The sequence below is a fragment of the Parafilimonas terrae genome, from assembly GCF_900115755.1.
In the GTDB taxonomy this organism is placed as follows: Bacteria; Bacteroidota; Bacteroidia; order Chitinophagales; family Chitinophagaceae; genus Parafilimonas; species Parafilimonas terrae.
The window spans coordinates 115,344-346,029 of the sequence record NZ_FOXQ01000003.1 but is presented as its reverse complement, the minus strand read 5'-3'; the positions used below and the strand labels follow the sequence as shown (position 1 = coordinate 346,029).

General features: G+C 38.8%; 180 protein-coding genes, 3 tRNA genes and 3 rRNA genes (2 of these 186 only partly in view). 104 read left to right on the top strand and 82 right to left on the bottom strand.

Features of this window, described 5'->3' with window-relative positions; translation table 11 throughout:
- The 3 genes from BM015_RS07790 to BM015_RS07780 form a co-directional block, all read left to right on the top strand.
- On the top strand, nt 1-954 hold the 3' portion of the coding sequence (locus BM015_RS07790; protein WP_090657012.1) for an FAD-binding oxidoreductase. It extends 381 nt beyond the left edge of the window; 954 of the gene's 1,335 nt are visible here — the last part of the coding sequence; its start codon lies off the left edge, out of view; it ends in the stop codon at nt 952-954.
- 110 nt (nt 955-1,064) lie between these two features.
- On the top strand, nt 1,065-1,796 hold the full coding sequence (locus BM015_RS07785; protein ID WP_090657010.1) for an SDR family oxidoreductase: 732 nt from the start codon (nt 1,065-1,067) through the stop codon (nt 1,794-1,796).
- Entirely contained in the window at nt 1,793-2,422 is a 630-nt protein-coding gene (locus BM015_RS07780; RefSeq protein WP_090657008.1) for an HAD-IB family hydrolase, read from the top strand. Before BM015_RS07785 ends, BM015_RS07780 begins: the two co-directional genes overlap by 4 nt.
- Nucleotides 2,423-2,443: 21 nt before the next feature.
- Here the strand turns inward: BM015_RS07780 and BM015_RS07775 are convergent, their stop codons facing one another.
- Both BM015_RS07775 and BM015_RS07770 read right to left on the bottom strand, forming a co-directional pair.
- Nucleotides 2,444-3,691, bottom strand: a complete 1,248-nt coding sequence (locus BM015_RS07775) for a right-handed parallel beta-helix repeat-containing protein (protein WP_090657006.1) — start codon at nt 3,689-3,691, stop codon at nt 2,444-2,446.
- Nucleotides 3,688-4,560 (bottom strand): hypothetical protein, encoded by an 873-nt coding sequence (locus tag BM015_RS07770; protein ID WP_090657003.1) that lies wholly within the window; start codon nt 4,558-4,560, stop codon nt 3,688-3,690. Before BM015_RS07770 ends, BM015_RS07775 begins: the two co-directional genes overlap by 4 nt.
- A gap of 274 nt (nt 4,561-4,834) precedes the next feature.
- On the opposite strand from BM015_RS07770, the gene BM015_RS07765 reads away from it, so the two are divergent.
- From BM015_RS07765 to BM015_RS07755, 3 genes are all read left to right on the top strand, one after another.
- On the top strand, nt 4,835-6,193 hold the full coding sequence (locus BM015_RS07765) for a flippase (RefSeq protein ID WP_090657001.1): 1,359 nt from the start codon (nt 4,835-4,837) through the stop codon (nt 6,191-6,193).
- Nucleotides 6,194-6,315: 122 nt separating this feature from the next.
- Complete coding sequence (locus tag BM015_RS07760) at nt 6,316-7,173, top strand: beta-1,6-N-acetylglucosaminyltransferase (RefSeq protein ID WP_090656999.1); 858 nt, start codon at nt 6,316-6,318, stop codon at nt 7,171-7,173.
- 10 nt (nt 7,174-7,183) lie between these two features.
- Nucleotides 7,184-8,881, top strand: a complete 1,698-nt coding sequence (locus BM015_RS07755) for a hypothetical protein (RefSeq protein WP_090656997.1) — start codon at nt 7,184-7,186, stop codon at nt 8,879-8,881.
- Between the two features lie 5 nt (nt 8,882-8,886).
- On the opposite strand, the gene BM015_RS07750 is transcribed toward BM015_RS07755, so the two are convergent.
- From BM015_RS07750 to BM015_RS07715, 8 genes are read right to left on the bottom strand one after another with little or no spacing between them, the layout of a single operon-like run.
- Nucleotides 8,887-10,062, bottom strand: a complete 1,176-nt coding sequence (locus BM015_RS07750) for a glycosyltransferase family 4 protein (RefSeq protein WP_090656995.1) — start codon at nt 10,060-10,062, stop codon at nt 8,887-8,889.
- Nucleotides 10,034-10,858 carry a class I SAM-dependent methyltransferase gene (locus tag BM015_RS07745; RefSeq protein ID WP_090656993.1) on the bottom strand — a complete coding sequence of 275 codons (825 nt, stop codon included), beginning with the start codon at nt 10,856-10,858 and terminating at the stop codon, nt 10,034-10,036. Before BM015_RS07745 ends, BM015_RS07750 begins: the two co-directional genes overlap by 29 nt.
- A 5-nt stretch (nt 10,859-10,863) precedes the next feature.
- Nucleotides 10,864-11,994, bottom strand: coding sequence for a glycosyltransferase family 4 protein (locus BM015_RS07740; RefSeq protein WP_090656991.1), 1,131 nt, complete (start codon nt 11,992-11,994; stop codon nt 10,864-10,866).
- A gap of 16 nt (nt 11,995-12,010) precedes the next feature.
- Entirely contained in the window at nt 12,011-13,915 is a 1,905-nt protein-coding gene (gene asnB, locus BM015_RS07735) for an asparagine synthase (glutamine-hydrolyzing) (protein WP_090656989.1), read from the bottom strand.
- The gene (locus BM015_RS07730) at nt 13,903-14,817 is read right to left on the bottom strand and encodes a glycosyltransferase family 2 protein (RefSeq protein ID WP_090656987.1); all 915 of its coding nucleotides are present in this window, start codon (nt 14,815-14,817) and stop codon (nt 13,903-13,905) included. Before BM015_RS07730 ends, asnB begins: the two co-directional genes overlap by 13 nt.
- Nucleotides 14,814-16,019, bottom strand: a complete 1,206-nt coding sequence (locus BM015_RS07725) for a glycosyltransferase family 2 protein (RefSeq protein WP_090656985.1) — start codon at nt 16,017-16,019, stop codon at nt 14,814-14,816. The genes BM015_RS07730 and BM015_RS07725 overlap by 4 nt, the downstream gene beginning before the upstream one ends.
- On the bottom strand, nt 16,012-17,127 hold the full coding sequence (locus BM015_RS07720) for a sugar transferase (protein WP_090656983.1): 1,116 nt from the start codon (nt 17,125-17,127) through the stop codon (nt 16,012-16,014). The genes BM015_RS07725 and BM015_RS07720 overlap by 8 nt, the downstream gene beginning before the upstream one ends.
- A 6-nt stretch (nt 17,128-17,133) precedes the next feature.
- Entirely contained in the window at nt 17,134-17,538 is a 405-nt protein-coding gene (locus tag BM015_RS07715; protein ID WP_090656981.1) for a response regulator, read from the bottom strand.
- A 156-nt stretch (nt 17,539-17,694) separates the two neighbouring features.
- On the opposite strand from BM015_RS07715, the gene BM015_RS07710 reads away from it, so the two are divergent.
- The 9 genes from BM015_RS07710 to BM015_RS07670 all read left to right on the top strand — a co-directional run bounded on the left by BM015_RS07710 (nt 17,695) and on the right by BM015_RS07670 (nt 35,814).
- Nucleotides 17,695-18,879, top strand: coding sequence for a glycosyltransferase family 2 protein (locus tag BM015_RS07710; RefSeq protein ID WP_090656979.1), 1,185 nt, complete (start codon nt 17,695-17,697; stop codon nt 18,877-18,879).
- Between the two features lie 178 nt (nt 18,880-19,057).
- A complete protein-coding gene (locus BM015_RS07705; RefSeq protein WP_177191850.1) occupies nt 19,058-25,786 on the top strand; it encodes a fibronectin type III domain-containing protein in 6,729 nt (2,242 codons plus the stop codon).
- 18 nt (nt 25,787-25,804) lie between these two features.
- Complete coding sequence (locus tag BM015_RS07700) at nt 25,805-27,994, top strand: GumC family protein (RefSeq protein WP_090656976.1); 2,190 nt, start codon at nt 25,805-25,807, stop codon at nt 27,992-27,994.
- A 128-nt stretch (nt 27,995-28,122) separates the two neighbouring features.
- Nucleotides 28,123-29,667: an O-antigen ligase family protein gene (locus BM015_RS07695; RefSeq protein WP_090656974.1), complete on the top strand. Its 1,545-nt coding sequence runs from the start codon at nt 28,123-28,125 to the stop codon at nt 29,665-29,667.
- A 51-nt stretch (nt 29,668-29,718) separates the two neighbouring features.
- Complete coding sequence (locus tag BM015_RS07690; protein ID WP_090656972.1) at nt 29,719-30,519, top strand: TolC family protein; 801 nt, start codon at nt 29,719-29,721, stop codon at nt 30,517-30,519.
- A 7-nt stretch (nt 30,520-30,526) separates the two neighbouring features.
- The gene (locus BM015_RS07685; RefSeq protein ID WP_090656970.1) at nt 30,527-32,140 is read left to right on the top strand and encodes a hypothetical protein; all 1,614 of its coding nucleotides are present in this window, start codon (nt 30,527-30,529) and stop codon (nt 32,138-32,140) included.
- Nucleotides 32,133-33,341 carry an acyltransferase family protein gene (locus tag BM015_RS07680; protein WP_090656968.1) on the top strand — a complete coding sequence of 403 codons (1,209 nt, stop codon included), beginning with the start codon at nt 32,133-32,135 and terminating at the stop codon, nt 33,339-33,341. The genes BM015_RS07685 and BM015_RS07680 overlap by 8 nt, the downstream gene beginning before the upstream one ends.
- Complete coding sequence (locus BM015_RS07675) at nt 33,334-34,479, top strand: acyltransferase family protein (RefSeq protein ID WP_090656965.1); 1,146 nt, start codon at nt 33,334-33,336, stop codon at nt 34,477-34,479. The genes BM015_RS07680 and BM015_RS07675 overlap by 8 nt, the downstream gene beginning before the upstream one ends.
- Nucleotides 34,480-34,614: 135 nt before the next feature.
- Nucleotides 34,615-35,814 (top strand): right-handed parallel beta-helix repeat-containing protein, encoded by a 1,200-nt coding sequence (locus BM015_RS07670; RefSeq protein WP_177191849.1) that lies wholly within the window; start codon nt 34,615-34,617, stop codon nt 35,812-35,814.
- A gap of 74 nt (nt 35,815-35,888) precedes the next feature.
- Here the strand turns inward: BM015_RS07670 and tkt are convergent, their stop codons facing one another.
- Nucleotides 35,889-37,883: a transketolase gene (gene tkt / locus BM015_RS07665; RefSeq protein ID WP_090656961.1), complete on the bottom strand. Its 1,995-nt coding sequence runs from the start codon at nt 37,881-37,883 to the stop codon at nt 35,889-35,891.
- 124 nt (nt 37,884-38,007) lie between these two features.
- Between tkt and BM015_RS07660 the strand changes: the two genes are divergently transcribed.
- A complete protein-coding gene (locus BM015_RS07660; protein WP_090656959.1) occupies nt 38,008-38,505 on the top strand; it encodes a VOC family protein in 498 nt (165 codons plus the stop codon).
- Entirely contained in the window at nt 38,495-39,217 is a 723-nt protein-coding gene (locus BM015_RS07655) for a tRNA1(Val) (adenine(37)-N6)-methyltransferase (protein ID WP_090656957.1), read from the top strand. The genes BM015_RS07660 and BM015_RS07655 overlap by 11 nt, the downstream gene beginning before the upstream one ends.
- 163 nt (nt 39,218-39,380) lie before the next feature.
- Here the strand turns inward: BM015_RS07655 and BM015_RS07650 are convergent, their stop codons facing one another.
- The 5 genes from BM015_RS07650 to BM015_RS07630 form a co-directional block, all read right to left on the bottom strand.
- On the bottom strand, nt 39,381-40,049 hold the full coding sequence (locus BM015_RS07650) for a bifunctional 4-hydroxy-2-oxoglutarate aldolase/2-dehydro-3-deoxy-phosphogluconate aldolase (RefSeq protein WP_090656955.1): 669 nt from the start codon (nt 40,047-40,049) through the stop codon (nt 39,381-39,383).
- Nucleotides 40,042-41,061, bottom strand: coding sequence for a sugar kinase (locus tag BM015_RS07645; protein WP_090656953.1), 1,020 nt, complete (start codon nt 41,059-41,061; stop codon nt 40,042-40,044). Before BM015_RS07645 ends, BM015_RS07650 begins: the two co-directional genes overlap by 8 nt.
- 139 nt (nt 41,062-41,200) lie before the next feature.
- Nucleotides 41,201-44,692, bottom strand: coding sequence for a VCBS repeat-containing protein (locus BM015_RS07640; protein ID WP_177191848.1), 3,492 nt, complete (start codon nt 44,690-44,692; stop codon nt 41,201-41,203).
- Nucleotides 44,693-44,867: 175 nt separating this feature from the next.
- Nucleotides 44,868-46,274: a D-alanyl-D-alanine carboxypeptidase/D-alanyl-D-alanine endopeptidase gene (gene dacB / locus BM015_RS07635; RefSeq protein ID WP_090656948.1), complete on the bottom strand. Its 1,407-nt coding sequence runs from the start codon at nt 46,272-46,274 to the stop codon at nt 44,868-44,870.
- A gap of 5 nt (nt 46,275-46,279) precedes the next feature.
- Complete coding sequence (locus BM015_RS07630; RefSeq protein WP_143075787.1) at nt 46,280-47,014, bottom strand: outer membrane beta-barrel protein; 735 nt, start codon at nt 47,012-47,014, stop codon at nt 46,280-46,282.
- Nucleotides 47,015-47,151: 137 nt separating this feature from the next.
- On the opposite strand from BM015_RS07630, the gene BM015_RS07625 reads away from it, so the two are divergent.
- From BM015_RS07625 to BM015_RS07615, 3 genes are all read left to right on the top strand, one after another.
- Nucleotides 47,152-48,411 (top strand): CinA family nicotinamide mononucleotide deamidase-related protein, encoded by a 1,260-nt coding sequence (locus BM015_RS07625; RefSeq protein ID WP_090656944.1) that lies wholly within the window; start codon nt 47,152-47,154, stop codon nt 48,409-48,411.
- A 469-nt stretch (nt 48,412-48,880) separates the two neighbouring features.
- Nucleotides 48,881-50,248, top strand: a complete 1,368-nt coding sequence (locus tag BM015_RS07620) for a dihydrolipoamide acetyltransferase family protein (RefSeq protein ID WP_090656942.1) — start codon at nt 48,881-48,883, stop codon at nt 50,246-50,248.
- 99 nt (nt 50,249-50,347) lie between these two features.
- The gene (locus tag BM015_RS07615) at nt 50,348-55,012 is read left to right on the top strand and encodes a T9SS type B sorting domain-containing protein (RefSeq protein ID WP_090656940.1); all 4,665 of its coding nucleotides are present in this window, start codon (nt 50,348-50,350) and stop codon (nt 55,010-55,012) included.
- Here BM015_RS07615 and BM015_RS07610 read toward each other — a convergent pair whose 3' ends face one another.
- Both BM015_RS07610 and BM015_RS07605 read right to left on the bottom strand, forming a co-directional pair.
- A complete protein-coding gene (locus tag BM015_RS07610) occupies nt 55,013-55,873 on the bottom strand; it encodes a glycosyltransferase family 2 protein (RefSeq protein ID WP_090656938.1) in 861 nt (286 codons plus the stop codon). It abuts the gene before it with no gap.
- Nucleotides 55,849-56,589, bottom strand: coding sequence for a class I SAM-dependent methyltransferase (locus BM015_RS07605; RefSeq protein ID WP_090656936.1), 741 nt, complete (start codon nt 56,587-56,589; stop codon nt 55,849-55,851). Before BM015_RS07605 ends, BM015_RS07610 begins: the two co-directional genes overlap by 25 nt.
- Nucleotides 56,590-56,698: 109 nt before the next feature.
- On the opposite strand from BM015_RS07605, the gene rfbF reads away from it, so the two are divergent.
- The 6 genes from rfbF to BM015_RS07575 are packed head-to-tail and all read left to right on the top strand — an operon-like array spanning nt 56,699 to nt 62,167.
- The gene (gene rfbF / locus BM015_RS07600) at nt 56,699-57,478 is read left to right on the top strand and encodes a glucose-1-phosphate cytidylyltransferase (protein ID WP_090656934.1); all 780 of its coding nucleotides are present in this window, start codon (nt 56,699-56,701) and stop codon (nt 57,476-57,478) included.
- On the top strand, nt 57,463-58,545 hold the full coding sequence (gene rfbG, locus BM015_RS07595) for a CDP-glucose 4,6-dehydratase (protein ID WP_090656932.1): 1,083 nt from the start codon (nt 57,463-57,465) through the stop codon (nt 58,543-58,545). Before rfbF ends, rfbG begins: the two co-directional genes overlap by 16 nt.
- The gene (rfbC, locus tag BM015_RS07590) at nt 58,542-59,087 is read left to right on the top strand and encodes a dTDP-4-dehydrorhamnose 3,5-epimerase (protein ID WP_090656930.1); all 546 of its coding nucleotides are present in this window, start codon (nt 58,542-58,544) and stop codon (nt 59,085-59,087) included. Before rfbG ends, rfbC begins: the two co-directional genes overlap by 4 nt.
- Before the next feature lie 2 nt (nt 59,088-59,089).
- Nucleotides 59,090-60,316 carry a class I SAM-dependent methyltransferase gene (locus BM015_RS07585; protein ID WP_090656929.1) on the top strand — a complete coding sequence of 409 codons (1,227 nt, stop codon included), beginning with the start codon at nt 59,090-59,092 and terminating at the stop codon, nt 60,314-60,316.
- Entirely contained in the window at nt 60,316-61,164 is an 849-nt protein-coding gene (locus BM015_RS07580; RefSeq protein WP_090656928.1) for an NAD-dependent epimerase/dehydratase family protein, read from the top strand. The genes BM015_RS07585 and BM015_RS07580 overlap by 1 nt, the downstream gene beginning before the upstream one ends.
- Nucleotides 61,165-61,183: 19 nt before the next feature.
- Nucleotides 61,184-62,167, top strand: a complete 984-nt coding sequence (locus BM015_RS07575) for a glycosyltransferase family 2 protein (RefSeq protein ID WP_090656926.1) — start codon at nt 61,184-61,186, stop codon at nt 62,165-62,167.
- A gap of 3 nt (nt 62,168-62,170) precedes the next feature.
- On the opposite strand, the gene BM015_RS07570 is transcribed toward BM015_RS07575, so the two are convergent.
- Both BM015_RS07570 and BM015_RS07565 read right to left on the bottom strand, forming a co-directional pair.
- Nucleotides 62,171-63,352, bottom strand: coding sequence for a glycosyltransferase family 4 protein (locus BM015_RS07570; protein WP_177191847.1), 1,182 nt, complete (start codon nt 63,350-63,352; stop codon nt 62,171-62,173).
- Nucleotides 63,349-64,041 carry an NAD-dependent epimerase/dehydratase family protein gene (locus tag BM015_RS07565; protein ID WP_090656922.1) on the bottom strand — a complete coding sequence of 231 codons (693 nt, stop codon included), beginning with the start codon at nt 64,039-64,041 and terminating at the stop codon, nt 63,349-63,351. The genes BM015_RS07570 and BM015_RS07565 overlap by 4 nt, the downstream gene beginning before the upstream one ends.
- Nucleotides 64,042-64,110: 69 nt before the next feature.
- On the opposite strand from BM015_RS07565, the gene BM015_RS07560 reads away from it, so the two are divergent.
- The 7 genes from BM015_RS07560 (at nt 64,111) to rrf (ending at nt 74,011) form a co-directional block, all read left to right on the top strand.
- The gene (locus tag BM015_RS07560; protein ID WP_177191846.1) at nt 64,111-67,023 is read left to right on the top strand and encodes a sensor histidine kinase; all 2,913 of its coding nucleotides are present in this window, start codon (nt 64,111-64,113) and stop codon (nt 67,021-67,023) included.
- Nucleotides 67,004-67,765 carry a LytR/AlgR family response regulator transcription factor gene (locus tag BM015_RS07555; RefSeq protein ID WP_090656918.1) on the top strand — a complete coding sequence of 254 codons (762 nt, stop codon included), beginning with the start codon at nt 67,004-67,006 and terminating at the stop codon, nt 67,763-67,765. The genes BM015_RS07560 and BM015_RS07555 overlap by 20 nt, the downstream gene beginning before the upstream one ends.
- 1,123 nt (nt 67,766-68,888) lie before the next feature.
- Nucleotides 68,889-70,415, top strand: a 16S ribosomal RNA gene (locus BM015_RS07550).
- Between the two features lie 87 nt (nt 70,416-70,502).
- Nucleotides 70,503-70,576, top strand: a tRNA-Ile gene (locus BM015_RS07545).
- An 83-nt stretch (nt 70,577-70,659) separates the two neighbouring features.
- Nucleotides 70,660-70,733: transfer RNA gene (locus BM015_RS07540), tRNA-Ala, on the top strand.
- A 202-nt stretch (nt 70,734-70,935) separates the two neighbouring features.
- Nucleotides 70,936-73,749, top strand: a 23S ribosomal RNA gene (locus tag BM015_RS07535).
- A gap of 150 nt (nt 73,750-73,899) precedes the next feature.
- A 5S ribosomal RNA gene (gene rrf / locus BM015_RS07530) occupies nt 73,900-74,011 on the top strand.
- The 16S, 23S and 5S rRNA genes sit together here with 2 tRNA genes alongside, the layout of an rRNA operon.
- A 395-nt stretch (nt 74,012-74,406) precedes the next feature.
- Here the strand turns inward: rrf and BM015_RS07520 are convergent.
- The 7 genes from BM015_RS07520 to BM015_RS07490 form a co-directional block, all read right to left on the bottom strand.
- Entirely contained in the window at nt 74,407-74,916 is a 510-nt protein-coding gene (locus BM015_RS07520) for a hypothetical protein (RefSeq protein WP_090656914.1), read from the bottom strand.
- A gap of 140 nt (nt 74,917-75,056) precedes the next feature.
- Complete coding sequence (locus tag BM015_RS07515) at nt 75,057-75,998, bottom strand: NOC3 family protein (protein WP_090656909.1); 942 nt, start codon at nt 75,996-75,998, stop codon at nt 75,057-75,059.
- A 40-nt stretch (nt 75,999-76,038) separates the two neighbouring features.
- Nucleotides 76,039-76,599 carry a transposase gene (locus BM015_RS07510; RefSeq protein WP_090656907.1) on the bottom strand — a complete coding sequence of 187 codons (561 nt, stop codon included), beginning with the start codon at nt 76,597-76,599 and terminating at the stop codon, nt 76,039-76,041.
- A 55-nt stretch (nt 76,600-76,654) separates the two neighbouring features.
- The gene (locus BM015_RS07505; RefSeq protein ID WP_218148454.1) at nt 76,655-78,115 is read right to left on the bottom strand and encodes a restriction endonuclease subunit S; all 1,461 of its coding nucleotides are present in this window, start codon (nt 78,113-78,115) and stop codon (nt 76,655-76,657) included.
- 44 nt (nt 78,116-78,159) lie between these two features.
- On the bottom strand, nt 78,160-80,289 hold the full coding sequence (locus BM015_RS07500) for a type I restriction-modification system subunit M (RefSeq protein WP_090656905.1): 2,130 nt from the start codon (nt 80,287-80,289) through the stop codon (nt 78,160-78,162).
- Between the two features lie 211 nt (nt 80,290-80,500).
- Nucleotides 80,501-81,133 carry a response regulator gene (locus BM015_RS07495; protein ID WP_090656899.1) on the bottom strand — a complete coding sequence of 211 codons (633 nt, stop codon included), beginning with the start codon at nt 81,131-81,133 and terminating at the stop codon, nt 80,501-80,503.
- On the bottom strand, nt 81,123-83,141 hold the full coding sequence (locus BM015_RS07490) for an ATP-binding protein (protein ID WP_090656897.1): 2,019 nt from the start codon (nt 83,139-83,141) through the stop codon (nt 81,123-81,125). Before BM015_RS07490 ends, BM015_RS07495 begins: the two co-directional genes overlap by 11 nt.
- Nucleotides 83,142-83,296: 155 nt before the next feature.
- On the opposite strand from BM015_RS07490, the gene BM015_RS07485 reads away from it, so the two are divergent.
- Nucleotides 83,297-84,256 (top strand): TolB-like translocation protein, encoded by a 960-nt coding sequence (locus BM015_RS07485; protein WP_143075785.1) that lies wholly within the window; start codon nt 83,297-83,299, stop codon nt 84,254-84,256.
- A gap of 81 nt (nt 84,257-84,337) precedes the next feature.
- Here the strand turns inward: BM015_RS07485 and BM015_RS07480 are convergent, their stop codons facing one another.
- Nucleotides 84,338-85,615 (bottom strand): M16 family metallopeptidase, encoded by a 1,278-nt coding sequence (locus BM015_RS07480; protein ID WP_090656890.1) that lies wholly within the window; start codon nt 85,613-85,615, stop codon nt 84,338-84,340.
- A gap of 80 nt (nt 85,616-85,695) precedes the next feature.
- Between BM015_RS07480 and BM015_RS07475 the strand changes: the two genes are divergently transcribed.
- Nucleotides 85,696-85,935 carry a hypothetical protein gene (locus BM015_RS07475; RefSeq protein WP_090656889.1) on the top strand — a complete coding sequence of 80 codons (240 nt, stop codon included), beginning with the start codon at nt 85,696-85,698 and terminating at the stop codon, nt 85,933-85,935.
- Between the two features lie 15 nt (nt 85,936-85,950).
- Here the strand turns inward: BM015_RS07475 and BM015_RS07470 are convergent, their stop codons facing one another.
- Both BM015_RS07470 and BM015_RS07465 read right to left on the bottom strand, forming a co-directional pair.
- On the bottom strand, nt 85,951-87,288 hold the full coding sequence (locus BM015_RS07470; protein ID WP_090656888.1) for an MATE family efflux transporter: 1,338 nt from the start codon (nt 87,286-87,288) through the stop codon (nt 85,951-85,953).
- A 90-nt stretch (nt 87,289-87,378) separates the two neighbouring features.
- Nucleotides 87,379-87,969 carry a Uma2 family endonuclease gene (locus tag BM015_RS07465; RefSeq protein WP_143075784.1) on the bottom strand — a complete coding sequence of 197 codons (591 nt, stop codon included), beginning with the start codon at nt 87,967-87,969 and terminating at the stop codon, nt 87,379-87,381.
- Nucleotides 87,970-88,088: 119 nt separating this feature from the next.
- On the opposite strand from BM015_RS07465, the gene BM015_RS07460 reads away from it, so the two are divergent.
- The 9 genes from BM015_RS07460 (at nt 88,089) to BM015_RS07425 (ending at nt 95,811) form a co-directional block, all read left to right on the top strand.
- Entirely contained in the window at nt 88,089-88,448 is a 360-nt protein-coding gene (locus BM015_RS07460) for a DUF5655 domain-containing protein (protein WP_090656878.1), read from the top strand.
- Nucleotides 88,449-88,549: 101 nt separating this feature from the next.
- Nucleotides 88,550-89,089, top strand: a complete 540-nt coding sequence (locus BM015_RS07455) for an RNA polymerase sigma factor (protein WP_143075783.1) — start codon at nt 88,550-88,552, stop codon at nt 89,087-89,089.
- Nucleotides 89,090-89,100: 11 nt separating this feature from the next.
- Entirely contained in the window at nt 89,101-89,910 is an 810-nt protein-coding gene (locus tag BM015_RS07450; RefSeq protein WP_090656873.1) for a zf-HC2 domain-containing protein, read from the top strand.
- 169 nt (nt 89,911-90,079) lie between these two features.
- Nucleotides 90,080-90,853, top strand: a complete 774-nt coding sequence (locus BM015_RS07445; RefSeq protein ID WP_143075782.1) for a DUF4097 family beta strand repeat-containing protein — start codon at nt 90,080-90,082, stop codon at nt 90,851-90,853.
- Nucleotides 90,854-90,937: 84 nt separating this feature from the next.
- The gene (locus BM015_RS07440) at nt 90,938-91,573 is read left to right on the top strand and encodes a DUF4097 family beta strand repeat-containing protein (RefSeq protein WP_143075781.1); all 636 of its coding nucleotides are present in this window, start codon (nt 90,938-90,940) and stop codon (nt 91,571-91,573) included.
- Nucleotides 91,574-91,703: 130 nt separating this feature from the next.
- A complete protein-coding gene (locus tag BM015_RS07435) occupies nt 91,704-93,023 on the top strand; it encodes an asparagine synthase-related protein (RefSeq protein ID WP_090656868.1) in 1,320 nt (439 codons plus the stop codon).
- Between the two features lie 105 nt (nt 93,024-93,128).
- Nucleotides 93,129-93,305, top strand: coding sequence for a hypothetical protein (locus BM015_RS21535; RefSeq protein ID WP_177191845.1), 177 nt, complete (start codon nt 93,129-93,131; stop codon nt 93,303-93,305).
- 51 nt (nt 93,306-93,356) lie between these two features.
- Nucleotides 93,357-94,298: an archaeosine biosynthesis radical SAM protein RaSEA gene (locus tag BM015_RS07430; protein ID WP_090656866.1), complete on the top strand. Its 942-nt coding sequence runs from the start codon at nt 93,357-93,359 to the stop codon at nt 94,296-94,298.
- Nucleotide 94,299: 1 nt separating this feature from the next.
- Nucleotides 94,300-95,811, top strand: coding sequence for an NAD(P)/FAD-dependent oxidoreductase (locus tag BM015_RS07425; RefSeq protein WP_177191844.1), 1,512 nt, complete (start codon nt 94,300-94,302; stop codon nt 95,809-95,811).
- Nucleotides 95,812-95,906: 95 nt separating this feature from the next.
- Here the strand turns inward: BM015_RS07425 and BM015_RS07420 are convergent, their stop codons facing one another.
- Complete coding sequence (locus tag BM015_RS07420; RefSeq protein WP_177191843.1) at nt 95,907-96,668, bottom strand: DUF3108 domain-containing protein; 762 nt, start codon at nt 96,666-96,668, stop codon at nt 95,907-95,909.
- Nucleotides 96,669-96,824: 156 nt separating this feature from the next.
- The gene (locus tag BM015_RS07415; protein ID WP_090656846.1) at nt 96,825-97,547 is read right to left on the bottom strand and encodes a hypothetical protein; all 723 of its coding nucleotides are present in this window, start codon (nt 97,545-97,547) and stop codon (nt 96,825-96,827) included.
- Nucleotides 97,548-97,718: 171 nt separating this feature from the next.
- Here BM015_RS07415 and BM015_RS07410 point away from each other — a divergent pair, with 171 nt between their 5' ends.
- A complete protein-coding gene (locus tag BM015_RS07410) occupies nt 97,719-100,538 on the top strand; it encodes an FAD-binding and (Fe-S)-binding domain-containing protein (protein ID WP_090656841.1) in 2,820 nt (939 codons plus the stop codon).
- 99 nt (nt 100,539-100,637) lie between these two features.
- Here the strand turns inward: BM015_RS07410 and BM015_RS07405 are convergent, their stop codons facing one another.
- The 3 genes from BM015_RS07405 to BM015_RS07395 form a co-directional block, all read right to left on the bottom strand.
- Nucleotides 100,638-101,078 (bottom strand): hypothetical protein, encoded by a 441-nt coding sequence (locus tag BM015_RS07405; protein WP_143075780.1) that lies wholly within the window; start codon nt 101,076-101,078, stop codon nt 100,638-100,640.
- 337 nt (nt 101,079-101,415) lie between these two features.
- Nucleotides 101,416-103,134 (bottom strand): nSTAND1 domain-containing NTPase, encoded by a 1,719-nt coding sequence (locus BM015_RS07400; RefSeq protein ID WP_090656837.1) that lies wholly within the window; start codon nt 103,132-103,134, stop codon nt 101,416-101,418.
- Between the two features lie 28 nt (nt 103,135-103,162).
- Complete coding sequence (locus BM015_RS07395) at nt 103,163-104,575, bottom strand: toll/interleukin-1 receptor domain-containing protein (RefSeq protein ID WP_090656835.1); 1,413 nt, start codon at nt 104,573-104,575, stop codon at nt 103,163-103,165.
- A gap of 176 nt (nt 104,576-104,751) precedes the next feature.
- Here BM015_RS07395 and BM015_RS07390 point away from each other — a divergent pair, with 176 nt between their 5' ends.
- The 4 genes from BM015_RS07390 (at nt 104,752) to BM015_RS07375 (ending at nt 109,767) form a co-directional block, all read left to right on the top strand.
- A complete protein-coding gene (locus BM015_RS07390; RefSeq protein ID WP_090656834.1) occupies nt 104,752-105,357 on the top strand; it encodes an acyltransferase in 606 nt (201 codons plus the stop codon).
- 248 nt (nt 105,358-105,605) lie between these two features.
- On the top strand, nt 105,606-106,205 hold the full coding sequence (locus BM015_RS07385) for a hypothetical protein (RefSeq protein WP_090656833.1): 600 nt from the start codon (nt 105,606-105,608) through the stop codon (nt 106,203-106,205).
- 110 nt (nt 106,206-106,315) lie between these two features.
- Complete coding sequence (locus BM015_RS07380) at nt 106,316-108,775, top strand: bifunctional UDP-N-acetylmuramoyl-tripeptide:D-alanyl-D-alanine ligase/alanine racemase (protein WP_090656828.1); 2,460 nt, start codon at nt 106,316-106,318, stop codon at nt 108,773-108,775.
- Between the two features lie 41 nt (nt 108,776-108,816).
- Nucleotides 108,817-109,767, top strand: a complete 951-nt coding sequence (locus BM015_RS07375) for a glycoside hydrolase family 5 protein (protein ID WP_090656827.1) — start codon at nt 108,817-108,819, stop codon at nt 109,765-109,767.
- A 25-nt stretch (nt 109,768-109,792) separates the two neighbouring features.
- Here the strand turns inward: BM015_RS07375 and BM015_RS21530 are convergent, their stop codons facing one another.
- On the bottom strand, nt 109,793-109,942 hold the full coding sequence (locus BM015_RS21530) for a hypothetical protein (RefSeq protein WP_177191842.1): 150 nt from the start codon (nt 109,940-109,942) through the stop codon (nt 109,793-109,795).
- 210 nt (nt 109,943-110,152) lie between these two features.
- Here BM015_RS21530 and BM015_RS07370 point away from each other — a divergent pair, with 210 nt between their 5' ends.
- Nucleotides 110,153-110,557: a response regulator gene (locus tag BM015_RS07370; RefSeq protein ID WP_090656826.1), complete on the top strand. Its 405-nt coding sequence runs from the start codon at nt 110,153-110,155 to the stop codon at nt 110,555-110,557.
- A 41-nt stretch (nt 110,558-110,598) separates the two neighbouring features.
- The gene (locus BM015_RS07365; RefSeq protein WP_090656824.1) at nt 110,599-110,958 is read left to right on the top strand and encodes a VOC family protein; all 360 of its coding nucleotides are present in this window, start codon (nt 110,599-110,601) and stop codon (nt 110,956-110,958) included.
- Between the two features lie 19 nt (nt 110,959-110,977).
- On the opposite strand, the gene BM015_RS07360 is transcribed toward BM015_RS07365, so the two are convergent.
- Together BM015_RS07360 and BM015_RS07355 are read right to left on the bottom strand one after the other, a co-directional pair.
- Nucleotides 110,978-112,567: an ABC-F family ATP-binding cassette domain-containing protein gene (locus BM015_RS07360; RefSeq protein ID WP_090656823.1), complete on the bottom strand. Its 1,590-nt coding sequence runs from the start codon at nt 112,565-112,567 to the stop codon at nt 110,978-110,980.
- A 155-nt stretch (nt 112,568-112,722) separates the two neighbouring features.
- Nucleotides 112,723-113,103: a DoxX family protein gene (locus BM015_RS07355; RefSeq protein WP_090656822.1), complete on the bottom strand. Its 381-nt coding sequence runs from the start codon at nt 113,101-113,103 to the stop codon at nt 112,723-112,725.
- Between the two features lie 90 nt (nt 113,104-113,193).
- Between BM015_RS07355 and BM015_RS07350 the strand changes: the two genes are divergently transcribed.
- The 12 genes from BM015_RS07350 (at nt 113,194) to BM015_RS07290 (ending at nt 131,518) form a co-directional block, all read left to right on the top strand.
- Nucleotides 113,194-113,850: an NAD-dependent epimerase/dehydratase family protein gene (locus tag BM015_RS07350; protein WP_177191841.1), complete on the top strand. Its 657-nt coding sequence runs from the start codon at nt 113,194-113,196 to the stop codon at nt 113,848-113,850.
- Nucleotides 113,851-113,923: 73 nt separating this feature from the next.
- Nucleotides 113,924-116,128, top strand: a complete 2,205-nt coding sequence (locus tag BM015_RS07345; protein ID WP_090656821.1) for a M28 family metallopeptidase — start codon at nt 113,924-113,926, stop codon at nt 116,126-116,128.
- Nucleotides 116,129-116,326: 198 nt separating this feature from the next.
- Nucleotides 116,327-116,911 (top strand): RNA polymerase sigma-70 factor, encoded by a 585-nt coding sequence (locus BM015_RS07335; protein ID WP_090656819.1) that lies wholly within the window; start codon nt 116,327-116,329, stop codon nt 116,909-116,911.
- 82 nt (nt 116,912-116,993) lie between these two features.
- Complete coding sequence (locus BM015_RS07330) at nt 116,994-118,025, top strand: FecR family protein (RefSeq protein ID WP_090656817.1); 1,032 nt, start codon at nt 116,994-116,996, stop codon at nt 118,023-118,025.
- Between the two features lie 226 nt (nt 118,026-118,251).
- The gene (locus tag BM015_RS07325; protein WP_177191840.1) at nt 118,252-121,602 is read left to right on the top strand and encodes a SusC/RagA family TonB-linked outer membrane protein; all 3,351 of its coding nucleotides are present in this window, start codon (nt 118,252-118,254) and stop codon (nt 121,600-121,602) included.
- 18 nt (nt 121,603-121,620) lie between these two features.
- Complete coding sequence (locus BM015_RS07320) at nt 121,621-123,183, top strand: SusD/RagB family nutrient-binding outer membrane lipoprotein (RefSeq protein WP_090656815.1); 1,563 nt, start codon at nt 121,621-121,623, stop codon at nt 123,181-123,183.
- A gap of 87 nt (nt 123,184-123,270) precedes the next feature.
- Nucleotides 123,271-125,550, top strand: coding sequence for a beta-N-acetylhexosaminidase (locus BM015_RS07315; protein WP_090656813.1), 2,280 nt, complete (start codon nt 123,271-123,273; stop codon nt 125,548-125,550).
- A 2-nt stretch (nt 125,551-125,552) separates the two neighbouring features.
- Entirely contained in the window at nt 125,553-126,683 is a 1,131-nt protein-coding gene (locus tag BM015_RS07310; RefSeq protein WP_090656811.1) for an acyltransferase family protein, read from the top strand.
- 16 nt (nt 126,684-126,699) lie between these two features.
- Nucleotides 126,700-130,023 (top strand): VCBS repeat-containing protein, encoded by a 3,324-nt coding sequence (locus tag BM015_RS07305; protein ID WP_090657101.1) that lies wholly within the window; start codon nt 126,700-126,702, stop codon nt 130,021-130,023.
- Between the two features lie 112 nt (nt 130,024-130,135).
- Nucleotides 130,136-130,207 (top strand) — tRNA-Arg (locus BM015_RS07300).
- 127 nt (nt 130,208-130,334) lie between these two features.
- Entirely contained in the window at nt 130,335-131,219 is an 885-nt protein-coding gene (locus tag BM015_RS07295; protein WP_090656809.1) for a DUF4062 domain-containing protein, read from the top strand.
- A 98-nt stretch (nt 131,220-131,317) separates the two neighbouring features.
- Nucleotides 131,318-131,518: a hypothetical protein gene (locus tag BM015_RS07290; RefSeq protein ID WP_090656807.1), complete on the top strand. Its 201-nt coding sequence runs from the start codon at nt 131,318-131,320 to the stop codon at nt 131,516-131,518.
- Nucleotides 131,519-131,571: 53 nt separating this feature from the next.
- Here the strand turns inward: BM015_RS07290 and BM015_RS07285 are convergent, their stop codons facing one another.
- Nucleotides 131,572-131,769: a hypothetical protein gene (locus BM015_RS07285; protein ID WP_090656805.1), complete on the bottom strand. Its 198-nt coding sequence runs from the start codon at nt 131,767-131,769 to the stop codon at nt 131,572-131,574.
- A 248-nt stretch (nt 131,770-132,017) separates the two neighbouring features.
- Here BM015_RS07285 and BM015_RS07280 point away from each other — a divergent pair, with 248 nt between their 5' ends.
- The 4 genes from BM015_RS07280 (at nt 132,018) to BM015_RS07265 (ending at nt 134,295) form a co-directional block, all read left to right on the top strand.
- Nucleotides 132,018-132,776 carry a hypothetical protein gene (locus BM015_RS07280; protein ID WP_143075779.1) on the top strand — a complete coding sequence of 253 codons (759 nt, stop codon included), beginning with the start codon at nt 132,018-132,020 and terminating at the stop codon, nt 132,774-132,776.
- A gap of 48 nt (nt 132,777-132,824) precedes the next feature.
- On the top strand, nt 132,825-133,250 hold the full coding sequence (locus tag BM015_RS07275) for a hypothetical protein (RefSeq protein WP_090656803.1): 426 nt from the start codon (nt 132,825-132,827) through the stop codon (nt 133,248-133,250).
- 95 nt (nt 133,251-133,345) lie between these two features.
- On the top strand, nt 133,346-133,771 hold the full coding sequence (locus tag BM015_RS07270) for a hypothetical protein (RefSeq protein ID WP_143075778.1): 426 nt from the start codon (nt 133,346-133,348) through the stop codon (nt 133,769-133,771).
- A complete protein-coding gene (locus BM015_RS07265) occupies nt 133,768-134,295 on the top strand; it encodes a hypothetical protein (protein ID WP_090656794.1) in 528 nt (175 codons plus the stop codon). Before BM015_RS07270 ends, BM015_RS07265 begins: the two co-directional genes overlap by 4 nt.
- Nucleotides 134,296-134,528: 233 nt before the next feature.
- On the opposite strand, the gene BM015_RS07260 is transcribed toward BM015_RS07265, so the two are convergent.
- The 11 genes from BM015_RS07260 to BM015_RS07205 all read right to left on the bottom strand — a co-directional run bounded on the left by BM015_RS07260 (nt 134,529) and on the right by BM015_RS07205 (nt 148,252).
- The gene (locus BM015_RS07260; protein WP_090656785.1) at nt 134,529-134,969 is read right to left on the bottom strand and encodes a pepsin/retropepsin-like aspartic protease family protein; all 441 of its coding nucleotides are present in this window, start codon (nt 134,967-134,969) and stop codon (nt 134,529-134,531) included.
- A complete protein-coding gene (locus BM015_RS07255) occupies nt 134,969-135,166 on the bottom strand; it encodes a hypothetical protein (RefSeq protein ID WP_090656776.1) in 198 nt (65 codons plus the stop codon). Before BM015_RS07255 ends, BM015_RS07260 begins: the two co-directional genes overlap by 1 nt.
- Before the next feature lie 149 nt (nt 135,167-135,315).
- Nucleotides 135,316-142,689 (bottom strand): hypothetical protein, encoded by a 7,374-nt coding sequence (locus BM015_RS07250; RefSeq protein WP_090656775.1) that lies wholly within the window; start codon nt 142,687-142,689, stop codon nt 135,316-135,318.
- A gap of 15 nt (nt 142,690-142,704) precedes the next feature.
- The gene (locus BM015_RS07245) at nt 142,705-144,228 is read right to left on the bottom strand and encodes a hypothetical protein (protein WP_090656774.1); all 1,524 of its coding nucleotides are present in this window, start codon (nt 144,226-144,228) and stop codon (nt 142,705-142,707) included.
- A 7-nt stretch (nt 144,229-144,235) separates the two neighbouring features.
- The gene (locus BM015_RS07240) at nt 144,236-144,946 is read right to left on the bottom strand and encodes a hypothetical protein (protein ID WP_143075777.1); all 711 of its coding nucleotides are present in this window, start codon (nt 144,944-144,946) and stop codon (nt 144,236-144,238) included.
- Nucleotides 144,947-145,386: 440 nt separating this feature from the next.
- Entirely contained in the window at nt 145,387-145,800 is a 414-nt protein-coding gene (locus tag BM015_RS07230) for a hypothetical protein (RefSeq protein WP_090656757.1), read from the bottom strand.
- Nucleotides 145,801-145,810: 10 nt separating this feature from the next.
- The gene (locus BM015_RS07225) at nt 145,811-146,248 is read right to left on the bottom strand and encodes a hypothetical protein (protein ID WP_090656754.1); all 438 of its coding nucleotides are present in this window, start codon (nt 146,246-146,248) and stop codon (nt 145,811-145,813) included.
- Nucleotides 146,245-146,877, bottom strand: coding sequence for a P-loop NTPase family protein (locus tag BM015_RS07220; protein ID WP_177191839.1), 633 nt, complete (start codon nt 146,875-146,877; stop codon nt 146,245-146,247). The genes BM015_RS07225 and BM015_RS07220 overlap by 4 nt, the downstream gene beginning before the upstream one ends.
- Complete coding sequence (locus tag BM015_RS07215; RefSeq protein WP_090656741.1) at nt 146,867-147,574, bottom strand: hypothetical protein; 708 nt, start codon at nt 147,572-147,574, stop codon at nt 146,867-146,869. The genes BM015_RS07220 and BM015_RS07215 overlap by 11 nt, the downstream gene beginning before the upstream one ends.
- Before the next feature lie 41 nt (nt 147,575-147,615).
- Nucleotides 147,616-147,801, bottom strand: coding sequence for a helix-turn-helix transcriptional regulator (locus tag BM015_RS07210; RefSeq protein ID WP_090656738.1), 186 nt, complete (start codon nt 147,799-147,801; stop codon nt 147,616-147,618).
- Nucleotides 147,802-147,946: 145 nt separating this feature from the next.
- The gene (locus BM015_RS07205) at nt 147,947-148,252 is read right to left on the bottom strand and encodes a MerR family transcriptional regulator (protein ID WP_090656736.1); all 306 of its coding nucleotides are present in this window, start codon (nt 148,250-148,252) and stop codon (nt 147,947-147,949) included.
- A gap of 376 nt (nt 148,253-148,628) precedes the next feature.
- On the opposite strand from BM015_RS07205, the gene BM015_RS07195 reads away from it, so the two are divergent.
- On the top strand, nt 148,629-148,865 hold the full coding sequence (locus tag BM015_RS07195; protein ID WP_090656723.1) for a hypothetical protein: 237 nt from the start codon (nt 148,629-148,631) through the stop codon (nt 148,863-148,865).
- Between the two features lie 20 nt (nt 148,866-148,885).
- On the opposite strand, the gene BM015_RS07190 is transcribed toward BM015_RS07195, so the two are convergent.
- The 3 genes from BM015_RS07190 to BM015_RS07180 form a co-directional block, all read right to left on the bottom strand.
- Nucleotides 148,886-149,746, bottom strand: coding sequence for a hypothetical protein (locus tag BM015_RS07190; RefSeq protein WP_090656720.1), 861 nt, complete (start codon nt 149,744-149,746; stop codon nt 148,886-148,888).
- Between the two features lie 348 nt (nt 149,747-150,094).
- Nucleotides 150,095-151,117 carry a virulence RhuM family protein gene (locus tag BM015_RS07185; protein ID WP_090656717.1) on the bottom strand — a complete coding sequence of 341 codons (1,023 nt, stop codon included), beginning with the start codon at nt 151,115-151,117 and terminating at the stop codon, nt 150,095-150,097.
- Nucleotides 151,118-151,169: 52 nt separating this feature from the next.
- Nucleotides 151,170-152,513 carry a site-specific integrase gene (locus BM015_RS07180; protein ID WP_177191838.1) on the bottom strand — a complete coding sequence of 448 codons (1,344 nt, stop codon included), beginning with the start codon at nt 152,511-152,513 and terminating at the stop codon, nt 151,170-151,172.
- A gap of 327 nt (nt 152,514-152,840) precedes the next feature.
- Between BM015_RS07180 and BM015_RS07175 the strand changes: the two genes are divergently transcribed.
- The 6 genes from BM015_RS07175 to BM015_RS07150 are packed head-to-tail and all read left to right on the top strand — an operon-like array spanning nt 152,841 to nt 157,392.
- Complete coding sequence (locus tag BM015_RS07175; RefSeq protein ID WP_245751278.1) at nt 152,841-153,125, top strand: phosphopantetheine-binding protein; 285 nt, start codon at nt 152,841-152,843, stop codon at nt 153,123-153,125.
- Nucleotides 153,109-154,314, top strand: coding sequence for a beta-ketoacyl-[acyl-carrier-protein] synthase family protein (locus tag BM015_RS07170; RefSeq protein WP_090656706.1), 1,206 nt, complete (start codon nt 153,109-153,111; stop codon nt 154,312-154,314). Before BM015_RS07175 ends, BM015_RS07170 begins: the two co-directional genes overlap by 17 nt.
- A 14-nt stretch (nt 154,315-154,328) precedes the next feature.
- Nucleotides 154,329-155,390 (top strand): beta-ketoacyl synthase chain length factor, encoded by a 1,062-nt coding sequence (locus BM015_RS07165; RefSeq protein ID WP_090656703.1) that lies wholly within the window; start codon nt 154,329-154,331, stop codon nt 155,388-155,390.
- The gene (locus tag BM015_RS07160) at nt 155,384-156,157 is read left to right on the top strand and encodes a polysaccharide deacetylase family protein (RefSeq protein WP_090656700.1); all 774 of its coding nucleotides are present in this window, start codon (nt 155,384-155,386) and stop codon (nt 156,155-156,157) included. Before BM015_RS07165 ends, BM015_RS07160 begins: the two co-directional genes overlap by 7 nt.
- Entirely contained in the window at nt 156,150-156,782 is a 633-nt protein-coding gene (locus tag BM015_RS07155; protein ID WP_090656697.1) for a flexirubin biosynthesis/transport protein LolA2, read from the top strand. Before BM015_RS07160 ends, BM015_RS07155 begins: the two co-directional genes overlap by 8 nt.
- A complete protein-coding gene (locus BM015_RS07150; RefSeq protein ID WP_090656693.1) occupies nt 156,763-157,392 on the top strand; it encodes a flexirubin biosynthesis protein LolB2 in 630 nt (209 codons plus the stop codon). The genes BM015_RS07155 and BM015_RS07150 overlap by 20 nt, the downstream gene beginning before the upstream one ends.
- Nucleotides 157,393-157,437: 45 nt before the next feature.
- On the opposite strand, the gene BM015_RS07145 is transcribed toward BM015_RS07150, so the two are convergent.
- The 8 genes from BM015_RS07145 to BM015_RS07110 form a co-directional block, all read right to left on the bottom strand.
- Nucleotides 157,438-159,366, bottom strand: coding sequence for a sialate O-acetylesterase (locus BM015_RS07145; RefSeq protein ID WP_090656690.1), 1,929 nt, complete (start codon nt 159,364-159,366; stop codon nt 157,438-157,440).
- Nucleotides 159,367-159,628: 262 nt separating this feature from the next.
- A complete protein-coding gene (locus BM015_RS07140; RefSeq protein WP_090656687.1) occupies nt 159,629-160,837 on the bottom strand; it encodes a glycoside hydrolase family 130 protein in 1,209 nt (402 codons plus the stop codon).
- Between the two features lie 29 nt (nt 160,838-160,866).
- Nucleotides 160,867-162,702, bottom strand: a complete 1,836-nt coding sequence (locus BM015_RS07135; protein WP_090656684.1) for a sodium:solute symporter family protein — start codon at nt 162,700-162,702, stop codon at nt 160,867-160,869.
- 317 nt (nt 162,703-163,019) lie between these two features.
- Nucleotides 163,020-164,156 (bottom strand): glycoside hydrolase family 26 protein, encoded by a 1,137-nt coding sequence (locus BM015_RS07130; RefSeq protein WP_245751276.1) that lies wholly within the window; start codon nt 164,154-164,156, stop codon nt 163,020-163,022.
- A 3-nt stretch (nt 164,157-164,159) separates the two neighbouring features.
- Nucleotides 164,160-165,707 carry an IPT/TIG domain-containing protein gene (locus BM015_RS07125; RefSeq protein ID WP_090656682.1) on the bottom strand — a complete coding sequence of 516 codons (1,548 nt, stop codon included), beginning with the start codon at nt 165,705-165,707 and terminating at the stop codon, nt 164,160-164,162.
- Nucleotides 165,708-165,735: 28 nt separating this feature from the next.
- Complete coding sequence (locus BM015_RS07120; RefSeq protein ID WP_090656679.1) at nt 165,736-166,881, bottom strand: glycan-binding surface protein; 1,146 nt, start codon at nt 166,879-166,881, stop codon at nt 165,736-165,738.
- 41 nt (nt 166,882-166,922) lie between these two features.
- Nucleotides 166,923-168,608: a RagB/SusD family nutrient uptake outer membrane protein gene (locus BM015_RS07115; RefSeq protein WP_090656676.1), complete on the bottom strand. Its 1,686-nt coding sequence runs from the start codon at nt 168,606-168,608 to the stop codon at nt 166,923-166,925.
- A gap of 12 nt (nt 168,609-168,620) precedes the next feature.
- Nucleotides 168,621-171,809 (bottom strand): SusC/RagA family TonB-linked outer membrane protein, encoded by a 3,189-nt coding sequence (locus tag BM015_RS07110; protein ID WP_218148453.1) that lies wholly within the window; start codon nt 171,807-171,809, stop codon nt 168,621-168,623.
- 191 nt (nt 171,810-172,000) lie between these two features.
- Between BM015_RS07110 and BM015_RS07105 the strand changes: the two genes are divergently transcribed.
- Nucleotides 172,001-172,885, top strand: coding sequence for a helix-turn-helix transcriptional regulator (locus tag BM015_RS07105; protein WP_090656673.1), 885 nt, complete (start codon nt 172,001-172,003; stop codon nt 172,883-172,885).
- Here the strand turns inward: BM015_RS07105 and BM015_RS07100 are convergent.
- The 11 genes from BM015_RS07100 to BM015_RS07050 all read right to left on the bottom strand — a co-directional run bounded on the left by BM015_RS07100 (nt 172,882) and on the right by BM015_RS07050 (nt 191,008).
- The gene (locus BM015_RS07100; RefSeq protein ID WP_218148452.1) at nt 172,882-175,137 is read right to left on the bottom strand and encodes an alpha-galactosidase; all 2,256 of its coding nucleotides are present in this window, start codon (nt 175,135-175,137) and stop codon (nt 172,882-172,884) included. The genes BM015_RS07105 and BM015_RS07100 overlap by 4 nt on opposite strands.
- A gap of 3 nt (nt 175,138-175,140) precedes the next feature.
- Nucleotides 175,141-176,523: an FGGY-family carbohydrate kinase gene (locus BM015_RS07095; RefSeq protein ID WP_090656670.1), complete on the bottom strand. Its 1,383-nt coding sequence runs from the start codon at nt 176,521-176,523 to the stop codon at nt 175,141-175,143.
- A gap of 48 nt (nt 176,524-176,571) precedes the next feature.
- Nucleotides 176,572-177,846: a sugar isomerase gene (locus BM015_RS07090; protein WP_090656667.1), complete on the bottom strand. Its 1,275-nt coding sequence runs from the start codon at nt 177,844-177,846 to the stop codon at nt 176,572-176,574.
- Nucleotides 177,847-177,878: 32 nt separating this feature from the next.
- On the bottom strand, nt 177,879-178,253 hold the full coding sequence (locus tag BM015_RS07085; protein WP_090656664.1) for a four helix bundle protein: 375 nt from the start codon (nt 178,251-178,253) through the stop codon (nt 177,879-177,881).
- Between the two features lie 64 nt (nt 178,254-178,317).
- Nucleotides 178,318-180,486, bottom strand: a complete 2,169-nt coding sequence (locus BM015_RS07080) for a bifunctional aldolase/short-chain dehydrogenase (RefSeq protein ID WP_090656660.1) — start codon at nt 180,484-180,486, stop codon at nt 178,318-178,320.
- Between the two features lie 120 nt (nt 180,487-180,606).
- Nucleotides 180,607-181,686, bottom strand: coding sequence for an L-rhamnose/proton symporter RhaT (rhaT, locus tag BM015_RS07075; protein WP_090656657.1), 1,080 nt, complete (start codon nt 181,684-181,686; stop codon nt 180,607-180,609).
- A gap of 110 nt (nt 181,687-181,796) precedes the next feature.
- Nucleotides 181,797-182,951 (bottom strand): alpha-hydroxy acid oxidase, encoded by a 1,155-nt coding sequence (locus BM015_RS07070; protein WP_090656654.1) that lies wholly within the window; start codon nt 182,949-182,951, stop codon nt 181,797-181,799.
- 73 nt (nt 182,952-183,024) lie between these two features.
- Nucleotides 183,025-186,369, bottom strand: a complete 3,345-nt coding sequence (locus BM015_RS07065; RefSeq protein ID WP_090657095.1) for a glycosyl hydrolase — start codon at nt 186,367-186,369, stop codon at nt 183,025-183,027.
- Nucleotides 186,370-186,844: 475 nt separating this feature from the next.
- A complete protein-coding gene (locus BM015_RS07060) occupies nt 186,845-187,876 on the bottom strand; it encodes a GntR family transcriptional regulator (protein WP_090656651.1) in 1,032 nt (343 codons plus the stop codon).
- Nucleotides 187,877-187,964: 88 nt separating this feature from the next.
- Nucleotides 187,965-190,205: a GH92 family glycosyl hydrolase gene (locus BM015_RS07055; protein WP_090656647.1), complete on the bottom strand. Its 2,241-nt coding sequence runs from the start codon at nt 190,203-190,205 to the stop codon at nt 187,965-187,967.
- Nucleotides 190,206-190,315: 110 nt separating this feature from the next.
- The gene (locus BM015_RS07050; RefSeq protein ID WP_090656642.1) at nt 190,316-191,008 is read right to left on the bottom strand and encodes an SDR family NAD(P)-dependent oxidoreductase; all 693 of its coding nucleotides are present in this window, start codon (nt 191,006-191,008) and stop codon (nt 190,316-190,318) included.
- 346 nt (nt 191,009-191,354) lie between these two features.
- Between BM015_RS07050 and recR the strand changes: the two genes are divergently transcribed.
- Nucleotides 191,355-191,972: a recombination mediator RecR gene (gene recR / locus BM015_RS07040; RefSeq protein WP_090656636.1), complete on the top strand. Its 618-nt coding sequence runs from the start codon at nt 191,355-191,357 to the stop codon at nt 191,970-191,972.
- A gap of 6 nt (nt 191,973-191,978) precedes the next feature.
- Here recR and BM015_RS07035 read toward each other — a convergent pair whose 3' ends face one another.
- Together BM015_RS07035 and BM015_RS07030 are read right to left on the bottom strand one after the other, a co-directional pair.
- Nucleotides 191,979-192,704, bottom strand: coding sequence for a hypothetical protein (locus tag BM015_RS07035; protein WP_143075775.1), 726 nt, complete (start codon nt 192,702-192,704; stop codon nt 191,979-191,981).
- A gap of 361 nt (nt 192,705-193,065) precedes the next feature.
- Nucleotides 193,066-194,319, bottom strand: a complete 1,254-nt coding sequence (locus tag BM015_RS07030) for an alkaline phosphatase family protein (protein WP_090656630.1) — start codon at nt 194,317-194,319, stop codon at nt 193,066-193,068.
- Nucleotides 194,320-194,525: 206 nt separating this feature from the next.
- Here BM015_RS07030 and BM015_RS07025 point away from each other — a divergent pair, with 206 nt between their 5' ends.
- Both BM015_RS07025 and BM015_RS07020 read left to right on the top strand, forming a co-directional pair.
- Nucleotides 194,526-196,433, top strand: coding sequence for an OmpA family protein (locus tag BM015_RS07025; RefSeq protein ID WP_090656627.1), 1,908 nt, complete (start codon nt 194,526-194,528; stop codon nt 196,431-196,433).
- Nucleotides 196,434-196,534: 101 nt separating this feature from the next.
- A complete protein-coding gene (locus BM015_RS07020) occupies nt 196,535-196,774 on the top strand; it encodes a hypothetical protein (protein WP_143075774.1) in 240 nt (79 codons plus the stop codon).
- Here the strand turns inward: BM015_RS07020 and BM015_RS07015 are convergent.
- Nucleotides 196,767-198,332, bottom strand: a complete 1,566-nt coding sequence (locus BM015_RS07015; protein ID WP_090656621.1) for a hypothetical protein — start codon at nt 198,330-198,332, stop codon at nt 196,767-196,769. The genes BM015_RS07020 and BM015_RS07015 overlap by 8 nt on opposite strands.
- Nucleotides 198,333-198,511: 179 nt before the next feature.
- Between BM015_RS07015 and BM015_RS07010 the strand changes: the two genes are divergently transcribed.
- The 19 genes from BM015_RS07010 to BM015_RS06920 all read left to right on the top strand — a co-directional run bounded on the left by BM015_RS07010 (nt 198,512) and on the right by BM015_RS06920 (nt 219,517).
- Nucleotides 198,512-199,678: a 2-isopropylmalate synthase gene (locus BM015_RS07010; RefSeq protein ID WP_090656618.1), complete on the top strand. Its 1,167-nt coding sequence runs from the start codon at nt 198,512-198,514 to the stop codon at nt 199,676-199,678.
- 159 nt (nt 199,679-199,837) lie between these two features.
- Nucleotides 199,838-201,241 carry a 3-isopropylmalate dehydratase large subunit gene (gene leuC, locus BM015_RS07005; RefSeq protein WP_090656615.1) on the top strand — a complete coding sequence of 468 codons (1,404 nt, stop codon included), beginning with the start codon at nt 199,838-199,840 and terminating at the stop codon, nt 201,239-201,241.
- Between the two features lies 1 nt (nt 201,242).
- Nucleotides 201,243-201,995 (top strand): class I SAM-dependent methyltransferase, encoded by a 753-nt coding sequence (locus BM015_RS07000; RefSeq protein ID WP_218148450.1) that lies wholly within the window; start codon nt 201,243-201,245, stop codon nt 201,993-201,995.
- A 46-nt stretch (nt 201,996-202,041) separates the two neighbouring features.
- The gene (gene leuD, locus BM015_RS06995; RefSeq protein ID WP_090656609.1) at nt 202,042-202,695 is read left to right on the top strand and encodes a 3-isopropylmalate dehydratase small subunit; all 654 of its coding nucleotides are present in this window, start codon (nt 202,042-202,044) and stop codon (nt 202,693-202,695) included.
- Between the two features lie 3 nt (nt 202,696-202,698).
- Nucleotides 202,699-204,153 (top strand): ATP-binding cassette domain-containing protein, encoded by a 1,455-nt coding sequence (locus tag BM015_RS06990; RefSeq protein WP_090656607.1) that lies wholly within the window; start codon nt 202,699-202,701, stop codon nt 204,151-204,153.
- 31 nt (nt 204,154-204,184) lie between these two features.
- Entirely contained in the window at nt 204,185-205,306 is a 1,122-nt protein-coding gene (leuB, locus tag BM015_RS06985; protein WP_090656605.1) for a 3-isopropylmalate dehydrogenase, read from the top strand.
- A 253-nt stretch (nt 205,307-205,559) separates the two neighbouring features.
- Entirely contained in the window at nt 205,560-207,248 is a 1,689-nt protein-coding gene (gene ilvD, locus BM015_RS06980; protein ID WP_090656601.1) for a dihydroxy-acid dehydratase, read from the top strand.
- A gap of 115 nt (nt 207,249-207,363) precedes the next feature.
- Complete coding sequence (locus BM015_RS06975) at nt 207,364-207,849, top strand: DinB family protein (protein ID WP_090656598.1); 486 nt, start codon at nt 207,364-207,366, stop codon at nt 207,847-207,849.
- 72 nt (nt 207,850-207,921) lie between these two features.
- Entirely contained in the window at nt 207,922-209,658 is a 1,737-nt protein-coding gene (ilvB, locus tag BM015_RS06970; protein WP_090656595.1) for a biosynthetic-type acetolactate synthase large subunit, read from the top strand.
- Between the two features lie 80 nt (nt 209,659-209,738).
- Nucleotides 209,739-210,326: an acetolactate synthase small subunit gene (gene ilvN / locus BM015_RS06965; protein ID WP_090657094.1), complete on the top strand. Its 588-nt coding sequence runs from the start codon at nt 209,739-209,741 to the stop codon at nt 210,324-210,326.
- Nucleotides 210,327-210,401: 75 nt separating this feature from the next.
- On the top strand, nt 210,402-210,866 hold the full coding sequence (locus BM015_RS06960) for a DinB family protein (protein ID WP_090656591.1): 465 nt from the start codon (nt 210,402-210,404) through the stop codon (nt 210,864-210,866).
- A 53-nt stretch (nt 210,867-210,919) separates the two neighbouring features.
- Entirely contained in the window at nt 210,920-211,354 is a 435-nt protein-coding gene (locus tag BM015_RS06955) for a glyoxalase superfamily protein (protein WP_143075773.1), read from the top strand.
- Complete coding sequence (locus BM015_RS06950) at nt 211,347-213,518, top strand: alpha-galactosidase (protein ID WP_090656588.1); 2,172 nt, start codon at nt 211,347-211,349, stop codon at nt 213,516-213,518. Before BM015_RS06955 ends, BM015_RS06950 begins: the two co-directional genes overlap by 8 nt.
- Before the next feature lie 188 nt (nt 213,519-213,706).
- Entirely contained in the window at nt 213,707-214,759 is a 1,053-nt protein-coding gene (gene ilvC, locus BM015_RS06945; RefSeq protein WP_090656584.1) for a ketol-acid reductoisomerase, read from the top strand.
- 39 nt (nt 214,760-214,798) lie between these two features.
- Complete coding sequence (locus tag BM015_RS06940; RefSeq protein WP_218148449.1) at nt 214,799-215,065, top strand: DUF6364 family protein; 267 nt, start codon at nt 214,799-214,801, stop codon at nt 215,063-215,065.
- Nucleotides 215,013-215,480, top strand: a complete 468-nt coding sequence (locus tag BM015_RS06935) for a type II toxin-antitoxin system VapC family toxin (protein WP_177191837.1) — start codon at nt 215,013-215,015, stop codon at nt 215,478-215,480. The genes BM015_RS06940 and BM015_RS06935 overlap by 53 nt, the downstream gene beginning before the upstream one ends.
- Nucleotides 215,481-216,758 carry a threonine ammonia-lyase IlvA gene (gene ilvA, locus BM015_RS06930; RefSeq protein ID WP_090656578.1) on the top strand — a complete coding sequence of 426 codons (1,278 nt, stop codon included), beginning with the start codon at nt 215,481-215,483 and terminating at the stop codon, nt 216,756-216,758.
- A 69-nt stretch (nt 216,759-216,827) separates the two neighbouring features.
- Nucleotides 216,828-218,195 (top strand): APC family permease, encoded by a 1,368-nt coding sequence (locus BM015_RS06925; protein ID WP_090656572.1) that lies wholly within the window; start codon nt 216,828-216,830, stop codon nt 218,193-218,195.
- Nucleotides 218,196-218,485: 290 nt separating this feature from the next.
- Nucleotides 218,486-219,517 (top strand): radical SAM/SPASM domain-containing protein, encoded by a 1,032-nt coding sequence (locus BM015_RS06920; protein WP_090656569.1) that lies wholly within the window; start codon nt 218,486-218,488, stop codon nt 219,515-219,517.
- 14 nt (nt 219,518-219,531) lie between these two features.
- Here BM015_RS06920 and BM015_RS06915 read toward each other — a convergent pair whose 3' ends face one another.
- The 6 genes from BM015_RS06915 to xth form a co-directional block, all read right to left on the bottom strand.
- A complete protein-coding gene (locus tag BM015_RS06915) occupies nt 219,532-220,377 on the bottom strand; it encodes an HAD-IIA family hydrolase (protein ID WP_090656565.1) in 846 nt (281 codons plus the stop codon).
- Nucleotides 220,378-220,379: 2 nt separating this feature from the next.
- On the bottom strand, nt 220,380-221,453 hold the full coding sequence (locus BM015_RS06910) for an aminoglycoside phosphotransferase/kinase family protein (protein WP_218148448.1): 1,074 nt from the start codon (nt 221,451-221,453) through the stop codon (nt 220,380-220,382).
- 141 nt (nt 221,454-221,594) lie between these two features.
- On the bottom strand, nt 221,595-222,944 hold the full coding sequence (locus BM015_RS06905) for a glutamine synthetase family protein (protein WP_090656562.1): 1,350 nt from the start codon (nt 222,942-222,944) through the stop codon (nt 221,595-221,597).
- Nucleotides 222,945-223,153: 209 nt separating this feature from the next.
- Entirely contained in the window at nt 223,154-223,276 is a 123-nt protein-coding gene (locus BM015_RS21965; RefSeq protein ID WP_262497240.1) for a hypothetical protein, read from the bottom strand.
- 36 nt (nt 223,277-223,312) lie between these two features.
- The gene (locus tag BM015_RS06900) at nt 223,313-223,555 is read right to left on the bottom strand and encodes a hypothetical protein (RefSeq protein WP_090656559.1); all 243 of its coding nucleotides are present in this window, start codon (nt 223,553-223,555) and stop codon (nt 223,313-223,315) included.
- Nucleotides 223,556-223,634: 79 nt separating this feature from the next.
- Nucleotides 223,635-224,411, bottom strand: coding sequence for an exodeoxyribonuclease III (gene xth / locus BM015_RS06895; RefSeq protein ID WP_090657084.1), 777 nt, complete (start codon nt 224,409-224,411; stop codon nt 223,635-223,637).
- Between the two features lie 213 nt (nt 224,412-224,624).
- On the opposite strand from xth, the gene BM015_RS06890 reads away from it, so the two are divergent.
- On the top strand, nt 224,625-225,086 hold the full coding sequence (locus BM015_RS06890; protein ID WP_090656556.1) for a DUF4251 domain-containing protein: 462 nt from the start codon (nt 224,625-224,627) through the stop codon (nt 225,084-225,086).
- Between the two features lie 178 nt (nt 225,087-225,264).
- Here the strand turns inward: BM015_RS06890 and xerD are convergent, their stop codons facing one another.
- The gene (xerD, locus tag BM015_RS06885; protein ID WP_090656552.1) at nt 225,265-226,167 is read right to left on the bottom strand and encodes a site-specific tyrosine recombinase XerD; all 903 of its coding nucleotides are present in this window, start codon (nt 226,165-226,167) and stop codon (nt 225,265-225,267) included.
- Nucleotides 226,168-226,269: 102 nt separating this feature from the next.
- Here xerD and BM015_RS06880 point away from each other — a divergent pair, with 102 nt between their 5' ends.
- The 6 genes from BM015_RS06880 to BM015_RS06855 all read left to right on the top strand — a co-directional run.
- Complete coding sequence (locus BM015_RS06880) at nt 226,270-226,788, top strand: YkgJ family cysteine cluster protein (protein ID WP_218148447.1); 519 nt, start codon at nt 226,270-226,272, stop codon at nt 226,786-226,788.
- 66 nt (nt 226,789-226,854) lie between these two features.
- Nucleotides 226,855-228,321, top strand: coding sequence for a sodium:solute symporter (locus tag BM015_RS06875; RefSeq protein WP_090656549.1), 1,467 nt, complete (start codon nt 226,855-226,857; stop codon nt 228,319-228,321).
- The gene (locus BM015_RS06870) at nt 228,308-228,949 is read left to right on the top strand and encodes an O-methyltransferase (protein ID WP_090656544.1); all 642 of its coding nucleotides are present in this window, start codon (nt 228,308-228,310) and stop codon (nt 228,947-228,949) included. Before BM015_RS06875 ends, BM015_RS06870 begins: the two co-directional genes overlap by 14 nt.
- Nucleotides 228,949-229,950, top strand: a complete 1,002-nt coding sequence (locus BM015_RS06865) for a glucosaminidase domain-containing protein (RefSeq protein WP_090656541.1) — start codon at nt 228,949-228,951, stop codon at nt 229,948-229,950. The genes BM015_RS06870 and BM015_RS06865 overlap by 1 nt, the downstream gene beginning before the upstream one ends.
- Before the next feature lie 35 nt (nt 229,951-229,985).
- The gene (gene hpt, locus BM015_RS06860) at nt 229,986-230,522 is read left to right on the top strand and encodes a hypoxanthine phosphoribosyltransferase (protein WP_090656538.1); all 537 of its coding nucleotides are present in this window, start codon (nt 229,986-229,988) and stop codon (nt 230,520-230,522) included.
- Between the two features lie 130 nt (nt 230,523-230,652).
- Nucleotides 230,653-230,686, top strand: partial view of a hypothetical protein gene (locus BM015_RS06855; protein WP_090656535.1) — the 5' portion only. It continues 578 nt past the right edge of the window; only the first 34 of its 612 coding nucleotides appear in the window; its start codon is at nt 230,653-230,655; its stop codon lies off the right edge, out of view.

Sequence of the window (230,686 nt, the reverse complement as noted above, 5' to 3'; positions counted from 1 at the left end):
TCCAATCATATTATTGAGATGCAATTAATACTGGCCGATAGTTCGACTATTGTTTGCTCTCCCGAAAAAAATGCAGATCTTTTTGAAGCAACCTGTGGCGGCATGGGTTTAACTGGTCTAATTACAAAAGTTAAATTCAGGCTGAAAAAAATTGAAACATCTTATATAAAACAAAAACAAATAAAGGCTGAAAGCCTCGATGATATTATTCGTTTGTTTGAAGAATATAAACATTCTACATATTCCGTGGCCTGGATTGATTGTTTAAAAAAGGGGCAACATTTTGGCAGGAGCATTCTTATTTTAGGCGAGCATGCAAAACTGGAAGACTTGCCTGAAAAATTAAAATCAGATCCATTAAAACTTCCTGCTAAAAAAAGTATCCCGTTTCCCATCAATCTTCCTTCGTGGGTGCTGAATAGCCTTACCGTAAAGCTTTTCAATTTTTTATACTACGGTAAAAATTTTAAGAAAGAAATTAATAATGTAGTTAGCTATGAACCCTTCTTTTACCCGCTTGACGCAATATTGAACTGGAACCGTGGTTATGGTAAAAAAGGTTTTGTGCAATACCAGTTTGTTTTACCGCTTGAAGCAAAGCAGGGCCTTGTAGAAATATTGCAGCGCATCAGTAATAAGGGTCTTGGTTCTTTTCTTGCTGTGTTAAAAGTGTTTGGCCGGCAGGATAGTATCATTTCTTTTCCAAAAGAAGGTTATACGCTGGCGCTTGATTTTCCTGTGCGAAAAGGTTTGTTTGAATTTTTAGATGAGCTTGACCAGGTTGTATTGCAATATGGCGGCCGTTTATATATGAGCAAAGATGCACGCATGAAGCCCGAAGTGTTGAGGGCAGGCTACCCGAAATTAAGTGAGTTCAGAAAGATCGTAAATAAATACAACCCTACAAATAAAATACGTTCTGTTCAATCAGACAGGTTGGAATTAACTACATAATTTAAAGCAGCCTTATTCGCTGCTTTACTATACAGGGCATCAACTTAGATTGTAATGCCATATATTCATTAGCCGATAAATAAAAAAGAAACCGGACAGCGTAAATTATTATGTCAACAGTTTTAATATTAGGAGCCACATCAGACATGGCCGTAGCCATTGCCCGAAAAATGGCTGCAAAAGGAAATAATATTCAGCTTGCGGCGCGTAATGCAGGGCGTTTGCAGGCTTTACAATCTGATATCTCTATACGATATGGTGTAAACTGTGCCATATATGAATTTGATGCAACAGATTTTGCAACACATTCATCATTTTATTTGTCTTTATCACCAAAGCCTGATATTGTTATTTGTGTGTTTGGTTATATGAGCGATACGCTGGCTGCCAGCAAAAACTGGGAAGAGAGTTTGAAGATAATTAATAGCAATTATACCGGCGCCGTTTCTGTTTTAAATATTGTGGCAGAAGATTTTGCTGAACGGAATAGCGGCACTATTGTGGGTATAAGTTCTGTGGCTGGAGAGAGGGGAAGGCAAAGCAATTATATTTATGGCAGCGCAAAGGCTGGTTTTACGGCTTACTTATCAGGACTGAGGAACCGCCTGTATAAACATAAAGTTCATGTGGTAAGTGTTTTGCCGGGTTTTGTAAATACAAAAATGACGGCTGAATTAAAATTACCGCCATTGCTTACAGCTGATACAGAACAGGTAGCTGCCGCCGTGGAAAAAGCCATAGGGAAAAAACAAAATGTTGTTTATGTAAAATGGTTTTGGAAATGGATAATGATGATTATAAAATCAATTCCTGAAAATATATTTAAGAAAAAGAATTTATGATTTCTGACGATTTAAAAATACAAACTACGGATATAGCCTTCTTTGATTTTGACGGAACTATCACTTCGAAAGATTCCCTTGCCGAAGTATTGAAATTTATTAAAGGAAAATTCAGCTATTATACAGGTATTCTTATTTTATCTCCCATAATCATTGCTTATAAAATGGGGTTGATTTCAAATCACAGCGCCAAAGAAATTTTGCTTGCTTATTTCTTAAAAAATTTCGACGAAAAAAAGTTCAATGTGCTTTGTGCAGAATTTACTGAGAAGAAATTACCTGGAATACTGAATAAAAGTGCGCTGCTTGAAATAAGAAAACATCTTCAGCATAATACGCCTGTTGTTGTAATTTCTGCTTCGGCAGAAAACTGGATTGCACCCTGGTGCTCAAAATATAATATCTCCTGCATTGCCACCAGGCTGCAGGTAAAAGATGGAAAACTTACCGGTAAAATTGAAGGCCGCAATTGTTCTGGCAAAGAGAAAGCAGAACACATAAAAAAGAATTTCCAGCTTTCTACATATAAGAGAATTTATGCTTACGGCGATTCACCCGATGACCTTCCAATGATTGCATTGGCCACAGAAAAAAATTATAAACCATTCAGAAGGTATTCTTATTAAAAAACTGATTGTTGTAACTGATTATTTTTTTGAAGCACAGTTGCTGATCCAGCTAACTGCTTTATCCACTTTTACATTGCCTGTGTTATTGCAGATAATATTTCCTTTGGCATAACTATCAACTGTGCGGTAAACCCGTATAGCGTAATCTGTATTTTTTCCTATCTTATTATTCAGTATAAAAAACTGTGTGCTTTCTGCTGGTGTTGTAGGCCTCGTATCAACCATAATACCGGCCATTCCGCCTGCCTTCTGATTGCTTAGTTCACCGCTGTTATTTATAATATTATCTCTTATTAAAATTTTACCGCTGCCCAGGCAAAGTATGCCAAGCGCATAAGTATGGTCTATATTGTTTTTATACACCTTGGCTTGCGTATAGCCGCCAAGGCTAATGCCGTTGCCCTGCGATGTATTAAATTCAAAACCGCAATTTGTAACGGTGTTATTAAAAATTTCATTGAGCATGCCCGAGCCGCAGGATAATTGTATGCCCGAACGGTTGGTGCTGTCAATAATATTATTATACACTTTTATGTTGCCAAGCCGTAATGGTTTTGGATTGATGGTTTTCCCATTGCAGGCAATTTGCCTTAAACCGTTTGGGTCTGTTGAACCAAGGTACATGCCTTCCTGGTTCATCTTTATAATTTTATTATGGTGAATATAAATATTGCTGATCGTCCAGTTTGGATATTGAAGGGAATCAATGCAGCTTCCTTCTTCTTTTACCCAAAGGCCATAAGTTTTTTTGTAAATAAAAAAATGCTGCACTTCTATAAATGACGATCTTCCATGAATATCTATTCCCACACCGTTTGATGCAGGGTCTTCAATCCTGAATCCATATTGCTCTTTAGAATAACCTGCGCCTGTAATATTAATATAATTGCAATTTTCCAAAGCCATTCCATTGCTCAGGGTTACCTGCCCGCCTTCGTTAATAATAGTAAGCGGGCAATTCTCCGTGCCACGAAAATTACCTATTGAAAAATAAGAATAAGGATTGTTGGAAGCTTTTAGCACCAGCGTATCACCAGGTCTATAGAAGAGTGAATTGCCATCCAGGTAAACGCCATTGTCGTTTCCTTTTTGTATATAAATTTTTTTGCCCCTGCACGCAGGTTTTTTCAATGTTATTTTTTGCCAGTTTGAATCAGTAACAGCCCAATCTGCTACAGGTAAATTTTGATTTAGATCTTGCTTTGGATATTGTTCAAAATAATTAGCATATAAAATGCATAACAGTAAAATAAAAGGGTTGCTCATAAATTCTTTTTGTTTTGGCCGATGTTCAGTGAATTATTCAATTTATTAAACCAGCTTTTTACCCTTGACGGTAAATCATAATCATTAACATGCCGCTGAAGTGTTCTGAAAAATTCTTTGCCTTTTATGCCTAAAAAATTAAACAGGTAATGGTCTTTATTAATAATGGCAAGCCTGCCATATTCTTTATAGTTTTGCTTTTTTGCACCGAATGCTTTTGTGATATTTTCCCAGTCTTCTTTAGGGTCAACTCCTATTTTCTGATACAATTCACCACCTCCAACGGGTTGTGTATGTTCCATGGTAATACAATCAAAAACAATAAGCTTATCTTCCGGGTAATCCAGGATTTTTGACCAAACGGAATCAACGCCCCAGCTTGATTTATTGCCTGTAAAACTGGGTAAACATTTTATCAGCGCATCGGCTTTAAATAAAGGCGCCATCACTTCAATTTGCCCAACAAAGCGGCAAAAGCTGTCATCCTGTGTTTTAAACATTGGCCAACTGCAATAAGAGTTTTTTGAAAGACTGGCCTGGCTTATCCAGCTATCAAACACGGCGCTTAAGGCAAACATTTTATTTATATGCTGCGTATCAATTTTAATGTCATCATCTAAAAAATAGAAATAATCATATTGCTGTAACCATGCAGGCTGCACTTCGGTAAATAGTTTATGCAGCATGTGGTATTTAAAATCTTTTAAATGAAAAAAGTAGTCGGCATCTTTGTATAAGCCTGGATCATTAATTTCTTCATGATAAAAAAGCAGGCACAGGTCAAAATTTTTTATTTCCTTTTGATCAAGCCAGTGCTTGTAAAACATATCCGATTTATTTCCACAAGGCGCTATAACAATGTTTTTCATACGTGCGAATTTGTTTTTTCAATCGTTTCATGCCTGTCCCGAATTTGCTTCGGAAGGCCTCCCTGCTGTATATTTTTCCGGTGCATAAAATACATTTTATATGGGCGTTTCATTACCTGGAAATTGCTTTTACGCCGGTTAATTTACGTTAAACAAAAAATATAACTATTTCGCCGTCAATTTAGGTTTAATTCTTATGCAATATGTGTTTTTGAACTAAGTTTGAACAGTTTTTTATCCGTACCATTACTTAAAAGAATTTAATATCCGACACTTGAAACGTTATTTTTCCTCCTACTGGATCCGCTCTGGTTTTTATAGCATCCTGCAACGATTTTCACTCACTTTTTTCGGGCTGATAAACTTCATAATATTAGCGCGTGCATTAAGCACTGCAGAGATGGGCACCTGGGCCTTATTTTTAACAGTTACTTCTGTTTTTGAGGCAACCAAAAGCGGGCTGTTGAAAAATGCTCATATAAAATACGTAAGTGGCAGTGAAGATTTAAATGAAAAAATATCTATTGCATCATCATCCTTCCTCATTAATGTATTAATAACATTGCTGTTCATAATTTTTCTTATCTTTTTTTCTGACTGGATGAGTACCGAACTTAATGCCGGGGCTGGCCTTACTGCCACTTTATATTGGTTTATACCCGGCTTAATCTGCATGGTATTTTTTTCTCATTTTGAAGCAATACAGCAATCGCATCTTGATTTTAAAGGAGTGCTTGTTGGTTACCTGGTGAGGCAGGTACTTTTTTTCCTGTGTTTGACTATTCATTTTTTAACCGGCAAGCCTTTTTTGTTGCCACATCTTGCCGCTTATTTATCAATAAGTATTTTGGCCGGGTCAATAGTTCTTTATATATACAGCAGAAAATACCTGAATCATAATTTCAGGCCGGAAAAAAAATCTATTAAGAAGATTTTTGGGTATGGCGGCTATATTTTTGGATCGGGTGTTATGTCAAATATTTTTTCAAACGTTGACCAGGTGATGACGGCTGCTTTCATATCAAACAGCGCTGTTGCTTTTTATAATACAGCTTCAAAAATTAATGGCCTGGTTGATATTCCTTCTTATGCTGCGGCCGATATAATTTTTCCAAAAATATCCAAGGCCTCTTCTGACGCTGATGGCGGCAATAAGATAAAATATCTTTATGAGCGAATGGTGGGCGTACTGCTTTCTTTTACCACGCCTGCGGCTATATTTATTATTATTTTTCCCAAGTTTGTTATTACTATAATTGCCGGTGCCAAATATGTTGAGGCTGCACCCATCCTGCAATTGTATATGATTACAGGTTTAATGCGGCCCATGCAGAACCAGGCAGCTAACCTGCTTAATTCTGTTGGCAAGCCGTCACTATGTTTTGTAATTAACACGGTTTCGCTGGCAATTAACCTGGTTATTTCTTACATCTGTTTAAAATCTTTCGGGTTTTATGGCGCAGCTATTGCTACCTTAATTGCCGGTGGAATTGGGTTTACAATATGGTATTTTGTTATGAAAAGAGAGATACAGTTACAATTCTCTAATGTGGTGAAATATGTTTTCTCTACTTACAGGGATATGTATATAAATGCCATCAATATTTATCGCGGAAGAAGTTTGTCATCGTAACAGCAGCAATGAAACCGGGCATGATAATTTTTTCTCACATAGGGGAAGTGCGTAGCGGGATTCCCTGTCCGGCTGAATCGTTCAGGCGGGCATGACGTCATTGAAAAAACAAACTTGCACGAATGAAAATAGCATTTCTTATATTGGCACATAAAAATCCGAGGCAACTGCAATTGCTCTTAAATGCATTGCAGCATCCTGCTTTTCATTTTTATATCCATATTGATAAAAAAGTAAACGCTGAACCTTTTCAATATTTATCATCTCAGTTCAGCAATGTTTCTTTCATTAAGAAAAGGGCAAAAATTTATTGGGCTGCATTCGGTACAATACAGGCTACATTAAATGGATTTAATGAAATACCGCTGGATAATTATGATTATGTAAACGTAATTTCTGCGCAGGATTTTCCGCTCAGGCCTGCTGATGAAATTTACGAATATATTTTAAAAAGAAAAGGCACTGAATTTATAACCTGCGAATCCATAGAGGACGAATGGCCTGTTGCGCCAAGGGTGAAAAAATATCATCTCATTAACTGGCGTATCCCCGGTAAATACAGGCTTGGTAATTTTCTCACCCATATTTTACCACAAAGGAAATTTCCTGTTGATCATACGATCGTTGGCCGCGCCAACTGGTTTACGCTTACAACAAAAGCTATTAAATACAGCCTTTCTTTTTTAAAGGAAAATCCTGCTGTTATAAGGTACTATAAATATTGCTGGGGCGCAGATGAATTTATATTTTCAACTATTTTATACAATTCTTCATTCAAAACCAATATTGCAGAAAACCTTGTGTATGTGAAATGGAGCGCAGACACAACGATTGCACATCCGCAAATTCTTACCATTGATGATTTTAATGAACTGATTAATTCTTCAAAATTATTTGCAAGGAAGTTTGATATGGAATCAGATTCCTTAATTTTAAAAAAGCTTGAAGAATATATTGGTATAGCGGAAGCAACTGTTTAACAGAAATTATATGCAGTTTTTAAAACAATTTCTTTTTTTTCTTGTTGTTATTTCTATTATAAGTTTTATTGATTCCTATTATTTAGGTGCAGGCATTACCGGCATAGATGACGGGAATATTTTTCTGAATTATGCCCATCACCTGGCACACGGCGATGGATTTGTTTTTAATACAAATGGTGAACATGTTGAAGGCTTCACTTCTTTTCTCTGGGTTATAATATGTGCCGGTGCATATTTGATTACTGCAAACCCTGAGTTGCTGCTCATTTGTTTTTCGCTGTTACTTACCACCCTTGTATTCACAAATATTTACCGCGCCATTTATAAAGATGTTGCAGTATTATATCCTTCTTTTTCAAAATATTTTTTCTGGATATATACAGCGTTCATCATTACAATCGGCCCTTCGTTTGTAGCGTGGAGCGTATTGAGCTTAATGGAAAACGCTTTGTGGAATTTTACCTTTAGCTTGCTGCTTATACTTGTTTTGTCAACGGTGGAACAGGGCAGTGTTTCTTTTAAAAAGAAATCAGCATTAATATTATCAGGCTGCCTGCTTTCGCTTATAAGGCCTGAAGCATTGGCCTGGAACCTTGTTTTCACAGTTATACTGGCTTATACGTTTATTCAAAACAAGCGAAAATTATTTTTCCCTTTATTATATTTTGTAAGCTTTGTTGTAGTCGAAATTTGCCTCACCCTGTTCAGGCTGCATTATTTCGGCTATAGGTTCCCCAATACTTATTATGCTAAGATTTCCCCCGACAGGATTTATAACTTAACGGAAGGCGCTAAATATGCATTGAGCTTTATTACAGGTTACCAGCCGGTTATTAGTTTTCTTTTTGTGCTGATGACAATTATGTTATTGTATGCAGTATTCAAATTAAAAATATTATTTAAACAGAAAGATGATACGCTTGCCAATAGTTCAATCGTAAAGAAGTTTGCCATTGTTACCGGTATAATATGGATTGGATTTTTGTTGCCTTGTACAACGGGCGGAGATCATTTTGGCGGGTTTAGGTTTTACCAGCATTTGCTGCCTTTGTTTGCCTGGGGCATTATTGTTATTTTATGGCTTTATAAATTTTACAGGAATAGTAATAAAGATATAAGCGCTATAGGTTTAGCAACGCTAATTATTTTTTTACTGATTATTGCGCTTAATAACCTTGCTGAATTAAAAACGCCTGCAAAAACACAAATGAATTTTGAGTTTTTATTAGCCAGGCAAGACAGGCAACTTGCCACGAGCCTCAATAAAACATTTACAATTAAGCCTTCTGTTGGAAAAATCGCCATAGGAGGCTTTGGCCTTATATACGAAGGTGAAACAGTTGACCTGATGGGTTTAAATAATATTGCAATGGGGCACAGCCCCGGCGACAGGAAAGGCATAAAAAATCATGCTGCTTTTAATAAGGATATTTTTTATACACTGAAGCCGGATGTTTTATTGCCCCAGGCTGTAACGGATTTAAATGAAGCACACATTGTTTATTTTGGATTGATTGATGCAAACAATTTTGATAACCAGGCAATGAAAAATATTTTTAATGATGCTGCTTTTCAAAAGCTATATCTTCCTGTTTATTTATATGATATAAAAAATAATACCGGCTATTTTTTATTTGCCGGTATTGATTTTATTGATCGTTTAAAAAATAATGCTGATTATAAAATCAGCATTATTAATTCCTGAAATATTTAATTCAGGCTGATGGCTGGCTCTTTTTTGGCCACGCTATTTTCATAAATCTCTGTAAAGCTTTCAGTCCATTTCTGCCAGTTCAAATGTTCTTCAAAACGCTGCCTGCTTGAAGCAACAAGCTGCTGGTATTTTTCTTCATTAATAAATAATTCATTAATTAAAGCGGCATAAGTGCTGCCCGGTGCTGAGTAAGGCAGGCAATACCCGTTAACGCCATCCTTCACAATTTCAGGCACGCCGCCGGTTTCAGTTGTTATGGCAGGAACGCCATAAGCATTGGCTTCGCACCCTACCAGCAGCGAACAGTCTGCGCGGGTTGGCACCAATAGAAAATGAGCGGAAGACATGATGCTTACAAACCTGTCATAATCTTCTTTCTTATTTTTATCAAGAAACGGAATCACTTCCATATTGGGGTGCGCTATATGTGAAGGCGGCACACAACCGCAAACAATAAGTTTAGCCTGCACGCCATGCGTATAAATAAGATATTTTAAAACATCAAATGCAATGCTGCCACCTTTCCTGTCCCAGTCAACGGCAAGAAATAATAACGTGAGCTGTTTGTTCTCCAATTTTTTATAGATGATCTGCCTGTCAGGAATCATATCAATATTGGCACCGAATGGCGCGATAAAAACTTTATTGTTTGCGATATGATAATCTTTAATTGCAGATTCTGCAGCCCATATTGATGGATATATTACAGCAGAGCTTTTTTTCAGTGCATTCTTTTCCAAAAGATTGCCTTCAAGTTTTGAAAACCAAAACATTTTATTAAACTCGCTGTAATCGTAATTGCTTACCAATTCAAAAGTGGCATCGGTAATATAAATTACAGGCAGGTTTGTTTTAAGGAAACCCAGTTCAACTGATGCTGCCGGCGCACAAATACAATCGTATTTTTTACCCTTAAGTTTTTTAGTAAACTGTTTGGCTGAATACCAGCTAAGCAGCAGGCTGTATTTTGTAATATACTCCTTTCTGAAAATTATTCTTGTTGCTTTGGCTATTGCACGCAAGGTTTTGTCAAGCCATTTTGGTGGTTTGATGGGCCCGAGGTAATCTACTTCATTGCCGTTTTTCTGTAATGCCTTTGCAATGTAGTAGGTTGTGCCCGACCAGGATTTCTTGTCTAAAGGGTCATTTAATGCTAAGTAAGCTATTCTCATTATATTTTATTGCCTCTGTTTTATAATGGTCGTTTTTTTCGCAAACGAAAAAAAATCCACCTGTGAAATAATAAGGTAACCAATCGGCTATTTTGCAATCGAGCACCTGTAAGAATTTAATTCGTTTTGCAAAAAAAGAAAACGGAAATACATCTTCTATAAAGTTTGCTTTTCCAAAACGTATAATCTTTAAATTATGTTTTGATGAAAGCTGCTGAATATCTTTTTTAGAGAAAAACTGGATATGGTCTAAGTTGTCTGCATCAGACTGCACGGTAGTGCCGCTATATCCTAATAATTTTTTTGATTTTACAATCAAATTCCATACCCGGTTGTTCTTATTTCTAAGTTTTAAAACAGGTTTGGTAATTATGCTTTCCCTCGGCCCTTTGCCATTGGGAACGGTAATAATTAATTTGCCTTTTGAAGTAAGGCTTCTTTCCAAAACTTCGAGCAAGGCATCCGGGTTATTAAGATGTTCCAGCACTTCACTGCATATTATTGCATCGTACCTTGAACCTTCTGCAACAAGCTGTTCGGCGCTTTTTGTCATGAATTTTACATTGCTGAACTGGTTCAAAGCATTCGCTTTTTCAATCGCCTTTTCACTTACGTCAATGCCGGTTACGTTAAAGCCAAAGCGGCCAAGGTGCCGGCTTATAACACCGTTGCCACAGCCCACATCAAGAATGCTTGCATTGGCGGGAAGAGCGCTTTTCAAAAAGTCTGCAATAAAATCTATGCGCTTTCTGTCAGCGATTCTTTCAAACTCATAAAAACTTGTTTTGTTTTCCATTGTTTTTAGTTATCAGATAAGATATTGGTATAAATATTTTCGATTTGCCTGGTCATTTTACAAACATCAAAATTGCTGGTAATAGTTTGCCGTGCAGCTTTTGCTAACTCGTTTCTTAAAGTTTCATTATTCATTAATTCAAGCATAGCACCGGAAAGCATTTCATCCCGCTGCGGTTCTATCAGTAAACCATTTTTTTTATGATGGATGATTTCAGAAGATCCATCCACTTTTGTTGCAATTACCGGTTTAGCCATAGCCATTGCTTCCAGCAAACCAATTGGGAAGCCTTCCCACAAAGAAGGTAAGCAGTACACATCGGACGAAAACAAGATGTCTGCAACATCAGTTCTGAACCCTTCAAAAACAACATGCTTTTCCAGGCTAAGTTCTTTTACCAATTGCACTGCTGCTTCTTTTAATTCACCATCGCCTACCATTAACAATAAGGCTTTAGGGTTGGCCTCTTTTATTGTCTTAAAAGCTTTTATTAATCCCAGCGGGTTTTTTTGAATAGTGGTTCTTCCAATAAAACTGAAAACAAAAGCATCTGCCGGAATATTCAATTCTTTTCTTAATGATCTTCTTTCTGTATTGTACGGGCTGAAATGTTCAACATCAATTCCGTTATAAATAACGGTAGAATTAAAGTTGGAAATATTATCCCTGCCTGTTTTTTGATTGGATGCTGAAACCGAAATATTACAGTCAGTTTTTTTTGTTATCCATTGCTCAAATAATATGCGTGCTTTTTTTACCGGTAAAGATTGATCATCATGAAACGACCATCCATGAATGGTATAAACAACAGGCAAGCCTAATTTTTTTGCAGCCCAGTAAATATTGGATGTTGCCCTGGTGCCGTGTATATGCACAAGATCAACCTGCTCCTGCTGCATCAACTTTTTAACCTTACTCCACGTGGTAAAATCAAAAGCTTTTTCAGAAGGGATTACAAAATTGTCAATACCTGTATGGTTTAATTCGGTAATCATTTGCCCGTCAGTAAAAGAAAGCACTACCGGTTCGAATATTGTTTTATCAATATGCTTTACAAGGCTTAAAATGTGCGATTCACCACCGCCCACTTTGCCCTGCCGTATGGCCTGAAGTACTTTGATTTTTTTCTTTTCCATTATTCAAGCCATATTGTTAAGCGGCGTTTTTGCACCACTTTTCATACCATAATTGAAATACTAAAATGTTCCATACTTTCTGGTAAGTTACCCGCTTGCCCTGCAGGTAATCTTTGCTTAATTTCATAACAGGGCCATTATTGAACAGGCCTGTTTCATTAAGCTTTTCTTCGCTCAAATAATAATTAATCTTTTCTTTCAGCTCATCTTTAAACCAAACGGTTAATGGCGCAATAAAAGGCATTTTCGGCCTGTCCATTAATTCCTTTGGAACGTACTTGTGCACGATTTGCTTAAGAATATATTTGTTAGTATGGTTGCGTATTTTTAAATGTGCAGGAAGCTGCGCAACAAATTCAATGATGCGGTGATCCAGCATTGGCTCACGGCCTTCAAGCCCTACGGACATTGTGGCGCGGTCAACTTTTACAAGATTATTATCAACCAAAAATGTTTGATAATCTATAGCCAGTAATTTGTTGAGAGAATTTACATCGCCGGATAGTTTGCAGCCGCTTTCAAAATTTGTTTTGTAGCCTTCATATTTATGTTTCAGAAAAACATCTGCTTCTTCTTCAGTTATATATTGGCTGATATATTTCATGGCGGCAGCCGGCGTTTTCTCTTTCCAGATGTTCTGCATCTTTTTATAACGCGTGGCAAAATTGTACTGCCTGTTGAAATATGGAATATGTTCAGGATTAATGTAAGACATTACATTCCCGAAAAGCGATTGCATAAAATAAGGTACAGACTCTGTATAACGGATTGATTGATTAAACTTGTTATAACCGGCAAACACTTCATCGCCGCCATCGGCAGAAAGTGAAACTTTTACATGCTGGCTTGCAAGCTTGCTCACCAAGGCTGTTGGCACAACAGAATTGTCAGCAAAAGGCTCATCATAAATTTCAGGCAGCTTATGAAAAACATCTGCTGCATCCGCAGCGGTTATATACCATTCATGATGGTCTGTGCCAAGATATGCTGCAATCTTTTTTGCTTCAGGCGCTTCGTTAAAAGCTGCTTCTTTATAACCTATGGTAAAGGTTTTTAATTTTTCTGTCCTGTTTTTTTGAAGAATGGCAGCAACACTTGTACTGTCATAACCGCCGCTTAAAAATAAACCAACCGGAACGTCGGCTACCATGCGGTATTCGTAAGAAGAGATAAGCAATTTTTCCACCTCATCAATGGCCTCCTGTTCAGAAATATCAAGGGTGGGTTTATTATAATAATTACATACATCCCAATACCTGGTTTCCGTTATATTTTTTGTTGCCAGTGACAGCTTAAGATAATGTGCCGGTTTTAATTTGAATGTATTTTTAAAGATTGTATGCGGCGCCGGAATATAGCTGTATTGAAGAAACAGCGAAAGACTGTTTACATCAACTTCCTTTTGAAAAGATGGATGCTGGTGCAGGCTTTTTAATTCTGATGCAAAAAGCAAAATATTATTATTCCAATAATAATATAAAGGTTTTACGCCGGCCCTGTCCCTGCATATCGTTACTTCATTTTTAGCTGAATCATAAATAATATATGCAAACATGCCGATGAATTTGTTTACAACAGCATCGCCCCATTTGTGATAACCTTTTAAAATAACTTCTGTATCTGATGTTGAATGAAAAGAATAACCAGCTTTTATAAGTTCTTCCCGGATAGAATTGTAGTTGTATATCTCGCCATTAAAAATCAAGCTCAGGTTTTCAAAATGCATGGGCTGGCGGCCATTAGCAGAAAGATCAATGATTGATAATCTTCTTTGCCCCAAACCTATGGAAGCATAAGGGTTATCGATTATTTCATAACCGGCATCGTTCGGGCCACGATGTATTAATGCATCCGTCATCTTCTGCAATACAGATGCAGATGTGTTTTTATTGAAGTCGAAGAAGCCGGCTATTCCGCACATAATTCAATTTTTTTAAGGTTACGATTTGATAAATTCCATGCAACGCCTTTCCAAAATGCTTTTAAATGATCTGTTTCTTTCTTTAATAAATAGCCAACAGTATTTTTAGGTAAAGTGAAAAAGGTGTAGTAAAAAGCAAATCCTAAAAACGAAATGCCTTTTACATTCCTGCGCATGAATAATATCCTGTTCCTGTTAAGGTAAAAAGTTTTTAAAGTGCTGGTTTTACCAACTGTCATTGATTCCTTATGATAGATTAATGATTTGTACTGGTAATAGATATTGAACCCTTTCTTCTTTATTTGTTCGCACCAGTCAAATTCCTCGTAATATAGAAAATAAACTTCAGGCATCGGGCCAACTTCTTCAATCACGCGCCTGGAAACCATCATACCGCCGCCGTGGCCATAGTTGGTTTTTGATATAGTATCATATTGACCTTCATCTTTTGTGCGGCAACCTATCATGCTGTTTCTTGCCGTGAAAGTGTTAACCGCATTATAGCCCGCAAATTCAATAGTGCCCGGAGCATAATAATAATGGAACTTTGGACTTACAACGCCGGCATCAGGATAATCGCGGAATATTTCAAGCAAGCCGCCGAGTATGGTTGGCGTTAATTCAGTATCGTTGTTTACAAAAAATAAATAATCGCCTTTTGCCTGTTTAATGCCGAGATTATTACCGCCTGCAAAACCAAGGTTTTTATCGCTTAGAATAATTTTAACCGAAGGAAGAATGCTTTTAAGTTTTTCTGCAGGATTTTCTTTTGAAGCATTGTCAACAACGATCACTTCAATATTGGTATATTCAAGACAAAGAACCGACCGCAACAAAGCTGCAGTAATATCGGCATTGTTATAATTGATGGTAATAATTGATATGAGCGGCTTATTTGTCATTTAGCTTTAAACAAAGGATTACTTACTTCATTTTTTGTATGAGCAGTATGAATAAAAACGTTTTTTGCTTTTTTTATTGTGAACAATGAAACGATCATCATGCATATTGCCTTTGGAAGGTGCAATGCTGCGCTGAATAAATTTTTATTTATCAATTGCTTTGGTAAGGCTATTGCAAGCGTTATAAAATATAAAATGCTGATGCCCGTAAATACATAAAAAATAGTTGCTGGCTGAAAGAAATAACTCAATACAGTTAATACAAACAATGCAAAAATTAAAAGCACCCGTGGCGGAACAACATTATTTAATACTGCAAGATTAAAATAGCTGAAGTTGCCTTTGAAAAGCTGCTGAATGCCCGGTACAAAAAATTGTTTTAAATAAACAAACTGGCTGAGCAGCCATCTTTTCCGCTGGTGCTTGAAGGCATTAGGGTTATCTATCTTTTCATCAAAAACCAATGCGTTTTCCAGGTATTTAATTTTTATACCGCTTTCCACAACTTTTAACTGAAGCGGTTTGTCAAAGCCGCTTACTGCTTCAATTTCGTGCAAAATATTTTTCAGGAAATCGAATTCAAAAGCCATTCCTGAACCAATTACTGCAGAAGAAAGGCCCAATGCATTAGCGCCTTTCCTGAATATATGGTTATTGATAGCTTCGCTGCAGCCATCAAGCACGGCAAATTTTGTATCAGCATTTTTAGCAACGCGCTTTGCCTGTACAGCTTTTTCACCGTTTACGAATTCGTAATTCACCTGCCTTAAAAAATCTTCAGCCAATAAATTATCAGCGTCACAAATCAATGCTATGTTGTAGTGTTGTGTAATGCTTTGAAAGGCCGCATTCAGCGATTTTGTTTTGGTGCTGTTTTCAAACGAAACTTCAATAACGTTTAAATCAAGTTCTTTTAACCGGGTAATTGTGCCCGGCTGAAAAGAATCTGCTATTATATATATATCGTACCAGTTTTTCGGATAATCCAGTTTGAGCAGGTTTGCTGCTGTTGACAAAATAATATTGTCTTCTTTGTAAGCAGGTACCAAAACGGCTATGCGGCTTACCGGAACAGAAAAATTTGAATTACTTTCTTTTTTGCTTATTAAACCTGCAAGGGAAAAAATAAAGAAATAAAATACTGAAAGCCCGCAGTAAATTAAAAAAATGAGGAATAATATGTTAATCGCTATATCAAACATTGCTTTTCAGTATTAATTCTTTTGGCGTTTTAAGCATAATTTTTAAATCAAACAGAAAGGAGGACTTTTCAGCATAATCAATATCCATTGCAATTCTTTCGTCGGTGGTAAGATTAACGTTTGACCTGCCTTTAACCTGCCATAATCCAGTAATGCCGGCTGTGGCAAAAAAACGTTTGGCCGATTTATCAACAGTAATAGTTTGTGCCTCGTACAAGGGCAATGGCCTGTTGCCAACAATGCTCATATCGCCTTTTAAAACATTTATGAGCTGCGGCAATTCATCAAGGCTGGTTTTGCGAAGTATTCTTCCCACACGGGTAACCCTCGGATCGTCTTTCAATTTAAAAAAGAAAGATGTTTTATTATCTCTGTATTCATTCATATATTTCAGGTCGTGGATCATGCTGTCTGCATTTGCTACCATTGTCCTGAACTTATAAAATGAAAAAACCCTGTACCATCTCCCTGCCCGCTTGGAAATATAAAAAACCGGCCCCCTGGTTTCTAATTTAATAGCAATTGCAATAAGAATTAAAATAGGAGAAACAAGTAATAATAAAAGTGAAGACAATACGATATCAAGTGTTCTTTTAAAAGTGTAATTAAAACCTTTGTATTCAAAGCCCGGTTGTGCTGCGTCCGGTTTGTAAGGCAATTTATTTTTTAAAAGCTTGTATTTTTTAAGAATTTCAATCTTATCATTCAGGTCTGCTGATGAAATATTGCCTGTTATTATATCATCAAAACCTTTGAGGCTGTTTAAAAGAGCAGCACTATCTGCTTTTTCATGAAAGCTTAACAACAAAAGCGGGATGTTGTTAATCACCTGTTTGCTGTTCAATATGCTGGTAAGTTCGGCTATACTTTTTTTGTTTAATGCGGCATCGCATATTATAGCATCGAAAGAATAGACCTTGTTTGACAGGATAATTTCCTTTGCAGTAAAGATATCTTCCGCTGCATTAATGTACACGCTTTGTGAAAAGGCTTTTTCTGCAGCAGCAGATGAAGCAGACAATATTACCAGCAGGTTAAGATCAGGCCGGTTAGGACCTGCTTCCGCAGTTTCATTCAGGCTTATTTCATTATTAAATATACCGTTCATAGGGGATTAGTTTTCATTGCATGATTGGATACCGTACTTGTTCAGAATGCTCGTTTCAACCAGGTTTTGAAGCTGAAGCGGATCAAAAGGCTTATGTAGCATTGTTGAAAAAAGAGAATTATGGGGCAATGCCGCATTTTTAGAACCGGATAATACTATTACAGGGATATGTTTGTAAACAACGCTTGTGGAAAGATGTTTGATAAGCTGATACCCATCAATGTTCTCCATAAAAATATCGGTTATAATCAAATCCGGGCAAACTCCCCTGGTAAGATGGTCAATTGCTTCAACGCCGTCGCAGGCTGTATAAACAATATACTTTTTTTCAAAAAGCTTTTTCAGCAGTAAAACCATGACTTCATCATCATCTATAATCAAAAGGGTATTCTTTGAAACGAGATTCCACATTGGTACGAACTTTAATAGGCTAAAATTACTTCTGCCTGCCTGCCCCCAATCTTTGAAATTGGTAAACGTTAAAGAAATGCTCGGGAACGCAAAAAAACATCAAGCTAAATTTTAAGGGAAATAGGAGAAATAACTGATTGAGTATAAATTGCAAATATGATTGTATGGCAATATATTTTTTTTATAGGAAGCTTTCTATTCTTTTTCAATTATATTGGATATGCTGTAATCGTTTATTTCTTTAATAAAATTGGCGCTGGTTATAAAGCTGTAAATACAGGTAATTTTTATCCTTCGGTATCATTTATTGTAGCGGCTTATAATGAAGAAGACATAATTGAAGAAAAAATACTCAATACGCTAAAGCTGGTATATCCCGAATCAAAGATTGAATTCATCTTTATTACAGATGGCTCTGCTGATAATACGGCATCGGTTATTCAAAAGTATCCCGGTATTAAACTGTTGCACCAGCCTGAAAGAAAGGGCAAATCTGCAGCCCTTAACAGGGCTGTTGCTGCCGCACAGAATGATATATTAATAATGAGCGATGCCAATACTTTTTTGAATACAGATGCTATAAAATATATAGCGTCTCATTATGAAGACAGCAAGGTTGGCGGCGTGGCAGGCGAAAAAAGAGTGGTTCAGCCGGAAGGAGATGAGGGAAATGTTGGAAACAGGGAAGGGCTTTATTGGAAATATGAGTCGTTCTTAAAAAAGATCGATTCTGATTTTTATTCTGTAGTGGGCGCTGCCGGTGAATTGTTCTCCGTAAGAAGAGCGTTATATGAACCTGTTGACAGCGCGGTTATCCTGGACGATTTTATAATCTCATTGAAAACAGCACAAAAAGGCTTCAGGATTATGTACGAGCCAAGCGCTTATGCTACGGAGTTTGCATCTGTGTCAATAGAAGACGAAAGAAAAAGAAAGATACGCATTGCAGCAGGCGGTTTCCAGGCAATTAAAATGCTTACGCCTTTATTAAAGTTTTGGAAACATCCGCGGCTTACGTTTTTGTATGTATGCCATAGAGTAATGCGCTGGTGCATAAGCCCGCTTTGCCTTATTTTGGTTTTTATATCAAACCTTGCCATCATTGTAAAGGGCGGCGGTTATTTTTATATCGTTTGCTTTATAATGCAGGTTGTTTTTTACATTACGGCATTTGCATCTCCGTATATACCTTCAAATTCCAAACTAAAGCCATTAAAAGCAGCCGGGTATTTTGTATTTATGAATGTATCTGTGATACAGGGCTTTTTCCGGTTTGTCTCAAAAAAGCAGGCTTCAACCTGGGAAAAGGTAAAACGTGCCCCGCTGAAGGCAGGCGCATGAAAATGTATAATAAAACAGAACAACTGCTAATATTTAAAGTGCTGCTTAAAAGGTTCATATCTTAGTTTTTTGCATTTACGAACAAAATTTGATGTTTTACCAATTCAGTTACTGCATTCATCCCCGTGTATTTAATTTTAAAAAATTTTTCTTAATCACCGTGCCACAAAAGCTAAATATGCAAAAGGTTTACTCTTTTCTCATTTTCCTGGTTATTTTAATCAGTTCTAACTGCGTCTCTGCTCAATCAGTTTTGAATCCTGCTGATCCTGTTATTACTTACAACCAAAGCAGCCCACCTGCCCAGCCAACCTGGGGCCAGATAGGAAAGTGGGTAAGAACAAAACGCCTTGGATGGAATACTGATTCATACAAGGCATACATCTATAAAGGATGTGCATTCCGTTTAAAGTTTCCCAAAACTTATAACCCAACTGCCAATGATGGCAAGAAATATCCAATGCTGGTATTTTTTCATGGTTTGGGAGAAACCGGGAGTATTTATGATAACGAATACCAGCTATACCATGGCGGCGATGATTTTGCTGCTGCGGTAGATAACGGCACGTTTGATGGCTATATACTTTGCATGCAAAGCCAGGGCTTCTGGGGCTCGGGCCAATACCAATATATTACAGAGATTATTGATTATATGGTGACGAATAATAAACTGGACCCTTTCCGCATAAGCGATAACGGTTTGTCAGCCGGCGGACAAGGTACCTGGGAAATGATGTTCGATCATCCCGCTTACATTGCTGCAGCCGTGCCAATGTCATCTGTTTCAATAGGATATAAAGATAATAGCAATGTAAACCAGGCTAAATACACGCCTATATGGCTTGTTCAGGGTGGGTTAGACGGTTCTCCGGCACCTCCCACAGCACAGCAGGTGCGTGATGCTTTTGTTGCGGCTGGAGGAGATTTTAACTATACTGAATATCCGGACCTCGGCCACGGTGTTTGGGACAGGCTTTGGACTGAGCCTGATTTTTATCCCTTTTTATTAAGGGCTTACGGATCTAATCCCTGGCCTTTAACCGGAAGAACAGAGTTTTGCCCTGACGATAATATAAATGTAACGATGGGATTGCCTCCCGGCTTTGATGAATACCAATGGCGTAAAGATGGTGATGTTATAAGCGGAGCCACATCAAACTCTATCTCTGTTACAAGCACAGGCACTTATGATGCCCGTGTAAGAAGAGGTTCTGTATGGTCCGACTGGTCACATACCCCGGTGGTTATAAAAACCAAAACACCCACTGTTCCTCCAACGATTACTGTAGAAAATTTAAGCAGCCCGGCTATTCCTGCCCCTGATGGAAGAAATTCTGTAAATCTTCAGGTGCCAGATAATTATGTGAGTTATAAATGGGTGCTCACAAGTGATGCCGCTACGTCAATAGGCAGCCAAAATGTATTAAACGTAACTCAGCCAGGCAGCTATGCAGTATCTGTTGGTGAATTGTATGGATGTGCCAGCGTTTACTCTGCTCCTTATAAAGTAATAAATGCAAATGGCACAAACGGGCCTGACGCAGCATCCAGCCTTACTGCTTTAGCCTTGTCAAATACGAAAGTGCAGTTAGACTGGTCTGACAGGCCAAATCAAACCTATAATGAAACAGCTTTTGAAATTTATCGTTCAACAAAACCGGGCAATTCTTATAATTATATAGGAAGTGTGCCTGCTGATGTTATTACATTTACAGATTCAGCAGCATTGCCCAATACAACTTACTATTATATTGTACGTGCTATAAATAATAATGCTGCTTCAGGTTTATCAAATGAAGCCAGTGCAACCACTTTAACCGACAATGTTCCGCCTTCTGCTCCGGCAAACCTGCACGTGGTTTCAGTTACAAGCACATCGGTGTCCATTGCCTGGGATGCAGCAACTGATAATGTTGGAATAAACAGGTATGATATTTTTGTGAATGGCGTAAAAACCTATACTACAGATAAAACTACTGTTACTGCTAATGGCCTTGATAACGGAACACAATATGTTTTCTATGTGAAGGCAAGGGATATAAGCGGTAACTATTCAACTCAAAGCAACCAGGTAAGTGCATTTGCTGCCTTGCAGGGACTTAATTATAAATATTATGAAGGCTCATGGTCTGTACTGCCTGATTTTAATACCCTCACACCTGTTAAAACAGGAATAAGTACCAATTTTGACCTGTCTGTAAGAAACAGAGATGATCAGTTTGGCCTTGTTTGGCAAGGCTATATAAAAGTGCCGGTTGCCGGAACTTACAAGTTTGAAACATATTCAGACGATGGCAGCAAATTATGGTTAGGAGCTTATGATGCCAGCGCAACACCGCTGGTGAATAATGATGGTTTGCATGGTACGCAATATGCCAGCGGTACGGTAACGCTGCAACCCGGTATTTACCCAATTTCTGCGGCTTTCTTTGAACAGGGGGGTGGTGAAGTAATGCAGGTTTACTGGACATGCAGTGCCCTATACGGCGATAATAACCGTCATCTTATAACTGATAACTACTTTACAGATAACAACAGCAGCTCTGCAGGCTCAGTTCCGGCTATGCCAACAAATATTACGGCTACGGCGCTTGATTATACAAGGATACAGGTTTCATGGGCTGACAACAGCAATAACGAAACAGGTTTTGAAATATATAGGGCAACCAATCAATCCGGGCCTTACCAGATTGTGAAAACAACTGGTGCAAACGCTACTTCTTATACCGATTCTGCATTAGACGCAGCTACTACTTATTATTATAAAGTAAATGCCGTTAATAATGCCGGGTCATCTTTTGGCGGCGGCTTACAATATTCCTATTATTCAGGCGTATGGAACAATTTGCCAAACTTCAACAGCCTTACGCCGTCAAAAACCGGAACGGTAAATAATGTTACCTTATCGGTTGCAACAAGCACAACCAATTATGCAATAAAGTTTGAAGGATATATTAATATACCGGCAACAGGCCAATATACATTCTATACAAGGTCTGACGACGGAAGTAAGCTATATATTGGCGGCTTTGATGCTGCACACCAGGTTGTGAATAATGATTATTTGCAAGCTGCAACTGAACGTTCCGGAACAGTTACCTTAAATGCGGGAGTATATCCTATTTATATTACATTCTTTCAACAGGGTGGAGACTACGTATTAGAGGCTTCTTACCAGGGGCCAAACATTGCTAAGACTGCTATTCCAGATGCAGCGTTTACCGTTCAACCAGCATTTGCAACAACAGCAAATCTGCCCGGTGCACCTGCAGTGGCAACTAACGTAAAGGCAGTTGTAAAATCTTCTTCTGTAATTGCACTTACCTGGAAAGATAATGCAACGAATGAGGTTGCCTATAAAATTTACAGGTCTGTGAATGACAGCCTGAATTTTAAACTGCGCAGTACATTGCCCGCAAACACTGTTGCCTATAATGATTCTTCGCTGTTTGCTCACACAACATACTATTATAAGGTATATACAGTAGGTGTTGGCGATGCTGCCTCACAATCGGCAGCAATTTTCAAAAAAACAAAAAATAACTCACCGGTTTTGAATGAATTAGAAAGCAGAAGCGTGCGTTATGGTATTACTACCACAATATCCGTGTCTGCAATAGACGCTGATAATGATTCATTAGCTTTTTCATTTATAAATAAACCGGCTTTTGTTACCAAAAAGGTTGATGGAAGAGATGCTATAATTCTAACATTAAAGCCTAAAGTTGCCCAGCAAGGTGAGTATAGTAATTTTAAAATTGTAGTAAATGATAAAAACGGTGGAAAAGACACTGCCGATTTTACTTTCACTGTTAATGATAATTACGATCCAACAATTGATTCAATACCGGATTATGCAGTTGCTGAAAACGGCAGCCTGGCAATTAACTTAAATGGCCATGACCAGAATGCCGGCGACTCTTTAAGCTGGACTGTAGCCAACGCGCCGGATAATTTTACGATAGTTGCTGTGAATAAGCTAAATGCACAACTCCAGTTGCATCCAACTTATGCGGCGGCAGGTTCTTATACGGTTAATGTGAAAGCCAGCGATGGCAAGGGCGGCTTTACAACAAGATCATTTAATATAACAATAACCGATAAAGATCCGAACAAAACCATTTATGCAAGGTTTAAAGACGTTGATGATATTGGTACGCCATGGAATAATATAACAGGCGTTACCACGAATAATTTAAAAGATGCAAATGGTAACACTACAACTGTTGGCCTGAACATGCAAACAGGTTGGTATGCAACCAGCAACGGTGGCCCTGAAACTGGTAATAATTCTGGCATTTACCCGGATGCGGTGCTGAAAGATTACTATTATTTTGGAATTTTCGGCGGCCCTGAAACAGTTGATGTTCAGGTAACAGGTCTTGATACGGCATTAAAATACACCTTTACTTTCCTCTCTGCAAGTTCATGGCCGGGTGCTGCGGATAATGGCACAACAACTTTTACAATTGGTAACCAAACGGTTTCTCAATATGTGCAGGGTAATACGCAACAAACTGTTTCAATCGGCGGTTTGAAAGCGAATGCAGACGGAACAATTACGTTTACTATGGCTAAAGGAGATGCCAATACACCAGTTGGTTATATTAATGCCTTAGTTATTAATTCAATTTTGGATGATGGTACCGCGCCAATTACGCCAACGTCATTGATTGCCGATGGCACAGGCAGCGGCGTGCAACTATCCTGGAATGATCTTGCATATAATGAAGATAATTTCAAAATTTACCGCTCTGCTGCACAAAGCTCAGGTTATGTGTTAATCAATACCGTTGCCGCTAATGCAACAAGCTATCTTGATACTTCAGCCACAGGCGGTACACAGTATTATTACAAGATACTTGCATCAAACAGTTATGGTAATTCCGGTTATTCAAATGTCGCCGGCATACTAACCGTTAATAAAACACCGGTTTTAAATGCTGTTAGCAATATCATTATTAAGAATGGGACGCAGCAAACAGTGCAGGTTGTTGCCAAAGACGATGCATCAGACCACGTTACTTTAACTGCTTCACAATTGCCATCTTTTGTAACATTTACAGATAATGGTAATGGAACAGGTTCGTTTCAGGTAAACCCTCCAACAGGAACAATCGGTTTCTACCAGGGTATAACTGTTACAGCAAAAGATAATAGCGATTCAACAAGCACAACGAGCTTTAATATTACAGTTACTGATAACACCAGTTCTGTTTATCTAAACTTCTCTGATGGAAGCCTTGCAGATAAACCCTGGAATAATTTAACGGGCTGGCCATCTTCAGGTACTGTATTTAATAATATAAAAGATGCGGATAATAATGCAACTCCAATTACGGTTACATTGGTGAATGGCTTTGAAGGTGTTGTTCCATCTGGTATGAGGCCTGGTAATAATAAAGGCATTTATCCGGATGTTGTAATGCGCACAGGTGAATTTGAAAGTTCAACAACCACAAGAACAATAAGAATATCAGGTTTATCAACAAGTAAATTATACAGCTTTATATTCTTTAACAGCCATGATGATGGTCTGAACGGGACGACCAACTTTACCATTAATGGCCAAACAGTAACGCTTAATGCAACATATAATATTAATAAAACAGTTCAGATAAATGGCGTAGCGCCTAACTCGAGCGGACAGATTACAATTTCTGTAGCAAAAGCCGCCGGTGCTGATTATGCTTTCCTTAGCTCACTTATTATCCAGGCCTATGATAGCCCGGCCACACTGATTAATCCTTCAGGATTAATTGTTACAGCCAATAAGCGCACATCGGTAAGTTTGAGCTGGATAGATAAGTCGTTTGACGAAACAGGCTTTGAAGTATGGAGAGCCGATAGCAGCAACGGAACCTACAAATTAATCAATACCGTTTCTGCCAATACTTCAACTTATACAGATCAGAATCTGGTGCAGAACAAGACTTATTACTATGTAGTCAGGGCCGTGAAGAACACAAATAAATCAGCTTTCTCAAATGTTGCAGTTGCTTATACATTAGCCTATGCTGTTTATATAAACTTTACGCAGGACAGCCTGGCTTCATCACCGTGGTATAATACTGCTGTGCCTCCGCAAAAGGGATATGTATGGGATAATTTTACAGATGAGGCGAATAATCCTTCAAGCATGACTATGACGGAATTGAATTCTTTTGCAGGATTATATGCTGATGGTAATGTAACCGGCAACAACTCCGGCGTATTCCCGGATAAAGTTATTGCACAGAGTTATGGATTGTTCCCAGGCCAGATAGCTTATCTCAAATTAAGCAACCTTAATCTTAATATGAACTATGATCTTACATTCTTTGCAAGTTCAAGGGCATGGGGAGATGTAAATGTTGCTTATACTGCAAATGGTAAAACGGTGTTGTTAAATACATCTTTAAACACGAAGGGCACGGTTACAGCTTACGGCATAAGGCCTGATGAAAATGGTGAGATTAATATTACCATTGCACCGGGCACCTCAACATCGCAATTTGGTTTGATAGGGGCGATGATAGTTCAGGCTTACAGCGATCCTGTGTTAACGCTGCCTTCTTCATTACCGCAACAACAGTCGGCAATTGCCTCGGCAAGCGCTAAAAAGATAACTGAAGTTAGCGTTAACGAACTAAAAAGCAGCTTTGACAACTTAACCGCTTACCCTAATCCTTTCAGCAGTAATTTTACGCTGTCGTTTAATTTACCGGCAAAGGATAATGTGGACGTTGAGATTTACGATTTAAGCGGCAAACTTTTATATCAAAATCGTTTCTTAAACCTGTTTAAAGGAAATAACTCGGTTACGATTAAGCCCCGTAATGGCCTTTCTTCCGGCATATATATGGTTAAACTTACAGCGCTTAATGCAAAAACCAGTGAAACAATAAGAGTGACGAAACAGCATTAACAATAAATAAAAACTTGTATGGATTTCGTTTACCTGCTAAGGGTTTTGTTGAAGAGAAAATGGATAATAGTAGGTTCTGCTATTCTGGCTGCATTCATAGCCTGGTTTTTTACTAAAGACCAGCCATTGGAGTATCGCTCTATTGCGCAGGTATCAACGGGCTTTACTACCAATGATGTTGTAAGCGTGAACGGAGAAAATAATTTCTTTGAGGCTGATACGAAATTCAATAATGCAATTGTAACATTTACTTCGCCAACGGTTATGAGCCTGTTGTCGTACAGTGTTATTCTCCATGATCTTGAAAATCCATCACAAGCTTTCAGGCAATTAACGAACGAACAGAAACAGTCTGATGTTTATAAAGCTGTAGATATAAATCATGCAAAGGAAGTTTTCAATGGAAAACTTAACTCCATGAGCGTGCTTACATCTTATAAGCCAGAAGAGAAAAAGCTGATTGAGTTTTTGCGGTTATACGGTTATGATTATGGTTCACTGGCCAGCAGCCTGAATGTTTACAGGCTTGAAAGAACAGATTATATACAAATAGACTACAGGTCTGAAAATCCTGAGCTGTCGGCGTTTATCGTTAATAATGTTTATAAAGACTTTGTACGTTATTATAAATTTATTCGCACCGAACGAACTTCAGAATCTATAGACACATTGCAGAGTTTGCTGGAAAGGAAAAGGCAGGACCGGATGGAAGCTAATCAGAAAATCGCTTCAACCGGGTTGATGAATGTGGAAGATGCCAATAAAAGCAGTTTTGACTTAATAAGCAGCCTGCAGCAAACACTTGATGAAGAGCAGGATAAATTAGCCACGAGCCAGATAGCCCTAAGAAGCGTTAACAAACAACTGGGCAATGCCGGCAGCCCGGCAGCCACCGTTGATAACAGCGAAGTGCTTAAGCTGCGCAACCAGATGAATGCTGCTAACCAGGAATACCTGAATAGCGGCTCTACAGACCAGGATGCATTGAACAGGTATAATAATTTAAAAGAGCAATATCAGAACAAGATAAAATCTGTGGGCGCTGCAACAGGCGGCAGCCCGTCATTGCTTGATAAATCTACTTTGCTGCAAAGAAAAGGCGACCTGGAAATAGATATTGAAGCAGCAAAATTGCATATAGCTTCACTCCAGGGGAAAATTAACCAGTTGAAGGGCAGTGTTAGCAACGCCGCAACCAGGAGCGCCCAGGCTCAAAGTCTATCAAAAGATGCAGATCTTTCTGATAAGGAATACCTTGACCTTCTGCAGAAATATAATACGGCCGTAGATCAGAGCAATGCTGCTGTAAATAATTTCCGGCAGATACTGGTTGGCCAGCCCGCAATTGAACCGGAGCCATCAAAACGCTTCCTGATAGTGGGCATGGCTGGCATGGCTGTACTGGTTTGTTCAATTTTAATTATAGTGTTTCTTACATACCTTGATGCGTCTATAAAAACGCCCACTATATTCTCCCGCATTGTAAACCTTAAGTTATTAGCCCTTATAAATTTTACCAATCTTAAAAATAAAGATATAGCGCAGGTTGTTGCCAATACATCAACAACAACAGATAAGCTGGAAAAGAACCGCGAAAACAAGTTCAGGGAATCACTTAGAAAGTTCAGGTATGAAGTGGAGAACAGCGGCAAAAAAGTTTTTCTTTTTACCAGCACAAAAAAAGGCCAGGGTAAAACAACTTTAATCCAGGCTTTATCTTACAGTTTAAGCCTGAGTAAAAAGAAAGTATTGATAATTGATACAAACTTTTGCAATAATGACCTTACCGTTCAGTTAAATGGCACGCCGGTTTTAGAAAAAATTATTGCAGATGATGCAGATGATAAGTTAATTGAAGAAATTCAAAATGCTTCTGTAGATGTGCGTACAGGAATGATTTATGTAATTGGTTGCAGCGGCGGAGATTATACGCCTTCAGAAGTACTGCCGGCAAAAAACCTGTTGCAGCATTTACAGAAATTAACATCGGTATATGATTATATTTTTCTTGAAGGCCCGCCACTTAATGATTTTTCAGACAGTAAAGAATTAGCTCAATATGTTGATGGCATTATAGCTATTTTTTCTGCAAGGCAGGCCATCAAGCAGATTGATAAAGAATCAATAAAATTTTTCAAAAACTTAAACGGTAAATTCTGCGGCTCTGTTTTAAATAAGGTTCAGTTAGAAACCCTGAACGACGCCTGATCAATTATTTTATAATTTAATTCCTATGACAATGACCAGGAGAAAAGTATCAATTCACGAAAAAATAGTAACACTTGCGGCAGCCGCCATACTGGTTTATATTTTCCTGAAAATATTATTCTTTTAGCATGGCGTTTTCTGATATAGAACGGTTTAAGGATTCAATATCGCTTAAAGTTGGCCGGTTTTTGCATAAGATTTTTATTGAGCAAAAACTGAACAACGTTATTGGCTATATCCTGGTTGCTTTTTTTGCTATAGCGCTGGGATATCTTTTCGCCGCTCAAACAACTTTAGGCATTGGCATCGCCGGGTTAATATGTGGTGTGGCCGTTGTGCTTGCCTGCATGTTAGATACATTAACGGGCCTGTTCATCAACCTTATTTATTCTTTTTTTGCCTTTGCTTTTTCACGTTTCTTTTTTAATGATGAATTTCCCACGGGCGTTGCATCGGATATACTGATGCTTGCCACGTTATTCAGTTTTTTTATAAAGAGAGTGCATCTTAAAAAAACATTGGATGAATTTGTGCACACGCCCGTTGTTATTGCTATCCTTGCATTGTTTTTTTACCTGATGATTGAATTGTTCAATCCTTATGCCCGTTCATTCGACGGGTGGTTCCAAACTATAAGAAAATCGCTGGGCACATTAGTTTTTCTTTTTATTGCCTATAAAGCCTTTGACAATTATGAAAGTGTGCGGAAATTTTTAACGGGCTTATTTATTGTTTGCACCATTACGGGCTTATATGGCTGCATTCAGCAATGGCATGGATTATTTGATTATGAAAGGGCATGGGCAATGGCAGATGATAACCGCTTTGGATTGATTTTTATTGCCGGCGATTTCCGCAAATTCTCCACTATGTCTGATCCAACAGCTTACGGCATAATGATGGCATCCTGCGGAATTTTCTATTTAATAATAGCTGTGAATGAAAAAAGATTGCCTGTTAAATTAACTATCCTGGCAGGTGTTATGCTCATGTTTTTAGGAATGGCATATTCAGGTACAAGAACTGCCAATGCAATGGCAGCGGCAGGATTGGTGATGTTTATGCTGCTAACAATTAATAAAAAAAGTACGCAGATATTTACCGCATTTGCTGCGCTGGGGTTTGTTGTTTTAATGTATGGCCCTTTTTATGGCAATGCTACCGTGAACCGGTTCAGAACTACTTTCAACGGCGCAAACGATGATTCTTATAAGGTGAGGGAAACAAACAGGGCATTTATTCAGCCTTATATTTATTCTCATCCAATTGGAGGCGGATTATGTACAACCGGCGCCGGTGGCTTGCGGTTTAATCCATCACATTACCTTGCAGGGTTTCCTCCGGATAGCGGTTATCTTAAAAAAGCTTTGGAAACAGGATGGGTTGGCCTGATCTTCATTTGCATTTTGTATTTTGTTGTTTTAAAGAATTGTATTCGCGGTTATTTTGATACGGATGATGCGGATGCCAAAGTATTATATGCGGCTTCCTGCGCATTTTTGTTTTCATTTTATATTGCCGATTTTGCACAGGATGCCATTGGACAAATTACCGACACGGTGGTATATTATCCAATAATTGCTTTAACTCTTAAGCTGAAAGGTTTTAAAAAGGATAAAGAATATTCAGTTAACACAGAAGAAAAAGAAAATCCAGAACTTAAATATACCTAAAGCCTGTGCCGCACACGCCGCATTGGTGAAAAACTAAAAATCAAATTTAAAATGACAAAGACTAAAACAGCCCCTGCATTTATAATGCTTGTTATTTGCCTCGGCAGCCTCATGGGCGCTTATGCACAAGGCCCTTCAGATAATCAGGTTTCATCCGGCACAGCGCAGGAAGCCATTATTGATACCGTGCCGCAGGACAATATTTCGCATTCTGCTTCAATGCAAAAACTCTTAGGCAGGGGAGTAGCCGATGATACTGCAATTGAAAACAAACTTGTGCGGCTTGCGCTGGCACAACCGCAGTATAAGCAAACCGAAGCCCAGAATAAAATACTGGAATACCAGTTAAAAAAGCAAAGAAGCAACTGGCTTAACTTATTGAGTTTATCCACCTCTTATAATGATCAATCTTTTGCAAAAAAGGCTAATACCAGCACTACAGCTTATGTTTATCCAAAATATTTTTTCGGTGTAACTATTCCAATAGGTATGATTGTGGGCAATGGTACTGATATAAAAATAACAAGGCAATCGCAAACAATTGCCAAAGGACAGCAACAGGAATTGGCTAAATCAATAAAAGCCGAAGTGTTGAAAGACTATAAACAATATAAGGCCAATGAAAAATTGCTGATTATTCAAAACCAGGTTATTGATGATGAGCAGATAAGTTTTATGCAAACGGAACAAAAGTTTAAAGAAGGAACTACGACATTAGAACTTTATAATGAGGCTTCAAAAAAATATAATGATGAAATTGTAAAAGGTATTGACCTGCAGCTTCAGCAGGACCTTTTAAAAGTGGAACTTGAAAGATTGATTGGAATGAGCCTGGAAGATGCCTTAAAATAAATTAATAGTGCAACAGAATAAATCCATTACCAGGCAAAAAATAATAGTTTTAATTACAGCTTTAATTGCATTAATTCTTCCGCTTGTCTTAATTGAAATGCAGGTTTTCCGGTTAACGGATGGTAAGCTTATTTACCCTCTTGATGATACCTATATTCACATGGTAATAGCCAAAAACCTGGCACTGCATAATAATTGGGGCATTTCTCCGGAAGCATTTCAATCTGCATCTTCCTCCATTTTATACACGGTGCTATTAAGCGCTTTATTTAAGTTGTTTTCTGTAAACACTTTAATTCCTTTTATTGTAAACCTTGTTGCAGCAGTTATTTTAATTTTCATTATTCAGCGCAGGTTGCAAAAAGAAGATGTAGGGTTTATATGGCAATTACTGGTTCTATTGCTTGTAATATTTTTTACACCGCTGCCCATACTTATTATAAGCGGCATGGAGCATACCATACAATGCCTCTTTTCCTTTCTCTTTATTTTTAATTTTTCCGAATGGACAAAAACGAGAGAAAGGTCTATCCCCAAAAGCCTGTTTATATATGGAATGATTATTTGTTCCATACGGTATGAGGGTTTGTTCATAATTGCCATTGCCTGTTGTGCACTGCTCTATTACAGGAAGATTATTCCGGCATTTTTACTGGGATTTGTTTCCATATTGCCGTTAGTAATTTTTGGTTTCATTTCACTGCTTAAAGACAGTTATTTCCTGCCGAATTCTGTTTTGCTGAAGGCAAGCCCTGTTGAGTTATCTCACAGTGGTTTTTCTGGTTATTTAAGTAATATATTAATTGAAAAATTAACGCTTGCAAAAACGGGTATTACTGCATTGGCTACACAAAGACTGTTATTGATTCTTCCATGCGCTTATTTACTTTTCTGGAAACAATTAAAAAATAAACCTGATTATTCTTTGATTATTTTATTCATTACTATATGCACTGTATTGCAACTGGCATTTGCAAAAACTGGTTGGTTTTACCGTTATGAAGCCTACCTCGTTATGTGTACAGTTGTCATAGTTTCTGTATTGGTGGTTAAATACATAAAACAAATACGTTGGCGAGAAAATAAAGTGCTTTTACCGGTATTCGCGTTCATCTTTTTCTTTCTTTTTTTTCCTTTGATACTAAGAAGCGCAGCAGCTTATTCCAAAGCCGCGCAGGCGTGTACCAATATTTATGAACAACAATATCAGATGGGGAATTTTATAAAGAAGTTTTATAATACCGATACGATTGCAGTAAATGATATTGGTGCCGTTTCCTTCTTTAACCAGTCAACCATAGTTGACCTTTGGGGACTGGCTAATATGGATGTAGCGAAAGCAAAAAAAGATGGCTATGATACGCCCGAATTTTTAAATGAAATTGTGCAAAAGAATAAAGTGGAATTTGCCATTGTATATGATAGCTGGTTTGATGATGCTTTGCTGCATAAATGGAAAAAAGTGGCTACATGGCAAATTGAGAACAATGTTATTTGCGGCGATGCAACTGTTTCTTTTTATGCCATTAAGCCGGAAAGTGATGAAACTTTAATAAAGAACCTAACAACATATCAATCTTTATTGCCAACAGATATAACGGTTAAGTATTATAATGAATAGTAATTCAGGATATATTAAAAGTTTGGATGGCTTGCGCGCTATTGCTATTATTTTGGTTATGAGCTTTCATGCTGAAATAACACACTTTGGCTGGCTTGGCGTACAGTTGTTTTTTGTACTCTCCGGATTTTTAATAACAGGTATTTTATGGAAGGAAAAACAAAACGCTGAATCATCACTCTCCTTTAAATTTAAGAAATTCTGGGTAAGACGTTCACTGCGTATTTTCCCTTTATACTTTGGGTACCTGCTGTTTATAACGCTTGCATACCTGCTTTTTCATTTTCCTTCTTATTATTCTGAATATGCATCTTATTTATTTACCTATACATTCAATTACACACGATCGTTGCCTGGTTGGGAGGGCAACCCGCTTTTTACACATTTATGGTCGCTTTCGGTTGAGGAGCAGTTTTATTTGTTTTTTCCATTGATCATTTTTTTATGCCCGCAGCGGTTTACAAAAACTTTAATGATCGCGATAATTTTTATTTCACCTATTACAAGGTTTTTGCTGGGCGAATATTATACGGCAAAAGGTTTGTCGGAGCCTGTTGTTGCCGATATTGTTTACTGGAACACATTAAGCCACCTGGACGCTTTTTTTATGGGTGGATTGATCCCGGTTTTGTCATTGGATAAAAAGATAAAAAAACCGCAACGGATTTTTACTGTCGCGCTTGTTATTGCAATTATTGCAGGCATTGTCAACTTCGCTAATACAGACTCCGGTAAATATTTTTTTAATGATCTGGGATATAATAGTGGCCAAACACATTTATACCAGCATGTTTGGCATTACACGGTGCTGAATTTTCTATTTGCTTCGTTTATTCTCGCATTAATTAGCTATAACAGCAATAAAGCATTTGCCTCTGTAAGAAAGCTGCTTGAAACCAACTGGATGGTTAATGTTGGTAAAGTATCTTATGGTATGTATCTTTTTCACTGGGCCATTCTCGAATATGTATGTAACCGTATTTTTATAACAGATAATCTTGCTTTGAAAGTAGTTGTTTTTATTCCGTATGTTATAATTGTTTATCTGTTTGCAAACTTAAGTTTCAGGGTTTACGAATCCAGGTTTCTTAAACTTAAAGATTCTCTTTTTACAAAGAAGAAAACTGGAAAAGCAAATATTCAGGTTGTACAGCAGCCCGCTTCAGAATTTACTTTTTTTAAACCAGCTTCCCATGAATAGTAACCTGGTACAAAAACAAAGCTGGGTATCAAAAGCCTTCAACCTTCCTGCCCTGCAAAAAAGCAGGCTGCATTGGGTTGACTATCTTAAAGGCATTGCAATTGTTTTGGTTGTTTACAGGCATTCTTTGCTTGGTATTGAAGGCAGCGGTGAATATATACCGCCCTATCTTGAACAGGCGAACCTGGTTTTTTACAGTTTTCGTATGCCTTTGTTTTTTATGCTTTCCGGAATTTTTGCGAGCTTGAGTTTAAGAAAAAGAACCGTAAAGCAATACATTGAAAATAAATTTGAAACATTATTGTATCCTTATTTTATATGGGTGATAATACAAATAACCCTGCAGATTATTTCATCAGGATTCACCAATTCTAACAGAGGGCTTATCGATTATACTTATATATTTTATCAGCCACGAAACTTAGACCAGTTCTGGTATTTGCCTGCTTTGTTTAATGCAGCTGTTGTATATATTCTCATAAAAAAATATGTTACACAAAGGTGGTGGTTATTGTTGCTTATTGCTTTGGGATTTTATTTTTTGTCTCCTTATATGCAAAGCGTAAGTATGATTTCAGACTGGATGGAATTTTATATATTCTTTGCCGTGGGCGATACAATATCACAGTTATTCTTTCATGAAAGGGTTCAAATTTTTTTTAAAAATCCGTTTACATTATTAGTTGCCATTCCCTTTTTTATCCTTGCCCAAACATTTTATTTAAACCACGACATGTATTATCTCACCACTGTAACCATGCGGGCCGAATTTTTGGTAATTGCATTTACAGGTTGTTTTACGATGCTTGCGTTTTCATTCATGTTGCAAAGATTGAATGTGATGTCATGGTTGAGGATATTGGGCTATCATTCACTTTATATATACGTGATGCATGTTATGATAGCCGCTTTTACAAGAACGCTCATGGTACATGTTTTCGACATTCATAACGTATATATCATACTTATCTCCTGCATTACTGCAGGCTGTGTAGTGTCGATAATTATTTACAATCTTTTTATTTATAACAATTTTGCGTGGTTCTTATTTACTTATAAAAAGAACATAAAACGAGTTAGAAACCCCTTACAAAAAAATAATGTTACTTCCCCTCAAACTGTAATCACTACAGGGTAAAATAAATAACAAACATTTGTTTATGTAAAAAAATGTTAATTTAACATTTGACTATATTCGGGAATGTTTTTTGATGGCTCAGCGCGTGTAAATTTTTTTCTACAAATTCAAAAAAGCCTTAAAATTCATTTAAGAATGAGAAAATTGTTATTTCTGCTGTTAGCAGTAAGTACGTGGTATGCATGTACAAAAACCGGGGAAACCCCTATTTCATCTTCAGACGCAGTTCAATCTTCTGAACAATCTGATGCAACGGCAAAGCCTAAACGCATCCTGCTAAAACAGGGTGGAGATCAGGGGCTATATATTAATGGTAAAAATTTCTCCTATTCGCCGGGAGATACCTTCGTTTTAACGGGAAAATGGAGTTATTGTACGCTTGAAAATATTTATGGCGAAGCGGGTAAGCATGTGGTTATTGTGAACCAAGGCTCACAGGTTCAGTTATCTTCAGGTTTTTCTTTTACTAACTGCCGGTATATAAAAGTTTTAGGTAACGGAACAAAGGATAAATATGGATTTCGTATCTCCTCAACTGTAAATAGTGGTGTTGGTGTTACCATCCAGGGCCGCTCTTCAAATATTATAATTGCAAGGGTAGATATTTACAATAAAACTTATGGGTACTGGGTAAAACAGGAGGCATCATGCGCTGACAGTCTGCAATATCCCAGCTGGGTTATTAAAGGCATAAATATTTACAATGGCCGTATTCAATCCTGCAACCAGGAAGGTATGTACTTAGGAAGTACGGATCCTAACGGGAAAAGAGCAATTACGTGCAATGGAAGGACTATTTATCCAAAACCTTTACGCCTGGGTAATATTAAAGTGCATAACATGATAATCAAGGATACTTACAGGAGTGGCATACAATTATCCTGTGCATCGCAAGGCACTAATGAAATTTATAATAATACCATTACTAATTGCGGCTTTGAGTATAATACGAACGGTCAGGGTTCCGGTATAAGCCTGGGGGGGTACACTACAGCCAACGTATATGATAATACAATCAGTAATACTTTTACAATGGGTATATCTTCTCTGGGGGCTGGCCCGCTTACTATCAGAAACAATAAAATATCCAATACAGGGGTCTTATCAGGCCATAGAGCGAATGGAATGGCGAGCATAATGATCGACACACGTTATACAGACCCTACAACAAATACAACATTTACGGTATATGATAATGCAATTGGCACCAATACGGATGTTGGTGTGCGTGTTTACAGGACGTATCCAACTTATACAACTAATAATGCAATATATAGTAATGGGGCGGCTAAAATAGCAGTGGACCCCAATATTAAATGGAAAGCCAGTAAATAATTTGATTCTGGCAGAAAATAAAACAGGTTGTTATTTCCCGTAACAACCTGTTTTATTATGTAATATAGCTTCCGTTATTTTAAAAGCCCTTTTGCTTTATTTACAACGTTCTCAACCGTAAAGCCGTACTCTTTCATTACTACATCACCAGGTGCAGATTCACCGAATTTTGAAATGCCTATCACATCGCCTTCATCGGTAGTATATTTATGCCAGCCCATAGGAGACCCCGCTTCAATTGAAATACGTTTTCTTAAGGTTTTTGGAAATACAGATTCCTTATAAGCTGCATCTTGCTTTTCAAACAATTCCCACGATGGCATGCTTACCACTTTTGCTGCAATGCCTTCTTCTTTTAACGCCGCCTGCGCTTTCACAGCCAATGAAACTTCGCTTCCGGTTGCTATTAATATAAGCTGTGCATTTTCTGCATCAGATAAAATATAAGCGCCTCTTTCCAGGTTAGAAGCCTTTGAATATTTGCTTTGATCCAAAGAAGGCAACTTTTGCCTTGAAAGCACAATTGCAACAGGGCCACCGGTGTGTTCTAATGCAACACGCCATGCCTGTGCTGTTTCGTTTGCATCGCCGGGACGTATCACCGTTACATTTGGAATGGAACGTAAAGAAGCCAGCTGCTCAACCGGTTGATGGGTAGTGCCATCTTCTCCTAAGCCAATGCTATCGTGCGTGTAAACATAAATGGGTTTTAATTGCATAATAGCTGCAAGTCGAATGGGCGGGCGCATGTATTCACTGAAAATTAAAAACGTTGCACCATAAGGCGTAAAGCCTTTGGTAACCGCAATGCCGTTTAAGATGGCTCCCATTGCGTGTTCGCGAATGCCAAAGTGAAAGTTTTTGCCACCATAATTACCTGCTTCAAAAGAGCTGGCATTTTTAATTAGCGTATTGGTTGAAGGAGCAAGGTCGGCAGCGCCGCCAATCATTAAAGGGAAGAAGTCGGCTATGGCATTTATTGTTTTACCTGATGCCTGGCGGGTTGCCATGGCATCATCAGGGCCAAATACAGGCAGCTTTTCTTTCCAGCCTTCCGGTAATTTGCCACTGCTGAAGAGTTCGTATTCCGCAGCCAGTTCCGGATATTTTGTTTTGTAGGCCACAAATAATTCATTCCACTTCTTTTCAGTCTCTGCACCTTTTGAACCGGCTTTGCGGTAGAATTCAAGCACTTCGTCGGCTACAACAAAAGATTGCCCTGGGTCGAAGCCCAGGTTCTTTTTTGTCAACGCCAATTCTTCCTTACCTAACGGCGCGCCATGGGATTCTGCTGTATCCACAGCATTAGGGGCACCATAAGCAATATGTGTCCTCACTAAAATAAGGGAAGGTTTATCTGTTACCTTTTTTGCACTCTCAATAGCAGCAGCTATGCCATTTATATCATTGCCATCTGCAACAGATTGCGTATGCCAGCCATAAGCTTCAAAACGTTTCGCCACATCTTCATCAAAAGCAAGCGAAGTATCGCCCTCTATGGAAATATGGTTATTATCGTAGAGATAAATAATATTGCCAAGTTTTAAATGACCTGCAATAGAGGCAGCTTCTGCGCTTACGCCTTCCATTAAATCACCGTCGCTGCAAATAGCATAAATATTATAATCGAAAAGATCAAACCCTTCTTTGTTATAGCGGGCGGCAAGATATTTCTGCGCTATCGCCATACCAACGCCATTGGCAAAACCCTGTCCCAAGGGGCCAGTGGTAATTTCAATACCAGGCAGTAAACCGTATTCGGGATGGCCTGCAGTTTTGCTATGCAGTTGCCTGAAATTTTTTAAATCATCAAGCGTAACATCGTAGCCGGTTAAGTATAGATAAGCATATTGTAACATACAGGCATGGCCTGCAGATAAAATAAACCTGTCGCGGTTAGCCCATTCAGGGTTTTTGGCGTTATAATTCATAGCTTTTGTCCAAAGCACATAACCCATGGGTGCAGTAGCCATTGGTGTTCCAGGATGGCCGGAATTTGCTTTTTGCACCGCATCTGCGGCAAGCAGCCGTACGGTGTCAATTGATAATTTGGTAAGATCAGCGTTCATTCTTTTATTTTTAGGAGGGGCAAGATAAAAATTAATTAAAGAAAAAATAATTGTTTAGGTGACAATTATTTTTCCGAAACACATATTCTGGTAACGTTTCCCTAATTTTCACTAAAATTTGGTGATGGATTATATTGTTCCTCCTCAAACAAGAATCGGGCATGTTCATTTAAAAGTAGCCGATTTAGACCGCGCATTATCTTTTTATAAAGATTTGCTGGGTTTTGAAATTATGGAAAGGTATGGCACGCAGGCTGTATTTCTTTCCGCCGGCGGCTATCATCATCATATTGGATTGAATACATGGCACAGCAAAAATGCACAACCGGCGCCGGTGCACTCGGCAGGCCTGTTTCACACAGCAATTTTGTACTCAACAAGAAAAGATTTGGCAGTTATACTTAAACGGCTGCTGGATGCCAAATATCCTTTCACCGGTTTTGCTGATCATGGCGTTTCTGAAGCTCTATACCTGAACGACCCCGACGAAAACGGCGTTGAATTGTATTGGGATAAGCCGCGGGAATTGTGGCCTTTTGATGAAAAAGGTGAATTGCACATGTACACGAAAGAGCTTGACCTGGATTCATTGCTGGGAGAATTGACTGCCAATGCCCAATAATTATTTTAAGTTTAAGCAGTTTACGGTTTACCAGGACAAATGCGCCATGAAAGTTTGCACCGATGCCTGTTTATTCGGCGCCTGGGCAGCCGCTCACAGCTCACAGCTCAAGGCTCGCAGCTTGTTGGATATTGGCGCCGGTACCGGACTGCTTTCTTTAATGCTTGCGCAAAAATTACCGGGTATAATGATTGATGCTGTTGAAATGGATGAAGCTGCCTCGCAGCAGGCGAAAGAAAATTTTGAGGCATCACCGTGGAGAGAGCGATTGAAGGTTTATAATACTTCCGTACAGCAATTTGCTTCGGCAGCTCAACATAAATACGATATAATTATTTCCAACCCGCCTTTTTATGAAAATAATTTAAAGAGTAATGATGCCAAAAGAAACCTGGCGTTGCATAGTGCTGAGCTAAAGCTGGAAGAATTGATAAAAATATCCGGAGATTTATTGAAAGATGATGGAAAATTATTTATCTTAATACCCTATAATCGTACCGAACAACTGAGTGCATTGATCCGTGACCATCTTTCGATTAAAGAAATTGTTTTTGTAAAGCAAACCCCAAAACACCAATTTTTCAGAAGTATGTTTTTGTTGGGGAAAGAGAAAAGTTCTGCTGTTACTTCAGAGATGATTGTAATGGGTGGGGATGGGAGGTATGATGGTGAATTCATAAAATTACTTCAAGATTATTATTTGTTGTTGTGATGATTAAGGATTGAATTGATTTTAATCCCTACAATTTCTTTATCAAAATTTTTCTGCAATTATCCGGGGCGGTAACATACGTTGGCAATCTGTTCCTGATAAGGGAACGTCTATTTATATAAGCCTGCCTGTTGAACATAACCTTTCCAATTGAAACAAATCATTAAATTTCCGTCTTAATCGTTTTCACCATTTCAAGCGCTTCTTTGGCCAGTGTTTCTATCGTTGTATAATCTTTATTAGAGATTAATTCTTTACTGATAAGCTTGCTACCCATGCCAACGGCAACCACACCCGATTTAAACCATCCTGCCAGGTTATTTTTATCAAGCGATACACCACCGGTCGGCATAAATTTCATAGCAGGGAAAACTTCTTTAATCGCTGATATATAGGTAGGCCCAAGCACATTGCCCGGGAATATTTTTACCATAGTTACTCCTTTCAATTCAGCATAGGCAATTTCAGTTGGCGTCATGCAGCCGGGTATCCATAAGTAATTCTTTTCATTGCAAACTGCAAGTATTTCATCATTCCATGCCGGGCTGATTAAAAAGTCGGCGCCTGCATTTATAAAAGCATTGGCTGCGTCAGCCGTTTTTATAGTGCCGATGCCAAGGCACATGTCTTTATAATTAATGGCACATTCTTCTTTCAGTTGCTTAAAATTGGCCAATGCTGTTTCACCGCGATTGGTATATTCTATAATGCGGATGCCTGCAGCATACAGCGCTTTTACTATATCAATGCTTATGGCTGCATCTTCATTAAAAAATAACGGCAAAACGCCTTGTTGTTCTATAAGGTCTTTTATTTCTGTGTGACTAAACATATACGTTTTTTAATGATGATTCAATTTGTTGAACGGTTTGCGATGTTGTATCGCCGGCCTCGTGCAATTTTCCAAATGCGGCGGCTGCCGCAAAATTGATGATGTGTTGTTGTGCATAATGTTGCGTGGTCGCATATATTAACCCCGCCATAAAACAATCACCGCTGCCGGCTTTATCCATCACTTTTTCACTGGTAAATTCCGTGGAAATATATTGATTGTTATTTGTATCAAGCACTGCATAATATTTTATACCATCATTATGATCAAACCTGAATGTATTGGCAACAGTGTTGCATGAAGGATATTGCTGCATGATTTTTTTTGCCGTTATGCCAGCATGTTCAATATATGCCTGCCTGCTTTTTTTATCATGAATATGTTCATCTATATCTATGCCAAGCAAAGTATTGGCACTCCAGATATTGCCCATTACAACATTGCAATAAGGTAATAGCTGCTGCATGATCTCTGGCGGTTTTATACCGTATTGCCAAAGTTTTGCACGATAGTTTAAATCAACCGATACCGTAATGTTTTTTGCTGATGCGGCCTTCACCGCTTCGAGGCAAACCATAGCAGCGCTTTCACTTACTGCGGGAGATATAGCACTGAAGTGAAACCACGTATAATCTTCTAACAATTCATTCCAGTTTATTACACCTGGTTGTAATGATGCAAACGAAGATTGTGAGCGGTCATAAATAACACCTGTGCTTTTTAAATCGGCGCCTTCAGGTAAAAAGTAAATGCCGATGCGGCTACCGCTTAATTGCACCGGTTTTGTATCAATATTTTTATTGCCTAAATATTGCAATATTTCTTTTGAAAGATAATGCCCGGGTATAGCTGTGCAATAGCTTACAGGCATATTCCATTTTGCCAAAGCCGTTGCTACGTTTAATTCTGCGCCGCCAATATAAACCGGCATATTATTTTGTTGCAGCCATTTGCCATTTAATACAGGCGACATGCGCAACAATATTTCCCCGAAACAAAAAATCTTTTGCATAATTACGATATTGTCAAATGTATGCTGCTGCCGCCAAATGTGGTGCGATATTATAAAATGATGTATGCAGAAACAGAAATATTTACGAAAACGTTATCGCAAATACAAGGTATGGTAAGAAGATGCGGCGTATAAATTATTACTCTTTTATTACTTCACGTTTATTGCCGGCATAGCTGCTTATAACAGCTTTAACTACGTCACCTGTTAACTCTAATTTTCTTGATGATTGCGATAAATAAGAATTGCCGTAATAAAATTCAATATGTTTTTTACTACCATTTTTATAGAATATATCCGCAGAAAAATCTTCCGGCTGAAGATTGATCCATTTACTGTTGTTGTTTTTTATTGATTTTGCATAAACCATTAAACTATCCTGGTTTTGTGTAGCGATGTATAAATCTTCGCCTTTTGCATTGTGTATTTTTGCCAACGCCTTTGCATCACCGGGCACATAAAAACCGGATTGTGCCAATGTAAACGGATTAAAATTTCCTTTGCTATCGCCTTTTAAATAAAGCCCGTTAAAAGCGTCCATTCTGCCGGTGTATGGATCCATTCCATAATCGTTGCCTACCAGTAAAAGATCAAGGTTTCCATCGTTATCAATATCTTCCGCTATCATCCCAAATACAGGCGCAGACTGCGTTTGAAGCGGTAAGGGCTTTATTTTAAAATGACCATTGCCTTCATTTTCAATATACGAAGTATGCATATCATTTGCCTGCAGTATAATTGCCCCTTCTTTGTCTGCGGCGCTCCACATATCATTCATCGTGGCAGCGCCATAAGCTTTATATGTTGGATATATTTTTTTAATTGAAGCAAGCTGGGCCATCATGTCGCCTCTTGTTGCAATGGGAAAAGGTTTCATGGTGCTGTCTTCTGCCATCATATAACAAAACACCATTGCATCCATTGAGCCGTTGTTATCAAGGTCTTTTGCAATAATGGTGAGCGGTTGGGCTGGGGAGCAAGTATAATTTGTGTTCAGACCGTAATTGCCAGCTATATAATCCAAATCGCCATCGTTGTCAAAGTCGCCAGCAACAATACTGTTCCACCAACCTATGTTGTTTTCAATGCCTGTATTTTTTAATTCTTCAAAACCTTTACCTGTGTTTACAAAAAAAGTAACTGGCATCCATTCACCTGTAACAATTAAATCAACTTTACCATCATTATTAAAATCTGTAAACAAGGCATCTGTTATCATGCCTATATTTTTTAACTGCGGACAAAGTTTGGCTGTTGCGTCTGTAAATTTTCCATGGTCATTTTCGAATAAAAAACTTTTAGGCGTTGCAGGATATTGGCCAGATACCACCCTGCCTCCGACAAATAAATCCAGGTCGCCATCACCATCAAAATCTGCAGCACGCACACAACTGCCATTGGTTGAATCTGCAGGCAATGTACCTGTTGTTTTTGTAAACATTCCTTTGCCATTATTAAGGAACAAGCGGTCATTGCTGATGGGATGATCAGGAGGAATTTCATAACTGCCACTTACCACGTAGAGATCAAGGTCTTTATCACCATCTGCATCAAAAAACAATACACCCATATCTTCATATAGAGGATCGTCTTTTGGAATAAGCCTTGATGAATCCAATGTAAACCTGCCATCAGCGTTTTGCATAAAAAATACGCCTGCGTTGCCCGATGTTCCACCAACATAAAAATCTTCATAACCATTATTGTCTATGTCGCCAACGGCAATGCCCGGTCCATACTGGCTTAATTTATGCGGCATTGTTGGCTGAATGCCATAATCTGTAAAATCCCTTTCTTTTGGTTTGAATTTTATGCCAACGTTTGAAGCAACATTCTTAAATAAAGTTTGCAGAATGGGTGCGTTTGATTTTTCATTTACCGCGTTTTTATAATTTACCGTAACAAGTTTGTCTGCATCAATATTGGTTATTAACTGTTGTTTTCCATCGGGCCATTGAACAATAAGTGAATCGATTTTTGTAACAGCGCCTAATCCAAAATGTGCCCTCGGGTCATTGGTGGATAGATAACCGCGGGTTGGATAATGTTCGTAATACTGCTGCTTTCCATTATAATAAATGCGTAATGTGGCACCAATACCGTCTATATTTTTTTCACTGCCTTTTATGGCTACACTCAGGTAATGATCTGCGCTGTTTTGTTTGCTTTTATCAAAGAAAGTATTTTCATAAATGAAAGCATTATCATCAATATTGTTGATAACAAAATCGAGATCGCCATCATTATCCAAATCAACATAGACAGCACCATTTGAGAAAGATTTATGGGTAAGGCCCCATTCGGTTGATTTGTTTTCAAACGTAATACCTGCTGTATTTTTGAATGCATAGTTTGCAATTTTTACAACCGGCAATGGTTTTGTCATTGCTACTGTATAGTTGCTGCTTTTCATACCTGCGCGGTCATCATAGGTAACATAATCAAGGTCTGTAACATCCCTTGGCAAACCATTTGAAATGATGATGTCGCGCAAACCATCATTATCAAAATCTGCAACCAACGGGCACCAGCTCCAGTCTGTTTGATATACACCAGCCATAAAACCTATATCGGAAAATACAGGATGATGGCCCGGGATATTACCACTGTTTAATTGCAATACATTGCGCACATATTGATGTGTGTAATCAAATTTATCACTGTTGAGATAGTTATAATATTCGTTACCGCTAAGCATGCGTTTCTTACGCATGTTTGTTTCAGGCAGCATTTCAAGCGATATAAAATCAGTGAAGCCATCATTATTTATATCAACAGCATCAGTGCCCATTGCATTCCATGCAGTATGCTTGAAATATTCCGGTAAGCTATCGGTGAAGGTGCCGTCGTGATTATTGATATAGCACAGATCGTTGGAAACAAAATCATTGGCTACATAAATATCAGGCCAGCCATCAAGGTTTATATCTGTAATACATGCAGCGTGGCCCCAGCCTTCTATTGTTATGCCCGCCTGTTTTGAAACGTTGGTAAATGTTCCATCACCGTTGTTACGGTATAAACGATCTGTATTTAAAGCACTGCCATCTTTTACTTTAGGTCTGAAACGGATGGGCGTTTTGGGATCATAAAGCTCATTGGTAACCTGGTATATATCAAGATCGCCATCCTTGTCATAATCAAAAAAATAAGCCTGCGTGCTGAAGCCTGTATCAGCAAGGCCGTATTGCTTTGCAGATTCTTTAAACGTTGGAATATTATCGCTGTTCAATCCCTGGTTGATATATAAAAGATTGGTGCGCATTGGCTTATTGTTCTTAAGGAAGGAACAGGATACATATATATCAGGCCAGCCATCATTGTTTATGTCAACAACTGCTATACCTGTACACCAGTGATGATTTCCGGTAACACCTGCAACATCCGTTATATCGTCAAATTTTAAATTCCCTTTATTGAGGTAAAGTTTGTTTGAAACCATGCTGCCGGCGAAGTAAATATCCATCAGCCCGTCTTTATTAAAATCACCTATGCCAACACCGCCGCCATTGTAAATATTAGCCTGGTTAAGAATATTAAAACTATCGCTTTCAGTTACATTGTTATTGAACGTTACGCCTGTTTGATCGGCAGGCAATAGTTTAAAAAGTGTATTATTCTGCGATTGCACTGTTAACACAGGAAGTATAAAACACATAACCAACAGCAGTCTCAAAAAGTTTTTGCACATAGCATCAATCAATTTCAGTGCGAAAATTAATGTATATCTGTTTTACAGCGAATGATAAAAAAGAATGAGACGGATATTAGAATTATTGAGACGGATTACAGGCTATGAGTTTTACTTATTTCAACGCATCCAGCACTTTAAAAATTTTAGACGTAACGCTGCCTTTACTCACATCATAATTATTTACAATTATGGCTACCACATATTTCTTTCCATTTGCAGCAGTATGATAACCTGCAAAAGCACGGCAGGCGCTTATGGTTCCGCTTTTCAATTTCATATTATTATAAACCGGCAAAGCATTATAAAAACTTTGAAACCAGCTTTGCTTTTTGGCATATAATAAAGCATTCACCAAAGCATGCGTGGTAACGCGGTTTTGCGGCGATAGCCCGCTGCCATCTGATATATTGAGAGAAGATGAATCAATACCGTTCTGCTGCCAGAATTTTTTTAAATCAGCCACCCCAAAATCAGCACAACCATAATGGTGCTGTTGATAAGCAATTGTTTTTAATAAACATTCACCATAAAGATTAATGCTTTTTTGCAGGAACCAATAAACAATACTATCAAGTGCGGGAGAATGATAAGTTGCAATAATGTTTTCAGCTACCGGGATTGCTTTATATTGTTTGGCAAATGAAGCGCCTGTAATAATTGAATTTTTCACAGCTATTCCATTCTTTTGTAAAGCGGAATCGAGTTCTGCTTTAAATTGATCTGATGCATAAGGTAAAGAACCCGAAACCGTAAAATCTTTAACGCCTGCCGGAATAGTGCCTTCCGCAAAAGCATTATTGCCGTAAGGCGGCAGGTAAAGAATAGTGTTATCGCCTGAATTTGGTTTAGCGGTTGTAATAAAATTGTTGTATTCTTTTATATTAATTGGCGGCGAAGTTTTAATAATGGCTGATGTGTCGCCAATGTTTTTGCCCGGCTTTAATATAAGATCATATTGATTTTCGCGCCAGTTAATAGCCCAGCTTCCGCTGCCGTAATAATTGCCCATATCGTCCCATATATAGCCGCCGGGCAAAGGCTGGTAACTGAATGCGCCATCATCTAAAATAATATTTCCGTTAATAGTATTAATGCCTGCATCTTTTATTTTGGCAACAATAAAATTTAAAACAGATGCCGGTTTTGTATTGCCATAGCGCCAGCTTCCAAATGTTGGATCACCAAAACCTTTTATAATTAAATCGCCATTCAGGTTGCCGTTTTCAATATTACCTGTATAACCTATTTCAGTTTTGTAAGTAAAATCTTTGCCCAGTAAACTTAAAGCCGCAATTGATGTGAAAACCTTTTGCGTGCTTGCAGGCGCCAGGCCATATTCTTCATTTAGCGCATAAACTTTATTGCCATTTTCATCAGTAACATACAAACCCACAACAGCATGTTTAAGCTGTTCATTATTCAAAAAATTATTTACAGCCGCATTTATTTTCTGCGTAATATTTTGTGCGGTAGCAGTAATAGAAAAATAAGTGAAGAGAAGAATAAAAGCTATGCGCATTGGTTTTATTTAAAGCTATAGAATGCGCCAAATGTAAAACTAAATGCTTCTATTGTTGATGTGGTTAAACGTTTGTCTAAAGGCGAAGCATAAAATGAATAGGGCCTGAACTGAAAGAACATGCCGGTATTTTTATAAACAGGAAATGAGCCTTCAACAAAAGATTCTGCAGTAAATAAAAATTTTGATGCATTGGATGTATATAATTTTTTAGCAGTAATTACATCGGCAGGCTGCGGAATTCTATAAGCAGAATCAAAAGCTACTGCAGCACTGCTTTGCAATAAAAATTCCGGGCGAAGAGTTAAACCAAATGCCAGTTTAAATTTATGTACAGGGCTACTAACCGTATAAGAAAAGGAAAGTGGAATTTGGAAATAGTTATTGGTAAAACGTACGTTGTTTATAGCAAAGCTATCGGAACCATGCCCGAACGGAATGATCATAGCTATAAGATCATTCAAAGAATATTTATTAAGGCTGTAATGCCGCTGGCTGAAACCTGCGCCACTTTTTAATGTAAAACGCTGATTTTTTAACGGAACAGCAATCTGCAATCCATACAAACCAACATCTCCTAACCGGCTTACTTCCCTGCGTTTTGGCGGTACAAGTTCATCATTGCTTAGTTTTTCAAAAAACAAACCAGGCGCAACATAGGCTTCTATTCTTGGTGTATTGAACTGCGCCTGCGTGTACATATAAAGCAACGCAAAAGAGACAGTCAGGATTGATTTCATAAAAAAATATGATGAATGATTGATTTTCTGAAACACTACATGGCAGCAGGCTTATAATATGACAGTTTGATTTTGTTTTTCGTTGCAGAGAAACGAAAGTTGCATTATACATTTGTTGCGCCACAAATACAATTAATATGGATGGGATTAAAGTTTCTGTTATAACAATTGGTGATGAACTTTTAATAGGCCAGGTTATTGATACCAACAGTGCATGGATAGCGCAGGAATTAAATAAAATTGGCGTATGGGTACACCGGCGCCTGGCGGTAGGTGATGCGCGGAATGAAATATGGAAAGCGCTGGATGATGAAAGCGCTGTCTCCAACGTTATTTTAATAACCGGCGGGTTGGGGCCTACAGCAGATGATATAACCAAGCCTTTGCTTTGTGAATATTTTGGCGGCAAAATGATAATGGATGAAGCAACATTGAAGCATATTACTTATCTATTTACCGAAGTGTTTAAGCGCCCGCTGCCTTTGCTTGAAAGCAACCGCAGGCAGGCTTTGGTTCCTGATGTGGCAACCGTTTTGAAAAACGAAGTTGGCACGGCGCCAAATATGCTGTTTGAAAAAGACGGAAAAATATTTATCAGTATGCCCGGCGTTCCGCATGAAATGAAGGCTGCCATGAATAACCATGTTTTGCCATTGCTGCAGCAACGTTTTCAATTGCCCTATATCGGCCACAGAACTTTATTAACAGCCGGTATTGGTGAAAGTTTTTTGGCTGAAAGGATTAAAGGTTTTGAAAGCAGCCTTCCCTCAAATATAAAGCTGGCGTATTTGCCTAATTACGGCATGGTGCGTTTGCGGCTGACGGCGCAAGGCGGCCAGGCAGAAACAGAAAAAATATTAAATGAAAAGTTTGCCATATTAAAAGAAGAAGTAAAAGATGTGTTGGCAGTTGATGAAGATATTCCGTTTGAAGTTTTACTGGGAAGATTGTTACGGCGGCATAATAAAACGGTATCAACTGCTGAAAGCTGTACCGGCGGTTATATAGCGCATCTCATAACATCAATAGCAGGCTCTTCTGATTATTTTAAAGGGAGCGCGGTTAGCTATAGCAACAGCATAAAAGAAAATGTATTGCAGGTTAATAATGAAACGCTTGCTTCTGTTGGTGCGGTAAGTGAAGAAACCGTAAAGGAAATGGTAAGTGGTGTTTTGAAAGTAATGGAAACAGATTATGCTGTGGCAGTGTCTGGCATTATGGGACCGGGCGGCGGCTCGGATGATAAGCCTGTGGGAACGGTATGGATTGCAGTTGGCAATGCACAAAAAATTGTGACGAAACGCATGCATTTCAGGTTTGACAGAAAGCGGAATATAGAATTAACGGCTGTAAATGCATTGTATTTGTTGTGCAGGTTTGTAGAAACTAACAGTTAATTGGTTTATATTACCTTTGGCGCGAAGGGAGAGGATTTAAATTGTATTGATTGTTAGATATTGCTGCTTGCTATTGAAATAATCAATAATAAATTAAGCTGGTTGGCTTAAAAAATATTCAATATTCCCCGCCTGGCCGAATTAGTCGGGCAGGAACAAAACAATATGCAAATTTCAATTGTGAGGCCTCTGCAAATTGAACATTGAGCGTTGGATATTGAATATTTCGAAAATTAAAACTTGAGTCAACAACATTGATTATGCAATAATCATTTTGCCGGGTGTTTTGATTAGTAGAGAAGATGGTTTGAATAATGCTGAATAGTATTATTTTGCTGACGGGCTGCCGGACAGCAGCGGAAAGCCCGCAGCGACGAAGGAGCGAGGACTTGAAGCGGATGGCCGGAACAAAAGCTGAAATTTTTTCAACAGCCGAGAGCCCCAAAAACTAAAAATAAAAAAATCAATTATGGCTATTGTTGATCTGGTAATGCCGAAACTTGGCGAAAGCATAATGGAGGCAACTATTTTAAAATGGCATAAAAAGCCGGGCGATGCTGTGCAGCAGGACGAAACCGTGCTGGATATTGCAACTGATAAGGTTGACAGTGAAGTGCCCAGTACAACAGCAGGCCGTATTTCGGAAATATTATTTAAGGAGAATGATGTAGTGCCTATTGGCAGCGTGATAGCAAAAATTGAAACGGATGTTGATGCACCTGTTGAAACCAATGATGTATATGTTCCTGCACCCGTTGGTGATGTTAAAGAAGAAGTTGAGGAGTCAGAAATTGATGAACAGGGTGTTCCGTATATACCCGTGAATGTTGCACCGCAGGCTAATGGCAATGGCAAAATAAACCGTTTTTATTCTCCCCTGGTAATGAACATTGCCAGCAGCGAAGGTGTAAGCATGGCAGAACTGGAAAGCATACCGGGTACGGGAAATGAAGGCAGGGTTACTAAAAAAGATATTTTGCATTACGTGGCAAACAGGGGCAAGGCGCCTGTGGAAACTAATGCAGGCCGTGAAGCGGCAAATATGAATGTAAGGCAGGAAAACACTTCTGTTGCTATAAGGCCTGTGGAAGAAATATATGCAGAAGAATTACCGAAAGAATATGAAGGTAATGTTGAGATAATTGAGATGGACAGGATGCGCAAGCTGATTGCAAAGCACATGGTGCAAAGCAAGCAAACGAGCGCCCATGTTACTAGTTTTGCAGAGGCTGATGTTACTAACATGGTTTTGTGGCGGGAAAAAATTAAGAAGGATTTTGAAAAACAGCATGGAACAAAAATTACGTTCACGCCTATTTTTATTGATTGTTTGGTGCGGGTGATAAAACGTTTCCCGATGGTTAACAGCTCGGTTGACGGGGACAGGATTATTATAAAAAAAGATTTGAATATTGGCATGGCAACCGCTTTGCCGAATGGCAATTTAATTGTGCCGGTAATTAAAAATGCGGACGATTTAAATCTTGTGGGCTTAAGTAAGAAGGTAAATAATCTTGCCAATGCAGCCCGTAATGCAAGGCTAAAACCGGATGATACATTAGATGGTACTTTTACATTAACCAATGTGGGCACCTTTGGCAGTTTGATGGGCACACCTATTATTAATCAGCCGCAGGTGGCCATACTTGCAGTTGGCGCTATTAAGAAAAGGCCTGTGGTAATTGAAACGGAACAGGGCGATACAATTGGTATAAGGCATATAATGTATTTATCTTTAAGTTATGATCACAGGATTGTTGATGGCAGTTTGGGCGCATCTTTCTTAACGGCGGTGGCCAAAGAATTTGAGGGTTGGGATTTGAACAGGAGTTGGTGATTGAATTTTTAAGTTTTATATAAATCCCGCACAGCGGGATTTTTTTGTTTAGGTGAATTAGGTTTAATTTGTGGGGTAACTGCAACCATTTAATTGTTTATGAACCCCAGGTGTTTATTTTTTACCCTTGTTTTATTTTGGATAGTTCCCGCCATAAGTTTTGGACAAAGTTGTGATAACTGGGCAAAAATTACAGGGAATGTTTCAGGCATTCAGATTGGTGATCTGGATATACCGGGAAATCAAATTACAGTTGAAGCTGTTTTTAACAGGACTGCCCCTTATTTCGGTTCACAACTATATGCTGGTGATTTGGTATCTAAACATGAAGGCCCAAGTACTGTTAATTATCTGCTGCGCCCTAATTCTGCTGAGATTACTACTAGCAATGGCTATTTCAAAACACCTGATATCTGCGATATTCAATTGAATAAAACTTATCATGTGGCAATGGTTTATGACGGGAAGATCTTAAAATTTTACAGGAACGGGTTTTTGATGAGCAGTATTAATTGTTCAGGCGACCTTTTTCAAAATGATTATATTACAACTATAGGAAGCCTCGCTGTTAATCCAAATGTAACAAATGAAAATTTGGTTGGGTATATTGATGAAGTGAGAATATGGAAAGTGGTACGATCTCAGAATGATATAAAAAAATATATGAATCAACCCTTACCTAATCCTGCAACACAAGCGGGGTTATTGGCTTATTATACATTCGATGACCTAAAAAATAAACAAGGTAATACTAAATGGAATGGTAAAATAGTAGGGGATGCGAAAATTAATCAGACTAATCCCACATGTGCTTCTTTTGTTGCAGATTCATGCAATATAAAACCTGTAAATGTTGTCGCTAATTTTACAGGGCCAGATACTGTTTGTGTTAATGATCCCGTTCAGTTTACTAATTTATCTACAGGCGCTTCTAATTATTACTGGAGCTTTTGTACTGCAGGGTTTAATACCACGCCTTTAGCCAATAACCTTGGAAATCCTGGTAGTTTATTAAATGCACCTGTATTTATGGATTATGAAAAAGACGGGAATGGTAATTTTTATGGATTTATATCAAATTACGCTAATGGACATATTGTTAGGCTTAACTATGGTAATTCGCTATTAAACACGCCAACTTCTGATGATCTTGGCAATTTTAACGGGTTAATACCTATTTATGCTGAAGGTATTCAGGTAAAAGAATTTAATGATAAATGCTACGTTTTCGTTGTAGCCGCGGGTGATGATGCAGGCAATGGCTCTACTTTAATAAGACTCGATTTTGGTTCATCTTTTGCCAATGCGCCAACTGCGATTAACCTTGGTAATATAGGAGGCTTACTATTTCCTCATGATCTTTTTATTGCTTCCGAGAATAATAATTTTTATGGGTTTACCATCAACATCAAAAATAATACGATAACAAGATTTGATTTTGGTAACGATCTGGACAATACACCAAGCGGTGTGAACCTTGGAAGTATCGGCAACTTTAACTACCCCTGCGGGTTTAGCTTTTTAAATACTAATGGCAATTGGTATGCATTTGTTGCAAACAGGGATAATAATTCAATCACCAGGTTAAATTTTGGAAGCTCAATTACTAACATCCCCAATGGAATTAATATTGGAAATCCCGGGAGTTTATTAAATCGCCCACGAGATATTTCCTTGTTTCAATCCTGCGATGGTATAGTGGGGTTAGTTGTAAATGAAGAGGATGAAACTACAGGCTCAATAACCAAACTTGATTTTGGCGATAATGTTTCGTCAGGCCCGCAAGCTATCAATCTGGGCAATACCGGAAAACTGAAATTTCCACATTCAATATCAAAATTTTTTCTTGAAGGAAATGATATCTATTCTTTCATTACAAATGTTGCTAATAATACTATTACAAGATTACGTTACACTGGTTGTACAAGCACGAATATCGCTTCTTCAACAGCTCAAACGCCACCATCTGTTACGTACACTTCTCCCGGTATTTATAATGTAAACTTATTGGTTGATATCGGCCTTCCAACCCAGGCATCATTTTGCAAACAAATAGTAATAGATGATTGCAGATTGCCCGTTATTGCAAATTTTGTAGCCCCGGATACCGTATGTATCAATTCTACTGTTACAATTACTAATACTTCCTCCGGTGCTACAACTTATTATTGGAGTTTTTGCCAGGCTGATTTGAATAAGTCTCCTGTTGGAAAAAATCTGGGTAATATTAATTCTTCGTTTTCCTTGCCTGTTTATTCTGATATAGTATCGCAGAATGGAAGTTATTATGCGTTTGTGGTAAATAATCATCCTGGCGGTATATCCAGGCTTGATTTCGGTAACAGTTTATTAAACACACCAGCTCTGGTAAACCTTGGAAACCCTAATAATGTAATTACTGATAATGCAGAAGGGATACAAGTGATTAACACTGGTAATCATTGGTACGCAATTATGGTAGGAGGAGATGACTTTTATGGCGTTACGCCTCAAATAATTAAGCTTGATTTTGGATCAGATATTACAAATACATCTCCTGTTGCTACAGACTGGGGTAATATTGGCGAGATGGCCTATCCTCATAAACTATATATGTTTAATGAAAATAACAAATGGTATGGCGTAACTGCAAATACTAATAATAATACAATAACCCGTTTCGATTTCGGTTATGATTTTGCAAATCCTCCCATTGGAAGCAATCTAGGTTCATTCGGGATTTTAAATGGTCCTACGGGCTTAAACGCCATAAAAGATAATAATAAATGGTATGTTTTTGTTACTAATATGAATTCTAATTCTATTACAAGACTGGATTTCGGAAATTCATTACTCAATACACCCAATGCTAACGATCTCGGAAATATTAGCGGTACAATGCATGAGTGTTTTGATATTTATATTCAAAAATATTGTGACGATATTCTAGGTTTTGTTGTTAATGGTGATGAAAGTTATAATGATATAGTCCGGCTTAATTTTAATAATGATCTTAAATCTGTTCCTTCAGCGGTTTCACTTGGCAATATCGGAAATTTAAGTTTCCCTCACTCTTTTTCAAAGTTGTTCCGGGTTGAGAACGACTTATATACAATAATACCTAACGCCCATAACAATACTTTGACACGGCTAAAATTTTCCGGCTGTACTAATTCTAATATTTCAGGTACAAATAAGGTAAATCCACCTGAAATTATTTATGATAGTGCAGGAGTATATAACATTAATTTAAGTGTAGACGAAGGCCTTCCAACCCAGACATCATTTTGCAAACAAATAGTTGTAATAGACTGCGATACTGTTTGCGATTTGCAGCCAAACTTTATATATGCGCAGCAATCTTGTGATCCTGCTTCAATTCACTTTCAAAGTACTACTATAAATGCTGATAGCATTTGGTGGGATTTTGGCAACGGAATTACAGCAGGAAACGTAACGGATACGATAATTAAGTATTCTTCCTTTGGAATTTATTCCGTGAATTTATTTGCAAAAACAGATAAAGGGTGTCTTGATACGGCTGAATATAAAGTAAACGTAGATGTGGTTAAAAGCGATGTTATTATTAATGCTGATACTGCTGTTTGTGCCGGCAGTTCTGTACAATTAAATAGCATTGATGGCTTGAATTATTGCTGGTCGCCTTCTGCAGGATTGTCAAACTCCTCTATAAAAAGCCCTGTGGCAACGCCGCTTGTAACAACAAAATACTACCTGCATGTTTTAATGGATAGCAGCAAACCGGTATTGATGGATTCTGTTATAATTACCGTACTTCCATTGCCGGATATTAAGGTTAGTAACGATACTATTGTTTGTGGCAATGCATCTGTTCAGTTAAATGCGTATGGCGCTTCATCTTATACCTGGAGCCCTTCGTCCGGCTTATCCAACACAACTATTGCTGATCCCATCGCTACTGTATCTTCAACTACAATGTACGTGGTTGCCGGAACTGCAAATAACGCATGTTCAGCTCAGGATTCTGTTATAATAACTGTAAACCCTATTCCTGTATTTGCTATTAATCCAAAGAATCCATCTGTTTGTTTGGGTGACTCAATTATACTGACGGCAACTGGTGGAGATATATTTCAATGGTTGCCAGGTGAAAATATTTCAAACCCATCATCATCAACCCCTGTAATTTATCCAGCTTTTAATACAACATATACCGTTATAATTAACAACAGTATATGCAAGTTGTCGGATACGCTTAATACCGATGTAACTATAAACGAAGCCCCGGATGTTGCTTTGACAAAATCAAATGATGTTGATTGCTTAACGCCACAGGCCATGCTAACGGCTTCCGGCGGCATTAAATATACCTGGGAGCCCGCCACATTTATCAGCAATACTCATGTAAATAACCCTGTTGTAAGCCCGCCTTCCGATACCTGGTATTCTGTAAATGTGGAAAATCAAAACGGCTGTAAAGGCAAAGATTCAATATTGGTGAAATCATCATTTGTAGTAGGTGCGTCGCCATTCCAGGTGCCAGGTGCATTTACTCCTAATAGCGACGGGTTAAATGATTGTTTTAGCCTTAGGAATTGGGGGCCTGTAGATTATTTTGATATTTTAATTTATGACAGGTGGGGTTATCTTGTTTTTCATTCCAATAATATAAATAGTTGTTGGGATGGAACCGTTAAAGGCATACCGCAGGGTGCAGGAACATTCGTTTACCAAATAAGGGTATCTTCAAAATGTACGGAAGGAGTGGTAACAAAGAAAGGCACGCTTGTTTTAATAAGATAATTAATCCTGAAGTTTTCCCATCCTTTTGTTTTTATAATCTTTAAACGCTTTAAGAAGCATTTTAATAGTTTGCACCTTGTTGTTTTTATACAAGAGATTATTTTTTATCCGGTTAAGTAAATCCTTTTTGTATTTGGAAATATCTTTTTTAAACCTGTGGGTATATTTTGATTGGATATACAAGATATTCCTGGTCATATAGTATAACCTGGCAGGAGAATGAAAAGTTCTCCCCCTTGGTTTAAGGTTTTTTAAAGAAATTTTGGTTTGAATTTCTCCAAGGCTGTGGTGCATAAAAATATTAGGGAACTTAATTATTTTAAAGCCATGTTCTATTGACTTGAAGCAATATTCAGCGTCAACAAAATCAATAAACAAATCTTCATCAAAAGGCCCTACTTTTTTATAGGCTTCCAGGTTAATAACACTGCCGCTGGTTATTAAAAAATTGCATTCCTGGTAAGAACAATCTGTACCTGTAATTTTTTTTTCATGATTTACACCAAACATTGAAACAGTTGCCCTTTCTTTAAAATCGTTTATGCATTTAAAATAAGCCTTAACAACAGTTTCATCAAACCAGGAATCCTGATCCATTGTGAGCAGGTAATCAAATCCTTCCTCTAAAGCCAGGGAACAGGCTTGGTTTAAGCGTTTAGCAATGCCCTCGTTAACACCCTCGTTAATCAACGTAATTTTTTTAGGATAATCTGATAAAAGAGGATGAGTGCTAAAGGCAGCTGCTTCCGTGTTGTCAATAATGTATAGCTTTTCTACATGTTGTATATATGACCTTATACGGTTTTTAACAGATTCGTCAGGTTGATAAAGAATAACTACTGCGGCTTTTTTTTGAACCATGATTTTATAATGGTTGTAAGTTTTCTCCTTTGGCCTTCATTGGCAACATGATGACTTAATGTTTCTTGTCCCTTTAAAGTATTTTCAGGCTTTTTGATTACCTCTTTTTCTATAATTAACATACTATCGTAAAAATGCAACCCTCGAACTGAAGTTGTTAGATTATTAAAATATCTTTTTTGAACAGAACGTGGTAAATACCACGCATGCATGCTATCTATAAATTTTTTAGAGAAATTTATAAATGAATTTTGGTTATAAAGGCCACCTCCATATTCATACCAATATGATGTATGTAAATCTTCACAAACATATAATCCAGTTGGCTTTACATGATCAAACAAAGTTTTGAAAGTAGTAATTTGTTGCTTCATAGTGTGGCCACCATCGTCAATGAGGATATCAACTGGAGGGATCAGGCTTTTCAAGTTGTTAAGGAAATCTTCATCAGTTTGAGAGCCAATAAATATTTTTGTATTACCTTCTTCAAACCTTTTGCATTCAGGATTTATGTCGATTCCTATAAGTAAAGCTTTTTCACCAAAATATTTTCGCCACATTTGCAAAGAGCCTCCATGAGCTACGCCTATTTCTACAAAAACTACCCCTTTATCTCTATAAGATGAAAAATGTTTGTCATAAACATCAATATAATGATCCCATTTATGCATCAAACGATCATTATGTTCTTCGTAGATTTCCCGTAATGATTTCATAAAAATGTTCGCCGAATTCAAAAATTATTTGCAACAATAGCAAAGACCGGGCTAAAAACCAATATATCTTTTTGTTTCAATCCGTTTACTTTGCAAACAAAAACCAATAATGAAGGTTGTAATATTTGCAGGTGGATTAGGAACAAGGCTGGCCGAGGAAACAGATGTCAGACCTAAGCCAATGGTTGAAATAGGCGGTAAACCCATTCTCTGGCATATAATGAAAATTTATGACAGCTTTGGGTTTAATGAATTTGTGGTTTGCCTTGGCTATAAGGGCTTTTTTATTAAAGAATATTTTATGCAATATTACTTGCATAATTCTGATATAACGATTGAACTGGAAAGCAATAAGGTAAATGTACATTACACCAATGCCGAATCGTTTACGGTTACATTGGTTGATACAGGCCTGCACACAAAAACAGCCGGACGCTTAAAAAAAGTACAGAAATATCTGGGTGATGAAGATTTTATGCTTACCTATGGCGACGGCGTTGCTGATATAAACATAAAAGAGTTGCTTGCTTTTCATCAATCACATAATAAAATAGCAACAGTTACAGCCGTGCAGCCGGAAGGAAGGTTTGGCAGTATGGAAATAGAAGCAAATGGCATTGTTGATCATTTTAAAGAAAAGCCAAAAGGAGATAATAAATGGATTAATGGCGGGTTTTTTGTTTTGAAGCCAGATGTTTTTAATTATCTGAATGCTGAAAATATTGATGATGTAATGTGGGAAGACGCTCCTATGCAGGCGCTTGCAAATAACAAACAACTGGTTGCCTATAAACATAACGGCTTCTGGAAACCTATGGATGCTTTGCGGGACAAAATTGAATTGGAAAATCTTTGGCAATCAGGTAACGCGAAATGGAAAACATGGTAAAAAGCCCGGCTGAATATTATCATAATAAAAAAGTTTTTATAACAGGCCATACCGGTTTCAAAGGCTCCTGGCTTTGTGCATTATTATATAACCTTAATGCACAAATCAAAGGCTATGCATTAGAGCCTGAATATATTGATGGTTTATATAATACTCTGGAGCCGTTTATGAACATTCAAAGTGTTATCGCAGATATACGGGATAAACAAAGATTGAAGGAAGAGATTGAAAATTTTGAACCCGATTATGTTTTTCATCTGGCTGCGCAGCCTCTGGTGCGGCGTTCTTATCAAATTCCGGCAGAAACATTTGATGTTAATGTTACAGGCACCGCCAACTTGCTGGAAGCGCTTATCAGTCTTAAAAAGAAATGTACTATTGTTGTTATAACAACAGATAAGGTTTACGAAAACAAGGAAGATAATTCAATCTTATACGAGGAAGATAACGTGCTGGGTGGCTACGATCCTTATTCAGCAAGTAAGGCTTGCGCAGAATTAGTAATCAGTTCTTTCAGGAATTCATTCTTCAACTCACAAAATTATCAACAACATCAAAAAACTATTGCAAGTGCAAGAGCAGGCAATGTAATTGGCGGAGGCGATTGGAATAAGGATCGCATCATTCCTGATATTATCCGCGCATTAAAAAATGATAATACAATTAGTGTACGTAATCCTGGGGCTATTCGTCCATGGCAACACGTGCTTGAACCATTGGTTGGATATTTATTGTTGGGAGGAATGCTGAATGATGCACCGCAGCAATTTTCAAAAGCCTATAATTTCGGACCATTACCGGATGATCATTTGACTGTTAAAGAACTGGTTGAAATAGCAATTAAAACATGGGGAAGCGGAGAATGGGAAGACAACTCTGATGCATCAGCTCCGCATGAAGCAGGGTTATTGAAATTAAGCATTCAAAGGGCATTGGAGGAACTGAACTGGCGGCCAAAATTGAATGCACAACAAGCTATAGGCTGGACGGTAAACTGGTATAAGCAAGCTCCTGAAACAATTGCTGCATATACATTTCAGCAGATAAAGGATTATTTAAGTTTATGATTTTTACTGAAACAAAATTACAAGGCAATTATATTATTGAATTGGAACCTTACAGCGATGAAAGAGGTTGGTTTGCCAGGTATTTTTGTAAAGATGAATTTAAACAGATTGGGCATACAAAAGAATGGCTGCAGATAAATCATTCATTTACTAATAAGAAAGGTTCATTGCGCGGAATGCATTATCAATTGCCACCTTTTAGTGAAATAAAAATGGTTCGTTGTATTGCAGGATTAGTATTTGATGTTGTTGTTGATCTCAGGAAAAACTCATCAACCTTCCTGCAATGGTTCGGTACGGAACTTTCTGCCGCCAACAAAAAGATGATGTATATACCGGAGGGTTTTGCACATGGATTTCAGTGTTTAAGTGATGATTGTGAATTACTCTACCATCATACAGAATATTATAAACCCAATGCCGAAGCTGGTATTAAATATGATGATAAAAGAATAAATATTCAATGGCCTTTGGCTGTAACAACAATTTCAGAAAGAGATAATTTGCATCCTTATCTCAGCGAAAATTTTAAAGGAATTTAATTATGCAATGCAGGTTTTGTAAAACAGAACTCGAACACATATTCATAGATCTTATTAATTCTCCCGCCTCCAATTCTTTTCTTACGAAAGAGCAGTTGAATGAGCCGGAGGTGTTTTATCCTTTGAAGGTTTATACTTGTTCAAAATGCTTTTTAGTGCAGGTTGATGAATATAAAAAATCAGGCGCCATTTTCAACAGCGATTATGTTTATTATTCATCTTTTTCAACAAGCTGGCTGGAACATTCAAGGCGTTACGTTGAAATGATGACAAAACGTTTTCATTTTAATCAGCATTCACAGGTAATTGAAATAGCATCAAATGATGGTTATCTTTTGCAATATTTCAAACAGAAAAATATTCCTGTTCTTGGCATAGAGCCTACTGCTAATACTGCTAAAGCTGCCGAAGAAAAGGGCATCCAATCTGTTGTGGATTTTTTTGGCGAGCAATTAGCTGAAAAGCTTATCCATAAAGGCATTCAGGCAGATTTATTACTCGGCAATAATGTATTGGCCCATGTGCCTGATATTAATGATTTTGTTGCTGGCATGAAGATAATCCTAAAGCCGCAAGGGGTTATTACAATGGAGTTCCCGCACCTTATGCAGTTGGTTGGAAATAATCAGTTTGATACAATATATCATGAGCATTTTTCTTATTTGTCTTTTCACACCGTTAAGCAAATTTTTGAGGCGCATGGTTTGGAAATGTTTGATGTGGATGAAATACCAACGCATGGCGGTTCGCTTCGCATTTATGCAAAACATAAAGAAGATAATAGCAAACCAATATCTGACAATGTATCTGTCTTGCTTAAAAAAGAAGCAGATAAAAGCATGCTGGATATAAATTATTATAACGATTTTCAACAAAAGGCGCTTAATGTAAAACTTGCGTTTACGAAATTTCTGATTGAAAAAAAGGAAGCTGGAAAAAAAGTAGCAGCCTATGGTGCAGCCGCAAAAGGTAATACGCTTTTGAATTATTGTGGAATTAAAAACGATTTAATTGATTTTGTTGTTGATGCAAATCCTTACAAGCAAAACAAATATTTACCGGCAAGCCATATTCCGGTAGTTGATGAGTTACATTTGAAACAGGAAAAACCTGACTATGTAATTATTTTCCCATGGAATTTGAAAGCTGAAATAACTGCGCAATTATCTTATATTAAAGATTGGGGTGCAAAATTTGTAATTCCTATTCCTGAATTAAGTTTTATGTAATGAAGATATTGGTTACAGGCGCAACCGGATTTATAGGCAATTATGTAATTAATGAATTGTTGAAATATGATGTTGAAATAATTGCTACATCATTAAGTGAAGAAAAGGCCAGGCAGCAAACCTGGTTTCAAAATGTGCAGTACATTTCTTTTAACTTTAAGCAATTTGATGCGCTTACGAATTACTTTTTATTTTTTAACCAGCCGGATATTGTGATTCATCTTACATGGGAAGGATTGCCGAATTATAAAGCATTATTTCATACAGAAATAAACTTGCCGGTACATAAAGCTTTGCTTGAAAATTTCATTAAGAATGGTTTGAAAAATATTACTGTTGCGGGCACATGCCTTGAGTATGGCATGCAGGAAGGCTGTTTAAGCGAAGATTTACAAACCTTCCCGTTAAGTAATTATGCTATTGCGAAGGATGAATTGCGGAAATACCTGGAACAATTGCAAGAACAGTATAGTTTTTCTCTAAAATGGGTACGCCTGTTCTATATGTTTGGAAAGGGACAAAACCCAAACGCGCTTTTATCCCAGTTGGATAGGGCTTTGCAAAATGGCGATACAATTTTTAATATGAGTGGAGGAGAGCAGGTAAGGGATTATTTGCCTGTTAAGGTTGTAGCTGAAATTATTGTAAAACTTGCCTTGCAGTGTAAAGTTGAAGGTGCAATTAATTGTTGCAGTGGTAAGCCGGTATCGGTTAAAAATTTTGTTGAGAACTATTTGCATGAAATGGGAAAAAACATCAAATTAAACTTCGGTTATTACCCATATACTGATTATGAGCCCATGCACTTCTGGGGCAGCACAAAGAAATTGAAAGAAGCCTTATCTTAACATAAACATCTTTGCCGTGATGCGTTTTAGTTTTATTTTACCTGTGAGAAATGGTGGTGAATACATTAAAGAATGTGTAGCATCTATTCTTGCGCAAACGCTTCAGGATTTTAACCTGATCATTTTGGAAAACTGCAGTACTGATGGTACTGCTGAGTGGCTTCAGACTTTGACTGATGAGCGTATTATTATTATTCCTGCTGAAAAGCCATTGAGTATTGAAGAAAACTGGGCGAGAATTCTTGCTGTGCCGAAGAATGAATTTATGACTATGACAGGTCATGACGATCTCTTTGATAAGAACTATTTGCAGGTCATGAGCGATTTAATTGATCAATATCCAGATGCAAGTTTATATCAAACGCATTTTGAATATGTCGATAAAGACGGGAAGTTTATAACTAACTGTTTGCCTATGGATGAGCAGCAGTTTTCTCATGAATTTCTTGCATGTTTTATGTGCCGTACTATCAACAGTACAGGAACGGGGTATCTTATGCGTTCAAAGGACTATAATGAAAATGGGGGGTTGAGTAAGGAATATCCAAACCTGATTTTTGCAGATTATGCTTTATGGATCGACATTTCTTTATTAAGCTTTAAAGCTACTTCTCCCTATAAAACTTTTAAATATAGAATTCATAATAGTATTTCAAAAACAACAAACGGAGAAGAATATCAAAAAGCATTTGAAGTATTTTTAAATTTCCTTATTCAACGAAAACAAAACGAGAAAATAAAAATGGTTATTGAAAGATATGGAAAAGAAATGCTTCTTTATCATTGTGAAAGCCTTTCTCATCGCATATTAAAAACGCCCGTTGCAAATCGAAAAATTGCAGTAAAGGAATTTATTGAAAAATGTAAACAATATGCAGAAACCCTCATTCCAGGGCAACATTTTCAGCCTTTAAAAATATTCAGGATAAAGATTGCGGAAATTTTTGACCGGTCTTCATTTAATCGTAGCTTCTTTAAAATTTATAAAAAACTCTCATCATAATTTTTACTTGTTAAATAACACCCTTGCATATTCTTTACAAAACGTTTCGCGGCTAAAATGTTTTTCTGCATATTGCCTGCTTTTATTGCCAACTTCTTCAAGTAAAGCCGGGTTGTTTACAAGTTTGCTTAATATAGATACACCTTCTGTTACAATTTTATTTTCATCCGGATCATTTATCAGTAAGAAACCATTTTCTTCATCGGTAATATAATCAGGAATGGCATCTACTGCCGTTGAAACCACTACTTTGCCATGCGCCATCATTTGCATCACAACAATTGGTAACCCCTCATACGCAGAAGTAAGCAATAATACATCTGAGTTATTATAGACTTCTTCCATCTTATTTTTATCATTAATATTTCCATAGAACGTGCAAAACGGGTAATCTGCCGGGTTAAAAATTTTCTCTACGTCACCCACAAAAGAAAAATGAATATTCATATTTGATTCGTGCATTTTTTTTGCAATAGCCGCAATAAGATACACTCTTTTCTGCGGTGCGCCCCGGCCAATGTATACAACAGATAAAACTTTGTTGCTGATTTTTTTATACGGGGGAATATCAATAGCATTGTCTATAAAATGTAACCGTGAAAAATATTCTTCGCGGAGATTGTTGTTTGTATAAATTGCTTCTGCATCTTTCATGATCTTTTTTGTACTAAAAATTCTGGCATCAAGAAATTTGATTAAACCTTGCGTATAATTAAACCATGTATTGAGATGGCATATATCTGCACATAGCGCATCTTTTTTAATAAAGGGCGCCACTTTATAAAAGAAAAGGCTTTCGCCGCCTACAACAACAGGCTTGTCAATTTTATTAATATAGCCTGCAATTACGCCTCGGTAAAAGAAATTTATAAAATGATATAGCTTATTATCAATATAACGATGCAGATCAATTGTGCGTGCTCCTGTATTTTTAAACTGCTGCAGGTATTGATTGTTCTTTGGCTTTTTAGAAAAGATAACCAAAGGCTTTTTGTGTGCAAAACACAGGCATAAATCTATATTTACCTGCGTCGATCCGCCAATATCGGCTGAAGGTGCAAAGATTATGAACCCATGCTTCTCTTTTATGAAAAAAAAAGGATGCATGAGTTTCCCTAACAAAACAAAAGGAAACATTATTATTCTTTCTACAGTAGTTTTAATAACTGCAGTTTTATAAGTCATTTTGAATGGTAATATTTTTTTAATAATAAAGAAAGGTAATTGTCGGGGAATTGAATGTTGCATCTATCTATTACAAGCCTGATGGCTGAGATGTCTATGTTATAATTTACACCACGGTCAATTTCGGTATAAACAGCTTCTTTACTAAGGTGCTCTTCAATAGTTTTTACTATGAATGATACAGAATAATTAAATGGGTTTGCAATGTTTACAATATTGTTTATATAAAGGGCATTCTGTAAAATATCGTTTGCAATTGTAAATACATCATCAATGCCGATTATATTTCTATAGGCGTTTTTCCAAATTGTAAATGGGTGATGTTGAAGAATATTAAAAATGAAATAGTTTAATAGTGTATAAGGATTATTGGAAATGCCTGCAATATTTGATATGCGGCAGATAAGAAATTTTTCCGCCTTTCTTTTAATGAGGTTTTCTGCAGAAATTTTATGCAAGACATACGGTGAAGATTTTAAATCATCATCATAAATACTGCAGGTGCTGAAATAAACAATTTGTTTGCCGGGATTGGTATCAATTGTTTCATTCAATAATTTTAGTTCTCTCTGAAAATTTTCTTCTTTTAAATTTCCGGAGTTTGAAACGCCTGAAGCGAAAATTATTTTGCCTTTATCATATTTGTAATTTGAAAACCGGTTCGCAAGCATTCCATTTCCAACAATCATACATCTTGAATTTGAGCCTGAAATCTTAAGCGGTTAAAGATATATATTTGAATGCAATTCTTCAGTTGGATGAATAAAATAACAGTATTGCTTGCATTTATTTGGTTGTTCCTGGCTACTGTAAAAACAAATGCCCAGGAATATAATTATTATCATTATGATGTGAAGGATGGCTTGAGTGGAATAAATGTATATAGCATTGCTCAAGATAAGGATGGCTTTTTGTGGTTTGGAACCGAAACTGGTCTCAGCAGATTTGATGGTGAAAATTTTAAAAATTTTACCGTTAGTGACGGCCTGTTTGATAATGATATTATATATGTATTTGCAGATTCTAAAAACAGGGTTTGGATATTTCCTTTTAAAAATTCAATATATTATTATTATCAAGGTAAAATTCATAATGAATCCAATGATCCCCTTTTAAAGAAATTCAATATAAAGAATGAAATTTTCAGGGCCTGTGAAGATAAATACGGGAATATTTTTTTTATAGAAACCGAGCGGCTGCATATTCTTTCAATAAAAGATACACTTACAGAAATAAATAGTGTGGAAGGGCAGCATTTTATAAATCAAATGTGTAATATAGATAAAGAAGGGAAATGCAATCTGTATATTAATCTTAAAAATTGGCCAATGCAGCATGCGTCAATTTACAGATATGAAAATGGAGCTTTTACATACCAAGACTCATTATACAATTACAATTTCGCAAGAAATACATTTGAAATAAACGCTGAATATACCGTTATAAGAAATGGACCATATTTTAAAATAAATAATAAAGAAACAAACGAACATTTTGACCTTAAAGTGCCGGCTCATTTCCGTACAGTGTCTTATATAGATAATAAAACTTTTGCAATCTCAACTTTTTATAAAACCCTGATTTTTGATATCTATCAAAAAAAAGTAGTTGATAGTTTTCTAACGAACCAAACTGTAAATAAATGCTTTAAAGATCATGAAAATAATTTATGGTTTGGCACTATGACCGAGGGAGTATATCGTTTGTCATCGACCAAAGTTAAAGTTTATAAAACATTAGAAAATGGCAAACAGATGCCTGTTTATGCTGTTGGCAACAACAATGATCGACTATTTATCGGCAGTGCAGGCTCTTTGTGGTATTTAACAGCTAATAAATTACATGAAATAAAAGTTGAAACAAACTATAATATTAGTAAAATTTTGTTGATTGAGATTTTGAATAACAGGGAATTGATATTGGGCAGTGACATAGGCCTTTTTGTTTTGAATAATGGCAAAGATTTAGGTCATTTGGGAGATATAGCTATTAAGGATATTTTTATTGATACGGACTCGTTTCTCACAGCTACAGATAGAGGTGTATTTAAATCATCATTAAAAAATCTAAGTGTAAGTAATGCAATTTGGAATAGCCGGACTACTTGCATTTATGAAACGGAAAAGAATTATTACATTGGAACTTTAAACGGCCTGTATATAAAAAACAAGTTTAGTCATGCCTTTTTTAATTTGGGAGATGATGCTCTGAGATTGCGAGACAAGATTATTAAAATAGTTAAAGCTTCAAATGGTGATTTGTGGGTAGCAACAGAAAATAATGGAATAATTACCCTTAGAAATGATAAAATAATTTATCAGGTAACAAATAAATTTGGATTAACAAGCAATTCATGCAGGTGCTTATATATTTATAAAAATTATCTTTGGGTTGGAACAGATAAAGGCATTAGCAGGGTCGATATTTCAAAGTACCCTTTTAAAATTACCAATTATACCGCCGCTGATGGCCTCGATTGTGAAATAATTAATTGTATTTATGCCTCCGGTGATTCTGTATTTGCAGGAACGCCTTACGGCCTTACATTTTTTAATGCAAATACTGCTTTACAGAAATCTATTTGTAATTTAAAACTGCTGAATATCCAATCTAATGAAGCTAACTGGTATGCTAAGCAGGACAGCATTCATCTTTCCAGCCGTGATAATCTTTTACGATTTGAATATGCAGGTATATCCTTTGTCTCGGCAGGTGATATTACTTATTACTATCAGCTAAATGGATTGAGTGATGAATGGCAGTCAACCAGGCAGAATGTATTAGAATTTCCATCGCTTTACCCCGGTGAGTATGCATTAAATATGTATGCAGTAAATAAATACGGCGTAAAAAGTAATATGCTGACCGTTCATTTTACCAAAGCAAAACATTATTGGCAGTTATTATGGGTGCAGGTATTATTGTTGCTTATTTTAGTAACGTTAATGTGGTTAGTGGCAAGGGCAAGAATAAGGTCAGTGCGAAGAAAGGCAGATGAAAATCTTTTACGTGAAAAACGAATTAATGAGCTTGAACAAATGGCCTTAAAAGCACAAATGAACCCGCATTTCATTTTCAACAGTATTAACTCAATTCAGCAATACGTATTTTCAGGTAACGTTGCAGAAGCTAATGAATACATAACAGATTTCTCTTTATTGGTAAGGCAAACGTTAGATATGTCGGGGAAAAAATTTATTACGCTTGCTGAAGAAATAATGTACCTCGGGGCATATCTTGGGTTGGAACAAAAAAAGTACGAGCACTGTTTTAATTTTACGATTACTATAGAAGAAAATACAGAAAGGAATATGCTTTTGCCGCCATTGCTCATTCAGCCTTTTGTTGAAAACAGCATAAGGCATGGCGTGTTGAATTTAAAAAAGGGGAGAGGGAAAATCCTTGTTCATTTTTTCAAAGATATAAATGCCCTTTACTGTATGGTAGAAGATAATGGTATAGGCCGTGCAAAAGCTATTCAATTAAAAAAGAATGTAAACCCGGTGTATGAATCAAAAGGAATGGAACTGGTTAAAAACCGGATTGAAAGCCTCAATAATATTTATAATTCTGATATAACGGTTGCTATTGAAGATATTGATGAACAGCATGCCACAGGCACCCGCGTTATAATAAAATTCCCACTTGATTATGACGAACAAAACAATTAACGCTGTAATAGTTGAAGATGAACCAAAGAATATTGTACTGCTAAAAAAAATGCTGGATATGTACTGCCCGCAGGTAAATATTAGCGGGGATGCAAATACTGTAGAAGCAGCGGTTAATTTAATTTCAGCGAATAACCCTGACCTCGTTTTCCTGGACATAGAAATAAGCGGTGGCAATGCATTTCAGTTATTGGATATTCTGCAACCGGTAAAATTTAATATCATCTTTGTAACAGCTTATGACAGCTATCTTTTGAAAGCTATAAAATATGCAGCTCTTGATTATTTGTTTAAGCCGGTTAATATAAAAGAGCTTATTGCAGCGGTAAATAAATCTGCAGAGAAAATTAATGCACAAAACACTTCACGCCAAATAGAAATATTGCTAAAAAACTTTTCAACGCCGAAAAATACTGCTACTATAACATTGCCAACTTCCTTCGGGTTTTACGTAATCCCTGTACAAGATATAGTGAGGTGTGAAGCCAAAGGCAATTATACGATCTTTTACATGGAAGATGGAAAATCTCATACCGCTTCAAAAACCTTAAAGGAATTTGAAGATGTCCTTTCGCCAGATATATTTTTCAGGGCACATCATTCACACCTTATCAATATAAATTACATAGTGAAGTATCATAAAGGAAAGGGTGGAATTATAGAAATGAAGGATAAGACCGAAATACCTCTTGCTTTCCGTCGCAAGAATGATTTTTTAAGCCTTTTTAATCCTGATGATTAATTACACTTATCAATTTAGTGATAACACTTATTGGCCAAAGCCGGACACTTAATAGATTGAATATTGCAGGATAGCTTATAATGCTAATATTTGTATCACCTTTTTTCGACCTGCCCTCTTAAGAGAATTAAATCAAATAAAACTATTCTAAACCCTTTATAATTTAAGCCGTTTTTGTAACGGCTTTTTTATTATATCTGCACATATCCGGATTGTTTATCAATATTTCAATTGAATTTTACATTTATAATCTGTTATGCCTTTCTAAATAAATATGGTAATAGAACTATCATTATAATATTGCCTGGAGATGAGCGAATGGCGTATCTGTAATGACTGATTTTGAAGGCCGGGCAAAAGATTGAAATAAAGTTTATTCAAAATAGTAGCCTTTATTTAAAAAAACATTTTGTGTGTTACGTACACATCCCTACTTTTGCACCCCGCTTCAAAAAAGCAAGAGTTCATTGAATAGAAAACGTTAAAGGCTAAAGAAAAAAGTAAAAGAATTTGCTGGTTATTTAAACACTGCTATCTTTGCACCCCGCTTCAAAAAAAGCAAGAGTTCATTGAATAGAAAACGTTAAAGACCAAAGAAAAGGGTTAAAAGATTTGAATAGTAAATGAGAGTTGATTATCTTTGCACCCCGCTTCGAAAAAAGCTTAAGATCATTGATAGAAAAGGCGATAAATTGAAAGAAAAAAGCAAAAGAAAATTTGAATAGTAAATTAAAAGCTTTTACCTTTGCAATCCTTTGAAAATCAATCAGTTTTTTCTCATAAATCAGTAAGGGCAACAAACAAAAAAAGTTCAAAATTTTCTAATAAAATTTTGGAACGAATCAAAACGGCTCTTACTTTTGCAACCCCAATCAAAAACGGGTTAAAATAAAAGTTCTTTAAACGTAAAAATGTAAGCAGTAGCCAGGCTGCAAAATGGTTCAAATCCATAATGCATTACAATCTTTAAATTCCGTAAGGAGTTAAGGTTAAGATCTTTGAAAAGATGGAAAGTAACAGTACTAATAAATAGCAATGTTTATTGGTAAGGTAACAGCGTAACAACAAATTATATCCGACGTTAATTTTCTGAAGAGAATTTAATAGTCAGATCAAATCTTTTACAATGGAGAGTTTGATCCTGGCTCAGGATGAACGCTAGCGGCAGGCTTAATACATGCAAGTCGAGGGGCAGCATGGGTAGCAATACTTGATGGCGACCGGCAAACGGGTGCGGAACACGTACAGAACCTTCCTTCGAGCGGGGAATAGCCCGGAGAAATCCGGATTAATACCCCATAGTAAATTAGAAAGGCATCTTTTTAATTTTAAAGATTTATCACTTGAAGATGGCTGTGCGCCTGATTAGGTAGTTGGCGGGGTAACGGCCCACCAAGCCTTCGATCAGTAACTGGCGTGAGAGCGCGACCAGTCACACGGGCACTGAGACACGGGCCCGACTCCTACGGGAGGCAGCAGTAAGGAATATTGGTCAATGGACGCAAGTCTGAACCAGCCATGCCGCGTGGAGGATGAAGGTCCTCTGGATTGTAAACTTCTTTTATTTGGGACGAAAAAAGATCTTTCTAGATCGTCTGACGGTACCAGATGAATAAGCACCGGCTAACTCCGTGCCAGCAGCCGCGGTAATACGGAGGGTGCAAGCGTTATCCGGATTTACTGGGTTTAAAGGGTGCGCAGGCGGATATGTAAGTCAGTGGTGAAATCTTTAGGCTTAACCTGAAAATTGCCGTTGATACTATATATCTTGAATGCTGTGGAGGTAAGCGGAATATGTCATGTAGCGGTGAAATGCTTAGATATGACATAGAACACCTATTGCGAAGGCAGCTTACTACGCAGATATTGACGCTCATGCACGAAAGCGTGGGGATCAAACAGGATTAGATACCCTGGTAGTCCACGCCCTAAACGATGATTACTCGACATACGCGATACACTGTGTGTGTCTGAGCGAAAGCATTAAGTAATCCACCTGGGAAGTACGACCGCAAGGTTGAAACTCAAAGGAATTGGCGGGGGTCCGCACAAGCGGTGGAGCATGTGGTTTAATTCGATGATACGCGAGGAACCTTACCTGGGCTAGAATGCGGTTTGACCGCCGGTGAAAGCCGGTTTTGTAGCAATACACAGATCGTAAGGTGCTGCATGGCTGTCGTCAGCTCGTGCCGTGAGGTGTTGGGTTAAGTCCCGCAACGAGCGCAACCCCTATCATTAGTTGCCATCAGGTAATGCTGGGAACTCTAATGAAACTGCCGCCGTAAGGCGTGAGGAAGGAGGGGATGATGTCAAGTCATCATGGCCTTTATGCCCAGGGCTACACACGTGCTACAATGGTAACTACAAAGGGCTGCCACTTGGCAACAAGGAGCTAATCCCAAAAAAGTTATCTCAGTTCAGATTGCAGGCTGCAACTCGCCTGCATGAAGCTGGAATCGCTAGTAATCGTATATCAGCAATGATACGGTGAATACGTTCCCGGACCTTGCACACACCGCCCGTCAAGCCATGGGAGCCGGGTGTACCTAAAGTCGGTAACCGCAAGGAGCTGCCTAGGGTAAAATCGGTGACTGGGGCTAAGTCGTAACAAGGTAGCCGTACCGGAAGGTGCGGCTGGAATACCTCCTTTTTAGAGCTCGCTTTACCTGCTCTGTTACTTTCATCTTTTTCAATGTTTCTTATAAGATCTTTTTATAAATTATCCCGATCCAGATTCAGACCCGTAGCTCAGTTGGTTAGAGCGCTACACTGATAATGTAGAGGTCACCAGTTCAACTCTGGTCGGGTCTACTAAATCATAGCTGTGAGCTGTGAGCTGTGAGCTATGAGCTTTGCTCGAAGCTCGAAGCTAAATGCTCGGTGCTAAAAAAGCCGGGGGATTAGCTCAGCTGGCTAGAGCACTAGCTTTGCAAGCTAGGGGTCATCGGTTCGAATCCGATATCCTCCACAAATAAGTTCTTTATAATTAAGATGTAACCGTAAAGGCGGTTAAGCGGTTCAAAGCCACTTACATCACAGGATCAGGTTAATCTGAATTATCAGATAAATCCAGGTCAGAGTTCTTTGACATATTGGGAAAGCAATCTCACAAAAAGAGAGTAACTAAAAATCAATAATAGTGGTGGTAACATCACTACAATTTCAAAATTTTTAAAGCTAATAAGGGCACATGGTGGATGCCTTGGGTCTGAGAGGCGATGAAGGACGTGGTAAGCTGCGATAAGCTAAGGGGAGCTGCACACAAGCGTTACATCCTTAGATTTCCGAATGGGACAACCTGATATACTGAAGGTATATCACTCGAAAGAGAGCCAACCCGCTGAACTGAAACATCTAAGTAGGCGGAGGAAAAGAAAATAAACTAATGATTCCCTAAGTAGTGGCGAGCGAACAGGGAAGAGCCTAAACTTAACCGGCGTGCCGGTTAAGGGTTGTAGGACTGCATTTAGAAATCATCATCAAGCTGAATTTTCTGGAAAGTTAAGTCATAGAGCGTGATAACCGCGTAGGCGTAAATTGATGAGGACGAGCAGTATCCTGAGTAGTGCGGAACCGGAGGAATTCTGCATGAATCTGCCAGCACCATCTGGTAAGGCTAAATACTCCTCAGACACCGATAGTGAACCAGTACCGTAAGGGAAAGGTGAAAAGCACCCTAAATAAGGGAGTGAAATAGTACCTGAAACCGTGTGCCTACAAGCGGTCGGAGTCCTGCAGCAATGTACGGATGACGGCGTGCCTTTTGCATAATGAACCTACGAGTTGCTCCTCACTGGCAAGGTTAAGTTCTTAAATAACGGAGCCGTAGCGAAAGCGAGTCCAAACAGGGCGCTTAGTCAGTGGGGGCAGACGCGAAACTTTGTGATCTATCCATGGGCAGGTTGAAGGTGGAGTAACATCTACTGGAGGACCGAACCCGTTAACGTTGAAAAGTTCTGGGATGACCTGTGGATAGGGGTGAAAGGCCAATCAAACTGAGAGATAGCTCGTTCTCCCCGAAATGTTTTTAGGAACAGCCTCGGATTATCCGTAAGGATTTAGAAGTATGATAGAGGTAGAGCTACTGATTGGGCTAGGGGGCTTCACCGCCTACCAAACCCTGACAAACTCCGAATACTATCATATATCTCCGGGAGTGAGGCTGCGGGCGCTAAGGTCCGTGGCCGAGAGGGAAATAACCCAGATTAGCAACTAAGGTCCCTAATACATGGTTAAGTTAATCAAACGAGGTGAGACTTCTATAACAGCCAGGATGTTTGCTTGGAAGCAGCAATTCATTTAAAGAGTGCGTAACAGCTCACTGGTCGAGAGGTCTTGCACGGAAAATGATCGGGTATCAAACCATGAACCGAAGTTCTAAGATTGATTTATCAATCGGTAGGGGAGCATTGAAATCTGCATTGAAGGCGTATGGCGATGTATGCTGGAGCGATTTCAAAAGAAAATGTAGGTATAAGTAACGATAAATGGAGTGAAAAACTCCATCGCCGAAAGTCTAAGGGTTCCTGATCAACGTTAATCGGATCAGGGTTAGTCTGGTCCTTAGGAAAACCCGAAAGGGGCATCTGATGGAAAGCTGGTTAATATTCCAGCACCTGCTATACATTAAAAGTGACGGAGCATGCTAGCCACATAAGCTGACGGAATAGCTGAGCGGATCCTTCGGGTGAGGCGTAGTGGTAAAAGTGCTTCCAAGAAAAGCGAGTATAGCGGCCAGTACCGCAAACCGACACAGGTAGACGGGATGAATATTCTAAGGCGCTCGGGTGAGCCGTGGAGAAGGAACTAGGCAAATTAACGCTGTAACTTCGGGATAAAGCGTACCGCAGCGATGCGGTCACAGTAAAATGGTTCAACCAACTGTTTAACAAAAACACAGGGCCCTGCAAAATCGAAAGATGACGTATAGAGCCTGAAACCTGCCCGGTGCCGGAAGGTTAAGGAAGGGTGTTCGTAGCAATACAAAGCTCCTGACTGAAGCCCCGGTAAACGGCGGCCGTAACTATAACGGTCCTAAGGTAGCGAAATTCCTTGTCGGGTAAGTTCCGACCTGCACGAATGGTCTAATGAGTTGAACACTGTCTCCTCCACGAGCCCGGTGAAATTGTAGTATCGGTGAAGATGCCGGTTACCCGCCACGGGACGGAAAGACCCCGTGAACCTTCACTACAACTTTGCATTGATTTTGAGCAACCGATGTGTAGGATAGTTGGGAGACTTCGAAGCAGTGTCGCCAGGCATTGTGGAGTCAACGTTGAAATACCAACCTTCGTTTGCTTAGAACCTAACCCATTTATTGGGGACATTGCATGGTGGGTAGTTTGACTGGGGTGGTCGCCTCCTAAAAAGTAACGGAGGCTTGCAAAGGTACCCTCAGTACGGTTGGTAATCGTACATAGAGCGCATTAGTATAAGGGTGCTTGACTGTGAGGCATACAGGCCGAGCAGGTGCGAAAGCAGGCTAAAGTGATCCGGTGGTTCTGCATGGAAGGGCCATCGCTCAAAGGATAAAAGGTACTCCGGGGATAACAGGCTGATCTTACCCAAGAGCTCATATCGACGGTAAGGTTTGGCACCTCGATGTCGGTTCGTCACATCCTGGGGCTGGAGAAGGTCCCAAGGGTTCGGCTGTTCGCCGATTAAAGTGGCACGTGAACTGGGTTCAGAACGTCGCAAGACAGTTCGGTCCCTATCTGTGGTGGGCGCTAGTAAATTGAGAGGACGTGACCTTAGTACGAGAGGACCGGGTCGCATGTACCGCTGGTGTATCTGTTGTGCCGCCAGGTGCAATGCAGAGTAGCTATGTACAGTCAGGATAAACGCTGAAAGCATCTAAGCGTGAAACCTTCCTCAAGATGAGTTTACTTTTAAGGGTCGTTATAGACGATAACGTTGATAGGCTACAGGTCTAAAGTTAGCAATAACAAAGCCGAGTAGTACTAATTGCCCGTAAGCTTTAATTTTATTTTTTTGGTTTTTCCGAAAAATATTTAGTTCTCCAGTGATGAAAGCTTTTCCAATATGACATTATTCAGTTGATAAGTTGCTTAGTTGAATAGTTGATCAGGACTTACCAATCAGCAAATCAATTTCACAGCTAATCACTACCTTTTTATGGTGGTTTTGCCGAGGGTGTTCACCTCTTCCCATACCGAACAGAGAAGTTAAGCCCCTCATGGCCGATGGTACTGCACAGAAATGCGGGAGAGTAGGTAGCTGCCGTATTTATTAAAAAGCCTTTCAGGAAACTGAGAGGCTTTTTTGTTTTTGTCCATTTTCCTACTGCAAGGTCTTATTCTCAATTTTGCACATAGTTTTTTGGTTCTTACAACCTATAAAGTAATTGCCGTTTAAAATTTCATCGCCGCTTCTTCGCTTTCTTCTATTGCTTTTTCTACAACAAGTTTTGCGGTTTATTGAATTGTTCATGCAATAGGAATTAATTTAAATCTTGGAAATTATCCAGTATCATCACATTATAATAATCCGGCTTGTTTTCAGGAAAATCAAAAAAAGGCAAGTTGCTGAACTCAACGAAAATAAATTCTTTTTTACCCCAAGTTATAAAATCATCAAATATCCGGTTCTGTTCTATGTGTTCAATAAATTCATCGTGGTAGTCAGAACAAAAAAGTAAGCATTTGTGTCGCTCCAAATTTTTTCATTTCAGCAGGTGCCCTTTTTCTGTATTCTAAAATGTAAGGTCCATTCATAATGCCAACTTGCAAATGCAAATTTTGTTGTTTGTATTCTTCAAGAGAATGCAAACCATATTTACGTATAAGCCTGCACATGTCTGCAGTATCATTCCATCTTCCCAAATAAATGTCAGGCAAATCATCCATTACAAAATGATTTATGCAAAAAACTTCAGTCCAATGTTCTTTTGTTTTATTGTGAAATTCAAGCAGCGTTTTTTTGTCAATATAATCTTGCAGCGTTTGCGAGTTATCTGTAGGTATGGTTAAACCGAGGTAATCATCAGGCACTTCTTTTACGCATTTTCCATTTGCATCATATATATCGTTAAATACAGGCAGCCCTGTTCTTTTGCTTAACTCCGCAGTTAATTCATTTGCCGTAGTAAATTTTATGTTGTGATTAAAAATATGTGCATTGTCAATTCCCATGCTTAATTATTTTTTATAAACTCCATCGCCGCTCCTTCACTTTCTTCTATTGCTTTTTCTACAGCAAGCTTTGCTGTTTGTAATAATTGCTGGCTTTTTTAAAACTTTACTCGACCCCCTCATAGCAATAAGAACGAAAATCATTTATAAGCATCCGATGTGTTATTTATCCGGTTAATAATATCAATCGCTGCGCCCACACTTGTTAATTCGTATGCATCATTAACAAACAAGGAAACGTAAGCTTCGTAATGGCTTAAAAACCTTTTTCGGAAATCTTTATCCTTAAATAAATAATGCAGGTAATCCTCCCTTTTTTTTACCATCAGCATTTCAAGATAAGGGCGGATGTAATCTTCCAGGTAATCCCACAGTGGGGGATGGAAAATATATAACACATCAACAGCTGCTGCATCATCAATTCTATCATTCCATGCATATACCATCGCAACAATATTATAGCCCATCATTCTTCGTGCTAACTGCTGCAGAGGTTCTGCACTATTTTCAGTAATGGCAATATGCTGCTTATCTAAAAAAGCTTCACCGGTTTGTGCATATTGCAGCGCTTCTTCTTTTTGTATTCCTTTTTGTAAAAGGTCATAAGCTTTTAAAAGTGCGGCTTCTTCTTCACTTTCCGGTGGCTTTGTTTGTATAGCAAGTATTTCGGGCTTTGGCTTTTGCGGCTGCATTTTGCCATAATATGCCAAAGGGTAATTGAAATAATGCTGTGCCTCATCTGTCCAGTCGTAACGTAATTCTATAAATTCACGGCCTTTCGAATCTTCTGTTATCGTTGCCCATTTGGCGTAATACAAATATTCTGTGAGCTTATAGTTGTGTAATAAAATATAATCATTGCCCGGAAAGCAATATTCTTTTTGTTTCAATTTTTTGGAAAGATGGTCAGGCGGAATTTGTTGTAATGATGCGGGCAACTGACTGCGACGCACTGTTACAAAATCCAGTTCGTGATTAGGATTCCAGCCTGGTGTAAGATAATGATGAATAAGCGTATAAATATTAGCGTTGCGGCTTTGCGCTACAAAATGGCTGTACCAGTTTTCATTCGGCGATGACATAAAATAATTAGCGTTACAAACCTGTGAGGTTTGAAAAACCTCACAGGTTTAATGGAAAGTTGTCTGACAGATTTTTATTAGTTAAATGAAGATGAACAAACCCTTTTTTATTACCAAACCACTCAAATACTTTTTGTCTGTTTAATAGGGTTGGCTTTTCACTTAACAAACTTTGATAAGATGAATGTGTGTATTCCGTAAAATCTTTTGTTAGTCCATGCTTTTGCGGATTAGCATGGATGTAAAAAATAATAGTGGTATAATAGCTTTCATCTGTAATTTTTTTTCTTCCAAATCTTTCCTGAAATAAACTGCCTGTTCGCTGATAAACTTTATTAATGGTTTTAGTATAAGCATTGAACATATTGCTAAATGCCTGCGACAATATTTTCGCATCAGCATTTTCTTTTGTGTATAAAAGAAAATGAAAGTGGTTAGGAAGTAATGTATAACAATAAGTATCTGCAACAGCTACAATATATTTTTTCCATAGCTGTAAAAAATAAGCGTAATTTTTTTCTTCTTTAAAAATATTTTCTTTGTTATTGCCCCGGTTATAAATATGATAAAAGTTGCCGGGTTGTAAAGGTTCTTTATACATAATACAGCAAGCTTAGTTGAATAAAATTACTTAAACCTGTGAGGTTTCTGAAACCTCACAGGTTTAAAAACTTCATCGCTGCTTCTTCACTTTCTTCAATTGCTTTTTCTACAGCAAGTTTGGCTGTTTGTAATAATTGCTGACTTTGTTTTTTTAATGCAAATGATTGCTGAACAAGTTGTGCGATTTGTTGTTGCTTTTCTAAATCAATAACAGGTATTAAAACGTTTTCAATTTCTTTCAAACGCCAATGCTGAATAATACTTCCGCCTGCATCTCGTTCTGCCTGCAATTGTGTAAGCGTTGAATTTAAAACTAACGTTAGATAATCAGGTAAAACTTTTTTATGATTTATAGCTAAAACCTGTGAGGTTTCAAAAACCTCACAGGTTTGCTCCTTTATTGTTAAATGCAAAATGGCACCTGATGTTACCGCCTGCATATCTTCTTCCATTTTATATGCAATGCCAACACTGCCGTCTTTGCTTAAAAGAATTGTGTCTTTTTTAAGAAATAAATTTTCTAATTCTTTTATTGGTGAAAGATGAATTTCTGTTTCGGTTAAACCAAACTTTGATAAATCTGCCACTCTTATAAAAGGAATGCCTTCATCCATATAAGCAGCAGAGCCCGGCTCTATTGATTTCTTAATTTTTACGAGGTCGTTTAGTTTATAAAACCTGTGAGGTTTTGAAAACCTCACAGGTTGCTTAATCTTTTCAATAACCTCATCAAATTTCGGTTGGTAATATTCTGCATCTAACCTGCCGCTTTGTAAAAAAGAATTTGCAAAACTTTTTATTTCTGTATTGGCTTGTGTTGGTTGCCAGTTTTGCAAACCAAGTTCGGAGAGAAGAATTGTTTCGGCTTGTTGATAAAGTGATTCACTTTTTAGTAATATTATTCTACTTGATTTATGTAAATCAAAAATCGCTTTATAAAATTTTTCAGAAAATGAAGGAACTATTAGCTTTTTAAGATTAGGATAATTTACAAGAAACCAAATATTTCCTACAGCCATTCTATATATCTGGCTATTTCCATACTTACAATTAATAAATGAAGAAAGATAAGGTGATGTTGATTTTTTATTTGGTACGACTTTGACGAGGTTTTGATTAATTGTTGCTTTTGGAAAATCTGAAGGTATAACAACTGATTCACCTACTATACTACCAATTGTAGTTATTAGAACATCACCTTCATTAAGCTCAGCACGTTTTGTTTCATTACTTTCTTCTTGAGAAATAAATCGTTTGTCATTTAAATCAATAAAATCAGATTTAATGTTTGTATTTCTAAGGAATAAAACGCCGTCATCTTTAAAATCTACACCACCATGCTTACCATCAGTTATAAAATCTATGATGTCAATTAAATTATCTGTATTTAATTGGTGTAATTTTTTTTCTGTTTCTAAATATATTTTTTTAAAGAATTCGGAATCTAATCTTTTAAAATCGTTATTATATAACACCTCACTCAACTTTATTTCCACCGCTTCAAGCCCATCCATCAATCGTTTGTATTTGTCTGCATCAAACGGCTCAACAGATGGGCTTATAGAAAAAAACTTAATCGCTCTTTTTTTGCAAATTCTATAAATGCTTCGGCAATGCCGTCTTGTGTTAAACCTTCATGGTTAAACAAATCATGGTCAACAATTAAATGCCCGTTCTCATCTAACAAATAATCGCTTTGCGGTAATTTGTTATAATGTTCTTCAGGCTCCTGCAATTCTAATTCACCCTGCTTTAATAAATCTTTTACTGTTTCACCTTCTTTTGTTTCAGCGCCAAACAAATTGGCTTTCGGGTTCTTTACAAATATTTTTTCACCGCTGTTGTCTTTACCCGGCTTGCGCATGGTAGCAAAGAAAATATTGTAATCATCCGCATGCGGGCAAAGTGGTCCGGCATCCGCATCATCATTCCATTTCTGCACAAATAACACAGAAGTTTTTGTACCGGTATGCGGTTTAAATGTGTTGCCATGCAGACCCACCACCGCAAGAATGCGGCAATGCGCTGCAATAAAATCGCGAATGTATTTATCGCTTGCATTATTAAATCTTCCCTGCGGCAACACAATCGCCATTCTGCCGCCGGGTTTTAAAAAATCAAGGTTGCGTTCAATAAATAAAATATCCCTGCCCACTGCATTTTGCCACTTGCCATTTTCTTTTTTGCCTAAATCATATTTTGCCAAAATGCGGCTTTCTTTTATATCGCCTGCAAACGGCGGATTTGCCATCAGCACATCAAACTGAAAATTTTTGTAATTATCTTTTTCTGCGGCAAGCCGTTTAAATTTTTTCCAGCCATTATAATAAGTGTCTTTCCATCTTTCTTCATTTACGGTTTCATTCCAGCGTTCATAATCCAGTGTATTCAAATGCAGCACATTTGTTTGTCCGTCGCCTGCAATTAAATTTAATGTACGTGCCACACGAACAGATTTTTCATCAAAGTCAATTGCAAAAACTTTTTCCTGCACATAATCCAGTTCACGCGGAAGTTTTTGCTCTGCTGTAAACAAATGACCCGGCGGTAAATTCAATTCTTTATGAATTTTTTTCCAAACATGAAAAATGCCATGCACTGTAAAACCTGCGCTGCCCGCTGCCGTATCAATTAAATATTCATGCTCTTTCGGGTCGAGCATTTTCACACACATATCAATTACATATCGCGGCGTAAAGTATTGACCTTTTTCTCCTTTGCTGCTTTTGTTGATGAGATATTCAAAAGCTTCATCAACCACTTCAAGATTCGAGTTAAATAGTTTTATGTTTTGAAGTGAAGCCACGCAAACAGGCAGGTGAGAAAGCGAAAGCATGATTTGTGCATCATCAGAAAAAACACCTTCCCATTGTTTCTTTGCTTTATCAAAAAGCAACTGAATTTTTTGTTTGAGTTCTGTTTCTGTTTGTCCCGTATTTCTAAACTCTAAATATCTCGAACGGTTTCTTACAGATGCAAGCTCATCATATAATTTAATAAACACGAGTTTGAAAACTTCTTCAAACACATCAACACCTGCATTTGCCAAAACCTCATCTTCCATTTCCAAAATCAAATCTTTCAGCGATTTTTTTTCATTAACGAGTTTATCTTTTTTAATTAAGTCATCAATAGAAAAACGCTCATTCAAAATATCACTGAGCTTTTGCGTTGCAGAAGGAATATCTGTTATGTCTTCAAAATAATTCGGGTCTCTGCGATGATAAAAAGAAATAGAATCACCATTACTCCAAACACCCATCGGCGCTCCGGTTGCATTGCAATAACTGCGCAATTGTTCTTTACCATCTTTTAGTTTGGGTTTTTTTATTTCAACAATAATGTAAGGAACATTGGGGCGATCTTTATCAAACACAACAATATCGGCACGCTTTACTTCTCTGCCAAAGTTTACAGGATATTCAAGCGCCATGCGTTTTACAGGATAATCATACCGCTTCATCAACTTACGAATGAATAATTGACGAACAATTTCTTCAGGCGTTAACCGAATTTCTTTTTCACGCACAATGCATTTTATGTATGGAACAGATTTGTTTTTTGTTTCTCTGAAAACAACCAATTTATTGAAGGCTTCAATTTCATCATCTTCAAATTGGGTGAGTTTGTAATTGGAATCTTTTAAAATATCGCTGATATGTGGCTGGAAAAGAGTTACAGAATTCATATAATTATTTTGGCGTAATGCAATGGCGCAATATAATTATATACTGAAATTATTGAACGTTTTCTAACATTACTTGTTTATTAGAAACAAGTAATTCATATTCCACCCCCACCTTCACCACATAATTTTTCTTCACATGCCCAACCGGAAAATCAAAACAACCGGCATGATTCTCATGGTTGGTGAAACAATATAAAATTCCTCATAAATTTTAAATCATTTTCAGCTCTACTGCAATATGAATTAATGCAGGCGCATTATTTACTTCAAATTTTTGCATTAAATTTCTTCTGTGTGTTTCAACGGTTAGCGGGCTTATAAAAAGTTTCTCTGCAATTTGTGCTGTCGTTAAGCCTTGAGCAATGCATTGCAATATTTCTTTTTCGCGGCGGGTAATGTGCGGCGCTTCAGCAATTTCATTATTTGCAGTGGCTAAAATTTTTTGAACTTCATCATTCAATATTAATTTACCATCCATTGCATCTTTAATGGCTTGTATTAATTCTTTTGAAGACGCATTTTTTAATACATAACCAGATGCGCCGTTTTGTAAAATCTTTGCAATGATCAGCCTTTCATTATGATTGCTTAATGCAATTATTTTTATACCATGATATAATTGCTTAATGGTTTTGCAAAGTTCAATACCATTTATGTCGGGCAGGTTAATGTCGAGTAAAATAAGGTCGGCAGAATTTTCTTTTAGAAAATTCAGCGCGTCTTCTGCATTAATAAAAGAGCCTAAAACTTCAATTTCTGAATGTTGTTGTAAAATATGCTGTATGCCTTCATGCACCAACGGGTGATCATCAAGAATTATTATTTCAATTTTTTTACTGTACATCAACTTCAATGTTTATAGTAGTGCCAATATTATTGTCAGACTGGATTTCCATTTTCCCTTTTAAATAATTTACCCTGTTCTCAACATTCAGCAAACCCATGCTCTTCGATTTTTTCTTTGCTACATCAAAACCTTTACCATTATCTTCAACTGTTATCTGCATTATGTTTTCCTGTTGCATACATTGAACCAAAACTTTTTCCGCGTCAGCATATTTTACAGCGTTGGCTGTTAGCTCCTGAACAATCCTGTAGATCATAATCTGGTTTTGTTGCGAAATTTCATTGCTCAAGCCATAAGCCTGGAAGACAACTTTTGTTTTGTTATTCGAAATATTTTCACATAAATCTTTTAAAGCAGCTTCAATTCCAAAACGCAATAATGTTTCGGGCATTAAATTTCTTGCGATCCTGCGCAGCTCATCCACTGAATGATCCAGTTGGTTAATTACCTTGTATAACTCCATATCCGAAGGTTTTTGGTGTGTGTTTTCTGCGATATTTGACAGGCCGATTTTTACACCTGCAAGCATGCCGCCGAGGCCATCATGCAAATCCTGCGCAAGCCGTTTGCGCTCTGCTTCCTGGCCTTTAAGCATAGCATTATAAACCTGCAATTGCTGCAGCTGTTCCATTTGTTTTATTTTTTGCAGGCTGGCTTCTTCCTTAAGTTTTGCATTGCGTTGTTTGTTTTTGTAAGACAAATACAACAACAATAAAAGCAGGAATAAAATAACAATACTGCTCAATAATATGTAATTGATAAAACGATTGTGCTCCAATGCAGCTATTTGTTGTTTTCCTTTACTTTCAAGTGTAAGAATCTGTTTTTCTTTTTTTTCAGATTGATATTTTGTTTCCAGCTCTGCAATTTGTGCATTGGTATTAGTTATAAAAAAGCTATCGCTTAAAATTGAATATTGTAAAAGCCAATTATAAGCGCCATGCAAATTGCCCAGCAATGAATCTGTTTTAGCCAGCGAAAGCAATATCAAACGCCTGTTACCGGTTAATTGTATTTGTTTATTTAATTCATCGGCCTGCAACAAGGCCTGCTTCGCTTTTGCGTATTGTTTTATGCCAGTATATGCAATATATCTTTGAAAGAGGAGCGATGCTTCTTCGTAGGTTAGTTTATTTTCTTTTGCGATAAGCAAACCCTTATCAATTTGAATAATGGCACTGTCGTATTTCTTTACATTATTATAATACATACCCGAGATAGTATAATAAGTAGCGAAATATGGTGATTGATTATTTGAAGAAAGTACTGTATAGGCGCTATCAAGATATATTCTTGCTTTATCGTATTGAGCAGTTGCCAGGTAAGCCTTCGCTGTGTTGGTATAACAATCGGCGAGTTCTCCATACTTATTTCCATATCTTCTTAAAATATTCAAAGCATTATTGTAATATTCAATTGCTTTATCATGCTGTTGTTTGTTCATAAAAACAGCAGCAGCATCCATAAAGTTTAATGCAGTTCGCAAAGTGTCTTTTGCTTTTTGTGAAAATGGAATTGCCTTGTTTAATAAAATGTCGAGGTAATATTTTTCATTATCTTTTTTTTGTTCAAGCACACCGTAATTATGCCAAAGCCTTGCCCTGTACTGAAACGCTTTTTCTGTAGAAAAATCTTTAAGCAATGCTTCTGCCAGCATGTATTCCTGCTGGCTTTTGGAAATATTATAATCGAAGTAAATGCCCGCCGCATAGAAATGTGCAAGTGCAGTGTAATATTTATTATTCCTGCTTAATTGTACAGCTTTATCAATGTATTGCATTGCCTTGGCTGTATCTCTGTATGACCAGTAATCTGCAAGCTGAAAAAGAATGTCAGCTTTTGCTGTATCTGCTTTTTCAGCCAGTAAAAGTTTTTGCAGACTATCTGCAAACGATTTTTCATCAACCGGGTGTTGAGATGAAGACCTGCTTGCAAATAAACAAGCTATCAAGGTGAAGAATATATAAACACCTTTTTTTATACTAATAAAAATGGCTTTTAGCATGATTGTAAAATAATTCAAAAATATTCCTGCATCGGCTATAAATATTTGGTTTTGAAAAAATACTGGTAAACCAGTAGATGAAAATTAATGTGTATCAGGGATTGTACAGGCTTTACAATTATGCTCTCTTTGTTATTGGTTAAAATAAAATGAATATGATGAATAGAATACAATCAGGTACGATCATATTAATACTAAGTATGGTTATTTTTTCATGCAGCAAAAACACAGATAACCCACAAGGAGGTGATCCGGATAACCCCGCATCTTTTTCAGGCGCAATTTATTATGAACAGGCAGATAATGGCATAATAAAGCTTGATATGTCAACAAGTATGAAAGGCGTTTTGTTTCCTCCTGATATTTATCGTTACTCGTGGGATTTAAGCCGTGATAGCAAAAGAATGCTTACAACTTCCCAGGCTGATGATCATGATTATGATGCCAATGTATATACGTATATAAATGTGGCTGATGGAACCATTATCAAACAATTCAAATATTATCCCACAGAAGGAGATATAACATCAGCTTTACTTTCTTTTGATGAAAAATTTATTGCAGTAAAACCCACTTATGATGACGGTATAGTAATAATGGATATAAACGGGAAATTATTATACGTGCTGGATGCTGTTAATGGAATAAAGATCAGGGATGAAGATATATGCTGGATGCCTGACAATACAATATTGTTCAGAGTTAAAAATAAACTCTACCGGACAAGCTCAGATTTTAAACAGGCCGATTTAATAAAAGAGATGCCCTTTAACGACTGGCGTAGTTTTGTAACCAATGCAGATGGTTCTAAAATTTCTTTTTATGCAAGCAATCACATCTGGCTTATGAATGCAGATGGAAGCAACATGGTTCAGGTTACGGAGAGTTCCGGCGTAGAGGCTGCGCCTGAGTTTTCGCCCGATGGTAAATTCCTGGTAATTGGAAATGATTACCATGTTACCGGGCCGTTTGGCCATCTGTCTTATTTATTTATTATTCCGGCCGATGGAAAAAAATATAATGTGGATGAAGGTAAAGATAACAGGGTAACGCCTGTAATAGCCAGGCAGGAAAAAGACCCGGAAATTTGTGGCGGCAATAAATTGTGGCGTTAAATAAATGAGTGATGCTCATCTTTAGATAAATTATTATAAATGCTGTTTTATTGCCCTGGTGTAATCAAAATTCAGCATTGCTTAAATAACAGTGAGCTTATAAAACAATTCCGGCTGCAAATATTTTATTGCAAGTTCCTGAAGTTCTTCAGAGCTAATATTTTTTATGGTATGAATACTCTTGTTAAAATAATCCTCGGTAAGATTATTTATGATATAAGTTTTCCATCTTGATATTATTTGAAAAGGCCCGTCTAAATCTCCGAGAATGCTTCCAATCATATAGTTGCGCACAAGATGCAATTCTTCTTCACCAACAGGTTCCTCTCTAAGGCGCTTCATTTCTTTAAACACTTCTTTCACAGTAGCTTCACAAACATCGCGGCCGGCTTCAGTTGAAATCATCCAGGCGCTTTCATGAATATGGTTTTGCAGGTAACTATGAATGCCATAAGTATATCCTTTGTCTTCACGAATATTGCTCATAAGCCTTGAACCAAAATATCCGCCGAAAATATTATTTAATACCTGCACTTTTATGAAATCAGGATGGTGGCGGTTATAAAAATTTCTTGCTATACGTATAGCGCCCTGCAGTCCATTTTCATCATTAACAATAAAATGCTGTTTATTTTTTTCAGGATTACTGTTATAATTAATAACTGAAGGTTCATTATTGCAAAGCAAAGAACCAAAGTTTTTGTTCAATAATGTTTCAATATTATCGGGAAGATTGCCTGCAATAAACAGGATGCATTTGCCATTCACATAATGCTTATCATAAAAATGAATAAGATCATTGCGTTCAAGCTTGTCATAATCACTTATTGATGCATATTTTCCATAAGGATGAGAAAATCCAAACAGGTATTCATCTATTAACCTGTTAGCTACAAAATCGCATTTTTTAAGGTTTACTTCAAGGCTTTGCTTTTGATTTTGTTTGTATATGGCAAGTTCCTGTTCGGGGAAAATACTTTCTGTAAAAAGCTCATTCACTACAGGTAAAAGCTCCGGTAGATGTTTGCTTAAACTGTGCAGTTTTACAGATGCAGTTTCATTATAACAACTACGGTTTAAATACGCGCCATAAAATTCAAAATGTTCATTTATTTCAAAGGCTGTTTTATTTTTTGTGCCGTTTTTAAGCAAATAATTTACGCAGGCAGCCGTCATATTATTTTGTTCGTAAGCATTGCCTGCATAAAAAACCCATTCTGCAAAAGCAACTTCCTGCTCTGGTGCACGCAAAGCATAAACATCTATACCATTATCAAGTGTAAAATGTTCAAGCTGCTTTAAGTGAAGATTAAAATCTGTTGCATCTACTATACCAGGTTGCTCCTTTCTGTTCAGCATAAACTATTTTTAAGGAGGGCAAATGTACTTCAATACGTGGTTATAATTTTGTTTTCTTATTTTGTATATATCTTGAAAAAATGGAACCCGGAATAAAAGAATTTTTTAAACGTTTAGCCACAAGTATTGCCATATTTATTTTGTGGGTAGCAATCAATATGACGATTGGCATTAAATATAAATACGCGCTTTTCAGCGATCACATAGGCATAGGAAATATTATATTTTATGTATGGCTTATTTTAAGTTTTATCGCACTTGTTATTTTCTATATAAAGCTTTGGAAAAAACCTATTGAAAACCTGCACGACGATCCATGAAAATCAATGGTATTATTATATCTTTTTGCCCATCCATTTGTTGCTTTGTATGTACCAGTAAGAGGGAACGAATAAAGCTATCCAGTATATCCATTCGCTCATCCAGCCAATGGTGATAGAGAGGTTCAAATATTCAAGTACTGTATAAACATATATGCAATACAAAATAATAGCGATTGTTTCTGTAAACAGGTTTCTTCTGCTATTACCTGTGCCAAGTACTGCATTAAGCCATATTGTAGAAACAGATTGCAGTACAAGTGCCAAAGAAATTACGCGGGCAACAGGAATAGCAGCTTCTATAAAACTATCGCTTTGGCCATAAGCGCTTAAAAAGAATTTGGTAAACAGGTTGATAAGAATTGCTATGCAAATAGAAAATATTAAACCGAGTTTGGTTATTTTATAAATGAGCTCTTTTACGCGGTGTTCTAATTTTTGCCCTATAATATTACTCACCATGCTGTTAGATGCTGAAGCAAACGACCAGGCAAAACATCCGAATATGCCAAACATATTGCGCATAATATTTGAAATAGCAAGCGGCTGTGTACCATGGTGTTCAATGAGAATGTAGAAAAATTCCCAGCTTGCCAGGCTTATAGCAAACTGTAAAATGAGCGGTGATGATTGATGAAGAATAATTTTGATGGAATTAAGGTTAAGTTTTTTATTCTTAAAAAGATTGATGCTTTTACCGATGCCTTTAAAATGAATTACGCTGAAAATGGTTACGAGGCCGGTAAATTCTGCAATGATAGATGCATAAGCTGCGCCGTTAAAACCCATTTCCGGAAAACCAAAATGCCCGAAAATAAATGCATAATCAAAGAATACATTGGCCAAGGTTTCTGCAAGTGTTCCTATTATCAGGTATTTGCTTTTATTAATGCTGATGAGCAAAGCGTTGCGTAACTGGTAGATATATAAAAACGGCACCCCCCAAATACGAATGCGTAAAAAATCAATGGCCATTTCTATATCCTGCTCATTATGCAATGAATATTTTAAAATAGCCGGGGCAATAAACCATGTAATTAAAATACCAGCGATGGCAAATGCCAGCGCAATGCGCACCGCCTGGAAAAATAAAAGCCCGATTTCGCCTGCTTTATTTTCACCGGCCCGGCGGCTCATTAAAGCCTGCAGACCGCTGCTTAATCCAAAACCCATCACGCCAAAAACAAGATAATAAACGCCTGTAATGCCTGCAACAGCCAACGCTTCTTCGCTTAAATGACCAAGGAAAATATTATTGGTAATGAAATTAATATTAGGAACCAATATGGAAAGGGCAATTGGCAGGGCAATGCGCAGTATTTGTTTATTGGTTATTTCTACGGTTAGTTGCATGGGCGCGCAAAGCTAAGCGGTAATAAGGAATGAGCAAAGCAGTATAAGAAGCCTTAACACTTTAATGTTTCGAATGGGCCAGGCGGTTTATCATCCGAGGGTTACGCCATCATAAATGTCAGCGATTAACAGGTCTTCATTAATCGCTTTTATATTTAAATATTCCCGGGGTGAGTTATATTCTTCCAACTCCCAGTGATGGTTTGTATTCAGCCTGAATACTTCAATATGTATGCTTTCCGAATCAATCAGCACATATTCCTTTAGCGTTGGTATATCGCGGTAAAGTTTAAATTTTTCGCCGCGGTCATAATTTTTGGTTGAAGGAGAAAGCACTTCAATTATTACTGCAGGATTTAAAACGTTCCAGTTATCATTGTTCAACGTGATTAATTCGCCGCAAACAATGGAAATATCCGGATAAGTAAAAAGCGTATTGGATTGTATATGTATGCGCTGGTCGCTTCCAAAAGGCTGGCATTTTTTGCCTTTAAGCTTTATGAAAAGGTTTCCAAATAAATTTTTAGCGATAATATTGTGTGGCACTTTTGTGCCGGACATAGCAAAGATTTCTCCCTGGTAGTATTCATGTTTTTCCGTTGAAGCTTCTTCCATTTCAAGATATTCCTCAATCGAAATTTTCTGCTTGCTGTAAGCTACGGCGGGTTCTCTCACTTCCATACAATAAAAATACAATATTTGTTTGTAAGCATTGTTGCTGTTGCGTTGCAGAATTTGAAAATGCTGTTTACAGCCTATAAAAGCCGGTAAAAATCTCAATCTTTGTAAAATTTTTTCTCATGCCGGATAAAACCATCGCAGATTTCCTGTCAGGAAAAACGCAGCATACTATTGACCTGTTCAATCATTTTACAGATGCATATAATAGTATTGGATTGATAGAGTTGCACGCAGCTAAAACTATGATAGGTGTATCAAACGGGCATAAACGTATTGCATGGATAACACAGTTAGGCAAAAATTTTATCCATATTATTTTCCCCTTTAAAGAGCCTCATTACGATAACCTTTGTTTTATTAAGATTGCGCAGGTGCCGGGCAATAATCAACAGTTCAATCATCACTTCCGCATGCTGCATATTTCGGATATTAATGAAGAGGTGATGGATTATATGAAACTGGCTTTTGAGCAGCAATAAGCTATTCTCTTCAAAAAAATAATTACAAAAAATTGTAACCTTTTTATCTTTCTGAAGTAACCTATATAAAGCGAATCTAAAGCGAACACAAATTATACAGCGTGGCTGAACTCACAGATGAGAAAATAATGTACAAGGTAAAAGAGGGCGAATTGGCCGAACTAACACAATTGTTCGATCGCTATAATGTGCCTGTATATAATTTTTTCCTGCGGTTAACGGCTGAAGCCGCGATAAGCGAAGACCTTACACAATCATTGTTCTATCGCATACTGCGTTACCGCAACAGCTTTAATGCTGCTGCCGGAAGCTTTAAATCGTGGATGTACCAGATGGCAAGAAACCTGCATGCCGATCATTGCAGGGAAAAGCTGCGGCTAAGTGAAGTGATTAAAAATGTGCATGAATACCCGGAAGATGTTTTGGAAAAAGAAGATGGGTTTAAAGAACATGATTTTGAACAATTGAAAAAAGCTATGGCAAGCCTGGGGCCTGTTGACAGGGAGCTGATTGTTTTAAGCCGTTATGAAGGTTTGAAGTATGCAGAAATAGCAAAGATGAAAAGCATGTCGCTAAGCGCTGTTAAAGTGCAGATACATCGTGCATTAAAAGAATTAAGGTTACTTTATTTTAAACAATAAGAGATTTGATTATGCAGTGTTATGAAGCTGAATCGTTGCTGATAGATTACTTAGATGCACAACTGCATCCGAATGATAAGGCGCCATTGGAAAGGCATTTGAAGGAATGTGCACAATGCAGGCAGGCGCTGGAAGAATACAGGCAGATTTTTGCGGGCATACAAAATGATAAAATTAAAAAGCCCGGCCCGGCGCTGCGTGAAAAATTTGAAAGCATGCTGCAGAGCGAACTCAATATAGAAGCTACTGCAAACATTGTAAATAAGCATGAAGAAAAGAGCGCTGCTGTAAAATCTATAAACCGTTATGCATTGCTTTACAGGATTGCTGCCAGCATTATACTTATTGTATCAGGTTTCTTTATTGGTACAACTATAACTAACAATAAACCCGGAAACGGGCAGGTGGCGGAATTGAAAAGCGAAGTGAAAGAAATGAAAGAAACATTAACGGTAAAACTGCTGAATGAAGAATCAGCAAGTGAGCGCATAAAAGCAGTAAGCTATGCGGATGAAATAACAGATCCTGATAATAAAATTGTTACGGCGCTTATTACCACGCTTAATGAAGATAATAATGTAAATGTTCGGCTCGCAGCCTTGTATGCACTTGCAAAATTTTCCAATAACAATAAAGTAAGCGACGCACTGGTGGCATCACTTGGCAAACAAACAGAACCACTGATGCAGATTGCATTGATCAATATTCTCACAGAGAAAAAAGAAACAAAAGCCAAAGCGCCTATACAGGAAATACTGAAAGATAAAAACACATTACCGCCTGTTAAGGAGATAGCGGAAAAGGGGCTTAAAGTTTTATAATTTTTGTTTTCAATAAAACGGTTATGAACAGGAACCCGGAGCTGCATAGCGCTGTGCAGATGAAGGTAATGCGACGCAACCGTGCTTAACCGCAGTTCATTTGCCGGTAATATAAAAATCCCAAAAACCCGAAGGGTTATTTAAAAATTACTATTTAAAATTTATAAGAATGAAACACATTAGTTATGTTTTACTGTTAATGCTTTGCCTTGCATCTTTTTGTTTGCATGCACAGGAGTATAAAATAGCTGTGCAGAATACGAAAGACGGTAAGCTTATATTGAATAGTTTCCCGGGCGATTTGCCGGTGGAAGGTTATAGTGGCAATGAGATAATTATTACATCAGACTTGCCCGCCAAAGCGCCCGACAGGGCTAAGGGATTAAAGCCGGTATATGCAGGCGGCACTGATAATACAGGCATTGCTGTTGCTGCCGATAAAAATGGCAACCAGGTAGTACTGCAATGTTTATTGCCCATAACAAAATCTGCAAATTATAAAATTAAAGTACCTGATAATTTCAGCATCCAGATAGACAATGATTGCGGCCATTCAGGCGATGTAACGGTATCAAATATGAAGGGGGAGCTGGCTGTAAAAAACTGCCAGGATATAAAAGTGAAGAATGTTTCAGGGCCACTGGTGTTTTATACTATAAGTGGCAATATCAATATAAATTTTGCATCACTTGCAAAAGACAGGTCGGTTTCTCTCGCTTCAGTGAGCGGTGATATTGATGTTACTGTTCCCGCAGCTACAGGCATGGATGTGGAGCTGAATAACATCAGCGGTGGCATTTATTCTGATTTCAGTTTTCCCAATGATGATAAAGGCCTGAAACGTGTAGGCGGCGGCAATTCTGTAAAAAGCAGGCTGAATGGTGGCGGCGCCAGTCTTAAAATTACCAACGTAAGCGGCAATATTTATTTAAGAAAAGGATGATGGTGGCGAGCATCGTGAAACGTAAAGTTTAAGTGCAGGGCGTTGTAGTTTATCAAACTCTTTTAATTGAAAAAAACAAAACCAATGAAACATATAACCGTCTTATTGATATTATGCATGTTAAGTTGCTTTACACATGCGCAGAAAATAATAGAAAAAAGCCTGGCTTTTGCACCAGGTAAATTTATAAAGCTGAATATTCAGATAGCAGATTCTATAAGGATTGTTACATGGAATAAAAGTGAAGTATCTGTAAAAGCATCTGTTGATATAAACGACAATAAAAACAACGATATCTATCTTACGGATTTTAATGATGCGGGCAATACAATTACAGTAGATGCAAAATTTGAAGACAATAAAAAAAGAAAAGATACCTGTAATTGCTGCAACTACAGGAGCAAAATTTATTGGGATATTTATATTCCTGAACAATCATCTTTTGCAGTAGAAACTATTAATGGCGATATCATTATTGAAGGCAATACAAAAGATGTGAAGGCACATACCATCAGCGGGTTTATTGATATGGGGCTTGCAGCTTCACGTAAAACAGACCTGAAGATGAGCACTATCAGCGGTACTATTTATACAGACGTTGCAATAAATGGTAATGGCAAATCAAGAGGCGGTAACAGCGTAACAGCTGTTTTTAACGGCGGCGGCGAAGCAGTGAACCTGGAAACAATAAGCGGTAATATTTATTTAAGAAAAGAGTAAAACTGGTGTTGTAATTTTTGATAAATGGCGCATGAAGAATGCGCCATTTTGATTATATATTAATTTAGATTTCTTTTAAAATAAATCAGATAATCATCTATACATTTGTTGCTATAGTAAACTACGATATATGAACCAGTATGTAACGGATTTTGTGAGCCTTATTGATAGCAACAGTAACATCATTTTCAATATGACATACCAGGAGGCTGCGGCTGCAGTTGCCTCCGGCGACCCGGCTGCCGTACGCAAAATCGACGGCCAGTTTGCCATAGTTGAAAAGGTGGGCCGCCAGGTATTTATGGCGCGTTCCCTTGGCAGGCCCATGCGTTATTTTCTTGCCAAACAGGTCTCAGGGCCTTTGCTTATTGTAGCAGAACGCATGGATGAAATTTATGAGTTTCTCAAACAAAGGGAATTGCATCACCAGTTCCATCCTTCTTATACAAGAATGGTTCCGGCGCATCACCTGGTAAAGCTTGAAGTAGTAGGCTGCCCCGATCCCAACCCGGTATATACAAGATTTTTTGAACCGCAGCGAAATGTGCTGCCCACCGACCTTGATGCTATCGGAAAAAAATATATAGAAACATTAGCCAATGAATGTCAAAAGTGGTTGTTGACGATCCCTGAAAATGAGCCGGTAGGCGTTTTGTTTTCGGGCGGCATTGACAGCGGCTCTGTGTTTCTGGTGTTGTATCATTTAATGCTGAAACTTGGCATGTCGCCGCAAAGGCTTAAGGCTTTTACTTTATCTGTAAATGGCGGCGCCGATGCAGCGCAGGCACATGAGTTTATGGATAAACTGGGTTTGTCGCTTTTTCTTGAAGTAGTTGATGTGCCTTTATCAGCCATTAATTATAAAGAAGCCATTAAAGTAATTGAAGATTATAAATCGCTCGACCTGGAAGCAGCAACAATGGCGCTGGCGCTTTGCGGTAGAATAAGGGAATTATATCCCGATTGGAAATATATGGCCGATGGCGATGGCGGCGATGAGAATTTAAAAGACTATCCTATTCAAATAAATCCTGAATTAACTATCCGCAGTGTTTTAAATAACCTTATGCTGTACCAGGAAGGTTGGGGCGTTGATAAAATAAAACATTCATTAACTTATTCCGGCGGGCAAAGCAGGGGGCATATCCGTTCTTATGCGCCTTCTAAAAAATATGGGTTTAAAGACTTTAGCCCTTATGCCTTGCCAAATGTAATTGAAGTGGCGGAAGGTATTCCGTTCATAGCGCTTACCAATTGGAAGGAGGAAGTATTGTATGCGCTGAAAGGAGAGGTGGTAAGCCGCGGTATAAAAGCTGTTACTGGTTTTGATATGCCGGTATTTGAAAAGAGAAGGTTCCAGGAAGGCGCTGTGCCAGAAGATGCTTTCTCAAAAGTTTTTGGCGCCAGTGAGGTAGAATACAGAACATTCTTTCATTCATTGTATGCATAAGATTTCGAAATATTTGGGCTAACACAAAATGAGTGGGAGCCTTTCTTAAAAGGGAAGGGTTACCAGGCGTTTATCGTTCAAAGAAAAAAATCTTAAATTTGAGTTATGAAAAGTGTATTGGAATTGAATGAAAAAAAAGTGCCGGTTGTACGTATTGATAAAGCATTGAATAAATACGATGATGTTGTTCTTTTTCCTGAAAAAGTAAAGAAAGCCCGGGAGTCTTTTAAAAAATTTGGAATCCCTGATTTAAAAAAGCGCAGCCAAACAACAACAAAGTAACCCCCGGAAGAGACTTATATAACGTTCTGCAGATTTACTTCAATTCACTGTATGCATAATGGTTTTGATGGTAAAGCAATTACACAACTTCGTTCAAAAAAAAATAAATTAAATCCGTTTATTCCCTATCATTTTTTACATGAAGAGGAACCGGGTTTATCCGGCGGAATTGAAACTGTAAACACTATATTTCTCACAAGCAAAGAATGCGCTTTTAAATGTTTGATGTGTGATTTGTGGAAGAACACATTGGATGAACCTGCACCATTGGGTGCAATAGTTAAACAAATCGATTATGCATTGGAAAAATTACCGCAGGCGGATGTTATCAAGCTTTACAACAACGGAAATTTTTTTGATACAAAAGCTATCTCTCCGGAAGAATATCCTGCAATCATCAAACTGCTTAAAGGTTACAAAAGAGTTGTTGTAGAGAATCACCCAAAGCTTTGTAACAAACATTGTATCGAATTCAATGACTTGCTTGATGAGAGGCTGGAAGTGGCAATGGGCCTGGAAACTATTCATCCCGATGTATTGCCAAGATTAAATAAGCAACTTACGACGGAAGATTTCAGAAATGCAACTGTATTTTTAAATCAGCATGACATTGATGTGCGTGCATTTGTTTTATTAAATGCGCCTTACATAACGCAGCCGCAGGAAAGCATTGCATGGACTTTTAAATCCATACAGTTTGCTTTTGATTGTGGTGTTGCCCGCTGTTCTGTTATCCCGGTTAGGCCGGGCAATGGTGTGATGGATGTTTTGTGGAAGGAAGGTAATTACACACCGCCTTCTTTGTCTATGCTGGAAGAAGTTTTTGAAAAAGCTTTATTGCTGCAGCAAGGACAGTTATTTGTTGATACATGGGATATAAGTTTTTTATCTGAATGCCCGCTTTGTTTTGAAGCAAGAAAAGAACGGTTGGAAAAGATGAACCTCGGGCAAAAAATACTACCGTTTATACAATGTAATTGTAATGCTGTTTAAGGTGAATAGATCTGAACATTATGATATTGCGATTGCAGGCGCCGGCTTCGCCGGCGCAATTACTGCGCTTGTTCTAAAAGAATGCGGCTTTAATATTTGTTTAATTGAAAAAGGTAAACATCCGCGTTTTGCAATAGGAGAATCTTCTACACCTATTGCCGACATGATTTTGCGTTCGCTTTCATCAAAATATAACCTGCCCTGGCTGTATGATTTTTCACGCTATGGCAGCTGGCAACAAGCCCATCCTGAAATCGTGTGCGGAATTAAAAGGGGCTTCAGTTATTATAAACATTATCCTGGTAAAGCGTTTTCAACAGATGATAATCATATCAATGAATTGCTGGTTGCTGCAAGTGTAAGCGATGAGTTGTCTGATACCAATTGGCTGCGGTCAGATATTGATGCTTTTCTTGTAACAAAAGTTAGAGAAGCAGGCATCGGTTATTTTGATGGAACAGAAATTACATCGGCCATTAGAGAAAATAGTAAGTGGGAGATTGCTGCTAATTACAATAATAATAATCAAACTATTCATGCTTCTTTTTTTATTGATGCAACTGGCAGCGGAATATTGGCTGATAAATTATTTTCTGTAAAATCATCAGCAGAAAATTTTCTTACTAATTCGTTTGCAATATTTTCTCATTTTGATAACCTGCCGCGATGGACAGATATACTCCGTCAAAAAAATATTGCCACAAACGACTATCCTTATGATGCAGACAATTCGGCTTTGCATCATGTATTGGATGAAGGCTGGATTTGGCAACTTCGTTTTAATAATAACCGCACAAGCTGGGGCTTTGTATTAAACGCCAATAACCTTTCATTGCAAAAAATGCAAACGAAGGAAATCTGGAACATGATGCGGGAAAAATATTCTGATATAGATTTTATATTAAAAGATGCAATGCTTTCTGCGCAACCTGGAAATATTATACGCTCAGGCAGGCTGCAAAGAAAGCTGGAAAAATGCTTTGGCGACGGCTGGGTGGCTATGCCGCATACCATTGGTTTTGTTGACCCACTTTTCAGCACAGGCATTGCTTATTCGCTTGCAGGCATTGAAAGAATTGCTGAGATATTATCAGGCAACCGCAATTTTCAACAGCCACTGTATGATGAGCTGCAGGAATATGAAAATATTGTTACCGAAGAATTGAAATTGATTGACCTGCTTGTGGCCGGCTGTTATAAAACAATGGAGCATTTTCAATTGTTCAACGCATGGTCTATGCTGTATTTTACGTTTACAATTATGTACGAACAAAAGCGGTTAAAAAACCTTCCCGTAAAATATTTTCTTGAAGCGGATAAGGCTGAAGTGCAGCAAATGGCACATTCGGCCTATAAAGATTTACTCAAACTAACGCAGCAGGAAACTATATCTCAGGCTGATATATCAGCTTTTACTGACTCGGTAAGAGAGAAAATAAAACCTTACAATATTGCTGGTTTAATGGAGCCATCTTTTAAAAATATGTATCATCATACGGTGGCTGTGTTGTGATGCAGCGTAAGCAAAAGTTGCCAGTGGTGAATGGGGGAGTTGATTTCCCTGGAGAAGCCCTTTCTTCAAAAATCCTTATAGTTTATGCACTATAATTATTTATTTACTGCCAATGGATATTTAAGGTTTTCATATTGCGATAAATCAACCTTAATGCTGCCAACCGTAAGTTTGGATTGAATTCTTACCGGTAAATGGTTATTGTCGTCAGTAACCCATACCGTCATGTCTTCGCCACCTTTAAATGCATTGCCTTTCAATAATAAAGGCTGCAATTTGATGGCACTAAATTTTCCATATTTCGTACTAATGGTTTCTTTGCCCATGTATTTTATATACATGTTATAAATGTCGTTTCCAAAAAACATGTTGAATGTAATTTTATCGCCGGGACTGTATTTCGAATAATCAAGATTTCTCGCCAGGTAAACAGAACTAATTACATCCTGAACGTTTTCAGGAACATTGTATGTTCCTTTTTTTGTAGTCGCTGTATTATTATGCCGGTTAAAAACAACTTCTTCATGTTTTTTGTACTTGCCCTCACTCACATTGCGTATGAATTTTACAGGCTGCATGTTATCTGCGTTCAGGTAACTTTCATAGCGGTCCCGTACTTTAAAAATCCAGTCATACTTTGAATTGGTTGAACCTTCGCCTATCAAATGATAAATATTTGCATCAGGCGTGCTTGCCTCATTCACTGAAAAAGAAGCCGTGCCCGCATTGAAATAAATGCCTGCAACTGTATAATATACCGTAAATTTTATTTTCTCACCCGCCTGGAAAGAAAGGTTTTGTGCCTGTGAATTAAATACTAACCACGTAAACAGCAATACAAAATTTAATCTCCTCATCACTACCTCCATTCTTTTATTTGTGCAATGCAAAGTTCGCAATTTTTAAAAAATTAAACAAGTGTTTAATTTTTTTACGATTCATACTTTTATTAAGACATAAATTGAGACGATATTATACAGTGATTATTTGTTAAAAATATTTTAATACGGATGTTAAAGATTATGCAGCAGCTGCATATAATATGCATCAAGAAAAGGCTTACCAAGCTTGCTGTAAGGCGCCCATATCCGTTCAACGGGCAACAGTACTTCTACCGCTTCGGCGTCAGGAAAAGTCTTATAATCAAACCGTATGCTTTCTGTGCTTATATAACCTGTGTAATAATACTGCATGTTTTTTGAAAGGGCATATTGCAGCTTCTGCAATATTAAAAATTTTCCAGGGCTGTAAGCACGATATTGCGGATGATAAATATTCATGATGCCGGCAATAGATTCATTGCCTGTATCAAAATATCCTGCCGCAATCAGTTTATTTCCGTCAAGCACCTTTATCATCATCGAGTCAAATGGCTCTGGTAATTCGGGCTGGTGCAGGTAACTGGCGCACGAAGCTGAAACCTCGAATTGAACATATTTTTTATAAGCGGCATATAATGTTTCTATTTCATCGTCTACGTATGCAGGTTCAATAACCACCGTAAAACCAGCGCATTTTTTTAAAATATTCCTTGCAGCTTTTTTTAATGAAACATCCTGCGCCAAAGTGCGCAGCCAGAATACAGGAATAGTTTTATAATCACTGTTTATAATAGTTTCATTGCAGGTAAACATAAGATGCTGCATGCGGTAGTAACCGGCAGCGAGCAACCTGTCAAACAATTCGTTTTTAAAGCCTTCCTTTGGCGGGGATATGTAATGTAAATCGTTGCTCATCTTAATTTAAAAATACTTCGATAAATAATCGTAAGATAAAGGCAGATTTTAAAATTTGAAAAACAGTTTTATATATTGAAGAATAAGACCGGAATCTTTTGTATTTGTTGAACGGCAATAACAAACCGGGATATATTTTTACAAAACTATTTCTTCATAAATAACAACGAAGTGATATTAGAATCGTTGCACAGGATTTTGCCTGCTGAACGGATTAAAAGCAGGCTGATTGATGTTATAACCTATGCCTCCGATGCAGGTTTTTACCAGCTTATACCGAAAGCTGTTGTACAGCCTGTAAATGAAGATGAGGTAAAACAGCTTTTTGCATTATCTCATCAGCAAAATATTCCCCTGGTTTTTCGTGCCGGCGGCACAAGCCTTTCCGGGCAATGTATTACAGATGGCATCCTGGTTGATTTAAGTAAATGCTGGAACAAAATTTCAATTGAAAATAATGCAGCATTTGTAAGGGTTCAGCCGGGCATAACCGGTGCTATGGTGAATACTTATCTTAAAAAACATGCCTGCAAAATTGGCCCCGATCCGTCCAGCATATCTGCGGCAATGATGGGTGGAATTTTATCAAACAATGCCAGTGGTATGTGCTGCGGCGTAAAATATAATTCCTATCATACGGCAAAATATATACGATTTATTTTGCCTGATGGCAATACATATTCAACTGAAGTTGAAGCGGATTATGACCGTTTTGCCACGAATAATAAAACGCTTGCAAATGAGCTGATAAACCTGCGCAATATTGTTCTAAATAATAGTGCTTTATCAGGTAAAATAAGATTCAAGTATCAAACAAAAAATACAGTTGGTTATTCCTTAAATGCGTTGCTTGATTACGAACATCCGCTTGATATTTTTGCTCATCTGTTAGTTGGTGCAGAAGGTACGCTGGCTTTTATTGCGGAAGCTGTAATGCAAACCATTCCCGACCTGCCTTATAAATCAACAGCGCTTTTATATTTTACTGATATATACGCAGCCTGCACAGCCATTGAGCCGCTTATAGCTGCGGGCGCAGAAATGGTAGAACTGATGGACAGGGCATCGCTGCGTTCTGTTGAAAACATAAAAGGAATTGATCTGGTTATTAAAACATTGCCGGAACCTGTAGCGGCATTGCTGGTGGAGTTTCAGGAAAAAGATGAAGTCACATTAAATACAAAAGTTGATGCTTTCTTAAGCCTTGCCACCACGTTATCTCTTTTAAATAAACCTGCATTTACAAAAGATGCTGCGCAAAGGGAATTTTACTGGAAAATACGCAAGGGTTTATTTCCTGCTGTGGGCGCAGTGAGGGCCAGCGGCACTACCGTTATTTTGGAAGATGTAGCTTTTCCGCTGCAATTATTGGGAGATGCTATTCTTGACCTGCAGGTATTGTTTAAGCAACATCAGTATAATAATGCTATCATTTTTGGCCATGCAAAAGATGGCAATATACATTTTGTGGTAACGCAAGCTTTTAATGCAAAAGATGAAGTGGAGCGCTATCATCGTTTTATAAATGATGTGGTTGAGCTGGTAGTTAAAAAATATAACGGTGCATTAAAAGCTGAACATGGCACCGGCAGAAATATGGCGCCTTTTGTTGAAACGGAGTGGGGTGGAGAAGCTTATGCAATAATGAAGCGCATTAAAGAAGCAGCCGACCCGAAAAATTTATTAAACCCGGGTGTTATAATTAATGCTGACAAAGATGCGCATATAAAAAATCTCAAGCCTTTGCCCTCCGTGGAAGAAGAGGTGGACAAATGCATTGAGTGTGGTTATTGCGAGCATAAATGCCCGAGCCGCGATTTAACTATGACGCCAAGAAGGCGCATTGTTGCAAGACGTGCATTGCAGCAATTGAAAGCGAAGGGCCAGCCTGCATATAAACAGCTAATCAAGGAATATGAATACGATGGCCTTGAAACCTGCGCTGTTGATGGCTTGTGCGCTACTGCCTGCCCTGTTGATATTAATACCGGTGATCTTGTAAAAAGGTTAAGAAAAGAAAATCATTCCGCTGCTCAAAACAAAACTGCTTTATGGGTAGCCAGGCATTTTGGCTTTATTGAAAAATCGGTGAGGCTTGCATTACAAACCGGTAAAGGCATCAATAGCATTGCCGGTAAACATTCCATGCACCGTATTACAAAAATGCTGAGAAAGTTTATGCCGGCTGTTCCATTATGGTCAGATCATTTGAAAAAGCCGCCATCTTTAAAACCTTTATACGAAAACAGTTTGCAAAGCAATGCGGAAAAAACAATTATATATTTTCCTGCCTGTATATCGAGAGTGTTAGGCAACGGTGAAGATGGAAAGAAAAGTTTAATGGAAACATTTTTAAGTGTATCTGCAAAGGCCGGTATTAATGTAATCGTTTTAAAAAACGTTACAGGAACTTGCTGCGGCCAGATATTTTCATCCAAAGGTTTTTATCCTGCTTATCAATATACCGCCAATAAAATTGTTGAACATTTATGGAAAGATAGTGAACAGGGAAAATATCCTGTTGTAATAGATGTAAGTTCCTGCACTTATACGTTGCATCATATTCGTGCTGCACTTACCAAAGAAAATCAACAGCGCTATGATAAGCTTGTTATTATTGACAGTGTTGATTATTTGCATGATTATATCTTACCTGTTCAATCACCGGTCAATAAAAAGAACAAGGTGGTGTTGCATCCTGTTTGTGCGTTGGAAAAGCTCGGTATAGAATACAAGTTTGTAAACATCGCGAAAGCATTTGCAAACGAAGTAACCGTGCCTGTGCATGCAGGTTGCTGTGGTATGGCCGGCGACCGCGGTTTTCTTTTTCCTGAACTTACTGCTGCAGCAACGGCACATGAAGCAAACGAAGTATGCAGGCATGAATATGATGGTTATTATTCTTCTACCAAAACCTGTGAAATAGCTATGAGCGAGGCTGTGAAAAAAAATTATGAATCTGTTTTATACCTCGTGGATGAATGCATTTAAATACGATATAAACAACTTGTTTAATAAATAACTGTATTAAAAAATGCGGAAGCAAAATCAATTTACTTCCGCATTGTATAAATTTCGTGAGATAAGAATTTATTTCTTCATTGTTTTATATACGCTCAAATCACCATCAGTGCTTATTTCAAGTATCTGGCCCTTATTTTTTGTAACGGCCTGTATAAAATAACTTACATAACCATCAGTGTCAACAAACATAATGGCGTCAGTTACTGCCCAGTCATTGTAGTTATCTTTCATTGCATCTGTAACAATTTTGGGCAGGTCAGTTTTTGAAACCTGGATGCTGTATCCTATCAATTCTTTATCGCTGCCATAAAAAGCTGTGGCCTGCTGATTTTTAAAATTAAAACTGGCCTGTCGGTAACTTGATTTGCTTACCCAGCTTACCTGTTCTGTTTTTCTAAAGGCGCTTGATAAATCGTGCAATAACCTTGTGTCTGCAACTTTTTCGCTGGCAAAAGATGGAATGCTCATCGCAAATAATAATGTGGCTGTTAAAATTGTGCTTCTCATTGTTTTAAATTTTGTTCCGCTTATATCGGATGTTAAGAAATATTGTTTGCCAGTTACATTTCAAATCATGTATCCGTTTCGGTTAAAACTTGTTAATCTGCTGATGAATGGCAGGACATTTAATTGACCGGTTGAAAAAAATGATCAACGTTGCGGCATTACTTAACGCTGTTTTTTCATTATTATGAAAACTGTTCGTTTTTGAAACAACAGATGTATTGATAGCGATACAATAAGCTGCTTATATTTCTTTAATGGTTCAGGATATAACAATATATAATTGAAGAAAGCTTAAGATTGATTATTGGAAACTGCTTATGCAATATCTTTTTATAAATTATTTGTTGATCCAGATTTCAATAGTTCCGGCAGAAACATTATTATTTTTAAGCAGAATGCGTTGCAGTATAAGTGAATCCTGTGGATAATAACTGTTGCAAATAGCAAGCACCTCCTTTGCCATTTCTTCATCCTCTGCGTGAAAATATTTTACCATATTTTTAAACGACTTGCCTTTTATGGTTTCAGCAGCAGGCACTACAAACCTGCTGCTTCTCAATGCATCCATGCATGCTGTAAGCGCCTTCGATTTATAAGCAGAGCCAACCTGGAAATAAACTGTGCCCCGGTATTCTTTATTTATTGCCTGTATAGTTTTTTGATACCTGTTTACAAGCGAATCATTGTCAGTTTTTAATTCTATTTTTTGAATAGAATCATTTACAGCCACATTTTTTACTTTATCAAGTTCGCTTTTTAACTGGTTGTGGGAATAGATTGCAAATGCAAGTATGATCACAAATATTAATGCGCCAATACCTAAGATGTTGATTAATTTCCGGTCTTCTTTTTTATCTATCTTTTTAGTGTGAATAACATTGGCCAGCAGGTCATGCGATATTTCAATATTGTTAATATCGTTCCTGTTTACAATTTGTATAATGCGGTCATTAACAAGGCCGGTAATTACTCTTTCCGGTACGTTCTTAAATTCCTTGGAGTTAACAGGTTTAAGCAGGCGGTAACCTTCTTCGCTCACAAGGTTTTTTTCCAGTAAATCGCCAATATTTTTTTTATACCAGTGCCGGTATTTTTTTATGGTGCTGTTATAATAATCATTTAATATGGTTTCAACTTTTGTATTATCAATTAATTCTTTTGAGATGGTGGCTTGTTTTGCGGCTATCCTTTTTTCATTTGCCTGGTAGCAAAACAGGCTTAATATGTAAGGTTCAAAATCTTTCTGCTCCCAGTTTATTTCGTTTGCATCATCATTGGCGTTGCCTGTTTCGGCTTTTATTTTTTTAGGAATGATCTTTCTTAAAAGATGCACTGCTGTAGCTTCATCTATTAAATGTTTGGCAGGCTGGTAAACGGCATCAAAAGCTTCTTTGCCGCGTAACTGCACAATGCGGTAACGAATTTTGTTTAGTGAAGGAATAAGCTTGCTTAAATCTTCAAGCGGCGCAAGAAAATCTTCGCGCAGGCTTATTATAACCCGGCAATTATTCTGGGCGTCTGAAGCAGTAAGCGTTTTATAATTATCAGCATTCTTTAATTCATCGGGCATCCTGTTTTCAATAAGGCCTGATATTTCTTTTGCAAATTCATCAGCCTTGTTTTTATTATTTTTTCCAAACTTGAAATATTCTTCAAACTGGTCAAGTATTAATACAGGTATTACAGCGCCGCCGGTATAGTTGGCTTCACGAAAAAATTGCCATAATGTAGTGTTTGCCGGGTAAGTGAAATCTTTATAAATATATTTTTTTACTTCAGCCTCAATTACATTCCGTGTATAGGTAAGCGGGTTGATATTCGCATCAGAAAAAGGAATACGCAATAAAATGGGCAGGTAAAAATTTTCACGCAGCTTAGGTATAAGGCCGGCATTTATCAGCGAACTTTTGCCAATGCCTGATGTGCCGAATATAACCGTGAGCATATTGTTTTTAAGCAGGCTGAATATTTCATTCACCGGCTTACTTCTTCCAAAAAACAAATTCTTTTGCTCCTCCGTAAAAGTATGCATGCCGCGATAGGGGCGCTGTTCCATATAAGTATCGTTTATGCTTACGCTGTGGCTAATTGTTAACCGGCGTAAGATTATTTCTTGTTATAAATGATTCAACAAAAGCGTTGAGCGCTTCCCTGCTTGTGTCTGGAATTTTTTCCATGCCGATGCCATCAAAATACGTTTCATAAACCGACATGTTTATGGCATCTGTTCCTATGGTATATGGCTTTATAAAAGTTGTGGTGGCTGCTGCATCTTCGCCAGCCATTCTCCTGAAACCGGCAAGCGTCCATTCCTTATACACATATCGTTTTACATCAATAGGGTCTTTTACAGAACGCGCTGTTATTACAGGCAGAAAGAAATCGCAGTTTTGAATTTCCGGCTTAATAACATTATTGAAATTGGTCCCTGAAAAAATTTCATTGCCATCAAAAAACACAGGCACGCCTTTTTCAGCAAAAGCATTGTTGAGCAGTTGGGCTATATTTTTATCTTCACTTATAAAACTTATAAAAACTTTTTCTTTATAACGCTGCACTATATTCTCAGGGTTGTTTTGTACGGCCTTGTGCAAAGCCTGCACAAAATCACCAGGCGATTTGAATGTTTCTTCATTTTGCGTAATTACCTGTCCCTGGTATTGCTGTAAAAAATTTTCAAATTCAATTCTGCTTAAAGTGCCTGCATCTGAAATAAGTTTTTGGTTTGATTGCGTATAACGTTCAGCCGCAATGAGCCTTATTAAAAAGCGCATCAGCCAGTCGGGGAAACTGCTGCCTATTATAAGCAGGTTATTTTCCCGCAGCAGGTTAAATAAAGTGTTGAAAGCAGATTGCTGCGTGGTACTTTCCTGCTGCAGTTTTACAATCATCTCAATATAATTTTCATCGGTTACAGCACAATCATTGTAAGGCGCTTTTACTATGCTGCCGAAAATATTAAACACGATAGGCTCAAAAGCGGAAGGCTCTTTTATAACAACATTGTTGTTATTGCTTTCCAATAACTGCGCTGCAATAAACTGTGGCTTGCGGTCGTGTATTTTGGCAAAGGCATCTGCCAGGAAATCATCAGGCCCTGTATTTATATAAATCTGGAAATCCCTTATTGATGCCAGTTTTTCATAGTCGTCCAGCAGCTTTTCCGTGCTTAGTTGCTGGTATTCATCGTGCAGCATTTTATAGCGTGTGGCTTCTGTAAATTTCGATTTAAGAAATACGCAATTCAGGTTAAGCATGCTGTCATCTAAATAATTCAGCCCGAATTTATCGGCCAGTCTCAGGGCGAGATATTCATTTAAGGTAAGCGTAACCTCAATGTTTTTTTCGGCGGCATTTTTTAAAACAGTTACGTTACCGGTGAACTTATTATGCGGATCTACACGGTTTACCGGCACTTTCACCTTGCAGAAGCCGCTGCCGATAACCGGTACAATAAGGCCGGAAGAGATGATGCTTGTGAGATCATGTATTTCCATAATATTAGCGGGATATTGCTTCTAAAAATAATCATTTTATATTATTCGTTTTAATAGAAAAAAACGCAACAGCATAAACAAATTTTTTGAAGACATCTTGCATGCGCCGGCCTACTGTTAAACACCGGTTTATTTGTAGTATTCAATCTATCTTAGCTTTTAAAACAGTTGCCGTAATGATTTATTCCTTCAAAGGTTTTACGCCGGTTATTGATGATTCATCGTTTATACATCCGCAGGCTTGTGTCACAGGCAATGTAATTATCGGCAAGCACGTATATGTTGGCCCCGGCGCTGCGCTGCGGGGCGATTGGGGCAGGGTTATTGTTGAAGATGGCTGCAACATACAGGAGAATTGTGTGCTGCATATATTTCCCGGCGCTGCCGTTTGGCTGAAGGAAGCGGCGCATATCGGCCACGGCGCCGTAATTCACGGTGCCATTATTGGCAGGAATTGTTTAATTGGAATGAACAGTGTTGTTATGGATAATGTTGAACTGGGCGACGAATGTATTGTTGGAGCATTAAGTTTGATAAAGGCTGATGAAAAAATCGCGAAGCGCAGTTTGCTGGCGGGTAATCCTGCAAAAATTATAAAAGAAGTGAGTGACGAAATGATAGCCTGGAAAACAAAGGGCACACAATTATATCAGCAATTACCGGAAGAAATGAAAGCGCATTGGAAACCCTGTGAACCGCTGAATGAAATGCCGGAATTTCAGCCTTCACAGGAATTTTTATATGAAACATGGAATAAAATAAAAAGAAGTAAAATTCAATGACAGCGAGAAGAAGGGGTTAATTTTTTCTGGAGTCTGAAACAAAGCTTGCTTTAATGAATGCTATAATCAATTTCAGGATGGTTTTTATAAATTTTAAAGAAAATTTCAAGACAAGCACAGCAAGAATGACCAGGATTGTAAGTTCGAAAAAAGATAAATTACCCATAGAAATGATTTTATTATAGCAGAGCTGTTATAAAATTAGCAAAATTCTAAAAATAATGCTGAATAAAGCAGAATAAAATTCAATGAAGAACTATTTTATATTCATACTTATAGCCACAGTTATGAACACAGGTTGCAGCGCACAGAAAAACATGCTCGCAGAAAATGTAAATACTTCTGCAAAAAAGCAGTCAATTGAAGATGATGTATTAAAAAAGCTGCAATCAGAAAACGATCTTGTAATTGCCTATGCCTATGAAAATTTTGCATGGGTAAAATCGATGAACTATTTCATATTGGCACAACAAAACAATGAATGGAAAGCTTATCGCTATTATAAAAATATGATGCCGAATAATACAGGCACGCCAACAAGCCTTACGCCTGTTCAGGCAGATAAAACAGCCTGTGACAGCTTATTAAATTATATGGAAGAAAATAAAGCATGGACGATTCCCGGTGATGGAGAGAAAGGTTATTGTACAGATGGTAATAAAGATTGCAATATTTATGATGCGGCGGGCAACCGTTTATGGATTATTACAAAAGAAGCGGCCATCAATCCGGGTTATTATGCTGCGGCGTTTTTTGAAGAATGCTGCCCTGAAAAACAACGTGGTTTATTTGTTTCAATAGGAAAAAAAATACAGGCTATTGTTGGCGATGACAACGCAACAGAGTAAAAAGTGAAGAAAAGGCCACAGATGCACAGATAAAATCTGTGCATCTGTGGCTAAAGCAAACCTGCTAAGCGAGAATAAAAAATGATGATAACAATTGTTAGAGAAATTTCATGTACACCATAAATAAAATTGCTTCGGTATTAAATGCTGATGCGAAAATTGCAGCAGGAGATTATGTTATTGAACAATTATTAACCGATAGCCGCCGTCTTATCTTTCCTTCTACAACATTGTTTTTTGCACTGGCAACAGCAAGAAGGGATGCACATAATTTCATTGGCGAAATGTATGAGCGCGGCGTGCGCAGCTTTGTTGTGCACCCGCATTTTGATACGGCTGCATTTGCTAACGCAAATTTCATTTTTGCTGCTGATACATTGGCCGCATTGCAAACACTGGCGGCTTATCACCGCAAACAATTTCATTATCCTGTAATTGCCATTACAGGCAGCAACGGAAAGACAATTGTGAAAGAATGGCTGTATCAATTGCTTTCCCCGGAGTATAATATTGTAAGAAGCCCCCGCAGTTATAACTCGCAGCTTGGCGTTGCATTAAGTGTTTGGCAGATGAATGCTGAAAATAACCTTGCCATTTTTGAAGCAGGTATTTCAATGTCTGGTGAAATGGAAAAGCTTGAAAATATTATTCAGCCAACAACCGGCATTCTTACCAATATCGGCAGCGCACATCATGAAAATTTTGTTTCGGAAGCACAGAAAACAGAAGAGAAATGCAAGCTTTTTAAACATTGTAATACGGTTATTGCTAATGGCGATAATAATTTTATTGTTGATGCAATTCATCAAAATTCAAAAGCAAATATTATTACGTGGGGAGATAATGAAAGCAATGCTGTTCAAATATTTTCCCGTAAAAAAAATGAAGAGAATGTTGTTATAGAATTGAAATATAGCAATACCGTTTATCAGTTTAATATTCCCTTTGCCGATGATGCCTCTGTTCAAAATGTTGAAACATGCATAGCTGTTCTGTTAAACTTAAATATTCCGGCTGAAATTATTAATGACCGGCTGCAGGCATTGCAACCTGTTGATATGCGCTTGCAGCTAACCCCTGCCATTAATAACTGCGCTTTAATAAATGACAGTTATAGTTTTGATACTGCTTCATTTGCTGTGGCGCTTGATTTTATGCAGCAGCAAAACCAGTTTACACATAAAACAGTAATTCTTTCAGATGTGCCCGGCGCCAGCAAGGGCGCTTATGCTGAAATAATATTTGTGCTGAAAGCAAGGAATATTAGCAGCACTATTGTAATTGGCGAACAATGGAAAGCTTATTTTCCTTTTCTGAAAGAGGCCATTGAAAATGTTTATCACTATAATTCCACCAATGAATTTCTTAGCCAGTTTTCAACGAGTTTTTTTCGCAACCAGGTAATACTGCTAAAAGGCGCAAGAAGATTTGGTTTTGAAAATATTGCTGCAATGCTTCAGCAGAAGGTGCACAGAACGGTGATGGAAATAAGCCTTACTGCAGTTATTCATAATGTAAATGAATACAGGAAAATGCTGAATCCCGGCGTTAAAATAATGGCAATGGTAAAGGCTTCCGGTTATGGCAGCGGCAGTGCTGAAATTGCTAATGTATTGCAATACCATAAAGTGGATTACCTGGCGGTTGCATATCCTGATGAAGGCGTAGAATTGCGCCGGGCAAATATCCGCCTGCCTATCATGATTATGAACATAGATGAAGAAGCTTTTGAGCAGGTGGTACAATATAATCTTGAACCGGAAATTTATTCTGTTGGCATTCTTAAAAAGTTTGATGCTTTTCTTAACAGGCAGGGCCTGCAATATTATCCTGTGCATATAAAAATTAATACAGGCATGCACCGGCTTGGTTTTGGTGAAGATGAAATAGATATCCTGATTGAAATATTAAAAACAAATAACCGGCTTGTTGTAAAATCAGTGTTTAGTCACTTAGTGGCAAGCGAAGATGCTGCGGAAGATGCGTACAGTTTTTTGCAAGCTGAAAAATTAGAAAAGATATGCAGCAAGCTGCAGGCCGCACTTAATTATTCCTTCATTAAACATATTTCCAATTCTGCGGCAAGCATTCGCCTGCCCCAACTGCAGTTTGATATGATACGCCTCGGCATTGGTTTGTACGGTATTGACAACACCAGCAATCATCAGCTTTCTTTGCAGCCCGCAGTAACGCTTAAAACAACGGTTGCACAATTAAGAAAAGTGAAAGCCGGCGATACAGTAGGCTATAACCGTCGGGGTAAAATAAATGTTGATTCAATTATTGCAACATTAAGAATTGGTTATGCGGATGGCTTTCGCCGCGCATTAAGTAATGGCGTTGGTAAAGTTTTCATTAAAGGGAAGTGTGCGCCGGTTGTTGGGTCAGTTGCAATGGATATGACAATGGTTGATGTTACCGGTATTAATGATGTTGAGGAAGGAGACGAGGTTGAAATATTTGGCAACAACATTAGCATAAGTGAAGTGGCAAAAAGTTGCCACACCATTCCTTATGAAATATTAACCGGCATAAGCAGCAGGGTAAAAAGAATTTATATTGAAGAATGATTGTTTATTGAATTATTCTTGCACGATTAATTGCTGTATATATGAAATACTTTATTATAACCTGCTTATTTGTAATCAGTATTTTTCAATTAAGAGCGCAGCCTGTGCAGCAGCATGGTGCATTGCATGTAAATGGTGTGCAGTTGGTTGACAGCCATAACCAGCCTGTTGTGCTGCGCGGAATGAGTTTTGGCTGGAGTTGTTTTCATCCGCGGTTTTATACAGCCGGCAGCGTACATGCATTGGCCACAGACTGGCATTGCAATGTTGTAAGGGCTGCATTGGGCGTTGAACCAAAGAACGGTTATAAAGAAGATTCGGCAACGCAGATACAACTTATCCGGAATGTAATTGAGGCTGGCATAAAAGAAGGCATTTATGTTATTATAGACTGGCACAGCCACAACATTAATTTAAACGAAGCCAAAGCTTTTTTTACAACAATGGCGAAAGATTACGGCCATTATCCCAACATAATTTATGAATTGTATAATGAGCCGGATTATGAAAGCTGGGATGAAGTAAAAGCTTATTCAACAGAATTGATTTCAGCTATAAGAAAGATTGATGCGGATAATATAATATTAGTTGGAAACCCGCATTGGGACCAGGATATTCACCTTGTTGCGGACGATCCCTTAAAGGATGTTTCTAATATTATGTACACCGTTCATTTTTATGCAGCCACGCATAAGCAATGGCTGCGTGACCGTTGTACCGCTGCATTAGCCAAAGGTGTTCCTATCTTCATTTCAGAGTGTGCGGGCATGGAAGCTACAGGCGATGGCCCGTTGAATAAGGAGGAATGGCAACGCTGGATTGAATGGTGCGAACAACATAAAATAAGCTGGCTCGTATGGTCGGTTTCTGATAAAGATGAAACATGTTCCGTACTTCAAAAATCAGCTTCATCCGATGGCGGATGGAAGGATGAAGATTTAAAAGAGTCAGGTATTAAATCCCGGGATTATATCCGTAAGTATAATCCTTAATAAGATGCCTGTCTCTTCGCATTAATTATTCCTGGTCCACATCCGTATTTATTTTAGGCTTATTAACGGTTTTTTCTTTTTTAGAAGGAGCGCTGACAGGCTTGCTTTTGCCTTCTTTTTTGTTGCGTACATTCTTGCCTTCTTCAACTGTCTTCTTGTTTTCTTTGGTGCTCATGGTTATTGTATTTTTTACACAATTCCAGCTCAATATCTATGCCGTTGAAGTTTTCATAACATATATGTAAATCAACAATATTGAACGAATCACGCTTTGCATGTTGGTATGCAAATTGTCACATTAATACTGTCTTACAATAGCGTTGCCTCTATATAAAAAAGAAGCAGCCTTTTATAGTAAAACTTATGTGGATTTAGAGCTACAAAAATGATTAAGCCATTAAATATATTGTTGATTGATGATAGCGTAAAAACCCAGGACATGTTTGGGTTTGCGCTTAATGATTTGCAAATTAATTATTCGTGCCGCTTTGCACAGAATGTTGATCAGGCAATAAATTCACTGCGGCTCAAGCCTGCAGATTTCATATTTGTTGATGTGAATATGCCTGCTTTAAGCAGTTTCCGCACCATTAAACGGATAGTTAAAGCCCGGTTTATTAATGACGCCACGGTTATTATTTATACCGATCATAATGAAAGCGAACTTTGCAAAAAGGCAATGAAACTTGGCGTGATGCTGGCGCTTAAAAAAAAGAACGAGATTTTTGAGCTGATAGCCGATCTCAAAAATATTTTGTTTAGGAATGATAAATTGCAGCCAGCCATATAATATCTGGCAATTGTATAACCTCACAGTATTAAATACATAGTATGTTTAAAAAATTGCGCACCGTAATTTATCACGTTGCTGATATTCAAAAGGCAAAAAAATGGTACATTGATGTTACCGGCGTTCAGCCTTATTTTGATGAATCTTTTTATGTAGGCTTTGACATTAACGGTTGCGAACTTGGCCTTGATCCCGATATGACAAATATTGATGAAGGCAATATGGCCATAGCTTATTGGTCTGTTGATGATATTGAAGCGGCTGTAAAACAATTAACACAGCAGGGCGCTACCATTGCCTTGGATATTGCCGGGGTTGGCGAAGGCATTAAAACGGCTGTTATACATGATCCTTTCGGTAATGCAGTTGGCTTAATTGAAGCGCAGCAAAAGCAAGATTAAACTCCGGAAAGCAATTCCATTAAATCAATTCAATATTTCTTGTTATACCAACTTCTTCAAGAAAAATTGCATCGTGCGATACAATAATCAAGGTTCCGTTATACTGATTGATGGCCGTTGTTAAAATTTCAATGTTTTGAATATCGAGATTATTGGTAGGCTCATCCAAAATTATCATGTCAGGCGCCTGGTTAGCGATGGTTAAACAGCAAAGCATTAAACGCATTCTTTCACCGCCGCTTAAACCGGCACAGGATTTATTCCACGATGTTTTTGTAAACAAAAAACGGTTTAGCCTGTTCTTTATTTCATGTTCCTGCAATGCCCCATTATTAAACTGTTCAGCCTGCTCATATACGCTGAGGTTATTATTAATTAAAGAATAATCCTGGTCTATATAAACAGCATTATTAATAGCGCTGTAAACTGATCCTTTGCCGGCTTTTATCCTGCCCAGTGTTATTTTAATCAATGTTGTTTTGCCTGAACCGTTTTTACCTTTCAATGCAATGCGCTCTCCACTTATAATTTCAAAATTCAGGTCATGCTGCCATAAGGGATTCTCGTTATAACTAAAATTGATATTTTCTGCCCTGAATAAAATTTTGCCCTTATGTAATAATGTATCATCAAAGCCAAATCGCATTGTATCTATGTCCGGTAAGGCTTTCCGCAATTCCTGCAATTCATTTTCAATTGAGGCGGTTTTTGCCGCATGCACACCTTTTAATTTCGACGTGCTTTTTTCCGCATTGTTTCTAAAACTGTTCATCACAATCGTGGGCAGGCCTGCTTTCTCCTGTTTTCTTTTGCCGCGGGCATTCAATTTTTGCTGCCGTTCTATGGTTTCGCGTTCTTTTTCTCTTGCTTTTCGCAACGATTTTTCTTTATCCCGCACATCTTCATTCAGTGCCTGTAATTCCATCTTTTTTTGTTCAGCATAAAAATTATAATTGCCGCCGTAAACATTAATGCCATCAGGCGTAAGTTCACATACTGTATCAAGTTTATTCAGCAGTTTTCGGTCGTGGCTTATTATTAATAACGTTGAAGCTGAAGATTCAATAAAATCATATAGTAATATTCTGCCCGCCGTGTCCAAATGATTGCTGGGTTCATCCAGTAAAATAAATTCCGGATTGTTTACATAAATACCTGCCAGCAGCACACGCATCTTTTGACCGCCGCTTAAAGTGCTCATTATTTGTTGAAGATCGATGTCATCTATTTGCCAGTATTGAAGTGCCTCATGGCAGCGTTCTTCAATTGTCCAGTCATCATTCAATATTGAATAATTAACATCCGATGTATCACCGTTTAATATTTGCTGCAATGCGTTTAATTTACCGGCGGCCTGCAATGCCTGTGCAATGGTAACATGATCATACTGGCCAAAAACCTGCGGCACATAATAAGGTTTTGTATCTGTTTGAATAAACCCTTGAGATGGAGGCAACAAGCCGGCAATGATTTTTAAAAGTGTTGATTTGCCAACACCATTATTACCCAGCAGTGCAACTTTGTTGCCCGTTGCAATATTCAGGCTAATGTTATCAAACAATAAATATTTGTCGGGATGTATGTAAGAGAGGCTGTTTAAAATAAGCATTTTCTTTCTTTAAAAATTAATGGGATTGATATGCATTCAGCACATCGTTACATGTATTTTCTTAAAGAAGCTTATTCTACATTTTGTAGTATTTTTTGAAGAGGTGCAAATGTATGAAAGTTGCAGATAAGAAATGCATCTGCATGATTGCACAATCAGCGGGATATTTTCTTATGCCAGAATATATAAGATATAATGCCCGGTATTATCCATGTAAGCATTGTAAGAATCATCGGGTCAAATTTTCCCGCACTTGCAATACCCGAAAAAACGGCGCCGGTGAGATCAAAAAACAAACCTGCATAAGCCCATTCTTTCAATGTTTTATTTAATCCCGGTATTAAAATGGCAATGGAGCCCAATATTTTGGCAACGCTTATAAACTGTATAAAATAAATTGGGTAGCCAAGCCCGTCGTGAAAAATTTGTATTGTTTGCTCAGTGGGCTCAATGCCGCCAACAGCAGAAAAAATCATAAGCGCTGAAAAAAGGATTGTAGCTATCCAGTAAATGATGTTGATGTTTTTCGTTGTCATATTGGTTATTTATAGTGATTGGTTTTACACTCAATTAAAACTTTTGGCAAAGCTTCATTTGTTTATACGAACTTAGTAAAAATCGTTGTCATGCCAGGTATAAAAGTAATTATAACAGGTGCAACCGGGATGGTTGGCGAAGGCGTTTTGTTTGAATGCCTGCAAAATACAGCAGTTGCTGAAGTGCTTATCATTAACCGCAGTCATTATGAAATGCAGCATCCCAAGCTAAAAGAATTATTGGTACCCGATTTTTTTAAACTGGATGCATACGCAGATAAGATACAAAGTTATGATGCATGTTTCTTTTGCGCCGGCGTTACATCGGTAGGTAAGAAAGAACCTGAATACACCAGGCTCACTTATGATACCACATTGGCTTTTGCAAAAACACTGCTGCAGTATAACAATAATATGGTGTTTACTTACGTCTCAGGAAGCCATACCGACAGTACAGAGCAGGGCCGTTTAATGTGGGCGCGTGTAAAAGGTAAAACAGAAAATGACCTGGCAAAGCTTGGCTTTAAAGCAGAATACAATTTTCGGCCCGGCGTTATGCTGCCCTTTGAAGGCCAGCGCAACTGGAGAAATAGTTATAAATCCCTTGCAAAAATTATAAAGCTATTTGCACCAAAAAGTGTATTAACCATGCACCAGGTGGGCAAGGCAATGATTAATTGCGTTACGGTTGGTTATACTAAAAATGTTTTAGAGATAAGTGATATAAGGCAACTGGCCCAGTCCTGAGCTGTCAATAAAAAAATCTTATTGAATTTTCAGCTTAATTTGTAATAGTCTAAAAAATCAAAACATAATTTCTATGAAAAGATGCATGCTGCTTTTAATGTTATTTATTGCAACAGCAATTTCAGCGCAAACAATAACCGGCTTTTCCGCTAATAGTGCTGCTGCTCAAATTAAAACTGAACAACAATTTGATGCGGCTTTAAATGCGCAGCATATTGGTTCAACCATAAAACAGCTTTCAGCTTTTCCGCATAATCTTGGTTCAAAAGGCAGTAAAGCAGTTGCTGATAGTATCCTTAACCGATTTAAATCTTATGGCTTTGATGCGCATCTTGAAAAATATACCGTGTTGTTTCCCACGCCTAAAACACGTGTGCTTGAAATGACAGCTCCAACAACTTACAAAGCTTTGCTTAAAGAGCCTGCATTGAAAGAAGATGCAACATCTGGCCAGGCAGGCCAGTTACCGCCGTACAATGCATGGAGTGCAGATGGCGATGTTACAGCGCCGCTTGTGTTTGTGAATTATGGCTTGCCTTCAGATTATGAAAAGCTTGCTGAAATTGGTATTGATGTAAAAGGAAAAATTGTAATTGCAAAATATGGAAGAAGCTGGCGCGGCATTAAGCCAAAAGTAGCGCAGGAACATGGCGCTGTTGGTTGCATTATTTACAGCGATCCCGGCGATGATGGATATGCAAGAGGCGATGTTTATCCAAAAGGTGCTTTTAAAAATGAATATGGTGTGCAGCGTGGCAGCGTAATGGATATGCCTATTTATCCCGGTGATCCTTTAACGCCAAACATTGGCGCCGATAGCGCGGCGGTACGTATTAAAAGAGAAGATGCCATAAATCTTTTAAAGATACCTGTATTACCTGTTAGCTATCATGATGCAAAGCCTTTGCTTGAGTCGTTGGAAGGCCAGGTTGTACCTGCCGGCTGGCAGGGCGGTTTACCTTTTACTTATCATATTGGCGACGATAAAACCAAAGTGCATTTAAAGCTTGAATTTAATTGGGATATGGTGCCTTGTTATGATGTTGTTGCCACTATAAAAGGTTCAACGTTTCCTGATGAATGGGTGCTGCGTGGCAACCATCATGATGCATGGGTGAATGGGGCAGGCGACCCTATAAGCGGGCAGGCGGCTATGCTTGAAGAAGCAAAAGCTATAGGCGAATTGTTGAAGACAGGATGGAAACCAAAACGTACTATCGTTTATTGTGCATGGGATGGCGAAGAGCCTGCATTGCTTGGCTCAACAGAATTTGCTGAAGAGCATGCAAAAGAATTGCAGCAAAAAGCAATCATCTATATCAACAGCGATGGCAATGGGCGTGGTTTTCTTGGTGCAGGCGGATCCCATGCTTTGCAGCCATTGATGGATGAAATTTCAAAAACGGTTATCGACCCCCAGACAAAGGTTTCTGTTTTTGAAAGATGGAAAGCCAACCGTGCATCAAATGCCTCATCCACCAAAGCAAAAGAAAATGCATTGAATACAACGAAGCTTGAGTTAAGCGCCCTTGGCAGCGGTTCGGATTATTCGCCTTTTCTTCAGCATCTTGGTTTGCCTGCGCTCGATCTTGGTTTTGGGGGTGAGGATCCGGGGGGTGAATATCATTCCACTTACGATTCGTATGATGATTACCGCCGGTTTAAAGACCCAACTTTCGAATATGGTGTGGCATTGGCGCAGGTGGCAGGCCGTGCTGTATTGAGAATGGCTGATGCAGAAGTGTTGCCTTTCGATTTCACTAACCTTTATTCAACTGCCAATGGTTATGCATCGGAGTTAATGAGCACAACAAATGATATGCGTGATGCAACGGTTGTGGAGAATGAATTGCTGAATAAAAATATATATAAGCTTGCATCAGATCCAACCAAAACCTACATTCAGCCAATGCCAAAAGATGAAGTGCCTTATCTTGATTTCAGCCCCTTACAGAATGCACTGGTGGCATTTAAAAAAAGTACAGACAGCCTGAGTGTTTTGCTTAAGAAAAAAGATGATGCAATGGCTGATAAGAATCTTAATCTTGCCCTGGCACATGCAGAGCAGCAGTTATTATTTGCAGATGGTTTGCCACGAAGAAGCTGGTATAAACACAGTTTATATGCGCCTGGTTTTTACACAGGATACGGCGTAAAAACATTGCCCGGCATCCGGGAAGCCATTGAACAACGCAACTGGAAAGAAGCGCAGCAGGAAATAAATTTAACAGCGCAGGCAATTGATAGGTTAGCGACGTATCTAACCAAAGTATTTTGATTTATTAGCCACAGATGCACAAATTATCTGTGCATCTGCGGCATTCTCTTTATCAAAATTCTTCGTGTTGCTTTGTATGATTGTGCCTTTATGTTTCAAAATATGCGGCGCCTGAAATGCAATCAAGGATAAAAGATAAAGTTGATTGAAAATCTTTCGATACAACATAAATAGACGATGCTTTTGTAATTTAGTTTTGTGAAACGGCGTACCAAAACAGATACAACACAATTGCAACTGGAGCTTGCGGACGGCAATGAAACCGCGTTAAAAAGGTTGTATGATTTGTTTGGTGAACGCCTGCTTCATTTCACATTTACAATAGTGCACAACCGTGAACTTGCCGAAGAAATTGTGGCAGATGTATTCATTCAAACCTGGAAAAAGCGTGTACAGATTGCATCCATAGAAAACCTGCCCTGGTACTTGTATGTGACTGCAAAAAATATTAGCCTTAATTATCTGCGTAAAGAACGAAAACAAAAATTCGTTGAACTTGAAATAATAAACTTGCCTTTATATACCATAGAACCGCAGGCGGTGCAGCATTTAATTTCAAAAGATTTTTTACAGAGTATCACTAATGCCATCAATGAATTGCCACCAAAATGCAGGCTAATTTTCAAGCTGGTAAAAGATGATGGCCTTACTTATAAAGAAACGGCAGAGTTACTTAATCTTAGCATTAAAACTGTGGAAGCCCAAATGGGCATCGCCTTGAAAAAAATTCATACAACCATACAGGTTTTAATACCTGTTTATGCAAGAAGGCAGCAACACTGAAAATTCTTTCTGAAAAAATAAAATTCTTTTAGGGGTAGCAGAATCAATTCCGTGTTTATTATAATTATAACGCAGCATAATAATGAACACAGAAAGGATTTGGGTTTTGCTGGCAAAACGTAAAAGCGGGGAAGCTACCGACGATGAGCTTGCCGAATTAAACGATTTGTTGCACAGCGGGGATGAAAACACCGAAAATGAAATTGCTGAAAAAATATGGAATGCGCCGTTGCAGCCTTTGCCTGAAATGAAAGCCGGTGAAGACCTTTGGAACAGGATAGAAAAAGCAATAGAGGAGCCCGTTACAAAATCATTTGTTTCTATAAGAATGATCCGTTGGGTGGCCGCCGCTGCAGTTGTAACAGCAATCGTTGCAGGTGCTTTTCTGCTTGGCCGGCAAAAAGACGGGAATAATACTTTCGTACAAAAAGTGGTTACACAACCATCATCAAAAAGACATATAGTGCTGCCAGATGGAACGAATGTATGGCTGAACGGCAGCAGCACTTTAAGTTATAGCAGCAAAGCATTTGGTGAAAAGTATCGTGAAGTAAAACTGATTGGCGAAGCTTTTTTTGATGTGACGAAAGATGCGCAGCATCCCTTCATTATTCATGCATCTTCCATTAATATTACGGTGAAAGGAACTGCATTTAACGTAAAAGCTTTTCCCGGTCAGAAGAACGTAGAAACATCGCTTATTCGTGGCCTTGTTGAAATAACAACATTGCAGGATCCGGAAAGAAAAATATTGCTTCGGCCCAATGAAAAAATAGCTGTTTCGGCTGAAAAGGAGCCGGTTAAACAAACGGAAGATAAAACGGAACAACCGCTTTTTGTTATTTCAAAACTGCATGTGGATGAAAAGAATATTTTGCCTGAAACAGTTTGGATGAATAGTTCTCTTTCGTTTGATAATGAATCACTGGAGCAACTGGCGCCCAAGCTGGAAGGCTGGTTTTCCGTTACGCTTCATGTGGATGATAGCATGAAGCATGAACATTTCACCGGCACAATAACCAAAGAAACTTTACAGGAAACACTGGAAGCTATGAAATTGTCATCGCCATTTACGTATGAAATAAAAAATAATGAAGTGTGGCTGCATAAATAAACAGGTAATGTTTTTCTAATCAAAAAAACCAGATGCTATGAAATAAAAAACAAAAAAGGAGATGCGCAAACACCTCCTTCTATTTAAAGCTTAATTACGGGTATTGTTAGTATTCTCAGGCACTCACATACCCATTTTTTCACTTTCAATTTTTAAAAGTATGAAAAATGTGCTTATGGGCAATTTCTCAGTTGCCCGAAAGGCAATCCCAAAGTTTTTACTGTACATGAGATTAATAGCTTTCTTTATGCTTATCGCCTGCCTGCATGTTCATGCAAAAGGCATCGCACAAACTAAAATAAGTGTGTCGCTAAAGAATGTGCCCATTAAAAATGCGTTGTTATCTATTCAAAAAAACAGTTCGTACCGTTTTATTTATAACGATGATATTTTGCCAGGTAATGTTACCGTTACGCTTACTGTAAAAGATGCTGATGTGCAGGAGGTACTTGATTCTGTTTTCAGCCAAACCAATCTAACTTACCGCATCCTGGACAATAATCTTATTGTAATTGCACAAAAAAAACAAAAGCAGGCTGTGCCGGTAAGCGGCAATGTAAAAGTGAAAAACAAAGATGGGTCGGAAAGCGCTGTTTCAAATGTTTCTGTTGTTGAAAAAGGCACCAGTAATGGAACCCGTACCAACGAGGATGGCGACTTTACAATTTTGGTAAGCAACCCAAACGCAACTTTGCTTATTTCTTACGTAGGTTATGTATCGCAGGAATATCCTTTGAACGGCCAGGCAACCATTAGCGTTGTTTTGAATGCTGATGAAAAAGAATTGGGGGAAGTGGTGGTAACGGCTTTGGGTATAACAAGACAAAAACGTTCTTTAACTTATGCTACGCAAAGCCTGAAAGGTGAAGATTTAAGTAATTCCCGTGAAGTAAATGTTACCAGCGCGATGAATGGTAAAGTGGCTGGTTTAACCATTAATAAAACGAATTCAGGGCCCGGCGGTTCCAACAGGATTATTTTCCGGGGCAACCGCTCCATCGGCCGTACCAATCAGCCATTGGTAGTAGTGGATGGTGTGCGCATAGATAATTCTGCCAAAGCCGGCGCCGACGTTGCTTTGTTTGGTGCAAGAGATGACGGCGATGGCATCTCCAATATTAACCCCGATGATATTGAATCGATGACTGTATTAACCGGTGCATCTGCCGCTGCGTTATACGGTTCAGATGCTTCCAACGGCGCCATCATCATCACCACTAAAAAAGGAAGAATTGGCAAAGGCATTGGCATACAGGTATCGAGTTCTGCAGCTATGGAAAACCCCTTGGTCTTGCCTGGTTTTCAGAATAAATATGGCCAGGGCGATGCGGGTGTGTTTGTACCTGCCAGCGCCAATAGCTGGGGCCCCGAAATGACCGGCCAGGATGTAACTGACTGGACAGGTAAAACCCAACCACTTGCAGCGCAGTCAAACAATGTGGATGATTTTTTTCGTACCGGAACAGAGTTTATTAATTCAGTAGCAGTTTCTGCCGGTACCGAAAAAGCGCAGACTTATTTTTCTTATACCAACACTTTAAGCAATGGCATTTTGCCAAATAACGGTTATAAAAGAAACAATGTATTGCTGCGGCAAACTACGCAATTAGCCAAAGGCCTGTCGCTCGATGTTAAAGCCAATTATATAGCGGAAGATGTGGAGAACCGCCCCCTTACCGGCGCTGGTAACCGCATTACTTCTACGCTGTATGCTATGCCGCGAAGCCTTCGTTTGAATGATATTAAAAACTTTGAAACATTGAATGAAGATGGCACGCTTACACAGAATTACTGGGCAACGCCATCTCCGTCTTTTCAAAACCCGTACTGGAGCGCTTATCGCAATTTATATACCCGCAAACGCGATCGTTTTATCGGTCTTGCTGCATTGCGCTACCAGTTAACACCGGAACTGAGCATACAGGTAAGAACAAGCCTCGATTATTATACAGACATTGGTGAGGAAAAAGATTATAACGATACTTACTGGCTCACTGATTATCCCGGGCAGGGCAACTATATACTTAATAAAGAATCAAACAGGCAGTTTAATAATGATGTATTGTTATCTTATAATAAAAACTTTGCGGATAAATTCAACCTTACCGTAAATGCCGGCGCCAGTATTGAACAATATCATTTTGAAAGAACAACACTAAATAACCAGGGCTTGAATGCACCTAACATTTTTGCTACTTCCAATGCAGTATCATTATCAAATAGCGTAAACAATTATATTCCCTACGCGCCATTGGCCCGCACCGAAAAGCAATCGATATATGCATCGGCGCAATTAGGTTATAATAATTATCTGTTTCTTGAGCTCACTGGCCGCAACGATTGGAATTCTACGCTGCCTGTAAAAAATGCTTCTTACTTTTTCCCATCTGCAGGCATTAGTGCATTGTTAAATGAAATGCTTCATTTGCCGGCTGCCATTTCAATATTGAAGCTGAGGACTTCTTATGCATTTGTAGGTAACGGCACAGGGTTTAATGAATTAAAACCTGTTTATTCATTGGTGCCGGGCGGCAACAGCGGTTTTTTATTGATTGACGGCACGCTGCGCAATACAAACCTGAAACCGGAAGAAACCCATTCTTTCGAAGTGGGTTTGGATGCAGGATTTATTGATAACAGGATCGGTTTTCAGGCAACTTATTATAACACCAATACCATTAACCAGATATTGACCATACCAGTGCCCGCGGCATCAGGTTATGCAACGCGCATTATTAACGCAGGTAAAATACAGAACAAGGGTATTGAATTACTGCTGAATGCCCAGCCGGTGCGGTCAAAAAGTTTTAACTGGAAGATGCAATTCGTTTTCGGTTCTAATGTTAATAAAGTGATCCGGCTTGATTCATTGCAGCCAAAAGTTTCATTAAGCTCGCCGCAGGCATTAGGTTCTATTGTTGTGGAAGAAGGAAGAAAATATGGTGAGCTTTATACATCAAGCCTCCAGCGGGATGATAACAACAATGTTGTGGTGGATGCAACAGGCAAGCCATTGTTAATAACCGATCAAACCAAATATGCAGGCAATTTTAATCCTGACTGGACCGCGGGTTTTTCCAATACACTTCAATACAAAAATTGGTCTTTATATTTTTTAATTGATGAAAGAAAAGGAGGGACGATCATCTCGGGCACGCAGGCTTTAATGGCATCGGCTGGCACGTCGGCGGCTACGGAAGCTAACAGGGAAACAGGTTTTGTTATTCCAAATTCTGTAACGGCAGATGGTGGCAAGAACACACAAGCTATTACAGCACAGGATTACTGGATGCAGATTGCCAGCAACAATATTGGTGAATTGTTTGCTTATAGCGCTACCAATATTCGTTTGCGGGAAGCAAGCCTTACTTATGCATTTCCATCGGAGAAACTGGCCGGCGCTTTTATAAAAGGCATACAGGTTTCCCTGGTTGGCCGCAACCTGTTTTTCTTTAAAAACGATGCAAAAGGCATTGACCCGGAAACGGCGCTGGGAACAGGCAATAACCAGGGTATTGAATACGCTTCGCTGCCCAGCACACGCAGCTATGGCCTGTACCTCAAATTCAATTTTTAATCTTAATCAAATTGAAGTATGAACACAATTCTTTCATTTCATCATATATCCAAAAGCTGCACAGCCATTATCATTTTTGGGTTAATAACCTTAACGGCCTGTACCAAAAAGTTTGATGAGATCAATACTGATCCAACCACTTTCAGCAGCTTTACGCCTGCTACTATTCCCAATGCTTTTGCCAAGGCTGAATACCAGGGTATTTATGGCGACCCCGGTATTTACCAGCTTGCACGTAACCTGTTTGTAGATTTATGGAGCCAGTATTATGCAACAATAGATCCCGGCGTTTCGCCTGACAAGTATGTGCAGCGTAAAGACTGGGAGTTTTACCAGTGGCTTTCCATGTACAGCAGCGCTTATCCTACTTTAAAGCAAGTGATTGATGCAACAGAAAATACAGATATACCTGCCAATGCTGTAGCCAAAGTATGGAAGGTGTATATCTTTCATTCCAATACAGATTTTTATGGCCCCGTTCCTTACTTCCAGGCAGGCAGCGGGCAGTTTAGTATTTCGTACGACGCACAAAAAGATATTTATTATGATATGTTTAAAGTGCTTGATACGGCAGTAACTGCACTTAAAACAACAGATGCATCAGCAAAGCCTTTTGGAGATAATGATTTAATTTATCATGGCGATGTAACCAAATGGCTTAAGCTGGCGAATACGCTGCGTTTACGGTTGGCATTACGTATTTCTTTTGTTGAACCGGATAAAGCAAAAGAAGAAGCTGAAAAGGCTGTTGCAGATGGCGTTATGACCTCGAATGATGATAATGCTATGATGGATGTGGCAACTGCATCGCCCAATGGATTAAACTTGATGTCGCCCTGGGGTGGTTTTCGCATGAGTGCTTCCATGGAAAGTTATCTCAAAGGTTTTAGTGACCCGCGCATGCCTGTTTACTTCAGCCCTGCGCCCGATGATAACGAATATCATGGCATCCGCAACGGGTTATCAGTTGCACAACTGGCCGGTGCAAACCCCGGTGGCGCCGGTAATAATCTTTCCAATATCGGCCCTGGCTGGAACCCTGACCTTGCTGCTTCTAATAAACTCACGGTAATGTATTCATCCGAAGCCTACTTTTTAAGGGCTGAAGGCGCTTTGAATGGATGGAATATGGGCGGCACTGCAAAAGAGTTGTATGAAAAAGGTATAACGAATTCAATGCAGCAATGGGACATAGATAATGCTGCTATACAAACCTATCTTCAAAGCACATCTTTGCCCGCCAAGCCAGGCGATTATATGAATTCACCGGCTGTGTCAAATATACCGGTAAAATTTTCGGATGATCCTGAAAAGCAGCGTCAGCAAATAGCTACACAGAAATGGCTGGCATTGTTTCCCGATGGTATTGAAGCCTGGGCCGAAGTGCGCCGCACTGGTTATCCGCAGCTTTACCCGGTTGTAAACTCTGACAACCCGGATGTACCGGCCAGTGAAATAATTAAGCGCTTCACGTTTATTGACCTGGAATATGAATCCAATAAACAGGCTGTGCAAAATGCATTGCCTTTACTGAACGGGCCTGATAAAAACAATACACCAGTTTGGTGGGACGTGAAATAGTTTTTACAGTTAGATGGATGCAACAAAGCTATCCTGCCGGTTGTATAGCCGGCGGATGGCTTTTTGAAATAAAATAAAATAAATCCGGTGCGATATATTATTGTCTTTCTGTGTTTCCAGTTATGTTTTTTTTATGTAGATGCACAACGCATCAGCATTATTCCCCAGCCCGCAAGTATTGAAGAAAGGAGCGGCAATTTTAATGTATCATCAGCAACAAAGATTATTGATAATACAGGCGATTCACTTGTTGCCGAAACCATTCAATTATTTATAAAAGAATTACAATCATTAATCAATGTTCGTTTGCATGTTGGCAACAATGTACAAGCAAATAACATTAGGATTTATATCAATCCAAATAAAATATCAAACGTTGAAGCATATCAGCTTGAAGTAAATAAAGACAGTATTGTGATAACTGCTGCTTCCGCAGCCGGTGTATTATATGCCTTTGAAAGTTTGAAGCAGTTGTTGCCTGTTGATATCAAGGCTTCTGTAAAGCAATATTCAATTCCCTGCTGCCTTATTAAAGATAGCCCGCAGTATGCTTACCGCGGCATGCATTTGGATGTAAGCAGGCACTTCTTCTCCCCGGATTTTATAAAAAAATATCTGGACATTTTAGCAGCATTTAAAATAAATGTTTTTCACTGGCATTTAACTGATAGTCACGGCTGGCGGCTGGAGATAAAACAATATCCGAAACTTACATCAGTTGGCGCCTGGCGTGCAGACAGAACTGGCATTCCTATGACAATAGCAAAACCTACACAACCTGGCGAAAGGGCAACTTATGGTGGCTTTTATACACAGGAAGAAGTAAAAGATATTATTGCGTATGCAGCTAAACGAAACATAACTATAATACCTGAAATTGAAATGCCTGGCCATTGCACAGCGGCGCTTGTTGCTTATCCTCAATTCAGTGATTTGAATAATCCTGTGCCTTTATTAATGCCTTGTGGTTATGAAGGCGATTTGAAACATAATTTTTGTGGAGGCTACGATTCAACCTATGTATTTCTTCAAAATATTTTAAAAGAAGTGATGGCGTTGTTTCCTTCAAAATATATTCATATCGGCGGTGATGAAGTGCGTCCGGAACCGTGGATAAATTGTCCGCGATGCCAGCAAAAGATGAGAGAAAAAGGTTTTTTGTCAGCCAAACAATTGCAGGCATATTTCACATCAAGGATAGACAGTTTTATAACAGCCAATGGCAAATTGATGATGGGATGGGATGAAATTGTTGGCGCTGATATAGAGCAAACATCTGTAAGCATGTCGTGGCATGGCGATAGCAAAGCCATGGAAGCTGCTGAAAAAGGCAACGTTACTGTTATGGCGCCTTACTGGTACACATATTTTGATTTTTACCAGAGCGACCCGCAGCTTGAACCAAACATAACTTACGCAAGGCTGCAGTTAGATACTGTTTATAATTTTAATCCAATGCCTGCATTTTTTACCAATGCGCAGCAACATTTTATTTTAGGCGGGCAGGCTTGCTTGTGGACTGAAAATGTGACCACACCTCAACATGCGGAATACATGCTGTTGCCGCGCCTGCTGGCTTTAGCTGAAGCTTTGTGGACGCCGCAAATAAACAAGGACTATAAAAGGTTTATTATGAAAACTGAATTGCAATTTGAGCGTTTTGATAAACAGGGCATCAATTATGCAAGAAGCATGTATAACGTGAACATAAGGCCGCAGTTTGATTCATCAGCGAAAGCAGTAAATGTTTCGCTTGCCAGTCAAACGTATCAATACCCGGTTTACTATACTACTGATGGAACAATGCCAACGACTGTATCTTCTTTATATCTTAAACCTTTCAGCATAAATAAAAACAGTATTATAAAAGTGGCGACCTATAAAGAAGGCAGGCTTGTAAGTAAAATAAATACTGATACAATTGTAGTGCATAAAGCATTTGCGGCAGCTATAAATATGTTACGGGCGAATGATGCGTTTAGCCGTTTGACAGATGGTATTTTAGGCACAGTTGAACCTTATGACCAGCGTTGGGTGATGATAACAGATTCCATTGCAACAATTATTATTGATATAAAACAACAACAGGCATTACATGACTTTTCTATGCGTTTTATGGAAGAGCCGGTTGGTTACATGTACCTGCCAAAATCAATATCAGTGAGTGTTTCAGCAGATGGTAAACATTATCAATCATCGTTTGCCATAAACAATACTGAAAAACCGCAGGAGCTACGCCATATTAAGACATTCAGTAAAAAGCTGCACCAGGAAGCAAGGTTTATTAAAGTGGAAATACACAATGCATCATATAACAAAATAGCCGAACAAAATATTATGATGGCAGATGAAATAATTATTAAGTAATAATGGTAACAAACAAAATGCAGCGTTTTATTACGTTGGATGTATTCAGGGGAATAACGGTGTGCTTAATGATTATTGTAAACACACAGGGCAGCGGCGCCGTTCCCTTTGCGCAAATGATGCATGCAGAATGGAACGGCTGCACACTTACTGACCTTGTATTTCCATCATTCCTTTTTGCAGTTGGCAATGCAATGGTATTTGCCAATAAAAAGTTTCAAGCTATGCCTGCAAAATCGGTATGGTATAAAATAATAAAGCGCACTATATTGATATTTATTGTTGGCTACCTGCTTACATGGTATCCGTTTGCTGGGTGGAATGGCGAAGGGAAGATATGGTGGAAACCTTTTGCTGAAACCCGCATTATGGCCGTATTACAGCGCATAGCCTTATGTTATTTTTTCGCGGCGGTTATTGTAAGATATGCATCCTTGAAAAAGATCATCGCCATTGCTGTTATATTACTTTTATTGTATTGGGCATTATTATATTTTTTTGGCGATACGGGCGCTCAGTATACTACTGAAGGAAATGTGGTTCGCAAATTTGATATGCTGATAATAGGAGAGCTGCACATGTATAAAGAAAAAGGTATTGTATTTGATCCTGAAGGTTTGCTAAATACAATACCTGCCATTGTGAATGTGTTGATTGGCTATATTACAGGTGCATTCATCGTACGCGAAGGCGCAACATATAAATGCATTACCAAACTTTTAATAGCAGGTTTATTGCTTGTGTTTGCAGGTTTATGCTGGAATACAATTTTCCCGTTTAATAAAAAATTATGGACAAGTTCTTATGTATGTTATACCAGTGGTATAAACATAATTGTTATTGGCCTTTTGTTTTATTTGCTTGAATTTAGGCATTGGAAAACGGGCGTTTATTTCTTTACGGTATTTGGCAAAAACCCGTTGGTTATTTATGTGCTCTCAAACCTGCTTGGCGTTTTTTTTCTTCTCTATATTTCAAAAGATGTTGTTTTAATTGACTGGCTTAATGAAAAGATATTCCAGGTGATTGCACCCGGCGCTTTAGGATGTTTATTGTTTTCACTATGTTTCACTTTTATATGTTGGCTTGCCGGCTGGTGGATGGATAAAAAGAAAATTTATATACGGCTTTGAATTTAAAAAAGCATACATGGTTTGTAAAACTACATGGTTATATATATGCATTTTACCGGCAAGTTTTCTTGTGTTTGCCGGTTGTAAGAATCATGATGCAAAGCTTTTTACAAAGCTTTCTAAAAACAGCACGGGGATTGATTTTAAGAACATACTTAAAGAAAATGAAGCGGCCAATGTTTTAAACTATACATATTTCTATAATGGCGGCGGCGTTGCTGTTGGCGATCTTAATAATGATGGTTTGCCCGATGTTTTTTTTACCGGCAATATGGTGGCAAACAGGTTGTATATAAATAAAGGCAATTTTTCATTTGAAGATATTACTGCTAAAAGCGGTGTTGCTTCCATGCAGGGATGGTGTACAGGTGTTACAATGATTGATATAAATAATGATGGCTGGCTTGATATTTATATCTGCCGTTCCGGCGATATAGATCCTGTAAAAAGGAGAAATCTTTTATTCATCAATAACAAAAATCTATCGTTTACCGAAAGTGCCCGGCAATATGGTTTGGCCGATGAAGGTTATTCAACACAGGCTTCTTTTTTTGACTATGATAAAGATGGAGACTTAGATGTTTTTATAGCCAATCATTCCTTAAAGGAATATGCATTCGGTGGCTATGAGCAGGCGCCGCTCCGCTCCCAATATAATGAGGCTTTTGCATGCAAATTATACCGCAACGATAACGGGCATTTTAAAGATGTAAGTAGAGAGGCTGGTATTATATCAAATGTATTAACGTTTGGTTTAAATGTAATGGTGGCTGATTATAACAACGATGGATGGGAGGATGTATATGTTGATAATGATTTTAATGAAGCAGATTATCTCTTCATCAATCAGCATAATGGTACGTTTAAAGAAAATGTGCATAATTGCCTCGATGCAACTTCGTTATATTCCATGGGCTCTGATGCGGCAGATTATAATAACGATGGCTTTGTTGACCTGCTTACGTTGGATATGCAGCCTGAAGATAATCATGCGCAGAAAATGCATAACGGCGCTGAGAACTGGAATAAATTTCAATTGCTTTTTCAAAATGGTTTTTATTATCAGTACAGCCGTAATATGCTGCATAAAAATAATGGCGATGGCACTTTCAGTGAGGTTGGCCAGTTGGCAGGTTTGTCCAATACCGACTGGAGCTGGGCTGCATTGTTTTGTGATTTTGATAACGACGGTTATAAAGATGTTTTTGTTTCAAACGGATACCAGAAAGATTATACAGACATGGATATGATAATGTATCGTGCAGGCATTATGATGAAACAAAGAAACGGCGAGTCAACAGAACCGTTACAGGAAATATTGGATAAAATGCCATCGAACATTATATCGAACTATATATTTCGGAACGAGGGAAACGATTCGTTTTCAAACAGAGTAAAGGATTGGGGCATGGAAGAAAAAAATGTTTCGGCAGGAGCAGTTTATGCTGATCTTGATGGCGATGGAGACATGGACCTTGTTATCAGCAATATTAATGCGCCGGCAGGCATTTACAGGAATAATGCAAATGAACTGGAGCCTGCCAATCATTATCTGAAAATAAAATTGCAGGGTAATGGTTCGAATGTAAATGGTATAGGCGCGACGGTAAAATTATATTGCGGTAACGATGTTTACTGGCAGCAGCAAATGCCGGTTCGCGGTTATCAGTCATCGGTTGACTATGTGTTGAATTTTGGTATTGGCAAGCATGATGTAGTTGATTCAGTAAAGATAACGTGGGCTGATAATAAAAGCCAACAGCTTGTAAATATTAAAGCAAATCAAACCATCACTTTGCAATATAACAATGTTGTTAGCGACAGCATAAATATCGTTCAGTATGCACCAACCTTTTTCGAAAAAAGTACATTACTTTCTTATATTCATAAAGAGAATGATTTTGAAGATTTTGCCCTGCAGCCTTTGATGCCGTCTTATGTATCCAGGAGCGGCCCTTTCATGGCAAAAACGGATGTGAACGGTGATGGGCTTGAAGATATTTTTATAGGTGGGGCCAGAGGTTATAAAGCCAATATATTCCTGCAAACAAAAAATGAGCAGTTTGTTATAAAAGAAGAAAAGAACATTGCAGCAGATTCTTTATGCGAAGATGCTGCTGCCATTTTTTTTGATGCGGATGGCGATGGCGATAAAGACCTGTATGTTGCATCCGGCGGCTATGAATTTAATGAAGGCGATACGTTGTTGCAGGACAGGCTGTACCTGAATGACGGCAAAGGAAATTTTATAAGATCAGTCAAAGCTTTGCCACAATTATATTTTTCCAAAGGCGCTGCTGCTGCAGCGGATATAGATAACGATGGAGATATGGATATTTTTGTGGGCGGAAGAATTGTTCCCGGTAAATACCCTTTAACGCCTGAAAGCGCTGTTTTGCTTAATAATGGCAAAGCTGTTTTTACAAACGTAACCGAAACTGTTGCTCCTTTGTTGAAATACATTGGTATGGTAACCGATGCCGTATTTATTGATATTAATAATGATAATCAACCCGATCTTATTATTGCCGGTGAGTGGATGCCTGTAAAAGTTTTTATCAATCAAAAAGGGAAGCTTACTGATGCTTCAGCACAATACATACATTTTTCTTCAGGCGGCTGGTGGAACAAAATAATCGCAGCTGATTTTAATAAAGATGGATGCACAGATTTAGTGATTGGCAATGTTGGCCTGAATACACAATTTAAAGTAAGTGCTAATGAGCCCATAACGCTTGTGTATAAGGATTTTGATAATAATGGAACCATTGACCCCGTGCTTTGTTATTGTATTCAGGGAAAGTCTTACCCGGCAACCGCAAGAGATGATTTAATAGACCAGTTACCTTATTTAAAAAAACGGTTCATTAATTATAGCAGTTATGCGGATGCAGTTATTGAAGATATTTTTTCAAAAGATGAATTAAAAGATGCAAAGGTGCTGCAGGCGCAAATAATGCAAACTGTTTTGCTGCAGAATGATGCAGGGAAAAGATTTATCAAAAAGGAGTTACCAGTTCAATCACAATATGCGCCGGTATATGCAATGGATACAATGGATATAAATAATGATGGTAATGCTGATCTTATTCTGGCCGGTAATAATTCGTTCACGAGAATAAAATTTGGTAATTACCGCGCCAATCATGGTGTTGTTTTATTAGGCGATGGCAGAAATAATTTTGCATATCTTCCTCAATATAAAAGTGGTTTTAATATAAGAGGTAATGTGAAGAGCATTGAGCATGTTAATACAAAAAACGGTAATTATATTTTATTTGGCGTGAACAACGATACCTTGCAGGAATATAAAATCAGGCTTAGTAATAACCTGCATTAATAAACCTGTTTAACCATCCGCAAACAGCAGCCGATATTTATTGTATTGCTGATTTACTGCTAAAAATTGGCAGGTTGTATTAGTTTCTTACATTCGCGCATTAATTAATAACGGTCTCGTAGTACAATGGATAGTATAAGAGTTTCCGAAGCTCCAGATCCAGGTTCGATTCCTGGCGGGACCACAACGAATTGCTGTAGGTGAATTGATAACCAACTAATTGATACAATTTAATTAACTATATCGGACACTAAGGCGGACAGTATTATATGCAATGAGAAAAATTCGTTACAAAAAACCCTACTTATGAGATGGAGAAGAAATATCAGATATTTATAAGTTCAACTTATACAGATTTGACTGTTGAACGCACCAAAGTTTTTCAAATATTAATGGAGTTAGATTGTATCCCTGCTGGAATGGAATTATTCCCGGCAATAGACAATGAACAATTTGAATTCATAAAACGCATTATAGATGATTGTGATTATTATTTGTTGATAATAGGAGGCAGGTATGGTACACTCTCACAGGATGGAATAAGCTTTACAGAAAAAGAATATGATTATGCAATTTCTAAAGGCAAAAGGGTGTTGGCATTTATTCATGCAAATCCTGATATTATTCCTATAAATAAATCTGAGATTTTACCTGAAGTGAGAGAAAAGTTGGTAAAATTTAAAGAGAAAGTTGAAACAGGAAGGCTTGTAAGATTTTGGAATACAGCAGACGAGTTAGCCTCGCAAATTGCAACGAACCTCCCCAAGACTATTAAAACATATCCTACTCCTGGCTGGGTTCGAGGTGATACGGTTTCAAATGCAGATTTAATGCAAGAAGTGCTTAAACTTAGAGAAGAAAAAGAGTATTTGCTAAGTAAGGTAAACATGCAGGATGAAAAAGAATTTGAACTTTCCAAAGAAGCCAAGCGTTTATTGGTTGACGTTAGTAAAACTATTCAGGGAAGAATTTCAATTTCTGAAAGTACTGGCCAGATTATATTGTACAATAGAACTTATGTAACTCCTCAAAATGCAAAGGAAAGGGCTATTTGGGTGGAGGCGATCAAACAATTAAATAAAGCTGGCTTAATTGAAGAGTTATCTATAAGTCAAGTGGCTCGCCGTAGATATATAATAACCTTAAAAGGGCTACAGGAGGCAGAAAATATTCTTGTGATAGAAAATCAAAAGTGAACCAATTTTTTAATGCCGGGCACATTTAAAAAGAGCACCTGCAAATGCTATAATAAAATTATCTTGCGCATGCTTCCATTATACCAAATCGTGCCATTATGAAAAACGAAGACGCTATAAAAGAATTGGAACTAATTATATCCGCCGCAGAAATTGTGGTTAATCGTGCTACAGGTTTAAGAAACAAGCTGGTGCGTGAAAACGCACCGGCCCCTTCCGGGGAAGGTTTAACTAATGCCCAGAAGGCGCACATCTTAGCCAAAAGACATAAATACTTAAACCGTAATAAAGGGAAATAAATTATTTTTTGCTCGTATTTCACCAGATGGATATTTTAAAATATACCGTCAATCTACTTTTTATTTCTTGCTTTCCTTGCTTCAATGGTATAGCCGAATTGTTTCAACAATTCAATAGAGCCACATTCGCTTAACGTCCCCTTTTTATACCGACCTAAATAAACACGAAGTTTTGCGTTTGCTGTAAGCTTGGCTGCAGCTTTAAATTCTTCCGATATAATCAACTGTTTTATAGCGTTTTCAATAGTCATTGAAACAAAAATAAAAAATATTTGTAACAAATGTTACTTTATATTGTAACAAGTGTTACATTTGTATTCATAAACGCAATTGCTTTATCTCCGTTAACGCATACGCCAACAATGCGAGTAATAAAATGGGTGCAGTGAATAGCTGCACCCATTATTAGCTTTTAAAAATTGTATAACAAACAGGATAGTTGCTTTACTGCTATTTAAAGAGCAAATGGCATTATTCAATAATTAAAAAAAACAACAACATGAAAAAGAAAAAACTGGTCGCTGTAATCTCAGAATTAGAAGAAAAACTTCTTGAACTTCAACCGCCTTCTACAAAGATTGATTGGAGACGTTTGTCCATATCCTTATTTGAGGATGCTGTCGATTTTTTTAAGATTAAAAATATCTATTCAATTCAAGAGAATAGAAAAATTATAGATAAGCGAATAGCAGAAACAATAGACAAGTATGGTTTAATGAAGTTTGAAGGCAATAACCTTTATCACATTACTTCAATATACCAATTACATAGAGCCCTTGTCTTAATTGAAAGTGGCATGGTTGATTATTACCATGTTAACCGTTCTAAAATTAAATATGATTCGGATGCTATGAGTATAAGAGACAGGTTTATTAGGAAAGGTGAAGTTGATGAAAATTATTTTGCGCAGAAAGCCAGAGAGCTTTCTGCTACGCAAAAAGAGTATGATGATTTACTACACATTTTTATTTCTTATGCGGAAGAAAAATTGTTTTATAAGGGCATTGAGCGCGAGATAGAACACTGCATTAATACTTATGGTATTGATAAATATCTTGGCACCCAGCTATATGAAATAACAGACATTAAGCTTTACCAGGAGGCTGTTAAAGCAATAGAAAAAATGCATAGGCTAAAAACCCTTTACGGTATCACAGAGCACAATGGCGCCCCAATTGAAGAACTAAGCAATTATGAACTTGATGGTATTCTGCAAGCAAGGCCAAAATCAAAACAAAATCGTAAGAAAGCAGCATAGCAAATAACATCTTCAACGTTTAATTTAAAACAACTTAAATTTTTAATTATGTCAAATACAACAAAAACCTCACAAATAAAACAATCCAATAAATCTCTTGCTATTGAAATTGCAGATCGACTTAAAAAAAAGTATTCAATCAAAAAAAGCGATGTCAGCGCATTAATAGAATGCTTTCACACATTCAATGAAGATCATAGTTCAACGTCTGAAGAGTTTTCAGATGCAGAAGGCTTATGTATTGAAATGGCCTGCCTGCTTACCGATCCTCAGATTTCAGGTAGGTTAAATGAAGCTTATTTCCGCTCAAGCGCTTCAAAAATATTGCACCGTATGGTTACCATCTTTAGAACATTATCAGGAGATAAGCAAATGCAAATGTATATTATGTGGTATAGCTTAAAACATTTTTCAGCGACAGTTTCTGATGAGATATTGAGCGATATTAAACACAGATTTTTAAAAGAAGAATAGAGTAAAACCAAAGCCTGAAACAATTCAGCGATTATTCATCTATTAAAACAATGCCCGGTAATTCGCCGGGCTTTTTTATATTTAATTCAAAAAAGATGAATGCGCTTCAAATTATAGCAGTCATTGCGGGCGTGATAATCATTTCTATACTGCTTATACCCGGTATTCCAAACCAATTTAAAAAATTCAAAGAAGATGCTCCCAGCAGTGCTGGTAAAGATGGAGGGAAATCCATAGTAGGCAAAAAGATAACCTGGAAGTCTGTATATGTGCCAATTATAATTATTGTCGTGTTGATTTTTACAAACCCGTCATTAAAATCCTTTAAGAACTATATAGGAAGCTTTGAATACTCTTCTCATAGCGGAAACATAGCAGGTCAATACAGGAAAATATTAAATGTTTTTATATTCAGTTACTATACTTATAATTATAACGGTGAATATTCTCGGCTCGAATGGAGTAGGCTTAATGGAAAATATATTGGTATTGCTGGTAATTTCATAAAATTAAATGGATGAAGCAATTGCACTATCTCGTTATATGTATTTTGATTCTTTCATGTTCAAAAAACCATAGCGCCAACAAATTAAAAGAGAATGCAAAAAAGCAGTCAGAAGATATTGATATAATAAACGATCTTTTATCCAAACATCCCAATGCTGTTCTTTGGGACAGCCTAAACGGCGATTTTTCTATTGATTATTATCCTGCATTAAATTCTTCTTTTCAAATAATTTCAGATGTTTCGATTGATGATATTTACATAAAAGATTCATCATATTACGTATTGGCACAAAGCGGGATCGAGCCAATATTTTATTTTACTCTAAAAGTAAATGACAATCTTAAAAACCTTTTTGATTCGAGACGGGGCGATTTGAAATTAAAAAAAATATTTATAGTTACTCATTTGTTTGGCATTAAGAAAGGATTTGATATAGAATATTTAGGATATGATCCGGACAGTAACCACGATTTCACATCGGAAGAAACGTTTTTTCGAGCTACTGGGGATTTGATTGACATAAAAACAATTGAATGAAAAGTACCTTTTTAATACTTTTTTATATCTTATCGATTAGCTGCCAATCCCTGCCCTGCAGGCAGATATAGGCTAAGTTTAAATTGATTTATTTTCTTCTCACATTCCTCTGATTTGCTCTCTGCCTGATCGTTATAAAATCCCTTGGCGGCAATAGTTTTAAAATTTTACGTTGTATCAAAACTGTAAATGCCGATTAAAAATAGTTCTTTGAGATATTGCTTGTTTGAAAATTAAATTTTGGGACGGTCGTCTATTATAATTTTCTTAGTGGCATGATTGAAAGTTATTTTGAAGTCGCACATGAAATTACTAAATCCAAGGATAGGCGGAATATTATCATGATCAACACAGCCAACTATTAAGTCTTTACTCTTACATACAACTGTTTTTTGGTCTGGGCTAAGAAGGTGAATTTTGAAAGCATGTTTCCATACTTCAATTTTAGTTTCTGCAAGTCCTTGCATAGTTTCATTTGAAATTGCATCAGCTTTTAAATCAAGTGTAGCTTGTTCAGCAACAAATTTTGGGAACACACAGTGATCTGCACCTGTATCAAGTAATGCAAGTATATTAATAGTTTTATCATTTTTGGGGTTGATAATTTTAATCGGAATCCACGGACGTATAATTTCGTCTGATATTTTGTAGAATGGATATATCCAAGTTGCCATTAAAATATATAGGTAGTCCCTTCTTTTGGAATGAATAAAACAGTGAAATTTTCTGTTTTGAGTTTTGCAAGTTTTATCGCCTCATCGGGTGTCCTTGCTTCGGAAATGAGATTTCCATGTTCATCCAAGGTCATCCATCGAGAATTAGGATTTTTTGGCTTGGGCAGAGCAACAATATCATTTGGTTCACTAAGCATATATGCAAAGTAAGAAAAAGAAATTTAGCAAAATTTAGTAAACAGAAAATAAAAAATTAAAAATAAAGCGAATTAGAACGGGCAATTATCAAGAGTATTTAAACTAATTACGAGTTTCGAATATGCAGGCTGATTGACTGCTCACTTAGCTATTTCTCCTTCGCTGCCGCCTGTTCAATCTTCATTTGCTGCTGCAGTAGTTTATAACTCTGCCTGTCATTATCAATATGCGGCTTTACAAAGTTGGGCATGGTTAAATTCATCATCATGCGCATGTAGTTAAATGATTCTTCATCCTCGCTGCTCCATTTAGGTTTGAAGCTCATCCCAATCTCATCAGCTATCATACCAATCAGCGGGTTTATATCCATAATTCCCTGCGCTGCATTGGCACCAAATTGTTTAAAGCCGTTATCCATTGTTTTCACATCCCTTGCAAATTGTATAGATGGTTCGCCGGTCATATAATCTCTCAAGCCAATGATATAAGGCGTGTGGCCTGTTGCCATTGTTGCAAACGTGTGCACGGCCGGGGCTGATATTAAAGGTGCAAGAAATGAGTTAAGCTGATCTTTATACATGGCTTCTGCTATCTGCCCGGCATTACCATCTGATTGTATCGTATTATAAGCAGCGCTTAAACCTAAGCCCCTTGCACCCCTGTCAAGTGTGCGATTAAAGAAACCCATATTAACGTCCTGCGGCTTACCATTCTTATAGAATATCTTTTGCAGGAAAGGATGCTTATCGATGTAATTCAGTTCATCATCATTAAGCGGTATCATCAAAAACCGGCTATCATCATCCTGCCAGGGATATTTGCCGGTATTGGCTTTATAAGCAAGCGCCCAGGTTGCAGTTAAACCAATTGCGCCGGCAGAAAATAATTGTGCTGCCCTGTAACCCATCTTATCCTTTAATGATAAGTTTTTTGTTGGTAATGGCGTAATGCCAAGCCATCCCTTTATACCGTTCTTTAGGAATGTTGATGAAGCAGTAAAGAATGGAGATAAACCATTTGCCTTTACGGTTCTTCCAAGCTGGCCTTCCAGTTTAAACACATAGTTACCTAATTGGTTGGCAAACTGCCTGCGTTCTTCCGGTGAAGCTTTTGGGTTTACTTCAAGTGCTATTCTATCCATCAGCACACGGGCTTTTAAATCAATCCCTTTTTTACCATACAGGAAAGGTGAAAGATTTGTGGGTAACACTTTCTTTGCCCCTGTGGCCTCTGCTGTATCACTGTTCCAGGTTACATGCCCGGTGCGTTCACTTATCAAACCAAGCTTTGCCATATCCTGAATGTGTTCAATGGCTTTCGGGCTGGTAACATCTTCATTAAGCATGTTAAAGATGCTGGCAAATATTTTTGTTACAGGGATATTACCAATTGTTTTACTTGCCAGTGAAGTCCCGGGAAAGGGCGTACCATTAACTACACCACCAACTAAGTTAGCAGTATGGATCGCGGGCTCAAATATTCCACCTAATGCAAAAGAGGTAATGCCATCCATCACTTTACCAAACATGGTTTTATCAGCATAGTTATTTTCAAGCATCGGCTTCAACTCCTTATAAAGCCAGTCAGGGATAATAACCTTTGCAGGAGGTACAACCGTTTTCTTTCCGTTAACAATTTTTACTGTATTCTCTCCTATTGGAATTGTCCGGGCTTTATATATTTCTCCATTAATAGCCAACTGTTTTGAACCACTGTCGTAAGGGCTTAATGTTTTAATCAGGCCTGCATCTTCCAGTGCTTTCACCATTACTGCCTTATTATTGTTTTTAAAGGCTTTGGTTAGCTGTTCATTTAACTTGCTTACTGAAATATCATAGGCGTTTGATAAACCTGTGGCGAACTTATTTGCAAGGTTTACGGGCTTGTTTAGCTGCGGTGAAGTTCTTGATAGCAAATTACCTTTAACGTCCATTGGGATCAATGGAAAGTATGTATCAAGCTTTCCCAAAGCATCTGAAAACAAGCCTTCATTACTTGCGTGATTATCACGTATTGGTTTTTCAACAAGTGATTTATATAAATCCAATGCGCCTTTAAACTCTGGCCCATTCACTATTTCATCATAGCTGCGGCCCTTAGAAAAATCAATATTGGCAACATGATCCGAAGCGTATTCAAAACTTTCTTTCAATAATTGTCTTAGCTGGTCAAAGTCAAGGTTATTAACGAGTGCTTCAGCATCCTTCCTTAAATTTTCAAGCGGTGACTTTACTTCAATATTATCCAGCACATCGCCAATATTGCCCCGTACTCCTTCAATCAATTCTTCATCGGAAGTATGTTTAACGGCATCTGCCATTTGCTGCCAGCGTTCCCTTATTCCATCCAGCCTGCTTTGCACAAGGGCTTTTCTTAAATCAATCCACATGCTTGCTCCATACTTATCTGTAATGGCAGTAACCGCTTTTCTTATAACCATTGAAGCCTGTGAAGCGGATGAAGCATATTGTACTGCGGCCTGCTTTGCTTCCGGCGAAAGCTTACCTAACTGGTTAAGGTTGCCGGTAAAATAATCCCGTATTGCAGGAATAATACCAACGTACTTTTTGCCCTTAACCGCTTCTTCTTCTTCAGCAACAGGATTATGCACCAATTCATTCAGGTTACGCTTGCCTTCTGCTTCATAAGCTTTTAAGCCCTCGTTGTAAACATCTTCAATTGCAGGATCTGTTTCATCCATATTAAAACGCTCGGCAAACTTTTCAGCAAATTCTTCTTTGGTTAGTTTGCCCTGGTTGGTAATTAGCTGCCCTTTTGCATAGTTTACCCATTTATTAAACTGGCTTTCTTCACGCGCATTCCTGCGCAATATTTTATTTATATCCTGCTCGGTCAGGTGGCTGTATTCATCAGGCAATACTTCCTTAATCTCTTTAGCTGTGATGCCTGGTAAAGCCTTCTTTACATCGTCTATAAAATCACGCAGCTTACTTTCTTCATGAGTTAAATCAGATTCGGAAACCTTATTTCTCATTATATCCTGTTCCTCAAAATATTTGTCAAGCCCTTTATTTTCCACATGCCCTTTAAGTCTTTCTGTGTCGCCTGTTTCAAAAGCAGCTTTAATATCATTGGCAAACTTTTTTAAATCATCAGGGCTTCCTATTTGCAGCTTAATCCCTAACGCATCAAGTAATTTGTTTATGGTGCGTATAATAGCATTTTTTCTTTCAGATGGCAGCCTGCTTATATCTATATTGCCTTGCACTACCTGTGTAAGAAATTCTGTTATGCCTTCCGGCGCATGCTTGCTTTCATCATATAGAGCTACATGCCGCCACACGGCATCCATGCCATCAATGCCTTTTGTTTGTTTTACAATGTCATTCCAAACGCTGTTCAGCTTTTTGGTATCTACACCATATTTATCATATACAATAGGGTGCAAAGCTTCGTGTATAGCTGTGCGGGGGCTTTTATCTGCTTTAATGGCTTCAAGGTTTAGCATAAGCCGGTGTTCGCCATTTTTATTCATTATGGCTTTGCCGCGCTCTCCTTCGCTGCCGCCTGCTTTTATATATTCTGCTTCGGTATTATAGGTTTCTACCTTTGCTTTGGGATATAATTTTTTCACTACCATTTCCGCGGCGGTAGTAAATTTCTTTATGGTTGCTTCGGTAGTAGTTTCGGCTTTGTCGTTTTTGTCTTGCTCAAATAGAGCCTGCTGCTTATTGTCTAAAAACTTACCCTTATCCTGATAATGTTCCTGTAACTTCTTTTGTAACGATTTAATTTCATCGTTTAGTTTGTTGATGGAATTATCTGCAATGGATTTAGCATCATCGTAACTCTTACTCTCGGTTGAAATGTAATCTTTTCGGGATGGGTCTGTAAACCTTGCTTTCAGTTCATTTATTTTATCCTGCCTTGTTTCTATTTCATTTTTCAGTTCATTTACCTTTTCTTCATTGAGTTTTTCCCTGCCCTGGAAACGTGATTCATCGGTATGTATTTCTGATACGGGTTTTACTTCAATATCAAGTGCATTATTCCTTAACTGTTCTGCTTGCTGGTTTGCTCTTTCAAGTTCTGCAGCTTCGTTTGAATTTTCTGCTGCGCTTTCAATAGCCTTGACATTTGGTTCTTGCTCAATGCTGTCTTTGTCTGCAAGTTTTCTGTTTGCGTGTTCGTTTTCTGCTGCATCATCAACTATTTTTAATTCAGGTTTCTTAAAATGTTTTTCTGCAAGTTCTTTTAATTTTGCCTGCTTTTGATTGGTAACATTTTCATCTCTTCCGGCCTGCACTTTTGGTACAACCTTTTCTTTAACCGGTTTATCAGTTATTGGCTCAGCTTGTTTTTGCTTTGCCTTTGTTCGTTGAACTGTTGCATTATTTTCAGTTGTTGCTTTCTTGGCAGGTTCTGGAACTGCTGCATTGTTAACCTGTTTTGCTGTGGCTTCATTGTTGTTGATGAAGTCTTCAAATTCTGTTCTTGTTGCATTGTCTTTCGTTATTTCTTTTAAATGAATTTGATAAGCGATGTCTTCGGCTATATTGTCCCTGAATGTTCTTTTTTTACCATCGGTTGTTTCTAAATTTACTGAAACGACATTTCCATCATTGCCGTAATTAATGGCGGCTAAAGGATTGGAATAATTGTTTTTGTATGGCGTGTCTCTTATGCTTATATCTCCATTATCATCAACGCCAACAACAGAAGTTTCATGTTCAATATTAAAATCTGAAATTGGGGCGTTCTTTATTTCATCAATGTTGCCCAATTCATATTCCCTGTTCTCGCCTTCAATCTTTGCTACAACTGTTTGCCCATCCTGGTATAAGGTTGCTTTCTTTCCATCATATACAACGGGCTTATCAATTAGTTCGCCAATTTTAATTTCATCCTCTGCTGGAATACTATTTTGCTTATTGCTGTTATTGGTTTCCGCAATAGTTGTCTCGGCGGCTGGGGCTTCCACATTGTTTGCAAGAGGGGTTTCGTTTTCAATGATTGCATTGTTATTATTTTCCGCTTGCTGTATTGCTTCATTAATCTTCCCCTGCTGCTGCGCTGGCAATGATTGCTTTATTTCATCAGCCTTATTCTTGATAAGCTGGTTATACAAATAATCAGTTTTCTGCCTGTCGGTTAATAGCTCTCCTTTCGCATTTGTTGTTGGCACTGCATTGATCAGGCTGCTTACTTCATCCACTATCTTGCTGCGCTGTGCTGCCTGGGCCTGCGTTATATCACCGTTTTTTACGGCTTCGTTTATTTGCTGTTTGGTTATGTCAGGGTTAACCCCTAATTCCCATACGGCCGCTTTCTGCTGGGGGGAAACGGATTTAAAATTAGTTATGGCATTAATTCCAAATAAAGCAATTGAATTTAAAGCGGTTTCTTTTGATGCCTTTACAGCATCGTCAATAATATCACCGGCGCTTTTGTTTTGGTTGAATAAAAGGTTATTGGCAACATCGCTGGCAATGGAAGTTCCGGCGCCATAAACAGCCGTCATTTTCCCGGCTTCTTTGGCAACAGATAAAGCAGAGTTTTTGAACTTATCAAGTAATGGTTTATTTCTGTCTATAACGCTATTCCATGTTTTTTCATCCAACCCTGCAACAAACTTGCCCGCCATTGTATTCATACCTAATGTACGCTTTACAATGTTTATATCGGGATTAATTAAGCCTGCCAGCGCCATAATTGTTGCATGCGTATTGGCGTAAGACTGCGGGTTTGGATTGCCTTCCGCAATAGCTTGTTTGTAATAATCATTTTGCGCACCCAGGTACATGGGCAATGCAGTACTTACCAATTTGCCTAAACCGCCTGTTGCATATTGCTGTGCTGCAAAAGCTGCTATGTCTCCAAGCATCCCTGCGTTGCCATATAATGTGGCCTTGCTCCAAAAATTTTTATCCTTACCAGCTTCTGGATTGGTCGTATAATCAATTCGATCCTGGTTGTCCTGCACCAGCCTTGCGAGCTGCTGCTGCTTATCATCTTCACTTAAAAACTTATTACCGGTAATACTGTTTGCCTGTTGTTTCAGTTCTTTAGGGAATGCAGGAATAAAATCTGATCCGGTAGCTTTTAAACTTTCCGGCATGTATGCTGTTGATTCATCCTCTTTCAATTCACCTAACCGCTGTAACTGCAATTGTGCATTGGCTTCTTTGCCGCCAAATATTCTTGTAGCAATGTTTTCAAGGGATGCCCCTGAATTAGAAATGTTTTTACTGAAACGATAAAAGCCATATTCAAGCGGGTTCATGCCTGCATCCTGCGTAAGCTCTTTTACCTGGTCATCAAATTTCAATTGTGCCAATAAAGGATATTTATTATCATCCTGTTTCCTGTCTGCATCAATCGCATTTGCTGCGGTTTGAAGCTGGTTATATTGTTCAACCAAAGCATTCTTTTCTTCCGGCTTTTCAGCCTGTTTATATTTTGCATCTAAATCATGCAATTGCTCATTCAGGTAAGCCATTGTGTTTTGCCTGCCGGTTTCAGCAAGGCTTTGTAATAGTGTTTCGCGGCCTTTGCGCTTATTAATGCTATCCTGTGTTTCCGTTTCATGTGTGCGCCCAAATAGTAACCCATTGTTTGAATTGCTTACATCGGTTGTTAATTCATATTCCGGCTTTAATTGAGTGGTGAGCAATGCAATATCTGTTTTATACTTGCCGGGATTGAAAACCTGTTCCAGTTTTAAGGCTGAATATTGCAAAGGGTCAACAACATTCTTTAAATCAGATGCGTTGTAATCATTTAATAATTCAGGATTGGAAGCATTGAACAATGGTGCTTTATTCTTCATTAAGTCAGCCTGCAGCTTATCCCTTTCGTCTCCTGTAAAGTGTTTGTTAATGATTTGCTGCTGATACAGGGTATTGTTTATGCCTTGTTGCAAACTGTTTGCATCCTGCAAAGCATTAAACTCATTGGCGGTATGTGTACCGGCTTTAGATGCCAGCGAATAAACGATGTTCTGCATTGGCAACAAACGGTTATAAGCATAAGTGTTATCCGCTTTCAGGTCAACAAGGCCTTTAATCTTTTCCGCATTATTTAAATAGGGTGCATCATTCATTACCTGCTTTAAATCTTCCGGCTTGGCGCCAATTAAATCAGCATAAGAATTTAATTGAGTATCATAATCAGTTTTTGCAATTTTCTGTTTGTCATAAATACCCTTCTTGAAGTTGCTTATAACCGGCACGCCCATAGAACTGCTACTGATAACCATATCAGGCTCATTTGGGGTATTGGCTTTCTTCTGCAAATCCCTTAACTGCTTTATCTGATTATCTTCATCAAAAGTTGGATAATCAGCTTCATTGTATTGCTTTTTAATGTCAGGGCTGTCAAAGCCTAACTTCATGTTGAAACTGCCATAATCGCCAACATCATAATCTTGTGAAAGTGCATCATACAATACTTTTCTTTTCGCCGGGTCAGCAAGCTTTGTAGTAAACTCGTCAATGGTTCCTACAGCAAACTTCTGGCTTGCTGTGTTATACAGGGCTTGTATTTTATCGTTATCGGGCATAAGTAATTTCTTTATTTAAAATCCGGGTATAGTTTTTTTATTGGGCGTGTTGCTTTTTGATGGTTGGTTATTGCCCGGGTTGTTTGCTATATTTCTTTCCAGCTTTGCGTCGCTGCCCATCATGCTTTGATATAGGCCTGTTAATCTTGATTCTAATGCAGGATCATCAATCGAAATAATATCAGTTTTAAAAACATCTTTCTTTTCCGTCTTGGGTTTGCCGGTTGTGGCATCTATCTGCGGCCTGCCGCGCTGGTTTAACACGGGTACATTTTCAGTTCCCGTTTTGTACTTAATTAAAATTTGTTTGCTGTCGGGAATAAAATCAAAGTCAGCGAATTTATATTTACCGTTACCGGCAAGCAGTTTATTCATCTGGTCTTTCATTGCGCTTACATCACCGCTTTGTATAGCTGCTGTTGTGTTTATTATCCAGTTTGATCCGTTAGCATTTCCTCCATTAGTTGAAGAATTGGATTTGTATAACGGCACTCCGGCCTGTTGCTTGTTAACGAAGTCAGCATTGCTTTGTTTATCAGAATAATGCAGAAAACTTGGGTCATGCTGCGGTATAACTGTTGCCATCCAATGACGCATAAGCATATCATCTTCGACACTGCCGGGTTTTATGCTATCTGGTCGTTCCCGGGCCCATAATTTTTGAAACATGTCAGCCCGCTCTCTATCTGCATTTATAAGTGACATTTGCTCCTGGGGTATAGCTTTTAAGTAATTGCCATCGTTGCCACGTATCGGTAAATTTTCTGTTATAAGCTCCATTGAAGGTTTTTGGTTAGCGCCCATTTCCTTCTTTTGATAAAAAGGGCTGTGCTGTCCGGAAACTTCATAAATATGCTTAACCCCTGCGTGTTCTGTTTGATATGTTTCCGGGTCAATCTTTTGTCCATTTTTATATGCATCTGTGAAATAATTATATGCGGGATCAAAGCTTTTAATGAAGCGGCCACCAGTATCATTATTCATCAGGTAGGAAAGAGTTCCTGTATTGTTCCATTGTACGGGCGCTAATGGTACCAGGTTGCCTTGTTCATTTTTCGTAAAAAAATCATTTATGAGGTTGTTGCCCATCTCGTGCGAAAGCTGCAGGTAATCATAGTTAGGAAATTCTTTTCTGGCATCTTCAATATTTTTATTTTCACTTTCAATCCTTGTCTTAATAGCTCTATCTACTTCGAAAACAGGAGCCATCCTTTGTTGAGTAAGCATTCGTAATTCAGGTAAGGATAACTGGGGAGATTTTTCTAATAACTCATCCTGAATACGCTGCAGGTTTTCATTTATGGCCTTATTTGCTTTTTCATCAGGGGTTTGATATTGGGCCGGATCAAATGTCTTGTATAAAAACTGTGATTTAGCTTCATTTTCCTGTTGCCTTTTTTGGTATTGCTTTTCCATCAGGCCTGCAAGCTGTGCAGTTTGGTTTGCCTGTAATTGCTGGCCGCGGGCCATAATTTCTGCTGCGGATGGATTGTTGTTCGGTAAAACAACATTGGGGAAGTAGCCGCTGTTTGTAGCCATAAATATATTATTGTGCTGGAGGTAATAAACCGGGATCAGTATATGAGTTAAGCCATGATGGAGCACCGGTAATTTTAACTTGTGCAGGATTTGCGGAACGGTCATCTAAACCATATATTCTCTGGAGCATGTTTAGGTAATCCCCATTGGCTTTATTCTGCTGATAATTCTGTATTCCTTGCATTGCTGTGCTGCCAATACCTTGTATGCCGTTAAATATATTCTGCCATGCTGCATTACGCAGGTTTTGAATATTGTTTGCATCATACGCCGCTTTCTGCTGCTCGCTGTTATACACCTTATCATTCTCATTAATCATTTGCTGGTAGCCGCGGTTAAGGTTATCAAGCAAATTATACCGGTTATTGGCTTCTTTTACAGCCAGATCATTATAGCTGTCATTTGCCAACTGTTGGCCTGCTCCTGCCAGCGCTAATGCCTGCCCGCTACTGGTAGCATTACGGTTTACATTGTTTGTAAATGAAGCCTGGCTATTAGCGATATTGCGTTCCATAGCTCCTGCCCCGGACATTCTGCCGTTAAATAACTGCCTGGCTAAATTAAACTGTTCTTCTGCAAGTGGGTCTTTCTCATACGTTTGCATGCGCTGCGCATCTTTGGCCGCTTTTTTGGCCGCGTTCTGCTGCCGTAACCCTAAATAAAGGCTGGTGCCTGCAGACAACGCGCCAACTCCAACTCCTACTGCTATGAAACTCAAAATATACCTCCTATTGTTTACTTTTATCTTGATGCAAATTAGATTTAATCGAATGCTGCGAACCTGGTTTTTAACCCTAAAACTGCTTCGAGTAAAGGCGCGTTTTGCGAAAATGTTTTTCAAAATTTGCCAGTGTGATTGTAAGTTCAGGTTCAACTAAGTAATACTTTGTTTCAAGCTTTCTGTATATCGTCTTTTTACTTTTTAGAAAACCTTCTTTTTCCAATAATTCTACATACTGGTAAACCTGGCGGGAACGAAGCGGTATATTTAAGGATTTTAATTTCTCCGTAATTACAGATGCTGTAATTAAGCTGCATCTATCAGATAATTGTTTGCAAATAATAAGAACATAAATCAGGCTTTGATTCAATTTAAAATCCCGCTTCCTATTAAAAGACTTTATTGCTTTTTCAAACAAAAAAGCCCTATAGCACGCTCTAAACTGCATTTGAATAGTTTAAGTTATCTATGAGAATATGTATTGATACATCTTTTAAAAGCAGGTTTTTAATTACCTCTCCGTCCTTTATTCCAAAAAGGATAAGGTCCCGGATCAACTTTCTTTCTTTTTCAAAAGAAAGAACTACTTCATCCCAACCCTCTACTCTTTGCGCTTTTGGCAACGTGCTATCTTTCTGTTCCGGTGTGTATTCAAGTTCTTTTATTTTTTCAGTGATTATATTGGCGGCCATTTCCAGGTTTTGCCAGCGTTCTAAACTTGAATCAATCAATTCGTTATTCAGATAAGGCCCTGCCATAACTATCTGAAGCCTGCCACGTTCTTCTTTTATCTCGGCTATTAGGTTTTGATAATATTTGATCAACTCGTTTAATGATTTTTTGACGTTCATCTTTTCGATTTTATTTTGTTTGTAATGTTGAAATAGGAAAGGATTGCTCATAGGAGTTAATAAAACCTTCCATATTGGTTACAATGATGTATAGGCCGCCGCTTGTTTCTATTCGTAGTTTCTCCTTCAATTGTTCTGGCCTCAGTCTGTCGCACGTAGCTTTGCATTCAACTTCGATATAAACAGATTTCCCGCTAATAACTGCATGAATATTTGCGGTTCCCTCGTTTGCCAATTGAATTTTTTCTAAACGGCATTGGCCTTGCGGGTTAATCTTGTTTACCTGATGCCCGTTAAACTTCAAAAAGTCATAAACACAACGGATGAGCTCATTTTTAGTTTTATCGCTGTAGGGCTTGGGAAACGGTACACCGAAATCCCTACAACCTGCATATTTTGCCAGCATATATTTTTCACGCGCTTTTAATAATTGTTCTTTCCAGGTCATGATCTTCTGCTTTTGCCGGTTAGCGTTAAAAGATTAAACATCTCTTTCATCCGGTCAAGTACACGCAACCCATACAGTTCTTCAATTTGCGCCGATGAAAGGTTTGTAGTTATGTGGGTATTGTTAAACCGCAGCCTATTATCATACCTGTTTTGAATGATGTCTGCCATTACATTGCGCGTTTCACTGAAGTGTTTTGTTGGTGATTCAGCGCCTAAGTCATCAAAACAGAAAGAACTGCCATAATGATTAAAGGCAGAAATGCCCAATGCCAACTTACGCATGCTGTTATACTTTGTAATTGCGCTAAGGCCTTCAAGTGCATAATCATCGGATATTTTTCTGCAGTTAACTACAGTGGTATAACATTGTGGCGTGTCGTGAAACAAATGCATAATTGTTGTTTTTCCGGTTCCTACCGGCCCAAAAAGAAGTATGCCCTTTTTTAAGCTCATGTTAGGGTATAGGCTTTCAAAATATTCATTGTTGTTATGATATAAACAAAGCGCTTTAATAACGCTTATATTGTCATCATCCAGCTTGAAATCAATATTTAACCGGTTTGACAAACTTTCTTTTAGGTAATCAAAAAAAGATTGGAGCTTACCTAAAGACAAGTTATTTTCCACCCCAGTCACCGAACTCTTTTGCCGGCTCTTTTGCAGTGTTTCCATTATAGTTGCTTTTATTGTTTAATAATTTGTTACTCCTTCTGGCCCATGTCGAAAGCCGTTTAGCCGTCTCGAAAAATTTTTCGGTTTCAAAGCGCATTTTTGTTTTGTCGGTATTCTTCTCTGTCCAATAACCAAAAAACTGTTGAAGCATTCCTTCATCATAAGTTTTTTTGAAACTCATTACCTCATCAAAAAAAATATTCTGTCTTTCTATTATATCCTTATTTAAATGTTTATTGTTTATCTGTTTATTATTAGGTGCGCGCAGCGGTGTCAATAGCGGTGCAGTAGAGGTGCTTATAGCGGTGTCAATAGCGGTGCAAAACTGCACCGCTATACCTAAACTAAAAGATGCCATTTGATAGGAATTCTTACCAGGAATAACTTCAATGAGTTTATTTGCAACAAGCCAATCTCTACTTTCTAAATAGGAGCGTTTAGCAAGGCCACATTTCGTTATCAAATATTCATAGGCTATTCTTGTTTGTTGCCATCTGTTACGGTTGATTGAATCAAGTACGGCGAAAAAAAGTGAAACATGGTAAGGCTTGAAGTTGCTATAATAAGGAACCTCATCCCAAAACCAGTTTATTATTCTGATATAGTTTATCGTCGGTATTTCATTATCGGTATTTTTTGATAAATTCGCCATGGTTAAACTTCTTTATTTGCCCTGGTCGCCACCGGGGCTTTTTATTTTGGAAAACTTTTTACAAGCTCATCAATTACTGACCGGTCATACAGAACTTTTCGCCCAAGCTTTACCCGCGGAATTTTGTCGCGGTGCAGGTATAAAAATGTTTTACTGCACCGCAGAATATTTGCAACTTCGTCCCTTGTGAGAAGTTGGGCATTTGCATTTTCGTTTGTTTGAGACATAGATTACAGTTTGAATAATCAAAGGTTGCGTAGTGTAATGGAACGATTACAAGCTTTTAACCCTGAAAGATTTAAATCTATCTGTATGAGTAAAAGCTTACCACTACGCTCTACTCCCACGTTGCGTTTTCTGCGGAAAAGCTTATTAATTAATGAGATTAGTTCTTCTGGCCTTATATCGCTTCAGGTGCTTAGCGGCTTCCATTATTTCAGAGTATTTATAAAACACGCGGCCACCAATTCGATAATCAATTAATAGTCCCTGGTTGCTCCAGGCTGATAATGTCACTTTGGAAATAACAGGCTGAAAGAGTTTACATGCCTCTGCAGGAGATAAAAGTTTTTCTTCGAGCTGCTGTTGTTGCTGTGCTCGCAGCTCTTCTTTGACAACGGACCGCAGCCCGGCGAGAAGCTCCTGCAATTCGATAGATGAAAGGATAACCTTATCCACGCTGCACCTCCTTTGAATGTAGGTTCAGGTATTCATCAATACTTGCTTTTACGATTAACACCTTCTTGCCGGCATTGACTGATTTAATTTTACCCTCTTTGCGGCGCTTCCAAAGAAACACGTGGCTGCATTTCAAATAACCTTTTGCCTGGGCTATAGTGATTAAATCTTCATTGAGGTTTGTTGTATTCAACATCGTTGTTTATGTTTAACGATGCTAAGTTCTCATTAAGAGAAAAAGAGATACGCCCAAATGCCCAAAAATGGGCACGGTTTGGGCAATAAACTGGCTGGGAAGGCCAAATATGCCCGTTTAAGAAATGTAATTTTTAAAAGCATGTGTATATTTAAGGCTGCAATTTTGTAGCCTTTTTTTATGTCAGATGTAACTGAAAGAATTTTGAAAATTTTAGAAAACAACTGTGCAAATGATATTGATTTTGTAGAGCCGTTATTATTACACCCGGATAATATTTATGATAAGAAAAAAATATATCATAAAATATTAAAGGAATTTTATAAGGCCATTAGAAGCGATGCAGAAAGAACTGTAAAGTTGAACGATCTAAAAGAAGGATTGAAAAGTAATAGGTTTGCCCAAACTCCTATATAGTTACCTATCTCAAAAGGCTATCACGTTAATGGCATTTTATCAAACTCATGCAGATACGCTTCGAATTTAGGCGCCTTCGGATCTGTCCTAAACGCCCTTGATTCTTTTAGCTCTATTGAAAATGTTTTTTCATATAGTCGCTTCAGTTGTTCGTTATTAAGTGTAGGCAATAAATGTTTAATTTTTTCATGCAATGCTCTTAAATAAACTGCTTTATACTGCCAATACGGAATACCATTTTCCAGCTTTACAAATTCAATCAAAGAATCAGAGCTTGTGTTTTCTGACAACCAGGCAATTATTTTTTCGTATAATTCAGGTTGCAAATAATCATGAAGGCTTTTGTTATATTCAGGATTTGTTATTGAGGGAATCTCTTTACCGGAATTTCGTTTAACATAATCAACATACCGGGCGTAGGCCCAACCTCTTGCTGCATCATTAAACCTTTTCTCCTGCTTTCGCCAGGCAGGGATTATCAATGTTTCATTTTTTAAAACACTATCATCAAATACATTGTATTCGCTGCTACCGGTTCTATATTCATCATTCGTTTCAAGCTTAAAAAGAAGAAAGTCTTTCAGGCTAAAATCTTTACCGCGCTTAAACCATGCGTAACCTTTTGAGATGAACGGATTATCGCTGTTTAAATGCTGTGAATATTCTTCAATAGCTATTCGTTTTACAAACTCTTTATCATTCGCATTTTTGTACCCCTCATTAAATTTTTGTTCAAGAAAAGTGTACAACTGTAGCCCATTTTGTTGAGTTGAGAGCTTGGTATCCCACTTTTCGGTAAAGGCTTTAATCTCTGCATTTTGTTTCGCAAAATCTTCAATGCATTTTAAAACCTGCAACAGTGGAAAATCTTCTGTGGACATATCCTATTTTTTGAGGTTGAAAATATCAGATGTGGCTTATATATAGGTGCATGGGGTAACTATTACATTTAGGGGGTAGGTGTCGCGTTTTGGAAATTCGGTTTCGTGTGACCGGGTATGGTGCAAATTTGGAATTACAAAATTGAATTTGATAAATCATTTTAATCACAGCTTGGTTGTTATAAATAGAAATCTGCTTTGCCAATCATCTAAAGAAAGTATTGTAACCGCAATTATATCCATGCTATTACTTTTATGCTGGTTTATTCAATTTACTTTTTAAAACCAATTCTATCCCGCTCATTCCATTTGTACACATCTTTGAAGTTTCAAACTAAAACCTCATATTCACTTCTTTTTACCTTTCAGCTTCTTAACGGCTTTATCAAAATCACTTTCAAAATGCTGATCCTGAACCACCCTGAATTTTTCATATTCTTTTTCTGCAAGCCTTACCGCCACCTCATGGCTGACCTTACCGGCATCCTGTAAAACCTGGTATTCATTAAACTGCAGGAAGGCATCTAACCGGGCAACCCAATCAACCATCTTCATAGGTATTTGCCTTGCAGCCTGGTTTTCCGCATAATCCAGGTACATAGAAACAATCCTTTCCAGTTCCTTAATTTCTTTTTCAATAAGATAGTTTTTGGCGGTACCAACATCAATTTTTAATATTTTACCGGCCGGCGCATTCTTCCATGTTTGCAGGCCCATATTAGGCTTACCGGCGCTTGCCCTTTCTGCTATAAGCTCGGCTGCGGTTTTACCAGTGATTGCCCAATGCAGCTTATTCTGAACAGTTTTAAAGAACTTCTGTGTTATTTCAGCATCCTTGTTATAATCTATGCTGCATTGCTCGTATATGTCGGTAATCTTCAGGTAAAAGCGCCTTTCACTTGCCCGTATTTCCCGGATGCGTTCCAGCAGTTCATCAAAGTAGTCTTTACCAAAGCGTTTGCCTTGCTTCAATCGTTCATCATCCAGTACAAAACCTTTTATAATAAATTCCCGCAGCGTTTTAGTAGCCCATATTCGGAACTGTGTAGCCTGGTAGCTGTTTACGCGGTAACCAACGGCAATAATGGCATCGAGGTTATAGAAATCAACATCCCGGGCAACATCCCGGCTTCCTTCTTTTTGAACTATCCGGATTTTCCGGATAGTTGCTTCCCTTTCGAGTTCAGCGGAATTATAGATATTCTGCAGATGTTCATTTACTGTTCTTACGTCAACCCCAAACAATTCAGCCATCTTTTTCTGTGTAAGCCAAAAAGTTTCATCGTTATACAAAACATCAACTTTGATATTGCCTTCAGGAGTGGCATAAAAAATTATTTCATTATTCTGTGGTGCACTATTATCTGCCATTTGTTTTTAATGTTTTATTGATCTAAGGTCGCAATTTGCGGCCTTGTAAATTTTAGGCGATCCGCAGCATCTTTTCACTCCAGTTCTTTTTTATATGCTGACTTAATCGTTTGGCTGTATCAAGTTTGGTAACGCGGATATATTTCAAAAATGCTTTCTCTGTTTTGTGCCCGGTGATCTTCATTAAATCAATGGTAGGAAAACCTTCGAGGTAATAGTTGGTTGCAAAGCTGCGGCGGGCCGTATGGGATGAAACACATTGCCAAAGCTCCAAATCCGGAGAAGTGGATAAACGGCCTTTTTCTGCCATTCCTGCCAGCTTGCAGGCCTCCTTGATATAATCATTGAATTTTTGATTTGACAGCGATTTTGGTAACCTGTTGTGATTGCTGCGGTATTTATTGAAGATGTCAAGCACAACCGGGTTACAAGGAATAATAACAAGCTCCTTTGTTTTTTTGGTTTCCATTTTAATAAAATAATCCCCATCTATTTGCACAATGTTTTCCGGTTTAATATCATTGTAATCGGAAAACCGCAGCCCTACAAAGCACCCAAACACAAATAAATCCCGGACCTGTTCCAATCTCTTGTTTTCAAACTTGGTTTTATAAAGCTTGATTATTTCTTTTTCAGGTAAATACACTGCATCACTTTCTTTCCAGGTAACAGCAAACTTTTTAAGCTTAAACTGCAAATTGTTTGTATAGCCCAAATCAACTGCTTCACCCATTATAAGCTTTAGTATCTTAATATCCTTTGAAATAGAGTTGTCGTTTAAGTCAGCTACCCGCTTGCTTCTGTTGGCGCCGGTCCGAGATCTTAAAATTTCTGATTTATGATTTTCCCTGTTGCGGAGGAATGAAACAAACTTGTAATAAAAATCGAGCGTTACAATATCAAAATCAATTTTCTCTTTTTTCACTTGCTGGTATTCCAGTAAATGGCCTTGCAGCGTTCTATAAGTCTTTATAGTGTTAGCGCTTTTATCCTTGCCTGCAGATTTAATTTCTCCGGAGATAAACCTTTCCAATAAAGAAAACAGTGTTGGTTTATCAGGATCATCGTCATTATGATTTTGGTAAAGAAAGTTCTGGAGGTATTGTTTGAGGGTTGCCGGCGCCGGTATTCCACTCTTCATTTCAACGTTATAAGCCCTTTCGCATTCTTTTGCCAGGCTGTCAAGTAAATTGTTCAGTGCAAACTTTCCATCTGCGGTCGTTTCCTTATTATTCTTTACACGTTGTTTTGCCTTGTTCCAGTTTCCAGGCTTCACTCTTTGTCCAAAAAACAGCTTGAGCTTTTGGCCTGAATAAACATATTGAAGGAAGATTAAACTCTTGCCCTCGTTGTCTACTGAATCAAGGTAATAGTTTACAGAACTACTGCGAGGCATACACTTTGAATTTATATACCAAATGTACATCAGAGGACACTAAAACGGACACTAAAACTTTATTTATTTTTAATTCGGCGATAAACGGAATAAAGAAAACCCTTTGTAATTAATAATTTCAGAGGTGTTTTATAAAAAATGACAAAACGAAATAAATTAGGTTAAAGTCCTGGCGGGACCACAACCAATTGCTGGAATTTTTTACCCCGTAGCCAGGTAAAATAGTTAAACAGTACAGTTGAAACCCGTATTTCCCCAGACCCTGTATTCAGTTTCTGTAAAACAGTAAACAAATTTTATCTTGCCCCCAAAATTTAACTAATATAAATGAGGATGGAAAAAGCGCAGTTAATGGAAAATCTGAAAAAACAGATTGTTGCACAATTTAATTTAAAGAAAATCAACCCTGAAGATATTGGCAATGACCAGCCGCTTTTTGTGGAAGGCCTCGGCCTCGATTCCATAGATGCTTTGGAGCTGATTGTTTTATTGCAACAGGAATATAAAGTGAAGCTGGCAAACCCGGAGGATGGCCCGAAAGTATTTGCATCGGTAAGTACTATGGCAGATTATATTCTTAAACATCAGCCCGGAAATGCAAACGGGCAGTAAAGTATATATTGCCGGCGCCGGCATTATTTCGGCTATTGGCAACAATATTGCCCAATGTATTGCCGCACTTGAAAACAGCAATGCGGGCATTGGTGAAATGCAGCAGCTTACTTCTGTTCACAAAAAAACATTGCCCGTTGCAGAAGTAAAAGCAAGCAATAAAATACTTGCTGAATGGGCGCAGCTTCCTGCAAACATAACACGCACTGCCTTGCTTGGAACCATCGCTGCCAGGGAAACATTGCATAATGCGGGCATCAGAAATTTCAATGGTTTGCGTGCAGGTTTACTATCTGCCAATTCTGTTGGCGGCATGGATAAAACCGAAGATTTTTATGCATTGTTTTTAAAAGATAATACAGCGGGAAGGTTACGAAACGTAATAAATCATGAATGTGGCAGCGCCACAAAAATTATGGCGAATGCTCTCGGTATTAAAGATTTTATTACTACTGTAAGCACTGCCTGTTCTTCATCTGCCAACGCTATTTTTTTTGGCGCCAGGCTTATAAAAAATAATATACTCGATGTGGTGGTTGCAGGTGGCGCCGATGCCTTGACACGATTTACGCTTAATGGGTTTAATAGTTTGATGATATTGGATAACGAAGCCTGCAAGCCATTCGATGAGAACCGGAAGGGGTTGAACCTGGGTGAAGGTGCAGGTTATATTGTAATGCTTTCTGAAAAAGCTTTACAGGTTTTAAATGCGCAGCCTGTTTGCACTTTAAGCGGTTATTGCAATGCCAACGATGCTTATCATCAAACAGCTTCTTCGCCATCAGGAACAGGATCGTTTCTCGCAATGAAAGGCGCTTTGCAGAAAAGCGGTTTGCAGCCATCAGCTATTGATTACATCAACCTGCATGGTACCGGCACAAAAAATAATGATGTTTCAGAAGGTACGGCAATTAAAGAAATCTTTGATCCGCATTATCCAAAAATGAGTTCTACTAAATCTTTTACCGGCCATACGCTCGGCGCCAGCGGCGGTATTGAAGCCGTGTTTTCCATGCTGGCTATACAACGCGGTTTTATTTACCCCAACCTGCGTTTTACAACGCAAATGAAAGAGCTGCCTTTTATGCCTGAAACTACATTCGCCAAAGGTGTTGAAGTAAATCATGTTTTATCCAATTCATTTGGTTTTGGCGGTAATTGTTCATCCCTTATTTTTTCAAAAATCTAAAGCGTTTATTACAAATGGAAGAAGCAAACATTTATATAAACGCTGTAGCCGGTATATCTCCGCAATCTGTTTTTAATGAAGGTTTTTCGCAATCAGTTATAAAACCATCCGGCAACCGTTTTGTTTGCATGGAGCCTGATTATGATGAGCTGATTGATGCAAAACTTATCAGGCGCATGAGCCGCATTATAAAAATGGGAACGGCTGCAGCATTAAAATGTTTGCAGCAGGCGAATGTTGAAATACCCGGCGGCATTGTTATGGGCACTGCCTACGGATGTTTGCAGGATACGGAAATTTTCCTGAAACGTATAATTGATTATAAGGAAGAGATGCTTACGCCAACAGCCTTTATCCAGTCAACACACAATACGGTTGGTGCGCAGATTGCTTTGCTGTTGCAATGCCATAATTATAATAATACGTTTGTGCAAAGCGGGCATTCTTTTGAAAGCGCTTTATTGGATGGGGCACTGTTGTTGAAAGAAGATGAAATGAATGAGGTGCTGGTTGGTGCAGCAGATGAAATTACTCCTGCAAGTCATGCCATACTTGAACGGTTTGGTTTGTATAAGAAACAAGCAGGTGACAATGGTTTTTACAACTATACATCCAAAGGCACTGTTGCCGGCGAAGGCGCATGCTTTTTTCTTTTAAGCAACGTGCAGGGTGAAAAAAATATTGCAAAGCTTAATGGTATAGAAACTTTTCTTGATGTTCCGGATGAAGAGGTAGAAAATAAAATAAACCAATTTCTCGCTGCGCATCATTTATCTATCAACGATATTGATTTGATTATTGCCGGAAGAAATGGAGATAAGAAAAATGATGCTGTTTATGATATGCTTGATAAAAATATTTTTACAGACAAGCAAACTATAAACTATAAACATCTTTGCGGGGAATATCCAACTTCATCATCGTTTGCTTTATGGCTGGCATTGAAGCTTGTAAAAGATGCAGGGGCAGCGCAGTTTTTATGTAATCAAATTATTAACCGCGATGTAAAAAAGATATTAATTTATAATCATTATCTCCATACTTATCATTCTTTATTGCTCGCAGGTGCATGTTGAACTTCAGGAATACAAATATTGTTTTTGGGTTATTATTCGCCGGTTGTTTATGGCTATGCATTAATTATAATTTTACTTACTGGGGTATTGCTATATTATTTTTCCTGTATTCGCTGGTGCTATTTTACGGGTGCTATTTTATCAATTCCAATTTCTTTATACAAACTGTTTGTAAGGCAAATACCAGCAGGAAAGAAATTGCTTTAACTTTTGATGATGGCCCGCTTAAAAATTATACGCCGCAGGTTTTGCAGGTATTAAAAACGCATAATATTGAAGCGGCTTTTTTCTGCATCGGCAAACATATTGAAGCGAATGAAGATTTATTAAAACAGGTATATAATGAAGGCCATATTATCGGCAATCACAGTTATACACACGATAAATGGTTCGATCTTTTTTCATCTGCAAAAATCAGCGCTGAACTTACTGCTACAGACAATATTATTAAAAATGTTACAGGCCGTAAACCGCGGTTCTTCAGGCCGCCTTATGGCGTTATAAATCCTAATGTAAAAAAAGCCATTGTTGCAGGACATTATACAACAGTTGGGTGGAGCATGCGCTCTTACGATACCATGATTAAAGATGAACAAACATTATTAAAACGTATAACCCGCTCTGTAAAACCCGGCGATGTTTTTTTGTTTCATGATAGCTGCCAGGCAACTCTAAATATTTTGCCAATATTTATACAACACCTGCGGCAAAAAGGTTTCAATATTGTGAGATTAGATAAATTGCTTGATATAGATGCGTATGAATAAATTATTTCTTACAGTGGTGTTTGCCTGTGCATGTTGTGCCGTGCAGGCGCAGCATGCCGGTTATAATGCTGTAAAAGATATTGATGTTTTTAAAAGCCGGTTTGCAGCTGCTTCGCAAAAAATAAATTCTATAAAAGCTGATTTTACGCAGGAAAAAAATCTTTCCATGCTGTCTGATAAAATAATTTCAAAAGGCAAATTCTGGTTTAAGAAAGAGAGTAAAGTGCGTATGGAATACACGCAGCCATTTCAGTATTTAATGATACTGAACAACAATAATATTTATATAAAAGATGGACAAAAAGAAAATAAAATCTCCGCCGGTTCTAATAAACTTTTTCAGCAGGTAAACAGGGTAGTGGTGGATTGTGTGCGTGGTACTGCTTTTTCAAATGCCGATTTTAAAGTGAATGTTTTTGAAAGCAAAGCCGCTTATTTAATAGAACTTACCCCCGTTGCCAAAAATCTGCAGCAATTATTTAAGCATATTGATATTATTACGGATAAAACGGATTATTCAGTTAACACAATTGTGATGAATGAAACTTCAGGCGATAACACTACCATGCATTTCATCAATAAAGAAATAAATACCAGCCTGCCTGATGCGTTATTTACTCATTAGTTTATTGTTTGTTTTTTCTGCCTGCTCATCTTCTTACAAACATTTGCAAACCACAGCAGGCGATGTGCATTGCCTTGATAAATTCAAACCTGATTTTTCAAATGTTTTATATTATACACAGGTGAATGTTATTGGCAAACATTTAAGTGGTTTGTTATTGATAAAAGCAATGCCTGACAGCAGTACGCGCATTGTTTTTTCCAGCGAAGCAGGATTTAAATTTTTTGATTTTGGTTTTGCACCCAACGGCAATTTTAAAGTGTATTATATTATTGATGAGATGGATAAGAAAGCCGTTATTACAACGCTGCGAAAAGATTTTGAAATGGTGATGATGCAGCCTTACAGCCTGCAAAATGGTTATGTGAGAAAAGATATTGATTCAGCGTATAACTATTACACATTTCCGCAGGAAAAAGGGTTTAATTATTATATAACTGATGCGGGTTGTAATGAACTTATCCGCCTCGAAAGGGCATCAAAAAGAAAGGCTGTTGTAAAAATTCAGATGCTTGATTATAAGAATGGTACACCCGACAGCATTGGCATCACTCACACCAACTTTAATTTTAATATCGGCTTAAAGCGCCTGGAAAAGATAGCTGGCTAAATCGGTCAGACCGCTATCGCGGGCCGACCGAAGAATAACAAAACATCACTTCAACTCTTCAGAAGTAAACGATGAGGCCGGTAAACCTTTGCCATTAAACAGTGATCCTTCTGCATAGGAATAATACGCATACCGCACACCGGCAGGTTTGGCCACCGCATCACTTGTTACAACCACTGTATTACCTTCAATGCTCGCAGTTGCAGGTTTCCATGTTCCGTCTGCATCCTGTAATTCAAAATCTTTTAAGGGCTTGTTGCTGCTTGTTAAGCCGCCGTCTGTATTATTGAAAGAAACAATAATCTTATTGCCTTCTGTTTTAAAACTTTTATATAAAGGCCCTGAATAAATAATGCCTTTATCGCCGTAAGTTTTATTTAAAGCCCAAAGCGATAAACGTTTGCCCACATCCTGCTTATCTGCCGGATGAATGTTGTTTGTTTCGCCAATGTCCATCGTAACGGCCATACCTGTATTAGGCAATGCTGTTAATGTTCTGCGTTGTGCATCTCTTAAACCGGCGGCCTGCGTACTGTCGCCGCCATATTTGTAAGGCGCAATCTGTACAAAATAGAAAGGAAAGCCAGGCTCGTTAAAATGTTTGCGCCAGTCGCTTATCATTAAAGGAAACAATTTGCTGTATTGTTTTGCCCTGCCCACATTCGATTCGCCCTGGTACCATATAGCGCCTTTTATGGCAAAGGGCACCAGCGGGGCAAGCATGCCATTGTATAAAACCGAAGGCTGGTTTGGATTAGAGTTTGATGCAACCGGCGGTTTCACCGTTGCCACCTTATACATCCAGTTGCCTGATAAATTAATGGTATCATTACCGCCCTCCGCGTATAATTTTAATTGACCGGGTTTGCCATAAATACCGCCGCCACCAGCATTGTCAATTACTTTAACGGCAAGTGTATTTTTGCCTGCTTTTACAAGATTGGCCGGCACTGTATAATTACGTTCTTTCATCCACATTCCATCCTGCATTGTGCTGTCAACAACACTGCCATTTAAAAAAGTAATATCGTTATCATCTATTGGCCCAAGTTCTAATTTTAATGTTTTGCCCTGCCATGCTGCCGGTATATCTACAGTGCGTTTAAACCAAACGATGCCATCAATATCCAGGCCTTTGTCTTCCCAGGTTGTAGGCAATGCCATAGTATGCCAGCTTGTATCAGCGACATCATCTGCATAGCTATTATTATTGGCGGCCAGCGCCTGCTGCCAGGCTATGGTGTTCAGGCTGTCTTTAACCCGCATTTCTTTAAAGCTTGCAGCCATTTTATTAACCACATCAAGCCCGCTGTTAAAATCTCCCATAGTTCTTAAAGAAGCTTCGCTCGTCCAGGCTTCAGCAATGGTGCCGCCCCAGCTTGTATGTATTAAACCGATAGGAATATGTAAGTGCTTATATAATTCGCGCCCAAAAAAATAGGCGGTTGCACTGAATGAACCTGCAGATGCGGGCGAGCAGGAAGACCATGCGCCCTTTACATCCTGTTGCGGTGAAAAGGCAATGTTTTTTTCAACTGTGAATAAACGTATGGAAGGATAATTTGCTTCGGCTATTTCTGTGGCTGAATTATTAACGGGTGCGCCAGACCAGCCTTGCACGGGCATTTCCATATTTGATTGCCCGGAACATATCCATACCTCACCAATCAATACGCCATGCAATGTTTTTGTTTCGGTTGATTTAATAGTTACATCGTAAGGGCCGCCTGCTTTTGGCGTTGGCAGTTTTACCATCCATTTTCCCGAATTGTCTGCAACGGCCTGTACCGTTTTGCCAGGCCAGCTTCCGCTTACTGTTACTTTTTCACCAGCTTTGGCCCAGCCCCAAACAGGCGCATTGGTATTTTGCTGCAATACCATGCTGTCGCTAAAAAAAGCAGGCAATTTTAATTGGGCTGAGGTGTCTGAAATACATGCAAAAGCAATAAGCGTAAATACAAATAGTTTTTTCATGATGATAATTATTCGTTACAATGGCAGCAATAATGCTTTGAAAGTTGAAGCGCTAAATTATTCTTTATAACCTGTTGTGCTGCTAAAAATTTAGAGGGGAATTATTAAGTGATGTTTTCACCATAAAGCATTCTAACCTTGCTATATTTTAAAACTACTTTTCTGCCAAGGTTTTAAAATATAGATACATGATTTATTCATCAGGTTTAATATTTCTAACACTTACCCTCGCAGGCTGTGCGCAAATTATCCAACTTCTGTTTTACTGTTCAGTAAGCTGTAGCCTGTGATCTTTTACATACGTTTTATTCTTATCAATTATGTTCATTAACCTTTCAACCGTTGTGGCAGAACGCAAGCCATCTTCCGGCGTATGCATTACATAATCGAGCAATTGTTCTACCGTTGAAACTGCAACATGCATTCTTGTATCGGATGATGCATAATAAATAAATACTTTACCATCTTCATCGGCAATCCAGCCATTGCTGAATACAACATTTGAAACGTCGCCAATGCGTTCATCTTTTTCCGGCGCCATAAAATAACCGGCAGGTTTGTATATGATCCTGGCAAGATCATATAAATCGGTCATGAACATATACAGCACATAACGTAAACCGGCTGCAGTATTGCGCACGCCATGCGCCAGGTGCAGCCATCCATATTCCGTTTTAATTGGCGCAGGCCCCCATCCATTTTTTGATTCATTGACGGTATGATATATTTTCGGGTCAACAATTATTTCTTCATTCACTTCAGCGCCATCTATTGTATCGCTTAATCCAAAACCAACGCCGCCGCCGCTGCCTGCTTCAATAAAACCATCCTGCGGGCGTGTATAAAAAGCATATTTTCCATTTACAAATTCAGGGTGCAGCACAACATTTCTTTGCTGCGGCGATTTTGTTTTAAGGTCGGGCAGGCGTTCCCATATTTTTAAATCTTTGGTGCGTGCAATACCGCATTGCGCAATGGCCGCACTTTGATCGCCGGCAGGTGCATCCGGATCTTTTCTTTCCGTACAAAACAATCCATATATCCATCCGTCTTCATGCTGCACCAAACGTATATCGTAAATATTGGTATCGGGATTATCAGTTTCGGGTATCACAACAGGCTCATTCCAAAACCTGAAATTATCAATACCATTCGCACTTTCTGCAATAGCAAAAAAAGATTTCCGGTCGCTGCTTTCCACACGCGGCATCAGCAAATATTTTCCATCCCATTTTATAGCGCCTGCATTTAAAACAGAATTTATGCTGAAGCGTTCCATTAAAAACGGGTTGGTTGTTTCATTCAGGTCGTACCGCCAGAATAAAGGCGTATGTTTTGCCGTTAAAACGGGAAGCCTGTACCGGCTGAAAACGCCATTGCTTTCGGCTTCGGCAAGCGGCTCATTTTTTTGCTGTAATAGTTGTGTGTATTCCTTTTCAAGCTGCTGTAAACGCTCATCAAACTTTTTCATGTGTGCATGTTTTATATCGGGCTGTTGCTTTAATCTTCAAGTTTATTCCACCATGTTTTTTTAAGAATAAATATTATTATAATAAGAATTACTATCGTTATTAATAAAGGCAGTTTCATCCACAGCACAACATACATGGGCAGAATGGTTAAACAGCATTGCGCTATAATGCCCAACACCACGTTAAACATGTCCAGCTTAAACCTTTTGTTAGGAATAAAACCTGGGTTGTCTGCCACTACCAATGCATGCACCGGCTTCCAAAAGCCCCAGGGTTTTACGGTGCTGTAAAATTTTTTTAATGTTGATGTTTCTGTTGCTGGTGCCGTATATGTGCCGATAATGCAACCTGCAAGCGATATTAAAAACAGCACCGGGAAGAAATACAGGAACTCAATGCCGGAAAAAATTTCAGAAAAGATTAATGCGCCTGCAGTGCCTGCCAGCATGCCCCAGAAAAAACCGTTGGCATTAAAGCGCCACCAATACCATTTTAAAACATTGGCAGCAATATAACCGCCATATAAACCGGATACAATCCATTGCAGAATGCTGTTTACATCTTTGGTAAAGAAACCGAGTATAACACCTGTTGCCACCACTACCACGCCCGATGCATAACTTACTAAAATTGTTTTTTTATTGGATGCATTTGGGTTAATGTATTTAAGGTAGATGTCGTTTACAATGTAAGCCTGCGCTGCATTTAAGGTGCCTGAGAAAGTGCCCATAAATGCACCAAGCAAACCTGTTAATACAATGCCTAAAATACCCACGGGCAAAAAGCTGTTGATTGCGCCCGGCAACACCCTTTCAAAATCAATACCGCCGCTGCCATTGCTTAGGTTAAGCTGGTCGAAATATAACAACCCGAGCACCGTTAATCCAATCACCATTGAATAACGTATGGGCAATAAAATGATAGAAACAAAGCCCGTCATCTTCGATGCTTCTTTGGGCGATTTGGAAGAAAGTATTTTCTGCATGTCGTAATTAGGTGCAGGCCCTGCAAGCGCTGCAAATACGCCTTTAAACAACATCATCATAAAAAAGAAACCAAAAAGATCAAACCCATCATCTGCAATTTTTTGATTGGCTGCAGCAATGTATTTGCCCCAATCCATATTTAAATGCCATCCAAAGAAAGGGTTGCCCCATCCTTCAGGCACATTCAGTTTTGATGCATCGCCCTGTAAATGCTGCATGGCGATTACCGCAACGGCAATGCAGCCCACCGTCATAATAATATACTTGATCAGGTCACCTAAAACAATGCTGTGCATGCCGCCCAGCACTGAATAAAACACGGCAAACAAAGTGAAGATAATGCCGTAAAAATGCGCCACATATTCAGGCGCCACAGTGAAAGGAATATGCGGCTGCACCATATTCCACGGCACAAAAATTTCAATGAATTTGCCAAGGCCTATAAAACCATAAGCCATAAAACCAAGGCAGCCGATTAATGCAAAAGCCACAATAATAGTGTGCGAACCTTTCACGCCTTTGCCTTCCAGCCCAAAACGCGAAGCCAGCCATTCTGCGCCGGTATTGGCATTAGAACGGCGCAGCCATTTTGAGAGGTACATCATATTAAACACCTGGTTAAACACGGGCCACAGCCAGGGTATCCATATACTCTTCATGCCATATACAAAACACAGCGCCACCATCCACATGGTGCCGCTTATATCGAACATATCAGACGCATCACTCAGCCCCAGTAAATACCAGGGCAGGCGCTTGCCGCCCAGCAAATAGCTCTCCTTGTTTTGCCTTGCTTTTTTGCGCAAAAACCAGCCGAGAAAAAGCATTGTTACGAGGTACATAACAATCACGGCGTAGTCTATCGGTTGTAACTTCATGCGCCCATCCTCCCGGTTTGTCGGGACGAGCCCTGAAGAGGTGTTTTAATGTTCGTAATAATTTGAGGTTTCATTTTTTGTCTCATTTTCAAATATCTTTTTTCAAAAGATTGTTTGATTTTTATGTTGCCAGCTAATGAGCGGATGGCGTCACGGTTGTGTCACTCCCTTGTGCTGCATAATTTATGGCAGCTACGGTTTCCTGCTCATACACTCAATCAATCATTTAAAAGCCCGGAGTGGAAACTGCAGGCTTTTCTGCTTGTTTTATTTAGAACATTTTGCCCAAAACCCATTCTTGAAAAGGCAAAAAATCATTACTGTTCATATAGTTTTTCCCTTGCTGCATCGCGTTGCAGCCATATTCTCTCATCATCACAAAACTTAATAAAATCTGCTGCTGATGCATGGCCTTTATAGGGCAAATAAAATTCAGTGCTGCCATCATGTTTTGCGCCTGCGTTGCGCCATGCAAGCACATAAGAAACTTTGTGCTTTTTTAATACCGGTAATAATGTTGATGTAAACCATGTTGCGTCGGGCAGGCCGCCATAACCAAACTCTGTAAGCGCCGGAATTTTATTGTGCACCGATGCAATGCTGTCAAGCATTGAAAACATATTGCCTGCATCTTTCCTAAACTCAGCATTGCTGCCGCGCTGGTAAATATCAAAGCCAATCACATCAACAAAATCATCGCCGGGATACCTTTCTAAAAATTCATCTGCCGAATAAAATTTATCGGGATTAAAAGCATACAATAAATGATGCAGGCCTTTCACATCGCGCAAATACTTTTCTGTGTATTGGTATAATTGTTTGATCTCATCCGATGTGCAATTTTTTCCGCCCCACCAAAACCAGCTTCCATTCAATTCATGAAACGGGCGGAAGATGACGGGGATGTGTTCACCTTTATCTCCCCTTAAACTTTCAAAAAATGCCGCCACTTTATCTAACCATGAATTATACAAAGCATTTGCTGAACCGCCTGGCAAAACGGAGGCAACCGTTCCCGGCGCCGGGTCCCAGGCTGTTTTGCCCGTCAACGGATTATTCAAATGCCAGCTTATAGTTATAACACTTCCATGTTTATAAGCATCCTGTATAAAGCCACGCATTTTATCAAAAGGCACGCTGTCTAAATTCACCGCATGATCTAATTCCAGCCTTCCCAATTCATACCCAACCACCGCAGGATAATCGCCGGTAACATCTTTTACATCACTTCTGCCTGCCTCATATTTCCAGCCCACACCATAAGCGCCATCATCCTGGTGGCCCAGCATAATTCCTTTATCCAACACCCTTTTTAGGTTGTTGTAAAGATTGATGGTTTCAGGCGTTGCGTTTTTATCGCAGGGCAAAGCAGTTTGCTTTTGTGCATGTACGCATTGCGTTATCAGCATAAAGCAAAGCGGAAACACCGTAAGATATATTGCTTTTTTATTCATTTTTTATCTTAAGCCAACATGGTCAATATAAACCACTCCGCCCCATCCGGCAGATTGCAGCACTATTTCCGTTAAAGGGTTTGGACTTCCTAATGCTGATAAATCAATGTCATAGGTTGTCCATTCTCCTTCAGTTAAAGTTACCTGGTAAGGCGCGCCGTAATTGCCATTGATAACAATACTCATTTTCTTACCACCTGTTCCTGCGCCGCCATACATAGACACTTCAAACTTGCTATAGCTACCTGTTATAACATCTGCGCCACTATGAAAAGTAATGCCTTGATAGCCGTTACCTGCATCGTAAGTAGCTTTTATTGATTTATCACCCTGGCGCACTAGCTCTGTGCTGGCGGCATCATTTGCAGCCCAGCTCCAGTTTTGAAAACCATTATCAAACTCATCTGTGTAAATGGCTAAGGGAAAATCGGCCAACGGCGGAAGGCCGCCATTTATATCGAGTACCTCATCAGACGTTACTTTAAGTGTTGAATTAAGCACCGATAAAACAAGCTTTCCTTTTAAAGTGCCGTCGGGCACGGTAACAACCAGCTTGGTTGGGCTTTGGCTTGTAAAAGTTGTAACAAGGTTGGTAATGCCCGTAAACGCTACTGCTGTTACCAGGTCAAGGTTAGTTCCGGTAATCGTAATGTCTTTTTTAGCATCGGCGGGGTTTGGCGAAATGGTTGCAAATGTTGGCATCAAAATATTAAGCCATTCCGCTGAAGTTGTTTTTATGCCGGATGCTGCGGTTAGTATAATATTACCACTTACTGCATCGGCAGGAACCTTTACTTTTATTTGTGTTGCTGTCTGGCTTACAAACGATGTAATAGATTCTGCTGAACCGGCAAATTGAAGTGCTGTAGCAAGATCAAGATCGGTTCCGGTAATCGTTAATTCATCTGCATGCTTTATGGGATTGGGCGAAAGAGCTGTTACTATTGGCAATGTTACATGCAAAGTATCTGCTGTTTCAATTGTGCTTGAATCTGTGCCGCCGTAAGCCAGTACCAGCGTACCCGTTTGTGCATCCACCGGAACGGTTACCTGCAGCTCCGTTTTGTTTTGGCTTACAAAATCGGTAACCACTTTACCATTGTTGAATGTTACGCTGGTAACCCAGTTAAGATAATCACCTTTGATTGATATATTTTCACCGGGGCGCGCCATGTTTGTGATGGAAGAAACCACAGCGGCCACGCCAATATTGAATTGCGTTTTTGACGTGATGTCGCCGGATGGCGTTTTTAAAGTAACGTAGCCTTTCTCTGTTTCCGCAGGCACAATTACATGTATTTCTGTTTTTGTTTGTGAAACAAAATCGCTGCCTGCAACGCTTGCATTGGTGAAATCTATCTGGGTAACCTTGTCAAGATTATTACCGTAAAAGCGAATAGTATCGCCGGGTTGTGCGCCGGTTGGGCCAAAGCTCAGCAAAACAGTTTCGCCCGATGTTTTATCGGCTGTATCTTTTTTACATGCGTAAAAAGACGCAGTTGCCATAACAGCAATCAATAAAAGCAAGCGCACGTTATAAATTATTTTCATCTTATATGTAGTTAGAATTGATTGAATATTATTGGTCAATTTTTGGAACAACCCTGAAGTTGTCAAAACTCATATCGGCATCCAGGTCGCCGGGGCCTTGCAGCAATACCATGGCCCAGTATCCGTTTGGATTTACAACAGGCGCCACAGAATAGGTTGCTACAACTTCATCATAAGGAATAACCACCGTTTGCCATGCACCTTTGCTGTCATAAGGCGGCGCCCATTTGTAGCCTTTTGTATCCTGCACTACCTGGCCTCCGGCATTAATGGTTATCATACTGTTGTTATAAGGCTTCATGGTATTTATCTCAAACTTGAGATAATATTTTTCAGGATGAAGAATGGCATCGTCCGGAATATTTTTACTGTAGCTTGGCATGGAACCGGCATCGCCATCGGCAAGCTCATTCCAGCTCCAGGCGCCAATTGCGCCCTTTATCCTGAAATAGTTGCCGTTAATTTTAGGCGGGTCACCCGGCCCGGGGTTTGTTACTACAAGCGATGCATTATTCCAGCCTTCAAAAGGGTCGCTGCCAATAAAAATATTCCTTGTATCCCTGAACCAGAAATCAGATTTGGTTTCCCCGAAATTGGTGGTAATGGTTATGGGGCCGGGCTGAGCATTTGCGGGAACTTTAAATTGTAGCTGGTCGTCTTCAACAGATACAAGCTCGGCAGTAGCACCGCCGGTAAAAGTAACCGTGAGCGGCTCGTAAAAGTAGTTGCCCAAAACGGTTGCTACATTACCTTCGTTTACAAATTCGCAAACCATACTGTTTATATACGGCTTGCTTATTTGCACCTCGAAAGGATATTCAAGCCTGTAACCGTTTTTGAAGATTATGGTTATTGTGTTTGTAATAGAATCGGGTATATTGCTGGGAACAGAAGCCAATATGCTGGTTTTGCTGATGTATGTAGGTGTTAGCCTGGCCTGTTGATTGTTAAACCAAACTTCTCTTGCATTCTGCAAATTATCACCAACAATGGCAATAAGCTGGCCCTGGCCCGCGCCTGCGAGCAGGGAGTCAGAAGATGCCGGACTAGTGATCCTTATATAATTCACTACGGGTGTGGCGCCTGAAGATGAATCTTTCTTGCAAGAGACAAACATGAATGTTGTCATGGCAAGCATCAGCAGTATTAATGAGATATTCTTTGTAAGTTTCATTGGAATGATATTTCTTTTTTCAAATTTTTTGCGGTAACCAATTATGGATAGTCCACCGGTTCTTTTTTAAGATTAGGTGCCTGGCTTAATTCTGCATTTGGTATAGGCAGTAAAAAATTCCCTTCGTTGGCAATAATTTGCCTTTCTGTAAACCAGGATGTTTTGGTGAATGTCCATAAAGTTGGGTTAGGCATTTGATCAGGCTGTGCGAAAAACAGGCCCCTGTCCTGTGCGTTCAGCATATCAAATGCTTTCTGGGGGTTCCAGTAATGCAGGCTCACAAAATCGTACCAGGCCATGCCTTCCATTGCAAATTCTTTAAATCTTTCAGAATAGACTTTATCTAATGTAAGTGGCCCGCTTCCGTTGGCGCCGCCAACCTCATATTCAGGCAAACCGGCCCTTGTATGTACTGCATTAAAGTATTCAACAGCCGTGGGATCGCTGGTAGAACCGTTATTGCCTATTACCGCTTCTGCATAAATAAGATATAATTCAGCCAGGCGCATCATGTAAGTGTCGTTTGGATAATGCTGCTGGGATGCTATGCCAGCCAAATCTACAGGAGAGCCAATTACATATTTTTTTACCGAGAGAAAATTATTATCTGTACCGGTAAAGGGAAACACTAATGCTGCTTTGTTACCCACGCTTGTTATTTCAGGATAGGTAAAACCAGGCAACATAAAGGTGGCATGCAGGCGCTGGTCCAAGGTTCTTCCTTTTAAAGTGCCATCGGCCTGTGGTGCGAAGCCGTCATACTGGCTAATCAACCACCAGGTGGCGCCTTTATCGCCGCCCCATCCACCGAACGAAATATCCGGGCTGTAGGCAAGGTATTCAGGCATACTGTTGGCTGTGCCCCATGCATTGGGGCCGGAGAAAACCCATTGCAACTCAAACAAGGATTCTGAGTTATTATCATAAGGGTATTTAAACAGGCTTTCATAATTATCAAGCAACTTTTTACCACTGTTTTGAATTACGTCCTGTGCATAATATTTAGCACTATCTAAAAACTCCTGTTTTCTTGTGCCGTTGCCGCCTTCTACACCAGCCCTGGTTAAATAAAAACGGGCAAGCATTCCTTCAGCAGACCATTTGGTAAGCCTTCCTTCCTGGGAAGAAGCGGTTGGTAAATCTTCGGCTGCAGCACGCATTTCGCGGGTAATAAAGCGCCATACACTAGAAACAGTGTTTCTGGTAATAGATGTATCAAATAGTTGTTCAACATTATTTTCAATAACAGGCACCGGTCCCCAGTTCATTACAAGAAAACGGTAAGCCAGCGCCCGCATAAACCTTGCTTCTGCAATAGCCACTTTTTTGGCATTATCAGTAACATCTGCACCGGCGAAGCGATTAATGTTGTATATGGCGAGATTGGATTGTGCTACCACGTTAAAAAATGCACGCCATGAAGCGCCATTCTCACCATTGTCACCTGTTGTATTAAATAATACATTGCCCCTGTCATTCCAGGCAGAAAAAGCCGAGCCTCCCCTGAAATCGCCAAGGTTATACATGGCCTTGTCGTTATAGTCGAACCAAACTTCGCTGTATAAAAGCGATGTAGCTGCCGCCAGTTGTTCATCATTCTGATAGAAGTTGACATCTACGATTGCACTTTCAGGCGGTTTTTCTAAAAAGTCTTTTTTACAGCCTGATAAAGCTGCAACAGCTAACAATACAATTACCAAATAATTTATATATGTTATCTTTTTCATATTCACAGTAGTTTAAAAGTTTACGCTTACCGCAACGTTATACATTCTGGTTAGCGGGTAGCGGCCGAAATCTATACCAATGGCCTGGTTATTTGATGCTGAACCGGTGCCTACGTAAGAGCCTACTTCAGGATCGTAACCTTTGTATTTGGTAAACGTAGCCAGGTTTTGTGTGCCTATAGTTGCCCGCAGGCCTTTTATCACTTTGGCATAGCCTAACCATTGTGCAGGAAAATCATAAGATAATGAGATGTTTTTTATACGCAGGTAAGAGCCATCTTCCACAAACCGGCTTGATATCCTGTTGAAGTTATTGTCGGCAGCTATTTGGCCACTGGTTATTCTTGGTATTTTTGTTCCAGAATTTGATATAGCTACCTTGCCGGCGCCATCATCGGTTAACTTAGCATAGCCCATCACATCTGTCATTAAATTCCTGCTCAGGTTAATATTGTTGGGATTGCTTGCATCCTGTACTATGTAATTGTAAACATCATTGCCATAAGTTCCTATTATCAGGATGCTTAGTTCAAAACCTTTATAATTAAAAGTGTTTGTAAAACCGCCGGTAAGCTTAGGCCAGGGATTGCCGATATTGGTCATATCATCTACCGTTATAATACCGTCACCGTTAATATCTTTATATTTCACATCGCCTACCCATAAGCCGGTACTTTGATTGGCTGGTATCCTGGCGCCTGTATTGTCAACAGGGACCGGGCTGTTTTCAATATCTTCTACAGATTGAAAGAGGCCGTCTGCTATATATCCCCTGAACAGCCAGGGCTGGTAGCCAATGGCAGAACGTTGCGTCCAGTTATTCATCCACCAGGAAGATCTTTCGAAGAAGGCCATGTCTGAATTCAGGGAAGTGATAGTGCTCTTATAGTGTGAGATATTAAAGTTGGAATTCCATTTAAAGTTTTTATTGTCGATTATAGCTGCGTTTATAGTTATGTCCCAGCCTTTTGTTTTTAATGAGCCGGCATTAACCTGGGGTGCGCCAACGGAACCGGGGCTGTTATTGGTGCCCATGTACCAGGGCAGGCTGGCAGGCATCAGCATGTTGCTTACATCACGGGTATAATAGTTTGCATCAACTGTTATTCTGTTTTTTACAAAGCCCAGGTTCAGGCCAAAGTTATTGGTATTGGTTTCTTCCCATTGAAGTTCAGGATTGGTAAAGGTTGATGGCAAAAAACCTGTGCCCCATTGTGTGGCGCCGGTAGCCATAGCGGCGTAAACGCCTGAACTGGTGTTGCCCTGGTTGCCGGTTAAACCTGTTTCATATCTCAGTTTGGCTTCACTCATCCAGGGAATATTAAAGAATTTTTCCTGGCTTAACCGCCATGCTACTGATATGGAAGGAAAACTGCCCCATCTTTTATCAGCGCCAAAATTTGGTGAGCCATCTCTTCTGTAAGTGGCCGTTAATAAATAGCGGTTATCATAATTATAATTCAACCTTCCCAAATAAGATTCCATTGACCAGGGATAAGTGCCCCCGCTATTGGTGGCCGAGAGCGGATCGCCAGCTTCTACATCAAAAATATCGTTTGTGAGAAAGCCTGTTCTGCCTGCGCTTAATGCCTTCCATTGAGACTCCTGCGCTTCGTGGCTTATCATCAGGCCTAAATTATGTTTGCCTATTTGCTTGTTGTATTCAATCAGTTCGTTCCAGTTCCAATACCAGCTTGAGTAGGTGCCGGTAGTTAAAGAAGCTATTGTATTTATATGCCACTGGTCAATATTATAAGTAGGCGTATAATAAGTAGAAAGGCCATTGCCGATGTTGCCGTTAAAAGAACTCCTGAGCACAAGGCCGGGCAAAATGGTTATACCAATATTCAGGCCTCCCAAAAACTGTCTTTTCATATTTTTATTGGTAATGAGGTTGGCCAGTGCAATGGGGTTAATAGGTGCAAACTGGTTAGCGCCATTCACCGGGTCGCTGCCTCCCCAGGAGCCATCAAAATTGGTTACCGGTATTTGAGGCGTTAACCTTAATGCATTGGCTATAAGCGGGCTGCCGGCATCGCCATAATTGGTTGTAACAAGGTTTTCGTTTGTTTGATTGAAACTAAGATTTGTACCAATAGTTAACCAGGGCCTTGGCTTGTTATCAAGGTTTAGCCTTACGCCATATCTTTTAAAACCAGAACCTTCTGCCACACCATCCTGGTTTAAATATTCACCGGAGAGATAGTAAGTGGTATTACCGCTTCCGCCACTCAGGTTTAATTGGTGTTTGTTCATAGCGGCATTATTAAATAACTCGCCTTGCCAGTCTGTTCCTTCTCCTAATAAAGAAGAGTCTAAAAATTCATCAGGGGTTTCGCCTCCCGCAAGGTTGTGATATTGTTTAACCATGCTTGCATATTGCTGCAGGTTCATTACAGAAAGATGGTCGGGCGGTGTTTGAAGGTTGTATTGATATCCATAATTGATTTTAAATTCACCTGCTTTGCCACGCTTTGTTGTAATTATTATCACACCGTTTGTTCCGCGGGAACCATAAATAGCTGTAGCAGATGGCCCTTCCAATATTTGTATATCATCTATATCAGAGGGGTTTAAACCTGCGAGTGTGTTAGTAGAACTGGCATTGCCGTACGACACATCTTCACTGGCCTGTATTTGTACGCCATCAATTACATATAATGGCTGGGTAGTGCCATTTAAAGTACTTATGCCCCTGATATTTACCGATAACCCACCGCCCGGCTGCCCTGAATTTTGCGTAACATACACGCCGGCAGCACGGCCCTGCAATGCCTGCTCAATCGTTGTATTTACTGTTTTTTCAATGGCTGTTGCCGATACAGAAGTTTGTGCAGTTGTAAGATTGGCTTTTCTGGCTGTGCCATAGCCCACTACCACCACATCGCCTAACTGCGCGCCAGCGGATTGAAGTGTAACGGTGAAAGAGGAGTTGCTGCCGATAGGAATTTCCCTTGCAATCATACCCACATAACTCACCACTAATGTTTCGGCATTTGCCGGCAGCCTTAAAGAAAATGCGCCTTTGAGATCGGTGAGTGCAATAGCTGTTGAATTTTTTACGGAAACAGTTGCCCCCGCCAGCGGGGTGCCGCTGCTGTCTGTAACAGACCCTGTAATTGTTCTGGTTTGCGCTAAAGAAATATGGAAAAGGGCAAGCAGAAAAAAACAGGTTAGTCCTGGTTTTATCAATTTCATCATACGACAAGTTGTTTCAACAAAAATATTTACAATACCTGTTTCAATAACAATACTTTTTTATCCGTTATTCATATTTTTATAATAGGCCTTTTAAAAATATAAACCGATTACGTTTAGATATAAAATATGTTATTTATTATTACATTGTACTAATACTTTTTTACCCATACAACTAACGATATTTACTTAAAATGGCTGCTGAATTACTGAGGGAAATTATTCCGCTTACAAAAAATGACTGTTTTACTATCTTCTCCCGCACAAAGGATAAGTTTGATTTTCCCTTACATTATCATGAAGAATTTGAACTGAATTTTATTCAGAATGCGAGGAATGCACAACGCATTATTGGTGATCATATTGAAGCTATAGATGATCTTGAGCTGGTGTTGGTTGGCCCTAATTTGCAGCACGGATGGTTTAATCATAAATGCAAAAGCAAAGAGATTAAAGAGATAACTATTCAGTTTCACCGCGACCTGTTTGATGAAAAATTTCTTAACCGCAACCAGATGCATTTTATAAAAAACCTGCTGGAACGGTCGCTGCGGGGCGTATTGTTTTCAAAAGAAACAATTACAGCCATTGAACCAAGGTTGTTTGCGCTTTTAAAGAAGCAGGGTTTTGATTCTGTGCTTGAACTGATGAGCCTGCTGCACGATCTTTCTGCTTCTCGTAACATGCGCATTCTCTCCGATGGCGCATTCAGCAGTCTTGAAGCATTTTCTTATGGCAGCCGGCGCATTGAAAAAGTAATGGAGTATATCAATCTTAATTTCTCTAAAAACATAACCTTATCTGAAGCGGCCCGCATTGCTTCCATGACCGATATTTCTTTCAGCCGTTTTTTTAAAGCAAGAACCGGCCGCACTTTTATTGATACGGTAAACGAAATAAGGTTAGGCCAGGCCAGCCGCATGCTGATTGATACAACGCATAACATAACCGAAGTGGGTTATAAATGCGGCTTTAATAATATCTCCAATTTTAACCGCATATTCAGGAAGAAGAAAGGCTGCACGCCAAAGGAATTTCGCGATGCCTATAATGCTTACGGAACAAGGTCGTTTATTTAATGCCCGGCAGCATGCTGAAGCTGGTTGGTATGCGCTTCATTAAACCCGTTTTGCTCTATCACTATCCATTTATATTCACCTGCATTTAAAGTTACAGGCAATGAAATGTTATAGCTGCGGTCAAGCTGCATTGTTACAGCAGGTGCACCCATAATACTTATTGATGCTTTGTTATTTAAACCTGCATAATATAAGGGCAGCTTAATGTTGCGGGTTATCTTTTCCTTTGTTGGATTAAACAACATTACCAGCGCTTTTTCTTTTAATGATGGGTTTATATGCATCCAGCCATCCCAGTCGCGGCCATCGGCGCGGCGTAAATGAATAACAGATGAATTTAAAATACCGCGATGCTGTTTGTACCAGTTAATTACTTTTATTACAGTTGCTTTGGTTGTATCATTATCATATAATCTTGGCCCGCGGTAGCAAGCCTGTATGCCGGCGCCGTAATACTGCATCATCAATTGTTCATAATCTTTTAAATGCGCTGAAAGTGGCTCCAGTACTGCTTCTGCGCCGCCGCCCTGGTAAACTGTAAGCGGCACAAAGCCCCAGCCCATCGATGGTGTTTTTTCCCAGGTGCCATCAAAAATATTTTGCCTGTTTAATATTTTTTGCTGATCTCTTGGCAATGAAAAATTTGCTTCCCTGTAGCCTAAAGGCAACTTGTTGGTTCCATCCAATATATACCAGTCAGGTGCATTTATATACACGCCCCTTTCATTCAGCCAGTGATATAATTCTTTTTGAATTTCCATCTGTCGCCATTGGCTGTCATCTTTATCCTTATGGCCGGGATGCGTTGTTGAAGCGCATATATCGCCGGGGTAGGGGCCGTCATTTTCCCAAATATTGAAATCAGTTTGCGCAAAGAAATATTTTATCTTATCGCGATAGGTTAATCCCCATTTACTGCCATAACAGGGCGCATTGCCAAAAAAGGCGCCGCCGGGTTTTCCGGTAGCAGGATTGATAACGTCATCGCTATCGCTGATATGTCTTGAACTGAATAAAGAATAACAGCCAATTAAAATGTTTTTGCTATGCGCATAACCAGCTATTTTTTTCCAGTGCTGAATGTTGGCAGCCGATGTGTCTTCCATCTTGCAATGGCTGCCAAAGCTTAATATCAATGCTTCATAACCAGTGGCTGCGCACTGGTCAATCGCATTGTAAACTTCTTCATCGTTTTTGCTTACGAGGTGCATGAAGATGGGGTTTTGGGTTGTCCACGGCGCAACGGTCCTATACATCTGTTGCACCATTAATCCGCGCCTTTCACGGTCGTAACTATCCAGCAGCAATTCGTTGGTGCGAATAGAATGAAACGTTTCACCTGGCTGTAATGCAATACCTGGCGCATTTTCAGCATATACCTGCAATAAACAGGGTGTGGTTAAATTATAATTTACCTGCGAAGTGTAAGTGGTATCTTTTTGCCAATGCGTGGTTTGATCGCTTTCATTATAATTCATGGAATTATTAAAAGCATAATTGCTTTCAATATAAATGCCATGCTGCTTTGCCATTTTTTCTTCAGAGCCCACAACGGCGCTGCCTTCTTCCACAACACCTAACACCTCGTTTATTACACGGTTAAGCTTTACAGCTTTGTTACTGTTATTTTTAATAACAAGCGATTTTGTTATCAGCGGCAGGCCATCGTATATTTCATACTTAATTTCTACAGTAATGTTTTTTACAGCTTCGCGGTTGCCTTCAAAATAAATGGTAAGCATTTTACCTGTTGCCTGCTTTTTATTGAATGCCCATGTGGTGCACTTCCAGTTAAGAAAGGGTTGCATATCGCTCACCGAAAAATTTTTGTAAACAAAACCTGCATTGTTTGTTGTAAAACTATTTATCCATGAAGGTAGCAGATAAGCATTTTCTGTTTGCCCGTACAAGCCGCCAACATTGTATGCTGAGTCATCAATAGTAAGCTTCGCTTCAGGCTGCACAGAACGTAAAAGCTGCTGGCCGTTGCTCATATTTTTATAATCAATGCAGGCAAAGCCCGGCGCCAATGTGAATGTTCTTTTTGTAAGGCCGTTGTATAAAATAATCCCTTTCTTATCTGCCGTATAATAAACCCCTGCTTTTTGATTAACGGGTTGAATAAGCCAGTCGGCAGTTTGGAGTTCTTCCAAAAAAGGCGAATAAGATTGTTGTGCGCATAACTGCGATATTGGGAAAATAAAGAATAATACAATTGTAAGATTGCGGTGCATAAACTTAAATGTTTGCAAGTATTAATTTTTTTTAACCGGAAAATATTTAAGCTGAATGAGATCGGGTACAGGCGAAGCGCCATGCGTGTGATCGTGCAATGCAAGCGCAGCGCCAAGGGCCGAAGCTTGTGGTATGCTTGCAGCGAATACTTTAATATTAGGAAAAGCAGCGGCAAGCAAATTCATATATATATCGTTGTTGCCAAAGCCGCCATCAACAAATATTTGTTTAACGGGCGTATTGGTAAGCACCAGTTTTGTTGAAAAAACCTGCTGCGCAATAATATCTGAAATTAGCTGGTGGTAAGCCTCTTCATAAGTTTTAAAATGTTGCAGGTTCCTCTTTTCAAATGCGGAACGATGAACCATTGCAGATTGATTGCTGATGGTTTTGGTAGCAATTTTCAGGTCGAGGTTTTGCATTAAATCATTATCAAACAAAACTGTTTTGTAATAATCTTCGCTGGTGTTAAAATGCTGCGCCAGCTTTTTAACCTGCTGTTCATGTTCATAGCCTGCGAATAACCGCGATGCCTTTACGGGTTTGCCTTCATACGTTAAATAGCACAAACAATCATTGTGCAATTCATAATCGGTAAGTATAGATGCATTGAACGGGTTTAAGCTAATGCACCATGTGCCCGTAGAAATAAGCACAAAAGGCTCTTTAAATAATTTGAGATAAGGTATAAGGGCTGCAGAACTATCGTGCAGGCCAACGCCCACAGCAATATTATTTGAGCCACTTTCAATTTGCACAACCGCATTGCTTTTAAATATTGCCGGAAATTTTATATCTATATCTTCTTTACACACCCAGTTGTGGTATTTGCCTTTTTGGAAATGCCATAATTGGGTATGGCAGCCAATGCTGGTGAGATCGGATGACGGCGTTGAAGAAATAATAAAGCTCAGGTATTGGGGAAGATGAAGCGAATGCTTAATCGCGGCAAACACATCGGGCTTTGTGTGTTTTAACCAATATAACTGCATGCCTGAATTAAGATGGCCTAAAACAGGCGAAGCAGTTTGCCTTGCAATTAAACTTTCGCCGCCATAAGCAGCATAAAATTCCTGCTGCAGTTTTTGCGGGTAAGGCTTTAAGTAGTTATACAACGGTGTTACCGGCTTGCCATTTTTATCAACGTGCACAAAGCTTGCGCCATAGCCTGAAAAATTTATTGCCTGTATATTGTATTTATTATTGGATGATACCTCAATAAACTTTTCACGTATCCAGTTCGTGAGCGTTTGCACATCTTCGCATTCAAAGCCGTCTTCATCCTTTATTTCGTTAAGCTTTGTTGATTCTTCGTGCACGATGTTATACTGTTCATCGAACAGGAATAGCTTTTTGTTGGTTTTACCTACATCGAATATGGCGATGACATTCTGATTGTTCATATTGCTAACAACTTTTGGCAAGTTTAAAACTTTCCAAGAGTTTATTGTTTATAATCCCGTGGCAACTGTTTTGCTGCCTCTTTCCTTAATTAAATTATCCCTTACTTTTTCACTGCGATAAACTGCTAACGGGTTTAATGCGCCGCCGCTTCTCAATCTTGCTTCTGCCACCAGGGCGCGTACATCGGTACGAAATGCCTGCTGTAAAATTTCCTGCGCTGTTACAACATCATTATTGTTTTGCGCTTCATTAAGTTTATTTCTGTCGACCAGCAACGCCTGCGCGTATGTTATCATAATGGCTTCAACAGATTGCAGCAAATCTTCCAGCGGGTCCTTTACATTATGGCTTGCATCAATCATCCAGCCAAGGCCTGTAGCATGGTTCATGCCTTTTGCGTCCATGCCTTCAACCAGTTCATTAAAAATTAAAAAGAGCTGATAAGGCTTAATGCTGCCCACCGTTAAATCATCATCGCCATATTTACTGTCGTTAAAATGAAAACCGCCCAGCTTGCCTTCCATTAATAATAAAGCAACAATCTGTTCAATGTTGGCATTGGGTAAATGATGGCCAAGATCAACCAGGGTATATGCTTTGTTGCCTAATTTGTTTGCATATAAAAACGACTGGCCCCAATCGCCCACTGTTGTTGAATAAAAATTGGGTTCAAAAGCTTTGTATTCCACAAATATTTTCCAGTCACCAGGCAAAGCTGCATACACTTCCTGCAAACTTTCCAGTGTGTTTTGAAAAGCCTTCCGGAAATTTAACTGGCCTGGAAAACATGAACCGTCTGAAAGCCATACGGTGAGCGATTTTGAGCCTAATTCAACGCCATATTTTATTACTTCAATATTGTGTTCAACAGCCTGTTTGCGAATAGCTTTATTTACATGCTGCATGGAGCCGAATTTATAACTGTGCTGCTGGCCAGGCTGGTCCTGGAAAGTGTTGGAGTTCATGGCATCGAACTTAAGGCCATGCTGTGCAGCCAGTGTTTTTATATGCGCTGCATTTTCCGGTATATCCCATGGAATATGTAAAGAGATGGCGCCGCTGCTTTTGTTTAATGCATGCAGCAAACCAATATCTTCAATCTTCTCTTCAAGGCTGCGTGGCTCGCCGCCGCCGGCAAACCTTGCAAAGCGCGTACCGCCTGTACCTAATGCCCATGATGGAATGGCCACCTGAAAATTGATAAGTTTTTGCAGGATGGCTTCAATACTTTTTATATCAGCAGCAATAAAATCAAATTTGCGCTGATGATCTTTCAGTGCTGATTGATTGTATTCATTGAGCTTATATTGTTCGATGTTCATATTTAGATAGTATGATATTAGATATTGAGATATTAACTGCCGGTATTATCTTTTAATGCTTTAATGTAAGTATTGAGTTTATAATGCAATATTTTAAGTTTTTGACTGAGAAGATCAAACTCTTCTTTTGTAATTAACTGGCGATTATGCGCTTTTGCAGACCACGTTTTTGTTTCCATTAAAGAGCCTCTGCTATAATAACAAAATTGCTTGCGGTCTTTGAAGAAATACCTGCCATAACCTTCAGATATATTAGCTGCTATCGAATCAACCGCTTCAATAAATTGACTCCCTATTGTTCTTTTGGCAAGATAATCCCAACGTATAACAATATTCCATACATAGTCTCCAATTTCAAGCGCAAGCTGATAGATTTCCAAATCTTCTAAACGGATAATTTCTTTCATACAGCAGTTTGAATGCAAATTATCCAATATCATAATATCTCAATATCCAAATATCATCACCAAACTATCTCAAAAACGCCGCCGCCACGCCGCCATCAACATTTAAAACATTGCCTGTTGATTTATTAAGCAGCCCGCCAACAAATACAAAACATGCATTGGCAATATCTTCCGGTAAAATAGCTTCATTCAGCAATGTGCGCTTTGCATAATAAGCCGGCAATTCTTCTACAGTTATACCATAAGCTTTGGCGCGGCCTTCGGCCCAGCCTCCTGCCCAGATATTGCTGTCTGCAATAACCGCATCCGGATTTACGGTGTTTACACGAATCTTATCGCTGCCAAGCTCTGCTGCCAGCAAACGTGAAAGGTGCGCCTGCGCTGCTTTTGCGCTGCCATAGCCCGCATTGTTTGGTCCTGCAACAACAGAATTTTTTGAAACGATGTTGATGATGTCGCCGCCAATATTTTGCTTGCGCATAATTTCAATACCGGCTTTGGAAACGAGGAACTGGCCTTTCACCAAAATATCATATAGCTTATCCCAATCTGCAATGGAATGATCGGTAATGGATTTTGATATGCTGATGCCCGCATTATTTATCACAATATCAACGCCGCCAAAAGCAAGCACTGCATCGGTAAAAGCTTTTTCAATGGTATCGTTGTTAGTTACATCCAGTAATGTTGATGAGGCTGTATCTCTTCCAAACTGCGTTTTAAATTCTTCCATTGCGCCCTGCAGGCGCTCTTCGTTAATATCATTAATAACAACACATGCGCCTTCTGCTGCAAACTTTTTAGCGATGGCTTTGCCAATGCCGCCGGCGCTGCCGGTTATTAAAGCAATTCTTCCGCTTAATGGTTTTGGCTTTGGCATGCGCTGCAGTTTTGCTTCTTCCAATAACCAGTATTCAATATTGAAAGCTTCCTGGCGCGGCAGCGAAGTGTATTCGCTCACAGCTTCAGCGCCTTTCATTACATTGATGGCATTGATATAAAATTCTGAAGCAACCCTTGTGGTTTGTTTGTCTTTAGCAAAGCTGAACATGCCAACGCCTGGATATAAAATAATAACCGGGTTTGCATCACGCATGGCCGGGCTGTTTGGATGCTTGCAGGTTTCATAATATTCAGCATACATATTTCTGTATGCTTCAAACTGCGGCGCCAGTTTTTCTTTTATGGCGGTAACATCCGTTACATCTTCATCTGTTGAAATATTTAAAACCAGCGGCGATATTTTAGTGCGCAGGAAGTGATCGGGGCAGCTTGTGCCCATTGGCGCCAATCTTTCAAGATCATTTGAATTAATGTATTCAAGCACACGGTCATCGTCTGTAAAATGGCCTATCATATTTTGTTTGGATGAACAGAAACCCCTTAATACCGGCGCCAGCGCTGCTGCTTTTGCAAGCCTTTCTTCTTTAGGTAAAGATTGTAATTTCTGCCCGCCGAATGTTGGCCTTTTTTTGCCATAATTATCTTCAAGGTATTGGGCGCATTTTTCAATTACTTCCAATGTGTTTACATAGCTTTCATACGCAGTATTGCCCCAGGTAAATAAACCATGTGAGCCAAGCATGATACCACGCAGGCCGGGGTTTTCATCAATAGCGGCTTTTAATTTCAGCCCCAAGTCAAAACCGGGCCTTTGCCATTCAACCCAGCCAATGGAACCATTGAATAATTCCTGCGTTATTTTTTTACCATCTTTTGCGGCTGCAATTGCAATGGCTGCATCGGGATGTAAATGATCTATATGCTTATAAGGAAGAAAGCCATGCAAGGGCGTATCGATAGACGGCGCTTTTGAAGCAAGGTCGTAAATGCAGTGATTGAACAGTTCCACCATTTCATCTTCATGCTCAATACCGCGATAAATATTTTTTAAGGAACGTAACCTGTCCACATATAAAGCTGCAAGGCCGCTGCGCTTCATGGTGCCCAAATCGCCGCCACTGCCTTTTACCCACATTACTTCAACATCTTTGCCGGTTAAAGGATCTTTTGCCGTGGCTTTGCATGAGGTATTACCTCCACCATAATTGGTTAAACGCAAATCTGCGCCTAATAAGTTTGAACGATATACCAATAATGCAACTTCATCTCCTGCAAGTTTTGCGGCTTCTTCATCATTCCATAAATAAGAAACATGTTTAAAGCTGCCGGCGTTTAAACCTTCATCTCCTGCAAGAGAGTTGTTAAGCGCATTTGTTTTTTTTGATTCCATAATAATTTATCTCTTTAAAATTTATTAATAAAGTCAGAGACTTTTAGCATAATCCTGCAAAGTCCGGAGGCTTCGCAGAGCAGAACATTCAATGCTCCATTCCTGCGTTTCTTTTTTAGATTACTTCATTGCGTTGCCAACGCCTACCAAAGCAACAGATGCTATTATGGTAACAACGCCAAGAATAATAGTTGTTTTTGTTTTGGAAGAAACATCCTTCCATTCTTTTAATGCAAAGCCCCACATGTTGGCTACCAGTATTATAAATGCCATGTGCAAAATCCATGAACTGGCGCCATTGCCCAATTTACTTTCGCCCATTCCGTAAAAGAAAAACTGCAAAAACCACGTTGTACCGGCCAGCGCACAGAATATAATATTTCTTAGCAAAGGATAGCTGCGGCTTGTATAATCGCCAAATGTTTTATTGCGTATATTTAAAATAATGCACCATACAAAATTGGTTGTTAAGCCGCCCCACAGCAGTACTACGTAAATAACATTGTTGCGGTATAAAAAATTAGTCGTTTCAGCCGCATGTTCAGCCTTCCATAAATTGTTGGCAACTTCAGCCATTGGCGATCCGGCTTCAATGCCATAATTAAAGCAGGCGCTGAGAATGCCGGAGATAATACAAACAATTAATCCTTTTACAAGATTAAATTCCTTTATGCTTTCTTTCTTTTTTTCTTCGGGTAATTCTTTTTCCTTTAATACCCCGGCCCGGCCACAAATAAAAATACCAAGCAGGCATATTATAATACCCGCCAATACAATGCGCCCCCATGAAGTGGTAAGCAGGTCGGTAAATGTTGTTTTGCCATCCTGCGGATGAAAATTATAGTAGATGGCGGGAACCAATGCGCCAAATGCAGATGTAAAGCCGAGCAATACCGAATTGCCCAAACTCATACCTAAATAACGCATGCCCAGGCCATACATTAAACCACCGATGCCCCAGAGAATACCCCAGCAAAACGTCCACCAAAAAACAGATGCATCTGTTTGCGCGATTATTTCAGTAAAGCCAGGAATGGTTATCCAGGCTGCAATTGGCGGAACGATAAGCCATGAAAACAAGCCCCCGACGAGCCAATAGTTTTCCCAGTGCCAGCCCTTTACCTTTTTATATGGCACATAAAAACTGCCTGAAGCAGCACCACCGATAAAATGAAAAATAATGCCGAGAATAACCTGCATTCGTTAGGAAAGATTTTTGAATAATGTAAAATTAATTTCTCAAATTTCTTATACCGTTATGTACTGTTATGCTTATTGCTGCATTATGCGATGTATGTTTTAAATAAAGATTAACCATTATTAATAAGATGATTGGGAAAGTCTGCAACGTTTGCGCAGCAAACCTGTTCCATTACCTGCTGCACCTGCGTTTTTAAGATAGATATGGCATGGTTACCGCCTTCATTGCCCAGCGCCGCAACGCTGTACATAAAGGTTCTTCCAAGAAAGGCAAATTCAGCGCCGGTTGCCAGTGTCCTCGCAATGTCGGGGCCGGAGCGGATGCCGCTGTCCATCATAATTTTTATTTTATGCTTATAGTTTTTTATAATTGTTTGAAGCGAGTGAATGGCCGATTGCCCGGCATCCAGCTGCCTGCCGCCATGGTTGGAAACAATAATGCCATCAAGCCCTAATCTTATCGCCATGTCTGTATCTTCTTCGCTGGCCACACCTTTTATAACCAGTTTGCCTTTCCACATATCCCTTATCGGTTTTATCTTTTCTTCGTTCAGCCTGCCTGAAAAAGTTTTGTTCATGTATAAGCCAAGCTGTTTCATGTTTAAGCCTTTAGGCATGTATTGCTTCATTGTGGCAAATGCAGGCTGGCCATGTATCAGTGTTTTTAAAGCCCATCCAGGTTTTCCCATTATCTGCAAAATATTCTGCAGCGTCATTTTTGGCGGCATGGCAAGGCCGTTGCGAATATCTCTCGGCCTGTACCCAAATGTTGGAACGTCGCTTAAAATTACAAGCACGGGCATTTGCGCTGCTGCAGCCCTGTTTATAATGCTGTCCCTTATTTCATTTTCTGCAGGATGGTATAACTGAAACCATGCACGGCCTTCTGTTATTGCTGCAATTCTTTCAATTGATGACGTTGTAACCGTGCTTAATATAAAAGGGATGTTATGTTCAAATGCAGCCCTGGCCAGTATTTCAGGGGCATTGGGCCACATGAGGCCCTGCAGGCCAACAGGCGCAATGCCAAACGGTGCGTCATAAACGTGGCCAAAAAGCTCTGTGCTCAGGTTGGATGGCTTATAGTTTTGAAGATAGTAAGGCATCAGTTCTATCTCCCGTAAGTCAGCCGTATTTTTATGGAGGTTTATGTCTTCATTACAGCCGCCGTCGAGGTATTCAAAAGCAAAACGCGGAATTTTTTTTTGCGCCCTTTTTCTAAGATCGTCTATGGATGGATAATTACTATTGTATTTTATCTGCATGGTTCTAAGTTATGTTATAGCTGCAAACGTATCAAGATTCAATAATCTTTTTTGCGTTCATATTTTTTTAAATCTATTTTACTGAAAGAATTTGTACAGGCCCTAACAAACCTGATGGCAGTAATTTTGAGCTCGCCTGGTAAAAAGGCATGGTTGTATAAGTGATTTTATGTGCAACGTTTGGCTGTGAATCGCCGATTAAACGGTTTACCCAGAGATTGGTAACCTTCACTTCAATTTTATTTTCTCCTGCTTTTAATGCACTGGTTATATCAACACTAAAAGGTTGTTTCCAAACAATACCAAGGGATTTTCCGTTTACAATTACCTCTGCGATATTTTTAACATCACCCAGGTTGAGCCATAGATGTGCGCCGGGCGCAAACCAGCTTTTATCTGCCGCAATTGTTTTTGTATAGGATGCTGTGCCTGAAAAATATTTTATCCCTTCATCTGCATTTTCAGTGTAGGAAGAAAGCTTATCAAACGTTGCAGTGGCAGGTGCGCCGCGGTTTGGCTGAAAACTTACATTCCAGCTTCCTTCGATTGTTGCTAATTCTTTTTCTTCTGTTGCGGGCAGTGTAAAGGATGTGCTTTCAGCTTTATCTTTAAATATTACAAACACGGCATCGTTCGGCGATAAGTGCAGCTTAACCTTTGTGATACCACCGGAGATGTTGTAAGAGGCAGGTTCTGTTGCACCCGTTTCAGCGTGCCATATCACAGGCACTTTACCGGTTATACGAAATGCGGCTTCGGTATTTTCATTTTTATCGCTGCGGTTATTTATCCAGTAAATATCACGATCGGGTAATGTGCGGTGCACGTATAATAATTTCATATCCGCCTGTGGTTTTGTGTAGGTGAAATCAGGAGCAATATTCATTGTATTCAATACATCGCCCACAGGTTTTCCTTCAGTAACCTTTGTGTTTGATGATGACCATGTTTCGCTCACCAGCTTATTAAACTCATTCCTGTCATCAGACAAACCTAATGTTGTTACAGGTTTAATGCCTGTTACAGTTGCACCAGCTTTTACGAGTTCATTTATTTTTTTCAATACCGGTAAACTCATCCTGGCTGCATTGCTGTCGAGCACAAGTACGCGATAACGCATACCACTTGGTGTAACCAGAATTCCATTCTTTACAGATAATAAATTGATAAGTGCATACGCATTAATATAATCGTAATTGTATCCTTCGGGAATGGCAGGCGGATGTTTGCCAAATAAATTTGTGATGTTATTGTCTTCTCCATAATAATATACAATATCAGCAACAAACTTTCCCTGCTGCAACAAATAACTGCTGCGTGAAAGATAAGCGTTCCATGCCGTTGCCTGCTCTGCCCATGTTTCATGGCGTGTGTACCACTGTCCAAAAGGGCCAAGGCCAAGCCCCGGGATTTTATCATCAACAGGCTGGTGAACGGAACAGTGTATTACAAAACGGTTTAGCCCGCTTGCTAATTCAAGGTCAACGCTTGGTTTTAAATTTCCAGGGTAATAAGACCATGCAGTGCCGCCAATGCCAAGCGCAGTAAGGCTTTCAGCCGCTACAAGGTTTTGTCCGAAGATATGCGCCACCGATGCTGATTCCCTTATATCGATGGTATGTGCCGTCTGGTCATTTTGATTGATAAACGGATTAGGCGTCCACAAAGCAGACATAGGTACTGCGGCCGTTCTTTTTACATCCATACCATCAGCAATAAATGCACGGCCGTTTTCATGTGATTCGGAATAACGTTTCATGCCACGCGCTGCCAGTATTTTTGTTAATGCATCATAATGGTATTCCGCAACCATTTCGCTTAATGTTTTCCTGAAATCAAATAAAAATTTTTCACTTGCTTCAGCGCTTTCAACAATCTCCCCGGTTATTACAGGCAGCCAGGGCATGATGCTGTAACCACGGCGTTTCTGAAATTCTGCGGGCAAATTGGCTGTCCAGTTTTGTGCGCCGGCTTCCCAGCTATCTGTAACCATATATTGCAGGCCGCCTTTGCTGCCCATTAAACCGCCGGTTGCACTTTTGTATTGATCAAGATAGGTTTCAAAATAATTTTTTACAGCAACGGGATCGAGCTTATCCACTTCCAGGCCCGTGGCTTCAGGCGAAGCAGGATGGTTGGTGATGCCCAACAAAGAATATCCAAAACGAACAACTTTCCATTCTCCCTCAGGCGCAGTCCAGTTTACTGTTCCGTCTGCATTCATTTTATTTGTCAGGTCAACAATATTATTTGTTGAAACAGCATCGTTTGAGGATGCGGTAAGCTTTGTATTCAAATCGCCAACAGGGGCGAATGCATCTTTTTCTTCAAAACAATTAATAACATCTGCTGTGTGTAAATTTATTTCTGCAACAGGCGTACCGCCGGGATCTTTTATCTTCCCCATTCCGCCCATTCCGAATGCAGCGCCCATATCAACAGGCGGTGGCGGATTGTTTATTGTAACACGAAAATATTTTGCGGTGGTTGGCGTAATGGCAATTGTTTGCTGGAGGATAGCGCCGGGAGGTATGATGCAAACAAATTTGTAATTCACACCGTCATCACTCGCTTCCAGTTTGCGGCTGTCTTTTGCAGCAGCGCCAAATCCAAATGTGCCGGGCTTTCCACCGCCAACGATTGTTATGGCTTTTATTGTTTGCGGCTGAGGAAATGCAAATTGAATCCATCCGAAGCCTGTGGCAGAATCTCTCGGTAAAAGGGATGTGGTACTTAAATCGCCATCTGTAAGCTGGGCTAATGTGAAGCTGCCGCCGCTTGATGTAACAACTGCGCCCAGGTCAGTTAACGATTTATCAGCTTCAGGTAATTTGTATGCGATAACAGCAATGTCTTTATAAAAAACAGGAAGCTTTTCCGGTTCAACAGCTTCGCCAAAACCAGGTTGCATCACAATATTTTGAAACGGCCCTGTTATGCCTTGCTGTGGCAGGATTTTTATGTTAGATGTTCCGCCTTTTACACGCATTTCTGTCCACACAATTTTTTTCATGCCATCTTCCGGCTTTACCCATGACCCACCACTTTCACTCCATCCCGGCGAGCCTGCAATTGCCATTTCAAGATGCAGGGAATCTGCGAGTTTTGCAGTTAGCTTAAATGCAGCCTGCCAGTCAGGCGTCATATAGGTTAAACGTTTTTCAACTATTTGCGGCGTTGCAAGTGCAGCATCAAAATTCTGGAATCCGCCAATGCCAACACGGTGCATCCATTCCAGGTCTTTTCTAATTCCGTCCTGTGTAATATTGCCATTCATCCAATGCCACCAAACACGCGGCTTTGCTGCATCAGGCGGCGTTAAAAAGTTTTTGTATATACTATCGCCGGTATGGCTTTGCTGTGAAAATGCCGTAACTGAAAATGCAGCAAACATGAAGAGTAAAGTTATTTTTTTCATTAGCAGGTATTTATTAGTAAGATAATTGATGCCTTGTTTTGGGCTTGTGGGTTTTATGATTATGCACCATTCATTATGCATGCATTAAAGTTTGGCTGCGTGTATTCACAACGGGTTAGCAAGGCGCCGCTTTTAAAAAAAGGGAAAACCCTGCCCTGGCAATAATGAACAAATAACTGCCGCTGCAATATGCAGGCATATAATTTGGCATAAAGGTTTATTTATAAAAATGACGGTTATGGCAACAGGACTATCGTTTTATTTAGCGATAAATAAAATCTGTTATGCTTTAAACTATAGTAAGCTTACAGTAGCTGATTTATGAATTTATTTAACCAGCATTCAGAACTTTCAGTGCAATCAACATTTAATATATGATGCAGAACGAAAGTATCTTTTGTAACTTTTTCAACCGTCCTGTGCTGTGCTGCAATTAAAGGTGATGATAGTTGAAAAATATGTGTTGCTTCCAGGTTTATAAAGAAGCTCTCAGGGTAAGCATAAACGGCACTTCAATGTGTTGCCTTGAGCCGCTTAAAATTAATTCGGCAGTCATTTTACCCATCTTCTTAAAATCGGTTGATATGGTGGTAATGCCATCGAGAATAATTTTTTTAACCGGCGTTTCATTATAAGAAATAATGCCAATGTCTTTACCCACTTCAAGATTTGATTGAAGAATGTGTTCAATTAATGTTACAAGGTCATCTTCCATTACTGAAATATAAGCTTCGCCTTTTTTAAGTTCTTCGGTTTTAATGTTGCTTACCACCTTATACTTAAATGCATAATCCTGGCAAAACCTGGAAAAGCCGTCTGTTATTTCATGCGGGTAATAACTGTTTTGCGGAAACAGTATTTTTAATGAATGATACTTGCTTAATTGTTCCTTTGCTTTATGCAATGCGGTATAAATATCTTTTGAGAAATTTTCATATACCGCGCCATATTCGCCATCTACGCCGGCCACTTTTTTGTCGAGTAAAATAAGCTTGTCTTTCGGAAGCGTATTGATAATATCACAGGCTTTTTCACCGCCTTCTATAAAATGCGGGATGATGACATAATGCGTATAATCTTCCTGTTTGCTGCTTAATAATTTTTTAAATAAAGAGAAATCGTTGTTGTAGATATAAAAATCTATTGCAGCATTGCTGCCAAGCGCTTCAACAAATGAATCGTAAATAATTTTTTTATGGGCGCTTAGTTTATTAAACAGCAAACAAATATTCAGCACATGGTTAACTACCGTGTTTTTTATGAAATAACCTTTCCCCGGCACCGAGCCAAGCACACCCGTTTTTTTTAAGTAGCGATAACCTTTTTCCGCTGTATCCCTCGATACATCCAGCTCGTAACTGAGATCATTAATAGAAGGCAATATGTCCTGCTGCTGCAGTCTCCCCGACTCAATAGCCTTAAGAATAGAATTGATGATTTGCTGGTATTTGGGTGTGGAAGAAAACTCATCAATCCGTATAATATCATAAATGCCTACAGGTTTCATCCTTTAAAATATTACGGGCAAAGTACAAAGTGATGCAGAGATATTCAAATTCGCAAACGTGCCTCAGCATATCTCTATAAAAATAATTTTAATAAACAGATTTTGGCCTGTCTGCTGCATTAGCGCCATACGCGTAATTGGGCTTGTTGCCCATAAACAATTTTAAAGTGCCGCCGTTCATAATATCATCATACATAATATAAGTTTTCGTGTAAGGCTTACCATTTAATTCTGCATGTTGTATATAAATATTTTCAGGGCTGTTGTTTACTGCCTCAACAGTAAAAGTTTTATTGTTGAAAACTTTCAGTGAAGCTTTATTAAATAACGGGCTTCCGAAAACATAAGCGCCGTTTGCCGGCAATACAGGATAAAAACCGAGCGATGATAAAATATACCATGCCGACATTTGCCCGCAATCATCATTGCCGCTAACGCCATTATCGGGATCGGTGCCGTATAAATTATTTAAAACATAGCGGGCCTTTTCTGCCGATTTCCATTGCTGGCCTGCATACGCATACAGGTAAAGCACATGATGGCAGGGCTCGTTGCCATGCGCATATTGACCAATCAAACCTGCTATATCCGGTGGCGCTTTAGGATCGTAAGGCGCCTGCAATACAAATAAAGAATCCAGCTTTGCTGTAAACTTTGCTTCGCCGCCAAGCAGTTGCATAAGGCCTTCCACATCGCCCGGCACCAGCCATATATATTGCCAGTGATTGCCTTCTGCAAGATCATCTATATATGGATGCGATGACCTTGCCGGATCGAATACCGGGTTCCAGGCGCCGGCGGCATCTCTGCCACGAAAAAAACCTGACGAACTATCAAAATACAGTTTGTAATTATGCGCCCGTTTATTAAAATATTCATAGTCGCTTATGTTGCCGGCCTTCTTTTCCATCAGTGCAATGCTGGCATTGGAAACGCCATATTCCAGCGCTTTTGCAACCGATTCGCGTACACTATCATAAGGGATTTGCTGCAGTATTTTATCATACTTTAATCCCTGCTCATCGCGCATCATAGAATTTTTTACAGCTTCAAGCGCCAGTGTTTTATCAAATCCTTTAAAACCTTTTGTGTAAGCTTCTGCAACAACCTGTGCACTGCTTACGCCGGGCATTGTATTGGTTTCGCAACTCATCAAATGCCAAACGGGCAATTTGTTTTGCTGCTGATAAATAACAAGCATGGATTGTACAAGGTCATTCACCCTGCCGGGTTGGAAAATGGTGTATAAAGGATGTAAGGCGCGATAAGTATCCCACAAAGAAAACACTGAATAGTTATTGAAAGCAGCTTTATGCACCTGCTTGTCTGCACCGCGGTATTCACCGTTTACATCGTTGTATAATGATGGATTGATTAATGTGTGAAATAAGGCAGTGTAAAAAATTTTTTTCTCAGCATTATTGCTGGTTTCTATTTTAATTTTTGAAAGCTCATCGTTCCATTTTTTATCGGCAAGGGCGGCCACCTGTTCAAAATTCCAGCCCGGTATTTCTGTGGTTAAATTTGTTAGGGCGTTCTCTGCGCTTACAGCAGAGATGCCTATTTTCAGATCTACATCGCCCGAAAACTTTTTAAAGCTTATCAGCCCTTTAATAGCTTTTGCTTTTCCATTCTTTGCAGTAAGCGCAGTGGAATCATCATACACCACAAAATCGGTAACAGGTTTGGAAATTTTTATAGCGAAATATAAATGCTGATCGTTTGCCCACCCTCTTGAAAAACGGTAACCTTTAAATGTGGTGGCGTCTGTTTGTTCAATATAGGTTTCGGTAGGCCTGTCGCCAATACCTTCTTTCAAATCAATTAAAATGCGTGCATCTTTATTGGCGGGAAAATGATAACGGTGATAGGCAACACGTTCAGAAGCCGTTAATTCAACTTTAACGCCGTTATCCAGCTTCACCGCATAATAGCCGGGTTTTACTTTCTCGTTGGCATGCGAAAATTTGCTGCCATAACCATCAGTATAATTTTTAGGCGTGGCTTTACCTGTTTTAACGGCGCCGGTATAAGGCATAATAAGCACATCGCCCAGGTCGCCAATGCCGGTGCCGCTTAAATGTGTTTGTGAAAAACCAATGATGATGCTGTCTGAATAATGATAACCGGAACACCAGTCCCAGCCCTGCATAAAATTGTTAGGCCCAACCTGCACGGCGCCCAGCGGCACACTGGCCCCTACGAAAACGTGGCCATGCCCGCCTGAACCTATGTATGGATCAACAAACGAAGTGTATTGCTGCGCTTTTGCTGTGTGAAATAAACCCGCTATTAAAAATAGTGCGGGCACTGTAATAAATTTTTTCATGAGCTTTGTTTATTAAGAACTATTACCTGGTTATATAACGGTTGCCTGCGCAAGATAAGGCGGTTAATATTGCATAAATACAGAAATAAGAGAGGTTTAATTTCAATTCATTAAGCCTGGTTATAAATCTTTATCACGCCTTCGCGCAAAACGTTTGCTTCGCTGGTGCAATACCAGTAAATAACATCAGCAATAGCTTCGGGTGTTGTCCATTTGTCAAAACTGCTGCCTGGCATAGCAGCCCGGTTTTGCGGCGTATCAATCGTGCCGGGAACAATTACATTGGTTACTACATTTTTCCCTCTGGCTTCATCATTCATGAGTTCGGCCAAACGGAATATTAATGATTTTGCCAGGCTATATGCTACCATGCCTTTGCCGTTTCTCATGTCAAGTCCCGGCTTTGAACCAATCATGAATATTTTGCCATTGTTTTGTTGCAACATGTGGTTAAAAACAGGCGCTGCAACATTGTAGGTCGTTTCAAAATTGAGTTTGTATTGGTTGGCAATATCGCTTGTTTTTGTGCTGCCTATATTACCCATGGCAAAACCGCCTGTAGTAAGTATGGCAACGTCAATGTGTTTGTGCCTGGCGATAACATCGTTCACAAATGCGCTGGCGGCTTCTTCATTGGTGAGGTCTGCTTCAATACTTTCAAAATTGCTGTCATCAAAAGATATATCAGTATGGTGCCGGGTACCAATAACAAAATAACCTTCTGCTATAAATTTTTTTATTACTGCTTTACCAAGATTGCCTGAAGCGCCTGTAACTATTGCTATGTGTTTGGAATTTGACATAATGGATATTTAATGGCTGCTAAATTAAATTTTTGTTTTGGGCGAATGCATATTGGTTTTACAGGCTTGCAGCGTTTGTTAAAAGGAAATAAAAGTTAAAATGACAATTATAGATTTTGCCTTTCTTAATTTTGCATTGAACATTAAACCTTCCTGCATGCAAATAGCAGCGATTAGTTTTAGTGTAAATACAAGCAATATAAACGGGCAATATCCATTGCCTGTTTACATTCATAGGCATGGCAATATTAACCGGAAAAAATTCACGGTTTACAAACGGCGTTTTATATATTTTCTTTGCTTAATCATAGCGTTTTGTTAGGGCTGATATTTGCTACATTTGCGCATGCAATTCTCTTCTTCCCTTCTTGAAAATGCAGTGAACGAATTTGCCAGGTTCCCGGGAATTGGTAAAAAAACCGCATTGCGCATGGTATTGCATCTATTAAAACAGGATGAATCGATCACTGAAAATTTCAGTGAAACCATTGCCCGCATGCGCCGCGATATAAAATTTTGCCAGCGTTGTAATAATGTAAGCGATGCTGATATATGTTCTATTTGCGCTAATAGTTTACGTAACCAAAGTTTGATTTGCGTGGTAGAAAACCTGCGGGATGTTATTGCGATAGAAAATACGCAGCAGTTTAGCGGCACGTATCATATTTTAGGCGGCGTTATTTCTCCTTTGGATGGAATTGGGCCAGACCAGCTACAGATAGAATCGCTGGTACAGCGCATTCAGAAAGAACAAACGGAAGAACTCATTTTTGCTTTAAGCCCAAATATACAGGGCGATACTACTATCTATTATATCCAGAAAAAAATTAAGGATTTTAATTGTCGTATCACAACCATAGCCCGCGGCATTGCGTTTGGCGGCGATCTTGAATATGCCGATGAATTAACGCTTGGCCGCAGCCTGCAAAACCGTATGCCGGTTGATAAATATATCTCGCATTAAAAATTATTAGTGCATATTTTTCATGCCTCTCCAGTTATTTGGTTTCAATGCTGTTAAGCCAATCGTTGCCATTGCATAAAACTGGCCAATCCTGTCTTTGGGTGATCCATCCACCACTGATGTGCCTGCATCATCGCCCCAGCCGCGGTTACTTAAACCCAGCCTGTAACCTAACCGTAAACCGGCCACGCCAGTCTTGCTTTTGCTGAAATCAGCAAAATCAAATCGTAAAGCAAAATCCAGTGCAGGTGTATATTGGCTTATGGTTGTGCTGTTGCCACTGGTTATTAAATCATTAAAATTATTATGGCCGTTGCGCTCCGTTATTTTTACAAACGAGCCATACGCACCAATACCAAGCTGTGGCCCGAAATGAAAGTTTTTGCTATTGGCTATATAGTAAGCAGCATGTGCACCGCCATAGAAACTCATCAGCCAGGTTTTATAATCATCATTTTTTCTGGCTGATAAATTCATTCCTGTGCCCAATCCTATCAGCAGGTTTTTCATGCGCATGTCTGCTTCCAGCATGTTGCTGATGGAAAACTTGCCAACGGTAAGAATGCCGGCATCATCCAGCCGGTTGTTCAGGTGTTTATAGTCGTTATAACCAGCGCCTGCACCAATTGTTACCATTAAAGCTTTATTAGGATCATACGTCATGTTATCATTTTGCGCGGATGTTTTAATGAAAAGCGGTGTAAGCAATAAAAGAAAAAGGCATTTTTTCATAATAAGATATTTAAGTAAAAAGCTGGCTGAATTATTTGTTGTTGGCCTGAAATAACGGGGTACCTGGTACATCGCACTTCATCATTCCTGCATTACACTAAAGGATACCCGTTTAATACAAAGCCTTTTGATTATTACATCATTCATTCAATTATTAATTCAACCAGCCTTTTAAAGTTATGATTTACATTAACGGTAAATCTTTGAAAAGCGTTGCTGCAATGTTTAACCAGCAAATGTTTTAACCTTTATCCAACAAAAGCCATACCGTTGATTATTACCCGTATAAGTTAATAAGCCGTTATTCAATAAAATGTTCGGAAAAGTTTATGCCAGATTGTGCCTGTCCGCATTGATATATTTATCTGAGAATGTTTTTCAATACAGATAATTTGCCATCTATTTTTTCTGTGTAACTAAGCCCTAAGATTTTTGCAACAAGCGGATACACATTTACGTTTTCAAATGAGCGGATTTTCTTTCCCTGTTTAAAGGCGGGCCCCCAGGCCATAAACGTAGCATGCATATCTTCAATTTTTGGATCGAAGCCGTGTTTGCCGGGCGTTATTTTCCTGTTCCTGATATTAAAAGCTTTGGGTAAATGTGGGGTGAGGATAATATCGCCGATGCGGTTATAATAATCATCTTTTTTGCTGTAATGCCAGTGAGCAGGTGTATTGGTTGCTAAATAAACATCATAATCTTTTGCTGTTGCTTTTAACTGTTTGTACGTTGGCAACACATCGTTTTTATCTTTTGCATATAACTGCAGCAAAGCATCGCCGTTGGGAACAATAAATTTCGATGTATCAATTACAGCAGGCAAGGGCAACGTATTGATGGTGTCCACCTGTGTCATGCCATGATCTGAAACTAATATATAATTGACCGGCAAATTCAGTGCATTTACTGTAGCAACCATTTTGGCTACAGCGCTGTCAACAAACTGAACAGCCATTGCTGTTTCTTTTGAATCAGGCCCAAATAAATGCGCTGCATGATCTACCTGCGGAAAATAAAAAGCAATAAAATGTGGCCGCCTGTCTTCAGGCAACTGCAACCAGTTTTTTACCACTTCAATACGCCTGTCAATACCAATGGCTTCATTATAACTGTAAGTGTATGTTGGGAAAATACCATGTTCCGGCGCTTCCGAACCTACCCAGTAAAAACTGGCGCTCAGCATGTGTTGTTCTTCTGCAAGCACCCATAAAGGTGTGCCGCCATACCAGGAGCTATCCCGCACAGCCGCTTTATTGCTCATGGCGTAAAATGCTTTTTTGTTTTCATCATAAAAGCTGTTATTCACCAAACCATGATGTGCTGGATAAAGGCCTGTTGCAATGGTATAATGGTTTGGAAAAGTAAGTGACGGAAAAGAAGGGACCATGGCAGATGCGGTTACGCCGCTGCTGCCAAGCTGTATTAAATTTTCCGCATGATATTTCTGAATGAAATCCCAGCGCAGGCCATCAACAGAAATTAAAATAATATATGGCTTTGACTGCTGTTCTTCGTTGTTAAAACGGCCATAGGTGATTTTTTGCGCAGTGTCTTGTGCAGATAAGCTTGCCAATATAAAAAGAAAGCAAAAGGTAAAAACTGATTTTCTCATTTATATGAATTGATAATATGTTGGCGCAAATTTCGTTTCAAAACTTATATCTCCATGCAAATTCACGATATTCAGTTTTAACTTTTAGTGAAGTTTATTTAAACAACTTGTTTGCATCTTTACTTTATGAAACGCTTAAATTTTTATAAACAAGGAAAATTTACCGGGCGTTCCATCAGGCAAAAAAATAAAATAAAAATTCACTGATGAAACATCTATTGGTTTGTTTGTGTTGTATAACCATTGCTGCAAAGGCGCAGCAGTATAATCCTGAAGCTGTTAATAAAAAAGCGATGGATGCTTACACAAAGGCAATGGATATTTTGCAGAATGATATGGATGTAAGCAATGCCATTCCTGTTTTAGATAAGGCGATTGAGTACGATGCAAATTTTGTGGATGCTTATCTTACGCTTGGCGGTGTTTACGGAGAATTGAAGGATTATAACAACAGCATTTTGAATTATCAGAAAGCTTTTACAATCGACAGCGGCTATTCAAAGTTTTATTTGCTGCCTTATTCCATCAACCTTGCAGGCGCCGGAAAATTTAATGAAGCGCTGAGCGCCGTTGATGATTTTCTTACTATGCCCAGGCTTAATGAGAAGAGTAAAAAGAGCGCTTTATATAGGAAGCATACTTATGAATTTGCATTGCAGTATGCAGCTTCGCATTCGTCAGCTAATTATGAATTTACTCCCGTAAATCTTGGTGATAATGTAAACTCGCCACGGCCTGAATATTATCCGTCTATCACTATTGATGACAGCATTTTGGTCTTCACCCGTCGCGGCCAGGGTATCCAGGAAGATTTTGTTGAAAGCAGGCTTACGCCTGACGGTTATTCCAAAGCGGAAGTAATTAAAGGCGATATAAATGTTGAGCCATCCAAAGGCGCTATCAATATTTCGCAGGATGGTGAATGGCTTTTATTTGCCGGAAATTTTGCAGGAAAGGGCTATGGCAATTTTGATTTATATATGTCTTATGATACTCCAACCGGCTGGAGTGAACCGGTAAACCTCGGCGCTAATATCAATACAGAGTTTTGGGAAAGCTCGCCATCATTAAGCCCTGATAAAAATGCATTGTATTTCAGTAGCGACAGGCCGGGCGGTTATGGTGGCAAAGATCTGTACGTAAGTTATCGCGTAAATGGTAAATGGCAGCCTGCCGTAAATATGGGCGCTGGTATAAATACAGTTGGCGATGAAATTGCACCATTCATTCATGCCGATAATCAAACATTATATTATACTTCCAATGGCTTGCCCGGTTATGGCGGCACAGATATTTATATGCTGCGCAGAACAGGGGAGAAGCAGTGGAGCAAACCGGAGAATCTTGGTTACCCAATCAATACCCTGGAAAATGAAGGCAGCTTGTTTGTTGCTTCCGATGGTTTAACAGCTTATTACGCCAGCGACCGCGCTGATACAAGAGGCTTTCTTGATCTCTATAAATTTAAATTAAGGCCTGACGTTAGTCCTGTAAAAACTTTGTATGTAAAAGGTTACGTTACCGATGCTAAAACACATAAAGGCCTTCCATGTTCTGTTGAGTTAAGCATTGACAGCAGCCAGCAGGTTTTAAGCAATGTGCAAACTGATGAAACCGGTTATTATTTTATTACGCTGCCGGTAAATAAAAATTACACTTTCACGGTAAACCGAAAAGGCTATTTATTTTACAGTGATGTTTTTAATCTTGCAGACAAGCCTTCAGACAGTGTTTATGTAAAAGATATTGCGTTAGAACCGGTTGAGCTGAATGCCACGGTTCGTTTAAAAAATATCCAGTTCGATTCAAAGTCTTTTACACTTGAACCGGTAAGTATGATTGAATTGAATAAACTTGTTCAGTTAATGAATGATAATCCATCCATCAAAATACAGATAAACGGTTATACAGATAATGTGGGCGGCGATGCAGATAATTTATTGCTGTCTCAAAACAGGTCAAAAGCTGTGGTTGATTATTTGATAAGCAAAGGCATTGATGCAAAACGCCTGAATTCAAAAGGTTTTGGCGAAACTAAACCGGTAGCTGACAATTCTACAGAAGAAGGAAGGGCTTTAAACCGGCGCACTGAATTTATTGTTACAGGATTGTAAATTCTATTTCCCATTTTGTGGATTAAAGCAGCTTAGGCGTCTTTGTAGTAAGGATGCGTAATTCGGAACCATCTTTGCCATTAAATAATAAATATGATTTTATGGAAAGGGAATTACTGATAACAGTTAAAACAAGTGAAACTGATAAGAAAAAGATAAACCGGGAAATAGAAAACATAAAAAGATTATTTCCGTATATGGAGTCTTTTGAAACATTTACCTTAAGCCATGAAGTGTTGGATTTGGAAAAACACACGGTAGTTAGTGCAAGGCCAAAATTGCATGATATATTTAAAAAAGGGATTCAAAAAAACAGCAGTTTTATTATAAGCCTTAATTAAGGGCATCTGCCGCCTGCCGGTTCTTTTTAGCTTTAAGGTATTTATTATGAATAATGTCCTGCACCGGCACGTTTTCAATCTTGCTCTCCAGCCAGCCTATTATATCAAGATACATAAATGACCTTGTAGCAAGCGGATTTCCTTTTAATGATTCAAGCCTGTTTTTCAGCGGTTCAAATTCAGCAATAATTTTTGCAGGCGTTGAATTAAAAGATTTACGCAAAAATTTAAAAATCTCTTCTTCCACAATATTGAGGTTATTCATTTTAGCCATAAACCTGTACACCGATTTAATAAGATATTCAACCAGGTCATAATTACCCAGTTCAAAATGCGCTATCAGGTGCAATAATCTTGAATAGCAATGCAGGTCAGTCCTCAAATCGGGCCTGCGGTTAATAATCAGGTTGAGATAATCAATGGCTTTTTCATTATCCCCGCTTCCAAAATATAAACAGGCAATTTTATAATAAAAGATGAGAATACGGTGCGTATCAATATGCAGTTTATATTCTTCAATTTTTTCTTCAATATAAGGCACCAGCGAAAGCCCTTTTGTAAAAGTGCCATGCATGAAATGCTTGTTCAGTAAAGCAATCTGCATGTAAATAAAAGTTTGAATTTGTGTATTAGCATCTTTTTGCCCCGCCTTGGATGTCCAGAACGATTCAAATAAATTTAATACTTCATCAAACTTTTTATAATTGGATAAAACAAAATGTGCCGTTGAAAGATTATGCAATCCCTTTACATATTGAATGGATTCCGTATCCTTCATGCTCCTGTTTTCTTCAAACAGGTCCACCCATTTTTGCGAATACCGGTAAAAGCCTAACAGGTCCTGCAGTATAAATGTGTACCATGTGTAAGCCTGGTAATAATAAAGCTTTTCATAAAAGTCCATACCGCAAACCTGGCAGGTGGGCAAATACGAAAAAAAGAAATCATGCAATGCCTTCTCGTCTTTTTCATCCCTCGCATGCCCGTGCTGAATATACCAGCTATATAATTGCAGTGCAAAACTGGCCAGTTTATTTAGCCTTGAAACCCGCTGGCTCACTTCATCTGATTCTCTGGATAATTCTTCGGCCTTGCCTTCAATGCTCCTCGTTATATGCATGGCTTCAATTTTCTTCTCAAAAATTAAAGCCTGCAGGCGATAGGTAGATTGATCATGTGTTTTAGCGGCGGCCTTAACCTTATCCAGTATTTTAAGCGATTGCATATAAAGGCCTTTATTGTACAGCAACCTTGCATACATAATATGCTCGCTCAAAACCGTTTCAATATCGGGCGAAGAATGGGTGAGGCTTGAAAGCAACTGCTTGTATAAATAAGCTTTCATATTAGAAAGCTGCTGTTTATGAATGGATGGATTTTTCCGCAGCAGTTTATCTTCATCATATTCCGCCATATTATCCAGCGCATCAAATAAGGCCAGGATTTTAAGGTCGTCTGTGCCCGATATACGTTTCACATGCAGTTTAAATAATCTCTTTTCCGACTTGTCAAGCGACTTTATCAACTGAAATAACTCGTCTGTACTCCTGTTAGGCATCGTAAATAAAATTTGCGCAAATACTTATCTGTAAAGGCTTTCAGCAAAATTACAGGTTATTTATAACCGTAAAAGCATCCTCATATTCATTTTAGTGGAAATGTAATATGTTTAACTTTAGCTCTTCCTGATATTACTAACAATTGTTCATAAATAGTACACCGCAAAATCAAAGATCTATGCAAACAAAAAAGATTAACATTTTCGACACTACTTTAAGAGATGGCGAACAAGTGCCGGGCTGTAAACTCAATACAAAAGAAAAAATACAGCTTGCACTGGCTCTTGAAGATTTGGGTGTTGATATAATTGAGGCTGGCTTTCCTATTTCCAGCCCCGGCGATTTTGCTTCGGTGGAAGAAATTTCCAAGGTTATTAAAAATGCTACCGTTTGCGGCCTTAGCCGCGCTGTAGAAAAAGATATAAATGCAGCCGGCGAAGCGCTGAAATATGCAAAACGCCCACGCATACATACAGGCATCGGCACTTCCGATTCTCATATCAAATCAAAATTCAATGCTACCCGCGAAGAAATTCTGCAGCGTGCCGTTCAGGCAGTTAAATGGGCTAAAAATTGGGTGGACGATGTGGAGTTTTATGCAGAAGATGCAGGCCGCACCGAAAATGGTTTTCTTGCAAAAGTTATAGAGGCCGTGATTGCTGCCGGCGCAACGGTGGTGAATATTCCCGATACAACCGGTTATTGCCTTCCCCATCAATATGGAGAAAAAATTGCCTACCTCGTAAATAATGTTCCCAATATTGATAAGGCTACTATTTCCTGCCATTGCCACAACGACCTTGGCCTGGCAACCGCCAATTCCATTGCAGGCGTAATAAATGGCGCAGGACAAATTGAATGTACCATTAACGGATTGGGCGAACGCGCCGGCAATACTTCACTCGAAGAAGTAGTGATGGTGATGAAGCAGCATGCTTATCTTGGTTTTTATACCAATATCAAAACAGAAAAACTTAACCCGCTTAGCCGCCTGGTGAGCGATACCATGCGCATGCCCGTTCAACCGAATAAAGCCATTGTGGGCGCCAATGCCTTCGCGCATTCCAGCGGCATTCACCAGGATGGTTTCTTAAAAGACAACAGCACGTATGAGATCATCCGGCCCGAAGATGTGGGTGCCGATGGCAGCAAGATTGTGCTTACTGCCCGCAGCGGCAGAAGCGCTTTGGCGCATCGTTTTCAAAAAATCGGTTACAGCTTTAACCGTAACGATATTGATGTGCTATACCAGCAATTCTTAGATGTTGCCGATAAAAAGAAAGAAGTGAAAGATGAGGACCTGCATGAACTGGCTAAAGCTTATCAGCCGGAGGCTGTTTCTTAGGATTTTTTGGAGATGAGCAGCCGTATCAATGGCATCACGGTTGTGTCACTCCCTTGTGCTTTCAGAATTTCAATCAACAATTTAAACCGCAAAGGCACGAAGGCGCAAATTGTAATCATCCTGGATGTCTTTGTGGCTTAGTGGTTCAAAAAAATAAAAATGGGTAAGACTTTATTCGAAAAGATTTGGGAAAAACATGTGGTAAAACAAATTGAAGGCGGGCCTTCAGTATTATATATAGATAAACATTTCATTCACGAAGTAACCAGCCCGCAGGCATTTGCAGGTTTGGAAAAACGCGGCCTCCCGGTTTTTCGCCCGCAGCAGGTGGTGGCAACAGCCGATCATAATGTGCCAACATTAAACCAGCATCTTCCCATACGCGAAGAGCTCTCCCGCAAGCAGGTTGAAAAACTGAAAGAAAATTGTGCAAAATTTGGTATTGAATTATACGGTTTAGGCCATCCTTACCAGGGCATTGTTCACATTATCGGCCCTGAACTTGGCGTTACCCAACCCGGTATGACCATCGTTTGCGGCGACAGCCATACATCTACCCACGGCGCATTTGGTACTATCGCATTTGGCATTGGCACCAGTGAAGTGGAAATGGTTTTGGCAACGCAATGTTTAATGCAGAGCAAGCCAAAATTGATGCGCATTAATGTAGAAGGCACCTTAAACAAAGGCGTTGTTTCAAAAGATATTATTCTTTATATCATTTCAAAAATATCTGCCAGCGGCGCTACCGGTTATGCTGTAGAGTATGCTGGTTCAGCTATCAGGAATTTATCGATGGAAGCCCGCATGACCATCTGCAACATGAGCATTGAAATGGGCGCCCGCTGCGGCATGATTGCTCCTGATGAAATTACATTTAACTATGTAAAAGACAGGAAATTTGCACCGCATGGAGAAGACTGGGATAAAGCCCTCGCTTACTGGAAAACTTTATACAGTGATGCTGATGCAAAGTTTGATACAGAGCTTAACATTAAAGCGGAAGACATTGAGCCGATGATAACTTACGGCACTAACCCGGGCATGGGCATCGGCATTACAGGACGTGTGCCTGCATTAACAGAAATAAGTGCGGAAGACAAACCTTCTTACGAAAAAAGTTTGCATTACATGGGCATTGAACCGGGCGCCGCCATGAAGGGTAAGAAAGTAGATTATGTTTTTATTGGCAGTTGCACCAATGCCCGTATTGAAGATTTAAGAATGGTGGCAGGTTTTGTAAAAGGAAAACAGAAAGCGAAAGATGTTGAAGTTTGGGTGGTGCCTGGCAGCAAGCAGGTAGAAAAACAAGCTATTGAAGAAGGTATTAATAAAATCTTTGAAGAAGCCGGGTTTATGTTGCGCCAGCCAGGTTGTTCTGCCTGTTTGGGTATGAATGAAGATAAAATTCCCGCCGGAAAATATTGCATCTCTACTTCCAACAGGAATTTTGAAGGAAGGCAGGGCCCTAATGCAAGAACATTTTTGGCAAGTCCTTTAACCGCTGCTGCCGCTGCAATTACCGGTGAAGTAAGCGATATAAGAGAACTGATAAATGATTAATATGAAGTGGAACGCAACATTATATGACAACAAACACAGTTTTGTTGCAAAATATGGCGAAGATGTTTTAGGCTGGTTGGCTCCACAAAAAGACGAACACATTTTAGATGTAGGTTGCGGCACAGGAACATTAACATCAAAAATTGCAGAAGCCGGCGCAATTGTTACCGGTATAGATGCATCGCCGGAAATGATTGCCAGGGCAAAGCAGGGGTATGATGATATTGAATTTCTCGTAAAAGATGCAAGTAATTTTTACTTCGATTCAAAGTTTGATGCGGCTTTTTCCAACGCAACATTTCATTGGATAAAAGACCAGCAAAATGCTTTGCAATGTGTTTACGACAGTTTAAAAGATGGCGGCAGGTTTGTATATGAAATGGGCGCCAAACATAATATTGAAAGTATTCACGAAGCTATTAAACAAGCTTTAAACGAAGAAGGTTTTGAATTGAATTCGAATATACAGGTAAACTATTTTTCATCTGCGGGCGAGCAGGCAACAATGTTGGAAAGAGTTGGTTTCACTGTTTCAAACATTATACAATTTGACAGGCCAACAGAACTGCTTGGTGAAGATGGCATGAAGAACTGGATCAACCAGTTTTGCCAGGCATTCTTTAAGCTGGTTCCATCAGAAAAAGTTGAAAATATTGTTGATAAAGCCGTTGCCATTTTAAAAGAAACCAATTATGAAAATGGCAAATGGTACGCAGATTATATACGTTTAAGAGTAAAAGCAGTTAAGAAATAATCTTTAAATGCTTTGAGTTTCTGACCTGAAAATTAAAATAAAAACAATGAGCGTTATTACAACCATAGAAGAAGAAAGCCGGAAGAATTTAAGTACTGCAAAATTTCAGAGTGAAAGAAAAATAATTCAGTCTGCGGCGGTGCCTGTTGAACTGGAAAATATTGATACCGACCAGATAATACCGGCCCGTTTTTTAAAAGCCACTACCCGTGAAGGATTTGGTAAAAACCTTTTTCGCGACTGGCGTTATGAGAACGATGACGAAAATAAACCGGTGCAAAATTTTCCGCTGAACAATAAAATTTATTCAGGCAAAATTTTAGTTGCCGGTAAAAATTTTGGTTGTGGTTCTTCACGCGAACATGCTGCATGGGCTATTAAAGATTATGGTTTTGATGCTGTGGTAAGCAGTTTTTTCGCAGACATTTTTAAAAACAATGCGCTGAATAATTTCTTATTGCCGGTGCAGGTGAGCGACGCGTTTTTAGAAAAGATTTTTAATGCTGTAAAGAAAGACCCAGCTACGGCTTTGGAAATAAATCTTGAAGAACAATACATCAAAATTGTACCAACAGGCGAGCAGGAAAATTTTGAAATAAATAATTACAAAAAAACGTGTTTGCTTAATGGCTACGATGATATTGATTACTTATTGAGCATGAAACATGAAATAGAAACATACGAAGCAGTACGCAATTAACACATGGCGCAAACATCCATCATAGTAAATAATATAAACATTAACCAGCAGCAAAACCCGTTACTGAACAATGTATCATTTAATTTAAATGCAGGCGAACATTTGCTTATAACAGGCAGCTCTGGCAGTGGCAAAACAATTTTGGCAAAAGCGCTTGCCGGTAAAATATTTTATAAAGGCACGATTGAATTTAACAGTAAGCCGGAAATAATTTTTGTTGAGCAACACTATTTCTTCAAAACACTTTCTAATACAAACGATTTTTATTACCAGCAACGTTATAACAGCAGTGATAACAATGATGCATTAACGGTGAGTGAAGAACTGCTTAAAGTATCAGCAGATAAAAATAAAATTGATGCCTTGCTGAACCAGCTTCAGTTAAACCATCGCAGAAACGATGCCTTGCTGCATTTGTCAAGCGGCGAGCATAAACGTTTCCAGTTAATAAAAGCTTTTTTGCAGGATGCTGATGTTTTTATTTTTGATACGCCTTTTATTGGCCTGGATATTAACAGCCGTAAAGTTTTAAAGGAAGTTATTGATGAAAAAAGCAAGTCATCAACTATAATAATTATTGCAGATATTGAAGATGCACCGGCATGTATAACGCATGTTGCAGAGTTGGAAAATGGTAAGCTGAAGCAATTTGCAAACATTAAAACGTTTAAATATTCAATAAACAATAATCAATATTCAATATTCAATGGCGCCATTCCCAAACAACACAATAACATAGAATTTGATGTTGCCGTTCGTTTGGAAAATGTTTCTGTTGCTTACGGTGAAAAGAAAATTCTCAGCAACGTTAACTGGCAGATAAACCGCGGGGAAAGATGGCTGTTGAAAGGTGTGAACGGAGCAGGTAAATCAACGCTGACAAGCTTAATAACCGGCGATCATCCGCAGGCATATTCCAATAAAGTTTTTTTGTTTGACAAGAAGCGCGGCAGTGGCGAAAGTATCTGGGATATTAAAAGAAAAATAGGTTTTGTATCACCAGAATTGCATTGGTATTACGATAAAACTGTTTCAGTATATAACACTATCGCTTCCGGTTTTTTTGATACGATAGGCGTGTACAAAAAATTAAGCGGTGAACAGAAAGTGATAGTGGAAGAATGGCTACAGTTCCTGAACATACAAGCCAAAGCACAGCAGCAACTGCATACTATTTCAACAAGCCAGCAGCGTTTGACTTTGCTGGCAAGGGCATTGGTAAAAAATCCGCCGTTATTAATTCTTGATGAGCCTTGCCAGGGTTTAGATGAGCAGCAGGTAAAAGATTTTGTTGCGTTAGTTGATGATTTATGCAATCAGTCAAACACAACATTAATTTATGTAAGCCATTATGAAAATGAAATTCCGAAATGTGTTGACAAAGTAATGTTGCTGGAAAATAATGCACATAAACAATATTCAATTAATATAAAAAAAACAACTGCAGTAGCGGTTTAAAAACATCCGCCGCGGCGGAGATGGATGCTTTATGCAAAAAAACATTACAGTAATCGAAGGCGACGGCATAGGGCCGGAAGTAACAAGGCAGTCAGTAAAAATATTGAATGCTATTGCCGCGCAATTCAATCATACATTTAATTACACCTATCATTTAATGGGTGCTGTGGCCATAGATAAAACGGGCAATCCATTACCTGATGAAACCATTGAAAGCTGTCTTAACAGCGACGCTGTTTTGTTCGGTGCAATCGGCCATCCAAAATATGATAACGACCCAACCGCTAAAGTTCGTCCTGAACAAGGTTTGCTGAAACTGAGAAAAAGTTTGCAGTTGTTTGCTAACATCCGCCCGGTAAATACTTATCCGGCGCTGCAGCATCTTGCTCCTTTAAAAGCTGAAAAGTTAGAAGGTGTTGACTTTATCATCTTTCGTGAATTAACCGGCGGCATTTATTTTGGTAAGAAAGAATTAAGTGAAGATGGAACCAAAGCCAGTGATGATTGTGTTTATACAACACCAGAAATTGAACGCATTGCACACCTTGCATTTCAATATGCACAAAAGCCGGAGCGCAGGAAAAAATTAACGCTGGTTGATAAAGCAAATGTGCTGGAAACATCAAGGCTTTGGAGAAAAGTGGTGCAGGAAATTTCAAAGCAATATCCTGATGTTGCCGTTGATTACATGTTTGTTGATAATGCTTCCATGCAGATAATGCTCAACCCCAAGCAATTTGATATTGTGCTTACAGAAAATATGTTTGGCGATATAATCAGTGATGAAGCCAGTGTGTTAAGCGGCTCGCTTGGCTTATTGCCTTCGGCTTCTGTTGGAACAGGAACAGTTTTATTTGAACCGATTCACGGCTCTTATCCACAGGCTGCCGGAAAAGATATTGCCAATCCTTTAGGTTCTATTTTATCTGCCGCCATGATGCTGGAACATTTCGGTTTGTCAACTGAAGCAGCATTAGTGCGTGAAGCTGTTAAATGGACATTGGAAAATGGGTTTGTATCAAAAGATATTGAGCCTGTGAATTTTTATTTCACTTCAACCATCGGCGACCTCATAAGTGATTATGTAAAATCAACTGATCATGAAAGGATCAATGTTGAGAATGTGCAATTAAGAAAGTCAACAATTATATAAGTGATTATATATTTTATTTAAAAGTTCTTTGGATAATTGAAAGGCGGTTATATATTTGTTCAACATCATCACAAAACATGTTGAACAGAATAATCAATAACATCACTAATAACAGCGTCATAATTATTGTCGTTGTCATTATTATTTCTGTTACAGGAGGTGGTGTTTAATTTATAAAAAATAAATGATTATAAAAACCCGCCTCCGCTCAGAGGCGGGTTTTTTATTTAGATAAGATTTATACAAAAAAACAATGGCAGAACTAAACAAGTATTCTAAAACGTTAACGCAGGATCCAACGCAGCCTGCTGCCCAGGCAATGTATTATGCTATTGGGTTTAAAGAAGAAGATTTTAAGAAAGCCCAGGTGGGTGTTGTAAGTATGGGCTGGGATGGCAACCCCTGCAACATGCATTTGAATGATTTTGCAACCCGTGTAAAAGACAGTGTAAATAAAGTTGATGGTTTACTGGGTTTACGTTTTTATACGATTGGCGTAAGCGATGGTATAAGCATGGGTACTGATGGTATGCGTTACAGTTTGGTAAGCCGCGATGTAATTGCCGACAGTATTGAAACCAATGCAGGCGCACAATATTATGACGCTATTGTTGCAATACCTGGTTGCGATAAAAACATGCCTGGTTGCATAATGGCAATGGGAAGACTGAACCGCCCTTCCATTATGTTATATGGCGGCACCATTGAACCCGGCCATTACAAAGGACAAAACGATTTAAACATAGTTTCTGCATTTGAGGCATTAGGCCAGAAGATAGCAGGCAACTTAAGTGAAGAAGATTTCAAGGGCATTGTTCGTCACGCCTGCCCCGGTGCCGGCGCCTGTGGCGGCATGTACACTGCAAATACCATGGCAAGCGCTATAGAGGCGATGGGCATGAGTTTGCCTTATTCATCAAGCAATCCTGCATTAAGTGAAGCAAAACAAAAAGAATGCGATTCAGTTGGTGAAGCCATTAAATTATTGCTTGAAAAAGATATCAAGCCAAGAGATATTATGACGCGTAAGGCGTTTGAAAATGCCATTACAGTTGTGATGGTGCTGGGCGGAAGCACAAATGCAGTTTTGCATTTGATTGCTGTGGCAAAAAGCGTGGGCGTTGATTTAACAGTTGATGATTTTCAAAAGATAAGCGATAAAGTGCCTATGCTGGCAGATTTCAAGCCAAGCGGTAAATATATGATGGCGGACCTGCATCAATATGGCGGCGTACCTGCAGTAATGAAGTACTTATTGAGCAAAGGCCTGTTACATGGCGATTGTTTAACGGTAACCGGCAAAACCGTTGCAGAGAATTTAAAGGATGCACCGGATCTTGATTTTGAAAAGCAGGATATTTTAATGCCGCTGGAAAAACCGCTCAAAGCAACAGGTCACTTACAAATTTTATATGGCAATCTTGCTGAAAAAGGAAGTGTTGCAAAAATTACCGGTAAAGAAGGCGAGCGCTTTGAAGGCACAGCACGTGTGTTTGAAGGCGAAGCGCATTTGATAGAAGGTTTGCAAAGCAAACGCGTGCATGCAGGCGATGTAGTGGTGATACGTGGCATCGGCCCCAAAGGAGCGCCGGGCATGCCTGAAATGCTGAAGCCAACAGGCGCCATTATTGGCGCAGGTTTAGGTAAAAGCGTTGCATTAATAACAGATGGAAGATTCAGCGGCGGCACTCATGGTTTTGTGGTAGGCCATATTACACCGGAAGCACATGAAGGCGGTCTGATTGGTTTGGTTGAAGACAATGATATAATTGAAATTGATGCCATCAATAACACGCTTACTTTAAAAGTGAGTGAAGAAGAAATTGCTAAGCGCAAAGCTGCATGGAAGCAGCCTGCATTAAAAGCAACAAGCGGTGTTCTTTATAAATATGCAAAAAGTGTAAAAACAGCAAGTGAAGGTTGTGTTACGGATGAAGCGTAAATCTGTTTGAACAATGATTCTGTGGAGTTAGAATGATTGGAAGATTTAATATGCTCTGTGGAGCCTCCGGACCTCGCAGGATTATGCACCACGTCTCTGACTTGTAAAATAAACAATGACGAAACAATATTTTATAGAATTAGCTGAATACAATTTATGGGCAAATAATATGGTTTGTGGCTGGCTTGAAAATATTTCTGATGAACAATGGAATCAATCAATCACCAGCAGTTTTAACAGCATACAGGAAACGGTTTTACATATCATCAGCGCAGAAAATACATGGCTGCAAAGGTTTAGGAAAGAACCGGTGAAATGGTTGCAGTCAACATATAAAGGCACAAAAGAAGAACATATAGCACTTTGGAAGAAAACATCAGAAGCTTTCAAATTATTTGTTGAAAATTTTAATGAAATGGAACTTACTAAAAACCTTGATTTTAAAAGATTGAACGGCACTGCTTATTCAATGCCTTTTTACCAGTTGTTTGCACATGTCGTCAATCATGCAACATACCACCGCGGTCAACTGGTGACTATGTTGCGGCAATCAGGATTTGCAAATGTTGGCTCAACAGATTTGCTGGGCTATTACAGGTAACAGCAGTATTAAATTTTGAAATATATCTCACAATAAAACCCACTGGCTGGGTTCACAATAAAAAATGTTTTTATGGAAACACTTGAATTAATAAAAGAAGAAACCACTGCATCAAAAGTTGAGAATATTAGCGGAAGCGAGGCGGTAATGAGAGCATTGATTGCAGAAGGTGTGGAAACCATTTTTGGTTATCCGGGCGGCGCTATCATGCCTATTTACGATGCGCTGTTTGATCACGACGAAACATTAAAGCACATACTCGTGCGCCACGAACAGGGCGCCATTCATGCGGCGCAGGGCTTTGCACGCACCAGCGGTAAAACAGGTGTTGTATTTGCAACCAGCGGCCCCGGCGCCACAAATCTTGTAACCGGTCTTGCCGATGCACAGATTGATTCTACGCCTGTTGTTTGCATTACAGGCCAGGTGTTTGCACACCTGCTTGGCACCGATGCTTTCCAGGAAACAGATGTAATAAATATTACGACGCCCATTACCAAATGGAATTACCAGGTTACCGATGCAAACGAAATTCCTTCAGCGCTGGCAAAGGCTTTTTACATCGCGTCCAGTGGAAGGCCGGGGCCGGTACTTATTGATATTACCAAGAATGCGCAGGTGCAAAAATTTGATTTTGCAGGGTATAAAAAATGCGATCACATACGCAGCTATCGCCCAAAGCCAATTGTTCGCAAAGAATATATTGAAGAAGCAGCAAAACTCATTAATGAAGCAAAAAAGCCATTCGTGCTTTTTGGGCAAGGTATAATTCTTGGCCAGGCTGAAAATGAATTTAAAGCTTTCATTGAAAAAGCAGGTATTCCATCTGCATGGACGATACTTGGTTTGAGTGCTTTGCCAACTGATCATCCTTTAAACGTTGGTATGCTGGGCATGCATGGCAACTATGGCCCGAATGTGTTAACTAATGAATGTGATGTACTCATTGCAATAGGCATGCGTTTCGACGACCGCGTTACCGGCCGCCTGGATAAATATGCAAAACAGGCAAAGATTATTCACCTGGATATTGATCCTGCAGAAATTGATAAGAATGTAAAAGCAACCGTTCCGGTTTGGGGCGATTGTAAAGAAACACTGCCCTTGTTAACGGAACTGGTTGACAGGAAGGAACATAAAGAATGGCTTCAGAAATTTAGAGAACATACAAAGCAGGAAGAAGAAATTGTTATTGAAAAAGAAATGCACCCTTCCGGTGAAGAAATGAGTATGGCAGAAGTGGTTGATGTATTGAATGAATTAACGGGCGGCAATGCGGTTATCGTAACCGACGTTGGCCAGCACCAGATGGTGGGCTGCCGTTATGCAAAATTTAATCAGTCAAAAAGCAATGTAACATCCGGCGGTTTGGGCACAATGGGTTTTGGTCTGCCGGCAGCTATCGGGGCAAAATATGGTGCGCCTGAAAGAGAAGTTGTTGCTATTATTGGCGATGGCGGTTTTCAAATGACGTTGCAGGAAATGGGAACTATTATGCAGTATGGTGCAGCCGTAAAGATTCTTATACTCAATAATAATTTCTTAGGCATGGTGCGCCAGTGGCAGGAACTCTTCAATGCAAAAAGATATTCTTTCGTTGACATTCAAAGCCCCGATTTTGTAACCATTGCAAAAGGTTATGGCATTGAAGGTAAATCAATCAATAGCAGGAAAGATTTAAAAGCTGCCTTACAGCAAATGCTCGATCATAAAGGTTCTTATCTGCTTGAAGTAATGGTTGGAAAAGAGAATAATGTATTTCCTATGGTGCCACAGGGTTGCAGCGTAGCAGAGATAAGATTGAAATAATTTTAATTCAGAAGCCAAAATTAAAAAGTAAAAAAAGATACGTCTTTGAGTTTTGGCTTTTAACTTTTGAATTTTTAAAAATGAAACAGGAATTCACCATAACAGTTTATACAGAAAACCAGATTGGTTTACTGAACAGGATTGCTATCATCTTCACCAGGAGAAAAATTAATATTGATAGTTTAAACACGTCACCCACGGAAGTTGATACCGTACACCGTTTTACTATTGTAATTAATGAAACGGAAGATGTAGTGCGCAAACTTTGCCGCCAGATTGAAAAACAGGTGGAAGTATTAAAAGCCTATTACAATACAAACGATGAAATTATATGGCAGGAAATGGCTTTGTATAAAGTACCTACCGATGTAATTGCAGAAAAAGCAAAAGTAGAAAGGTTGCTGCGTGAGAGAGGCGCCCGTGTTGTAGCAATACGCCAGGATTATACTGTATTTGAAACGAGCGGTCACCGCGAAGAAATTGAAGGCCTGATAAAAGCGCTGGAACAGTATAGCCTGATTGAATTTGTGCGTACTGCCCGTATTGCTATTATTAAAGACAGCAAAGGCTTTCATGCAAAACTAAAAGAATTTGAAAGCGAGCAACCGGCAGAAGAATTAGTAGAGAATGAATTTTTAAACCAGCAGGATAAAGTTTTTAGCATGTAATGTAATTTAATTGCGAAGCCTTCAGGCTTCGCAATTTTATGTACCTGTGTTAATCCAAAAAAAATTTAATAATATATGCCCGATAACGTATTTAAATATATCAAAAGAAACAGGGAGCTTTTTTTAGAATTGGTTAATGGCTTAACTATTGAACAACTTAATAAAATTCCGGAAGGATTTAATAATAATATCGCCTGGAATTTTGGGCATATTGTTGTAAGCACACAGGCTTTGTGTTATGTGCGCCCTAATGTAAAACCTGATATTGAAATACGTTTTGCAGCAAAATATCAGAAAGGTTCAAAGCCGGAAAGTTTTATACCGCAGGAAGAGATTGATGCATTAAAGCAATTGCTTCTTTCTACAATTAATACCATTGAAGCAGATGTAAAGCAGGGCGTATTTGAAAAAATTACACCTTATGCAACGGCAACGTATAAGTATGAAATGAATACAATTGAAGAAATTCTTACAGCCATACTGGCGCACGAGTCATTGCATTATGGTTATGCTTTGGCGCAAAGAAAACTGGTTGTATAAAGTGAGTGTTGAATGGCCAGTTGTGAGTTACTGGCCACTCGCATACAAAATAAATGAGGATTGATTTTTTAAATACTGTGCAATGCTTCCCTTTAGGGGATGGAGCCCTGGGGACGGCTAAAGTAATTCCCGTGCTGCGCATTTTTGATTACAACAAAGCCATTGAATTTTATGTGGACTGGCTTGGATTTAAAGTTGAATGGGAGCATCATTTTGAAGAAAATACGCCGGTGTATATGGAAGTTACAAAAGACAATATTACACTTCATTTAAGTGAACATCATGGCGATGGAACGCCCGGAACGCATGTGTTTATATGGTGCGAGGGTGTGAAAGCATATCATGAGGAACTCATCGGTAAAAAATATAAATACAACAGGCCGGGCCTTGAAGAAACATTTTACGGCGCACTGGCTTTTACGGTGAACGATCCGTTCAATAACAAAATCTCATTTAATCAAAAACTTCATACCAAAACCAATGAATAAGCTGCTTTCCAATATATTGTTTTCTTGTTTTCTTGCTTTGTTTGCTATAACCGGAAATGCACAAAACATCGTCATCCAGACACAAAGCACTTCCCTTGCATTACGTGTAAATAATAATAAACAATTGCAACAGCTCTATTTTGGTAATCGTTTTTCCGATACTTCGGCTTATTCATCTTTTAATATGGCAAGAACACCTGCTTTTCCAACAGCGGGCATCAATTATAATAATGAACCTGCCATGCAGGTGCAGCATGCTGATGGCAATATTTCCTTGCAATTGAATTATGTGGATCATTCAATAGAAAAACCAAATGATGATGTTACCATCACACATATCAATTTAAAAGACCCGGTTTATCCTTTTTATGTAACGCTCAATTTTGCGGCTTATAATAAGGAGAATATAATTGAAGAATGGACAAGCATTCATCACGAAGAAAAAGTGCCGGTAACTTTAATGCGTTATGCATCTTCATTCATTAGTTTGAATGATAATAACTTTTACCTCACACATTTTTATGGCGACTGGGCCAGCGAAATGCAGTTTGAAGAAACAAAACTGCCCGGTGGTATCTTTAATATCCAATCTAAATTAGGTACAAGGGCAACTAATTCTGAGTTGCCTTCATTCATGCTTTCCCCGGGTGAACCTGCACAGGAAAATGAGGGCGATGTGTTTGCCGGCTCGCTGGCATGGAGCGGAAATTTCAACCTGCAATTCGAGAATATTCAATACGGGCGCAGCGGCGGTTCTTTAAAAATTATTCCGGGCATTAATGCTTATGCCTCCAACTATTTATTAAAGCCAAAAGAAACATTTAATACACCGCATTTCATCTTTACTTATACATCAAATGGTAGGGGACAGGCCAGCCGTAATTTACATGCATGGGCTTTGAAATATGGTGTTTGGAATGGCTATCAAACCAGGCAAACTTTACTCAACAACTGGGAGGCAACTTATTTCAATTTTACACAAGACACTTTAGTAAACTTGTTTGATGGTGCAAAAAAAATTGGCGTTGATTTATTCTTATTGGATGACGGATGGTTTGGTAACAACCATCCCCGCCATGCAGATACAGCAGGCCTTGGCGACTGGCAGGCGAATAAAAAAATATTGCCTGATGGTATTGGGTACTTAGTGAAAAATGCAGAAGCGAAAGGCATTCATTTTGGTATATGGATTGAACCTGAAATGGTAAACCCGAAAAGCGATTTATATGAGCAACATCCTGACTGGATTTTAAAATTACCCAACCGGCCTGAAGACCTTTCGCGCAACCAGTTGGTACTCGATCTTACCAATCCTAAAGTGCAGGATTTTGTATATGGGGTGCTGCATAATTTACTTACGGAAAACCCCGGTATTGCGTACATAAAATGGGATTGTAACCGCCCGATGACGAATGCCTACAGCCAGTACCTCGGCGCAAATCAGCAGGCATTATATGTTGATTATGCAAACGGCTTGTATAATGTTTTGCAGCGGGTGCGTAAAGAATTTCCAAAGCTTGAAATGATGTTATGTTCGGGTGGCGGTGGCCGTGCAGAATATGGCGCATTGAAATATTTCAATGAATTTTGGGCAAGTGATAATACCGATGCTGTTGAAAGAATTTTTATGCAATGGGGTTACACTTACTTTTTCCCGGCAGCTACAATATGCGCACATGTTACCAACTGGGGAAAGCAAAGTTTGAAATATAAAATTGATGTTGCCATGCAGGGCAAGCTCGGCTTTGACATAAAAGTGAATGACCTGAGCGATAAGGAAATTACATTCTGCAAAACAGCAGTTGATAACTATAAGCGTTTGCAAAGCGTAATTAACTATGGTAGTTTATATCGTTTAATCGCACCGTATAATAACAGTGCTGCATCGCTAATGTTTGTTGACAGCACTAAACAAAAAGCAGTGGTTTTTGCTTACAACATGTACACAAAAATGGGCGACCAGTTTCAAAATATAAAAATGAATGGCCTTGATGCGGCTAAACAATATGTGGTAAAAGAAATAAACCTGGAAGATGACAATCGCCCTGCTTTCAGGCAAAGCGGCAAAACATTCAGCGGTGAATTTTTAATGAACGAAGGGTTAAACTGGTATTTACGCGGTTCATTGCAAAGTTCAATTTTGGAATTAACTGAAGTTAATTAAGAAGAAATTATGTTACCGGCTATAGAATATAAATTAAGCTTCCGTTGTGTCACTCCCTTGTACTGCAGCAATGCTGTTCAGCGCTTAATGCTGAACAGTAAAATAAAAGCAGCAACTTGCGGCGCGATCAATCAGTAATAAACAGAAAAACAATTTCAAATTCTCAAATCATCAAATTCTCAAATTAAATGGCAAAACTAAATTTTGGCGGAGTAGAAGAAAACGTAGTAACACGTGAAGAATTTCCGCTTAGTAAAGCACAGGAAATTTTAAAAAATGAAACTGTTGCAGTAATAGGCTACGGTGTGCAAGGCCCGGGCCAGGCATTAAACCAGCGTGATAATGGCATTAACGTAATTGTTGGCCAGCGCAAAAATTCCAAAACATGGGATAAAGCAGTTGCCGATGGTTTTGTGCCCGGCGAAACTTTATTTGAAATTGAAGAAGCATTGGAAAAAGGTACCATTATTTGTTACCTGCTGAGCGATGCCGCACAAATTGAATTATGGCCAACTGTAAAAAAACATTTAACGGCGGGCAAAGCATTATATTTCTCTCATGGTTTTGGTATAACTTTTAATGAACAAACAGGCATCATTCCTCCGGCTGATGTGGATGTGTTTTTAGTAGCGCCAAAGGGTTCAGGCACATCGTTAAGAAGAATGTTTTTACAGGGCCGTGGTTTAAACAGTTCTTATGCTATTTACCAGGACGCCACAGGTAAAGCAAAAGACCGTGTAATTGCTCTGGGCATTGCTGTAGGCAGCGGTTATTTGTTTGAAACAGATTTCAGGAAAGAGGTATTCAGCGACCTTACCGGTGAACGCGGTACATTAATGGGCGCCATACAAGGCATATTTGCTGCGCAATACCAGGTGTTACGTGACAAAGGCCATTCACCTTCTGAAGCATTCAATGAAACCGTTGAAGAATTAACGCAATCGTTAATGCCACTGGTTGCGGAAAATGGTATGGACTGGATGTATGCCAACTGTTCAACTACAGCACAACGCGGTGCATTGGACTGGTGGAAAAAATTCCGTGATGCAACAGCGCCCGTATTTAAAGAGTTATATGAAAGTGTAGCAACAGGTAAAGAAAGCCAGCGTTCAATAGACAGCAATTCACAACCGGATTACCGCGAAAAATTAAATGAAGAATTAAAGGAATTACGCGAAAGCGAAATGTGGCAGGCTGGTAAAACGGTTAGAAGCTTAAGGCCGGAAAATCAGAATGTGTAATTGTTATAATTAACTTGTAAATACGCATAAATTTATTTTATGCGTATTTTTACATTTATGAAAACGAGATTGAATTTAACCATTGATGAAGATTTGCTTAAGAATGTAAAGCTGTATGCCGACAGGAATAATGAAAGTATTTCTAATTTGGTAGAAGAATACTTTGAAACTATTGTAAAGAAGCCAAAACAGAAATCTTTATTAGATGTTTTGGATGAATTGCCTAAGCCAAAAGAAATTTATCCGAAGGATTTTGATTTTAAAGAAGAATATTATAAAGAAAGGGCAAAGAAGTATGGCTTTTAGAATTATGCTTGACTCCAATATAATTCTTGACCTTTCTCTGCAACGGTCAGATGATTTGGAAGATCTTAAGTCAATTTATAGAAAAATTATCGAGGGTGAGTTCAGGTGTTATTCAACAACTTCAATTATTCATACATGCGCTCACTTTTTAATTAAGTCTGTTAAGCTTCAAATTGCAAAAGAAATTCTTCTGAGTTTATTGGTTAATGTAAAAATAATTGAAGCAAACCATGATCTTGTAAAAGATGCAATACAATCTGGATTTATTGATATAGAAGATGCGCTTCAATATTATACAGCACTCCATCATAAAGTTGACTGCGTTTTATCAAGAGATAAAAAATTCATCAAAGCTGCAAAGCCACAATTGCCTGTTTATGACCCTGCAACTTTTATAAAAAAATTTATGAATTAAATGAGCACAATAACCGATACAAAGCCCGCCTTTGACTTTCAGGCGGCTGCCCTGCGATTAAAAAATGTGGCCATAAAAACGCCATTGCAATACAACCGTAATCTTTCTAAAAAATATAAATGCAATGTTTATTTAAAGCGGGAAGATTTGCAGGTAGTGCGTTCTTACAAACTGCGCGGCGCTTATAACATGATGAAAAGCTTGCCGGCGGAACAGCTTGCAAATGGCGTAGTGTGTGCAAGCGCGGGCAATCATGCGCAAGGCTTCGCTTATAGTTGTAAAAAACTCAATGTGCATGGCGTTGTATTCATGCCTGTGATTACGCCCAATCAAAAGATCAATCAAACAAAAATGTTTGGCGAAGACAATATTGAAATAAAACTGGTGGGCGATAATTATGATGAATGTGCAGCAGCGGCCAAGGAATTTACGAAAGCCAATAATATGACCTTTGTTCATCCCTTTGATGACCCGCGTGTAATGGAAGGCCAGGCAACTGTGGGAATGGAAATACTGGAACAAATAGATAGCGCTCCTTCAGGCGAAGCTGGCATTGATTATTTGTTTGTACCTGTGGGCGGCGGTGGCCTTGCTTCGGGCGTTGGCACTTATTTTAAAACCTATTCGCCCAAAACAAAAGTTATTGGTGTTGAACCAGAAGGCTCTCCTTCCATGTACAAAGCCTTTCGCGAAGGTCATCCCGTTACATTAACAACTATAGATACTTTTGTTGATGGAGCCGCGGTAAAGCGTTCAGGTGATCTTAGCTATAAAATTTGTAAAGAAGTGTTGGATGACCTGCACCTTTCACCTGAAGGAAAAGTTTGTTCAACCATTTTACAATTATATACGCAGGATGCCATTGTTGCCGAACCTGCCGGCGCTTTAACGGTGAGTGCATTAAGCGATTATGCCAGTGAAATAAAAGGCAAAAACGTTGTTTGCGTGGTTAGCGGCGGTAATAATGATATTGACCGCATGAATGAAATAAAAGAACGGTCACTGCAGTATGAAGGCTTAAAACATTATTTTCTTATTCGCTTTGCACAACGCCCCGGAGCTTTAAAGGAATTCGTTAATAATGTGCTTGGCCCTGATGATGATATCACCCGTTTTGAATATATGCAGAAGCATAACAAAGAAACCGGCCCGGCATTGGTTGGCATAGAATTAAAAAGAAAAGAAGATTACAAGGCGCTGTTATCAAACCTTAAGAAATTCAATATTAATTATACAGAGCTGAAAAAGGATGACAACATGTTTGGCTATGTAGTATGACCCCTTCAACGTGTAAACTTGTTTTAGCTTGTAAAGCTTTTGCAGCCAGTTTTATTTACATTTACCTGCATGAAGGATAAGCAGAAGCTTTCACTGTTCGATATTACAATAATTGCTATTGGCCTCGTAGTAGGCATGGGTATTTTTAGAACAGCAAAAGATGCCGCTGCTGCGTCCACATCTCCCGCAATGTATTTTGGCGTTTGGATATTAGGCGGTTTAATTGCGATATGCGGAGCGCTTACTTATGCGGAAATTGGTTCCCGTTATCCGGTAACCGGAGGCTATTATAAAATATTTGCCGTTTGTTATCATCCTTCGCTTGCCTTTGGCATTAATTGCATTATTCTTATATCAAATGCTGCATCGCTTTCCGGTGTTGCGCTTATTGGCAGTGAATATATTGCCCCCCTTATTTTTGAAAGCCCCACAGCATTTAATGAAGCCATGCTGGCCATTGCGGCTATTGTAATATTTTATGGCGTTAATCTCATGGGGTTGCGCATGAGCTCAAACACACAGAATGTTCTTATGATCATTAAGCTGTGTTTGATACTCGTTTTAATTGCCGCACTTTTCTTTCCGCAGTTATACCATGTAAACACAGAAAGTATTGCTTCAGCAACCACTGCCGTTTCAACCAATAATATTTTGCTTTTTGGGGTTGCTTTAAAAGCCGTCTCATTTACTTATGGCGGCTATCAGCAAACCATCAATTTTGGGGAAGAAGTGCATAACCCGCAAAAGAATTTGCCACGTGGTATTGTCATGGGAATTATTACAATCATCACATTATATCTCTGTGTAAATTACTCTTATTATAAGATCATCGGTTTTGAAGAATTAAAATCTACAAAAAGCATTGCGGCTATTGTTGCAGAAAAAATGTTTGGCGCTGCGGGTGGCTATACAATTTCCATATTATTATTTCTTGCCGTGCTGGCGTATGTAAATGTTTTATTGCTCAGCAACCCGCGTGTAATGTATGCTATGAGCATGGATGGCATTTTACCAAAAGCTTTTAAAAAGAAAGAAGAAAAGAAAGATGTGCTTACGGTAAGCCTCAGCGTGTTTGCCGGCATCTGCGTTATTGTTTTATTTTTTGCAGACAGGTTCGAGCAAATACTCAGCTTCACCATATTTTTAGACAGCATTGGTATGGCCACTTCAGCCGGTGCTATTTTCATTTTGCGCAAACGCACCAAACATCTTGATAACACCGGCATTTATAAAATGCGACTGTACCCCGTGCTGCCTGTTATCTTTATACTTGCTTATATATTTGTAGGTACCGTTATCGCCATAACTAATCCCGAATATGCTGTAACAGGCATTAGCGTATTAACGGTTTTTATTATACTGTATTTTATCTTTCGTAAAAAAGGAAATAACAATAATAATTTTTCGGATGCTGATTTACTAAAAGAAGAAATATGATTTTTTGGTGACCAGCAACAGAACAGGTGGCATCTTCCTTGCGTCGCAACACTTGTACTGCATGTTTTCATGGCAGCAAAAAAACCGTTGTTTAAACAGGAAGCTGCAATTCCATCGGAATCGGGGACCCAACCTGATGACTTGAAATCATGCGTTCTTTCGTTCTGTGGCCAGGCCGCTGCGCGGGCCGGCCGCATGTAAGCCTGCCCCCGTACGTTCCTAATTATGACATGCCGCTGACTTTATAAACATTTCATTAATGCCGCATGTTGTACTTTTACATTCTTTTTATGGCATATTTTAACTGGAACGATACCAAAAACCTTTTTTCGAAACTAACCTTTCGCCGCGTTTTTAATGCTGCTAAAGTGGTTTCGAGCTACCAGTTGAGCAAACTGTTGAAAAGGCCCGTACAATGGGGTTACCCAATTTCTATTTCCTTTGAGCCCACTACTTCCTGCAACCTGCGTTGCCCTGAATGCCCGAGTGGTTTACGCGCTTTTACAAGGCCAACCGGCATGCTGAAAAAAGATTTTTTCAGGCAGACTATTGATGAAATTCATAAAGAGCTTTTATACCTTATTTTCTATTTCCAGGGCGAACCTTTTTTGAACCCGGACTTTCTTGACATGGTAAAATATGCGCACGATAAAGGTATTTATACGGCCACCTCAACCAATGCGCATTTCCTTACCGACGAAAAAGCCAAACGTACAGTTGAAAGCGGCCTCGACCGTTTGATTATTTCCATTGACGGCACCACGCAGGATGTGTATAAACAATACCGTGTTGGCGGTAATCTTGAAAAAGTATTGGCAGGCGCACGGAATATTGTGAAATGGAAAAAAGAACTCAACAGCAAAACACCGTTTGTTTTCTTCCAGTTTTTGGTGGTAAAACCAAACGAGCACCAGATAGAAGATATAAAACGTCTTGCCAAAGAAATTGGTGTGGACCAGGTGCGTTTTAAAACAGCACAGATATATGATTATGAAAACGACCCGCATAATCTTATTCCGACTATTGATAAATACAGCCGTTACCGCAAGGATAAAAATGGTGTTATGCAAAGCAAAAGCGGCATGAAAAACCATTGCTGGAAACTGCACCACGCCAATGTAATAACATGGGATGGTATGGTTGTGCCTTGTTGTTTTGATAAAGATGCCATGCACCGTTTAGGCAATTTAAGTACGCAGTCGTTTAAAGAAGTTTGGCACAACGATAACTACAAACAATTTCGCAGCGAGCTAATGAAAAGCCGTAAGAACATTGATATCTGCGCCAACTGCAGTGAAGGCTTAACGGTTTGGGAAGATTAATCAGCCTTTCAAGCTTACGTTAATATAGATTCACAGATGTAATCTGGAATAATGCCTGAAGATCGTATTTGCAGCGGAGCATCTTCCCTGCTCGTGTTGCCCGAAAGCACCAGCGTTGTTTTTACACCAAATTTATTACCGCCAAGTATATCAGCCTGCAAAGTATCGCCCACCATTAATATCTCACTCCTGTTATAATTACCTGTTGAATTCAATTCATCATAGGCATAAATAAACATTTGGGAATCGGGTTTGCCAAAATGGATAAATTTTCTGTCGAGCATATTTTCAATGAGCTTGGCTATGCCGCCTGTGCCAACTGCTACCTCATTTTTTGAAACAGGATAAAACTTATCGGAGTTGGCAACAATTACAGGCAGGTTTTTATGGCGCAACAGGTTTACAGTTTTGGTAATATCCGTATTCCAGTCAAAGCCCTCATCATCTAAAAAAACCAGTGCACTTATATCATCTAAATTTCTCAAATCAATATCACGTAACGGTATATGTTCAAGGCCGGATTGCAAAATGTAATGAGCAGAATTTTCGGTGCCCAGGTATGCTATTTTGCCATTCGTTATTTTTTGTTCAAGAAACTGCTTCGCCATCATTCCCGAAGTAATAATTTCATGTTCCTGTATATCGTGCAATCCAAGCCTGTGAAAGCTTTCAGCCTGCTGCAACTGGCTGCGTGAAGCATCATTGGTTAACACGCGGATAATAATATCCCTGCTGCGCAAAAAATCAATCGTGTGGCGCACGCCATGAATTAAGCCATTGTAATTTTTTAATACGCCATACGAATCGAGAAACACTACTTTAAATTGTTCTGCAATTGAAAGGAATGATTGTATCTGCATGCTTACAAATTAAGCGCTTTTAATAATTTATCTGCATCGAATTCTTTCTCAATGGAAGGAAGATATATTTCAAAAGCTTCACGCTGCAGCTTGTTGGCAAACATTTCATGAAAGAAATAACGGCCATCTTTCACAACATAATTCAAAATAAAAAATCGATACACTTCTTTCAGGAATACAATTTCATTTCCTGTTAAAGGATATACGGCATGATAGGCTTTGAGAAAACGTATAAACCTGTCTTCCATTAAAGGCCCGATGTAATAACTGAATGCAGTGCGGTCGCCAACATTTGAAACAACGCGGCTGAGAAAATAAAAATCCATCATGCGGGTTGACATGCGGAACCAGTCGTAATCCCAGCGGGAAAAAAGCTTGAATGAAGTGGTGGATGCAATGGAAAAATTACCAATGTTCCAGTCTACAAAAACCGGCATGCGCTCAATGCCCGAATGGCGGAACACTTCAAATTCCTGCAATAATAAATTGCATTGTTCGCGAATAACATTTTCATGCATGCGGTGTTCGTAGCGCCCGTCATCTGTTTCAAGATATTGCAGCAAGGCATGAATATCTGTTTTGAACGATTTGGATGATGTGGGCAGCGTTTTGCGAATGTTGAAGCATGCTTTATGAAACAGTGCTAACTGTTCTGCAAACTTTTCTATCTGCTCTTCATTCAATCTTCTTGGCGACCTTTTTTTTATTTGAATGGGCCGATAAAATATAACCCACGCATCAATAACATCTGTTTTATAGCGGTGAATAAAAAGTTTATTGCCTTTCATGAGTGAACGTGCCAGCACGTTTTCAAAAGGTGCAGGCATATTGTTGCTCATTACATCAATAATCTTATGGTCCTGTTCAAAGTGCTCAAACTTGCCGTAATAGGAAAGCTTCGCGATAATGAAACTTTCATCTTCAAACTTAACCCGGTAAACATGGTTGGTTGAAACTTTAGCGCTTATATCAACAATGCTTATAATTTTTCTTGTATCATCGTAAGCTTCCCAGGCTTCTTTTACAATGGCCGTAAAATCTATAAACTGCAGCATATTCTCATTTATGTTGAACATGAATTATATATTAATCCCTATACTTTTTAAAATGATGTAGATTTTGAATTTGAAACCGCGGATGAATAAAGATATGCAGTACAAGGGAGTGACACAACCGTGCTTCATACCAGTTCATTTGCCGGTAACCAAAACCTTTTTTTATATAATTTCAAAATAACGTTTCAATTCCCAATCAGTAACCTGCTTCTCAAACTGGCGGCATTCCCATTCGCGGGTGCGGATGAAATGATCCGTAAATGCTTCGCCAAACAAGCTTGCTGCAATGTTTGAGTTTTTCATAATAAGGATTGCCTCCTGCAAAGTTGCCGGTAACCGTTGTAAAGATTTAATATCATAAGCACTGCCCCTGACCGGCTCAAGATTGAGGCTGAGTTTATGTTTTATACCATATAACCCCGAAGCAAGGCTTGCCGCCATAGATAAATATGGATTGGCGTCCGCGCCGGGCACCCTTGTTTCCAGCCGCGTAGCAGCCGGAATATGATTGATAACACGCAAAGCGGTTGTTCTGTTTTCTATGCCCCAGCTTACGCTTGTTGCAGCCCATGCACCTTCCACATAACGTTTATAACTGTTTATAGTTGGCGCATACATGGGCATGATGAACGGAAGACAATATAACTGGCCGGCAATATATTGCTTCATTATTTCGCTTAAGCCATTGGCATCTTTTTCATCTTTAAAAATATTATTGCCATTTTCATCTTCAAGATGCTGATGAATGTGACCGCTGCAGCCAGGCAATGCACTATTCCATTTTGCCATGAACGTAGCCATTAAACCATGTTTGTATGCAATTTCTTTTACCGCTGTTTTAAATAATACAGCGCGGTCTGCCGCTTCCAGTATATCCGTATAGTCAATGCTGGCTTCATATACGCCGTTGCCGGTTTCTGTATGCAGGCCTTCCAGCGGCACATCAAATGCATTTAAAAGATTGAATAAATCATAGTAGAAAGCATCATGCTGCGAAGTGCGCAACAATGAATAGCCAAACATGCCGGGCGTTAATGGCTGCGGGTTTACGTAATGCTTATCGCTTAATGTTTGCGGCGTTTCTATAAAATTGAACCATTCAAATTCTTTTGAAAAAAAAGCTTTGAAGCCAAGTGCTTCACATTGCCCATTTATATGTTTTAACAAAGTGCGCGGACAGGCCGCTGCCACTTCGGGTGCATGACTGAAATCGGCAAGAAAAAAAGGAGTATTGTTTTGCCAGGGAATGGTTCTGTAAGTATTCAAATCAATGGTGGCAAATGCATCAGGATAACCCGTATGCCAGCCGCTTACATCACCATTGGTATAGCACACATCATTCATATCCCAGCCAAAAACAACATTACAAAAACCAACACCGTTTTCTATAGCTTTTACAAACTTGTTGATGTTAATGATCTTGCCACGCAGCACGCCGTCAATATCTGTTACGGCAAATTTTATTTTATCAATATTATTCTGTTGTAACCGCTGTATAATATCGGATTTCATCTGCTTGTTTTTTATTTTTTAGAAGCCAGGTGCAATGCCCAATAAAAATTATCTTATGTATTAAATTTTACATGGGCATTTCATATTTGCTTATTCTTTGCCGAAGATAAGCAAGGCGCTTATTTGTTTATATAGGAGGTATTAAAATAATCTTTATTAAGCAGGCGGGTTGATTATGGTAAAAGCCTGAGCGGAGCCGAAGACTTTTACTATTGAGCGGAGTCGAAATAAAATGTATTTTTTGTTACCGGCAAATGAAGGATGGCATCGTTCCTTGTGTCACTCCCTTGTGCTGCACCGCTGAATGGCAGCAACGGTTTTACAGTTGACATCACTAATAAATTTTACACAGAAAAACAGGTCAATGATCAGCACAAATGCCCTCTCGTATTAATTACTTTATGCTGCACGATGCTTTCGAGGGCATCAGGATTTTTACAAGCCGACTTATCAATCTTAATTGTACAAATGCAATCGTGCAACTGTATAAAAAGTTCTGTCTTAGTTTTTCTTTCTTCTTTATCCAGTTTTTTATCTATGCAGTAATACTGTACTTCAACTGTGCTGTTATCTGGCAGTGTAACCAATGTTGTATAAGATAATGAAGGCATATTTTTTACAGGTATTAAATCAATTCCTGCACCACAAATTTTGAATACTGCATAAACTTATGCAGTCCTTGTGCAAAACCTATGCATCTTTTAGTTCAATCCAAACAGGTGCATGATCACTCGTTTTCTCCCAGCCGCGAACAAACTTATCAACGCCGGCGATAACAAGATCTTTATCAACATCTGCGCTTAATAAAAAATGATCTATGCGCAAGCCTGCATTACGGCCATAAGCATTCCGGAAATAATCCCAGAAAGTATAGATCACTTCACCTGGATATAATTTACGGATAGCATCCGTCCATCCCTGTTCAAGCAGCTTATGAAATGCAGCCCTTGTTTCCGGCCTGAACAAAGCATCATCCACCCAGCGCTCCGGTTTATATACATCAAGCTCAGTTGGCATTACATTATAATCACCGGTTAATATTACCCGTTCGCCGCTTCTGTATAATTCTGCCGCATGTTTGGTTAAACGTTCAAACCATCTCAGTTTATAATCAAACTTTGGACCGGGCGCAGGATTGCCGTTGGGCAAATAAAGACAGCCAATGGTTAAGCCGTTTACTTTAGCTTCTATGTAACGGCTATGCAAATCTTCGGGATCGCCGGGCAATACGCGGCGTATTTCCTGAGGCGCTTCGCCGCGTGATAAAATGGCCACGCCGTTCCAGCTTTTTTGTCCATGCCATATTGCTTTGTAACCTGCATTTTCTATATCCTGCAACGGAAATTTTTCCTGCGGCGCTTTTAATTCCTGCAGGCAAACAATATCGGGCATAGATTCTTGCAGCCACCTTAATAAAACAGGCAGCCGCCCGTTAACGCCATTTACATTATAAGTTGCAATCTTCATATATAATATCTTGTTTGTAAATGTAAGAAGATTGAAGCCTTTTGAACAAACATGCAGTTCCCGAACCAAAGGGTTTAAAGATAACTGCATGGTCATCCGCCTTCTGTTTGTTGAGAAACGGTTTTAAGGAAATGTTTAATTTTAAAAACTTCTAAAGCTGCAAGTAAACAGTTTTAGAAGCGGGTAGTCAAAGCATCGCATAAATTTTTTGATATGAAAAAGACCATATTATTATTATTTGCTGTGATTTTTATCAGCGAATTATATGCACAGGATTCAACAAGTGCTATAAAATCGTTACTTGATTCAAAACGCTACTCATTCATACCTCAAACAATGAACCCGCTGCGCGGCAGGACGAGGCAGTTAACTTCAAGCTTTTCACTTGATGTAAAAGGAGATTCACTTGTTGTTTATCTTCCTTATGTTGGAACAGCTTATTCAGCCCCGGTTAACCCATCTGATGCAGGCTATAATTTCACCTCTGCTGATTATGAGTATACTGTTAAAGAAGGTAAGAAGGGGCGTTATGAAGTTTCTATGAAAATAAAAGACAGGTTTTCAGGAACGGTATTTTATTTAACGGTGTTTGATAACAAAACTGCTTTATTGCAGGCCACCAGCAACGATAAGCAAGGCATTTCTTACAATGGTTATATAAAACAGGGTAAATAGTTATTCTTTTTCAATATTGCTTATTCCTGAAATAATCAATATTCAATGCTCAATATTCAATAATTATTTGAGAGGGCTTACAATTAAACATTCCTGCCCAACTGATTTGGTCAGGCGGGGATTATTGTATATTGACTATTGACGATTTTTCTTGCTTCAGCGATATTAGTTTGCTTGTTTATTTCTTAAATGCCGGGTGAAACTGGTTTAGTGTAGCCCTCAGATAATCCCTGTCTAAATGTGTATAGATTTCTGTTGTGGTAATACTTTCATGCCCAAGCATTTCCTGCACGGCACGCAGATCGGCGCCTCCTTCCACAAGGTGTGTAGCAAATGAATGACGGAATGTATGCGGTGAAATAATTTTTGTAATGCCCGCCTTTTTTGCAAGGTCTTTTATAATGTAAAATATCATAACCCGCGATAAGCTGCTGCCAAACCTGTTTAAAAAAACAATGTCTTCATAATCCTTCTTTGGTTTAATGTGGTTACGGATATTTTCTCTATAAATTTTAATATGTTTTATTGCATCATTGCCAACAGGTATTAAGCGTTCTTTATCGCCTTTGCCAATTACGCGTACAAAACCAATATCAAGATAAAGGCTGCTTAACTTTAAATTTACCGTTTCACTTACGCGTAAACCGCAACTGTACATTGTTTCCAATATGGCCCTGTTGCGCGTGCCATCTGGCGTGCTCATATCTATTGCAGCAATAATATTTTCAATTTCCTGAAAGCTTAATACATCCGGGAGTGCACGTTTTAGCTTTGGCGCTTCCAGCAAAACAGAAGGGTCTTTTGCAATAATATTTTCAATAACGCAATATTTAAAAAAACTTTTTATGCCAGAAATAATTCTTGCCTGGGAAGTGGCGTTAATACCCATTTTCGCAATGCCCTGAATAAACTGCTGCAAGTCTTTTAAAGCTATATCGGCAGGCGTTTTCATATTGTTTTCTGCCTGCAGGTATTGCGTTAGTTTTTCCAGGTCGTGCATGTAAGCTTCAACAGAATTATCGCTTAAAGATTTTTCAAGCTGAAGATATGCTTTATAAGATTTTTTGTATGGTTGCCACATTGCACAATCAGAGGCTTTTATTTCACTATTTATTTTTTACTGTTTGCTATTAATGATAGCTGCTTACATTCGTTGGCAAAAATATTTAATATTCAAAGCTTAATGCTTAATAAAATGCAGCCGGTTAATATTTATTCATTCAGAAAAAAAGTAAGTATTTATAAGAACCAATTTGTCCGTTATTTAAAACGGGTACAAAAAATACAACCGCAGGGGCTTGATGATCTTGCTGAACAAATAAATACAGAAGTATGGCAGGAAGTTGACTGTTTATCCTGCGCCAATTGCTGCAAAAAAATGACGCCAACATTTACTTCAAAAGATATACGCCGCATTTCAAAACATTTAAACATGCGGCCCAAAGATTTTAAGGAGCGCTGGCTTAAGCATGAAAAAAAAGATAAGGATTGGGTGAACATAAGCCAGCCCTGCCAATTCCTCGACCTTTCAACCAATATGTGCTCTATTTATGAAGTAAGGCCTGCAGATTGTGCCGGTTTTCCGCATCTTACAAAAAAGAAAATGGTTGATTATATGCATGTGCACCAGCAGAATATTCAGTATTGCCCGGCAACTTATAAGATGGTAGAGAAGATGATGGAAAAGATAAAGATATGGTGATAGTGCGCCAAAATTTTTCCTGCTTAGCATGAATCCTGTATTTTGCCAAACTAATAAAACGATTACATGTCTCCATACTTTCTCTTTGGTTTTGTATTGATTTATTTTTTATTGCTGCTTGGCGTTGCCTGGTACACCAGCCGCAATGCTGATAACAATTCATTCTTTATAGGCAACCGCAACAGTAACTGGATGCTGGTGGCTTTTGGCATGATTGGCACATCACTTAGCGGCGTAACATTCGTAAGCGTTCCGGGCACAGTTGGCAGCGGCGGCTTTGGCTATTTCCAGGTTGTTATCGGTAATTTTATAGGATATTGTTTGATTGCATTTATACTGTTGCCGCTATATTATAAAATGCAGGTAACTTCTATTTATAATTATCTGCTTAATCGTTTTGGAAAAGTATCATATAAAACCGGCGCCCTGTTTTTTATTATTTCAAGGATACTGGGAGCAACGGCAAGATTGTATTTAGTGATAAATGTATTGCAGATATTTATTCTCGACAACATGCACATTCCTTTTTGGTTTACCACATTCATTATTCTTTTAATGATATTGTTGTACACATTTGAAGGCGGTGTAAAAACTATCGTGTTTACCGATATGCTTCAAACAACCTGCATGCTGCTGGGCCTTGTTATCTGCATTTATTTTATGATGGATATGATGCATTTTTCTTTTGGCGCCGCTATCAAATCATTGCATGTAAAAAATTATACAGAGATTTTTAATACCGATGTAAAAAGCGGCAGCTTCTTTATAAAACAGATTATCGGCGGTGCATTTTTAACCATCGGTATGACCGGCCTCGACCAGGAAATGATGCAGAAAAATATAAGTGTGCGAACTCTTAAAGATTCACAAAAGAATATGATCACCTTCAGCCTTATTTCTGTTGGCGTGAACTTCCTGTTTTTATTTTTAGGCGGATTATTATACCTGTTTGCAGCTTCTCAAAATATTGATATAAAAGGCGACGACCTGTTTCCAACAATTGCTTTGAATTATTTGCCATCGTTTGTTGCCATCATTTTTATCATCGGGCTCATATCGGCCTTATTTCCCAGCGCCGATGGTGCGCTAACGGCGCTTACTTCTTCTTTTTGTATTGATATTTTAGGATTAAGGCGCAATCCATCGCTCACCGAAAAACAAACCAAACGAACAAGAATAATCGTACATATAACATTCGCATTAATCTTCTTTTTATGTATTATGATCTTTAAATGGATTGATGACAAATCAATCATTAATGTTATACTGATTGTTGCAGGATACACTTATGGCCCGCTGCTTGGCCTGTTTCTGTTTGGCATTTTTACCAGGAGAGCAGTGCCTCAAAATTCAGTAATGGTAATGATTTGCATAGCGGCGCCAATTATTACATATATATTGAGCGATAATGCCACCAGATGGTTCAATGGCTATTCCATAGGATTAGAATTGCTTCTTATTAACGGCTTGCTTACATTTGCCGGGCTTTTGCTCGTATCAAAACCGGCAATACCAACAAATGCAGTGGATTGATAAACTTGCTGAAGACTACGCATCAATGCATACATCGGTTTTAGACGATGTATTGATGAAAATATATGGGGATACAATAGCCAATCATCCTCATGCACACATGATAAGCGGCCCCGTGCAGGGCAAGTTCCTTGAGTTTATAAGTTCTCTGCTTCAGCCAAAATATATTTTAGAGATTGGAACCTTCACCGGTTTCAGTGCAATATGTCTTGCCAGGGGATTACGGGCAGGCGGTGAATTGCACACGATAGAATTGCGTGAAGGGGATGCTAACACTGCGTGGAAAAATATTGCAGCAGCAGGCATGACTGATAAGATACATTTACACAAGGGCGATGCCAGGGAAATTATAAGAACATTGCCGCATAAGTGGGACCTTGTTTTTATAGATGCTGACAAAACTTCGTATATAACATACTATGAAGAGGCTTTACAGCGTTTAAGTGAACATGGTTTTATCCTGGCTGATAACGTCCTGTTTCACGGCCAGGTGCTGGAAGAAAAAATTGACAACAAAAGTGCAAAAGCCATTGCACAATTTAATAAGCATGTTTCAGATGATCAGCGAACCGAACAGGTGTTATTAACGATAAGAGATGGTTTGCTGCTGATTAAAAAGAAATACTGATGAAGAAGCTACTTCTTGTTTTATTTTTTGCCGGCGTTATTGCCAGCTTAAAAGCGCAAAACAACGAAGCCGTTACTGCCTACATTCAGCAATACAGGCAACTGGCTATTGATGAAATGATCCGCACGGGCGTTCCTGCCTCTATAACTTTAGCGCAGGGAATTTTGGAATCGAATGCCGGTCAGTCTAACCTTACAGCACAATCCAACAATCATTTTGGCATTAAGTGCAAAACAGACTGGACGGGCAATTATGTTTATCATGATGATGACGTTAAACATGAATGTTTCAGAAGTTATTCCTGTGCAGAAGATTCCTACCGCGACCATTCTGATTTTTTAAGAACCCGGCCTAATTATGCTTCTTTATTTAATTTGGATGCCACAGATTATAAAAGCTGGGCTTATGGCTTAAAGGCCGCAGGTTATGCAACCAACCCGGTTTATGCTATTTCGCTTATTAATACTATAGAGAAATATGGCCTGGAGGATATAACAATTGCCGGATTGCAGCAAAACCACCAGGTTACAATTGCAGCAGCGCCTTTTAAAATGCAGGAAGACCTGGCATTTAATGCCGTTTCAATAACTACATCGTCAGCGAATGATGATATTGAAGCTGATAAAACAGAAAAAACTGACAGGTATCCTGAAGGTGTTTTCAGCATTAATCAAACAAAGGTTATTTATGCAAAAGCAGGCGCTTCGCTGCTGGCTATTGCCAAAAAATACAATATTGCTTATGGAAAGCTGCTCGCTTTTAATGATCTTGATAACGGTGATATTTTAAGAACGGGTATGCTTGTTTATATTGAGAGAAAGCCTAAACGCGGTTCTAAAGATTATCATATAGCCCTTCCCAACGAAAACCTTTTTGATGTTGCGCAGGATGAAGGCATACAACTGCAAAGCCTTTTGGCTTATAATAAACTCCCTAAAGACATCCGCCTGAAGGCCGGGGATAAAATTATATTGCGTACACAGGGTAAAAAGCTGTTTTGATTGCATTAGCTTGCGGTTAAAACATATTTAGCCGTATGCAGGAAATTAATGTGCTTGATAAAACTTTCACTCTTTATATAAGCGAGGCTGATATTGAAGTTTCTGTAAAGAAGATTGCCGGGGCTATTAATACAGATTATGAAGGCAAACAGCCTTTGTTCATTGCTATATTGAATGGATCGTTCATGTTTGCTGCAGAACTTTTTAAATGGCTTACTATTCCAGCAGAAATTTCTTTTATAAAGCTGGCATCGTATAAAGGCACTACTTCTTCCGGCCATGTAATTACTTCCATAGGGCTTGATGCTGAAATAAAAGACAGGCATGTTATTATTTTGGAAGATATTCTTGATACCGGCAAAACGTTACACAGCTTTTTGCCGCAATTGTATAATATGAGCCCCGCATCGTTAAAAATAGCTGCACTGTTACATAAGCCTGATGCTACAATTTATGATGTGCCGCTTCACTATAATGGTATTAATATCCCTGATAAATTTGTTGTTGGGTTCGGCCTGGATTATAATGGATATGGAAGGAACCTGCCGGCGATTTACCAGTTGAAGGAATGAGGTGTGGTTCAACATAGACTTGCCGATAACAATTCTTGTCATTTTTTGTTATCGTGGGACATTACGCTATTGAACATTTGTATTTATCTTCACTTGAACTGTTATAGGCAACTCTAAGGCGACACTTACTATGGGATATTATATCAGAGTTTTAGGTTCACAAG

Bases quoted from the DNA above. Each gene is read 5' to 3' on its own strand.
- BM015_RS07785 (WP_090657010.1), top strand. From the start codon at position 1,065: ATGTCAACAGTTTTAATATTAGGAGCCACATCAGACATGGCCGTAGCC.
- BM015_RS07780 (WP_090657008.1), top strand. From the start codon at position 1,793: ATGATTTCTGACGATTTAAAAATACAAACTACGGATATAGCCTTCTTT.
- BM015_RS07775 (WP_090657006.1), bottom strand. From the start codon at position 3,691: ATGAGCAACCCTTTTATTTTACTGTTATGCATTTTATATGCTAATTAT.
- BM015_RS07770 (WP_090657003.1), bottom strand. From the start codon at position 4,560: ATGAAAAACATTGTTATAGCGCCTTGTGGAAATAAATCGGATATGTTT.
- BM015_RS07760 (WP_090656999.1), top strand. From the start codon at position 6,316: ATGAAAATAGCATTTCTTATATTGGCACATAAAAATCCGAGGCAACTG.
- BM015_RS07755 (WP_090656997.1), top strand. From the start codon at position 7,184: ATGCAGTTTTTAAAACAATTTCTTTTTTTTCTTGTTGTTATTTCTATT.
- BM015_RS07750 (WP_090656995.1), bottom strand. From the start codon at position 10,062: ATGAGAATAGCTTACTTAGCATTAAATGACCCTTTAGACAAGAAATCC.
- BM015_RS07745 (WP_090656993.1), bottom strand. From the start codon at position 10,858: ATGGAAAACAAAACAAGTTTTTATGAGTTTGAAAGAATCGCTGACAGA.
- BM015_RS07740 (WP_090656991.1), bottom strand. From the start codon at position 11,994: ATGGAAAAGAAAAAAATCAAAGTACTTCAGGCCATACGGCAGGGCAAA.
- asnB (WP_090656989.1), bottom strand. From the start codon at position 13,915: ATGTGCGGAATAGCCGGCTTCTTCGACTTCAATAAAAACACATCTGCA.
- BM015_RS07730 (WP_090656987.1), bottom strand. From the start codon at position 14,817: ATGACAAATAAGCCGCTCATATCAATTATTACCATCAATTATAACAAT.
- BM015_RS07725 (WP_090656985.1), bottom strand. From the start codon at position 16,019: ATGTTTGATATAGCGATTAACATATTATTCCTCATTTTTTTAATTTAC.
- BM015_RS07720 (WP_090656983.1), bottom strand. From the start codon at position 17,127: ATGAACGGTATATTTAATAATGAAATAAGCCTGAATGAAACTGCGGAA.
- BM015_RS07715 (WP_090656981.1), bottom strand. From the start codon at position 17,538: ATGTGGAATCTCGTTTCAAAGAATACCCTTTTGATTATAGATGATGAT.
- BM015_RS07710 (WP_090656979.1), top strand. From the start codon at position 17,695: ATGATTGTATGGCAATATATTTTTTTTATAGGAAGCTTTCTATTCTTT.
- BM015_RS07705 (WP_177191850.1), top strand. From the start codon at position 19,058: ATGCAAAAGGTTTACTCTTTTCTCATTTTCCTGGTTATTTTAATCAGT.
- BM015_RS07700 (WP_090656976.1), top strand. From the start codon at position 25,805: ATGGATTTCGTTTACCTGCTAAGGGTTTTGTTGAAGAGAAAATGGATA.
- BM015_RS07695 (WP_090656974.1), top strand. From the start codon at position 28,123: ATGGCGTTTTCTGATATAGAACGGTTTAAGGATTCAATATCGCTTAAA.
- BM015_RS07690 (WP_090656972.1), top strand. From the start codon at position 29,719: ATGACAAAGACTAAAACAGCCCCTGCATTTATAATGCTTGTTATTTGC.
- BM015_RS07680 (WP_090656968.1), top strand. From the start codon at position 32,133: ATGAATAGTAATTCAGGATATATTAAAAGTTTGGATGGCTTGCGCGCT.
- BM015_RS07675 (WP_090656965.1), top strand. From the start codon at position 33,334: ATGAATAGTAACCTGGTACAAAAACAAAGCTGGGTATCAAAAGCCTTC.
- BM015_RS07670 (WP_177191849.1), top strand. From the start codon at position 34,615: ATGAGAAAATTGTTATTTCTGCTGTTAGCAGTAAGTACGTGGTATGCA.
- tkt (WP_090656961.1), bottom strand. From the start codon at position 37,883: ATGAACGCTGATCTTACCAAATTATCAATTGACACCGTACGGCTGCTT.
- BM015_RS07660 (WP_090656959.1), top strand. From the start codon at position 38,008: ATGGATTATATTGTTCCTCCTCAAACAAGAATCGGGCATGTTCATTTA.
- BM015_RS07655 (WP_090656957.1), top strand. From the start codon at position 38,495: ATGCCCAATAATTATTTTAAGTTTAAGCAGTTTACGGTTTACCAGGAC.
- BM015_RS07650 (WP_090656955.1), bottom strand. From the start codon at position 40,049: ATGTTTAGTCACACAGAAATAAAAGACCTTATAGAACAACAAGGCGTT.
- BM015_RS07645 (WP_090656953.1), bottom strand. From the start codon at position 41,061: ATGCAAAAGATTTTTTGTTTCGGGGAAATATTGTTGCGCATGTCGCCT.
- dacB (WP_090656948.1), bottom strand. From the start codon at position 46,274: ATGCGCATAGCTTTTATTCTTCTCTTCACTTATTTTTCTATTACTGCT.
- BM015_RS07630 (WP_143075787.1), bottom strand. From the start codon at position 47,014: ATGAAATCAATCCTGACTGTCTCTTTTGCGTTGCTTTATATGTACACG.
- BM015_RS07625 (WP_090656944.1), top strand. From the start codon at position 47,152: ATGGATGGGATTAAAGTTTCTGTTATAACAATTGGTGATGAACTTTTA.
- BM015_RS07620 (WP_090656942.1), top strand. From the start codon at position 48,881: ATGGCTATTGTTGATCTGGTAATGCCGAAACTTGGCGAAAGCATAATG.
- BM015_RS07615 (WP_090656940.1), top strand. From the start codon at position 50,348: ATGAACCCCAGGTGTTTATTTTTTACCCTTGTTTTATTTTGGATAGTT.
- BM015_RS07610 (WP_090656938.1), bottom strand. From the start codon at position 55,873: ATGGTTCAAAAAAAAGCCGCAGTAGTTATTCTTTATCAACCTGACGAA.
- BM015_RS07605 (WP_090656936.1), bottom strand. From the start codon at position 56,589: ATGAAATCATTACGGGAAATCTACGAAGAACATAATGATCGTTTGATG.
- rfbF (WP_090656934.1), top strand. From the start codon at position 56,699: ATGAAGGTTGTAATATTTGCAGGTGGATTAGGAACAAGGCTGGCCGAG.
- rfbG (WP_090656932.1), top strand. From the start codon at position 57,463: ATGGAAAACATGGTAAAAAGCCCGGCTGAATATTATCATAATAAAAAA.
- rfbC (WP_090656930.1), top strand. From the start codon at position 58,542: ATGATTTTTACTGAAACAAAATTACAAGGCAATTATATTATTGAATTG.
- BM015_RS07585 (WP_090656929.1), top strand. From the start codon at position 59,090: ATGCAATGCAGGTTTTGTAAAACAGAACTCGAACACATATTCATAGAT.
- BM015_RS07580 (WP_090656928.1), top strand. From the start codon at position 60,316: ATGAAGATATTGGTTACAGGCGCAACCGGATTTATAGGCAATTATGTA.
- BM015_RS07575 (WP_090656926.1), top strand. From the start codon at position 61,184: ATGCGTTTTAGTTTTATTTTACCTGTGAGAAATGGTGGTGAATACATT.
- BM015_RS07570 (WP_177191847.1), bottom strand. From the start codon at position 63,352: ATGACTTATAAAACTGCAGTTATTAAAACTACTGTAGAAAGAATAATA.
- BM015_RS07565 (WP_090656922.1), bottom strand. From the start codon at position 64,041: ATGATTGTTGGAAATGGAATGCTTGCGAACCGGTTTTCAAATTACAAA.
- BM015_RS07560 (WP_177191846.1), top strand. From the start codon at position 64,111: ATGAATAAAATAACAGTATTGCTTGCATTTATTTGGTTGTTCCTGGCT.
- BM015_RS07555 (WP_090656918.1), top strand. From the start codon at position 67,004: ATGACGAACAAAACAATTAACGCTGTAATAGTTGAAGATGAACCAAAG.
- BM015_RS07520 (WP_090656914.1), bottom strand. From the start codon at position 74,916: ATGGGAATTGACAATGCACATATTTTTAATCACAACATAAAATTTACT.
- BM015_RS07515 (WP_090656909.1), bottom strand. From the start codon at position 75,998: ATGTCATCGCCGAATGAAAACTGGTACAGCCATTTTGTAGCGCAAAGC.
- BM015_RS07510 (WP_090656907.1), bottom strand. From the start codon at position 76,599: ATGTATAAAGAACCTTTACAACCCGGCAACTTTTATCATATTTATAAC.
- BM015_RS07505 (WP_218148454.1), bottom strand. From the start codon at position 78,115: ATGGATGGGCTTGAAGCGGTGGAAATAAAGTTGAGTGAGGTGTTATAT.
- BM015_RS07500 (WP_090656905.1), bottom strand. From the start codon at position 80,289: ATGAATTCTGTAACTCTTTTCCAGCCACATATCAGCGATATTTTAAAA.
- BM015_RS07495 (WP_090656899.1), bottom strand. From the start codon at position 81,133: ATGTACAGTAAAAAAATTGAAATAATAATTCTTGATGATCACCCGTTG.
- BM015_RS07490 (WP_090656897.1), bottom strand. From the start codon at position 83,141: ATGCTAAAAGCCATTTTTATTAGTATAAAAAAAGGTGTTTATATATTC.
- BM015_RS07485 (WP_143075785.1), top strand. From the start codon at position 83,297: ATGATGAATAGAATACAATCAGGTACGATCATATTAATACTAAGTATG.
- BM015_RS07480 (WP_090656890.1), bottom strand. From the start codon at position 85,615: ATGCTGAACAGAAAGGAGCAACCTGGTATAGTAGATGCAACAGATTTT.
- BM015_RS07475 (WP_090656889.1), top strand. From the start codon at position 85,696: ATGGAACCCGGAATAAAAGAATTTTTTAAACGTTTAGCCACAAGTATT.
- BM015_RS07470 (WP_090656888.1), bottom strand. From the start codon at position 87,288: ATGCAACTAACCGTAGAAATAACCAATAAACAAATACTGCGCATTGCC.
- BM015_RS07465 (WP_143075784.1), bottom strand. From the start codon at position 87,969: ATGGAAGTGAGAGAACCCGCCGTAGCTTACAGCAAGCAGAAAATTTCG.
- BM015_RS07460 (WP_090656878.1), top strand. From the start codon at position 88,089: ATGCCGGATAAAACCATCGCAGATTTCCTGTCAGGAAAAACGCAGCAT.
- BM015_RS07450 (WP_090656873.1), top strand. From the start codon at position 89,101: ATGCAGTGTTATGAAGCTGAATCGTTGCTGATAGATTACTTAGATGCA.
- BM015_RS07445 (WP_143075782.1), top strand. From the start codon at position 90,080: ATGAAACACATTAGTTATGTTTTACTGTTAATGCTTTGCCTTGCATCT.
- BM015_RS07440 (WP_143075781.1), top strand. From the start codon at position 90,938: ATGAAACATATAACCGTCTTATTGATATTATGCATGTTAAGTTGCTTT.
- BM015_RS07435 (WP_090656868.1), top strand. From the start codon at position 91,704: ATGAACCAGTATGTAACGGATTTTGTGAGCCTTATTGATAGCAACAGT.
- BM015_RS21535 (WP_177191845.1), top strand. From the start codon at position 93,129: ATGAAAAGTGTATTGGAATTGAATGAAAAAAAAGTGCCGGTTGTACGT.
- BM015_RS07430 (WP_090656866.1), top strand. From the start codon at position 93,357: ATGCATAATGGTTTTGATGGTAAAGCAATTACACAACTTCGTTCAAAA.
- BM015_RS07420 (WP_177191843.1), bottom strand. From the start codon at position 96,668: ATGAGGAGATTAAATTTTGTATTGCTGTTTACGTGGTTAGTATTTAAT.
- BM015_RS07415 (WP_090656846.1), bottom strand. From the start codon at position 97,547: ATGAGCAACGATTTACATTACATATCCCCGCCAAAGGAAGGCTTTAAA.
- BM015_RS07405 (WP_143075780.1), bottom strand. From the start codon at position 101,078: ATGAGAAGCACAATTTTAACAGCCACATTATTATTTGCGATGAGCATT.
- BM015_RS07400 (WP_090656837.1), bottom strand. From the start codon at position 103,134: ATGGAACAGCGCCCCTATCGCGGCATGCATACTTTTACGGAGGAGCAA.
- BM015_RS07395 (WP_090656835.1), bottom strand. From the start codon at position 104,575: ATGGAAATACATGATCTCACAAGCATCATCTCTTCCGGCCTTATTGTA.
- BM015_RS07390 (WP_090656834.1), top strand. From the start codon at position 104,752: ATGATTTATTCCTTCAAAGGTTTTACGCCGGTTATTGATGATTCATCG.
- BM015_RS07385 (WP_090656833.1), top strand. From the start codon at position 105,606: ATGAAGAACTATTTTATATTCATACTTATAGCCACAGTTATGAACACA.
- BM015_RS07380 (WP_090656828.1), top strand. From the start codon at position 106,316: ATGTACACCATAAATAAAATTGCTTCGGTATTAAATGCTGATGCGAAA.
- BM015_RS07375 (WP_090656827.1), top strand. From the start codon at position 108,817: ATGAAATACTTTATTATAACCTGCTTATTTGTAATCAGTATTTTTCAA.
- BM015_RS21530 (WP_177191842.1), bottom strand. From the start codon at position 109,942: ATGAGCACCAAAGAAAACAAGAAGACAGTTGAAGAAGGCAAGAATGTA.
- BM015_RS07370 (WP_090656826.1), top strand. From the start codon at position 110,153: ATGATTAAGCCATTAAATATATTGTTGATTGATGATAGCGTAAAAACC.
- BM015_RS07365 (WP_090656824.1), top strand. From the start codon at position 110,599: ATGTTTAAAAAATTGCGCACCGTAATTTATCACGTTGCTGATATTCAA.
- BM015_RS07360 (WP_090656823.1), bottom strand. From the start codon at position 112,567: ATGCTTATTTTAAACAGCCTCTCTTACATACATCCCGACAAATATTTA.
- BM015_RS07355 (WP_090656822.1), bottom strand. From the start codon at position 113,103: ATGACAACGAAAAACATCAACATCATTTACTGGATAGCTACAATCCTT.
- BM015_RS07350 (WP_177191841.1), top strand. From the start codon at position 113,194: ATGCCAGGTATAAAAGTAATTATAACAGGTGCAACCGGGATGGTTGGC.
- BM015_RS07345 (WP_090656821.1), top strand. From the start codon at position 113,924: ATGAAAAGATGCATGCTGCTTTTAATGTTATTTATTGCAACAGCAATT.
- BM015_RS07330 (WP_090656817.1), top strand. From the start codon at position 116,994: ATGAACACAGAAAGGATTTGGGTTTTGCTGGCAAAACGTAAAAGCGGG.
- BM015_RS07325 (WP_177191840.1), top strand. From the start codon at position 118,252: ATGAGATTAATAGCTTTCTTTATGCTTATCGCCTGCCTGCATGTTCAT.
- BM015_RS07320 (WP_090656815.1), top strand. From the start codon at position 121,621: ATGAACACAATTCTTTCATTTCATCATATATCCAAAAGCTGCACAGCC.
- BM015_RS07310 (WP_090656811.1), top strand. From the start codon at position 125,553: ATGGTAACAAACAAAATGCAGCGTTTTATTACGTTGGATGTATTCAGG.
- BM015_RS07305 (WP_090657101.1), top strand. From the start codon at position 126,700: ATGGTTTGTAAAACTACATGGTTATATATATGCATTTTACCGGCAAGT.
- BM015_RS07295 (WP_090656809.1), top strand. From the start codon at position 130,335: ATGGAGAAGAAATATCAGATATTTATAAGTTCAACTTATACAGATTTG.
- BM015_RS07290 (WP_090656807.1), top strand. From the start codon at position 131,318: ATGAAAAACGAAGACGCTATAAAAGAATTGGAACTAATTATATCCGCC.
- BM015_RS07285 (WP_090656805.1), bottom strand. From the start codon at position 131,769: ATGACTATTGAAAACGCTATAAAACAGTTGATTATATCGGAAGAATTT.
- BM015_RS07280 (WP_143075779.1), top strand. From the start codon at position 132,018: ATGAAAAAGAAAAAACTGGTCGCTGTAATCTCAGAATTAGAAGAAAAA.
- BM015_RS07275 (WP_090656803.1), top strand. From the start codon at position 132,825: ATGTCAAATACAACAAAAACCTCACAAATAAAACAATCCAATAAATCT.
- BM015_RS07270 (WP_143075778.1), top strand. From the start codon at position 133,346: ATGAATGCGCTTCAAATTATAGCAGTCATTGCGGGCGTGATAATCATT.
- BM015_RS07265 (WP_090656794.1), top strand. From the start codon at position 133,768: ATGAAGCAATTGCACTATCTCGTTATATGTATTTTGATTCTTTCATGT.
- BM015_RS07260 (WP_090656785.1), bottom strand. From the start codon at position 134,969: ATGGCAACTTGGATATATCCATTCTACAAAATATCAGACGAAATTATA.
- BM015_RS07255 (WP_090656776.1), bottom strand. From the start codon at position 135,166: ATGCTTAGTGAACCAAATGATATTGTTGCTCTGCCCAAGCCAAAAAAT.
- BM015_RS07250 (WP_090656775.1), bottom strand. From the start codon at position 142,689: ATGCCCGATAACGATAAAATACAAGCCCTGTATAACACAGCAAGCCAG.
- BM015_RS07245 (WP_090656774.1), bottom strand. From the start codon at position 144,228: ATGGCTACAAACAGCGGCTACTTCCCCAATGTTGTTTTACCGAACAAC.
- BM015_RS07230 (WP_090656757.1), bottom strand. From the start codon at position 145,800: ATGAACGTCAAAAAATCATTAAACGAGTTGATCAAATATTATCAAAAC.
- BM015_RS07225 (WP_090656754.1), bottom strand. From the start codon at position 146,248: ATGACCTGGAAAGAACAATTATTAAAAGCGCGTGAAAAATATATGCTG.
- BM015_RS07215 (WP_090656741.1), bottom strand. From the start codon at position 147,574: ATGGCGAATTTATCAAAAAATACCGATAATGAAATACCGACGATAAAC.
- BM015_RS07210 (WP_090656738.1), bottom strand. From the start codon at position 147,801: ATGTCTCAAACAAACGAAAATGCAAATGCCCAACTTCTCACAAGGGAC.
- BM015_RS07195 (WP_090656723.1), top strand. From the start codon at position 148,629: ATGTCAGATGTAACTGAAAGAATTTTGAAAATTTTAGAAAACAACTGT.
- BM015_RS07190 (WP_090656720.1), bottom strand. From the start codon at position 149,746: ATGTCCACAGAAGATTTTCCACTGTTGCAGGTTTTAAAATGCATTGAA.
- BM015_RS07185 (WP_090656717.1), bottom strand. From the start codon at position 151,117: ATGGCAGATAATAGTGCACCACAGAATAATGAAATAATTTTTTATGCC.
- BM015_RS07180 (WP_177191838.1), bottom strand. From the start codon at position 152,513: ATGCCTCGCAGTAGTTCTGTAAACTATTACCTTGATTCAGTAGACAAC.
- BM015_RS07175 (WP_245751278.1), top strand. From the start codon at position 152,841: ATGAGGATGGAAAAAGCGCAGTTAATGGAAAATCTGAAAAAACAGATT.
- BM015_RS07170 (WP_090656706.1), top strand. From the start codon at position 153,109: ATGCAAACGGGCAGTAAAGTATATATTGCCGGCGCCGGCATTATTTCG.
- BM015_RS07165 (WP_090656703.1), top strand. From the start codon at position 154,329: ATGGAAGAAGCAAACATTTATATAAACGCTGTAGCCGGTATATCTCCG.
- BM015_RS07160 (WP_090656700.1), top strand. From the start codon at position 155,384: ATGTTGAACTTCAGGAATACAAATATTGTTTTTGGGTTATTATTCGCC.
- BM015_RS07155 (WP_090656697.1), top strand. From the start codon at position 156,150: ATGAATAAATTATTTCTTACAGTGGTGTTTGCCTGTGCATGTTGTGCC.
- BM015_RS07150 (WP_090656693.1), top strand. From the start codon at position 156,763: ATGCGTTATTTACTCATTAGTTTATTGTTTGTTTTTTCTGCCTGCTCA.
- BM015_RS07145 (WP_090656690.1), bottom strand. From the start codon at position 159,366: ATGAAAAAACTATTTGTATTTACGCTTATTGCTTTTGCATGTATTTCA.
- BM015_RS07140 (WP_090656687.1), bottom strand. From the start codon at position 160,837: ATGAAAAAGTTTGATGAGCGTTTACAGCAGCTTGAAAAGGAATACACA.
- BM015_RS07135 (WP_090656684.1), bottom strand. From the start codon at position 162,702: ATGAAGTTACAACCGATAGACTACGCCGTGATTGTTATGTACCTCGTA.
- BM015_RS07130 (WP_245751276.1), bottom strand. From the start codon at position 164,156: ATGAATAAAAAAGCAATATATCTTACGGTGTTTCCGCTTTGCTTTATG.
- BM015_RS07125 (WP_090656682.1), bottom strand. From the start codon at position 165,707: ATGAAAATAATTTATAACGTGCGCTTGCTTTTATTGATTGCTGTTATG.
- BM015_RS07120 (WP_090656679.1), bottom strand. From the start codon at position 166,881: ATGAAACTTACAAAGAATATCTCATTAATACTGCTGATGCTTGCCATG.
- BM015_RS07115 (WP_090656676.1), bottom strand. From the start codon at position 168,608: ATGAAAAAGATAACATATATAAATTATTTGGTAATTGTATTGTTAGCT.
- BM015_RS07110 (WP_218148453.1), bottom strand. From the start codon at position 171,809: ATGATGAAATTGATAAAACCAGGACTAACCTGTTTTTTTCTGCTTGCC.
- BM015_RS07105 (WP_090656673.1), top strand. From the start codon at position 172,001: ATGGCTGCTGAATTACTGAGGGAAATTATTCCGCTTACAAAAAATGAC.
- BM015_RS07095 (WP_090656670.1), bottom strand. From the start codon at position 176,523: ATGAACAATCAGAATGTCATCGCCATATTCGATGTAGGTAAAACCAAC.
- BM015_RS07090 (WP_090656667.1), bottom strand. From the start codon at position 177,846: ATGAACATCGAACAATATAAGCTCAATGAATACAATCAATCAGCACTG.
- BM015_RS07085 (WP_090656664.1), bottom strand. From the start codon at position 178,253: ATGAAAGAAATTATCCGTTTAGAAGATTTGGAAATCTATCAGCTTGCG.
- BM015_RS07080 (WP_090656660.1), bottom strand. From the start codon at position 180,486: ATGGAATCAAAAAAAACAAATGCGCTTAACAACTCTCTTGCAGGAGAT.
- rhaT (WP_090656657.1), bottom strand. From the start codon at position 181,686: ATGCAGGTTATTCTCGGCATTATTTTTCATTTTATCGGTGGTGCTGCT.
- BM015_RS07070 (WP_090656654.1), bottom strand. From the start codon at position 182,951: ATGCAGATAAAATACAATAGTAATTATCCATCCATAGACGATCTTAGA.
- BM015_RS07065 (WP_090657095.1), bottom strand. From the start codon at position 186,369: ATGAAAAAAATAACTTTACTCTTCATGTTTGCTGCATTTTCAGTTACG.
- BM015_RS07060 (WP_090656651.1), bottom strand. From the start codon at position 187,876: ATGAAACCTGTAGGCATTTATGATATTATACGGATTGATGAGTTTTCT.
- BM015_RS07055 (WP_090656647.1), bottom strand. From the start codon at position 190,205: ATGAAAAAATTTATTACAGTGCCCGCACTATTTTTAATAGCGGGTTTA.
- BM015_RS07050 (WP_090656642.1), bottom strand. From the start codon at position 191,008: ATGTCAAATTCCAAACACATAGCAATAGTTACAGGCGCTTCAGGCAAT.
- recR (WP_090656636.1), top strand. From the start codon at position 191,355: ATGCAATTCTCTTCTTCCCTTCTTGAAAATGCAGTGAACGAATTTGCC.
- BM015_RS07035 (WP_143075775.1), bottom strand. From the start codon at position 192,704: ATGAAAAAATGCCTTTTTCTTTTATTGCTTACACCGCTTTTCATTAAA.
- BM015_RS07030 (WP_090656630.1), bottom strand. From the start codon at position 194,319: ATGAGAAAATCAGTTTTTACCTTTTGCTTTCTTTTTATATTGGCAAGC.
- BM015_RS07025 (WP_090656627.1), top strand. From the start codon at position 194,526: ATGAAACATCTATTGGTTTGTTTGTGTTGTATAACCATTGCTGCAAAG.
- BM015_RS07020 (WP_143075774.1), top strand. From the start codon at position 196,535: ATGGAAAGGGAATTACTGATAACAGTTAAAACAAGTGAAACTGATAAG.
- BM015_RS07015 (WP_090656621.1), bottom strand. From the start codon at position 198,332: ATGCCTAACAGGAGTACAGACGAGTTATTTCAGTTGATAAAGTCGCTT.
- BM015_RS07010 (WP_090656618.1), top strand. From the start codon at position 198,512: ATGCAAACAAAAAAGATTAACATTTTCGACACTACTTTAAGAGATGGC.
- leuC (WP_090656615.1), top strand. From the start codon at position 199,838: ATGGGTAAGACTTTATTCGAAAAGATTTGGGAAAAACATGTGGTAAAA.
- BM015_RS07000 (WP_218148450.1), top strand. From the start codon at position 201,243: ATGAAGTGGAACGCAACATTATATGACAACAAACACAGTTTTGTTGCA.
- leuD (WP_090656609.1), top strand. From the start codon at position 202,042: ATGAGCGTTATTACAACCATAGAAGAAGAAAGCCGGAAGAATTTAAGT.
- BM015_RS06990 (WP_090656607.1), top strand. From the start codon at position 202,699: ATGGCGCAAACATCCATCATAGTAAATAATATAAACATTAACCAGCAG.
- leuB (WP_090656605.1), top strand. From the start codon at position 204,185: ATGCAAAAAAACATTACAGTAATCGAAGGCGACGGCATAGGGCCGGAA.
- ilvD (WP_090656601.1), top strand. From the start codon at position 205,560: ATGGCAGAACTAAACAAGTATTCTAAAACGTTAACGCAGGATCCAACG.
- BM015_RS06975 (WP_090656598.1), top strand. From the start codon at position 207,364: ATGACGAAACAATATTTTATAGAATTAGCTGAATACAATTTATGGGCA.
- ilvB (WP_090656595.1), top strand. From the start codon at position 207,922: ATGGAAACACTTGAATTAATAAAAGAAGAAACCACTGCATCAAAAGTT.
- ilvN (WP_090657094.1), top strand. From the start codon at position 209,739: ATGAAACAGGAATTCACCATAACAGTTTATACAGAAAACCAGATTGGT.
- BM015_RS06960 (WP_090656591.1), top strand. From the start codon at position 210,402: ATGCCCGATAACGTATTTAAATATATCAAAAGAAACAGGGAGCTTTTT.
- BM015_RS06955 (WP_143075773.1), top strand. From the start codon at position 210,920: ATGAGGATTGATTTTTTAAATACTGTGCAATGCTTCCCTTTAGGGGAT.
- BM015_RS06950 (WP_090656588.1), top strand. From the start codon at position 211,347: ATGAATAAGCTGCTTTCCAATATATTGTTTTCTTGTTTTCTTGCTTTG.
- ilvC (WP_090656584.1), top strand. From the start codon at position 213,707: ATGGCAAAACTAAATTTTGGCGGAGTAGAAGAAAACGTAGTAACACGT.
- BM015_RS06940 (WP_218148449.1), top strand. From the start codon at position 214,799: ATGCGTATTTTTACATTTATGAAAACGAGATTGAATTTAACCATTGAT.
- ilvA (WP_090656578.1), top strand. From the start codon at position 215,481: ATGAGCACAATAACCGATACAAAGCCCGCCTTTGACTTTCAGGCGGCT.
- BM015_RS06925 (WP_090656572.1), top strand. From the start codon at position 216,828: ATGAAGGATAAGCAGAAGCTTTCACTGTTCGATATTACAATAATTGCT.
- BM015_RS06920 (WP_090656569.1), top strand. From the start codon at position 218,486: ATGGCATATTTTAACTGGAACGATACCAAAAACCTTTTTTCGAAACTA.
- BM015_RS06915 (WP_090656565.1), bottom strand. From the start codon at position 220,377: ATGCAGATACAATCATTCCTTTCAATTGCAGAACAATTTAAAGTAGTG.
- BM015_RS06910 (WP_218148448.1), bottom strand. From the start codon at position 221,453: ATGTTCAACATAAATGAGAATATGCTGCAGTTTATAGATTTTACGGCC.
- BM015_RS06905 (WP_090656562.1), bottom strand. From the start codon at position 222,944: ATGAAATCCGATATTATACAGCGGTTACAACAGAATAATATTGATAAA.
- BM015_RS21965 (WP_262497240.1), bottom strand. From the start codon at position 223,276: ATGTCAACTGTAAAACCGTTGCTGCCATTCAGCGGTGCAGCACAAGGG.
- BM015_RS06900 (WP_090656559.1), bottom strand. From the start codon at position 223,555: ATGCCTTCATTATCTTATACAACATTGGTTACACTGCCAGATAACAGC.
- xth (WP_090657084.1), bottom strand. From the start codon at position 224,411: ATGAAGATTGCAACTTATAATGTAAATGGCGTTAACGGGCGGCTGCCT.
- BM015_RS06890 (WP_090656556.1), top strand. From the start codon at position 224,625: ATGAAAAAGACCATATTATTATTATTTGCTGTGATTTTTATCAGCGAA.
- xerD (WP_090656552.1), bottom strand. From the start codon at position 226,167: ATGTGGCAACCATACAAAAAATCTTATAAAGCATATCTTCAGCTTGAA.
- BM015_RS06880 (WP_218148447.1), top strand. From the start codon at position 226,270: ATGCTTAATAAAATGCAGCCGGTTAATATTTATTCATTCAGAAAAAAA.
- BM015_RS06875 (WP_090656549.1), top strand. From the start codon at position 226,855: ATGTCTCCATACTTTCTCTTTGGTTTTGTATTGATTTATTTTTTATTG.
- BM015_RS06870 (WP_090656544.1), top strand. From the start codon at position 228,308: ATGCAGTGGATTGATAAACTTGCTGAAGACTACGCATCAATGCATACA.
- BM015_RS06865 (WP_090656541.1), top strand. From the start codon at position 228,949: ATGAAGAAGCTACTTCTTGTTTTATTTTTTGCCGGCGTTATTGCCAGC.
- hpt (WP_090656538.1), top strand. From the start codon at position 229,986: ATGCAGGAAATTAATGTGCTTGATAAAACTTTCACTCTTTATATAAGC.